Here is a 229,052-nt window from a genome sequence, read left to right on the forward strand (position 1 = left end):
TGGACCTCGATCAGGCTGAGCTGCGCGCGCGGATCGGTGATCCCCGCCTCGTCATAGGCTTTGGTCGCGGCGACACGCGTTGTGTGGAAATAGCTGCCGTTCCAGCCCTGCGCCTGCATCTCCCAGCCGTTCGAGGTTGCGAGTTGGAGCGCCTTGACCGTCACGATATCGGTCTTGCCGAGGGCGCGGGCGATTTCGGGGGTGGTGACGATCGCGCAGGCGGCGCCGTCGCTGACCCCGCAGCAGTCGAACAGGCCAAGCGGCTCGGCGATCATCGGTGCGTTCAGCACCTGATCCATCGTCACCGCCTTTTGCAGGTGCGCCTTGGGGTTTTTCGCGCCGTTCGCATGGCTCTTGACCGAGACATGCGCCATCGCGCGCTTCAGATCATCCTTGCCGACGCCGTGGACGCCGCGATACGCGCTGGCGAGCTGGGCGAAATTGCCCGGCGCCGAGCCGGTGATCCCGATCATGTCGTGCGTCGTGCCGCGGGTGCGGACGGGCAGGCCGCCATAGCCGGTGTCCTTCAATTTCTCGGCGCCCATCGCGAGCGCGATGTCGCACGCGCCCGAGGCGACGGCATAGACCGCGCCGCGAAAGCTTTCGGTGCCGCTCGCGCAATAATTCTCGACCTTGGTGACGCCGATGTCGGGCAGGCGCAGCGCGACGGCGAGCGGGATGCCGCTCGGCCCGATATTCTGCGCGTCGAACGCGGCGCCCAGCCAGGCGGCGTCGATCTGGCTCGCCTCGATTCCGGCGTCGGCCATCGTCTCCTCATAGGCCTCGAGCATCAGCTGGTCTTCGTCCTTGTCCCAGCGTTCGCCGAACTTCGCGCAGCCCATGCCTAATATGGCGACCTTGTCGCGAATACCCTTGGCCATCGTCTCGTCTCCTCTCAGAAAGCCGGCGCGGCTTTCCAGAAATAGCGGCGGAAACCGCGGTTTTCGTCAAAGGCCTTGATGCGGAACATCATGCGCAGATCGGCGCCGGCGTCCAGCGCCCCTTGCGGAAAATCGGTGAATTCGGTCATCATCCGTCCGCCGCCGGTGAAGTCGATATTGCCGTAATAGCTCGGCGGGTCGGGGGAGTAAGTGAGCGCGTCGGCGGTCCAGGTCATCACCTTGGCGGGCACCTCGGCGAGCGGATAATCTTCCTGCGTGCCGATCGCATGGTCGTTGCCGCCCACACTGACCTCGCTCTTCGGGAACTGCACCGTGCCGGTCTTGGTACAGCGCCCGCCGACGAGCCCGAGTACCGCCTTGCGGTTCCGCCACAGCGCGGTGAGCGCGGTCTTGCTGTCCTGTTCGGCGCGCATGCCGCGGTCGAGCGGCAGCAGGTCGCGGTGGAAGAGATATTTGGCATAGTTCGCCGATTCGATCCGCCGCGCCAGCCAGCCTGAAACACCAAGCCGCGGCTTCACCGAACCGATCGCGCCGGTGACTTCGAACAGCAGCAGGTCGCAGCCCTGGCCGAAGCTCGCGAGCAGGATGCGCTGACCGGGCTTTGCGGTTTCGAGCGCCGCCGCCAGCATCAGCAGCGGATGCGCCGCGCCGGCATGGCCCAGCGCCGCGCCGAGCGTGTCGGCGACCGCGCCCTCGCCGATGCCCGCCTGCTTCGCCAGCAGTTCGGGCACCCCCTTCACCGCCACCGGGACGAGGAAATGGTCGACCGCGCCGCCCTTCACGCCCGCCTGGTCCAGCAGCGCGGCGATTGCGGGATTCATGATCCGCGCGAAACCCTCGTCGCGGACCCAGCGCGCTTCCCAGTCATAGTCGTGCGCTTCGCCCGCCTCGCGGAAATGGTCGACGAAATCCACCGTCACGCTGTGGCTGGCGATCAGCGTGGCGATCGGCGTTCCGTTACCGACGAGCACGGCCGCCGCGGCGTCGCCGCTCGTCATTTCGCGTTCCGACGCCGGCTTGGGCGTCGTCAACTCGGCGGCGGTCACGAGCGTCGTTTCGCCACCGCCAAGCGCGGCGAGCAGCGCCGAGGTCGCGGCGCGCTGCGATCCCGTCACGTCGAGCGCGCCGACCGCGTCGGGCAGGTTCAGCGCTTCCTTGACGATGCCCGCATTCTGCCGGTCGGCAAAAGGCAGGGTGGTCGAGGCGATGGCGACGCGGCGGACGCGCGCACGGTCGATGCCTTCGAGCGCATCGCGGGCGGCCTCAAGCGCCATGGTGACGCTGTCTTCGTCCCAATTGGCGATCGCCTTTTCGCCCTTGGCAAGCCCGCGCAGGCCACCGGCGAACCAACCGTTGGTGGCGTGAATTGCGCTGCGCTGCAGCCGGGTGATCGGCACATAAGCGCCGAAGGCCAGGATTCCGAAGCTACTCATGCCGTCTCCGCATAGCCGTTGGTAAAGACAATCCTGTCACGCTCGACGACGCGGGCGCGGAAGGCGAGCTTGCCACCTTCCTCGTCCCAGATCGACGTCTCGATTGTTTCGCCGGGATAGACCGGCGCCGAAAAGCGGCCGTCGATCCGCTTGAGGCGCGCCGGGTCGCCCGCGCAGCGCGCGGCGAGCAGCGCGCGGCCGATGGCGCCGTAGGTGGCAAGCCCGTGCAGGATCGGCCCGTCGAAACCCGCGCCCGCCGCGACCTCGGGATCGATGTGGAGCGGGTTGAGGTCGCCCGACAGGCGGTAGATTTGCGCCTGATTCGCCGCGGTTGCCAGCGTTACGACGGCGTCTGGCGCGCGATCGGGCAGCGGATGCGGCACCGGCGCGCCCTCGCTCGACCCGCCGAAACCGCCATCGCCGCGCAGGAAGGTCATCGAGCGCGACGTTGCGAGATGGGTGCCCGCGCGGTCGTGAATCTCGCGCGTCACCATCGCGAGTGCGCCCTTGCCGGCGCCCTTGTCGTAAAGCGCCTCGATCATCGTCGATCCGATGATTTCACCTTCGACCGGCAGCGGCGCGTGGAGGATCGTCGATTGTTCGCCGTGCAGGATCTTCTGCCAGTTGGCGCCGAGCGCGGGGTCGCGCCAGAAGAAACCCGGATAGCCCAGGGTCACCGCCATCGTCGGCAGCGCCTTCAGCCGTTCCTCGAACAGGAAATCGAGCTCGGTCGCGCCGATGCCGAGCGCATAGAGGATCGTGTCGCGGCGGGTCAGCCGCTGGCGCGTGACGATCGGCGGCATCGCCAGCAGCGTGTCGGGATCGATCGCCATCAGATCGGATCGTAACCGAACACGTCCCCCGAGCGTTCGGCGGGATCGGCGAAGCTGCTGCGGAACGCCGGCAGCATCTCGTCGGCGATCGCTTGCGCGGTCCAGCCTTCACTCTTCTGCATCGACCGGATCGGGCGCGGTTTCGAGAAGAGGAAAATCTCGTTCTTGCGCACGCCGAAGACCTGGTTGCTGACTTCCTGCGACGCGTCGCTGGCGAGGAAGGCCACCAAGGGGGCGATCTTGTCGGCGGTCATCGTCTTCATGCGCTCGATGCGCAGCGCCTCGGCCTCGTTCGTCGCGGGGATCGTTGCGATCAGGCGGCTCCACGCAAAGGGGGCGATGCAGTTCGAGCGCACCCCGGCGCGCGCCATGTCGAGTGCGATCGACTGCGACAGGCCGACGATGCCGAGCTTCGCCGCCGAATAATTGGCCTGTCCGAAATTGCCGATCAGGCCGCTGGTCGAGGTGAAATGGATGAAGCTGCCCGACTGCTGGTCGCGGAAATAGGGGGTTGCCGCCTTCGACACGTTGAAGCAGCCATTGAGGTGGACGTCGATCACCGCGTTCCAGTCTTCATGGCTCATCTTGTGCCAGATGCGGTCGCGCAGGATGCCGGCGTTGTTCACCACCGCGTCGATGCGGCCGAACGCTTGGACGGCATCGTCGATGATGCTGGCGGCGCCCATGGGATCGGACACGCTGGCGCCATTGGCGAGCGCCTTGCCGCCCGCGGCCTTGATGTCGTTCACCGTCTCCTGAGCCGGCGACAGGTCGGCGCCTTCGCCTTCGGCGCTGCCGCCGAGATCGTTGACGACGACCGCCGCGCCTTCCTTCGCACAGAGCAGGGCGATCTCGCGTCCGACGCCGCGCCCCGCGCCCGTCACCGCCACCACCTTGCCGTCCAGCATCCCGCGCATCGCTTTCTCCCTTGCAACCGGTCGCGATCGGCTAATTGAGTCGCTAGCAATATTCAATATAAAGAATATAGTTTTCATAATAGTGAAAAATAAGGGAGTGGGACATGTCGGACAGGGTCAGATCGGTTTCGCAGGCCTTTGCCATTCTCCGACTCTTCGCCGATTCGGACCCGCTGACGTTGTCCGACGTCAGCCGCGCGCTCGGACTCAGCCCTTCGACCGTCTTCAATCTCCTCAATACCCTGCTTGCCGAGGGCGCGATCGTCCGCGAGCAGCCGGGCAAGCGTTATCGCCTCGCAGACGCGTGGCGCCGTTCGGGCCTGCTGCGCGATGGTGACGCGCGGCAGTTCATCGATCGCATGGCGCCGCTGCTCGCGCGCTTCGCGCAGGCGCATGAGGCGACCGTCGGGCTGTGGCAAAAAATGTCGCGCGACCGGATGCAGCTCGTCGCGCATGCCGAAAGCGATGCGGTGCTGCGCATCCATCTCGCGCGCGGGCAGCGCCAGCCGCTCGGCGGCGGGGCGGTGGGACGGGCGATGGCGGCGGCATCGCCGCCCGGGCCGGATGAAATCGCGCGTCTTTTCGGCGCCGTGCGCTGGCAAAGGCCGATATCGTTCGATGCCTATGTCGAGCAGGTCGAAGCTGCCGCAAGGGCGGGATATGCCATGGACGACGGCTATACCCATATCGGTATCTGCACCCTCGCCACCGTCGTCCCCGATCGCGAGGATGAATTTTGCGCGAGCGTCAGCGTCTTTGCCGGCGCGCGCCCGGCGGCCGAGGTCGCGGCGTTGGGGCGGGCGCTCGTCGAACTGGCGGGGACGAAGGCGGACTGATCTTCGGGGTTGTGGCGGCTTTGGGGTGGAGAGCTGCCATGAGCTCTACTCACCTTCGTCATCCCGGGCTTGACCCGAGATCCCGCTTTTTTGAAGGTAGCGCAGGTTTCGACGTCCAGCGGGACCCCGGATCAAGTCCGGGGTGACGATAAGGGTAATGGCTGCAATCGGCCGTTAGGGGTTCCTCCCGGTCGGGCCGGGAAGACGGCCTGCGAAATCAGATCCCCGCTTCGGCGAGCAGCGTCTGTGCTTCCTTGCCCTGCCAGTCGATCGCGCCGACGACCCGCCAGACCTCGCGGCCCCCGGCGTCGTAGAGGATGCTCGTCGGCAGCGCGCTGTTCGCGGCGTCGAGCAGGCCATTCTGCGGATCGATATACGGCTGGAGCGTCGTCAGCTTCGCTTTCTGGAACCAGGGATCGACGACTTCGGCCCCTTGCAGATCCTGCGCGACCGCGATCACCGCCAGCGTATCGGCATGCGCGGCGGCGAATTTGTCGAGCGTCGGCATCTCGGCGACGCACGGCGCACACCAGGTCGCCCACAGGTTGACGAGCAGCGGCTTGCCGCGGAAGGCGGCGAGCGTCACCGGCGCGTCGTCGGGGCCGCGAAACACCGCTGCGGGCGCGGATTTGCCCGCGTTGCCGCGTTCGACCTGATGCTGGAATTGCCCTACGGCAGGCGCGTCTTTCGCTTCGTCGCGCGAAATATTTCCTTCGCCCGGCACCGCTTGCTCCGCGGCATGCTTTTCCCTATCGCAGCCCGCGATCGATCCGGCGAGGGACAGCGCGAGGATCAGGGCGATTTTTCTTAGGGCGCGTTGAATGACGGAATCTCCGGACAGCAACAGCATGTGGGGCGGCCGCTTCGGTGGCGGACCCGCGGCAATCATGCAAGAGATAAACGCGTCGATCCCGGTCGATAAGCGCCTTTGGGAAGAAGATATCGCCGCCAGCCGCGCGCACGCCGCGATGCTGGGGGCAGCAGGGATCATCGCGGTGGCGGATGCTGCCGCGATCGATCGCGGCCTCGCACAGATCGCCGGTGAATTTGCCGCGAACGGCGTGCCGGTCGACCTCGCGCTCGAAGATATCCACATGACCGTCGAATCGCGGCTGAAGGAACTGGTCGGCGATGCTGCGGGGCGTCTTCACACCGCACGCTCGCGCAACGACCAGGTCGCGACCGACTTCCGTCTGTGGACGCGCACCGCGATGACGCGCATCGACGCCGGGCTGGCCGCGCTGCAGACGGCGCTGCTGGCGCGCGCCGAGGAGCATGCGGACAGCATCATGCCCGGCTTCACGCACCTGCAGGTCGCGCAGCCGGTGACGCTCGGCCACCATTTGCTCGCTTATGTCGAGATGTTCGCGCGCGACCGCGGCCGTTTTTCCGATGCGCGGACGCGGCTCAACGAATCGCCGCTCGGCGCCGCGGCGCTTGCGGGCACCGGCTTTCCGGTCGATCGTCATGCGACGGCTGCGGCGCTGGGGTTCGAACGGCCGATGGCGAACAGCATCGACGCCGTGTCCGACCGCGACTTTGCGCTCGAATTCTGCGCCGCCGCTTCGATCGCCGCGATCCATCTGTCGCGCCTCGCCGAAGAGGTGGTGATCTGGGCGAGCCAGCCCTTCGGTTTCATCAGCCTGCCCGACGCCTGGTCGACGGGCAGCTCGATCATGCCGCAAAAGCGCAACCCCGACGCCGCCGAGCTCGTGCGCGGGCGTGCGGGGCTGTTGCTCGGCGCCTTCCAGCGGCTCGCCGTGATCGTCAAGGGGCTGCCGCTCACTTATTCGAAGGATCTGCAGGACGATAAGGAAACCGTCTTCGGCGCCTTCGACGCGCTGGCGCTGTCGCTTGCCGCGATGACCGGCATGGTCGAAACGCTGACTTTCCGCACCGATCGCATGCGCTCGCTCGCCGCGTCGGGCTATTCGACCGCGACCGATCTTGCCGACTGGCTGGTGCGCGAGGCGGGTGTGCCGTTCCGCGAGGCGCATCATGTCGTCGGCGCCTGCGTGAAGCGCGCCGAGGAACTGGGCGTCGAGCTTTCGGCGCTACCCGCGGGCGATGCCGCGGCGATCCATGCGGCGGTCACGCCCGGCGCCTTGGCGGCGCTCACTGTCGAGGCGTCGGTCGCCAGCCGCACCAGCTATGGCGGTACTGCCCCCGAACGGGTAAGGCAGGCCATTGCCGCGGCGCGCGCCGCCTTGAAGGAATAGGATGATGGCAAAGGCAAAGCGCTTCCCCGCTGCCGCGCTGACCGGTGCCGCCCTTTTGGCCATGCTCGCCGCGTGCGGTAGCAAGGAAGATCTGAAGCCCGTCGCAGGCCAGCCTGCGGCGGTGATCCCGCTCGGCGCCACGCGCGCCCCGACCACGGAGGAGCTTACGACGCCCGACGCGCAGGCCCGGCCTGAGCGCAGCGACGAACTTCTCAAACGGTCCGAACGCCGCGAACCCGACGATTTCGACTTACCGCCTCCGGGCTGAACCCCGGGCTCTCAAGGACCGTCTATTTTTCCGCAAGTGCTGAGCGTGCCGAAGCACCGTTCTTCCCTGAACGCCGGAAACAAGAAGCGGGGCCCTTCGACAAGCTCAGGGCGAACGGCTCATAAAGAACAGGATCTGACTGTGGATCATTTTGCATACCGTAACGGCGTTCTCCACGCCGAAGACATTCCCTTGCCGCGGATTGCCGAGGAAATCGGCACCCCCGTCTATGTCTATTCGCGCGCGACGCTCGAACGCCATGCGCAGGTGTTTCGCGATGCGCTCAGCGGCATTCCGAAGAAGCACATCGCCTTTGCGATCAAGTGCAACCCCAACCTTGGCGTGCTCCGCGTCCTTGCCCGGCAGGGCTATGGTGCCGACGTCGTATCGGGCGGCGAACTCGAACGCGCGCTCGCGGCCGGCATGGCGGCCGAAGACATCGTCTTTTCGGGCGTCGGCAAGACGCGGGCCGAACTGGCGCAGGGCCTCGATCGCGGCATCGGCCAGTTCAACATCGAACATGAACCCGAAGGCGTCGCGCTCGCCGAAATCGCGCTCGCCAAGGAAATGACCGCGCGCGCGGTGCTTCGCGTCAATCCCGATGTCGATGCGGGGACGCATGCGAAGATTTCGACCGGCAAGGCGGAAAACAAGTTCGGTGTCGGCATCGACGTCGCCCCCGAAATCTTCGGGCGGCTGGCGGGGCTGCCCGGCCTTCAGATGCGCGGCATCGCGCTGCATATCGGCAGCCAGCTCACCAGCCTCGACCCGCTCGAGGCGGCGTTCGAACGCGTCGGGCGGCTCGTCGCGGATCTCCGCGCCGCGGGGCACAGCATCACCCACGTCGACCTCGGCGGCGGTCTTGGCGTCCCGTACAAGCCCGACGACAATCCGCCGAGCCCGGCTGAGTATGGCGCGATGGTCGCGCGGGTGACGAAGGATTGGGACGTCACCTTGATGTTCGAACCCGGCCGCGTGATCGCGGGCAACACCGGCGTGCTGCTGACCGAAGTGCTGTGGGTCAAGCCGGGCGCGACGAACCCGTTCGTCATCGTCGACGCCGCGATGAACGACCTCGCGCGTCCGGCGCTCTACGACGCCTATCATGATTTCGTCGCGGTGCGGCCGACCGGCGAAACGATGACCGCTGCGATCGTCGGCCCGGTGTGCGAGACGGGCGATACCTTCGCGCGCGACCGGGTGACCGACAAGGTCGAGGCCGGCGACCTCGCCGTTTTCCGCACCGCGGGCGCCTATGGCGCGACGATGGCGTCGACCTACAACAGCCGCAGTCTGGTTCCCGAGGTGCTCGTCGATGGCGACCGCTATGTCATCGTCGCCGACCGCATCGCCGCGGGAACGATCATGGCCGCCGAGCGCGTTCCGGACTGGATCGACTGACGATGGAGCAGCTTCCCATCTTCCTCAACCTCGCCGGCCGCACGGCCGTGCTGGTCGGGGAAGGGGAGGCGGCCGATGCCAAGGCGCGGCTGATCGTCCGCGCCGGCGGGCGGATCGTGCCGGCGTGGGAGGAGGGTGCGACGATCGCCTTCGTCGCGCTCGACGATGACGATCAGGCGCGTGCGGCGGCGCAGATGCTGCGCGCCTACGGCCTGCTCGTCAATGTCGTCGACCGCCCTGACCTCTGCGATTTCACCACCCCCGCGATCGTCGACCGCGCGCCGGTGACGATCGCGATCGGCACCGGCGGCGCGTCGGCGGGGCTGGCGAAAGCGGTGCGCCAGCGGATCGAGGCATTGCTGCCCGCGCGGCTCGGCGCGCTTGCGGCGGCGCTGCAGGCCGCGCGCGCTGCGATGAAGGCGCGCTGGCCTGCCGCCGCCGACCGCCGCCGCGCGATCGATGCGGCGCTTGCGAGCGGCGGTGCGCTCGATCCGCTCGACGCCGGTGCGGCGGACAAGGTCGGCGCGTGGCTGACCGGCGCGGCCGAAGCGGCGGCATCGCGCCTTGAAACGATCCGGCTGGCGAGCGCCGACCCCGACGAGCTCAGCCTGCGCGCGGCACGGCTGCTCGGCGAGGCCGACCATATCTTTCACCCGGCGGCGACGCCTGCCGCGATCCTCGATCGCGCGCGCGCCGACGCGGTTCGCCATATCGCCGATGCGCCCCCGGCCGAAGCGCCGCCGGGCCTGTCGCTCTGGCTTTCCCTGCCATGACCGCGGCGCATCCGCTCTACGCCGCGATGGCGCCGACGATCTTCGAACATATGTCCGGGCTGGCCCGCGCGCATGATGCGATCAACCTCGGCCAGGGTTTCCCCGACGAAGCACCGCATCCCGACCTGATCGCCGCAGCGGCGCGCGCGCTCGCCGAAAAGTCGAATCAATATCCGCCCGCCTTCGGCCTTCCCGAACTGCGCGACGCGATTTGCCGCTTTTACGGCCGGCGGCAGGGGCTCGCGCTGGCGCCCGAACAGGTGATCGTGACCTCGGGCGCGACCGAGGCGCTCGCCGCCGCGCTGTTTGCCTTCGTCGGGCCGGGCGACGAGGTGATCCTGTTCCAGCCCGCTTACGACAGCTATGCGCCGACGGTGCGCCGCGCCGGGGGCGTGCCGGTATCGGTCGCGCTCGAACCGCCCGGCTGGCGCTATGATGCGGCGGCGCTCGCGGCCGCGATCACCCCGCGCACCCGCGTGCTGATGCTCAACGACCCGCTCAACCCGGCGGGAACGGTGGCGAGCGAGGCCGAACTCGCGATGATCGCCGCCATCTGCGTGCGCCACGATCTGGTCGCGATCTGCGACGAGGTCTGGGAGGATGTCCGCTTCGACGGTGCTTGCCACCGGTCGCTCCTGTCCTTCCCCGGCATGGCGGAGCGGGCGGTCAAGATCGGCTCGGCGGGCAAGATTTTCGGCCTGACCGGCTGGAAGGTCGGCTGGCTGATCGCGGCGCCCGCGCTCGCGACGCCGCTTGGCCGCGCGCACCAGTTCCTGACCTTCACCACGCCGCCGGCGCTGCAATGGGCGGTTGTCGAGGGGCTGGGCTATGCCGACGACTGGTTCGCCGCGCAGCGCGGCAACTGGGCGGCAGCGCGGCGGTATCTCGCCGATGCGCTCGATCGCGCCGGTTTCGCCGTCCTGCCGAATGCGGCGACCTGGTTCCTGTGCGTCGACCTCGCCGCGTCGGGGATCGCGCTGGAGGATCGCGAATTCAGCGAACGTGCGGTGCGCGAAGCGGGGGTCGCGTCGATCCCGGTTTCGGCGCTGTTCGAAGGCGACGGCCCGCGCCACATCGTGCGCCTCTGCTTCGCCAAGGATGGCACGACACTGGACGAGGCGGTGCGGCGGCTGGCGGTGTTTCGGGATATGCTGGCGCGGGAGCAGGCAACGGGTTGATGATTGAGTGGCGGCTTTGGGGTGGGGAGCGGACGTTCGCTAACCATCCATAACCGTCGCCCCCGCGAAGGCGGGGGCCGCTGGCAACCTTGCGCTCGGCCGATTGCGGCCCCCGCCTTCGCGGGGGCGACGGTTATTTGGCTAGCGTCCGCAACCGGCCGAAAACCGCCAACCCACCTCTCGCTACAACCCGTCCTAAGGCGCGATCGCCAGTCCGTCGCCATTCTTGCCCGCGGCGATCCGGCGCAGCAGCTTGCCGCTCGCGACGTCGATCTCGGCGACCTGGTCGTGCCCCGTTTCGGCCGCATAGAGCCGCTTCGAATCGGCGCTGAACAACAATGTTACCTGACCCTTGGCCTCGTCGCCCGAGACGATGATCGTGCGTAGCAGCGCGCGCGTTCCGGCGTCGAACAGGCTGATCGTTCCCGACGCGATATTGCTCGTCGCGATCAGCTTGCCATCGGGGCTGGCGAGGACGCGGATCGCGACCGGGTCGACGGGCTGCTCGGCGATTTTTTCGGCGGCTGCCGTATCCCAGATCTGCACCCGCGGCGCCGACAGGTCGCCGACCCACAGTTCGCGGCCGCCCTTCGCCAGCGCCAGCCCTTCGGGCTTGCCGCCGACGGGAAGGTCGCGCAGCTTCTTTGCGTCCGCGAGGTCCAGCACGCTCACCGTTCCCGATCCGATGTTCGCGACATAGGCGGTGCGGTTGCCGGGCGCGACGACGACCATATGCGATCCCTTCTGCCCGGTGGCGATCGAGGTGACCGTGCCGTCGGGCGCAACCACCGCGATCGATTCGCTGCCCTCGGCCGTCGCGACGAGCCGCCCGTCGGACAGCCACAGCAGCCCGTGCGGGCGCTGGTTCGGGCTGAGGTCGATCGTCTTGACCTTCGTGCGCGCCGCGACGTCGAAAATGTCGATCGTCGTCCCGCCATAGGCGACCACCGCCGCCCGCTTGCCGTCGGGAGAAATCGCGATCTCATGCGGCATCTTGCCGGTAGGCAGCCGCGCCAGCTCCGCGCCCGAATCGAGCCCGATGACGCTCAGCGTGTCCTCGCTCTTGTTGCCGACCAGCAAGGTCTCGGCTGCGGCAGGTGCGGCGGACAGCAGCAGCGGGGACAGAAGGATGGCGAGGGCGCGGCGCATGACGGGACTCCCGGTTGTTACGGGGGGGCAGCGTACAGCGGGGATCCCGTCAGGCAAGCGCGCATGGATTACGTTCTGTTAATTAGGCGCGGCCCGGCGACCGTCATAGCTCTCCCGTGGCGGCACGTTCCGCCGCCGTTCAGAGGGGAGGGAATGATGGGCCTGCCATCGATCGACATCAACGCACTGCCGCTGCTCGATACTGCGGTCGGCTTGTTCGGTTCGCTCGTCGCGCAGACGAGACCGGGATCGTCGGTTTTCGAAGTGACCGTCACGGTCGTCCTGATCATCCACGATTGAGGGGGATGCGCGGGCGGCCCGTTTCCGCCCGCGCATCCTTTGGGGGCAACGCCATGACCGCTTCGCGTCACGACCATTTCCCCGTCGCCGATCTGCCCCGTCGCCAGCGGATGCGCGCTGCCGCGACGACGCTGGCCGAACGCTGGAAAGCGGAGGACGACGCGCCGGCCGGCGTGCGCGCCGCGATCCGCGCGGTTGCGGATCTGCCGCCCGAACAGGCGATCGCCGCGTTCGCGCCTTGGCTGGGCGACACGCGCTGGCTGGAGGGCCGCCTTGGGCAAGCGCTCGACCTGCTCGCCGGCGATGACTTCGCGCGTCCGCCCTTGCGCCCCGTCGGCGGCGGCGCGTTCGGGGGGCTGTTGCTCGCCGAGGCCGGTCCGGTCCGGCTCACATTGCTGGTTCGGCCCGTCGAAGCCGGCGGCGGGGAAGAAGCCGCGCTTGCGCTTTTCGCGCCCGGCCGCGTGCGCCTCCGCATCCTCGCCACGGGCGGCGCCGCAGTTCGCTTCCATCATGTCGCGGTGACGGCGGCGGAGGAGGCGGGCGGCTTCACCGCCGCCGCCGCAAGTCCGTGCATCACCGGTAGGCCGCGCCCCCTCGTGACCGGCGAGACGTTGAGCCTCGACACCGCGCAGGAAGCGATTTCGCTGACCGGCGGCAGCGGCGATGTGCTGATGCTCGAAATGGCGGTCCAGCCGCCGTCGCCGCTCCCCGTTCGCGCCTATGACGTTGGCAGTGGCCGCCTTGTCCATGTTTCGGCATCGCGCCGCGACAGCAGCTTTCGCGGCATGGCGCTCGCGCTGCTCGGGGCGTTCGGCCGCACCGACGCGACGCCGCTCTTCGCCGCCGAAACCGCGAGCGAGGATTTCGCCGCGCGCTGGCATGCGATGCGCGAACTCGTCGCGCTCGATCCCGCCGCCGCGCATCCGCATCTCGCGCACATGGCGGCGTCGGATCCGCATCCCGAAGTGCGCCGCGCCGCCGCCGCGACGCTCGCGTTTTTCACGAAAGAATCCGCGCCATGCCCCGCCTGATCGATCCGCCCGCCGGCTGCGTCCTCGATCTTGAGGAGGTCGCGGCGCGCCTTGACGAGAGCGGCGTCAATCTCGCCGACGAAGCCAGCCTCGCGCGCTGCACCGGCTTGCTCGCCGGGCTGGCGCGTAACCGCGACTTCCTTGCCGACCGCGTCCTTGCCGAGCTCAAGGCAAGCTACAAGGATCAGCTTGAAACCAACCGCTATTCGGCGCAGGTCTTCCTGCTTCACCGCAGCCCGCGCGGCTATTTTCTCCGCGCCAATATGTGGCCCGCGGAGCGCGACGCGGCCTATGCCGCCAGCGGCCCCACCGCCTTCGCCTATGGCCTGCCGCACGACCATAATTTCCATTTCCTGACCACCGGCTATTTCGGCCCCGGCTATGTCAGCGACTATTATGATTATGATCCCGAAGCTGTCGACGGCCGGCTCGGCGAGCCGCTGAACCTTAAATTTGTCGAGCGCAGCACCCTCGATGAAGGCAAGATGATGCTCTACCGCGCCCACCGCGACATCCACAGCCAGTTGCCGCCCGAAAGCCTGTCGGTCAGCCTCAACATCATGGACGAGGGCGAACATATCCCCTGGCGCGACCAATATATCGTCGATCTTGGCCGGAAAACGGGCGGACGCGGCACCATCGTGAGGCGCCCGACGCTGACCCCCGGCGAAATGCTGCTGCGCTGCGCGGTGCATTTGACCGAAAACGGCCGCGACATCGCCGAACAGTTCGCCGGAGCGCATCCGGTGCCAAGGGTGCGCGCCAACGCGATCGCGGCGCTCGCGGCGCTGGCCGGGGGAACGGAAAGGGCCGCGGTGCTGGAGCGCGGCGTGGCAGATACGGATGCACGGGTGCGCGACGATTGCCGGCGCTGGCTGGCGCTTTGATCACAGGCGCGGCGCGGCTTGCATCGATTGCACAGCCGGCGGAAGAATGGCCGGTTTGGGGGTGGGGAGGGGACATATAGCCCTCTCCCCTTCAGGGGAGAGGGTTGGGAGAGGGGGACACGGCAAGCCTCCGTATCTCTCCCCTGAAGGGGAGAGAGCAATCCGGGGAACGACCGCTTCCCATTCTCTCCCCTCGTCATCCCGGGCTTGACCCGGGATCCCGCTTTTTTTGGGGGGCGCCGGCAGTTTCGGCATCAAGCGGGACCCCGGATCAAGTCCGGGGTGACGAAAAAGGGGAACGGCAACTAACGCGCACGTCGGTCCTTGCTGACAGCGCGGCTTTCCGCTGCTAACGGGCCGCCATGACAACTCCGCTTTCGCATATCCGCAACTTCTCCATCATCGCGCACATCGATCATGGCAAGTCGACGCTCGCCGACCGGCTGATCCAGTTCACCGGCGGACTGACCGCGCGCGAGATGTCGGCGCAAGTCCTTGATAATATGGACATCGAAAAGGAGCGCGGGATCACGATCAAGGCGCAGACGGTGCGCCTGAAATATACCGCGAAGGACGGCGAGACCTATGAGCTCAACCTGATGGACACGCCGGGCCACGTCGACTTCGCTTATGAGGTGTCACGGTCGCTCGCGGCGTGCGAGGGCGCTTTGCTCGTCGTCGACGCCGCGCAGGGGGTGGAGGCGCAGACGCTCGCCAACGTCTATCAGTCGATCGAGCATGATCATGAGATCGTGCCGGTGATCAACAAGATCGACCTGCCCGCGGCCGACGTCGACAAGGTGAAGGCCGAGATCGAGGATATCATCGGCCTGCCCGCCGACGAGGCGGTGCTCGCCTCCGCGAAGGCCGGTATCGGGATCGAGGAAGCGCTCGAAGCGATCGTCACGAAAATTCCGCCGCCGAAGGGCGACGTTGCGGCGCCCTTGCTCGCGATGCTCGTCGACAGCTGGTACGATCCCTATCTGGGCGTCGTCATCCTTGTCCGCGTCGTCGACGGCGTGCTGAAAAAAGGCCAGCAGATCAAGTTCATGCAGGCGGGCACCACCCACCTCATCGACCGCGTCGGCTGTTTCACGCCGAAGCGCGAGGAACTGACCGAGATCGGCGCCGGCGAGATCGGCTTCATCACCGCGCAGATCAAGGACGTCGCGCAGGCGCGCGTTGGCGACACGGTCACCGACGCCAAGAAACCCGCCGCGGCGCCGCTGCCGGGGTTCAAGGAAGTCCAGCCGGTCGTGTTCTGCGGCCTGTTTCCGACCGATGCCAACGACTTCGAAAAGCTGCGCGAGAGTATCCAGAAGCTCCGCCTCAACGATGCGTCGTTCAGTTTCGAGATGGAAAGCTCGGCGGCGCTCGGCTTCGGCTTCCGCTGCGGTTTCCTCGGCCTGCTCCATCTGGAGATCATTCAGGAGCGGCTGACCCGCGAATATGACCTCGACCTGATCACCACCGCGCCGTCGGTGGTGTACAAGCTGAAGCTCGGCCACACCAAGAATGAGGCGGCGAAGGAGATTGAACTCCACAACCCCGCCGACATGCCCGATCCGAACCGCATCGACGAGATTCAGGAGCCGTGGATCGAGGCGGTGATTTACGTTCCCGACGACTATCTCGGCCCGATCCTGAAGCTGTGTCAGGACCGCCGCGGGGTACAGAAGAATCTGACCTATGTGGGCGGGCGTGCGCAGATCACCTATGAACTGCCGCTCAACGAAGTGGTGTTCGATTTCTATGACCGGCTGAAGAGCATCAGCCGCGGTTACGCCAGCTTCGACTATCACCAGATCGGCCACCGCCCCGGCGACCTTGTCAAGATGAGCATCCTCGTCAACAACGAGCCGGTCGACGCGCTCTCGATGATCGTCCACCGCGGCTCGGCGGAAAGCCGCGGCCGCGGGATGTGCGAGCGGCTGAAGGACCTGATCCCGCGCCATATGTTCAAGATCCCGATCCAGGCCGCGATCGGCGGCAAGGTGATCGCCCGCGAAACCATCGCCGCGCTGCGCAAGGACGTGACCGCCAAATGCTATGGCGGCGACGCAACCCGCAAGAAAAAGCTGCTGGAAAAGCAGAAGGAAGGCAAAAAGCGGATGCGCGAATATGGCAATGTGAATATTCCGCAGGAAGCCTTCATCGCGGCGCTGCGCATGGGCGACGACGCCTGACCCCGATCCTCATTCTGGTCCCTCCCGCCGCCGCGGTCCACACGCGGTGACGGGAGGGTGGGGTGTGGACCCGGTGCTGCAGAAGATCGCTCCGCCTCCACGCCAATGCGATTAGCAGGCGCGGCGCGCAGCGGTGGTGATCGCGATCACAGCGCTGCGGCACGCACGAAAAAGGGCGCCGCGGACAAGCCTGCGGCGCCCCGCTTCCGGCCCCTCGGGCGAGGGGTGGAAGGTTATTTCTTCGCGGGCGGCGGCGGGGCCTGCGTGTCGCCGATGCCGCTTTCCGACGGAGCGATCTCGCCATTGTCGTCCATGGCGTTGGCCTTTTCCTCGCCCTTTTCCTCGACGACGTCAGCCTTGTTTTCCATGGCTTCCTTCGCCGGGCCGGCGGGCATCGCGTCTGCCTGATCGTCGATGGCGTCGGCCTGGGCCTCCGCCTGATCTTCGACCTTGTCGGCCGCCGGGCTCTGGCACGCGCCGAGCGCGAGGGCTGAGGTGGCGGCGAGGGCGATAACAAACTTGCGCATATCGAGTGACTCCCAAAGTTGACTCGGGGGCTTAACGCGGGGTGAACGCCAGAGTTGCAATATATTTGTCATTCGCACCCAAGCGCCGCAATTTTCACGATGGAATTTAGTGGGTTAGCGGGATAGAAAGCGGGGCACACACAAAAAGAGGGCGCCGGGGCGCCCTCTTCGATCGTTCGTCGCGTCTTGCCGCGTCAGAAGCGCTGCTGGCGCTCATAGAGGTCGCGGTAGTGCTGGATGCGCGTCACGCGCAGTCCGGGCATGCCGCTGCGGTCGATCGACCGCTGCCAGCTCGCGAATTCCTCGAGCGTCAGGCCGTAACGCTCGCAGGCTTCATCGACGGTCAGGAGACCGCCGTTGACCGCCGCGACGACCTCGGCCTTGCGGCGGACGACCCAGCGCGTGGTGGTGGGCGGCGGCAGCGAGTCGAGCGTCAGCGGCTCCCCAAGGGGGCCGATGACCTGTGCGGGCCGGATTTTCTGGTTTTCAATCATGTTCATTCCATCGTTTCAACGTCGGGGGGGATCGGGTTGACCGACGCCGACCGTTGTGGAGCAGAGGGATTCAACATCGGCTGAAATCCTCTGGTAAACAGGTTGTTCATAGTTTCGGGCAAGGCGTTCACATCATGCGACAGATCGAAGAATCGAACGGGTCGTGATGCATTTCGTTCCTCGGTCGCTGTCGCCGCACCCAGATAATGGCGGAGCGCGCCAAGCATCGCGGTGTGCGATTCGCGATTCGATCGCGTCCGCAGCATCCGCACCGTCGGCAGCATCGCCTGGCGCGCGCTCGAAACGGCCAAGATGATGTCGAAACCGGGGTTCGACAGGCTGGAAGCACCCGTAAGGCGCGGAAGATCGGACGGGGCGATGTTCATGCGACTCGTATTAGCGAAGACCAGCTAAGGTCCAGTAAATGCCCATTTCAGAGCTTGTTAGCGAAGCTTAACCCCCGTCAACATTTTGACAGGCGCGGCGGAAAAGCTGGCATTTTTGCGTCCGCATCCCTAGATGGCGCGGATCATGGCCACGGTAATTTCCCCTCCCGGACTTGTTCAGGGCGACTTTCAGCTCGGCGCGCCGCTCAAGGATCGGCGAATCGTCGTCGCGATGTCGGGCGGGGTCGATTCGAGCGTCGTCGCCGCGCTGGCAGCGCGATCGGGCGCCGAGGTGATCGGCGTCACGTTGCAGCTGTACGACCATGGCGCAAAGGCGAAGCGCGTCGGCGCCTGCTGCGCGGGGCAGGATATTCGCGACGCGCGCGCGGTCGCCGACCGGCTGGGCTTCGCACACCATGTCCACGATCATGAAAGCCGCTTTCGCGACACGGTGATCGACCAGTTTGCCGACGAATATCTGGCGGGACGGACGCCGATCCCATGCGTCCGCTGCAATATGGGGGTGAAGTTCACCGACTTGTTCCAGCTTGCGAAGGACCTGGGTGCCGATTGCCTCGCGACCGGCCATTATGTCCGGCGCGTGATGGGGCCTGCGGGGGCCGAACTGCACCGCGCGGTCGACCCGGCGCGCGACCAGAGCTATTTCCTGTTCGCGACGACGCAGGAACAGCTGGATTTCCTGCGCTTCCCCCTGGGCGGGCTGGAAAAGAGCGTGGTGCGCGAGATCGCCCGCGAGCTGGGGCTGGGCGTCGCCGCCAAGCCCGACAGCCAGGACATCTGCTTCGTTCCCGACGGCGATTATGCGACGCTGGTACGCAAACTGCGTCCCGATGCCGACGACCAGGGCGAGATCGTCCATGTCGACGGGACGGTGCTGGGCGCCCACAGGGGGCTGATCCATTATACCGTCGGCCAGCGGCGCGGGATCGACATCGGCGGGCAGGCCGAGCCGCTCTATGTCGTGCGGCTCGACGCCGCAGCGAAGCAGGTCGTGGTCGGCCCGCGGCGCGCGCTTGCGGTGTCGGGCGCGCAGCTTGGCGAGGCCAATTGGCTTGGCGATGTCGAGGGCCGCGACGTGCTGGCGAAGGTGCGCAGCATGGCGCGGCCGGTGCCGGCGCGCGTCGCGGGCGACAGGCTGATTTTCGCGGCGCCCGAATATGGCGTCGCGCCGGGGCAGGCGGCGGTGCTCTATGATGCCGCCGACGAAAGCCGGGTGCTCGGCGGCGGGTGGATCGAGGCGACCTTCGCGGCGGAATAGATTGAACTTTCGTCCCCGATGCCGCAGCCTGCGGACAGATTGGGGAGAAGAATGATGGTCAATTGGGTCTTGCGCGGTGCCGTCCTGCTGTGGGCGCTGTTTTTCGTCATCGTCGGGGCGCGGGGGCTGCTCGATCCCGCCAGCTATACCGAAACATTCGGCATATTGGTCGAGGGCCCCGCGACCAACACGATCCGTGCCGACCTGTCGGCCTTTTTCCTCGTCGCGGCGGGCGCCGCGGCGCTCGGCGCACTGGTGCCGGGCTGGCTGCGCGCGCTGCTCGTGCCCGCCGCGCTTTACGGGACCGCGCTCGTCGGCCGCTTGTTCGGCGTGGCGAGCGGCGATCCGGTCAATACGGGCATTATCCAGGCGATGATCATCGAGGCGCTGACCGTCGCGTTGATGATCGGCAGCTGGTGGGTGCTGTCGCGGCCGCAAGCTGCCGCTGGATCGGGTGAGGCATCAGTGGATACGGTGCATTGAGCTGTCTGCGGGCGGGGTTGTGAAAGCGACCGGTTTCGGCCGGGAGCGGACGCACAGTCTTTAGCCCCTCCCCTTTAGGGGAGGGGTTGGGGTGGGAGCTCGAAACCTTGCGCAAGGCCGATGGCCCCCACCCCCAACCCCTCCCCTGAAGGCGAGGGGCTTGATTAAACAAACGTCCGCTCACCACCCCAAAGCCGTCGCCTCCGCAATGGGGCCATCCCGGCGACCGCTTGTCTTTTCCAAGATAATATGAGCTATTGGCAGCAAGTCGCACCTGATTTCCTTTGGAGAGCGAGGGAGCGTTTATGGCCGACGACGACAAGCGAGGCGGTCCGGACCGGCGGTCGGAAGACCGGCGCGCCGCCCAGGATCCCGATTACAAGGGCGGCGAACGCCGCAAGGCCGATCGCCGATCGGGCAAGGATCGCCGTTCGTCCTGAGTTTGCCATGAAAGAAGGCAGGCCGGTCCTGCTGTTCGAAAGGATTTGCCGTGACCGAACCGCGCGTGCCGCGCCTCAGCGTCGATATCATATCCGACGTCATGTGTCCCTGGTGCATCATCGGCTGGCTGAAGTTCGAACAGGTGATGGCGCATTTCGCGGGCCGGCTGGACTTCCGCGTCCAATGGCACCCGTTCGAACTCAATCCCGACATGCCGCGCGAGGGTGAGGATGCGGCCAGCCATGTGATGCGCAAATATGGCATCAGCGCCGAGCAGAGCCGCGCGAACAGCGGACGGATGGCGGCGATCGCCGAGGAACTGGGTTTCACCTTCAACCGCGGGCCCGGGTTCCGGATGCGCAATAGTTTTGACGCCCATCGGCTGCTCAGTTGGGCGGGCGCGCTCGAGGAACCCGAACAACAGAGTGCGACGGGCGTCCAGACCGCCTTGAAGCTTGGCCTGTTTCGCGCGCACTTCACGGACAATCGCGATGTCGGGGATCATGCCGTGCTGGCCGATGTCGCGGCATCGGTCGGGCTCGACGGTGCGCGGGCTGCCGCCATTCTGGCGAACGGCGAGTTCGGCGAGATGGTGCGGACCGAGGAAGCCTATTGGGCCGACCAGAATATCACCGGCGTGCCCGCCTTCATCCTTGGCGGCCGGATGCTGATTCCCGGCGCCCAGGATCCCGAGGCCTTCATTCGGGTCATCGAGAATAAGGTTCTCGCCGCCGCCGGTTGAGGAACCGCAGGCGCAGCGGGGGCGTTTTCCGGTCATCCCCAACCGCCCGCGCGCGCGTTCCGTCCGGCGGGCCCAGAGATGGAGCCGGTCATGGCCGATACCCCGCGCAAACCCGAATCAGAAGCCCCGGAGGCGCTCAACCGCGAACAGCAGGACGAAGAGGCGCAAGCGCAAACCGTTGCCGAGGCAGCGCGCCGCGAGCGCCGGCTGGAAGACAGCGACAAGGTCAAGAGCGGCGACGAAAGCGACGATGCGCAGGACCTGGTCGACCATATGCGCCAGATGGAGCGATCGGGGCGGATCGACATGGACGCGTATCGCGGCGAGCGCAGCGACGACGATGAGGATGGCGAACTGGGCGAAGGCGGTATCGAAGACGACGAACCCCGCGGCGCGCCGTGAGAGCATGGAGTGGCCTGGCGGTTGTCGGCCGGCAGCGGGCATTCTCTTCTTCGTCACCCCGGGCTTGATTCTGGGTCCATGACTTCAGCGCCGCTGGGGATCCCGGATCAAGTCCGGGGCGACGAAGGCAGAAGACGGTAACATCCGCTCTTTCCGTCCCAACGCATATGCCGCGGGGCGATCTTTTGACGATATGACGGCCGTTCATTCGCCTCAATCGGATATGCCTCAATCGGATATGGTGCCGTCGCGGACGCGTTTCGCGGGCTTGTGCGCCATAGCGGAGGCGCCTCGCCGGGATTTTGCTCACCCCGCCATGGCAGGTTGCCGACATGGTTCGTCGTCCACCCTATCCGTACAACCGGTACCCGCGCGTCCGTCATCCGTATCGCCGTCCCGGCAAAACGCGCTTCGCGCTTTGGCTGTTCGTGGCGATGGCGGGCGGCTTTGCGGGAACGCTGGTCGCCTTGCAGGCCACCCAGGGCCCGCAGGCGCGCGGGGCCGGGGCGTCTGTTCTCAGCGGTGCGGTCGCAGTGGCCGCGCCCGACCAGTTCCGTGCGCGCTTTGGCTTTTGCCACGGCGGGGGCGGGCAAAACTGCGTCGTCGACGGCGATACTTTCCGGTTCGCGGGCGAGACATACCGGATTGCGGATATCGACACCCCTGAAACGCATCCGCCGCGGTGCGCCGAAGAGGCGGCGCTGGGTCAAGCCGCGACCGAACGGCTGCGGGGCCTGCTGAACGAGGGCGCGTTCAGCCTCGATGCAATCGACCGTGACACCGATGTGCACGGGCGCAAGCTGCGTATCGTGACGCGTGACGGGACAAGCGTCGGCGAGCGGCTGGTGGACGAGGGGCTGGCGCGGCGGTGGGTGGGGCGCCGCAGCCCATGGTGCTAGGTTGTATCGACATTCAGCCCATGGCGGCCTGCAAATGACGATTTTCCGTGCTTCCGGTGCTCACCTACTGCAGTACGCTGCGCTCCGGATCACGAAAAATCGCCATTTTCGGCTCACCCTGAACCGAATGTCGATACAACCTAAGGGTCCTGACCCTAATCCTCGCCCGGTGTTCCCCACAGCGCCTCGTGCACGGTGCCGCGCCCGAGCGACGGTTGGAAGATGAAGGCATATAGATAGACCGAAAGCGCGAGGCTGATCAGCGTCAGTCCGCCGACCGGCTGGACGAGACCGACGAGCGCGCCGATGGCGGCGGCGAGCGACAGGAGCGTCAGTCTTTTATGCGCCTTTACATCATGGCTCTGGCGGTCGGGGCGGCGCCCGACGATCGACAGCGCCACGCGCGCGATCGGCGGCAGTGCGAAGGCGAGCGCCATCCAGATCCAGTGATCGGCCGTGTCGCCAGCGTCGAACAAACGCCCGACGAGCCCCGTCGGCGCGCCGCCGAAGACGCCGATCGCGGCCATGATCGCGGCCATCGCCAGCGTTTCGAGCAGATCGACCGTCGCCTCGGGTGCAAAATAGCGCGGCTTGCCGTCGATGCCGGGAAAGGCGGCGATCGCGCCTTCGCCATATTGGGCGCCGAAATAGAGCAGCATCAGCATCGCGGCCCAGACGTGAAGCGTGTCGGGAAAGGGCGCAGTCAGCGAACCGTAAAGGAAACTGCCGAGAAAGCCCGGATAGATCAGGCTGTAGACATAAGTCGGCAGCCGCATCGGGCGTCAGCGCCGGCCGGGCGGGATGTCGGCTTCAGCCGCCGCTTCGGCTTCGGCGGCCGCCGCTTCGGCCTCAGCCGCCATCGCTTCGTCGGCATCCACGGCTTCCTGGTCGGTTTCGCCGGGCGCCATTTCGGGCAATTCGTCGCGCAGCGGCGCGTCCGGTCCGGCGAGCTGGCGGTCGATGTCGGCGGCGAGCAGCTGCGCGACCGGATCGTCGCCGCGCGCGCGCCATTCGTCGCGGCGGGCGGAGAGCGCCCGGATGCGCTGATCCTCGGGCAGATCGGCGATCTCGACATAGAAGCGGACGAGTTGCAGCCAGGGTGCCTCGTCGGTCAGCACATCCTCGGCCCAGCGGCTGAACGGGCTGCCAACAGGCCGCCAGCTGCCGTCGCTATGATCAAGGAAGAAGAGCACGCGGGACCCCCGCGGGAAGGCATAGCGATTGCAGGCGCCGGCAAGGCTTTGCGGATGCGCATCCTTGAGCTCATAGGGATTGCTGAGCAAAAATTCGGCGTCGGTCGCGATCATCGCGGGCAGAGCGACCGGCTCGGTGGGCCATTCGCCTTTGAGCGCTTCGACCGGCTGGACCCGGATCATCATCTCGTCGCTATTGCCGGATTCGGGATCGCCGTCCTCGACGATGCCGAGAAGAATCACGTCGGCCCGCTGGACGAGTTCGATATTGGTCGGCACGCGATAACCCGGGACGACCGAGCAGGCGAGGGCGGGAAGCGGCGCGGCGGCGAGCACGAGCGCGGCGAGGGGCAGGAGCGTGCGCATAAGGGGAAGCTAGCGCGTCGGCGGGCGATTGAAAAGCGGCGCGGCTTTCGGGCAGCTCGTCGGCCGGAGGGAGCCAAGGCCGATTTGGTGCGTATGGTGGCTATCGTCCTCGCAGGCTTGCTGCGGAACGCCAAGGAGAATGACCATGGCTGAACATGACCATAGCGCGATCAAGGAACATATGAACGTCGTCGGCGCCGATGGCGTCCATCTGGGCACCGTCGACCATCTCGACGGCGAACGGATCAAGCTGACCAAGTCGGACAGTCCGCAATCGGAAGACGGGCAGGGCGGCAAGCATCATTACCTGCCTGCCGGCCTGGTGGCGTCGGTCGACGGCGACACGGTGCGCCTGTCGGCGACCGCGGCGAATGCGGCCGAACTGTTCGAGGAAGCCGAATAACCGCGCCTTCGCGACGCTGAAGCGATAACCAGAGGGCCGGCCGCGCAATCCGGCGCCCCGGCACCGAAACTGGCCCGCCCCGACGCCCCGGGGCGGGCCATTTTATGCGGGCATAGGAGCTCGCCGCGCCCCGGGAGGCCTATTGGTGATTTTTCAACGCCCCGCGGCTATGAGGGCGGGCGATGGGAGCCGAGGGGACAAGGAACAGACCGCGCGGGGCGCGGGGCGGCGTGCTGCAGCTTGCCGCCGCGACGCTGCTGTTCGCCGCCGGCTATGCCATCGCCAACCGCTATCAGCTGACGCACAATGTCCTTTACCGTATCGCGGCGGGCGACATGGAAAGCGCGGTGCGCGCGATGCTGTTCCTTGGCGTGCAGGCGGCGATCCTGTTCGCGGCGCTGGTCCTGCTGCCGGGGCGCTGGGCGGCGCTGCTGCTCGTGCTTGCGGGGGCGTCGATCCTCGTCAACCATGGCTATAGCGGGATCGTCGGCGAGCCCGTCGATGGCGGGACGCTGGCGTGGATGATCGCCGAAACCGGGCAGGCGGGCAACGCGGCGGGCCAGTTTACCGCGCCCTTGCTGCTCGCCGGGGCGCAGGCGGCGGCGGCGCTGACGCTGTTCGCCGCAGCGCGCTGGCTGGTACGCAGCCTTGCGGCGCCGCGATGGGGGCGCGGGATCGCGGCTGGCGTGGCGGCGATGCTGCTCCTGCCCGCAACCCTCTATCGCCACGCCGATGTGTGGCCCGAAGCGGCCGAGCGCAATATCCCGGGACTCGGCTGGGACCTGATGACCGCGCCGCCGCCGCCGCCGCGCGCCGCGCCCGAACTTAGCTCCGACCCGGCGGCGAAGACGCCGCGGCACATCGTGTGGCTGATCGACGAGAGCGTCGCCGCGGCGCCGTTTGCGCGGCTGATCGCGCCCCGGCTTGCCGGCGTGCCGCACCTCGATTTCGGGGTCGCCGCGGCGATGGGGCAATGCAGCGCGCCGGCGCAGGTCGCGCTGCGTTCGGGGGTCGACGTGCGCCGCGCCTCGCCCGCGATCGACCTGCGCCGCACACCGTCGATCTGGGCCTATGCGAAGCGCGCGGGGTATCGCACGGTGCTGATCGACGGGCAGACGGCCGGCGCGCCGCAGAATCTGCTGCTGGAGCCCGAACGCGCGCTGATCGACGATTTCCGGCCGATGCCGGGCGGGATCGACACCGACCGGACGATCGCCGACGCGGTGAATGCGGCGATGAAGGACGATGCGAAAAGCTTTACCCTCGTCGTGCTGCGCGGGGTGCATTTCCAGTATCGCGATCATTATCCGGCGGGCGCGATCCCCGCGGACAGCCCGGTCGCGCTGCAGTATGACACCGCGCTCGGCTGGTCGAAGGCGCGTTTTTTCGAGCGGCTGCTGGGGGGGGTCGACCGCGACGCGGTGGCAATCGTCTATACGTCCGACCATGGGCAGAATCTGACCCCCGGCGCATTGCCGCATTGCAGCCGCGAGGCGGTGCGCGACGAGTTTCGCATTCCGCTGCTCGCCTTCCTGCCCGACGCGCTTGCGGCGCGCTATGCCGCCGCGCCGCGCCGCGGGCATTCGGCGAGCCAGATCTTTCCCGCGACGCTGGGCTGGATGGGCTATGATCCGGCCAAGGCGGCGGCGCTGTACGACAACGACCTCGATCGACCGACGGCGCGCTATGTGTGGTTCGGGCGCACCGTGATCCCGATGGGCAGCGATACGCATGTGACGCTGGCCGGGGGACCCGATTTTCCCGGCAATTAGAGCGTCATGTCATCACGCTCCAGCCGCGTCAGTGCGGCTTGGGGACGGCCGGCTTGTTCGCGATCAGCTTGTTCAGCGTCGTGATACGCTGGCGCGCGCTGGTCCAGTCGCGTTCGGGATGCGCCTGAATCTGGTCCAGAAGGACGCGAACCTCCTGGCGGCGCTCGCTTTCGGTTACGGCCTGCATCGGCTTTCTCCTTTCGCGGGGCAGCATAGCATGGCTGCGCCGAGTCGCCCGATCGGTTCGCCGCCTGCCGGGCGCGGTCCGCCTTATGGCGCGGTGGGCGCGCCGCGGCGGCTGGCGCTGCGCCGCGGCGATGCCTATGTACGCCGCGATGTTGCATGCGGTTTCCAGACAGATTGTGATCGGCCGGCTGAAGACGAAGCCGCTGCTCGCGGGGCAATTGCTGTGCGCGCTCGCCGCGGCGGGGCTGGCGGTGCGGCAGGTCCATGGCGCGTGGGACGGCGGCGCGGGCGAGGCGGTGCGCGCGCTGCTGTTCGGCAATCTGCTGGTGACCGCGGGGATCGCGGCGGCGTTGCTTGGTTTTGCCGCCTTTTTTCGCGCCTGGCGTTGGCGCGATGCCTTTATCTGGCACGACGGCGCGCGGCTGTACCGTGGCGGCGGGCAAAGCTGGCCGCTGCCGCTGATCCGCGACGTGGTGATCGTGAAGAGCGAGCTGGGCATCACGTCGCTGCGGCTGGTCGTTGACGACGATAGCGAGGTGACGCGCGAACTGGTGAAGCTGTATCTGCTCGAAGATTCGCCCGAGGCGGTGCGCGGCGGGGTGATGTTCGCGGTGGGACGGACGGAGGGCGCGACGGTTTCGGCATCGGTGCATTGAAGGGAGGGGTGGCGGGACCGGCGCAGGGGCGCCGGGCGATAGGACCGTTATGGCGGTAAAAGCCCGCGGCGTTTCCGGCGCGCGGTGATAAGCCTGTGGCGCTCGCCGGACCAGGCGGCGCAAGGGGGGATTGTCGATGGAATATGCGAAGTGGGCGGCGCTGGCTGGCGCCTCATTGGCATTGGCTTTGGCGGGATGCGCGCCTGGCAAGGATCCGCCGCGGAGCGCAGGAATGAAGCCGCCCCCGCTGGTTCCCGTCGCGGCGATCGTCAACGCACTGAAGTGCGAGCTGGCCGAAACCTTTGCGAACCGGAACTTCGGCCGCGACTTGCTGAAAACCGACCCGCAGGGCAACGCCACGATCGACGTCACGCTGTCGCTGGGCAATGTGACGGCGAAGGGGCGGAGCGGCGAGGCGGGGCTGGAAGTGGCGCCGCTGGGCATTACGCTGGGCCCATCGGGATCGCGCGGCCGTACGGTGACCGCGACCGATTCGATCGAATTTGAATTCAGCTATGCGGCCAGCGACGGACGCGCGGTCCCGGCCTTTTGTACCGCGCTGGAGAGCAGCGCCAAGGCGGGCCGCGGCGCCGGCACGCCACCTGTCACCGTCGTGGAGGGCGATCCGTTTGTCACCCTGCTCAACGGGATCAAGGCCGAATATGACAAGGTCAAACCGGGCGAGCCCAAGGTAAGCTTCGGCCCGCTCAGCTACACCTCGGCCTTCGAGATCGAGCGGAGCGAAGAATTTGGCGCCGAAGTCGCGTTTCTGGTGTTCAAGATCGGCGGCAAGCAATCGAAAACCACGACGATATCGCAGGAAGTGACGCTGAAGTTCGACATCTCCAAATTGCCGCCGCTGATTCCGCCCGGTTGATCCCCGGGGCAGTGGGCCGGTTTTGGCCTGGGGGCGGCGCGTTCAGCCCTGCGACCTTCGTCACTCCGGACCTGACCCGGCATCGAAGCAAGATTGCGGTCAAGCGCAATCGGGGATTGTTGCACCTGCCATTGTAATTCCCGGTGCGCGGCGCGGTGATGTTTGCGGTCGCTGGCGTGCGCGGGTTTCCGATGGAGTCGGTGGTGAATTGAGGCTGGCGACCGCGACCCTATAATTTGAAGATATTGTCCCGATGCCATGCAAGAAAGCTCGGATGGGGGCGGAGCGCCGGGTCGCGCGGTGCGATCGCCTTGCGGTCGGGCCGGAGCAGCCGGTCGAGGCTTTCGGTATCGTTGACGTGCCGCGAGACGAGGACCGAGAGGTCGTCGGCCAAGGAAATCAGGCCACGGTCGAACATCCAATGCGCGGTGCCCGAGAGCGCGAGGCCGTTGTTGACGCTGTCGGGACCATTTTGCGCCACCGGGCGAATATGCGCCGCGGCGACTTCGGCGCGGCCGCCGCCGTTGATGAATTTGAGGCCGGTCATTGCGCAGCGCTTGTCGTAAGCGGCGAGCACGGCAGTACGGAAGACGCGGTCGCGAACGATGCGCGACGTCAGGCTTTCGGTGCGGACGCGCTCCTGCTCGAAGCGGAAGGGACGCTGGGTATCGTGAAGCGAGGGCGGCAATGGGGCGGCGGGATCACTAACGCGCGGCAGAGCACTTTCGTCGTCGCCGAGGCCAAGGTCGATGATGCGAACAAAGTCGCGCTGGCTGAGCGGGCGTACGGCCGCTTGCGCATTGGCCAGATCGCTTTCGACAAGCGCGCCATCGATCGTTCGCGGGACATTATGTGCGAAGTCGAGATAGGTGTCGGGTTTGATCAGCGCGAGATAATGGCCTTCGCGCGTGGGATCGGGAACGATCTTCTCGACCCAGGCGACGGCGTAGAAGCCCCGGCCGCCGGCCTTTACCGGTTCATAATAGACCGCCCAATCGCCTTCGAACTGGCTGGCGCGTGACAGATAGGCCTTGGGGAATTGATATTGCCGATAGGGCTCGTCGGCATAATGCGTGTCGCGGCGATGGACGAAGACCCCGGGCATGGGGTGGGGTTAGCCGATGAGCCTTGGCTAGGCGACGGCTAATTGGGGATTGTTGCACCTGTCATCGTAATTCGGTCATCGTAATTCGAATTGAGGGGCCTCGCATCAGGCTCCGCCGAGCGCGAATTGATCGGCAAAAGGATCGGAAGGTCACAAAGGTCACACCACATACCCCTCTTCCTACCCTCTCTCGTGCATCGGACGCGATCGGCGATCCTTGCGCCGCTTTTTCAGCACCGCGATCCGGTCGTAAACGGCAGGATCATGGCCGTGCGCGTCGAGCGCGGTGGCGGGGGTCGGTTCGGGCGAGGGGATGGGGGTGATTTGGCTCATCCGGCAGTTTGGAGCATAGCCGAATAATGTAGGACAGCGGTTTTTGGGGTGGGGGGTGCGAAATAGGATTTGGGGGTATGCGGGGTGGGAATTTGGGGGCGTTGCACCTGTCAACGCAATCTTCCGCCGTAATCCCAATTTAATAATGCCTCGAAAATTAAGGCGTAATCAATGCCACGTTTGGAAAGTAGGTTCCTAGTTTCCCAGGATCTCTTGTAAGAACGGGGACGCCATCCACATCTGCCTGAGCTCCGATGTAGAAATCTGGAAGAACATTCAGTTTAGTTCCAAGGTTTTGGCGATACTGGGCGTATGCTTTTCCAGCGCGAAAGAGCGCTTGATCAGAATAACCGCAGCGGGAAAAGGATAGAGTTTCCAAAACTTCGTTTGCTTGGTCTTCGGTTTCCATCGATATCGAAAATTCACTGTATACTGCGTCGGAAACTAGAATTGGGCCCACCGCTTTCGCTTTCTCTACAGCTGCCGTGCTCCATGCATGATGTTGAGAATCGGGCTCGAGAAGATCGATCAAGACATTTGTATCTACATAGGTCGTCATTCGCCCCTCGTTATCTTCATGAGCTCGTCACTCGAAATGGCTGGCTTTATACCCTTTGCTTTAAGGGAGCTTAGAGCTTGTTCTGTCTGATGCTTTATATAGCTTTCGACATCGAAATCATCCAAATCCTCCGTATCAAAAACTTCAAATCCGGCAGCGTAGCGGGCCAAAATCTTGCAGGCGCTAGGTAGGGAGTTTTTTGCTCCTGGATTTGTCGGATGAAAGACACCGACGATGCTCTTCTCTGGTGGAGCATTGCTTAAATGATTTGGAACCAGAACTTTTTCTCGATCTAGTATTCGGTCTTCAGAAAATCTGATACGCCCGCCGCAGGCGGAATATAGGTTGGTGAAATAGGTCGTAGCAATATCTTTTGCTATGCTACGTTTCCCTCCGATCTGGCTAAAGCCCATTCTCATCAAATATCCGATGAGAGCTGCATCGGCGAGCTGCCCAGTACCAATCTGATCGGGTTCCACCGTTCGGTCCAAAGTTAGAAAAAGGGCACTAAGCCACCAGCGCTCAGGCTTTGGAGAACTGTAATCCGATATTCTTCCTACCCGATATAAATAGTTCAGATTCGTGGCGAGCTTCCGGGACGTTTTTCCAACGTAGCGGCTGTCGCTTGAAACGAATTTTTCAATATCGTTGGCCGATATTCTTTTACTTTCCCAATTGAAATCTTTATTCACTCGATCGGCAATGTAGTGAAATGCCCATAGGGCTGGTCGGTCTTGATAGGATGCGGCGCGCTTCCAACGGCCAACTTTACTTAGGTTGAAAGCAAAGAGAGCAAGCCTATCGAAATGCGCACTATGCCGAGATGTAACCGCCTGAAAAGCCAGTTCATCAAACACAACGAAATCTACTCCGTTACGGACCTGATTATATAAGAAGAAATTGAGAGGTATGTAATCAGGTCTACCCGAAGCCGAAACGCGTTGTCGAAAAACCGCTCGAGGGACATCTGATATCTCGTTATCGAATCCGAGGCGGATGATATCATAGAGTTCTTTGAGGCCTTGGTTACTTCGGCCCCAGCTAAAGTTTTTCGTGAAACTACCTGGGTGCCACTCTTCCATGGACTATCTTGATCCAGTTCTCTTCTTCTCGCTTATGCTATTATGAGCATAAGTTTTCCAGCCAATATCGTAAATCTCGGCTTGATTACCCCAAGCTTCCCAGCCGGGTCGTCCGCCTCGCGCAAAAAGCTCCAATCTCGGGCCAGGGCTACAGGCCTCTATAATGTCATAAAGTTCGTCAGGTTTGCGGCTGTGTTCGCGCTTTCTTGTAGCAAGAAAGTTAACTTGGCTCCGACCGGGTGGCAAGGTTCTGGCGCCCTTCCCTCGAACGCCAAACAAAATGACTTCGGTCACGTTCCTAAAATAGAATCCCACGCCTCTTCCATCAGGGCCGCCATCCTTCCGGATTTTATGCCAGATCAGATTTGTTTTATACTGATATCCCCATGCGTTCATTACCTCCATTCCTTCGCTAAGAAGCGCGTTTGGAACCCAGAGGTATAAATGGGAAGGTCTTGCGGCGACCTCGACGACTGGAAGAGCTTTGATTTCTTCCAGATCCATGGTGCCGTAACGGCTTAACCTATGGTGCTCAGGAGCCATCTTTCCAGTTCGGTTGGCGAAACGCCAAGGCGGGTCGGCCAAAATGGTTCCGAATTCTCTGCCTTCAAACTCCGTGGCAAAATCTTTGACAGCTTTAAGGCTCACGGCTTGATACCCCTAAATGTTATCATCAAACTGAAAACCCGCCCGAGTTCCGCCGGTTCGAGCTCGCCGCCAGCACCTTCTTGCCCGTCGGGGTCAGTGCCCACTTCGCGCCTTGCTGGACCACGAGGCCCAGCGTGACGAGTTCGTCGCGGACGGCATCGGTGGGGAGTTGGGGGCGGCGGTTTGAGAGGCCCTCCAGCGTCGAACGCTGCGGCTGGCTGAGGATCAGGAGTTTGGGTTTTTTCTCTTCGGTCATTTTGGCCTCTGACTTCTTGTTTTGTATTGCGGGGCGGCGTTGTTGCCCTCCCCGCGGCGACTAGGGAGCTTCGCTCCCAAGTCGCGCTGCCACCTCCCCATGCCTGCGGGAGGGGTTTTGGTGGTCGCTTATTCGGCGGCGATGCCGGCTTTTGCAAACATATCCTCGCCGTCGCTCTCGGCATCGGCGATCGTCGCGCTGTCGTCGTTCGCCTTGGCCTTCTTGCGGTTGTCGAAGCTGGACCAGACATTGTTCCACTCGCCGCGCGTCGCGCCCTTGCTGTACTCGGTCGCGCGGGTTTCGAAGAAGTTGGCGTGCTCGACGCCGTTGAGCAGCGGGGCGAGCCAGGGGAGGGGGTGTTCGTCGATCATGTAGATCGGCTGGAAGCCGAGCTGCCCCAGGCGCCAGTCGGCGATGTAGCGGATGTAGCGCTTGATTTCCTTCGGCGTCATGCCGGGGACGGGGCCCTGTTCGAACGCGAGGTCGATGAACGCATCCTCGAGCCGCACCGTTTTCTGGCAGGTGTCGATGATATCTTCCTTCACCGCCTTGGTCAGGCAGCCGCGTTCCTTGGTGAAGGTGTGGAACAGCTTGATGATGCCTTCGCAGTGGAGGCTTTCGTCGCGGATCGACCAGCTGACGATCTGGCCCATGCCCTTCATCTTGTTGAAGCGCGGGAAGTTCATCAGCATCGCGAAGCTGGCGAAGAGCTGCAAGCCTTCGGTAAAGCCGCCGAACATCGCGAGCGTACGCGCGATATCCTCGTCATTCTCGACCCCGAAGGTGCCCATATAGTCGTGCTTGGCGCGCATCTCGTCATATTCGAGGAACATGCCATATTCGCTTTCGGGCATGCCGATGGTGTCGAGCAGGTGGCTGTATGCCGCGATGTGCACCGTTTCCATGTTGCTGAACGCGGTCAGCATCATCTTGATCTCGGTCGGCTTGAACACGCTGCCGTATTTTTCGTGGTAGCAATCCTGCACCTCGATATCGGCCTGGGTGAAGAAGCGGAAAATCTGGGTGAGCAGGTTGCGTTCATGGTCGCTGATCTTTTGCGCCCAGTCGCGGCAATCCTCGCCCAGCGGCACTTCCTCGGGCACCCAGTGGATCTGCTGCTGGCGCTTCCAGAAATCGAACGCCCAGGGATATTCGAAGGGCTTGTAGGTCTTGCGGGCTTCCAGAAGGGGCATGGCGGGCTATCCTCGATATCGGTTCGTGTGCCCCGGCGAAAGCCGGGGTCCGGTGGGATGTTGCGTACTACGCGCTGGGCCCCGGCTTTCGCCGGGGTTCACGCGACGGGAGCGTTACTGGCAGGCCAGGCACTCGTCATAGTCGGTGGTCTCGGCCGACAGTTCGAACTTCGCGGCCTCGGGCGTATTGTCGGCCTCGACCCCGCCCGCGAAGCCGGCGCGCTGGACCGATTTCGAGCGGAGATAATAGAGCGATTTGATGCCGAGTTCCCACGCGCGGTAGTGGAGCATGAGCAGGTCCCACTTTTCGACGTCGGCGGGGATGAACAGGTTCAGCGACGCCGCCTGGTCGATGTACGGCGTGCGGTCGGCGGCGAGTTCGAGCAGCCAGCGCTGGTCGATCTCGAAGCTGGTCTTGTAGCAGTCCTTCTCGTCCTGCGTCAGGAAGTCGAGGTGCTGGACGCTGCCGCCCTTCTCCAGGATCGAGTTCCAGATATTGTCGCTGTTCTTCGCCTTGTCGACGAGCAGCGCCTCGAGATGCGGGTTGCGGATCGAGAAGCTGCCCGAGAGCGTCTTGTGGGTGTAGATATTCGCCGGGATCGGTTCGATGCACGCGCTGGTGCCGCCGCAGATGATGCTGATCGACGCGGTCGGCGCGATCGCCATCTTGCAGCTGAAGCGCTCCATCACGCCCTGATCGGCGGCATCGGGGCAGGGGCCGCGCTCGTTGGCGAGCAGCATCGACGCCTGATCGACCTGCGCGCGGATATGCTTGAAGATGCGCAGGTTCGACGATTTCGCCATCGCGCCTTCGAACGGCAGGCCGCGCGCCTGGAGGAAGCTGTGGAAGCCCATGACGCCGAGGCCGACCGAGCGTTCGCGCGACGCGCTGTACTTGGCGCGTGCCATTTCGGGCGGGGCGCGGTCGATATAGTCCTGCAGGACATTGTCGAGCATGCGCATCACGTCTTCGATGAACTGCTTGTCGCCGTTCCACTCGTCCCAGGTTTCGAGGTTGAGCGACGAGAGGCAGCAGACCGCGGTGCGATCATTGCCGAGATGGTCGCGGCCGGTCGGCAGGGTGATTTCCGAGCAGAGGTTCGAGGTCGAGACCTTGAGGCCGAGGTCGCGGTGATGCTTGGGCATCATGCGGTTCACCTGGTCGATGAAGATGATGTAGGGCTCACCGGTCGCGAGGCGCGTTTCGACGAGCTTCTGGAACAGCGAGCGGGCGTCGACCGAACCGCGGACGCTCTGGTCCTTCGGCGAGCGGAGGTTGAATTCGCTGCCGTCGCGGACGGCTTCCATGAACTCGTCGGTGATGAGGACGCCGTGGTGGAGGTTGAGCGCCTTGCGGTTGAAGTCGCCCGAGGGTTTGCGGATTTCGAGGAATTCCTCGATCTCCGGGTGGCTGATGTCGAGATAGCAGGCGGCCGAGCCGCGGCGGAGGCTGCCCTGCGAGATGGCGAGGGTCAGGCTGTCCATCACGCGGACGAAGGGGATGATGCCGCTGGTCTTGCCATTGAGGCCGACCGGCTCGCCGATGCCGCGCACGCTGCCCCAATAGGTGCCGATGCCGCCGCCGCGCGAGGCGAGCCAGACATTCTCGTTCCACGTCTCGACAATGCCTTCGAGGCTGTCGGGGACCGAGTTCAGATAGCAGCTGATCGGCAGGCCGCGGCCGGTGCCGCCGTTCGAGAGCACCGGGGTGGCAGGCATGAACCACAGGCGCGAAATATAGTCGTAAAGGCGCTGGGCGTGATCCTGATCGTCGGCATAGGCCGACGCGACGCGCGCGAAGAGATCCTGGTAGGATTCGCCGGGGAGGAGGTAACGGTCCTCAAGCGTTTCCTTGCCGAAGTCGGTGAGCAGCGCGTCGCGGCCGCGGTCGGTGACGATATCGAACCGGCGCGCATGGACCGCGGGCTGGCCGCTGTCATTGAGCTTTGCCGCGGGCGCCGAAGCGGATTTCGATTCGCCAGCCGATTCGGTTGCTGCCGGAGCGTCATTCTTCGTCAGTTCCACTGTCGCCACGTCGCTCGTCTCCACTCGTTCGCTTTCCCGAAAATCCATCTTATTCGCCCCCGATCTGACCCGCGCCACGCGGCGCTTTGTTCCTGTCTTGTTCGACTCAGGGCGAAGCCCCGATCCTAGCATCTTACCCGTCCCGGTGGCACCTGTTTTCGGCACGCGAAGAGGGTTTTCCCGTGTCCATATGGGATGGACGACGGAAATCCGCCACTTGCAGCCAAATACTATTTCTTGGGGTGCCCCCGTGGTTGAACCACCACCTATAGTGCCACGTCGGCGCTGTGATGCAAGACGGTAAATGACAGATTAGCGACTCGGTTCGTCGATATTTTGATTCGCTTCGTCGTGCGGAACGAAGGGGTCCGGGGCAAAAGCCCAGCCTTTCCGCGGCCCCGCGCCCGATCGGCGGCTAAGGCACGGATGCAGCCAATTTTTTTCGGGTCGGTGAAGACCCCTGCAGCGCACGTCGCGGCGGCCGCGATTTGCCTACCACATATTGTGGCACAGGAACCTTTTGACGCAAGAGGGGTTAACCAAGCATCGGTGTTCGAGCGGCACCAGCCCATAGAAAAAGGGCCCCGGCGATGCCGAGGCCCTTTTCTAACTCTGGTAGCCGTTAGGCCTGACCGCCGCCGCTTTGCGTGCCGGCGCCGCCCAGAAATTTCCAAAACCAACCCATTTGAAGTCTCCTGTAGGCACTGCCGATCAGAAGGCAGTTAACGCGCCCTTTACCTTAAAAAATAAGGTAAAGCGAGTCTTAACCTTAACAGATAGTGCCAAATTGGCGGTTATGCGGTGCGGCTGTGCGGTGCGACCGAGAGATTTGCCGAAAGTTCGGAAAATAGCTGTGGCTTTCCAAGATGATATCCTTGGCCGACGTCGCAGCCCAGACCTTCGAGGAGGGTCATGGTTTCGCGGTCTTCAATGCCTTCGGCGACGGCGGTGGCGCCCAGACGGTGCGCGAGGTCGATCGTTGATTTGACGACTTCGAAGTTTCGTTGCGAATCGCGCATCGTCATCACGAATCGCTTGTCGATCTTGATCTCGTCGGCCTCGATCTCGGTCAGATATTCGAGGTTCGACTGCCCCGTGCCATAATCGTCGATCGACAGGCGGATGCCGGCGCGGCGGAGCTGGGCGAGCGTCTGGCGCGCCTGGCGGCTGTTTTCGATCTGCGCGGTTTCGGTGATCTCGATCGTCAGCCATTCGGGCGACAGATGATGCGCGGTGAGCATGACGCGAATCGTGCCGACGAGGTCGCTGTGATCGAGCAGGGTCGCCGACAGGTTGACCGACATATGGATATGAAACCCGCGCGCGTGGAGCTGCGCGATCGAACGGATCGCCTGATCCATGACGAAGAGCGTCAGCCGGTAGATGTCCTGGCTCTTTTCGGCCTGGACGATGAACTCGTCGGGGGGGATGGGTCCGCGCGTCGGATGCGTCCAGCGTGCGAGCGCCTCGACCCCGACCAGCTTGCTCGTTGCGATTTCATATTGCGGCTGGAAGGCGACCCAGATGTCGCCGCCGGTGAGCGCATCCTCGAGCTGCGAGTGGAAGCTCAATTGCCAGCCGGCGTCTTCCTTCTGGCGCGGCGAATATTTGGTCCACAGCGCGCGGCTGCGCACCGACTTTTCGGCGGCGACGAGCGCGGCGGCGAGGCGCTGGGCGTTCGAACCTTCGAATTCGTCGTTGACCCCGAAGGCGATCGCGACGTCGACGCGCAGTTCGCCGATCGTCAGCGGCGCGTTGAACAGCGCGGCGAGGCCGGCGAGGTGCCCCTCGATCTGGCTGTGCTGATAATAGGGGACGAGCCAGGCGAAGGTGCCGTCGAGGTCATGGTGGAGCTGCGTACCGTGACAGGCGAGGGTGAGGCGCCGTGCGACCTGATCGACGAGCTGCTGGCTGCCCTCGCCGGGAAGGAAGGCGGCGAGATCTTCGAAATTGACGAGCTTCGCGGCGATGATCGTCGCGCTGCCGAACGGCTGCCGGGTCCGCAAAGCTTCGAAATTGGGCAGGCCCGATACCGGATTTTCGCGCTGCGCCGAAAAGTGGCGGCGCTTGCGCGAGACATTGGCGCTGACGGTGGCGACGAAGAAGAGCGCCGCGCCGATCGATGTCGTGACGAGCATCGTCGACAGGATGATCTGGCCGATGATGAGCACGGCGACCGAAGCGAGCGCGACATAAACGAACCAGCGCTGAAGGATCGGCAGCAGCGCGATGGTCAGGCCGAGCACGACAAGGAGAAGCGCAGGCCACCAGCCGATGTCGACCGGATGGCCGTTCTTGAGCGTTTCGCCGCCGATCACGTGAATATAGGCGCCCGGCACCTGATTATGCCCGGGAAGATAATGCACGTCCTGAAAGCTGAGGGCCGTGGGCGCGAAAATGACGTCCTTGCCGGCGAGTTGCTTCGCGCCGACCGCGCCCGACAGGAGCTCGCTGGCGCTATATTGCTTGATGCTGGCGGTATCGTAGGAGAAATCGAGCCGGAACAGTTCGGCGCGATTGCTGGGCTTGTCGGCAAGCAGGGACGCGAAGCTGGGCAACAGCTGTCCGTCGGCGACATAGGCAAGAGGCAGGTGCCAGACCTGCCAGAATTCATTGTCCCACGCGATGCTGGCGCGCTTTGCCGCGGTGCCGAAAGCCGGGTTCGGGAAGATCGAGCGGTTGCGATCGGTTCCCGGCACCCCCTTCGTCGCGACCGCGAGAACCGCGCGATCACCCATCTTGCGGATCGCGCTGGTCAGCTGCGGAAAGTCACGGTCGTTTTCACGCCGGTCGAAAAAGAAATCGAGGAACATGCGCTTGGCGCCGGCCCTGTCGATCGCCTCGACCACCCGGGCATATTGGGTCATCGAAAAGCTGGCGTTCGGGGACAGGGCCAAGGAGCGGTCGTCGAGGGCGACGACGACGATGTCGCCCGATACCGGGCGGTTGACGACATTGGCCGCAGCGGCGCCGAGGATGCGGTCGACCGGAATTCCGATGCCGGAGAAACCGACGGCAAGGCTGAGCAACAGCGAAAGCGCAAGCGTGCGCCAGCTGACGATCATCTTGTTGCCGAGCTTGAACACGCACGTCTCCAGCGATTACCGGACGTGCCTAGGCCGCGATGGTTATCATCGCGTTAATTATGAACGAAATCTTGCGGTGCGGCGGGGGGCGACGGGAAACAGGAGCGGCCGTTTTCGGCTGTTAGCGGACGCACAGTCTTTAGCCCCTCCCCTTTAGGGGAGGGGCTTGATTAAACAAACGACAGCTCACCACCCCAAAACCGCCATCGGCCCGGCCCTGAGCCCGCCAAGCTCAGCCGAGCGCAGGTAGCGGTGCGAGCGCCGCGTCGCCGGCGAGCGCCGAGGCGGCGAGACCGGTCGCCGCGGGCACGATCTGTTGCAGGTAGAAGCGCGTCGAGGCGATTTTCGCCTCGAGGAAGGCGCGGTCGCCATGGCCTTCGTCGAGCGCGGTCTTTGCGGCCTGGTGCTGGAGCGCCATCAGCCAGCCGCAGGTCGCGGTGGCGAGCATGGTCAGATAGGGATAGCTGCCGGCGAGCCGGTCGCCGGTGCCCGCGTTCGCCATCCAGTCGGTGACCGCGCGGCAGGCGTCGACCAATCCCTGAAGCTCGGGGAAGTCGGCGGCGCCCTGCGCGATGTCGTCGATCAGGCCGCGGACGAGATCGCCGCCCGCCATGCCGAGCTTGCGCCCGACGAGATCGGCCGCCTGGATGCCGTTGGTGCCTTCGTAGATCGGCGCGATGCGCGCATCGCGATAATGCTGCGCGGCGCCGGTTTCCTCAATGAAGCCCATGCCGCCGTGGACCTGGACGCCGAGACTGGCGACCTCGCAGCCGATGTCGGTCGCATGCGCCTTGACCAGCGGGATGAGGATTTCGGCGCGCATCGCGGCCGCCTCGTCGCCGAGCTTGCCGAAGTCGATCTGCGCCGCGGCATAATAGGTCAGGGCGCGGGCGGCTTCGGTCTGCGCGCGCATGCGCCAGAGCATGCGCCTGACGTCGGGGTGATGGTCGATCGTCACCGGGGTGCGGTCGGGCGAACCCGCGAGCGAGGACTGGACGCGCTCGGCGGCATAGCGCTGCGCCTGCTGCGTCGCGCGCTCGGCGATCTGGACGCCCTGGCAGCCGACCATCAGCCGCGCGTTGTTCATCATCACGAACATCGCGCGCATGCCGCCCATTTCGCCGCCGACGATCTCCCCGAGGCAATCCTCGCCCTCGCCATAGACCATCACTGCGGTCGGGGAGCCGTGGATCCCGAGCTTATGCTCGATCGACGCGCAATGGACGCCGTTCGAAACCGTCGGATTGCCCGCGCCGTCGAGGCGGTATTTGGGGACGAGGAAGAGCGAGATGCCGCGCGTTCCCTCGGGTGCGCCGGGGGTGCGCGCGAGGACGAGGTGGACGATATTGTCGGTGAGGTCGTGCTCGCCGAAGGTGATGAAGATTTTCTGCCCCTTGATCCTGTAGAGGCCGGCATTCGGACCCTCGGTCACTTTCTCGGCGGTCGAGCGGAGCGCGCCGACGTCGCTGCCGGCGCTCGGCTCGGTCAGGTTCATCGTGCCGTTCCATTCGCCGTTGACCAGCTTCGGCAGCCAGGTCTGGCGCTGCTCCTCGGTGCCATAAGCCATCAGCGCGTGAATCGCGCCTGCGGTCAGGATCGGGCAAAGCGTGAAGCCCATATTTGCCGTCCCGAGCGCCTCGATCACCGCCGTCGCGAGGGTGAAGGGAAGGTCCTGCCCGCCATATTCGCCGGGACCGTCGAGGCTGCCCCAGCCCGCTTCGACGAACTGCCGATACGCTTCCTTGAAGCCCGGGGGCATGGTGACCTTGCCATCCTGCCATTTGGGGTTGTGCGTATCGCCGACGCGGTTCAGCGGCGCGTAGACCTCGGCCGCGAAGTCGCCGATGCCAGTGACGATCGCCTCGACCATGTCGGGGGTCGCGGCGGCGAATTTGTCGTGGGCCGCCATCGCGTCGACGCGCGCGATATGATCGAGGACGAACAGCTGCTCGGTGGTCGGAGGCGTGTAGGTCATGGGCTGGACACTTTGCTGGTGAATATCGTTGCGCGGGCGCTATAGCGCGGCATGGCCGACGGTCAAATGCACATGACAACCGATATCCGTCCCTTTGGGGCGGAGGCAATGGCGCGCGCCGGGGGGCTGATCGGGGAGGGTCAGCCGGTCGCGGTGCCGACCGAGACGGTGTACGGCCTCGCCGCCGATGCGCGGAACCCCGATGCGGTCGCGCGCATCTATGCCGCGAAGGGGCGGCCCGACTTCAATCCGCTGATCGTCCATGTACCCGACCTGGCGGCGGCCGAGCGGCTGGGGACATTCGGGCCGGTCGAACGCGCGCTGGCGGCGCGTTTCTGGCCCGGGCCGCTGACTTTGGTGGTGCCGCGCACCGTGGATTGCCCGGTGGCGAGCATCGCGACGGCGGGGCTCGATACGATTGCGATCCGGGTGCCGGGGCACCGCGCGATGCAGGCGTTGCTGGCCGAGACCGGCGCGCCGCTTGCCGCGCCGAGCGCCAATGCGAGCGGGCGGGTGAGCCCGACGGCGGCGGCGCATGTGCTTGCGAGCCTGGGCGGGCGGATCGCGCTGGTGATCGACGACGGGCCGACGACCGCCGGGGTCGAATCGACGATCGCGCGGGTGAGGGACGGCGCGGTCGAAGTGCTGCGGCCGGGGCCGGTGACCGCCGATATGCTGGGCGCGGCGGGCGGGCTGCCGGTGACCGGGGTCGAAGGATCCGAGGTCGTCGCGCCGGGGATGCTCGCGAGCCATTATGCGCCGGGCAAGCCGGTGCGGCTGGGGGCGATGGCGTTCGAAGATGACGAGTATGGGATCGGCTTTGGCGCGGTCGCGGGCGATTATGATCTGAGCCCGGCGGGTGACCTGACCGAGGCGGCGGCGCGGCTGTTCGATGCGTTGCATGCGGGCGCGGCGAGCGCGAAGGCGAAGATTGCGGTGGCGGCGATTCCTCTGGAGGGGCTGGGCGCGGCGATCAATGACCGGCTGAGCCGGGCGGCGGTTTAGCACCCTCCCTTCCGCAGGCGGGAGGAGGGTTAGGACGCTGCCGGTTCGATCGGGTCGCCGTGCGGTGCCTTGCGCGCGACGATCAGGCAGGCGGCGACGATCAGCACCGCCCCCGCGAGCGTCGGCAAGGTCACCGCTTCGTCATAGAAGAACCAGCCGAACAGCATCGCCCACAGGAAGCCGGTATATTCGGTCGTCGCGAGGATCTGGGTCTCGGCGCGGGCATAGGCCCAGCTCAAGAGCAGCAGCGAGGTGGTGGCGAGAACCGCGGCGCCGACGATGTGCGGCGCGTGGCCGGCACCGGGGACGGCGAGGAACCATGGCGCGCCGAGGGCGAGGATCGCGGCGACGAAGAAATTCTGGAAGAAGGCGATCTCCATCGGCTCGGCCATCTTCGCCTGCCGCCGCGCGAGGATGAGGTTATAGGCGTAGAAGATCGCCGACAGAAACACCGCGCCGACCGCCCACAGCGCTTCATCGCTATAATCGCCGCCGAGTTTCCCGGCGACGATCACGAGTATCCCGCCGAGACCGAGGAGCGACGCGGCGATCGAGCGCGGCCCGATCTTTTCGCCGAGGAAGATCGCTGCCATGTAGAGCGCCATCAGCGGCGCGACGAAGGCGAGCGCGATCGCTTCCGCCATCGGCAGCCGCGCGAGCGCCCAGAAAAAGCTGAGCGCCATTCCCGCGACGAACAAAGATCGCCAGGCGTGAATTTGCATCGTCGCCTTGCTTGGCCATTTGGGGCGGCTCGCGAAATAGAGCGCGCCGGCGATGAGGGTGCCGGTGCCGGTGCGCCAGAGTACGGCATTATAGGCGCCGAGTTCGATCGACAGCCCCTTCATCAGCACGTCCATCGCCGAAAAGGTCGCGATGCCGGCGCATGCGATCAGGAAGGGGATGACGGGAGAGGGCGAATCGGGGCGCATGGGTGTGGCTGTAGCGGGCTGCGGAGGTGTTCGTCGCGGTCGATCTTTTTCCCGTTGAGGAATGAGGGGTTTCGGCTGTTAGCTGCCGCTCTCCCTTTTTGTCACCCCGGTCTTGATCCGGGGTCCCGCTTGAAGTCGAAAACTGCCTGTGCCCTCACAAAAGCGGGATCCCGGGTCAAGCCCGGGATGACGAAGCTGTAGAAAGCAACGGCACCTCCCCGCCCCAAAACCGCCAATAGAAGCGCGAGCTTTCCGGCTTAGTCGATCCCGTCGGTCCGGCGGATGAAGTCGGCGGCGTCGGTGCGCATTTCGGCGAGCAGCGCGGGGTTCACATAGACCATGTGGCCGGCGGCATAATATTTATAGGCGATGTTCGCCTGCAGATCCTTCGGCACGGGCAGGTGCCGCAGTTCGTAGCGGCCGGCGAAATAGGGGGTCGAGACGTCGAAATAGCCGCCGGTGACGAGCAATTTCATCTTCGGATTCTGCTTCATCGCGACGGCGAGGTCGGGGAGCAGGTTGGGGAGCGCGATCAGCGCGCGGTCGGCGCCGGGCGGGCGGTGCGTATAGTCCCAGCTTTCGTAGACATCGAGCCCGCCTTCATAATGCCGGCCGGCACCATAGCCGAGCGTCCCGCGGACATAGTCGTTGAAGGCGGCGGTATAGGCCGCGCCGATCGCGGTGCCCTGCGGATCGTTCGAGGCGACCTTGCTCAGGGGATCGAGCGTCGCGCCGGTGAAGCGCGTGTCGAGCGTGCCCGTCGTCAGACCCTTGTCGGCGAGCAGTTCCTTTTGCAGTGCGCCATATTCGATGCGGAGATTGGTCTTGATCAGATAATCGGTGGGGAGGCCGGTGTAGGCATGGAGCCGTGCCGCGACCGCCTGCCGTTCGGCGTCGGTGAGGTCGTTGCCCTTCATCAATGCGAGCGCATAGTCGGTGGTCGCGAAGCTTTCCGCCTCGGCGAGCCAGGAGGCGAGATCGCGGCCCGCGCCGGCGCGCTTGTGGTACCAGGCGGTCGCAGCGTAAGTGGGCAGCGCCACGACATAAGGCAGGTCGACCCCCGGATTGACCTGCGGATCATCGGGGATGAGGTCCCAGTTCAGGATGTCGGAGAGCAGGATCACGCCATTGAGGTCGATGTCCTGTTTCTGCAGCGCGAGCGTCATCCCCGCCGCGCGCATCGTCCCATAGCTTTCACCGTAGAGATATTTGGGCGATTTCCAGCGGCCATATTTCGACAGGAAATCGCGGACGAAGACGGTGAAGGCGTGGATGTCCTGATCGACGCCGAACCACGCATCCTCCTTGTCCTTGCCCGCGACGCGGCTGAAGCCGGTGCCGGGCGCGTCGACGAAGACGAGGTCGGAGACGTCGAGCAGGCTCTGGTCGTTGGCGACGGTGCGATAGGGCGCGCCGCCATGCGCGAGGTCGGGGGTCTCGACGCGCACCGGGCCATAGGCGCCCATGTGGAGCCAAAGCGTCGGCGATCCCGGGCCGCCGTTGAACAGGAAGGTGATCGGCCGCGTTTCGGCGGAGGCGCCGTCCTTGAAATAGGCGGTGTAGAACATCGAGGCTTCGGAATCCGGGACATCTTCGGCGGCGTCGCCGTTCGCCTTGTCGCCGCGCTTGCGCTCGATCGGGATGGTGTCGTCCCAGCCCTTCGGATGGATGACGAGCGTCCCGGCAAGGGCGCGATAGGGGATGGCGACGCCGCCGATCGTCACCGAACCCCGGCTTTCGACCTCGGTCGGTTCGAACATCGGGGTCTCGGGCGTGGCTTTTTCGGCAGCGGTGCGGATCTCTTTCGATTGCGCGGTCGCGCAGCCGCCGAGGGCGAGGGCAAGGCCCGCTGCGATAAGGATGTGTTTCATCGGAAGGTCGCCTGTCCTGCTCCGTCGATATTGAGCTTCTGGCCCGAGCAATAGGGGTTCGCGTCGCTGACGAACCATAGCACCGCCGCCGCCACATCGGCGGGAACCGCGACGCGGCCGAAGGGCATTTTGGCGTCGAGATGATGAATGTCGGTGTTGCCGGTAACCGCGCGCGACAGCTTTTCGCCCATGTCGCTGACGGTGAGGGCGGGAGCGACGATGTTGACGCGGACGCCGTGCGGCAGTTCTTCCTTGGCGAGGGTGAGCGCGAAGGCTTCGCCCGCCGCCTTAGCCATCGTATAGGGCGCGCCGTTCGGCGAGTTCACGTAGGTCGCGATGCTGGAAATGACGATGATGTCGCTGCGCGCGTGGCGGCGAAGCTGCGGCAGCGCAAGGCGGCTGAGCCGGTGCGGGCCGGCGGCGTGGACGGCGAAGAGCTTGTCGACCTCTTCGGGGCTGGTGTCGGCGACCGGCTGACCGCGGCTCGCGATGCCGGCATTGTTGATCAGGATCGACACGGGGCCGAAGTCGGCCGCGATGCTCGCGACCATCGCGGCGCAGGCGGCCTCGTCGGTGACCGAGGCCTGATAGGCCTTTGCCTTGCGGCCGAGCGCCTGGATGGCGGCGACGGTTTCGGCGGCGGCTTCTTCGCCGCGGGTATAGTTGACCGCAACGTCGGCGCCGGCTTCGGCGAGGCCGATCGCGATGCCGCGGCCGATGCCGCGCGAGGCGCCGGTGACGAGCGCGATGCGCCCCGCAAGGTTCATATCGGCCATCGTCTCTCCCTATCGCATCAGTTCGTCATAGATGTCGTCGTCGGCGCGGCTCGCGGCGTTGCGCCATTTGGGCGCCGCCTTGCGGTTGAGGACATGGCCGCGGGCGTCGAGGATCGCGATCGTCGGGGTGCCCTTGATCTTGAAGCCGAAGCGTTTGGCGACGTCGGGATTGCGGCCGAGGCCATCGATGTGCGGCATGCCGATGTCGGCGAAGACGATCTCGTAGCGATCGCGCACCGGCGCGAAGCGGTCGGTCGCGATCAGGTTCGCGAACCACGCGCTGTCGTGACAGCCGTTCGTCCCCATGACGAGGAGGACGTGCTTGCCCGATCGGACGGCGGCGGCGAGCGCGGCGTCGATCGCGGGCAACGGGGCGGCGATGAAGGCCTCGGTCCGATAGGGGTCGGCAACCCCGGGGATCGTCCGCGTAGCGGTGTCCGCAGCGCCGACGCAGGGCGTAGCGAGCACGAGCGCGGCGGCAAGAGCGAGGACGGGGTGGGGGATCATTGCGCGACGATAGCAGCGCGAAGGGCCGGGGCAAGGTTTTGCATGACGTTTCCGTCAACGTCAGTTAGCCTCGGCTTCATGAGCTGGAAAAAAGAAGTGGGCGAGCTCGCCGCGCGGCGCGCGATGGCCGAGAAGATGGGCGGCGAAGAAAAGGTCGCGCGCCAGCATGGCCGCGGCAAGATGGACGCGCGGGCGCGGCTTGCGGCGATCGTCGACGAAGGCAGCTTTCGCGAGATCGGCAAGATCGCGGGGCGGGGGACCTATGGTCCCGATGGCGCGCTGGAGGATCTGGCGGCATCGAATTTCATTTTCGGACGCGCGAATATCGACGGGCGTCCGGTGGTCGCCTCGGCCGACGATTTCACCGTGCGCGGCGGCGCGGCGGATGCGGCGCTGCACCGCAAGTTCGTCCAGTGCGAGGCGATGGCGCATGAATATCGCCTGCCGCTGATCCGCATGATCGACGGCACCGGCGGCGGCGGGTCGGTCAAGACGCTGGAGGATATGGGTTATACCTATATCCCGCATGTGCCGGGGTGGCATGAGATCATTGCGAACCTCGACACGGTGCCAGTGGTGGCGCTCGCCTTGGGGCCGACGGCGGGGCTCGGCGCGGCGCGCGTCGTCGCGAGCCATTATAGCGTGATGGTGCGCGGACTGTCGCAGCTGTTTGCGGCGGGCCCGGCGGTCGCTGCGGCGATCGGCGATACGCTGGATCGCGAGGAACTGGGCGGGACCGACGTTCATACGCGCAACGGCGTCGTCGATGACGAGGTGGGATCCGAGGCTGAGGCGTTCGCGGCGGCGCGGCGGTTCCTGTCGTACCTGCCGTCGTCGATCCACGACCGGGCTTTGCGCACCGAATGCAGCGATCCGGTCAATCGGCGCGAAGAGGCCTTGCTGTCGGTGGTGCCGCGCGCGGCAAAGCAGGTCTATTCGATGCGGCGCATCGCGAATGCGGTGTTCGATCAGGGCAGTTTCTTCGAAATGGGCGCGCGCTGGGGGCGGGCGGTGATGACCGCGTTCGCGCGGCTTGATGGTTATCCGGTCGCGGTGCTGGCGAGCGACCCGTCCTATCTCGGCGGATCTTGGGATGCGAAGACGAGCGAGAAGGCCGAGCGTTTTGTGAAGATGGCCGACCAGTTCCGGCTGCCGATCGTTCACCTCGTCGACAACCCCGGCTTCATGATCGGCGGCGAGGCCGAGCGGACGGGGACGATCCGTTACGGGGTGCAGGCGATGAATGCGATCTATCGCGCGACGGTGCCGCTGGCGTCGGTGGTGGTGCGGCGCGCCTACGGGATTGCGGGGAGCGCGATGTCGAACGCCGAGCGCTTCCAGTACCGCTTTGCCTGGCCGTCGGGCGACTGGGGCAGCCTGCCGATCGAGGGCGGAGTCGAGGTTGCGTATAAGAGCGAACTCGAGACGGCCGACGATCCGGCGGCGCATCTGGAAGCAATTCGTGAGCGATTGAACCGCGTCCGCTCGCCGTTCCGGACGGCGGAGAAATATGGGGTCGAGGATATCATCGACCCCCGCGACACGCGGCCGCTCTTGTGCGAGTTTGCCGAACTGGCGTGGCGGGTGCTCTGATCGGAGTTGGCATGCGATATATTATCCTGATCGCGCTCGGAGTTTGCGCCGCGCTGGCGCCGGCCGCATCGCGCGCCGAACCGCAGGGGAGCGGGCCATGCGCCTATGATCGCGAGGCAATGCTGCGGCTCGATCGAAACAGCTTCGACCAGGATGATGAACTGGGATGGCGGAAGCTGGGAAATCGCGCCGAATGCCGGACCGTGGCGGCGGACCTGATCGCCCTGTATATCGAGGCGCATCGGGACGAGCTGGCGCGCGTATGGCAGATCCCATCGTTCAAATGGCATGAAGCGACGACGCGTGCCTTTGCCGGAGATAGGGCGCGAGCGATCGCGTTGATGCATCAGTCGCTCAAGCCCGAGGCCGGACCCAGGGAGTTCGAGGGATGGACCGCCTATGCGCTGCCGTGGAACGACTATGTGAAGGCGACGATCGCTTTTCTGGAGCGCGACGCGGAGGCTCTGGCGAAGGCGCGCGAGCGGCTTGCGGCATCGCCGGTTCCCGATGATTTTTCAAAAACCGATATATCGGCAGCGACCGGAATCGCGGCGAGCTGGCCGCCCAATCTGGGCGTGGTCGACGGATTGATCGCTTGTTTCGACCGGCCTTATCTTGAAGCTTATGGCAGCATTGAATGCCGCGAAGCGGGCAAGCGGCGGTAGTCAGCTCTCCAGAGCAGGCCGGAACCGCCGGCTGCCGCGTAGCGTTTCGCCGCTTTCCATTTCGACGTCGAAGTCACCGCTCTTGTGGTTGATGACGCGGCGTACCGCGTCGCGGCGGGCGAGGCGGCCGCGGTGGATGCGGACGAAACCGGCGCCCGCCAGTTCCTCCTCGATCGCGGTCAGGGTCGCGCGGTGGAGCAGGCGCTGGCCGCGCCATGCGATCTCGACATAATTGCCCGCCGCCGCGACATGTTCGATTTCGGCGACGGGGATATGGTGGGTGACCGGTCCGTCGCCGACCGCGAGGGTCCGGAGCCCCGGGGCCGGGGCGGGCGGCGCGGCGTAGCGCGCGACGAGCCACTGGACGAGGAAGAGGATGAAGACGAGTTCGGCGTAGGTCGAGACGTCCTTGCGGAATTCATAGAGGATGGGGTCTCCCTCGGGCGAGGCGAAATGATAGCTGCCGCCGGTGAGCCACCACGCCGCGGTGCGCAGCGCGACCATGATGGCGATGTGGCCGAGCGCGACCGGGATGACGAGCAGCGCATGGATCAGCGCGGCCGTGGCCAGGCCGAAACGCGGCGGCCGGATCGCGCGCACTGTGAACCAGCAGGGAATGACCATCACCACCCAGGCGACGAGCGCGGTGCCTTCGAGCATCCATGCGGTCGAGGCCGCGACCTCGATTCCGGCGCCGTGACGGTCGGCGATGTAGGAATAGACGTTCGCGGTGATGCGGACGATGCCGAAGAGCAGCATCGCGGCGAGGAGCAGCGCGGTGAGCGCCCGCGCGCTCAAACCGCTCGTCCCGGCTGCGCCGCCGTTTGTCCCCGCCTTGCCCTTGTCCGTCACATCGGCTCCGCCATCCGTCCCGGCGCGATCGCCCGCCGGCCGCCTTTCCGATTAGCGGCTGCGGCGGGCCCCGGCAAAGGAGATTCGCGGCGATGGACCGGACACGGCATTATGGCATGGACTGGCTGCGGATCGGTGCGTTCGCGCTGCTGATCCTCTATCATATCGGCATGTTCTTCGTGCCGTGGGACTGGCATGTGAAGATCTTGGCGCCGATCGGCCGGGTCGAGATCCCGATGATGGCGACGAACAGCTGGCGATTGCCTTTGCTGTTCCTCGTCTCGGGTTATGCGAGCGCGGCGCTGTTTGCGAAGCTGGGCAGTGCGGGCGCTTTCCTGCGCTCGCGCAGCGCGCGGCTGCTGATTCCGCTGGCCTTCGGGATGGTGGTGATCATTCCGGTGCAGCCGTGGATCGAGCTGGTGACGCAGCATGGCTATACGGCAAGCTTCGCGCATTTCTGGGGCGATGATTATTTCCGCTTCGGGACGCTGGACGGGATCGTGCTGCCGACGTGGCAGCATCTGTGGTTCGTCGTTTACCTGTTCGCCTATACGCTGCTTGCCGCGCTGTTGCTGGCGATCGTCCCGGCGCGGGCGCGCGGGCGGGTCGCCGACGCGGCGGCGCGGCTGCTCGGCGGGTGGGGGATGCTGGTGACGCCCTTCGCATTGTGGATTGCCATTCTGTTTTTCTTTCCCGGGCACCGCGATACGCATGCGCTGGTCGATGACGGGCCGGCGCATCTTCATTTCCTGGTCGCCTTTGCTGCCGGCTGGCTGCTGCGCGTGCGTCCGCAGCTGTTCGATGCGGTGTCGCGCTGCTGGCCGGCGGCGGCGGTGCTCGCACTCGCCGCCTATGCCTGGATCGTCTGGGCGATGGGGGCAGCGCCCGGCGAGGGCGCGCCGCCTGCGGGCGTCGTCACGCCGTTCATGGCCGTGCGGCTGGTGCAGGGCTGGGCGTCGATCGTCGCGCTGGTCGGGATCGCCGACCGTTACGGAAATCGGGACCACCCGCGGCGCGCCATGTTCGCCGAGGCGGTGTTTCCCTTTTACATCATCCATCAGACGATCATCGTCGTTGTCGGCTGGCTTTTACTGCGGGCCGGAACCGGCGCTTTGCCGTCGTTTCTTGTCCTGCTCGTCGCGACGACGCTCGGGTGCTGGCTTTTCTATGCGATCGGGCGCAGCATCGGCTGGCTGCGGCCGCTGATCGGATTGCAGCGCAAACAAGGAGAGCGATCATGGGTGCGTTGAAGGCCGTGATGGCGATCGTCGGGGTGGCGGCGATCCTGATGGGCGGGCTGTGGATGCTGCAGGGGCTGGATATCTTGCGCTGGCCGGCGAGCAGCTTCATGCTCGGCGACACGACATGGACGCGCAACGGGGCGATCCTGGCGATCGCCGGCGCGGTGCTGGTGTGGCTGGGGCGCAAACGGCCCGTGTGAGCTAACGACTACAAATGTAGTTGATCTGTGTTGATGATATGATACACCTCTTTCCGACGAGGATTGGATGGAGATGAGGATGATTCGCCCTTCGCGCCTTTTGCGCCTTTTGCCGGGCCTGCTGATCGTTGCGGGCGTGGCGGCTCTGCCGCTGGTCGCCGCGCCGCCGGTCCTCGCCGCCGATGCGGTGAGCGCCGATGCCATCGCCGAAAAATATGCCGCGCTGCTTGAGCGCGACTATGTCTATCCCGAAACCGGCAAGCGCTATGCCGCCGCGATCCGTGCCGCCATCGCCGCGGGGCGCTATGCGCCGCTGGATGGCGAAGCGCTGGGCGAGGCGATCGACGCCGATGTGAATGCGGTGGCGCCCGACGGGCATTTGCGGGTTCGCGCTCCCGAAGGCGCCGCGGCTGCGGAGGGCGCCGACGCGCCGACGCGCCGGCCGCGCGTCCCGATCGAGCAGGCGGAATGGATCGCGCCGGGGATCGCCTTCATTCGTTTCAACATCTTCCCCGACGATCCGGCGGTCACCGCCGCGGCGGCGAAATTCATGGCCGAGCATGCCGATGCGAAAGCGATCATCTTTGACCTGCGCACCAACGGCGGCGGCGGCATGGCGCAGATGGACGTCATTTTCCCCTGGCTGTTCGCAAAGCCGACGCGGCTGGTGACGATGGCGACGCGCGCCTCGGTCGATGCCGAGGGCGGCTCGCCGATCGACGGCATCGCGTCGATGCGGCTGGTCAAGGGCGATCCGGCCATGGTCGTGCGCGAGCATTGGGCGACGCCGAACGGCGACGCGCGGTTGCGCGATGCGAAAATCTATGTCCTGACGTCGGGCGGGACCGCGTCGGCGGCCGAGCATTTTTCGCTGGCGATGAAGCATAGCGGGCGCGGCACGCTGGTCGGCGCACCGACCGCGGGGGCCAATCATTTCGGGCGCGGCGAGGCGCTGGGCGGGGGGTTCGAAGCCTTCATTCCGGTTGGGCGAACCTATGATCCGGCGACCGGCAAGGATTGGGAAGGTGATGGGGTCGTGCCCGACATCGTCGTGCCGCCGGCCGATGCGCTGGTGCGCGTGCTCACCGACCTCGGCGTCGAGACGGGCGCGGCGAAGCGATTGTCCGATGCGCATATGCCGAGCCGGCCGATGGAGCGGCGCAAGCCCGCGCCCGCCCGTTAGGGTCAGGATTCGTGCAGGTACGCCAGATTGTCGCGGTAGCACGCCTCGATATTATTGCCGTCGGGATCGAGCAGGAAGGCGCCGTAATAGCCGATCGCGCCTTCGCGCGGGCCGGGGGCGCCATGATCGGTGCCGCCCGCGGCGATGCCCGCCGCATGGAAGGCGTCCACCGCCGCTGTCGATGACGCGATGAAGGCGATGTGCATCTGGTTGAGCCCGGCGCGCGACCCTTCGGCCCAGTAGCTGGGGCGGAGCGTTCCGACCCACAGATAGGGGATCGGCTGTTCCTTGCTCTTGCCGAAGACGAAGGCCTGGTCGCCATTGTCGGCGGTGACGAGGCCGAGCGGCTTTCCGACCGCGTCGTAGAAGGCGCGTGCACGGGTGAGGTCGCTGACGACGATGCCGGTGTGATCGAACATGGTCGTCGAAACGCGGCGCGGATGCCTGTTGTTCCGGCCGGTTCAGGAAACCACGGGCCGGAGCGGGGTCAGCGCACCGCGCCGCCCGCCAGCGCGGCGAGGGCATCGCCGTCGACGCGCATCACCGTCCATTCGTCCATCAGCTTCGCGCCGAGGCTCCGGTAGAAACCGATCGACGGCGTGTTCCAGTCGAGCACCGACCATTCGAGGCGGGCGCAATCGCGGTCAACGCAGAGTCCTGCAAGATATGCGAGCAACGCCTTGCCGAGCCCCGAACCGCGCGCTTCGGGGCGGACGAACAGATCCTCGAGATAGATGCCGGGCTTCCCCTCGAAGGTCGAGAAATTGTGGAAGAAGAGCGCGAAGCCCTGCGGCGCGCCGTCGATCTCGCCGATCACCACTTCGGCATAGGGGCGCGGGCCGAACAGCCGCTCGCCGAGTTTCGCCTCGTCGAAGCGGACTTCGTGTGCGAGCTTTTCATAGTCCGCGAGGTCGCGAATGAACTGGGCGATCAGCGGCAGGTCGGCGGATGTGGCGGGGCGGATCGAAAGGGTCACGCGAATATCCTGTGAAGAGGGACGTTGCGGCCGCTTTAACGACGCGCGGCGGTTCCGGCCATGCCTTGTCTGCGATAATCGAGATGCGTGCGGCCCCAGGCGCGGATCGCGTGCATCACCGGCAGCACCGAGACACCGTGCGGCGAGATTTCATATTCGACGTGCGACGGCGCGAGCGAATGGACCGCGCGCACGATCAGCCGCTCCTCCTCCAGCCCGCGCAAAGTTTCGGTCAGCACCTTGTGCGACACATCGGGGATCAGCCGCCTGAGCTCGTTGAAGCGGCGCGTGCCGCTGGCGAGATAATAGAGGCAGATCAGGCTCCATTTGCCGCCGATCGCATGGATCGCGGCGGTCATCGGGCAATCGGTCATCGGCGTCGGCATATTCGCTTCGGGACCCAAAGGATTTGACGTCGCCATGACCTGCTCCCGGTTACCAGAAAGTGCGTCCTTGTCGCGCCGCCCGGCAGCGGACAGGATGACGCGATGATAGTCGAGATGCGGACCTACCAGACGAAGCCGGGAATGCGGACCCGCTTTATCGAGATTTTCGAGGCGAAGACGCGTCCCGAGCATGACCGGCTGGGCATGCCGATCGCGGGGCCGTTCCTGAGCGTCGAGGATCCCGATATCTTCTTTTTCATGCGCGGCTTTCCCGACATCGACAGCCGCGAGACGATGAAAGCCCGTTTTTACGAGGGCCGGCTGTGGAAAGAGGAATTGGAGGCGGTGCTGATGCCGATGCTCGAACGCTATGACGTGGTGGTTGTCGACGATCCCGACGGGCGGATCGCATGGTGATCTCGTCCTTGCTGGGACTGGCACTGTGGAGCGCGGGCGCAAATGCTCCCGCGACGGTTGAGGTTCCCGCTGCACCGCCGGCCGAAGCCGTGCGCGACGAGCAGCGCGATTTCGATTTCGAGATCGGCAGCTGGATGACCGAGGTGCGCGTGCTGCGCAATCCGCTGTCGGGCAAGCCGCCGGTCTGGGCGGAGTATCGCGGGACGAGTATCGTCAAGGCGCTGATGGACGGCCGGGCGAACATGGTCGAGCTGTCGGTCGCGGGACCCGCGGGCAAGATCGAAGGGGTGTCGCTGCGGCTTTACGACCCGGCGCGGCACATGTGGAGCCTGAACTTTGCCAGCCTGCGCGACGGCGCGTTGACGCCGCCGGTGCACGGCGGCTTTGGTGCGTACGGGCGCGGCACCTTTTACGGAAAGGACCGGCTCGGCGATCGCCCGATCGAGGTCCGGTTCGAGATCACGCAGGTTTCAGCCGATGAAGCGCGGTTCGAGCAGGCTTTTTCCGCCGACGACGGCGTGACATGGGAAGTGAACTGGGTTGCGATCGACCGGCGCATGAAGCCGGTCGCCGCCTTGCCCGCCGATCTCGCCGAGGCGGTGGCGGCGCACAACCGCGCGACGGTGGCGAAGGATATCGCGGCGCTGGGGGCGCTGGTGACCGATGATTATCTGCTCGTGAACTCCGACGCGACGACGCAGGATAAGCGGTCTTATCTCGCCGACTTCGAAAAGCCCGATTTCCGTATCGAGCCCTTCGCGATCGAACAGCCGGTCGCCCGCGTCGATGGCGACACGGCGATGACCGGCGGGGTGATGACGCTGCGCTGGACACTGAACGGCCGGCACGAGAGCCGACGGCTGCGCGTGGCGCATATGTGGGTCAGGCAGGGCGGAAGCTGGCGGATTGCCTATACGCAGCTGACCCGGGTTCCGGTTTAGGACGGATCGACATTCAGTTCTGGCGGCCTGCAAATGGCACTTTCCCGAGCTTCCGGTGCTCACCTACTGAAGTACGCTGCGCTCCGGGTCTCGGAAAACCACCATTTTCGGCTCGCCATCTCCTGAATGTCGATCCGTCCTAGGGTACAGACCATGGGGCCTGACCCTGGCGCGGGCGGCGTGCATAGACGATCGCGAGCGCGATGATGACGAGAGCGGGCTGGCCGATCACCGCGGGGGCGTCGGCCCAGAAGGTCGCCGGGCCGCAGATGCCCGCGGCGACTTCGTAGATGTGGAGGAGGCCGTGGAAGGTCAGCCACAGCCCGCCGACGACCGCCGCGCGCCAGTGCCGGGCCGGATTGGCGGCAGCGTAGGACAGGATCAGCCCCGATCCAAGATAGGCGAGGCCGATGTCGCGGATGAAATGCGCGTTGGGCGGGCCGGTGGTGACGACGGTGGGCACGAAGACATACCAGTCGAGCGGCTTGACCAGCATGAAGGCGCCGTTGGCGATCGTCGTGACTGCGGCGATGAGCAGCAGGAGCTGGGCGAGGCGGTCGAGGGTGTTGGGCTTGGCGGGCATGGCGGGCCGTCTCCTTCGGGGTAAAGCGAGGCTAGCGCCTCCTGACAGCAATGTAAAAAGGCGATTCCATTCGCGTGTGTGAAGGGCCGCTCCCTACCCCGAAACCGTCGTCACCTGATCCCGATAACCGCCATTCTCAGAAGCGCCCTGCCACCCGCTCGGCGAAGTCGGGCGCCACCCCGGCGCCGTTGAACACTTCGTGCGCGAGACCTGCGCCCAGCGGCAGGTCGGCCTGTTCGCGATACAGTTTCTTGTATGCGAAGACGCTGTGCCGCGATTGCGCCGCGATCGCCTCGGCGAAGCGCCGCGCCGCCGCGTCGAGATCGGCGTCAGCGACGCAGTGATTGGCCAGTCCGATCCGTGCCGCCTCGCGCCCGCTCACCGGCAGACCGGTGAAGCTGATTTCGCGTGCTTTCCATTCGCCGACGCGGCGCGGCAGCCGCTGGCTCATCCCCCAGATCGGGACCAGCCCGAACTGGCCGTGCGTGTCGGCGAAATGGGCATTTTCCGCCGCGACGATGATGTCGCCGGCGAGCGCGAGTTCAAGCCCGCCGGTAAAGCAGCCGCCCTGTACCGCGACGATCAGGGGTTGCGGCAGGTCGGCGAGCTTGGTGACGATCGACCCCTGATAATGGCGGCGCGGTGCTTCGATCCCGCGTTCTTTCAGATCGTTGCCCGCACAGAAGGACGGGCCGTTGGCGCGCAGCACCACCGCGCCGATCGTCTCGCCGGCTGCGGCAATCGCGTCGGCATGCGTGTCGAGTTCGCCCCACAGCGCGAGGTTGAGCGCGTTGCGCTTGCCGGGCCGGTTGAGCGTCAGCGTCGCGATGCCGCCCTTGTCCTCGCGCAAAACCAACTCGCCCATGCCTCTTCCTTTCGCTTATGATCGACCGGGCAAAGCATGATTGACCGGGCATGCCAAGCGGCATTGCCCTTTGGCATCTATTGACATAAGCAATGCCATAACAATTGGGGGAGGGGTGATGGCAGTACGCATGGCGACCATCCTGGTGCCGGGTCGCGGTGGCCGGTTCCGGCGTACTGCCATCATGTCCTTTGTCGCGATGATGGCGGCGGCGCCCGCGCAGGCGCAGCCGGTTTCGGCCCTTTCGCGCCACCCCAATGTCGTGATCCTGCTAGCCGATGATTGGGGTTTCAGCGACGTCGGCGCGTTCGGGGCCGAGTTCGCGACCCCGAACATCGATGCGCTCGCCAAGGCGGGGATGCGCTTTGCCAACTTCCATGTCGCGGGATCCTGCTCGCCGACGCGCGCGATGCTGCAGACGGGGGTGATGAACCACCGGGGTGGGCTGGGCAATATGCCCGAGACGATCCCCGACGAACATCGCGGCAAGCCGGGTTACGACACGGTGATGAACCACCGCGTCGTGACGATCGCGCAGCTTCTGCGAGCCGCGGGCTATCGCACCTATCTCACCGGCAAATGGCACCTCGGCAGCGATCCGACCCGGCTGCCGACGGCGCGCGGTTATGACCGCGCGTTCAGCCTTGCCGACGCTGGCGCCGATAATTTCGAACAGCGCCCGATCGAGGGCATGTACGACAAGGCGAACTGGACCGAGAACGGCCGGCCCGCGACCTTGCCGAAGGATTATTATTCGTCGCGCTTCGTGGTGCAGCGGATGATCGACTATATCGAGGCGGACCGTGCCGGCGGCAAACCCTTCCTCGCCTCGGTCAACTTCCTTGCCAACCATATTCCGGTGCAGGCGCCCGACAGCGACATCGCGCGCTATTCGGCGATGTATCAGGGTGGCTGGACGGCGCTGCGCGAAGCGCGGGCGAAACGCGCCGCGGCGCTCGGCATCATGCCGGCGGGGGTGCCGATGGTGACGATGCCGACGACGCCGGACTGGAAAAAGCTCGATGGCGATGAACGCGGCGCCGCCGTCCGCGTGATGCAGGCCTATGGCGGCATGGCGACCGCTATGGACCGCGAGGTCGGACGGCTGGTCGCGCATCTGAAAGCGACCGGCGATTATGACAACACGATCTTCGTCTTCCTGTCCGACAATGGCGCCGAGCCGACCAACCCGTTCAGCAGCCGCCGCAACCGCCTGTTCCTGGGGATGCAATATGACCTCTCGACCGCCAATATCGGCCGCCGTGGCAGCTTTGCCGCGATCGGCCCCGGCTGGGCGAGCGCGGCGTCGTCGCCCTTGTCGGGATATAAGTTCAGCGCCGCCGAGGGCGGGCTGCGCGTCCCGCTGATCATCGCCTGGCCGGGCAGCGCGAAAATCCGCGCCGGGGCGATCAGCGACGGGCTGGCGCATGTCACCGACATCCTGCCGACCCTTACCGAACTCGCCGGCGTGCCGGGACATGGCGGGAGCTGGCAGGGCAAGGCGGTCGAATCGGTCACCGGACGCAGCCTCGTCCCCATGCTGGAAGGGGCCGCCGGAAGTGTCCACGGCGACGCGCCGCTCGGTTACGAGCTGTCGGGCAATGCGGCGCTATTTCGCGGCGATTACAAGCTGGTGCGCAATCTTGCGCCGACAGGCGACGGCAAATGGCGGCTCTACGACCTCAAGACCGATCCCGGCGAGACGCGCGACCTGTCGGCCGCGATGCCCGATCGTTTCGCGGCGATGCAGGCCGATTATGCGACCTATGCGAAAGCCAATGGCGTGCTCGACATGCCGCCGGGCTATACCGCCGACGAACAGATCAACCGCTATGCCTTCGCACAGCAGGGCAAGCCGCGGCTCATCCGCTTCGGCTTGTGGCTGGGCGCGATCGCCCTGGCGCTGTCAGCCCTTGTCTGGGGCTGGCGCCGCCGGCGCCGGGCGCGCCGTATCGATCAGGCGAAATCCGATATGGTCGGTGCCTAGGCCGCGTTCCTGAAACTGGCGCGCGGCGGGGCGATAGCGCGCGCAATAATTGGCGGCGCACAGGAAACTGCCGCCCTTGATGACGTTGGTTTCGGTGCCCGCCGTGCTGGTCGTCCATTCCCAGACATTGCCGATCAGGTCGTGGACGCCATGATCGTCGGCGGGGAAGCAGGCGACCGGGGCGCGGCTGGTGAAGCCGTCGGTGCCCATGTCGCGGACGGGGAAGCTGCCCTGATAATAGTTGGCGCGCGGCTTGCCGTCCTTGCCGACGGGGACGTTGCGGTCGGCGCCGCCGGTCGCGGCGGCGAGTTCCCACTGCTCCTCGCTCGGCAGCGCCTTGCCCTTCCATTTGGCAAAGGCGAGCGCGTCGTCATATCCGATCTGCACCACCGGGTCGCGGCCGCGTCCATCGACATTCGTCGCGGGTCCGGCAGGATGCCGCCATTCGGCGCCGACGACCCAGCGCCACCAATTGGGGTTGCCGTCGGTCGGTGCGGCGAACACCGCCGATCCCGGCACCAGCATCTCGGGCGGCGCCCCCGGCAACTTGGGTGGCTCCTGTTCGGCGAGCGTCTTGTACCCGGTCGCCTTGACGAATTCGGCGAACTCGGCGTTGGTCACTTCATGCGTGGCGATCCAGAAGCCCGCGACCTTGACCTCGCGCGCCGGGCCTTCCTCGGGCAGCCGTGCCGCGGCGCCCATCGCGAAGGTCGCGCCGGGAATCCACGCATAATCCGCCTTCGGCATCGCCGGGCATGCGGGCGGCGCGGCTCCCGTGACTTGCTCCTTCGGCCCGGAATCGCAGGCGGCGAGCGCGCCGAGCGCAACGAGCGACAGCAGCGCAAGCCCGCGTCGCATCAGGCTTTTCCGCCTTTCATCGTGCTCAGCAGCGCAGCGACCATATGCCCCACCACCGTCGCCGCTTCCTCGGCGGGCAGGCCCTGGTCGTGCCGCAGCGCGCGCCAGTTCTGGAAGGACAGGGTTGCACACAGCGCCTCGACGCCGATCCGGTCGGTCAGCACGTCGCCGGGAAGCAGGCGGAGGATCAGTTCGCGTTCGAGCATCACGACCTTGCTGTACTGGCCCATCAGGAAGGGCGACTGATAGCGTTTGATATTGGCGGCAAGACGAAAGGGCAGCGTCGTTTCGAACACGCGGACCCGCCGCCGGACGAGTTCGTCGATATTCGCGCGCCAGTGCTGGTCGGCATAGGGCGCCGACACGATGGGCATCACCCGCTCGGTAATCGTGGCGGTGATCTCGGCATAGAGTGAGTCCATGTCGTCGAAGTGGCGGAACACCGTGCGCAGCCCGATGCCCGCTTCCTCGGCGACGCGCGCCGCGCTTGGCGCCAGATCGCCGCCGACGATCAGCTCCATCATCGCCTCGACGATGCGCCGGTGGCTCGACCGGCTGCGTTCGCGCCGGCCATCGACCCGCTCTGGCTGGGCCTTCGCCGCGCCCGATTTCTTCACCCCCGTCATCATATGTCCCCGCTGGCCCAGCTTTGCGCCGGGGTCAATGGCCTCGCGCCGAGCGATCTTGCGCGCCGATCCATATAATGACACATATAGTGTCATAAGTTTCCGGGCAATGATGACGTGGGCAGGGGGAATCGGCGATGCGGAAGAGGTCGGCGGCGCTCGGCCTTCTCGTGCTGGCGGGCGCGGGCGGTTATTGGGCCTTTGAAGCGAATAAGCTGCGCCTGCCCGGGATCATGCAGGACTGGCGCGATCCGGTGCAGCCGAACCGCCCGGTCGTCTGGCAACAGGGACCGGCCGCCACGCCCGCGGGCCCGCGGCGGCCGAATGTCATCCTGATCGTCGCCGACGACCTTGGCTATAACGACATCAGCCTGAACGGCGGCGGGCTGGCGGGCGGCATCGTCAAGACGCCGAATATCGACGCAATCGCGCGCGAGGGGCTGAATTTTACCACCGCTTATGCCGCCAATGCGACCTGCTCGCCGTCGCGTGCGGCGATGATGACCGGGCGTTACCCGACGCGCTTCGGCTTCGAATATACCGCGGTGCCGGTCGAATTTGCCGAGAATTTGTCGCACGGCGGCGCGCTCGGGCCGCTGAGGCCGGTGTTCCACCGCGAACTGATCACCCCCGATATCCCCGATTATCCCGACATGGGCGTCCCCGCGAGCGAGGTGACGATCGCCGAGGCGGTGAAGGCGGCGGGCTATCGCACGCTTCACGTCGGCAAATGGCATCTGGGCGAAGCGCCCGCGCTCCAGCCGCAGCGCCAGGGCTTCGACGAAAGCCTCGCGGTGCTCGGCGGCGCCGCGATGTTCCTGCCCGAGGATGATCCCGATACGGTCAATGCCAAGCTGCCCTGGGATCCCATCGACCGCTTCATCTGGGCGAACCTGCGCCACGCGGTGACCTTCAACGGCAGCAAGCGCTTCCACCCCAAGGGGCATATGACCGACTATTTCGCCGATGAAGCGATCAAGGCGATCGCGGCCAACCGGAACCGGCCCTTCTTCCTCTACCTCGCCTTCAACGCGCCGCACACGCCGCTGCAGGCGACGAAGGAGGATTATGCGAAGCTGCCGCAGATCAAGGATCATAAGACCCGCGTCTATGGCGCGATGATCGCGCAGCTCGACCGGCGGATCGGCGATGTGATGGCGAAGCTGAAGGAACTCGGCATCGACGACGAAACGCTCGTCATCTTCACCAGCGACAACGGCGGTGCCTGGTACAACGGCATGCCCGGGCTGAATGCGCCGTTCCGCGGCTGGAAGGCGACCTTCTTCGAAGGCGGCATCCGCACCCCCTTCTTCCTGCGCTGGCCGGGCCATATCGCGCCGGGAACGCAGCGCGGCGATGTGACCGGGCATATCGACCTGTTCGCGACGATCGCGAACGTCGCGGGCGCGGCGGTTCCGGCGGACCGGCAGATCGACAGCGAGAATATCCTGGCCGGACCCGCCAAACGACAGGCGATGTACTGGCGTTCGGGCGACTATCGCGCCGTGCGCATGGGCGACTGGAAGCTGCAGGTGACGAAGCGTCCGGAAAAGGCGCGCCTGTACAATCTCGCCGCCGATCCGACCGAGCGGCACGACCTCGCGGCGAGCGATCCGCAGCGCGTGGCAGTGCTGCGCGCGATGATCGAGGCGCAGAACAGGGGGATGGCAAAGCCGATCTGGCCGGGGCTGATCGAAGGTCCGATCCGCATCGACGTACCGCTCGATACGCCGTGGCAGGACGGGCAGGATTATATCTACTGGACCAATTGATCGTTAAGCGGCGGCGCGCTCGCCCGCCGGCGGTTCGTAACGCTTGACGCCGATGCCGTTCCGCTTCGCCGAATAGAGCGCTTCGTCGGCAAGACTGATCAATTGTTCGAGATCGCGCGTGCTGTCGTCGGCGACGACATAGCCGACGCAAGTGGAGATATGCAGCGTGTGTTCGCCGATCCGGTACGGCCGGCCGATTGCGGCGACGATCCGCTGCGCGAATAGCCGTGCCTCGTCGGGATGTGCGATATCGCGCTGAACGATCGCGAATTCGTCGCCGCCGAGCCGCGCCGCGATGTCGCTTTCGCGGATCGCACCCTCCAACCGCTTGGCCACCGCGGCGAGCAGGGCGTCGCCGGTCGGATGGCCGAAGCGGTCATTCACCGGCTTGAAGCCGTTGAGGTCGAGGCAATGGAGCGCAACGAGCCGCGCCCCGTCGGTGGCAGATTCGGCTTCGTCATAGCTTTCGCGCAGCGCCAGCCGGTTGGGAAGCGCGGTCAGATTGTCCTGCCGTGCCAGCGAAGCGAAGGTCAGCCGCCGCCCGATATCGACCAGCGCGCGGGCGTGGCGCTTGCGCAGGCTGAAGACGCCGCCGACCAGGAAGGCGCAGGTCATGACCGCGGTCGCGGCGTAGAGCGGTTTGATCGAGGCGACGATTGCAACCAACGGGGGCGCGACCGCGATGACCATGCTCGGGATCGCGATGCGCGGGCGAAGGCCGATGCCAGCGGCGACGCCCGCGGCATAGCCGATGAGGAGCGCAAGCATCAGCAGATGCGCGCCCGCACCATGGCTCGGCAACCAGAAAACCCGCGTCCCGAACAGTCCAAGCGCAAGGGCAAAAGCATGATAGGTGACGGCAAAGCGGCGTTCGAGGCGGCGCGCAGCGGCGATTTTCAACCGTGGATCCACCGCTTCCTTGCCGTCGCGCCAGACGACGAAAAGCCGCAGGATCGAGGCGACGAGCCCGGGCAGCAGCAACGCTTCCAATATCGGATCGCCGGTGCGCCACACGATCATCATGCCGGACAGCACGAAACCCACCGACATGATCACCGACGGCAGAAAACCGTCATAAAGACTGCGGATCAGCTCGATCTCGATCGCGTCGGCGGCGTGTTTCGTTTCGTGCTGCATGGCGCTTCGCTTGTTATGCCCTGACCAGACGCGGGGTGCCGTGGGGATCGTGGAAGATCCGCGACGGCCCGCTCATATACAAGGCAGGCGTGGCAAGCATCGCATAAACTTATCGCCGCTGCGTTAACGAAAGCTGATCGGCGAAACGTCCTGACGCAAAATGGGCTCGATCGGTTTCCTACGGGCGATACGGAATGGCGTCGGGAAGCACGATCCCGACATCGCGGGCATAACCATCCCATGCCGCCGCGAGCGCCGTCTTGCGCGCCGGGTCGGCCAGCGACAGGTCGCGCGTCTCGCCCGGATCGCGGGCGATATCGAAAAGCCGCCATATCCCGTCGCCGATATCGGTGAGTTTCCAGTCGCCCTGGCGAAAGGCACGCGATCCGAACAGTTCGGCGCCGATGCCGTCCTCCGCACCATAGACGCGGGCCTCGGGATTGCGGAGCCAGGCGGCCCATGAGCGCCCGGTGATCGGCCGGACCGTCCGGCCGCCGAAACGCGTCGTGGCGGGGTCGGCGCCGGCGAGGTCGAGCAAGGTCGGCGCGATGTCGGCCACCGACAGATATTGTGTCGCCGCCCCCTCGCGCTGCGGGATGCCCGCGCCGCTGATGAAGGCGACCGTGCGTGTACCGCCCTCGCTGTTATAGCCCTTGGTCAGCCACGACGGCGCCGTCGCCGCTTGTGCCCAGCCCGCGCCATAGGTGATGTAGGAGGAGGCGGTGCCGCGGTTCGTAAAGCCATTGTCGGCGCCCTTCAGCGAGCGTGCGAGCATTTCGGCGCCGGTGGTTTCGACATCGAGCGCTTCGGCGCCATTGTCGGCGAGAAAGACGATCACGGTGTTGGCGAGTTCGCCCGACCGGCGCAGCGCGTCGACCACGCGGCCGACATTCTGGTCGAGCCGGTCGACCATCGCGGCATAGATTTCCATGTTGTGCGCGGCGACGCGTTGCTGGTCGGCGGTCAGCGAATCCCAGCTACCGTCGCGATTGCGCGGCGTGTGCGCGGCGACATCGGACGCGAGGATACCGAGTTCGCGCTGCCGCGCGAGGCGGCGTTCGCGCAAGGCATCATAGCCTTCGTCATACCGCCCCTTGTAACGCGCGATGTCTTCGCGCGGCGCCTGCAGCGGCCAGTGCGGCGCGGTGAAGGCGAGATAGGCGAAAAAGGGCCGTTCGCGCTTGGACGACGCGGGGCGTTCGCCCAGGAAATCGATCAGCCGGCTCGCGAAATAGTCACTCGAATAGAAATCGGCGGGCAGGCGCGTCACCTGCCTGCCGTCCTCGCGATAGGTCGCGGTGCCGCCCTTTGCAGGGTCGGCGTCGGTGCCGTAATGATTATGGCCGCCTTGGGCGAGCGCGAAGCTGCGCTGGAAACCACGCGCAAACGGGTCCTGTTCCTCGGTCAGGCCAAGGTGCCATTTGCCGGAAAAGAGCGTGCGATAGCCGCTGACCGAAAAACGCTCGGCGATCGTCGCGACATCGCGGCGCAAATAGCCCTCATATCCCGGCTTCCCCTGCTGGTTCGGCCGGATGAGTTCGGCCATCGTGCCGAGGCCCGCGATATGGTTGTCGGTTCCCGACAACAGCATCGATCGCGTTGGCGAACAGGTCGGTGCGGTGTGGAAGCCCGCGAGGCGGATACCGGCGATTGCGAGCCGGTCGAGGTTAGGGGTTCGGATTTCGCCGCCGAACGCCCCGATGTCCGAATAGCCGAGATCGTCGGCGACGATGACGAGGAAGTTCGGGCGGCGCTCCTTCGCTTCCGCAGGCGCGGTCGATACGAGAACCGCGAGCGCGGCGAACAGGAAGCGGGCAGGGCGGAGACCGTCGATCATGCGGAAGGCTTTCGGATAAAAGGGCGGCGCACCCGGGCGAATGGAACCCGGGCGCGCCGTAGACGGGACCGGCGCCGTCACAGGAAGGGAGGAGAGTCGTTAGCGCCGGTCCGTAAGTTCATGCGGGTTCGTGCTCGACCGCGCGTTCCTTGCGAACGGTGCGGCTATTACGGCCGTCGATCGCCACCGGCACATCGCCCGCGATCGTCGCGCGGCGCAGCGTCCGGCGCTGGAGCCCGAAGTCGGCGGTCGCGCGGTGCTGTGTCGCCTGATTGTCCCAGATCGCGACGTCGCCCGCGCGCCAGCGCCAGCGCACGACATTTTCGGGCTTGGTGATATGATCCTGCAACGTCTGGAACAGCCGCGCGCTGTCGGCCTGGTTCAGCCCGACGAATTGCTTGACGAAATGGCCGAGCAGCAGGCTGCGCTGGCCGCTGACCGGATGGACGCGCACCACCGGATGCTCGGTTTCGTACACGGTCGAGGCAAAGACGTTGCGATGTTCCTTGATGCGGTCGCGCGCGGTGTCGTTGTCGGGCGCGCTCTGCAGGATCGATGCATAGTCATAGAGGTTGGTGTGCGTCGCCCACAGATTGTTGACGAGCTGGCGCAGCACCTCGGGCAAGCCCTCATAGGCGGTTTCGCCGTTCGCCCATTGCGTGTCGCCGCCGGCTTCGGGAATGGTCAGCGCGCGCAGGATCGACGCCTTGGGATAGGCATCGACGAAGGTCACGTCGGTATGCCAGCTCGATGCGGCATAGCCTTCGCGGCTGTCGAGTTCGAGCAGGTAGCGCGATCCGTCGGCGACGGGGACGGTCGGGTGCGCGACCGGATCGCCGAGCAGCGCCGCAAAATCCTCATGTTCCTGGTCGGTCAGATGCTGCTGGTCGCGGAAGAACAGCACCTTGTGGCGGACGAGTGCCGCCTGAATGGCCTGCACCGTCGCCGCGGGCAGGTCGCCCGAGAGCTGGACGCCGTTGACGACGGCGCCGATGGTGCCGGTCACGGGCGTGACGTCGAGGTCGATACTCTTGTCACGGGCATTGGCATAGCTGTTGTGAAGGTCCGTCATGATCAATCTCCTAGGGGTAGACGGCGGGGGGCATCCGGCGAACACGCGATCGGGCGGTCGGCGAATTTGGGAAAATGATGTGGGCGAGGTGAAGCGGGCGGCGCATCACAGCTTCGTCCGGATCGTGGCGCCGATCGTGCGGGGTTCGCCGATCAGCGCGGTGACGATGCCGGTGTTCTGGGCCGACAGCGTCTGGTAATAATCCTTGTCGAACAGGTTCCGCGCCCAGAGCGACAGGTCGAAGAACCCGTCTTCGGTGCGAATGCCGATACGCGCGTTGGCGATTCCGAAGCCCGGGACATCGGCGTAGCGGCTGTCGCTCGACGAGGTGTTGAAGGTCGAGCGGTGCGAATAATCGGCATGGGCGTAGAGCGACAGGTCGCGCCCGCCGAGCGCCCCCAGCGGCGCCGAGGCATCGCCGCCCAGCGTGTAGGTGAATTTGGGCACGCCGGGGAGCTGTTCGCCGGTCAGGTCCTGCTTGCCGTCGAGGTTCAGCCGCTCGGGCGCCTGCGGCGCGTTGGGATAGTCGCTGTAAGTCGTGTCGGCATAGGCGGCGGAGGCATAGAAGCTGACCCGCTCGCTGACCGCGCCCGACAAATCCGCCTCGATCCCGCGCGACCGGACGCCCGGAATATTCGCGATATATTGGCGGAAGTTGACGGTATTCGCGACCTGTTCGGTGATCGCGGTCTGATAATCGCTGATCTCGGTCCAGAAGCCCGCGAGGTTGAAGGTTACCGCGCGGTCCAGCCACTGCGTCTTGACCCCGATCTCATAGCTGTCGACCTTTTCCGGCGCGACATCGGGTTCGATGCCGGCGGGGAGTGCGGTCAGGTTGAGCCCCCCCGACTTGTTGCCGCGCGAATAGGTGGCATAGGCCAGCGCATCGTCCGAAAACTGCCACGCCAGCGTCGCAAGACCCGAAATGCTGTCGTCGCTGAAGCGCGTTGAAATGTCGGTGATGGGGTTGAACTGGTTACGGATGATCGCCGCATCGCGCGCGATGTCGGCGGGCAGCGCCGACAGGTCGGTGCCCGCGACATGATATTGATGAAATGACCCGCTCTTCTTTTCATGCGTGTAGCGCAGGCCCGCGGTCAGCGTCAGGCGGTCGGTGAATTTCCAGTCGAGCTGGCCGAACAGCGCATAGCTTCTGGTGCGCGGGTCGGAGGTCGAATTGGCCTCGAACCCGTTGACCGCCGCTTCCCAGGTCGCGAGCGGGAAGGGCGACGCAGGCGGCCGGTTCCACAGCGCCGCCGCCGGGCCATAGGCGGTCGCGCCCTGGCCGCGGATGACCTGCCAGAAATAATAGGCGCCGACGACATAATCGATCGGCCCGCCGGTATCGGACGCGAGGCGGATCTCCTGGCTGAACTGGCGCTGGCGGTTCGCCTGCTGCGCCTTGGTGATCACCGGCAGCGAGGTGGAATCGCCGTCGTTCGCCGGGTTCCAGTCCCACCAGCGATAGGCGGTGATCGACGTCAGCTTGGTGTTGCCAAGGGTCCAGTCGACCTGCCCCGACACGCCATAGCCGTCCATGTTCGACTGATAATGGCTGTCGGCCTCGCCGCGCCGCGCAAAGGGGGCGATGGTCGGGAAGACATAGCCGGGAAAGCGCGCCGCGCGCTGGGCGAAATTGTTCGGGATCGTCGCGCCATTTTCAAAGGTGCCGAAATAATCGGCGAAGACGTTGAGGACGTGATTCTGCTTTTGCCGGGCAAAGTCGCCGATGATCCGCACTTCGAGGTCGGACGACGGCGTGAACAGCAATTGGCCGCGCACGCTCCAGTTCGAATAATCCTGCGCGCGTTCCTTCTGCGTGTCGTTGTACAGGAAACCTCGGCGTTCGGTCACCGAACCGCTGACGCGGACCGCGAGCAGATCGTCGATCAGACCGCCCGACGCCGAGCCGCGCAGCTGGTAATAGCCATAGTCGCCGACGCTCGCCTCGCCCGAAAATTCGGGGTCGAAGCTCGGCTTTTTCGAGGTGATGTTGATCGCCCCCGAGGTCGTGTTCTTGCCGAACAGCGTTCCCTGCGGGCCGCGCAGCACCTCGATCTGCGCCAGGTCGACCAGGTCGAACTGCGACTGGCCGACGCGGCCGTAATAGACATTGTCGATATAGAAGCCGACGCCGTTTTCGAGCCCGTCGTTGGTCAGCGCGACATTGCTGCCCAATCCGCGGATATTGATGTTCGTATTGCGCGGATTAAAGCTGAAAACCTGCAAACTGGGCATGATCTGCTGCACCTGCGTCAGCGTGTAATTGCCCGTTTTTTCGAGCGTGCCGGAATCGACGACGGACAAGGCAATGGGCACGTCTTGCGCGCTTTCATCGCGGCGCCGGGCCGAGACGATGATCTCGTTGGCGTAGTCACCGCCGGCGTCATAGCCGGCCACGGCCTCGGCGGTCTCCGCGGTGGTGTCGTCCGCCCACGCGGGCGCGGCGGGCAGGAGAAACGCCGCGCCGAGCAACAGGCGGAAGCGATGGTCGGGAGAGAATTTGGTCATTAAATATGGTCCCCGGGCGGCGATCCCGCCCCCTTTTTGATGTGATGGAAGTTGGCGCCATGCGCCGGGCCGGATCGGGAGCGCGCCAGTCCGTCGCCCCACAAAGCGCGCGCGGCGCTGCGCAGGGACGCAGGATAGCGAGCCAGATCCGACAGGTCGGATTGGGTCAGCAAAGGCATGATGTTCCCCGCGCCGGCACGCAGGCGCGCGCCGGACGTTGTGCCACGAGTGTCTCGCGTGAGGAGCGCGCGGCGGGGAGGGAGGAGGCGCCGCTGCGCGGAACGGGATGCGGTCGGTCCGCTATCCCACGCGCAGGATCGGCGAGGATCTAGTGTCTGGTGCTACACATACGCATCGCAATACCCCTTCAGGGGGAACGCAATGCCTGGCGCTGTCGCCCGAGCATCACGCGCTTTAGCTGTTGGTAACGCGGAGCAAGCTGCTTCCCGGTCAAAAGCCGCGGGTCGAGGGGAGAGCCGTCACCCGTCTCGACCAGCGCCGAGCGACAATGTCAACTTAAACGATTGATTTTAGATTCGTCAATGACACGGGTCCGCTTTTGCGACGAAGAAAATCTTTCAGACGACAAGCGGAGGTTTGATGGTGCGCGTGCGTTTGGCCGAAATAAGGCGTCGCCCCCGCGAAGGCGGGGGCCGCTGTCGGCCTAGCGCAAGGTTGCCAGCGGCCCCCGCCTTCGCGGGGGCGACGGATATTAAGCATTCACCCTCAAAACCCCGGAAACCGCGGCACGGGATCGAACATCAGCGCGAAGAAGCCATAAGCGCTGGCGATCAGCAGCAAGGCCCCTGCCCCGGTAACGAGCAGTTCGGCGCGCAGGCGGCGGACGAGCCAGGCGCCGATCGGGGCGCCGAGAACGCCGCCGATGAGCAGGCCGATCGCGACCTGGCTGAAGGTCTTCCAGCCCATCGTGCCGATGAAACCGGCGGCGATGGTCACGGTCACGAAAAACTCCGATGCATTGACCGTGCCGATGATCCGCCGCGGCTCGCCCCCCTGGGCAAGGAGATTGGCGGTCGCGATCGGACCCCATCCGCCCCCGCCCGAGCCATCGAAGATACCGCCGACGAATCCGAGGCTGCCGACGAATTTCAGGTCGCGATAGGTCTGCGGCCGCCGCGCGCCGCGCCAGAGCAGATAGATACCGACGGCGCCGAGATAGGTAAGCACCACGGGCCGCGCGACGTCGTTGGCGAGGCTGGTCAAGACGAACACGCCGATCGCGCCGCCGATGATGCCCGGGACGACGAGGCGGCGGAACAGCCGCCAGTCGACGTTGCGCTGCAACGCATGGCTGACCCCCGACACGCCGCTCGTGAAGCTTTCGGCCGCATGGATCGCGGCCGAGGCGGACGCGGGGGGCAGGCCGAGCACCAGCAGCAACGCCGTCCCGACCACACCGAAAGCCATCCCCAGCGCGCTGTCGATCAGCTGCGCCGTGAAACCGATCAGGATGAAAGGGAGCAAGGCCGTCAACGAAAGCTCGGCCCACGGGATCATCGCGCCGTCTCCCTTCTGCCAGCTCTTGCGGGCTTGCGGCGCGTCAGAAGGAAAGCTGCGGGGAAACAGAGCGCCAGCAGCGACATGCTGCCCGCGAACAACGGTTCGCTTCCCGCCAGCCAAGGCAGGATCGCGGCCCAGATCGAGACCGCGAGCAAGGTCAGCAGCGTCTGCTCCTGCTCGACATCGGCATCGGCGGTCAGCGGCACACCGCGCGCGTCGGCGCGCAGATGCTCGAGGCGGCTGGCCACAATGCTGTGCCGTTCGACGCGATCGGTCGGCGCCAGCGAGGTGAACAGCGACGCGACCCCCGCGCCGACCAGCCGCACCCCGACCGCGCGGGCGAAGACGCGCCGCTCGCCCAGCCGGTCGCTGATCGCGCGCAGGCGCAGGCGCCCGCCGAACACCAGATCGATCAGCGCCTCGCCGGTGACCGCCTTGATCGGCCGGTCCTGCACCGCCTGGCTCGCCTCGACCCAGTCGAAGATCGCATTCGGCACGTCGATCCCGCAGGCGCGTTCGAGCCCCTGGAATCCCGGCGCCGAATTCGCCTCGCAAATGCGATAACCGTCGTCGTCGAACAGGATGTCGATCCCTGCGACCTCCAGCCCCAGCGTGTCGGCGGCGCGCGCCGCAAGCTCGGCCATTTCGCCGGTAAGCGTATAGGCGATGCCGATGCCGCCGAGTGAGACATTCGATTTGAACTGGCCCGCCGGCGATCGCCGTTCCATCGCCGCCATCACGCGGCCGCCGATCACGAGGACGCGGACGTCGCGCCCGTGGCTCGACCGGACATAATGCTGAAACAGGAAATCGGCCTTGGCATCGGCGCTTTCGAGCAGGCCGGCCAGATCCTCGAACTGGCTGCGGTCCTCGCATTTGAGAACGCCGGTGCCGCGCGTTCCGCGCAATGTCTTGACGATGACGGGGAAACCCAGCTCGGCCTCGACGACGTCGATATCCATCGGGAATTTGCCGAGGATCGTCGCGGGGATCGGCAGACCCGCGCGCGCCAGCCGCTGCATCGTGTGCAGCTTGTCGGCGACCAGGTCGATCGTCTCGGGCCCGTTGACCAGCCGCACGCCGCGCCGCTCGAAATGCCGCAGGACGGCGAGGGTGAAATAATCGGTCTCGGCACCGGTGCGGCAGAGGATGAAATCGGGGCGCTCGAGCGAATGATCCTCGTAATGGACCGACCATCCCTCGTCGGGCGCCGCCACAATGTCGAAATTGTGGGGCTTGAGTACGAGCAGTTCGATGCCGCGCGCCGCGGCCGCTTCCTGAAAGCGCAGGATTTCGGGAACCTCGGGCAGGGCCGGATCGAGATCCCGATGGAATAATATCCAACCCCGCAAAACCATCTCCATCGCAAAAGGAACCATGCCGTGCCGAAACGCCCCGATCGCCGGTTTGTTCATCGCCGCGTCCGGCGGTCCGGTCAGCGCACGCTCATCCTCCCATGGAAGGCAGCCTATGTCGATCCGGTTCGCGATGGGAGCGCCGGGCCGGCCCTCCGATCTCACCCGCGGCGACGGTGGTTCGCTTGCCATCGTCGCACCGCGACGGGCATGGTGACGCCGCCCGACAGGATTTCTATCGTGGCAAGTCCGGACGGCAATAGGGCGCCGCCGAAGAGGTTTTCGGCGCTCGCACCCAGCCGGATATATCGGGCAGTCACGGCTTTCCGCGGGAAGCGGGCAAGGCGATTCGCCGGGTCGGCAAGATGCTCCGCGCGCCAGCTGACGAGCGGTTGCATTTCCCCAAACGCCGGATCATCGGAACAGTCGATGCAGAAATGGACCGGGGACCGGTGTCCCGGCACCACGCCGGTCTCCACCGGGCGCAACCGGATCGCATCGATCGGCCTGGCGGCGCCCAGGTCGATCTGGACCCAGCCGAAATCCTCGTGCTGCTCCCCGTGCCGCTCCCCGTCTTGGGACGAAAGCCGGTAATAGCGCGCGAGCGAAGCGATGATCGGCGGGGCGTCCGCCCGGAGAGGTAATGCGCCCGCGCGGGCTGACCCCGATGGCAGGAGAGGGGCGGCGACAAGGCCGAGCCCGCCGATCGCCGATCGCGCGATAAATTGTCGCCGGTTCGTGTGCATTGCTCGATCCCCTGAAACCCCGATCCCGCCTGTTCAAAGATAGAATGGCGTATTCGTTATCTGTTCGCAGCCGTCCTTTGTGACCAGAACATGGTCTTCGAGGCCGCTCATGCCCACCCCTGGATGCTTCATAAAGGCTTCGACGGCGATCAGCATGCCGGGCTCATAGGGTTCGTCGATCTTTTCATATTCCTTGAACATGATTTCGTTGGCCGATGTGCCCTGCTCTTCCTTGATGTCCTCAAGCGCGCCGGGATCGCCTGCCGGAATGATGTGCGGTCCGTAGAATGTGCCCATCTGATGGCCGAAAATTCCCAGATTCAGGTCGATGCCATCCCCCGCATAACGCAAGGCGGCTTGTTCGCCGATCGCCCCGAGCTGCCTTGGGGTGACGCCGGGGCGGATCGCCCTGATGATCGCCTTGCACACTTCGGTGGCGCCTTCCAGGATATGTCGCTGTTCCTTCGTCGGACGGCCCCCGCAAACGGCGGTGCGGCCGGGATCGAGCCAATAGCCCTGGAAGATCGGCCCCTGAATCCATCCGCGCACCATGTCGCCCTTTTTCGGCGCGCTGGTGTCATAGCCGCAGAGCATGTCGCCGAGGAGGAAGCGCTCCGCATGCGCGCCATGATGCATGTCGATGCGTGAAAAGCACCCGCCGCGCCGCATGATTTCCATCGCCGTGCGCGCCGCGGCCTCCGCCGATGTCTCGCCGGCGATCAGCGCGTCCATGCCGGCGGCCAAGGCATGGGTGGTGATATCGCCCGCGGTCCTGAACGCCTCCTGTTCGCGCTTCGACTTCACGCGCTGGGGTTCGAGCAGGAACCATTCGTCGGTCACCCATTCGATCTGCGGGGTCAGGCTGCGCAATCGCCGATCGTAAAGCCCGGGAAGCACGTCATCGCCGACCACCGCGACGCGCCCCTCGATGCCGTGCTTGCGGAAATATTCGGGAAGCCCGGTGATCAGGCTTGGTTCGTGGACGATCAGTTCGCCGCAGACGGCCTTGGCATATTCGGTTTCTTGCGGCGGCTGGGCGCTATGCAGTTCGGGCGCGCGGCCGTCCCTGAACAGCACCGCCGAAAAGGTCCAGGCGCCCATCTGGACGTCGTCCGCCCAATCCTGGCCCGTGCCATTATTGGCGAAGTTCGTGAGCCAGAGACCATTGCCAAGCCGGTCATAGGACCCAGCCCCGCGCGACCAGACGAGCAGATGGTCATAACCCTTCGCGCGCATCGCGTCCCACACCCGCTGCCAGCGCGCCTCATATTCCTCGCGCGGAAAATAATTGTTGGCGGCCACGTTCCGTCTCCCGAAAATAAGCCGATCAGCCCTTGATGCGGACCGTCAGGCCGATGGTTCGCGGCGTCGCATAGGTCACATTTTCAAACACGCCCGAAATCGTGCTGACCGCTCCCGAACCGATACCCAGGATGCCACGCTTGTTGAAGGCATTGCGGACGAACAGGCTGATATCGAGAGTGTCGCCCTCGGCGCCGATGTCGAAATTCGCAATGTCGTAAGCCGGACGGAACCGCCCCGAGTTGAGTGCGCCATCGATACCGAAAGGTGTCTTTCCGACATGCTGCCAGGCTCCGCGGGCATAGACTTCCCACGCATCGCTCACCGGATGGCGCAGTTCGGACGAAAGCGAGAATTTCCAGCGCGGCGTTTCAGGGATCGGGTCGCCCTTGGCATAGCCTGCCGAGGCGCCGAAATCGGCCGGGACGCTGGAAAAGGTCGCGTCGGTGTAGCTCATTTGCCCGCTGATCATCACATGGCGCGACGGACGCAGGCTCATTTCCAGTTCGGCGCCGTCGATGCGGGCGTCGCCGGCATTGGCGAAGAACTGGATGCCGCAGGGGTCCGGGATCGAAAGCTGGATGCCCTTTTGTTCGATCCGATAGGCGGCACCGTTTACGGTCAGCACCCGATCGGATGTTTCGACCTTGGCCCCGACCTCGTAGTTCCAGACCGAATCGGGATTGAAGACCTGACCCGCCGATTCGGCAAGCGCGCATCCGAGTGCCGGGGAGATCGCTGCGTTTGCGCCGCCGGCCCGGAAGCCGCGCGAGACGGTGGCATAAAGGGTGGCGTTGTCGATGGGTTGGTATTTCACCGTGAAACGCGGGCTGGCGCTCGTCGTCTTCGCGGTGCCGCGCGGCGAGTCCTCTCCGCATAGAACGCCGGGAATAGCTTCCCGGCAGCTCGCCTCGAGCGTGTTCTTCAGTTGATAAACCCGCACCCCGGCGATCAGTTCGAGCTGGTCGGTGGCCTTGAAATTGATTTCGGCGAAGCCGGCGATCTGCTGCTCGGAGGTTTTCTGGATATAGTTATAGCTGTTCGGTCCGACCGGGCCGTCGGCCGGGCCGAACAGGTCGTTGAGCAGATCGGAAAATGCCTGCCCCTCGAAATCCTCGCCCAGCGTCTGGTTGGTGTGGCTGAAATAGAGGCCCGCGATCCAGTTGAGCGGGCCGCCGTTCGACGAGGTCAGCCGCAATTCCTGCGCATAGGTGTCCGCCTTGCCCGGCGTCCGGCTGCCGAACGGCGCGAACTCGCCGAAAATATTGTGGCTGAGCAGGCTATAGTCGTGGAGTGAGTCCGCCTTTTTGCGAAGGAAGGAACTCGATGAAACCAGATCGATATCGCCGAGCTTCTTCTCGACGGTCAGGTTGGCGACGAACAGGTCGGTGCGCGATGGTTCCGGGCCGATCGCACTCGCACGGCCGAAACCCGGCAGGTTGGTCTGCGTCGCAATCGGATTGCCGCCGTTGATCCGCTGAAAGAACAGGCTTGGCGTGAGCGTGAGATCGTCGCCGGCCTCCAGCCGCACCGCGGCGCGGATGCCGAAGACTTCGGCACCGTTGGCGTTCTTCTCGGCCAGCCTGTCGGCGGATTGCGGCGCGGAAAAACCCGCGAGCGTGCCGTTGTAGCGATCGATATAGCCGGCGATCTTCTCATAAGTACCGGTCAGGCGCAGCGCCGCGTTGGCTGCAATCGGCAGGTTGATGGCTGCCTTTGCGCCAAATCCTTCGCCGCCGCCCTTGACGCTGTTGACGAAGGCCTCGCCGTGCGCGCCGAAAGCCGAAGGATCGGGCTGGTTGGTGATGAAGCGAATGGTCCCGCCGGTCGAACTCGATCCGAACAGCGTGCCTTGCGGCCCGCGCAGGACTTCGACGCGCTGCATGTCGAACAGATCGATGCTCGGCGTGCCGCTGTAGACATCGGTCCGGAAATCGAACGGCGTATCGTTGATATAGACCGCGACCGCCGGCGCGAGGCCGAGATCGGTGCCGAGACCGCGAAGCCCGATGTTGGACTCGCCCGGACCGACGGGCGTGAAGGTCAGGCTGGGCGTATTGCGGACCAGGCTTTCGGTGTCGCGGATTGCCAGGCGCTCGAGCGCCTCGCTGCCAAAGGCGGTCACCGCCTGCGGCACGTCCTGAAGCCGGCTTTCGCGCCGCTGGGCGGTCACGACAATGTCGCCGCCCGACCCTTCGCCGGTGCCGGCTTCGCTCTGCGCATATGCCGGCGGGGCAAGGACGCAGCCCGTCAGCAAGGAAATCATCATGGTCCGCTTCAACATATCAATCCCTCTCGATTATTTTCTTGTTTCGGCGTCGATCCGCCGCGCGGCACCCTTTACGGCGCCGCAAGCACTTCGGTGCGGCCGAGCCCGTTTTGCTTGACCGTGTCCGCGTAAATGAAACCAGGCTCGCGATGGTAGCTGAGCAGCGCGATGATCCGCTGCGTGTTTCCGGCAACCTCGGTCACGCGGTGCAACGCCCGGCGGCCGCGGAAGAGCAGCAGGGTACCCGCCCCGACCTTCTGAAGGCGGGTTCGGGGCGACGCGCCGTCGAGAATGGCGTGGATATCCTCGGGCGGCGCATCGTCGACGCCGGGGGCATATTCGAACGCGCCGCCGGTTTCGGCCTCCTGGAGCAACAGCGAGACGACGAAGTCATTGTCGTCGAAATGCCAGCCCTGCTGATCGCCCACGCCCATATAGGTGAGGTTGATGTTGATCAGCGGATCGGCGATCGTGTGGAGGCTGTCGATGTCCAGCGCGTCGCGGACGAGCGACATCAGCTCTTCCGATTCATAGAAGCGGCGCAGCGCGCCGGCCGAATCGAGCAGGTCCGACCCCAATATCCACATCGAATAGGGCGAGGTGCGGCTGCGCAGTTCTTCGTCGGCAACGGCCGCGATCGGGCCTTGCGGGTTGAAGCCGAGCCGCTGGTCCCGGCGGTAGGCGAGGGGGAATTTCGCGGCGGCTTCGGCCACCATCTCGGCCAGCGCATCGGGCGCGATGAAACCGGGAAAGGCGGCCGCGCCATCCGCTCCGAGCTGGCTGGCGGCCCGGTCGACGATCGCGGCACGACGATCGGGATCGGACAGGGGATATAGCGTGGCGTTGACGATCGACATGAAGGCTCCTGACAAAGACGGCCGGAAGAAATCCGCTCCATGAGATAATCGCATGCATGGAGCCTGCCGCCAGAAGAGTATTTCTGTGTTAGCATCTCGAAATGTGATGGATCAGAATCTCAATCGGCCGGACGGGCGCGCAAGCTGACCGTCCCTGCGACGGCAAGGACGACGCACAGGAGGCAAAAGGCTCCAACGGCACCAAGCGACAGATTCTGGAGCAGCAGCCCGCCGATCGCCGGCCCGATCGCGAGGCCGCCGCCGGTCACCGCCGGGGTCAGCGCGATCAGCCGCCCGTCGCGGTCGACCGATGCCAGCAGGCCGAATTGAAACGCATATTGAAAGGGCCAGGCAAAGGCGAACAGGCTGACCGAAAGGATGAAGGGCGCGGTGCCGGACAGGAACGCAAGCCCCCCGACACCGGCGACGAGGAGGCCGAGCCCCGACAACAGGCCGACGGTCCGCGGCAGGCGATCGGCCACCACGCTCGCGACGAGCGAACCCGCGAGGCTGCCGAACGCCGAAACGGACAGCGCGAAGGCGACCGTCCCGGGCGCGAGCCCCTTGCCGATGCCGATGCGTTCGAGAAACGGCCACAGCGAGGCCATGCCGACGAAATAGAGGAGGATGCACCCCAGCGCGCCAATGACAAGCGGGTTGGCGGACAGCCGGCTCTGACGCACTCTCCCCGGCGCCGGCTGCGCCCTGCCGATGACGGGGGCAAGCCAGAAGCCGGGAAGGGCGATCAGAGACAGGATCAGGAAAAGCCAGGGCCATCCCAGACTGGCCGCGATCCAGCCAAAGCTGCCCATGCCGACCATGCCGACGATCGACTGGCCCGCGAAATAGATGCTGATGCTGCGCTCGGGGCGCGTCGACCGGCCCATCGCCGCATAGCAGATTCCGCCGACCACGCCTTCACCCAGCCCGGAGAGGAAGCGGGTCGCCGCGACATAGCCATAATGGTCGTCGAGCATGGTCAGCAAATTGCCGGCGATCATCACCGCAAGAGCGGCGCGAATGACTGCGGCCCAGCCAAAGCGGGCCGTAATCAGCGGGCATAGCAAGCTGCCGATCAGGATGCCGCCCATGTTCAGTGCGGCGATCGTGCCTGCCCCGGCGACGCCGTAGCCAAACCGGTCCGCGAACACGCCCACCATCACGGGCAGGACCGCCGGCAGCGTTGCCGCCGCCACGCCCAGATAGATCGCGGCCCATGTCGAGAAGGGGGGTGTCGAGGCGGGAGGCGTCGACGCGGGCGCCATTTGCGCCGTCATGCCGGCCGTGGCTTGCGCTTGTGGAGCCGGCCCGCCTTCATGATCGCGCGCAGGCGCCGGCCATCTTCGGCGAGCAGCGCAATATCCTCGAGCGGGTCGCCGTCGACGACGAGCAGGTCTGCCACGGCGCCCGGAACGACGCGGCCGAGGTCGGGCCGCCCCAATATCTCGGCGCCGGTGACCGTTGCCGATCGCAAGATCGCAGCGGCCGGCTGAACCTCGCGGCGATAGACGAATTCGCGCGCCTGCATGTCGAACACGTCGCCGGGCAGGTCGGTGCCGAAACCCAGCGGGACGTCCGCGCGCCATGCGGTCTCGAAGCCCTGCATTGCAAGGTGGGCAATCTCCTTTGCCTTCGCCGCCGCCGTCGCGGGCAGGCCGAGCGTATCGCCGCGCTCGGACAGCGCCATCACCACCGACAGGGTCGGCACAGCAAAGCCGCCGGCGTCGCGCAGCGCCGCGGCGGCTTCCGGTGAGATCAGCGTCGCATGCTCGACGGTCCGCACCCCCAGCAGCGCGGCGCGCATCACCGCCTCGGCGGTGTGGGCATGCGCCGCGACATAGCGGCGCCACCGCGCCGCCTCCTCAACCGCGGCCTGCACTTCGTCATCGGTGAACTGCTGCATCCAGATGGGATCGGTGGGCGAAAGCACACCGCCCGACAGCATGATCTTGATACAGTGCGCGCCCATGCGCAATTCCTCGCGCGCGGCGCGGCGCACTTCGTCGGCGCCGTCGACGACATGCGCGATCATGGTCATCCGGCTGCACCCGCACGGCTCGACATCCTCATGGCTGGGGCGCATGTCGCCATGACCGCCGGTCATCGAAAGCGTGCGGCCGGCATAGAAGAGGCGTGGCCCGGGGATGAGCCCATCTTCGATCGCCTGCGCGAGGCCATGATCGCCGCCGCCGACATCGCGCAGGCTGGTAAACCCGCAATCGAGCGCGTGTCGCAGCATCCGCGCGGCATGGGCCGCGGAATAGGTCGCCGGATGATCGAGAAGCTGGACCGCGTTGGCGCTCGAAAGCCGGGCATGGATATGGACATCGATCAGGCCGGGGATCAGGGCGCCGCCGCGAACATCGATGATATCCGCATTGGCGACGCGCGCCGGGCCGCTATCGACCGCCGCGATCCGGCCGTTTTCGACCACCACATGGCAATCCTCGCGATAACCGTCGGCACTCTCGTTCAACACGCGGGCATTTTCGAATGCGATGATCGCCAACTTGTCCCCCATCGGTCTTGACTGAAGGGGGCAGCCTAGGCGCGGCACGGCCGTCCCGTAACAAGAGAAATGTGGACACTCGATGCCTTTTTGATATGAAGACGGCGATGAGGAGCCTGCGCCAATCCCTGCCCCCGCTGAACGCGCTCGCCGTGTTTGAAGCGGCGGCGCGGCATCGCAGCTTCACGCGCGCGGCGGCCGAGCTCAATATCGCGCAGTCGGCGGTCAGCCGCCACGTATCGAATTTGGAAGCGGATCTTGGCGTCACGCTTTTCATGCGAAGCGGTAACCGGCTTGCGCTCACCGGGGCGGGGGAAACGCTGGCCGACGCGATCCTGTCCGGGCTTGGCCGTATTCGCGACAGCGTCGATGCCATCCGCCGCCGGCGCGGTGAAGCGGACAGTTTCACGATCGCCTGCACCTATGCGATGGCGCACGACTGGCTGATGCCGCGGTTCGGCATGTTGCGCGCGGTGCTGCCCAAGGCGCAGCTCCGGCTGATCACCTCTGACACCTATCAGAGCTTCGATGCCGACGAAGTGGATTTGTCGATCCGCTATGGCGAACCGTCTGATTGGCCCGGCCTCAGGCATCGCAAACTTCTGGAAGAAGAAGTTTTCCCCGTTTGCACGCCGGCGATGCTGGCGCAGTTCCCGGGGCTAGCCGAAGATAGTCCAGAGGCATGGGGCCAAGCGCCGTTGCTGCATTTTGCGCCCGATGCGCAGGGCCGCGTCGATTGGCTCGACTGGTTTGGCGATCTCGGCATCGCACCATCGCACGATGGCCCGATGTTCAGTGCTTATACGCCGATGCTGCAGGAAGCGCTGGCGGGGCGCGGCGTCGTGCTCGGCTGGCGCGGTATCGTCGATCCCTACCTGGAAACGGGCCAGCTGGTGCGTTTGGCGAACCGGTCGATGACCTCGGGGCATGCCTTCTACGTCGTCCACCGCGCCGACGCCTGCGAGGCCGTGATCGAGGCGGTGATCGAGGTGCTGGTGCATCCCGAACCGCCGGCTGCTCCGGCTATTTCGTGACGCTGCCCGCCAGGAAGCGTTCGACTTCGAGCGCGAATTTCTCCGGCTCCTCGACCTGGGGTGAATGTCCGCTCCGTTCGAAATAGACCAGCCGTGCACCCGGGATGGTTTGGCTGATCTTGTACGCGACTGTCGGCGAAACATTCGCATCGAAGCGTCCGTTGATGACGAGTGTCGGAACGTCGAGCTTGGCGAGGGCGGGATAAAGGTCGAGCTTCATCGCATCGAGCATGACCTCGGTACAGACCTCCTGCGAAAAGGTGCCGGCGTCGCCGCTTTCCAAGGCACGATTGCGCTGGTCGTAATAGGACATGCGGTCATAGGCGTCGATCGCGATGCATCCCATCTGCCCCGCCGGACTGGAGTCGGGGGGAATGGCGGCGACAATCTCCGGATAAAGCTTGTCGAAGAGAAATTCATGTTCGGCGGGTTTGGCCGCGCCCGATCCGACCAGAACGAGATGCGCGACATGCCGGGGGTAGCGGGCGGCATAGGCCATCGAAATGATGCCGCCGAATGAATGGCCGAGCAGATCGATCCGTTCGACCTTCAACTGCTGCCGCAACGCTTCGAGATCGCGGACCATGCGATCGACAGTCATATCTTCGGGACTTCGGGCCGGGGGCGATTTGCCGGTGCCACGCTGGTCGTAGAAGATGATTTGGCGACGCGCGGACATTTCCTTCCACGCCGGCGCATTGATGAGATAGCTGTGGTCGAAGCCGGGTCCGCCATTGACGGCGACCAGCGGGACCTCGCCCGGCGCACCGATCGCAACGTGATAAAGCGTCTCGCCATGCGGATCCGGCGATGTCGGCTGGTGCGCAGAGGCAAGGCCCGGCGCGGCGAGGCCGAGGCAAAGCGCAAGGACAAGATGGCGCGGCTTGCGGACGGTCATGGGCTCTCTCTCCAAAAAATCGGTCGTCCCAGCGATTAGGAAGGAAGCCGATATATGGCGACCGCAAAGATCAGATGCACGCATGACAACAGGCTATGCAGTGGATCGTCGACGGCCGTCATCCCGGACCGAATTGCGAACCGCTACGCAGCCTAAGATGTCCGTTTCCGATCATTTCAGTTCGAAAGCGGACGGGCCGCAAACCGCCGTTACCGGTCGCGGCGCATCTGCCGAAGTTCCTCGTTGCTTTCGGACAAGCGAAGCGCCTGCTTTCTGGCGTAAAGCGCGGCGCCATGGCCCGGGGCAAACCGCGGCTCGACGAACCGGAATTCCTTTTCCTCCAACGCTTCCAGAAACGGGCGGCGGACCAGCGGTTCCTGGCTCAGCACGCCGCCGGACCATGATATCGATACTGGCATCCCATCGGGGAAACCGAGGCTTTTTCTCAGCGCGCCCGCAATCGCCGCGAGCTCTGCGGCCGCGGCGTTGAGGATCGCGGCCGCGCCCCGATCGCCTTCCGCCGCCGCTTTGGACACGACGCTGGCGAGACCGGCGATTTCGCCGCGGCCCATCCGGTCGGTTCCCATGATGCGCTCGCACAGCTCCAGATCGTGATCCAACGACAGGGCATCGACAATCCGGTCGTGCAGAACATCCTTGGGTGCGCGGCCGTCGCTCATCCGCGCGAACAGCGCCAGTCCCTGCACGGCGATCCAATAGGCCGATCCTTCGTCGCCGAAGACCTCGCCCCATCCGCCCGCGCGCGCGGATTGGCCCTCGCGTTCGCCATAGCCGATCGATCCCGTGCCCGCGACGATATTGATCCCGTCCTCGCAGCCCAGCGAGCCCGCCCAGCCGCAGATCATGTCGTTGCCGCACAGATAGCGATCATGTCCGAGCAGGCGGGCGCAGGCGGCGTCCAGCTGCGGATCGATGACGCCGTCCTCGCCATAGGCTGGCAGGCCGAAAAAACTATGGTCGAGCGCCGCAGGTGTGACCCCTAGCGTATCACAGACCGCCATGATCCCTTGGTCGAGGCGGCGCACCGCCTCGTCGACGCCGACCTGCAGATGATAGGTCGTGCCGGTGACGGCGCGCGCGATGACCGCGCCCGCCGCGTCGATGCAAACGAACTCGGTCTTGGTGCCGCCGCCGTCGACGCCGAGGAAGATGCCGCCGGTCATGTGCCCGGCGCGTGAATCCGCACGCCCTGGACGACGCGGTTGACGGTGCCGCTCGCATTGGGGCGGTCGGGGGTGAGCCCGAGCGCCAGCGAAACGTGCAGGCCGAACAGCTGCGCCGGAACGATGAACGGGAACAGCAGGTCGGCGTCGCCCGCGCCTGCCATGCCGGCAATCGCCACCTCGGCATCGTCGCCGGGTTGGGCGGAGACCATCACGACCGCGCCGCTGTGGCCGTCGCTGCGCAGTTCCTGGACGATGTCGAGGTCGTAGAGGCGGGTCAGCGGATCGTTGGAGACAAAAACCACGGCGAGCGTCTCGGCATTGATGATGGTCTTGGGACCATGGCGAAAACCGAGCGCCGTGTCGAACGCCGTCACCACCGCGCCATCGCTCAATTCCATGAGCTTCAGCGCCGCTTCGCGCGCCAGGCCCTTGAACACACCGCTGCCGAGGTAGACCACGCGCCGAAAGCCGCGGCCCGCCAGGTCGGCGACCAAAGGTTCGGCGTGCGCGACCATGGCTTGCACCGCCGCGGCGATCGCCTCGACCCGGCCGTCCAGCCTGTCGATTCCGCTGAGGATCGAGAGCGCGGCGAGCATCATCGCACTGAAGCTGGAGGTCATGGCGAAGCCGCGGTCGTGCGTCGCCTCGGGCAGCACGACGACGTGGATGTTGTCGCCTTGCCGCTGCCCCAACGCGCCTTCGGCATTGCAGGTGACGATGAGGTGGAAGGCTTCGTCGACATGCGCGTCCACCAGGTCGGCGGCGGCGATACTTTCGGGGCTGCTGCCCGAACGGCCGAAGGAGACGAGCAGCGTCGGCGCGTCGCGGCGGAGGTGAAGGGTCGGGCCGCTGACGATATCGGTGGTCGCGATCGCCTCGACCGTCCGGCCGAGCTCGCGCGACAGCCACGGCGCCAAGCATTCGCCGATGAAGGCGGAAGTGCCGGCGCCGGTCAGGACGACGCGCAGGTCGGGGCGGGCAAGCAGCGGCGCCACGAAGGCTTCGATCGCCGCCTTGTTCGCACGGAGCAACGCCTGGGTTGCGCGCAACGTCTCCGGCTGCTGCGCGATTTCCCGGCGGGTGAAGGGCTCGGCATCATCGTCCGGGGTTTCGGGGGCCAGCAAGGCGTCAGGCATCGGGGTGGCAAGCTCCATGATAAGCGTCGAGGGCAGCGCTGATATGCGCCATGACGAGGTCGGCGGGGTCGAGCGACGCGCGCCCGGCGCGCACTGCGGCATAAGCGAGGGGCAGATACTGGCTGACGAGCGACAGTGTCGGCGCGGTCTCGCGAAGGTTGGCGAAGAGGCGATCCTGCGCTGCGACGATCGCGGCGTCGGGCCAATAATAGCGGATGCGGTCGGACAGGCTGTATTGCAGCTGCAAATCCAGCGCCGCGCCCTCGGCATGATAATATTTTTGCCAATGGCCGGGCTCGGCCCGCATGCGTTCGATCGCAACGGCGCGCAGGCGGGCGCGATGTTCGGGCGTGACAAGCTCGGCCTCGATCGTGTCGAGTGCCCATAGCGCCTCGCGCAGCGCGAAGGTGACGCCGGGCCCGACTTTCAGGATGGCGAAATGATCACGAACCAGCGATGCGAGTGCCTCGGCGGTCTGATAATCGGTGGAGTGGGCTTCGAAGACGAGGTTCGCGACCGGCTCTATCGAGCGGCTGAGCGCGGCCGCTTTCCCGGGGCGATAGTCGACCACCTTGTCATGGTCGAACTCGACGCCGGGCTGCACGACGGTTGCGATCACCCGTTCCCACGCGTCGGCGAGGCCCGTTGCGCGAAACAGGTCGCGGTGCATGTCGACCGTGGCGATCGCCGCTTCGGGCGTCGTCAGCGCCAGTTCGTCGAGATCCTCGGCGGCGCCGCCCGGTACCGGCACTTCGGTGCCGATGACATAGACCGGCGCCTCGGCGTCGTCGCCGTCGAACGCATTCTCTGCGGCGCGGCACAGGCGCGCGGCGCGTTCGGCGATGATGCGTTCGGGAAGCGGCACCGGGTCATCCGCGCAGCTCATCGAACAATCGAGATGAATCTTGCGGAAGCCCGCGCGGACATATTGGGCGACCATGGTCTCGGCCCGCTCCATCGCGTCGGCGGCGGACAGGGCGGTCCAGGGATTGGGCCCCAGATGGTCGCCGCCCAGCACCAGCCGCTCGCGCGGGAAGCCCGCCTTGTCGGCGATCGACTGGACGAAGTCGCGATAATCGGCGGGGTGCATGCCGGTATAGCCGCCGTCCTGATTGACCTGGTTGCACGTTGCCTCGACCAGCGCGATCGGCTGCGCGGTGCGCAGCGCATGGCGCAGCGTCGCCTCGATCACCAGCGGGTGCGCGGAGCAGACCGATGTGACGCCGATCGGCTCACCGGCCTTGTGCCGCAGCACGATATCTCGAATCGCTTTCACCGAAGAGCTCCTTTCGATTTCGCTTCTACGGCATGACATCCATAAACGCAATAAATCGAAACTAAACGAAACTAATTTATATTTCCCTCGCGATCCTCTTCGCCATCCTTCGCATCGGGCGCAATGGCGAGCAGGAGCGAAGCGATCAGCGCGAGGCCGATGCCGACCGTCTTGAGGGGGCCGGGCACGACCCCGAGCACGGCGAGTGAGAGCAGTGCGGTGGCGAGCGGCGCGCCGGCGTTGGCGAGCGGCGCGACGATGATGGCTTTGCCGTAGCGAAAGGCGAACACCAACGTCAGCGCGCCGATCGCGTTCAGCACCTGGATCGCCGCGGTAAGCCAAGGGCCATCGAGCCCCCAGTTCACCGGCCTCGAAAAATCGGTCATCGTCCAGGCGACCGGGATCAGCGCGAGCCCGGCGATCATCATGTAGACAAAGATGCTTTCCGCCGACATCACCGCGTTGGCCGCCTTCATGAAATAGGCCTGCACCCCCCAGCACAGCATCACCACGAGCGCGGGCAGCAGCCATGCCGCCGAAGCCGCGCCGCCGCCCGCCGGCGCGAAATCGAAGGTCGGCAGCGCGAGCAGCGCCAGCATGATGCCCAGCGCGCCCAGCTTTCCCGTCCGTTCGCGCATGATCAGGAAGGACAGTGCGATCGTGATGACGGGCGATAGCGAGATGATCGGAAAGATGAGATAGGCCGGGCCGCGCGCGACGGCGTAGAAGAGTATCATCTGCCCGCCCGCCCCGAGCAATCCGATCGTAAGCCCGTAGGCGACCGCCCGCGGCGAGCGGTCGAGCGCCCAGCGCGCCTGCGCCAGCACCACCAGTGCCGGCGGGATCATCGTCAGCGCCCAGACACAATAGACCAATGTCTCGGGAAAGCCATGCTGCACCGAGAGGCCTGAAAAGGCGCCCCAGATGCCCCACAGGATGACGGTGACGAATGCATTCGCAAGCCACGCCTTGCCGGGTCGCGAGCCCCCTGCGATCGCCATGCCGCTCATGCCTTGCCTCCCGGGGCGGGCGCGGCACGGACGAGCAGGAAGCGCTCGAATTTGGCCGGGATCGTGCTCTGCGCGCGCGTCGCGGTGCCCAGCGATGCGCCGGTGAAACTGTCGGTCAGCGCATAGCGTCCCTCGCCCAGCCCGCGCAGCGACACCGGGCCGTCCCACCTGTCGGCATAGAAGGCGTAATGGAGCGCGCCGCCGGCTTCGATCGCATGCCCCTCGGGCTTGTCGAAGCCGATGTCGTAGAGGCCGCCCAGATAATTTCCCTTGGCGAGCATGTTGGCGCGGTAGAGGTCGATCCACCTGCGCCAGAGTATTTCCTTCGCGGCCGTCAGCTTGAAGCCGCCGGGCGGCAGCGGGTCGGTGGGGTTCGGTGTATCCTCGGGCCAGGTGAATTTGGTCGAGGGGATGGCGCCGATGCCATAGGTCGAGGCGAAGTCGTCGCGGGTGTCGGTCATCTCGACATGGTCGCCCGCAAAGGGAGCGGACGGCCCCATCAGCGCCTTGAAGGTCTTGCCTTTCAGGCGGACCTGCCATGACGATGTCGGGTCGGCCGCCGGCGTGTTGTTCATCGCCGGGATGTTGTGAAAGGCGAAGCTGTCGCCGCACGGGCATATCTCGACGATCGCTTCGGGGTTGATCGCCATGACCTCGTCGTACATCGCCTTCCAGAAATCCTGCAATTTCTCGAAGGATTCCTCCGGACGCGCATGATTATGCGCGGGGTTATAGCAAGGCGCGACGCCGTTGAGGTGCTGGCCGTCGAGTTTGAGCCCGTCAAAGCCCCATTCACCGACGATCTTGCGGACGATCCCGCGGAAGTAATCGATCGTCGGCTGATAAGCCGGACACATGGTGAAGGCGCTCCACCAGCTCACATTCTGCGCCGCGCCGTGCGCGTCGAGGATGAGCATGTCGGGGTGGTCGCGCAACAGCGGCGTGCCGGGATCGACCGCCAGCGGCGCGAGCCACAGGCGCGGGCGCATGCCGTCGGCCTTGATGCGATCGGCGAACGCCTTCATGTCGGCATCACCGCGCGGGAAGCGCGAACGATCGACATCCCAATTGCCTTCGGCGATCTGCCAGCCGTCGTCGATCACCGCCCATTCGAAGCCGAGCTCCTTCGCCTTGGGCAGGGTACCATAGACCTGTTCGGGCGTGAATTTGCGCTCATAGCCCCACGCGCACCAGATCGGGCCATAGCTCGACTCCGGGATGCGCGGCGCCGCGAGGCCGCGCTCGCCCATGATCCGGCGATAGGCGTCGAGCGGGCCAAAATGATCGCCTTCGTGCGCCATGACGAAGGCGGTGGGGAGGGTGAGCGTTTCACCCGGTGCGAGCGCCTTCGCCCCGTCGCCCGACAGGCCAAGGCGGGTGCCGCCGGGCTGCGCCGCGACGGGCAGCGAAACGAGCCGCGGCACTGTCTCGACATGGCCCACGGCCAGCCCGACGTCGCGCCGCCAGACCACTGCGACGGGGGTGCCGCCGCCATAGTCGGAACCGTTCATGCCCATGAAGTTACGCTGTTCGAACCCGGGCGCCACCTTCTGTATCCAGTCGCGCCGGTCGGGGTAGGATGCGCCCGCAAAGCTCCACGCGCCGTCCGGATGGTCCAGCAGGTCGTGCGTTGCGACGCGCCAGCCCGCGACCGTCAGCGGTTCGGCACCGGTGTTGCGAAAGCGCACGTCATAGATGGCAAGGCCGGGATAGCGATCGAAGAAGGTGATCGCCGTCTCCTGCTCCAGCGTCCCTCCCGCCGTGCTGCGCAGAAGGTGCCGCCGGCCGGGGCCATGCACCCCCGAAGCGGCCTCTTGCTTATGATCGAGCAGCAGGAAGCGGTCGATTGCCGGGCGATCGGCGAGGATCAGCGCCTCGCCCGCTGCCGCGGCGGTGATCGCCCGGTCCTTGTGGAACAGGCGCGATCGCATCGCGGTATCGAAATCGATGGTCAAGATGCCGTCAGTCAGCCGCACCCCCGGTGGTGCGGCGGCCCAGGCGCGGCCGGTCAGCGAGGGCGCGGCGACCAGCGCGGCGCCGGCCATCAGTCGGCCGAGTGCGGCGCGGCGGGTGACGGGGGGTGACATAATCGGCTCTCCTCGGCGAAACCGGTCGCGGCCGGTTATTTGAGAAAGAGCTTGCACCAGCGGAGCGCGGTGTGCAAACCAAAACGCAATCGATAGGCGCGTTTTATTTCGTTTTCGTTTGAAAGGGTATTGCGATGCGAGGGATAGCAAAGTCGTTGCTGCTGACCGGCGTGGCGCTGGTGACGATGGCTGCGGCGCCACAAGCCTCCGAAACCTACACGGAGGCCGACTTTGCGCACGTCGCCAAATTCGACGCCCATGTCCATGCCAATGTCGACGATCCGCGCTTTCTGGAGGTCGCGCGTCGCGACGGCTTCGAACTGCTTTCGATCAACGTCGACTATCCCGATTTTCCGCCGCTGGCAGAGCAGGCAAAGATCGCCGAGTCGATGCGCGCCGCCGATCCGCTGCGTTTCCACTTCGCCACGACCTTCGGCATGGAGGGGTTTGGTACGCCCGAATGGACGGCGCGCGCCGAACATAGCATCGACACGGCCCTGGCGCGCGGCGCCGTCGCGGTGAAGGTGTGGAAGAATATCGGCATGGTCGCGAAGGATGCGGGCGGCGAGCGCGTGTTCCTTGATGATCCACGCTTCGATGATGTCATGGCGCATCTGGAGAAAAGGCGCATACCGCTCATCGCGCATCAGGCGGAGCCGAAGAATTGCTGGCTCCCGCTCGACCAGATGACAACCGAAAACGACCGTTCCTATTTTCGCGCACACCCCGAATATTATATGTACCTCCACCCCGAAGAGCCGAGCTACGAGACACTGATCGCGGCGCGCGACCGCTTTGTGGCGCGGCACCCGGGGCTGGCGATCGACGGCGCGCATATGGGGAGCTTGGAATGGAGCGTCGATGAGCTCGGGCATTTCCTCGACGCGCATCCCAATGCCGTCGTGGACCTTGCCGCGCGCATGTCGAACCTGCAGGTGCAATCGAACGCCGACCTTGAAAAAGTGCGGGGCTTCTTCGTCAAATATCAGGACCGTATCCTTTACGGGACCGACCTGACCGATAGTCCGCCCGATCCCGCCGCCCGCGCGCAAAATCCGCCCGCGACCGACGATTTTCCCCGCGAGGCCGACGCCGTGTGGCGTGCCGACTGGCGCTATCTCGCGACGCCGCTCAGCCAGCGGGTCGACGCGATCGAGGCGGACGCCAGGGGGCTGAATCTGCCCAAACCGGTGATCGACAAAATCTATTGGCAGAACGCGCGGCGGTTCTTTCACCTGAAGGGGTGACGGGCGAGGAGGGTCTGCCTCTCTCCAATAATCGCTTGAGTATCCCCGCGAAGGCGGGGATCCATCTCCAGTCGGTTCGAAATGGCACTCACCGGAGATGGGCTCCCGCCTTCGCGGGAGCGCACGGCCATTTCAATCTATGAGGTTCATGCTCTAAGTCCGCGCCCCACTCAAAAAGCCGATAAAGGGACGCCGCTTTTTCGCCTCAGGCGAGGTGCAGCCGGAAACCCAGCCTGTCCGCCGCGGCCTGCATGCCGTCGGCTTCAGGCGCATCGGTGACGAGGTCGTCGATTTCCTCGACATTCAGGATGCGATGGAGGCAGACCTTGCCGAATTTGGACCGGTCGCCGACCGCGATGACCTGCCCGGCGGCTTTTGCCATCTTTCGGTTCAGCATCGCTTCGGGTTCGAAATGGGTGGTGATGCCGCGTTCGATGTCGAATCCGTCGACGCCAAGGAAGAGCTTGTCGACGTGCAGGTCGGTGAGCGCACTTTCGGTCTGGGCGCCATAGAAGGCCCGGTTGCGCCGGCGCAGCGCGCCGCCCAGCATGACGACGTTGATCCGCTCCTTGCGCGCGAGGGCCCACAGGATGTCGAGATCGTTGGTCAGGACGGTAATGCCTTCGTCGTCGGGCAGATGATAGGCGATCTGCAGCGTCGTCGTGCCCGAATCGAGCACCACCGAATCGCCGGGGACGACCATCGCCGCGGCGACCGCGCCGATCCGCGCCTTCTCCTCGATGTTGATGGCGCGTTTGGACTCCACCGGCGGCTCGGTGGCGACATTGACCGCGTCGGCCGAGATTGCGCCGCCATAGGATCGTTCGGCAATACCCTTCTTCGCGAGGAAATGGAGGTCCTTGCGAATCGTCTGCATCGACACCGAATAGCGTTCGGCCAGCGTCGTCACCTGCACGCTGCCGCGCTCGCGCACCAGCGCACTGATTTCCTGCCTCCGCCTGCTGGTATCGCGGATCACCGCCATGAAAATTCTCCTGTCAGGGATGGACATAACAGCGGGATTCCGTTCCGACAAACGCGAAGATATGTTTCGTTTCATTTCTGTTTGACAGTTTGGTCACGAACAAGTTACAAAAAACGAAATATATCGCGCGGTGCCGGCAAGGCTGACGGCATATGCGCACCAAGCCAAAGGGGATGGAGATATGACGGGTCGTTACAAGTTGCGCTGCGTGGTGCTTGCCGGAGTCAGCAGCATGGCATTGCTCGGCGCGCCGCGCGCTTTCGCGCAGGATGATGCGCCAGCCGCCGCCGACCCGGCGCAGCAACTCGACGACACGGATGCCGGCAGCGCGGATGAAATCGTCGTGCGCGGCGTGCGCGGCAGCCTGTTGCGTTCGATCCAGGCCAAACGCGATGCAGACACCATCGTCGATGCCATTTCGGCCGAAGAACTCGGCAAGTTCCCTAACCGGAACGTCGCCGAGGCGCTCGCCAATATTCCCGGGATCACCGTCGGCCGCGACGGCCGCGGCGAGGGGCGCGCGATCACTATTCGCGGTCTTGGCGAGAATTTCGCGATCACCACCCTCAACGGCCGGATCCTCCCGACCGACGGCCCCGATCGTTCCTTTGCCTTCGACGTCCTCCCGTCCGAAATCATCTCGGGCGCCGAAGTGCAAAAGGCCGTGCGCTCCTCCGAACTCGAAGGCAGCATCGGCGGCAACGTCGACCTGCGCACCGCGCGCCCGCTCGACCGGTCGGGCTTTCACGCCTCGGCCGCGGTCGAGGGGCAGTATAACGACCTCGCCGACAAGGGCGGTTACAAGGTCAGCGGCGTGGTCAGCACGACCTTCGCCGACGATACCATGGGACTGATGTTCGGCATCAGCTACAACAAGTATAAGTTCCGCACCGAAAATCTCGGCGAATATTCGATCACCGACGGGACCGAGGCGGGTTATGGCGTCGACTTCAACGGCGACGGGCAGATCAATCCCGACGAAAATGGCCCGGCCTATATCTGGCCCGACTATTACAGCGTCGGATATGTCACCGGCCAGCGCGAGCGCATCGGCGCGGCGGGATCGTTCCAGTGGAAACCGTCGAGCGATTTCGAACTGACAATCGACGGCCTCTACAGCCGTTTCAACGTCAAACAGCATAATTACCGGTCGTCGAACTACCTCAATCCGCTGGGCGACGACGGGTCGCTGCGCTGGGATCCTGCGTCGATCACGACCGATGCCAACAATGTCGTCACCGGCTTCTCGCTGAACGATATGGTGGCCGAAGTGCTCACGACCGACGAACCGCGCAAAAGCCAGACCTATCAGTTCGGCGGCCACATCGACTGGACCGCGACCGACCGCCTCAAGCTCCGTTTCGACGGCTATTATGGCAAGGCGCGCGATACCACCGGCGGCCGCAACCGCTTCGTCGTTGCGGGCATCACGGGCGCCTCGGCCATATTTGCGACGCGCGACGGCGGATTGCCCGATCTCGACATCATGATTCCCGGCGGCCGCAGCCTGTCGGAGGCGACCAACGACGACTTCCGCGCGCATTATATCGGCATCCAGGGCCAGAATATCACCGACCGTACGCAAGGCATGAAGGTCGACGGCGAGTATGAGGTGGACAGCGGATACTTCAAGTCGATCAGCTTCGGCGGGGCCTGGACCGACCGCAAGAAGACCGTCGACACGATCGACAACCAATATACGACCTCGTGCAATTACTGCGGCTACCCCTTCACCTTCGGCGAACTCGGCGCCGACGTGGTGCGGCCCGGCGGCGGCAAGATCCTGGGCAAGCTGGCGGGCAACTTCCCGCGCAATTTCCCTTCCTTCGACATCGACACCTATCTTGGCGCCCTGCCGCGTGCCGACAATAATCCGGCGATCCTCAACCCCAACAGCTGCCTCGACGACACGGGCGCTGCGATCCCGGGCTGCACGCTGTCGCCCTATCCGGCGGGATACTCCAACCAGGTGATCGAGTCCGACCTGCCGGCATCCTATCGCATCAAGGAACGGACGTGGGCGGGGTATTTCCAGTTCAATCTCGACGGCGGCAACTGGCGCGCGGACATCGGCGCGCGCGTCGTCGCGACCAAAGTCTCCTCGGTCGGCTATGGCGCCAGCATCGCCAGCATCATCCCGCGCGCGGGAACGCAGGACAATGCCGTCACCTTCAACCCGGTCGAGCCGATCAACGGCGGCGGCGACTATCTGCGCCTGCTGCCCGCGGTCAACTTCGCCTATGATATCACCGACGACCTGCGGATCCGCCTCGCTGCCTCGCAGGCGATCTCCCGCCCGACGTTCGGCGAGCTGTCGCCGGCGAAGGATGCGACCTCGGCACAATCGGGCACCTACATCATCTATGATGCGGGCAACCCGAACCTCAAGCCGACCGAAGCCGACCAGTTCGACGTCTCGCTCGAATATTATCCGTCCAACCGTCTCGCCCTCACCGTCGCGGCTTTCTACAAGCATATCACCAACTTCGTCTCGAGCGTGCCGGTCGATGTGCTGATCACGCCCACCAACCAGCCCGCCAACCAGCAGCAAAGCTATCCGTTCGTCGAATTTCAGGTGGTCAATGGTGACAGCGCGAAGGTTTACGGCATCGAAGTCGGCGGCCAATATTTCCTCGACAATGGTTTCGGCGTCCAGGCGAACCTGACCTACAACCATTCGCGGGCGACGTCGGGCGACGTGACGACCGACCTGCCGGGCGCCATCCCGCTCTCGGCAAACGCCAAGCTGTTCTATGAAAAGAACGGTATCGGCGCCCAGGTCTCGTACAGCTACCAGTCGCGCCACACCTACGCCCAGTCGGGCAACCTGGCCTATCTTCCGGTCAAGGAGGAGGCTTATCACGAGGTGTCGGCGAGCCTGTCCTACGACATAACCGACAATCTATCGGTCTACGTCCAGGGATCCAACTTGCTGGGTTCGGCGATCAAACGCTTCAACGACCTGCGCAACGTTCCGAACTTCTACGAATATTCGGGACGCTCATTCTTCTTTGGCGTCCGCGCGCGCATGTAAGAGGGTATCCGGCGAAGGCTGCTGCGCCACCGCGGTAGCCTTCGCAATCCTCTTTTACCAGCCGCGTGTCTGCAACCGGGGCGGGACGATCGCTTGCGTGTCACTCACCGACCTGGCCCGAAAAGGTCGCGCGATAATCATCGACGGCCAGCATGAGCCCTTCGATTTCGGCCCGGACTATCCGGATATGAAGGTCGTCCTGGCCATTCGGCCGTCCCTTGAACTTGAGATTCCAGTCGTCCGCCCGCGCCAGGACAGATCTCAGCAGCGTCTCATCGACCGAAAAGACCAGTTTCATGGTCAGCGCGCAATCGCCGTTGAACTCGCTATTCGGACACATGCTGTCGTCTCCGCGTTGCGCGCGATCCAGCGATTGTGCCACGAGTTTGCCGTCCCGGCCCTCGAAGTGGACGATATGATAGGAACGCTGCGAGCCCTGATAGCGCAGCGCCTGATGCACTTCGAACCGGGTATCGCCGCTTTGTTTGTCGATATGGGCTTCGACATGACTGTCGGCCCAGGTTGAGCCATTCACCCGCCATTCCTTGCGAAAGCCCTTGTGGGTCGAGATGATGATCGCGAATTCCAGATCATCGTCGTCGATCGTGGCAGCGGACTGAAATGCTACGGCATCCATCTTTGCGAGTTGCCTCGGCACCGTGGGTTTGTTCGCCAAGGCGGGCGAGGCCAGCATTGCTGCCGCAAGACCAAGGGTCAGGCTGGAAAGACGCACGATCAAACTCCTGAAAATGCCATGAACCGGCGGCGGGCATGCCCGCCGCCGCCCGGGGTCGATAACGGGCGAACCATGCCGCCGGTTGTCGCCAGTGTAATGAAGTGTTGCTGGACCTGACTGCGACGCCGCGCCGCGCAAACGGCCCGCTTTCATCTGTTTTCGGGACGATATGTTCTGCTGTGCTTGTCGAGATGCGACGCTGCACGAAGGAGCGGCTGTGCGAGCAGGCTGGTGTCGGAGGCAGGAGCGATGCGACGACACCGCGCCGGCAAACGGCCCGGGCATTCGGGGCGCGGCGGTCGCTTCAGGATGGGATCCCTATGCCCTGATCGCTCTCCGCTGCGCCTTTTTGCCTTGGTTGTAAGAAAATGTTTCTGTACCCGCTCCAACTCTGGAAGGCTGGCCGGCCGCCCCTATTTGTAGCGAGCAAGGTCACCGGACCGCCAGCCTGGCGGCTATGCACGACCTGACGCTTCGAATGAATGGTTTAGAATTTCAATGACTGCCTCCACAATTTTGATCGTTGAGGATGATCCGGCCTTGCGGACGCTTACGGCCCGCGCGCTCCAGCAAAATGGTTACCAGGTCCGGCCGGCGGCGTCGGCGCCCGAAATGTGGTTGGCACTCGATGTCGGGGCGGTCGACCTTGTCCTTCTCGACATCATGCTGCCAGGGACCAGCGGTCTCGATCTCTGTCGCCAGCTTCGCCAGTTGAGCGATGTCCCGATCATCTTCGTCAGCGCGAAGGGTGGCGAAACCGATCGCATCGTCGGACTCGAACTGGGTGCCGATGACTATCTCGCAAAACCATTCAGCACGCGCGAGCTGATCGCTCGCGTGCGCGCGGTGCTCCGCCGCGGACGCCTCGACCGCCAGCATGGCGAGGGGGGGCAGGGGGTCGCTACCTTCGCGGGCTGGACAGTCAATTTTTCGCGGCGGCAATTGCATTCGCCCACCGGCGCAATCGTCGAGTTGACGGGCGCGGAGTTCGATCTCCTGTCAAGCTTTCTGGAGAATCCCCAGCGCGTCATCGCGCGGGAGCGGCTGATCGAACTGTCGCGCACCCGGCTGGGCGATGCTTCGGATCGCAGCGTCGATGTTTTGGTCAGCCGTTTGCGGCGCAAGCTGTCGCACAAGGACGAAAGTGCGCCAATCATTACCGTGCGCGGCGTGGGTTATATGTTCAACGTCGAAGTGTCGCGCCGGTGACCGATGCCATACGGCCGTCGCTTGGATTGGTTGGCCGGATATTCCTGATCCTGCTGCTGGCGATCACGATCGAATTCACCGTCAGCACCTTTCTTCATGAACGGGCGGGGCAACTGCGCGTCGAGGAGGATGAGGCGCACCGCGTGGCCGAGCATCTGGCGGCCGCCAGCCGGTTACTGAATGCGCGTCCCCGCAGCGAGCGCCCCGAGCTGGCGGCCCGTCTGTCGAGTGAAACCTTCATCGTCGAATGGCATCCCACCAGCCTTCCGCTCATGCCGATGGCGGCGCCGCTCAACGAAATGCGCATGCAGATTATCGGATGGGAGCCCGCTCTGGGGCAAGAGAATTTGCGCCTGCATCTGAAGGAGCCGGGCCGCAACGGCAAGGTGGCCGGTCAGCTGTCGCTGGCCGACGGAAGCTCGCTGGAATTCAAGGCGACGCAGCTCGTCGACCCCTCTCGCCTCCGGATCAATCGGTTCCTGTTGGCGCTGGTGCCAGCCATCGCGCTGATCTTTATCGGCGGACTGCTGATGCGCCGTATCTTGTCGCCGATGCGGATGCTTGTGCGCGCCGTGGGCCGCATCGGCGAAGGCGGCACCGTGGTCCTTCCCGAGGTCGGGGTGTCGGAAATCCGGCGCGTTATTTCGGCCTTTAACGAAATGCAGGCGCGTATCCATCAGCTCATTACGGACCGTACGGAAGCGCTTGCTTCGGTCGGGCACGACTTGCGCACGCCGCTGGCGCGGCTGCAATTGCGAACGGAGTCGATCACCGATCCGGGCCTGCGTCTTTCGATCCAGAAGGATGTCGGCGAAATGGAGGCGATGGTCGCGTCGCTCCTCGCCTATTACGGCGGAGACAGCGATCCTGAAAAGCCTGTCCAGACAGACATCGCGGTCATGGCGGCGACGATTGTCGACGACGCCTCGGACATGGGCGATCTGGCTGTCTATCAAGGACCGGACCATTTCGAAATTATCGTTCGTCCTCTGGCGCTTAAAAGAGCGTTGTCCAATCTCGTGGAGAATGCGATAAAATATGCAGGCGGGGCAGAGGTAAGCCTGCGAACCGAAAGCGGGCGGGTCGTCCTCTGCGTCGAGGACGGCGGGCCGGGCATCCCCGAAGATGAACTGGAGCATGTGCTCGAGCCCTTCGTGCGGCTGGATCCTGCGCGGAGCCGGGATACGCACGGGCTCGGCCTGGGAATCCCCATCGCCCGGCGCGCGGCGGCGCGGGAGGGCGGCGCCCTCCGGCTTGCCAATCGATCGACCGGGGGACTGCGCGCCGAGATCGACATTCCGCTGGGCTAGAGCGTGTGACATGACGTTGAGCCACCGTGACGGAGCCGATTTTGGCCGAGTGCGAGGCGCGAGGAGCGGCGCGATGCGGGACATCGTGCGCGACGAGCAACGTGGCAATCGGCCAAAATCGGCCCGCCCCGCAGGGGTTGCCCCCGGAAGCCCGCCGGGCGGCGGCGCGTCTCTGGACCGGGCCACCGGCTCGGCCGGCGAGACGCTTCTTGCCGGCGAACTTCCGGGGGCAATCACGGTGGCTCAACGTCATGTCATCAGGCTCTAAGCCCGTCAGCAACACTTTCTTACAACGGGAAACATTTGCTTACATAAGTGCTGCATCGCAGCAAAGTTCGGGGCCTACCTCCTGCTTCGCGCCGCCTCTCCCTTCGGCGCCAATCAAGGAGTTACCCGGTGAACGAGCTGATCGGTCGCGTCTTTTCCTTCGAAAAGCAGACTTTCCCCAATCAAAGCACGCTCTATGGACGCCTTGCCAGCGACGGACAGAGCCCGAAGGCACTGATGATATCCTGCGCGGATTCGCGCATCGTCCCGGAGCACATCATGCAGGCCGAGCCTGGTGATCTGTTTGTATGCCGCAACGCTGGCAATATCGTGCCTCCCTTCGCGACGCAAAATGGTGGCGTCTCTTCAACCGTCGAATATGCGGTCGCCGCGCTTGGCGTTCGGGACATCATCGTCTGCGGGCATTCGGATTGCGGCGCGATGAAGGCACTGGCCGTCAATCAGGACCTGACCGGCATGCCGAATGTCGCGGCATGGCTGCGTCATTCGCACGCCGCGCACAAGGTGGTGACCGACAGCTATCCGGCAATGGATGACATCCAGCGGATCCGTGCGGTCTCGCTCGAAAATGTGGTCATTCAGCTTGCCCATCTGCGCACCCATCCCGCGGTGGCAGCGGGCCTCGCACGCGGGGAAATCGCGCTCCACGGCTGGTTCGTCGACATCCACGCAGGCTGCATACTCGGCCTGGACGGAGCGACCGGCCGCTTCGTGCCGCTGCGCGAAGATGCTCCGCTGCCTGTCGCGCTGCCGCATGCCTCGCGGCGCGCCGCCGATTTCGCGGAAGCGGTGGGATGAACATCGCCATGCCATCTCTCGGCAAGACCTTCTCTCGCGATTTCACCGCGTCGATCGTCGTCTTTCTGGTTGCGATGCCATTATGCATGGGAATCGCGATCGCCTCGGGGGTGCCGCCCGAAAAGGGACTGATTACCGGAATCATCGGCGGTATCGTCGTCGGTGCGCTTGCCGGGTCTCCGCTGCAGGTCAGCGGGCCGGCAGCGGGGCTTGCCGTTATCGTCTTTGAAATCGTGCGCGATCAGGGGCTTTCGGCGCTGGGTCCGATCCTCGTCCTCGCCGGGCTCATCCAGATTGCGGCCGGCGTTTTCCGGCTCGGGGGCTGGTTCCGGGCAATTTCACCCGCCGTCGTTCACGGCATGCTCGCGGGAATCGGCTTGCTGATCGTGCTCGGCCAGTTCCACGTGCTGTTCGACGCCAAGCCGCTCCCCGGCGGGATCGATAACCTCGTGGCAATGCCTGGCCGCATCCTTGGCCTGACGCCGGGCGGCGGAGCGCTCGCCGCTTTCGCTGTCGGCGTGTTGACGATTGCAGCGATGCTTGGCTGGGAGCGTTGGCGTCCGCAAAGCGCGCGCCTCGTGCCCGGCGCGCTCATTGGCGTGCTGGCCGCGACCCTCGTTGCCTATGGCTTCGGGCTCGACGTCATCCGCGTCGATGTTCCGCAATCGATTGTCGGGGCTATCGCGTTACCCGATGCAGGGATATTCCAGCGTTTTGCGGAGCCTGCCCTGATCGCAACCGCGATCGCAATCGCATTTATCGCGAGCGCCGAAACCTTGCTTTCGGCAGCGGCCGTGGACCGGATGCACGACGGCGTGCGCACGAACTATAATAAGGAACTGCGCGCGCAGGGGGTCGGCAATCTGCTCTGCGGGGTTGCGGGCGCGCTTCCCATGACAGGCGTGATCGTGCGCAGCTCGGCCAATGTACAGGCTGGCGGCGTCACGCGGCTTTCGGCGATTCTGCACGGGGTGTGGATCCTCGGGTTCGTCGCGCTGCTGCCGTGGCTCCTGCGCGAAATCCCCATGGCAGCGCTTGCGGGCGTGCTCGTCGTCACCGGCGTCAAGCTCGTCAGTCTCGACCATGTAAAGCATCTGTTCAACCGCTATGGCCCGCTTCCTGCGCTGATCTGGGCGGGGACATTCCTGATGGTCGTCACGACCGATCTGCTGACCGGTGTGCTGGTGGGCCTGGCGCTGTCGCTGCTCGAACTCGCGCCGCACATCCGGAGGCTCCGGCTGCGCACCGATCAGCGGCAAGAGGGTGAGACGCGCGAGATCATGCTCGACGGGACCGCGACCTTTGTGGCCCTGCCCAAGCTCACCGCTCTCCTCGATGACCTCCCGGCGGCGGGACGATTGCGGCTTAATGTCGAACGGCTGAAGCACATCGATCACACCTGCGCCGAGATGCTCGAGGAGTGGATCAAACGGAGGCGGAGCTCGGGCCTTGTTGTCGAACTCCAGGGTGCGACGGGAAGGCTCGAACGACTGGCAGCCGTGGCGTGATCGGCGCCTTGCCAGCGGGTGCCATTGCGGAGCGAGCGGGCGCGGAAGCTCCGGGGAGGTGGGTCTCCTGTGGGAACGGCGAGGATTCGCTGCTGACTCTCCCGGTTAAGGTCCGCGGCATTGAAACGAGAGCGGTTGTTGACAGCGGGGCCACGCGCTCCGCGGTCGACGCCGGTTTTGCGGCTCGCCATCGACTGCATGGCGTGCGCGATCATCGCGTTACGGCGCTGACGCGCGAGACTGTAACCAGGGCGACCGGACCATTGCACATCGAAGCTGGCGCCCGGCACCTGCTCACGACGTCGGCCTTGATACTCGATCTCGCGCCGATGGCGCGCGCCGCGCGAATTCCGATCGATCTGGTGCTCGGGCACGAGTTTTTTGCGGGAAATATGGTCGAGATCGATCCCGACCGGGGGGCGCTCCGGTTTTGGACCAATGGCAGCGACAACATAAATAACTGGCTGCCGGTGGTGCAGAAGGCCGACGGGCTTTTCTGCACCACCATCAAACCCAAACCCGGGCTGGAGGCGGCCGCGATCGTCGATCTGGGCTGCTCAACCCCGCTCTACATCAGCGCCGAATATGCCAAGGAAAATGATCTGTTCAGCGGCATGAGGCGGGGTTCCAGCGCAAGCCTCGGCGTTGAAGGAGTCGCTGTCAGCCAGCTCGGCCGTCTGGAAAGCCTGCGAGTGGGCGATGTCATTCTCCATGACGTTCCCTTTGCAGTTCCACCCTTGTGGCGTTTCGCCGCGCCGATGATCATGGGCCTTCCACTTCTCATGCGCTTTCATTGCCGCCTGGCTTTCGGGCGTTCCCGGATGCAGTTGGTTCGCGCAAGCGGATCGAACCGGCCATTCGTGCGAGACGCATCGGGGTTGAGCGTGCTTCACGCGGGCGATCACCTGCAAGTTATCCACGTCGCGAAGCACAGCCCGGCGGCAAGGGCCGGTCTTTGCGAGGGAGACAATATTATTGCAATTAACGACGAGCGGGTCGGTGCGGCCGGTACCCTGATCCATCGCAATCTCGGCAAGCGGCCGCCAGGGACACGCTACGCGCTCTCGATGCTCGCCAAAGACGATCTGGAATTGGTTCTCGAGGAATATTATTGATTGGCCGCTCCTGCATTTCGGTGTCCGGCGGTGAGCTCGGTGCATTCGGCGGCGGCGGGCGAGCCTTACCTTGCCGTCAGCCTGACGCTTGAGCCGGCAATCGTTGCAGATATCCTGATCGAGACACCAGGCGACATCCCAGCGCTGCTCCATCGAAGGACGCGCCGCAGATCGTCAGCCGCGAGCAAGGACGGGAATTTGAAGGATGTGAGTCCCGGAGCGTAAGCGGCACATCTGCCAGTCCCAAGAACAAGGTGGGCCAACAGTCCGCCTTTTCAGGCTAATAAATTGAAAATAAGCCATAAACTGGCGATGATGGTGCGGTCGAGAAGACTCGAACTTCCACGGCCTTTCGGCCACAACGACCTCAACGTTGCGCGTCTACCAGTTCCGCCACGACCGCACATCATGATGGGGCCGAACGGGTCGGCACCGGGTAGGAGCGGGCGCCTAGCAAAGCTTTTCAGGGGATGCAAGCGAGCTTCGCAGCATTTATTTTTTGCGGGTGCGAAGGCGCGGCGTCCCGCACGTTGCCACACGCGCCGCCATTGTCATCAAACCGACTCCTAACCGTCACCATATTGTCATCGCTCTGGCGTCAGACCGTCATCGAATCATCCTAGTGGCGGCGTCACCGGGGGCGAGCGCATATCCTTTTTCGTTGGCCGGTGATTTTTCAGCAGGGGCGCGGGACGCGCGCACCGGGAACGGAGATTTTCATGGCGGCTTTCGCACGCATTCGTTTGGTCATGCTCAGCGGCGTGGCCTGTACTGTTTTGGCCGGTTGCGGCGCCGATGACATCGCTTCGCCGGGCACCGGCGGCAATGTGATCATCAACCCGACGCCGACCCCGACCCCGACGCCGACGCCGACGCCGACCCCCACCCCGCCTTCGGTGACCCCGGCCGGCGGTTGCCCGACGATCGGCGCCACGACCCAGCTTCTCGACGATGGCACGATCAGCGGCCCGACGGGCGAATATCGCGTCTGCGTCCTCCCCAAGAATATCGACCGCAGCACCACGCTGCCCAAGATCGCCGGCCTGCTGTATCAGCTGCCGGGCCGCGTCGACGTCGGCTGCGACGGCGGCTTCAGCGCGCCGGGCGCGGGCGGATTTGTCACCTCGACCGCCAGCTGCGCCGGCCGCACGCTGACCGCCGACACCAATGTGACCCTGACCATCGAACCCGGCGTGATCCTCTACGGCAACACCGGCGTGTCGTGGCTCGCGGTCAATCGCGGCAACAAGCTGATTTCGAACGGCACCGCGACCTCGCCGATCATCTTTACCAGCCGCGACAATGTGGTCGGGATCAACACCGACAATTCGCAGGGCCAGTGGGGCGGCGTCGTGATGATGGGCCGCGGTATCGTCACCGACTGCGACACGGGCAGCACGGCGAACAAGAGCGCGACGGGCACCAACACCTGCGAACGCAAGACCGAAGGCTCGGCCGATCCGGCTTTGTTCGGCGGCAACGACAACGGCTATAACGGCGGATCGGTGACCTACACCCAGATTCGCTACTCGGGATATGTTCTGGGTGCCGACAAGGAACTTCAGGCGCTGACTGCCGAGGGCATGGGAACCGGCACGACCTTCGATTATGTCCAGAGCCACAACAGCTCGGACGATGGCGCGGAATTCTTCGGCGGCGCGGTGAACTTCAAACATTATATCGCCACGGGCGCCGATGACGACAGCCTCGACATCGATACCGGCCTGCAGGGACAGTTCCAGTTTGTCCTGCTGTTGCAGCGTCCGGGCAGCGGTGACGCGTTGATGGAAGTCGACAGTAACGGCTTTGAAGACAATCTGCCGCGCCACAAGACGACGATCGCCAATTTCACCGCCGTCCAGGGTTCGGTCAGCAGCAACAACGAATCCAACGACCAGGCGTCGATCCTGGTGCGCGGAAACTCGGATCTGTCGCTGCTCAATGGCGTTTTTGCTACGCCGAACAACGAATGTATCCGGCTGAACGGCTCGGGTGCCACCCCGGCGACGCTGAAGGCGCGCGCGGTCGTCATGTCGTGCAATGCCGCCAAATATATCGGCACCGGCGCCTATACCGCCGCACAGGTCGCGTCGATCTTTGCCACCGGCACCAACGGCAACAATGATGCCTTCACCTCGACGCTGACCGGTCTGTTCATCAATGGCGCGGGCGAAAATGGCGTTACGCCGTTCGACTCGACCACCGCCCCCGGCTCGTCCTTCTTCACCAAGACGGCCTGGATCGGTGCGGTACAGAACAGCAGCGACACCTGGTACAAGGGTTGGACGTGCGACAGTTCGATCGCGAACTTCGGTTCGGGTTCGGCATGCACCTCGCTGCCGACGACCTGAGCGACCGCCTGAACTGACAAAGGGGGGCGGTCGATGACGGCCCCCCTTTCTTTACAAGATTTCTGCCCCAGGGGGACTTCAAGATGAATAGGTCGCGGCTCGCATCCTGGATGCTCGTCACCACAGCGCTGGCATCGCCGGCGCTGGCCCATGCCCAAGATGCGCCGCCGGCCGCTGCCGCGCCGGCGGACGATGTCACGGCCGCCGACACGCCGGACGACCAGGTCGAGGAGCAGGCTCCCGAAGTTTCCATTCCCGGCGGCGAAATCGTCGTTACCGGCCGCCGCAGCGCCAACGTCGCCCGTTCCTCGGCTGCCGTCGTCTCGGTCCTTTCGACCGAAGAAATCGCCCGCACCGGTGAAGGCAATATCGCCGGCGCACTCGGCCGCGTGACCGGCCTCAGCGTCGTCGGCAATGGCTTTGTCTATGTCCGCGGTCTTGGCGACCGCTATTCACTCGCCTTGCTTAACGGGTCCCCCTTGCCGAGCCCCGAGCCGCTGAAGCGCGTCGTTCCGCTGGACATTTTTCCAAGTGGCGTCATCGCCTCGTCGCTGGTGCAGAAAAGCTATTCGGTAAACTTCCCGGGCGAGTTCGGCGGCGGCGTCATTAACCTGACGACCAAGGCAACCCCCGACGAAGCCTTTATCTCGGTCGGTGGCGGGATCGGCTTCGATACCGAAACGACCAATCAGCTTGGCTATACCTATTATGGCAGCAAGAGCGACTGGACCGGCTTCGACAATGGTCAGCGCGACCTCCCGCCAGCACTGGCGGCCTTTTTAAAGAGCGGCGAGCGGATCAGCTCGGGCAATGTCGATACGACCCCGATTTCGCAGCAGATCGTCAACGGTCGCAATTCGATCCTGCAAAGTGACAAGCATAGCCAGCCGAATTTCTCCGCCAATCTGACCGCCGGCAAATCGTTCGACATTGGCTCGGCGGTCCTCGGCGTCATCGCTGCGGCGGGCTACAGCAACAAGACGACGACGCGTGAAGCGATCAACCAGTCGTCGTTGCAAAGCGACCTGTCGGACCTCGAATCGGATTTCGAACGGGTGACCACCGACAATCGCATTGTCGTGAACGGCCTGCTTGGCCTCGGGCTGGAATTCGGCGACAACAAGCTGCGCTGGACCAACCTCTATATTCGCGACACGATCAAGCATGCGCGGCTTGGCATCGGCAAGCGTCACGGCAACGACGTTACCGACTTCATGCAGCAGGACACGGCCTGGTATGAGCGCCAGCTGATCGATACTCAGCTGGTTGCCGAACTAAAGCCGATGTCCGATCTCAGCATTGATCTGCGCGGTGGTTATGCCAATTCGCAGCGCGAAGCACCCGAAGAGCTGTCGTATGAATATGTGCGCACCAACGTCGATGCGGACCCCTATGGCGCCTATTTCGTCAACCGCCTGAACAACGGCAATGGCGGCAACGCCACGGTCAGCTATTCGGACCTCAACGAGGATCTTTGGTCGGGCGGGGTCGATATTTCTTATCGGTTCGCGTCCGAATTGCGGGCGACCGTCGGCTATGCCTATTCGGACACCAACCGCACCAGCTCGCGGCGGGATTTTCAGTTTCAGGCGCCGTCCGATTTTCCGGCCGGCGTTGGCATGCTGCGCCCCGACTTGCTGCTGGGCGATGCGATCATCGATTATTACAACATCGCATTGGTCGAAACCAACGAAGGCAATCCTGCATTCCGCGCAACGCTGCGCAATCATGGCGCCTATGGAAAAATCGACCTGCAACTCGGCGATTTTCAGCTCGATGCCGGTGTCCGCTACGAGACGGCGAAACAGGTCGTCACCCCGATCCAGGTGTTCAACACCCCGGGCGCATCGACCGCGTCCACCAACCTCGATCGCGATTACTGGTTGCCGGCGGCGACGCTGACCTGGCAATTTCGCCCCGATATGCAAATCCGCCTGAACGCGTCGAAGACAATCGCGCGGCCGCAGTTTCGCGAGCTTCTGTACCAATTCTACTTCGATCCCGACAGCAACCGCCAATATTTCGGTAACCCGCTGCTCGTCGACAGCCAGTTGACGAATGCCGAAGCGCGATACGAATGGTATTTCGACCGCGACCAGCGGGTTTCGGTTGCCGGCTTCTACAAGCGGATCAAGAATCCCATCGAAACCTTCGTCAGCGGTGCCGAATTCACGACCAGCTTCGCCAACGCGCCCGAGGCCGATCTTTACGGCGGCGAGGTAGAGCTTCAGAAATATTTCGACCTTTCCGGTTGGGGCGGTCTCTGGAGCAGCCGGCGGCTCGTCTTGGTCGGAAACTATACCTATACGACGTCGAAAATTCATGTCGGCGTCGACGACAAGACATTCGTCTTTGCCTCGTCGTCGACCCAGGCGACCGACTATTTCACCGATGGCGACCCGCTGACCGGCCAGTCGAAGCATCTGGCGAATATCCAGATCGGACTGGAGGATACCGACAATCTGTCGCAACAGACGCTGCTGATCACTTACGCCAGCAAGCGTTCGATCAGCCGCGGCCTGAGCAATACCGAACAACCCGACATCATCGAAGCGCCTGGGCTGCGGATCGACTTCGTTGCGCGGCAGGGTTTCAAGCTCTTCAAGCAGGATGTCGAACTGAAGTTCGAGGCGCGCAATCTGACCGGTCGCGGCCATGTCGAATATCAACAGATCGGCGGCAATCGCATCAATGTGAACGGCTATGATCTCGGCCGCGTCTTTGCGCTCAGCGCATCGATCAAATTCTGATCAGGCAGGGCGGGCCCGGTCGCACCGGACTCGCCCGGCTGACAAAAAACTGTAATCTTCCCGTCAACTGATTGTCATCAATCGCCTCTAGGCGATTCGCGAGCGGCCACTTCAGTTGGGGGACAGGGACGATTTCATGGCGACGCTGATGTCCGGATCGGCCGTTCGGCTGCCGCGCGGTCTTCCCGTCTGGCTGCGGGCTGGCAAGCGCGGCCCGCAGGGTATCTGGCCGCTGCTGCTCATCGCCATCCTCGGCGCGCTGTTGATCTGGCAGTGCGTTCGCCTGCTCTGGGTCCTGATCGTGCCGCTGTCGCCGCTCGGCGCGTGGCAACCGCAGGCGGCGGTCATCGCATCGCCCGCCGAACGCCGCGCCTTGTTCGCCAGCTTCGACCCCTATTTTCGCACCGCGCCGCAAGGACCGGCGAGCGCGACGGTCACCGCGCTCGGTCTCAGCCTGTTCGGGGTCAATATCAACGAAGCGACAGGCAGTGGCTCGGCGATCATCGCCGGTGAGGACGGGGTGCAGAACAGCTATGCCGTCGGCGACGAGATTGTACCGGGCGTCAAGCTCGCCGGCGTCGCCTTCGACCATGTGCTGCTCGATCGCGGGGGCGCTCGCGAGAGCTTGTTCCTCGACCAGAGCGGCGCGGCGCCGGTCGCCAATCCCGCCGCACCGATTGCCGCGCCGACCCCCGAAACCGGGCCGGCGTCGGCCCCGCCGGGTGTGTCCGCCAGCGGCGAGATGACGCCCGCGGCGCTCAAGTCGGGTGTCGGTTTCGCGCCGCGGACCGAAAACGGCAAGGTTACCGGCCTCGCGGTCCAGCCGCAGGGCGACGGGGCCGTCTTCCGCGCCGCGGGGTTGCGTCCCGGCGATGTCATCCGTTCGGTGGGCGGACGTCCGATCGGCTCCGCGGGCGACGCCGCCTCGCTTGCCGGCCAGTTCACGCCCGGCGCGCGCATCGCGCTCGAAGTCGAGCGTGGTGCCAGCGTCGTTCCCGTCGCCATCTTCCTCTCGAAGCAATAGGTCTTATGCGTCTTAAATTGTCCCTGATGCTTGCCGCTGCCCTGATTTCCGCGACGCCGGCGCATGCCCAATATACGCTGAACGTCCGCGATGCCGACATTCGCGCCTTCATCCAGGATGCGGCGCGAATCACCGGGCGGACGTTCGTCATCGACGGACGCGTGAACGGCAAGGTGTCGGTGGTGACCGACCGTCCGCTGTCGCGCAGCGAATATTTCGAGATTTTCCTCTCGACCCTGCGCTCCAACGGCCTCGTCGCGGTGCCGGGTCCGAACGGCAGCTACCGGGTGCAGCCGATCGACGGCGCTGCGGCGCAGCCCGGCCGCATCGGCAGCGGCGGCGCGGCGCAGAACCAGTTCGTCACCGAAATCATCCGCCTGCGCCACATCGACGCGGTGTCGGCGGTCGAAACGCTGCGCCCGCTGGTCAGCGCGCAGGGCTCGCTCACCGCGAACCGCAACGCCAACAGCCTGGTCGTCGCCGACTTCGCCGACAATATTCGCCGCATCCGCGCGCTCGCCAGCAGCATCGACCGCGACAGTTCGACCAGCCAGATCGTGACGCTGAAAAACGCCGGCGCGCGCGAAATTGCCGCGGCCCTGCAAGCGCTGGTGCCCGCGGCGGGCGAGGGCGCGCAATCCCCTGTTGCGATCGTGCCCATCGACAGCAGCAACGCGATCGCGCTGCGTGGAGACCAGGCGATGGTCGCGCGCTTCGTCCAGATGGCGAATGATCTCGACGCGAAAGCGGCCGGCGGCACCGAACTCCGCGTCTATTGGCTCGAACATGCCAATGCCGAAACGCTGTTGCCGACGATCCAGCAGCTCGTCGGCGGCGGCAGCGATCCGGCGCAAAAGGCGGGGCTGCCCCCCGCGTCCTCTTCGTCGTCATCATCCTCTTCGTCGTCGTCGAGCGGTTCGGCCGTTCCCACGGCGGCGGCGCCGACCGCATCGGCATCGGTCAGTGGCAGCGGTGGCAGTATCGCGACCCGCGGTCCGGCGATTGTCACCCGCTACGAGGGCGCCAATGCGATCATCGTCGCCGCGAACAGCGAAGTGCAGCGTATGCTGGGCGAATTGATCCGCCAGCTCGACAGCCGCCGCGAACAGGTGCTGGTCGAGGCGATCGTCGTCGAGATCGGCGACGATGCGGCGAAGCGGCTCGGCGTCCAGTTCCTGCTTGGCGGCAAGAATATCCCGTTCGTCGCGACGAACTACAGCAATGCGCAGCCCAATATCTTCACGCTGGGCGGCGCTTACGCGGCGAACCAGCTGTCGCAGCAGACGACGACGGTCAATGGTACGACGACGGTGACCCAGACGAACAGTTCGCTCGGCAGCAGTCTGCAGGAGGCGGCAGCGGCGTCGCTGCTGACCGCAACCGGCGGCTTTGCGGGTTTCGCGGGTGACATCGGCAAGAACACGATCTTCGGCGCGATCATCAACGCGGTCAAATCGGACACCACATCGAACCTGCTCGCGACCCCGCATATCGTGACGCTCGACAATCAGGCGGCAAAGTTCCTTGTCGGACAGGAAGTGCCGATCACGACGGGCGAGGCGCTCAGCGACAATTTCGACAACGCCTTCCGCACCGTTCAGCGCGAAGAGGTCGGCATCAAGCTGGAGGTCACGCCGCAGGTCAATGGCGCGGGTGAGGTGAAGCTGTTCCTCCGCCAGGAAGTGTCGAGCGTCGCCGGACCGGTGTCGTCGCGCAACAGCGACCTCATCCTCAACAAGCGTTCGTTCGAAACCGTGCTGACCGTCGATGACGGCGAAATCCTCGCGATCGGCGGCCTGCTCAACGACGACGAGCGCAAGACGATCGAGCGGATCCCGCTGCTCAGCGATATTCCCTTGCTCGGCGAGCTTTTCAAATCGCGCAGCCGCAGCCGGACGAAGACCAATTTGATGGTCTTCATCCGCCCGACGATCCTGCGCAATCGCGAGGATAATGCCGCGCTGACCGCGCGCCGCTACGGCTATATCCGCCAGTTCCAGCTTAACCGGAACCCTGACGAGGAACCCGCGATCGACACGCTCGTGCGCGATTATATGGGCACGACGCCGCCGGCACCGCCCGCGGCGAGCGATGTCACCGTCGGCCCCGTCGACCTGCCCGCGCTGCGCGGCCCCGACGGCAGCGTCACGCCGACCGAGGTGCCGCCCTCGATCTCGAACGCGCCGGCACCGCCGGCCAGAGACTATCCGTGACCGATCCCGAACCGATCGCCGCCCCGCCGGCGCCGGTCGACATCCCCTATGGCTTCGCGCGGACGCATGGCGTCGTCATCGCGCCGGGCGAAAACGGCGCGTGGCTCGCGACGCTGCGCGAGGGCAGCGATCCCGCGGTCCTGATCGAAGTGAAGCGCTATCTGGCGCAGCCGCTGCGCGTTGCGACCGCCAGCGTCGCCGACTTCGACCGGCTGCTGTCGGACCATTATGCCGTCGATGCCTCGGCGGCGGCGATGGCGGGTTCGCTCGACGGCGGCGATCTCGATTTCAGCCTGCCGAGCGCCGAGGATCTGCTCGACAGCGCCGACGACGCGCCCGCGATCCGCCTGATCAACGCGATCATCGCGGAGGCGGTGCGGCAGGGGGTCAGCGACATCCATATCGAACCCTATGAAAGCGGGCTTGTCGTGCGGATGCGCACCGATGGCGTCTTGCGCGAACATCTGCGCATGCCGCCGCACGTCGCCCCCGTCGTCGTCAGCCGCATCAAGGTGATGGCGCGGCTCGACATCGCCGAGCGCCGTATCCCGCAGGACGGGCGTATCGGGCTGACGCTGGCGGGCAAGGCGGTCGACGTCCGTGTCTCGACCTTGCCCAGCCGCGCGGGTGAACGCGTGGTGATGCGTATCCTCGACAAGGACAGCGCGGGGATCGACTTTGACGTCCTTGGCCTGACCGGCGCCGCCGACCAGATCTTGCGCGAGGCGCTCGCCGAACCCAATGGCATCATCCTCGTCACCGGGCCGACGGGTTCGGGCAAGACGACCTCGCTCTACGCCGCCTTGAAGCAGCTCAACGACGGCCAGCGCAACATCCTGACCGTCGAAGATCCGGTCGAATATGCCGTCGACGGCGTCGGCCAGACGCAGGTCAACGCCAAGGTCGGGCTCGATTTCGCCGCGGGGCTGCGCGCGATCCTGCGCCAGGATCCCGACGTCGTCATGGTCGGCGAAATCCGCGACCGCGAGACCGCCGATATCGCGGTACAGGCCTCGCTCACCGGCCATCTTGTCCTGTCGACCGTCCACACCAACGACGCGGTCGGCGCGATCACGCGCCTCAAGGATCTGAAAGTCGAACCTTTCCTGCTCGCCTCGACCTTGCGCGCGGTGATCGCGCAGCGGCTCGTCCGCAAGCTTTGCGACCATTGCCGCGAACCGGTGCAGGCCGACAACAGCGTCGCCGCGATGCTCGGGCTCGACATCGGCACCGTCATCTGGCGCCCCAAGGGCTGCGACCAGTGCGGCCAGACCGGCTATAAGGGCCGCATCGGGGTATTCGAGGCAATCAAGGTCGACGAAACGGTGCGCCGCTACATCTATGCCGGCGGCGACGAAGCGATGATCGCCAAGCACGCATTCCTGAAGGCGCCGACGCTCGCGTCGGCGGCGCGCGCGATGGTTGCCAAGGGACTGACGACGGCCGAGGAGGCGATCCGCGTCGCGCGGCGCGAGGATGTCGATGCCTGATTATCGCTATGTGGCGATCGACCCGCAGGGGCGCGAGCGGAAGGGACGGTTGACTGCGGCAAACGACGATGCCGCGCGCGCCAGCCTGACCGCGCGCAAATTCCATATCGTCGCGGTGGAAAGCGCCGGCGCGCGCCCCGCGTCGCGCTCGCTGCTTGCCTTTCGCCGCGCAAAGCTCTCAAGCAAGGAACTTGCACTCTTCACGCGCCAACTCGCCACCCTCGCCGAAGTCGCGCCGCTCGAGGAAGCCTTGCGCACGCTGACGCGCCAGAGCGAGGCCGAAAGCGCGCGCGCGGTGATCGCCGACGTCCACGCCGGGCTGCTCGAGGGCCGCCGCCTCGCCGATGCGATGGCGCGCCAGCCGGGCAGCTTCCCGCCGCTTTACCGTGCGATGGTCGCGGCGGGCGAAACCACCGGCAGCCTGACGACGATCCTCGCGCGCCTCGCCGACCTGCTCGAACGCCAGGCCGAAGTGCGCGGCAAGCTGATCGCGGCGCTCGCCTATCCGATCGTCCTCGCCGTCGTCGCGATCGGGGTCGTCGCGGCGCTGATGATCTTCGTCGTTCCGCGCGTCGTCGAACAATTCACCGATGTCGGCCAGCAATTGCCCTTCCTGACCCGCGCGGTGATTGCGATCTCGGGTTTCGCCGCAAGCTGGTGGTGGCTCGTCCTGCTGCTGCTCGCGGCCGCGACCTTCGGCTGGGTCACCGCGATGCGCCGCCCCGGCTTCAAGGCGCGCGTCGATGGCCGCCTGCTTCGCCTGCCGCTTTTCGGCCGCCTGCTCCGCGATCTTTATGCCGCGCGTTTCGCGCGCACGCTCTCGACGATGGTGTCGAGCCGGCTGCCGCTTGTCGAGGGGCTGCGCCTGACCGTGCCGACGATCCGCAACGCCGCGCTGGCCGGCGCGACCGCGAATATCGTCGATCAGGTCCGCGCCGGCGGCAGCCTTTCGGCGGCGCTTCGCGATGCCGGAGTCTTTCCGCCGCTGCTCGTTTACATGACCGCGAGCGGCGAAAGCGCCGGGCGGCTCGAACAGATGCTCGAACGCGCCGCCGACTATCTCGAACGCGAGTTCGACCGTTTTACCGCCGCCTCGATGGCGCTTCTCGAACCTGTCATAATTGTCCTTATGGGGTCTTGCGTCGCGCTCATCATTCTCGCCATCCTGCTTCCGATCCTCCAGTTGCAGAACCTCGCAGGTCTATAATATGTCGCTCATGCAGCTTTTCCTTCGCCTGATGCTCGATACCTCCTTTTCCAATCAGGGGCGTGCGCCCGCCGTCCGCCGCCGCAAGCGCGACGAGCGCGGCTTCACGCTCACCGAACTGATGGTCGTGATCTTCATCATCGGGCTGCTCGCGACGGTGGTGATGATCAACGTGCTGCCGAGCCAGGACCGCGCGATGGTCACCAAGGCAAAGGCCGACATCGCAACGCTCGAAACCGCGCTCGAACAATATCGCCTCGACAATCTGACCTATCCGGCATCGGGCGACGGCTTGAATGCGCTGACCACGCCGCCGCCTGCGCTCGCGCAGCCCGAACGTTATCGCCGCGGCGGCTATATCAAGAAACTCCCGGCCGATCCGTGGGGCCGTCCCTATAATTACCAGGCGCCGGGGCCGAACGGAAAGGCGTTCGACGTCTGGTCGCTCGGTGCGGATGGAGCGCCCGGCGGAACCGACGACAATGCCGACATTCGCGGAGAAGGCTGAACGTCGCTCCGGCGAACGCGGCTTCACGCTGGTCGAACTGATGGTCGTGATGGCCATCATGGCGCTCGCGGCGGCTGCGGTCGTGCTGACGATTCCCGGCGAAGAACGCACCGTGCGCAGCGAGGCGGACCGCCTTGCCGCGCGCCTCGCCGCCGCGCGCGATGTTGCGGTGATCGAAGGGCGTGGGGTGGCGGTCAGTTTCGCGCCGTCGGGCTATGGTTTCGAACGGCGGATCGAGGGGGCGTGGCAGTCGTTGCCCGGCCGCGCCTTCGAACGGCGAAGTTGGCCGGGCGGTATCCGCTTCGTCGCCGGTGACGGCCAGGGGGCCGCGCGTATCGTCTTTGATCGCGTCGGCACCAGCCCGACCCCGCAGGCGGTCGTGCTGTCCGGTGGCGACGCACGCGAGATCGTCCGCGTTTCGGCGACGGGGGAGGTCAGCCGTGGGCAATGATGCGGCCCCCCTTTCTCGCAGTGGCGAAGCGGGCTTCACCCTGCTTGAAATGCTCGTCGCGCTCAGCATCATCAGCATCGCCGCGCTGACGCTCGTGCGCCTCGACGCTTTCGCCGTGCGGACGGCGGGGGACCTCGATGAAAGCACGTTGGCGGGCATCGTCGCGCAGAATCGCGCGGTGGAGCTGTGGAGCGATACCGCCCCGCCAACGATCGGCAACAGCACGAGTGGCGTCGCCAACGCCGGCCGCAACTGGCGTATCGAACAGCGCGTCGCGAAGACCGCCGACGACAGCCTGCTGCGCATCGACCTGACCGTCCGGCCCGAGGCGGGACGCGGGCAGGCGGTGCTGACGATTATCAGGCCATCGCGATGAAAAAATTGGTCTGCGCCCTGTTCCGTATCCCCGCGAAGGCGGGGATCCAGAGCCTTACATACCTGCCCGGCGTTCATTCGCTCTGGGCCCCCGCCTGCGCGGGGGCGCGACCATCTCGCGATGATCGCGGCTTCACGCTCGTCGAAATGCTCGTCGCGCTGTCGATCTTCGCGATCATAGCGGCGATGGGAGTCGGCCTGCTCCGCAGCAGCATCGACACGCAGGATGCCGTGCAGGCGCGGCTCAAGGCGATGAGCGGGATCAATCGGGTGCGCGCGGTGATGGCAAACGACCTCGCGCAGGCGGTGCAGCGCCCGACGCGCGGACAGGCGGGCGAGCCGGTGCCGGCGTTCATCGGCTCCTCCTCCGGTTTTGCCTTTGTCCACGGCGGCGCGAGCGCGCTCGACGGCAGCCCGCGTCCCGATGTCGAACGGGTCGGCTATGCCTTCACCGGTGGCGAGTGGCGGCGCGCGACGCAGCCGATGCTCGACGGCACCGCGCTCAGCGACGGCGACCGGCTCATCGGCGAAGTCGATGCCGTCGCGGTGCGCTACCGCGACGAGAAAGGGAATTGGAGCGATGGCTGGACGTCCGACCCCGGCGATCGCCTGCCGCGCGCGGTCGAGGTGCGGCTGACCCGCCGTGCCCGCGAGCCGCTGACGATGCTGTTTCTCACCGCGCCGACCTTGCCGCCCCCGCCGCCACCGCGGGCGCCGCCGTCATGATCCGGCGGTCGAAAGACGAACGCGGCGCCGCGCTGCTCAGCGTGTTGCTGCTTGTTGCCGTAATGACGGTGATCGCGGCGACCGCGCTCGACCGGCTGACCCTCGCGACGCGGATCGCGGGCAGCGCGGCGACGGTCGATCAGGGCCGCGCCTACAGCTTTGCCGCCGAACAGATCGCGCTCGGCCGCGTTGCCGATCTGGTCGGGCGCGACACCTCGCGGCTGACGCTTGCGGGCGGCTGGCTCGGCCGCGAATTCGCCCTGCCATTGCCCGGCGGCGAAGCGCGTGCCCGGCTTGCCGATGCGAATAATTGCTTCAACCTCAACGCGCTTGTCACCGAAGCCGCGCCGGGGCGGCTCAGCCAGCGCGCGGGCGCGATCGCGCAGTTCGCCGAATTGATGACCTTGCTGGGGGTCAATGCGGGCGAAGCCAAGGCGATCGCCGGCGCGAGTGCCGACTGGATCGACAGCGACAGCAATGATGGCCCGGAGGGGGCCGAGGATGGCGTCTATCGTTCGATGCAGACCTCCTATCTGCCGGCGAACCGCAAGATGGCCGATATCAGCGAACTGCGGGCGGTGCGCGGGGTGACGCCAAAAATCTACGCGCGGCTCAAATCCTGGATCTGCGTGCTGCCGGTCGCCGATCCGATCCGGCTCAACGTCAACACGCTCACCCCCGAACAGGCACCGCTGATCGCAATGTTGCGGCCTGGCGAAATCGGCATCGCGAATGCGCGCGCTGCGCTGGCGGCGCGGCCCGCCGACGGCTATGGCAGCAGCGTCCGATTCTGGAAGTCCGGCCCGCTGGCCGGGGTCGATCCGGGGGATGCCGCCGAACAGGCGGGGATGACGAGCCGCTGGCTGACGCTGACGACGAATGTGACAATGGGGGACGGATATTTGACTTCGGTGTCGCTCATCGATGCTTATGGCGGGGCCCCGGCGGCCGGCGCAGCGCCGCCATCGGTCGTCCGCCGCGATTGGGGCGAGAGCGACTGAGATGGCGCATGTGCTGATACTCTGGTTGCCGCCCGTGGCGGCGCTTGGCGACGAAAACATCCGCCCGGCGTGGCTGCGCGTCGACGATGGCGTGATCGTCGATTCGGGTCAGGACGACGGCTGGGTCGATGCCTGGGAAAAGCCGCAGGACAAGGGCGCCGACGACGACCGGCTGGTCGCGCTCGCGCCCGCCGCCGACGTGCCGGTGCGCTGGCGGTTCTATCCCGACGCCGCCCCTGCACAGGCCGCCGCGGCGGCGCGGATCGACACGCTGAAGGACAGCCTCGGCGATGCGGCGGCGCTCCATATCGTGGCCGGGCAGCCTGCCGAAGCAGGGCAGGCGGTGCCCGTCGCGGTCACTACGCATGCGGCGATGACGGCGTGGACCGAATGGCTGGGCGCGCGCGGCCTGACCCCGGCGGCGATCGTGCCCGCCGCGGTGGCGGTGCCGCCGCCCGAGCCCGATACGCTGTGGACCGCCGAACTTGGCGGCGAGCAGATTGTTCGCACCATCGACCGGGCTTATGCATCCGATCCCGACCTCGATCCGCTGATCGCTGGCGCGCACGATATCGCACCGCTCGATCCTGACCGGATGCGCGAGGCATTGCTGCTGTCGGTGGCGACGCCGCCGCTCGACCTGTTGACCGGCGGCTGGAAACCGAAACGCAAATGGCCGGTCGATCCGGCGCTGCTGCGGCACGCGAAACGCCTGTTCATCGCACTCGTCGCGATCAGCTTGGCGGTGCCGATCATCCATGCGATCCGCCTGGCGAGCGACACCGGCCGCGCCGAAGACGCCACTGTCGCGATGGCGAAAAAGGCGGGGGTGACCGCCGCCGATGCCTCGGCCGCAGAGGCCGAACTCGATCGGCGGCTCGCCGCGGCGGGGGGCGGGCCGCTGGCGTTCTCGGTGCCCGCATCGGCGCTCTACGATGCCATGGACGACACGCCGGGCGTGACGCTGAAGACGCTGTCGCACCGCACCGACGGCACGCTGACGACGACGATCGCCGCGCCGCGCGTCGACGATGTGAACAAGGTGCTGCTGGCGCTGCAGGCGCGCGGCTATCGCATCACCGCGCAGCCGATGGCGGGCAGCGACGGGCTGCAGATGGCCAATGTCACGATCCGGGCGGTGCCATGACCGAAAAATTGCAAATCTGGTGGACAGGGCTTTCGCTGCGCGAACGCTGGCTGGTCGGCATCGCGGGCGCGCTGGCGCTGGGCGTGCTCCTCTGGGCGGGGGGCCGCCCGGCCTTCGCCGCCTTCGCCGATCTCGAGGTGCGGCATGGCGCCGCGATCGAACGCGAGGGCCGCGTCGCGGCAAAAGTGGGGTTGCTCGCGCAGCGCCCGGCGAAGTCGGTCGCCGCGGCGGTCGATGCCGTCGCGATCGATCAATATCTCGCGCAATCGGCGAGCGAGATCGGGCTGACGCTCGACCGCAACGAGGCGCGCGGGCAGGGGCAGGCGACGATCGCCATCGCAAAGGCCAAGGCCCCAGTACTAACCGACTGGCTCGCTTCGCTCGAAGGGCAGGGTTTCGTCGTCGATCAGCTGACGATCACGCCCGCCGCGGACGGCACGGTGGGCATGACCGCCGAACTCAGGAAGGGCGGGCAATGACGATGCGTATGCGCTGGGTGATCGCGGCCTTGCTGCTCGCGCTGATCCTGATCGTCGCGACCTTCCCGATGCGCCTCGCGCTGGGCCTGGCGGGCGCGAGCGATGCGGGCATCACCGCGCGCGAGATTCGCGGCTCGGTCTGGTCGGGGGCGCTCATCGACGCGCGGCTCGGCGCGCTGCCGCTCGGCAGTGTGCGGGCCAGCCTGTCGCCGCTCGCGTTGCTTGGCGGACGCACCGAACTCGCCTTTTCGCGCGCCGACGAACAGCTCGGTCCGCTGACCGGGCGGCTGCACGGCAGCAACCCGCGCGGGATGTCGGAGGTCAATGGTGCGACATCGCTTGCCGGCGGTTTCGGTCTCATTCCGGTCGACACCATCCGGTTCGAAGGCGCGACCGTTCGTTTCGACGAAGGTGGTAAATGTGTCGAGGCGAACGGGCGGATCCAGCTTTCGGTCGGGACGCGGATTGCAGGTCTCGACCTGTCGCGCGGGCTGTCCGGGCCGCTCACTTGCGCGGGCGGGCGGGCACAGGCCGCGCTTTCGAGCCAGTCGGGAATGGAACGGCTGACCTTGTCGTTCGACGGCAGCGGCGCCTATCGCGCCCGATTTGCGATCAATGTCGATCGCGATCCGACGATGGCGGCGGCGCTCGCGGTGCTCGGGTTCAAGCCGGGATCGGGCGGTTTCGTCCTGACCAGCTCGGGCCAATTCTGACGTGCCCGATCCGGGCGCCTTGCCCTTTGGCGCCGGCGTCGCTTTCGCCGCGCTGATCGGGTTGGTCCTCGGCAGTTTCATCGCGACATTGGTGCTGCGCTGGCCCGCCGGGCGGTCGGTGCTCGGGCGGTCGCAGTGCGATGCGTGCCGCCGGCCGCTTGGCATCCGCGATCTCGTGCCGCTGTTGTCGGCGCTCGCGGTGCGCGGCCGCTGCCGCCAGTGCGGCGCACCGATCGATCGTTTTCACAGCCGGGTCGAGATCGCTTCCGCGCTGATCGGCGCGCTGGCGCTGGCGCTGATGCCTGGGGTGGCGGGCTGGCTGTGGGCGCTGTTCGGCTGGCTGCTGCTGCCCCTGGCGCTGCTCGACGCGCGCCATTTCTGGCTGCCTGACCGGCTCAACGCTTTGCTCGCGATCACCGGCCTGCTGCTCGCCGGGCCACTGCTGGACACGCCGCTGGTCGATCGCTGGATCGGCGCGCTGGCGGGCGGGTTCGCCCTCGCGGCTGTTGCCTGGGCCTATCGCCTTGCGCGCGGCGGCGACGGCATGGGCGGCGGCGATCCAAAGCTGGTCGCGGCGATTGGGGCGTGGCTCGGCTGGCAGGTGCTGCCGCTGATGCTGCTGCTCGCCAGCCTCGGCGGCATCATCTGGGCGCTCGCGATGCGCAATGAAAAAGGGGACACGCCGCTGACGTTGCGGCGCATCCCCTTCGGTGTTTTTGCCTGCACCGCGGCGTGGATTGCGGTGCCGGTCTGGCCTTTATTGATCAGCGTTCGATAACGACGGTTACCGCGCGGCGATTCTGCGCCCAGGCTTCCTCGTTCGATCCGACCGCGGCGGGGCGTTCCTTGCCATAGCTGATCACCTGGATCCGGTTCGGATCGATGCCCAGCGAGGCGAGATAGTTTTTCGCGGCATTGGCGCGGCGTTCGCCGAGCGCGATATTATAGTCGCGCGTGCCGCGTTCGTCGGCATGGCCTTCCAGCAGGACGCGCACCGCCGGGTTACGCTGCAGCCACTGCGACTGGCTCTGCAGCGTCGCCTGGTCTTCGGCATCGACATTATACTGGTCGAAACCGAAGAAGATGCGGTCCGAAGACACGTTGGCGATGAAATCCTGCTGCGATCCGGGGACCACGCCGGTGCCGGTGCTCGGGCCGGTGTCGCCGGTGCCTTCGGGCGCGGGGGGAAGCGTGTCAGGGGCCTTTTTCGAGCAGGCGCCAACAGCGAGCATGGTGATCGCCGCGATCATCGCGGTCGTTTTGCGTATCGTCATGTCTTCTGTCCTCTTGTTGTTGCACTCATTTGGTGTCGGTGCAGAGTTAAGCCGCATTAGGATGGCGATTCAACCCCGCGGATTTCCTTTGGTTCCGCCCCATGCGCTGCGGATCAGGGCAGGACGGGACCCCAGCTCGGATCCGAACCATCCTGCGGCGTCGGCAGGCGGCGCAGGTTCACCCCGGTCAGGTCGACCTGCCACAGGCTCGATTTGCCCTCGCGGCCGGGCGAGGTGCGGAAGAACTGGATGACGCGGCCGTTCGGCGACCAGGTCGGCGCTTCGTCCTGCCAGCTGTTGGTGAGCAGGCGGACGCCGCCGCCCGACGGGGTCATCACGCCGACGCGAAATTCGCCGCCGCCCATGCGAGTGAAGGCGATCAGGTCGCCGCGCGGCGACCATTCGGGGGTTGCCGCGCGTCCGCCGCCAAAGCTGATCCGCTGCTGGTTCGACCCGTCGATGTTCATCGTATAGATTTGCTGGCCGCCCGACCGGTCGCTTTCGAACACGATCTTCTTGCCGTCGGGCGAAAAACTGCCGCCGACGTCGATGCCGGCATTGTTGGTCAGCCGCACCGGCGTGCCGCCATTGGCCGAGATGCGATAGATGTCGGTGTTGCCGCCGACCGCCATCGAATAGAGGATCTGCGTTCCGTCGGGCGACCAGCGCGGCGCAAAGGTTGCGTTGCCGCTTTCGGTCACCAGCTTCTGCGAGCCATTGGCGACGTCGTAGATGAAGACGCGGACGCGGTTGTTCAAATAGCTGACGTAGACGATCTTCTTGTAATCGGGCGAGAAGCGCGGGCTGATCGCCAGCGCCTGGCCGTTGGTGATGAAACGGTGGTTACCGCCATCACTGTCCATGATCGCGAGGCGCTTGATACGGTTTCCTTTGGGGCCGCTCTCGGCGATATAGGCAACGCGGCTGTCGAAGAAGGGCGCCTCGCCCGACAGGCGCGAATAGATGGCGTCGGCGCATTTATGCGCGGCGCGGCGCCAGTCGCCGGGCTGGATTTCGAACCCCTGGCGCACCAGCTCGCTGCCGAGCTGCGTGTCGTAGAGATAGCAGCCGACGATCAGCCCGCCGGTGCTGTTGGTGCGCACGAAACCGTGGACGACATTCTCGGCGTTGCGCGCCTGCCAGTCGGCGAAGCGCGGCGCGGTGACTTCGGGCATCGTGATCGCGCGCACGCTGCCCGGACCGAGCGGCGCGTAAAGGCCGCTCCGCTCAAGATCGGCGGCGATGACTTCGGCGATCTGGCGCCCGAGGCTGTCGGTGCGCAAACCCGCGACGGTGGTGACCGCAGGGGTCGCCAGCGCCGGAATCGCGATGACGGTGCGCTCCTGCGACAGCTGGCCCTCGATCGTTTCACGCGGTTCGGTCTGCACGGTGGCGGGGGGCGCGACGGGGGCTGCCGTTTCCTGGGCCAGCACGGGCGCTGCGGTCAGCAGCAAGGCAAGCGACAGGCTGATGGGACGGAAGGTCATCTCTACTTACCTCTTGATGAAATCGAGCGTGTAATTCTGCCAGAAGCTGTAATTTTCTTCGGGCAGGTCGAAGGGAGCGGCGAGTTCGACGGCGCGTTTCGCGCATTCCTGATGCCGCTGGACCTGGAACTTGTTGCTGTCGTTTTCGCCGGTCGTCGTGACGCTGGTAAAGCCCGCGAGCGCGCCCGACTGGGTCAGACGGAACTTCACGACGGTCTTGAGCTGGTCGACGTCGACCCCCGACACGCGGCAGCCATTCCAGCGCGGGGCGACCGCCGACTTGATGCTGACATCGATCGATCGCCTGACCTCGGCCGCGGTCTTTGCCGCAGGCGCGCCCTTGCTGGGTGCCTTGGTCGGTTCGCGGCCGAGCCCGTCGGTGATTCCGTCGAGGCGGCCGGTCGGGCGTGTCGTCGCCTTCTTTACTGGCGCTGATTTGGGCGCGGCCTTCGGGGTTTCCTTCTTGACCGCGGGCGGCGTCTTCTTGGGCGGCGCTGGTGTCGGGCGTGCGACCTGTTTTGGGGCGGGCGCGGGCGTCGGACGGACGATCGGTTCAGGTTCGGGCGGCGCCGGCATCGGTTCGGGCGCGGCGATATCGACCGCGTCCTCTTCGCCAAGGCGGGCGGCGGGCGGCGTGTCGCTGAGCACCGGCGCGGACGATGTTGCCGCGGTTTCGGCGATCAGGTCGACCTCCATCGGCGGATTGTCGAAACGCCGGTCGCCCGCGGTCCATTGCACCGACAGCAGGCCGATAATCAGCACATGCGCGACGACCGCGACAAGGATGCCGCGTTGCTGATTGCCCCTCTCTGCCCGTGGTCCGACCATGATTTTCAGCCTATTGCCCGGTTTCTGAACGGGTGGTGACCGCCGCCGGTTCGGTTTCCGACCCTGTCGTCACCAGCGCGATGCGCGACAGCCCGGCGCGGTTGAGCTCGCCCATCACGCGCATCACCCGGCCGTAATCGAGCCCCTTGTCGGCACGCAGCATGATCTGGCGCGGCCGCTCGCCTTGTTTCTGCTCGCGCGCGATCGCGTCGAGCCGCGCCGGCAGTTCGGCCTCGCTCACCGGCTCCTCGCCGATATAGAGCGCATCGTCGCCGGTGATCGACAGTTGCACCGGCTCCTGTTCCTCGGTCTCGACCGGCTTCGCGCGGCTTTCGGGCAGGTCGACGGGAACGGCGGAGGCGAGCAGCGGCGCGGTGATCATGAAGATGATCAGCAGCACCAGCATCACATCGACCAGCGGCGTGACGTTGATTTCCGACATCGGCGCGCGGCGGCTGCCGCGTCCGCGCCGGCCGCCGATGCCGCCGGAGGGGCCGGTCATCGCCATCAGGCTTCGACCTCGAGTTCGCGGCTGAAGGTCGCGTGCAGCCCGTCGGCGAAGCGGCCGAGGCGCGATTCGAGCCGGTTCAGGCGCTGCGAAAAGGCGTTATAGGCGATGACCGCCGGAATCGCCGCGAACAGCCCGATCGCGGTGGCGAACAGCGCTTCGGCGATGCCCGGGGCAACGACGGCGAGGCTGCTGTTATTCTCGGCCGCGATCGCGGTGAAGCTGCGCATGATGCCCCATACGGTGCCGAACAGCCCGACGAACGGCGCGACCGACCCGATCGTCGCGAGTGTGCCGATTTTCTCGGCCAGCTTGTCGACTTCGCCGGCGATGGCCGCGTTCATCGCGATGCCCAGCCTTTCGCGGGTGCCGTCGCGGTCGACATTCTTGCCCGCGGTCGAGCGGCGCCATTCGCTGATCCCGGCGGCTAGGATCTTCGCGCTCGGCAGTTCCTCGCGGCCATTCTCGTCATAGAATTTGTCGAGATTGCCCGCGCGCCAGAAATCGCGTTCGAAGCGTTCGGACGCGCGCATCTGCTTGCCGACGCTGCGGCCGTGGGTGAAAATCACCGCCCAGACATAGATGGAGGCGGCGAGCAGCCCGATCATCACGCCCTTCACGACCCAGTCGGCCTGGATGAACAGCGCGATGGGGGACAATGTCGCCGCATCGGCGGCCAGCTTGATATTGTCTAGCAAGGGATATTCTCTCCATTCATGATGGCGGTAAACCGGTCGGCCCAACCCGCCGGCTGACGGCGCGGCCGGCCCCCGGGCGACAGGAAGGCCGCGGTGACTTGCCCGTCGGTAAATGTCTGGCCGCTTAACGTGTCAGGTCCGCGAAGGATGCGCTGCGCGATGATCACGCTCGCGCCGCGCACCGCTTCGACGGTGCTGACGACGAGCAGGTCGTCGTCGAGCCGCGCGGGCAGGCGGTATTTGATGCTGAGGTCGGTGACCGCCCAGGCGCCTTCGCCCGCGTCTATCGCCGCGCGCTGGTCGATGCCGGCCAGGCGCAGCATGTCCGATCGCGCGCGCTCCATATAACGCAGGTAGTTGGCGTGATAGACGATACCGCTGAGGTCGGTGTCCTCGAAGTAAACGCGCGCCCGATAATGGTGCGCAGCCCCGACGAAGGCGCCGGGGATGAAGGGGGGCGGTGCGTTTACCATTGTTCCGATCGATAGCGATGCTTCGACTCGTCGCAAACCCCTAACCAGCGATTCGTCGCAGGGAGGGGACGATTGATGGCAGAAAAATGCGGATGTTGACGAAAGTGCCGCGCAGCGCGGATCAGGCCTCGGGGTCGAAAAGACTGTCCTGAACCCCGGTTGGCGGCAATAAACCCAAATGTTTCCAAGCGCTTGTGTTCAGCATCCGGCCGCGCGCGGTGCGTGCGATCAGGCCGATCTGGAGCAGATAGGGCTCGATGACATCCTCGATCGTGTCGCGCGGCTCCGAAAGTCCCGCCGCGAGCGTTTCGACGCCGACCGGCCCGCCACGATAAATGTCAGCGATCATAAGGAGATAGCGCCGGTCCATCGCGTCGAGTCCGAGCGCGTCGACTTCGAGCCGGTTGAGCGCCGCGTCGGCCGCGCGCGCATCGACGATATCATGCCCCGCGACCGTCGCGAAATCGCGTACGCGGCGCAGCAGCCGCCCGGCGATGCGCGGGGTGCCGCGCGAGCGCTTGGCGATTTCCAGCGCACCGTCCACCGCGATCGGCAGCGCCAGCAGCCGCGCGGCGCGCGTGATGACCTGCTGCAATTCGCCATGCGTGTAGAAGTTGAGCCGCACCGGAATGCCGAAGCGGTCGCGCAGCGGCGTTGTGAGCAGCCCCTGCCGTGTCGTCGCCCCGACGAGGGTGAATTTGGGCAGATCGATGCGCACCGAACGCGCCGACGGCCCCTCGCCGATCATGATGTCGAGCGCGCGGTCCTCCATCGCGGGATAGAGGATTTCCTCGACCGCGGGCGACAGGCGGTGGATTTCGTCGATGAACAGGACATCGCCATCCTCGAGATTGGTGAGCAGCGCCGCGAGGTCGCCCGCCTTCGCGATCACCGGCCCGCTGGTCGAGCGGAACCCGACGCCAAGCTCGCGCGCGACGATCTGCGCCAGCGTCGTCTTGCCGAGCCCCGGCGGGCCGAAGAACAGCACATGGTCGAGCGCGTCGCCGCGCGCCTTCGCCGCCTCGACAAAGATCCGCAGATTCTCGCGCGCCGCAGCCTGCCCGACGAACTCGGCGAGCGACTTGGGGCGCAGCGCGGCGTCGGCATCCTCGGGGGTGCGGATGGGGGTGGTTAGGGCCGGCTCAGTCATAATGCTCGATCCCCTCGCCGCTGATCGAAACCCAAGGTTCCTGGCGCTCTTCATAAACCGAATAGTCGGGGACGAAGCCGTGCCCCGGCTCGAAGTTGCCGAGCGGTATCGCATAGGCGTCATGATAGGGCCGCGCCCGGTACCAGACGCCCGAGCCGCAGGTGCCGCAAAAGAAGAAGTCGGCGGTGTTGCCGCTGGCGCCGGTGTACTGCCACATCTTGGCATTCGCTTCGCCTTCGACGCGGACCTGCCCGGCCGGGAAGCGGACCTGTGCGGCAAAGGCGCTGCCGCTCCGCACCTTGCATTCGCGGCAGTGACAAACCGACACGCGGATCGGTTCGCCGGTGCAGGCGATGCGGATCTGGCCGCAGCGGCAGGCGGCGTGGCGGATGCGATCGTTCATGATTTGGTGGCGAGCCGTTTTTCGATCGCCTGCCACAGCGCGGCGACCGCCGCGACCGGCGCGCTCTTGCGGCCGGCGATCGCGCCGATCGGCGCGCGCGCTTCGGTCATGCGCTCATAGGCGCTGGCCATCGGGATCACGGGCCAGTCAGGCGTTTTGGCGAGCGTGGCCCGGTGCAGACCCCGGCGGCGATCGACCATGGAAAAGACAGGGAGCAACGGCACGCGCAGCGCTTTCCTGCCGCCCATATGCTCCTCGATCGCATCCAGCGCGCGGCGCGCGAGCGGCGAGGGGATGACGGGGACGATCACCAGATCGGCGGCGCGGAGAATCTGCTCGGACGTGTCGGAAAGCCCCGGCGGGCAGTCGATAAGTATCCGGTCGTATCCGCGTGCAAGGTCGCCCGCGATCTTCGCGAGCCGCTTTTTCTTGTCGAGTTCGTGAAATTCGACGTCGAGCCCGCGCAGCGATTCATCGGCCGGCAGCAGGCTGAGGCGGTCGGTCGCGGTCGGCGCGATCAGCTTTGCAGGGTCGAGGTCGCGGCGGATCGCTGCCTGCGCCTTTCTGCCCGCGCCGTCATGGCCCAGGATATAGGTCGCGGCGGCTTGTCCGTCGAGGTCCCAGAGCAGGGTGCGGCGGCTCGACAAGCTTGCCGCCGCCCACGCGAGATTGACCGCGAGCGTCGTCTTTCCGACCCCGCCCTTGAGGCTGTAGACCGCGATCGTCTTGCCGGTCATTTCGCCGCCTTCTTGAGCGCCACGCGCACCAGCGCGTCGAGGCTGGCGCCCGTACCGAGCTCTTCATTCGCCGCCGCGACCGCGGTGCTGGCTTCGCTGGGTTTGAAGCCGAGACCGGTGAGCGCGGCGACGGCGTCGCCGAGCGGGCCCGATGTGGCGGACAGGGCCGGACCCGAACCCGCAATCCCGCCCAGTGCCCCTGCCTTGTCCTTCAGTTCATGCGTGATCCGCTGCGCCAGCTTCGGGCCCACACCATTCGCCCGCGCGATCATGGCGCTGTCGCCGCTCGCGAGCGCGCGCTGGAGTTCGCCGATTTCGAGTGCCGAGAGGATCGCCAGCGCGACCTTGGCACCGACCCCCTGGACGCTGGTGAGCAGGCGGAACCAGTCGCGTTCCTCGGCCTTGGCGAAGCCGAGCAGGCGCAGGAAGTCCTCACCGACGAGCATTTCGGTGTGGATGGTGACGTCGCCGCCGACCGCGCCGAGCGCGTCGAGGGTGCGCGCCGACGCTTCGACCAGATAGCCGACGCCGCCGACGTCGATCACCGCATGGCCTGCGCCGCTGCTGTCGAGCCGTCCGGTGAGTTTTGCGATCATGTCGCTGTGCTAGCGCGATGGGAATGAAAAGGGAACAAGGAAGGAGGAATGTCTCACGCAAAGGCGTGAAGAAGATAATCTCACGCAAAGGCAGATGTCGGTTTTGGCAGCGGCGTTGCATCTTCACCGCCGGTTGCTTGATTGCCTGCCGGACTTCGTCCGGCCTTCAACAGCGAAGGCCCGGCCCTCAACGGCTCCGCCAGCGAGGAACTGCCCTCTTCGCGCCTTTGCGCCTTTGCGTGAGACTTTTCAAACGCGCGACCGATGGTTCGCATGGCAAATCGCGACCGCGAGTGCATCCGCCGCGTCTGCCCCCGCGACCTTCGCGCCGGGAAGCAAGATGCGCAGCATGGCCTGCACCTGCTCCTTCGCCGCGCCGCCGGTGCCGACGACCGCTTTCTTGACGAGGCGCGGCGCATATTCGGTGACCGTCAGGCCGCCACGCGCGCAGCCGAGCAGCACGACGCCGCGGGCATGTGCCAGCTTTAGCGTCGATTGCGGATTGTCGTTGACGAAGACTTCCTCGACCGCGGCGCATGCCGGGGCATGGTCGGCGATCACCGCCGCCAGCACCGTGTCGAGATAGGCGAGCCGGTCGGGCAGTGCCGCCTTGGCGTCGGTCTTGATCTGGCCATTGGCGATATGGCTGATCCGGCTGCCCTCGACGCGGATGACGCCCCAGCCGGTACAACTGAGCGAGGGGTCGAGCCCGAGGATGATCATCGCTTCTCCTCTCCCCTCGGGGGAGAGGATGGGCAGGCTTGCCAGCTTGGCTGGCTAGCCGGACTTGGCGAGGGAACGCGGCGGAGGCACACCCTCACCCAGCTACGACTAGCGGGCAGAGCCCGCAAGCCTTCACATCCCTCTCCCCCCAGGGGAGAGGGTTTATCAGCCGAGCTTTTCCATCACCGCGTCGGGAATTTCGTAATTGCCCCATACGGTCTGGACGTCGTCGTCGTCGTCGAGGGTGTCGATCAGCTTGAACAATGTTTGCGCGGTCGCCTCGTCGCCGATTTCGCTCTTCAGCGTCGGCCGCCACGCGAGCTTGACGCCTTCGGCTTCGCCGAGCTTGGCTTCAAGGGCTTTTGCGACCTCGTGCAGGCCGTCGACGGCGGTCCAGATATCGTGGCCGTCCTCCGACGATTCGACATCGCTGGCACCCGCATCGAGCGCCGCTTCGAACACCGTATCGGCGTCGCCCGCCTTGGCGGGATAGCTGATCAGGCCGAGGCGGTCGAAGCCGTGGCTGACGCTGCCGCTCGTGCCCAGATTGCCGCCGTTCTTGCTGAACGCGGTGCGCACATTGGTCGCGGTGCGGTTGCGGTTGTCGGTCAGCGCCTCGACGATCAGCGAGACGCCGCCGGGGCCATAGCCTTCGTAACGGATTTCCTCGTAATTATCGCCGTCGCCGCCCGCAGCCTTGTCGATCGAACGCTGGATATTGTCCTTTGGCACCGACTGCGCCTTGGCGGCGTTGATCGCGGCGCGCAGGCGCGCATTGGCGTCGGGATCCGGCAGGCCCATTTTCGCCGCGACGGTGATTTCGCGCGAAAGCTTGGAAAACAGCGAGCTGCGCTTTTTGTCCTGCGCACCCTTGCGGTGCATGATGTTCTTGAATTTACTATGGCCGGCCAAGCCACCCTCCATCGGTAATTTTGAAAGCTGACGCCGCCCCTAGCGCGGCTGCGCCGGGCAGACAACCGGCGCGTCAGACGACAACCGCCGTCCCGCTGGCCGAGACCATCAGCATCGATCCGTTCTGGCCGAGCACTTCATAGTCGAGGTCGACGCCGATTACGGCGTTGCCGCCAAGCTTCACGGCTTCGGCTTCCATTTCGCCCAGCGCTTCCTTGCGCGCGCGGGCCAGGACATCCTCATATTTGCCCGAACGGCCGCCGACGATGTCGGTGATCGACGCGAACAGGTCGCGGAACAGGTTGGCGCCGACGATCACTTCGCCGGTGACGATGCCCAGATATTCGCGGACCGGACGGCCTTCGACGGCGTTGGTGGTGGTGCTGAACATCGTCACTCTCCTGTCGTTTGGGTAGATTGCTTCAGTCGATCCCGAGCGCGCTCTTATACACGTCGAGGATCGCTTCCATTTCCTTGCGGTCGTGCGGCGGCAATTTGCGCAGGCGCACGATCTGGCGCATGATTTTCGGGTCGTAACCCTGCGATTTCGACTCGTTATAGGTGTCGCGGATATCGTCGGCGATGCCCTTTTTCTCTTCTTCCAGCCGTTCGATACGCTCGATGAACAGGCGCAGTTGCTGGTCGGATACGGTGGCTTCGCTCATTTTATGCTCCGGTAGTTGGGATGGGTCGCCGCGAGAATCGCCGCTGGCGCGTCCGTAGCCGGGTCAGGGATTCTTGGCCAAGCTTTCTTTCATCCGCGCGACCTGTTCGGGGGTGGCGGGCTGCTGCTGGTGCAGCGCTTTCCACTGGTCATAGGGCATGCCGTAGACGATCGCCCGGCCGTCGACCCAGTCCATCGGTTGCGCGCTTTCCTCGCTCGCCTCGGCGACCCAGTCGCCCAGGCAGTTGCGGCAGAAACCCGCCAGACCCATCAGGTCGATATTCGCGGCATCGTCGCGGTGGCGCAGCAAGCGGACGAGGCGGCGGAACGCCGCGGCGGCGACCGCATCGTCGAGGCCGTCGAGCGCATCGCCGGGGGCGGTCTGGTCGTCGCTGCAGGACATGGCGGATTTCCTTCTGGTGATGGCATGAATAGCTATACGCGGCTTGCCCTGGCGGGGACAGAGCGCCTAGGCAAGCCACCCAGCCCATTTCAACCGTCGGAGCCTTTTTGTGGTCCAGAGTTTTACGCCCCGCCAGCGCAAGGTGCGCATCCTGGCGACGCTTGGCCCTGCGAGCGCGAACCCGGAGATGATCGCGGCGCTCCACCGCGCCGGGGCCGACGCATTTCGCGTCAATATGAGCCACGGCGATCATGACGGTCATGCGAAGGTCATCGCCGCGATCCGCGCGCTGGAGAAGGAAACCGGCCGGCCGACGACGATCCTCGTCGACCTGCAGGGACCCAAATTGCGCGTCGGCACCTTCAAGGACGGCCCTGCCGAACTGGTGAAGGGCAAGCCATTCATGCTCGACACCGACAAGGCGCCGGGCGACGCGACGCGCGTGCATCTGCCGCATCCCGAACTGTTCGCGGCGCTCGAACCCGATACGCGGCTGCTGGTCGACGACGGCAAGCTGGTCTTGCGCGTCAAGCGCGTCAACGCGGATCGCATCGAAACGGTGGTCGAGGTCGGCGGCCGGATTTCGGACCGCAAGGGCGTGAATGTCCCCGACGTCGTCGTCCCGCTGGCCGCGCTCACCGAAAAGGATCGCAAGGACCTCGCCTTCGCGCTCGAGCAGCATGTCGACTGGATCGCGCTTTCGTTCGTTCAGCGCCCCGAAGACGTCGCCGAGGCGCGGCGGCTGATCGGCGGCAAGGCGGCATTGCTCGTCAAGTTCGAAAAGCCGTCGGGCGTGCAGCGGCTGGAGGAGATATTGGAGATCGCCGACGCGGCGATGGTCGCGCGCGGCGACCTTGGCGTCGAGCTTCCTCCCGAAGCGGTGCCGCCGCTGCAGAAACGCATCGTCGCGACCGCGCGAGCGATGGGCAAGCCGGTGGTGGTGGCGACGCAGATGCTCGAATCGATGATCGTCTCGCCCTCGCCGACGCGCGCCGAAGTCAGCGATGTCGCCACGGCAGTGTATGACGGGGCCGACGCGATCATGCTGTCGGCCGAGACCGCGGCGGGCGCCTGGCCGGTCGAAGCGGTCACCATGATGGATTCGATCGCGCGCTCGGTCGAAAGCGATCCCGATTATTTCCGCCGCCTGCATTTCACCGAGACCGCGCCCGACGCGACGACCGCCGACGCGCTGGCGGAAGCGGCGGGCAACATCATCAGGACGATCGCCGCCGATGCGATTATCTGTTTCACCTTTTCGGGTTCGACCGCGCGCCGCGTCGCGCGCGAGCGGCCGGGCGCGCCGCTGCTGGTGCTGACGCCGAAGCGCGACGCGGCACGGCGGATGGGGCTGCTGTGGGGCGCGCACGCGGTGCCGACCAAGGATATCGGCAGTTTCGAAGAGATGATCGCCAAGGGCAAGCGCATGGCGCTGCGCCACGGCATCGGCCGGCCGGGCGCCAAGCTCGTCATGATGGCGGGCGTCCCGTTCGGCACGCCGGGGTCGACCAATGTGCTGCACGTCGCGACACTGACCGGCGACGAGCTGCGCGAATACGCCTAGCGGCGAGTCGTTTCTGATTCAGATCGGCACAAAAGTTACTCCCCGATTCAGGAACTTCGCGAGTTGAGTCAGAACGGGACGGACAAAAATGGTAAATGGTCTTTGCACCATTGACCGGGCGCGGCATATTCGGTGCATGTAGTGCGTCGGGACCCGCGTGGGGGGATCGGCATCGCAAGCCCGGAGGTTCCATTCGCGTGTCCGCACCGTTCCGTTTCCCGCGTTTCTTCGTCACCAGCCCCGCGCCTTGCCCCTATCTTGCGGGCAAGACCGAGCGGAAGGTGTTCACCGAACTCAGCGGCAACAGTGCGAACGAACTGAACGACGCACTCGGCCGCATCGGGTTTCGCCGCAGCCAGTCGGTCGCCTATCGTCCGAGCTGCGCCGATTGTTCGGCCTGCGTATCGGTTCGCGTCTGCGCGGGCGAATATGCGCCCAGCAGCTCGCAGAAGCGCAACATGCGCCGCAACCGCGACCTCGTTGCCACCGCGTGCAAGCCATGGGCGACCGAGGAACAATATGGGCTGCTCCGTTCCTATCTGGGCTCACGCCACCCCAATGGCGGCATGGCCGACATGGACGAGCAGGATTTCGCCGACATGGTGGAGCAGAGCCCGGTCGACAGCTATATGATCGAATATCGCGAGCCGACGGCCGACGGCAGCCGCGGCCGCCTCGTCGGCTGCTGCCTGACCGACCGGCAGGGCGACGGCCTTTCGATGATCTACAGCTTCTTCGACGCCGCGCACCCGATGCGCGAAGGGCTGGGCACCTATATCATCGCCGACCATGTGCTGCGCGCCGCGAACGCCGGCTTGCCTTATGTGTACCTCGGCTACTGGATCGAGGGATCGGCGCGAATGGGTTATAAGGCCCGCTTCCGCCCGCTTGAAAAGCTTGGTCCCGACGGCTGGTCGCGGTTCGAACCGGCGGCGGTCGACCGGGTCGCGGCGCTGCTCGAACTCGCCTGAGCCGCCGCCGGAGACCCTTTGGGGTGGGGAGCGGACATATAGCCCTCTCCCCTTTAGGGGAGAGGGTTGGGAGAGGGGGACGTGGCCAAACCCCTCTCAACTCCGGCTAGCCAGCAAGCTGGCAAGCCTGCGTATCTCTCCCCTAAAGGGGAGAGAGTAATCCGTGGAACGTCCGCTTCCGGCCGAACGCCACCCGCACCTCACCGCACCCGGCCAGTTGCGAACGTCTCGCAGATCAGTCTCGCCGGTTGACCTTCTCCCGCTTTCGAGGGCATAGCCTTACCTCCAGGACATAAGTCCGGGTCGCATCCATATGAGGGTCGCTTAGGGGTAAGCGATTGGGGGGAATAGGATGCCCGTTCGTGCGTTCGCCAGCTGTTCGATCGAGGCTTCCGGCCGCGAAGGCGCGCGCGCATGAGCGAGCCGATCAAGGTCGCGATCATCGGATCGGGGCCGGCCGGGCTCAGTGCCGCGTCGCGCGCCGGCCAGCTCGGGCTCAGCCATGTCCTGCTCGAAAAGACCGACCATCTCTCCGACACCATCTATAAATATCAGAAGGGCAAGCGCGTCCTCGCGACGCCCGAGCGGCTCGACCTGCGCTCCGACTGCCGCTTCGCCGAAGGCGCGCGCGAATATATCCTCGGCAACTGGGACGAGGATGCCGCGAATAACAAGGTGAATGTCGTCTATCATGCCGAGGTCACCGAAGTGACCGGCGAGAAGGGCGGTTTCGCGATCAAGACGGCGAAGGGCGACGTCATCCATGCCGAGAATATCGTGCTGGCGATCGGGACGCAGGGCAATCCGAACCGGCTGCGCTGCGACGGCAACGACCTGCCGCACATCATCTACCAGGTCGACGATCCGGAGGATTTCAAGGACCGCCACATCACCGTCGTCGGATCGGGCGACGCGGGGATCGAAAATGCGCTGGGCGTTGCCGAGGAGGCGCTCGAAAACACGGTGACGATCCTCAACCGGTCAAAGGATTTCGCGCGCGCCAAGGCGAAGAATGTCTCCGACATGACCGAGGCGGGCGAGAATGGCTTCATGTCGATCCGCACCGAAACGCAGCCGAAGAAGGTCGAGCCGGGCTGGCTGACGCTTGAAACCCCGACGGGCGAGGAGCGGATCGAGTGCGACGTGATCGTCGCGCGGCTTGGGTCGGTCGCACCGCGCGGCTTCGTCGAATCGATGGGGATCGAATTCACCGGCCCCGACCGTGAGGCCTTTCCCAAGCTGTCGCCGACCTTTGAATCGACCGTCCCCGGCATCTTCGTGATCGGCGCGCTCGCGGGTTATCCGCTGATCAAGCATTGCATGAACCAGGGCTATGACGTCGTCGAGTTCATCAATGGCAATAGCGCGCTGACGCCGGCCGACGAAAAGGATCTGGCGGCGATCTTCGAGGGCCTGCCGCAGCAGAAATCGGTCAGCGAATGGCTGGAATTCGTGCGCACGCGCATCCGCATCTTCGCCGACGTATCGCCGCTCCAGATGCGCGAATTCATGCTCGATTCGAAGGTCGCCTTTTATTCCAGGGGCGAGGTGGTGTTCGAAAAGGGCGAGCCGGGGTCGTCGCTGTTCGCGATTGCCGACGGTCATGCGCTGGTCGAAGTCGGCCCCGACTTCACCGTCCCGATCGAACAAGGGTCGATCTTCGGCGAAGTCGGCCTGATTTCGGGGCGCAAGCGCGGCGCGACGATCCGCGCCGGCGAAGACAGCATTTTCGTCGAAGTGTCGCGCACCGCGGCCTTGAAGCTGATGGCGGCAGTGCCGGGCGCGAAGCGCGTGATCAACCGCATCTCGCTCGAGCGCCAACTGCTCCAGATCTTCAAGGGGGGGCTGACGGTCGAGGATCTCGAACCGATCGTCGAGGATCCGGCGATCGAGCGCGTGCCCGCGGGCAAGGTCGTGCTCGCCGAGGGCGATGAGGGCGACGACGTCTATGTCATCCGGTCGGGGTCGATGGTGGTCGAGAAGGATATCGGCGGCAAGCCGATCTTCCTCCGTTACCTGCCGGCGGGCAGCTTCTTCGGCGAAATGGCGGTGCTCAGCGGCGCGCCGCGCAATGCGACGGTGAAGGCGGCGGTCGCGAGCGAGGTGATCCGGCTGAAGGGGCAGCAGTTCAAGGCGATGCTGGCGAAGCGCCCGCAGGTGCGCGAGGCGACCGAGGCTGCCGTCGCCGAACGCGCGGCGATGAACAGCTTCATCGAATCGCGCAAGGCAAGCTATTCGAGCGCGGTAGACCTTTATTCGGACACCGCGGGCTTCATCATGAAGGAGGGGCTGGGCGAGGCGACCGACGCGCTGCTCATCGACGAGAATCTCTGCGTCGGCTGCGACAATTGCGAAAAGGCGTGCGCCGACAGCCACGAAGGCCTGTCGCGGCTCGACCGCGAGGCGGGTAAGACCTTTGCGCATCTGCATGTGCCGACCAGCTGCCGTCACTGCGAGCATCCGCACTGCATGGCCGACTGCCCGCCGAACGTGATCCATCGCGGTCCCGATGGCGAAGTGTTCATGGAGCCCGGCTGCATCGGCTGCGGCAACTGCATGCGCAACTGCCCCTATGGCGTGATCCGCATGGAGGCCGCGCCGCCCGAGAAGCCGAGCCTGCTGCGCTGGCTGCTCACCGGCTTCGGTCCCGGACCGGGCGAACCGTCGCCCAAATGGACCAAGAAGCAATTGGGCGACGAAAAGCCGAAGAAGATCGCGGTCAAATGCGACATGTGCAAAGGCATTTCGGGCGGCCCGGCGTGCGTGCGGGCGTGCCCGACCGGCGCCGCGATCCGTGTCTCGCCCGAAGAATTCCTGTCGATCGCACGGCTGGAAGAGGACGCCGGCTGATGGCGAGCCTGTTCCAGCGCCGCCGGTCGAAGGCGACCCAGACCGAGCGCGTCCGCGAGCGGAAGCATGAGGGGTTCCTGCGTTACGCCGGCTTTCGCTGGGCGAAGATTTCGGGCGGGCTCTGCCTGCTTGTCATCGTCAGCTACGCGCTGGTCGATGTGACGCCGCGGCACAATGGCGGCAGCTGGTACGGTTACACGCTCGGCACGATCGGCGCGGGGCTGATCCTGTGGCTCACCGCGCTCGGCTATCGCAAGCGCAAGATGACGAGCACCGCCTGGTCGCTGAAGGCGTGGACGTCGGCGCATGTCTATCTGGGGCTGAGCCTGGTCGTCATCGGTACATGGCATACCGGGTTCCAGCTCGGCTGGAACGTCCACACGCTCGCCTGGGTGCTGATGATGCTCGTCATCCTGTCGGGACTCTACGGCGTCATCGTCTATGCGACCTTGCCTGCCGCCTTGTCGAACAACCGCGACGAAATGACGCAGATGCAGATGCTCGAGGCGATCCGCGCCTTCGATCGGCAACTGCATGCGGCGGCGCAGCCGCTGACCCCGCAGGATACGGCGCCGGTGCTCGCCTCGCTGGACGAGGATCCGTTCGCGGGCGGGATCGGCGCGCGATTGTCGGGCCGTTACGCGAAATGCGCGACCGGCGCGGCGCTCGTCGCGCTCGCCGCGGCGCGCGGCGGCGATGCCGAGGCGCGCGCGAAGGTCGTCGGCCTGTTGTCGCAGAAGCAGGCAGCGCTGGGGCGGCTGCGCCAGCATCTGCGGCTGCGCGCTTTGCTCGAAATCTGGCTCTACGTGCATGTGCCGCTGACCTTTGCGCTGATCGCGGCGCTATCGGCGCACATCATCAGCGTCTTCTTCTACTGGTAAGGCGGGGAGGGGGAATATGAGCTTCATCCTGCGCCGCATCTCGACGACGAAGACGGGCAAGCAGATCATTCGCGACCAGCCGCTGCCGGGCGAGACGATCACGCTCGGCCGCGAGGGCGGCAACACCATCCATATCGCCGATCTGGCGGTGAATCCGCATCATGCGACGATCACCAGCGCCGACGGCCGCCACGTCCGCGTGACGGCGAGCGACGGGCTGGGGTTCGACATCAACGGCCGCTCAGTCGACACCGCCGACATCGACAGCGCGGCGGGCGCCGAACTGCGCTTCGGCGGCCACCGGCTGACGATCGCGCGCGAGGGCGACGACATCATCCTGCTCGTCGAGCGGATCGACGAGCTGTCGCAATCGTCGAAGGACGTCGACGAGGCGAAGGCCTTCTCGCTCGCGGGGGTGATGCCCGGCAAGCGCATGGCGGCGTGGGCGTTCGGCCTGCTGATGCTGTTCGCTTTCCTGATCGGGCCGATCTGGGCGTGGCACAGCTATCGGCAGGTCGACGAGCGTCCCGATGGCTATCATGCCGACAGCGCCTGGCTGTCGGGCCCGTTGTCGAGCGCGCATGCCAGCCTGAAGAACGACTGCCAGTCATGCCATGTCGAACCGTTCGTCGCGGTGACCGACAAGGCGTGCGTCGGCTGTCACACCGGCGAGCATAAGGCGATGAGCATGGCGCATGCGAATGCGCCGACCGCGATGCTGCTTGCGGCCCGGCATCCCCCCGGCGTCGGTGAGCGTATCCTCGCCGGCTTCGCCAAGACCTTCAACAAGCCGCAGGGGCGCTGCGTCGAATGTCATACCGAGCATGAGGGCGCGGGGCCGATGCCCGCGACGCCGCAGAAATTCTGCGCCGACTGCCATGACGGGATGTCGGCGCGGCTGAAGACGGCGGGGCACCCGACGATGCTCGCCGACGCCAGTGATTTCGGGACGGGCCACCCCGAATTCCGTCCGCTCGTCCGTTCTGCGCCGGGTGCGAAGCTGGTGCGCACGCCGCTGACCAAGGGCGTGGTCGATTATAATGGCCTGAAATTCCCGCACGATATGCATTTGCAGGCGACGGGCGGGGTAGCGCGAATGGCGGCGAGCTTCCGCGGCCGTTATGATTTCGGCAAGCAGCTCGAATGCGAAAATTGCCATCGCGTCGATGCCGACGGGGTGCGGGTGAAACCCGTCGAGATGGAGCGCGACTGCGCGATGTGCCACAGTCTGGCGTTCGAAACCGTCGGCGGGGTGACGCGGACGCTGCGCCACGGCGAGCCCGACCAGGTCGTCGCCGATTTGACCGCTTATTATCGCTCGACCCCGCCCGCGCGGCCATTGCAGCTCGGCGGCATGCAGCGGCGGCGTCCGGGCGCTTACGCCGAAGGGCAGGTTTATAATATCTATTTCCGCGAGGTCGCGGTCCGCCCGTCGCGCGCTGCCGACGCGGTGCGCGCGGTGTTCTCGAAAGGCGGCGCCTGTTACGACTGCCATACGATCGTTGCGCCGCAGGCGGGGACCAGTTGGCGGGTGATGCCGGTCGATCAGACGCCGCGCTTCCTGCAAAAGGGCTGGTTCGACCATGACGCGCACAAGGAAACCGCGTGCGCCGACTGCCACACCGCGGCGCCGCGATCGAAGGCGGCGACCGACCTGCTCGTGCCCGGGCTGCGCCAGTGCCGCGATTGCCATGTCGGCGAGGGCGGGACGCGGCTGGTGAAGGTCAAGACCGCGACCGAATCGCCGTGCGCGATGTGCCACGAATATCATTCGGATGGCGGCAAGCCGTGGATGCCGCCGGCGCAGCGCAAGAAAAATGTGGCGGCGATCACCGATCGGCGGCCGCGGGATGCCTTTGCTGTGAGCCTGATCACAGGCCCCGGGCGGCGGCAACTCTATGATGTGACTTGGCGCACGCCTGCGCTAAGACCCACGAACACGGGTGGATAAGAGAGGGCGGTCGGACTAGCCGATCGGAGCAGGGGACGGACATGCTGATCGCCCAGATCACCGATATTCATATCGGTTTCGATCCGGACAATCCGGCGGAATATAACCGCAAGCGGCTGGACGAGGTGCTCGATGTGCTCATCGAGGGCCCGAACCGGCCCGACCTGCTGCTCGCCACGGGCGATATCACCGACCGCGGCGATGCCGACAGCTACCGCCGCCTCGCCACCGCCTTTTCGCGCTGTCCCTTTCCGGTGTGGCCGAGCGTCGGCAACCACGACATGCGCGACAATTTCCACGACCGCTTCCCGGGGTTCGACGATGGCAACGGCTTTGTCCAATATGCGATCGAGCTTCCCGGCCTGCGCCTCGTGACGATCGACACGCTCGAGGAAGGGCGCCATGGCGGTGCCTTCTGCGAGCAGCGCGCCGCGTGGCTCGATGCGGAACTGTCGAAAGACCGGGCCAAGCCGACCTATATCGTCATGCACCACCCGCCGATCGAAAGCGGGATCGAGTGGATGAACACCGATCCTGACGAACCGTGGGTCGCGACCTTTACCGATGTCGTGCGCCGGCACCCCCAGGTGCGCGGGCTGATCTGCGGTCACCTGCATCGCAGCGTCACCGTCGCGTGGGAAGGGCGCACCATCGCCATCTGCTCGTCGACCGCGCCGCAGGTCTCGCTCGACCTCCGCCCGATCGACGAGGATCATCCCGATGACCGCCCGATGATCGTCGCCGAGGACCCCGCCTATGCGCTCCACCGCTGGAACGGCCGCGAACTGGTGAGCTTCTACGACCATGCCGGTGCCCACACGATGCTCGCCAAATATGACGAACGGCTCCAGCCGCTGGTGCGCGAGCTGAAGGCCGAGCGGCCGGGCTGACCCTTATTCGTCGCCCCCGCGAAGGAGTGAAGGGTCGGGTTGTCCCCCGGACAACCCTGGACATGCCCGGGGCATGCCCACCCTTAACTGGCCGCTGGCAACCGAGCGCAAGGCGGATGGCGGCCCCCGCCTGCGCGGGAGCGACGTGTCTTCCTAATAGCCCAGCGTCAAATCGACCCGCGGTTCGACCGCCTCGCCCTTGTGCCAGCGACCTAGATTTTCGAGGAAGCGCTCCGCCGCGCGGACGAACATCTTGTCCTGCGCGCGGCCCGACAGGTGCATCGTGATATGCGCATTGTCGAGGCTCCATAGCGGGTCGTCGGCGGGCAGCGGTTCGGGGGTGGTGACGTCGAGGAAGGCCGAGGCGATCTGCTTTGCGTCGAGCGCCGCGACGAGGGCATCCTGGTCGACGACGGAGCCGCGTGCAATGTTGATGAGGGTCGCGGTCGGCTTCATCGCCGCGAGTTCGGTGGCGCCGATCATGCCGTCGGTTTCGGGGGTCGCGGGGACCGCGAGGATCACCCAGTCGAAATCCCCCAGCCGCGCGCGCCACTGGTCGGGGGTCAGCGTGTTGGCGCCCGGCGAGCGGCGCACGACCGTGACGTCGACGGCAAAGGCCTTCAGCCGCTCCTCGACCAGCTTGCCGATGGCGCCATAGCCGAGCAGCAACGCCTTCGACCCGTAAAGCTCGACCTTGCCCGGCGAATCGATCAGCCATTCGCGCCGTTCCTGCGCGCGCACGACATCGCGATACCCCTTGGCGACGGTCAGCATGCCCATCATGACATATTCGGCGATGGTGATCGCGTTGATGCCGACGCCGTTGGTCACCACCGTGCCGCGTTCGTGGAGCAGGCCCAGCGGGATGCCGTCGACCCCGGCGTAGATCGAGTTGAGCCACTTGAGCCGCGTCGCCGCGGTGATCGCGGTCGCCATGTCCTTTTTCTCATACATGTCGAACCAGCCGATTTCGGCTTCGGGCGCGAGGTCCAGCGCCTCTTCCTTCGACTGGAAGAAACGCGGTTCGACCCATTCCGGCAGGCGGTTTTCGACGAGCGGACGGATCAGGCCGGACAGGACGGTGATGGTCTTGGTCATGATATTCCTATGGTTGAAAAGCGTGCCAGCCGGCCCACGCCAAGGGGAGCAGGCCGATCAGGTCGACGATCGCGATGGTGCCGAGCGACGCGGGGCGCCCATATGAAATATAAAGGAAAAGAAAGCCGAGCATGCTGATCGCGGCGAGCAAGGTCGCCACTTTCCGCCCGCCCGGATCGAAGGCGGCCCAAACGCACGCGACCAGCACGGCAAGGAACAGCGCCGCCCGGTGATGCATGAGCAGGAAGACCGGGCTTTCGGGTGCAACGCCGTAAAGGCGCGTGATCAGCGCCGGCCGAAACAGCGCCAGCGCCGGAACCAGATGGACAAGACCGACAAGGAGCCAGCAGATCAGTTGCGACATGCAACGAGGCTAGCAGCCCGCGAAGCCGGGGCAAGCCTCTAATTGGCTTCCAGCCGCCAGTCCCAGCCCAGCGGGTCGCCGTCCATCACCTCGACACCCGCCGCGATCAGCTCGTCGCGTAGCGCGTCCGAGGCCGAGAAATCCTTCGCCGCGCGGGCTTCCTTGCGGCGAATGAGGATGGCTTCGATGTCATCCTCGGTGATCGTGGCGGCTTTCGGACGGAGGCGCAGGCTGGATCGGTCGATCGACAGCAAGTCAAGACCGAGCACCGCATCCATCGCGGCGAGTGCCGCATGCTTCTGCCCCGCGTCGATCTTTTTCATCGCCGCGACGTCCTCGACCAACGTCAACGCCACGGCGGTACCCAGATCGTCCGACATCGCGGCGTCGAATTTCGCGAGCAGGTCGTGCAGGCGGCGGTCGGTGACTTCCGCCGTCTCCGCGTCGCGCACCGGCGCCGCGGCCATGACCAGCCGCTTGAGCCGCGTCAGCGCGGCGCCGAGCCCGGCCCATGAAAATTCCAGTTCCGACCGGTAATGCGCCTGCAGGCACATCAGCCGGTAGGCGAGCGGGTGATAGCCGCGGTCGACCAGTAACTGGAGCCGCAGGAATTCACCCGCCGACTTCGACATCTTGCCGCCGCGATCGATCAGGAAATTATTGTGCATCCACAGCCGCGCGCCCGAATGTTCGGCGCAGTCGAGGCTGCCGCAGCCGCGATATGCCTGATTTTGCGCGATTTCGTTCGGGTGGTGGATTTCGCGGTGGTCGATGCCGCCGGTGTGGATGTCGAACGGCATGCCGAGTTCAGCTTCGCCCATCACCGAACATTCGAGATGCCAGCCCGGCGCGCCGCGGCCCCACGGCGAATCCCATTCCATCTGGCGCGTCTCGCCCGCCGGGGTCTTGCGCCAGATCGCGAAATCGGCGGCGTGGCGCTTGCCATCGACCTCTTCGATCCGGCCCTCGCCCTCGTCGGTTACCGCACGCGCGAGCCGGCCATAATCGGCGACGGTCGAAACGTCGAAATACAGGCCGCTGTCGAGTTCGTAGCAGTGCGCGTCGGCGATACGCTTCGCAAATTCGATCATGCGCGGGACATAGTCGGTCGCGACCGTCCATTTCGCGGGATGACGGACATGCAGCCAGGCCAGGTCGCGCTTGAACTCGGCGGTATAGAAAGCGGCGATGTCCCACGCCGTCTTGCCCTGCTGCGCCGCCGCCTTCTCCATCTTGTCGTCGCCGGCATCGGCGTCCGACGTCAGATGGCCGACGTCGGTGATGTTGATGATGTGGCGTAGCGCATAGCCTTTGAACGACAGGGTGCGGCCCAGCGTGTCGGCAAAGACATAGGCGCGCATATTGCCGATATGCTGGTAATTATAGACCGTCGGCCCGCACGAATAGACGCGGGCCTCGCCGGCATGGACGGGCTGGAAATCTTCGAGGCTGCGCGTCAGGCTGTTGAACAGCCGCAGCGGCGAGCCGGAAGCCGGGGGCAGGGCATGGGCGTCGGTCATGCCGTCGCCCATGCCTTGCGCCGAGGTCGTCCGTCAACCGAAAGGCTAAACTCTGTTCCACTGACGTGGAACCGGCCCCGGCCCGCTCCCCCTCCCGGCCTCCCCAGGTTACTATCTTCAGGGAGGCCGGGAGGGGGAGCGGGCCGGGGCCGAACTGTTTCAGTGTAACTGAAACAGACTTTATTGCGCCGGCGGCGTCCACAGATCGTCGTTGCCGGCGCCGGTCACCGGATCGTCGAGCAGGGGCTCGCCGGTCAACGGGTCGAGGTCGCGCATGGTGATCAGCGGCTGGGGCAGGATATTGCCGTCGCCGTCATGATCGTCGACCTCTTCCTCGATCACATCCTGTACCGGGAAGCTCGTTCGATATTCGGGTTCGGGCACGACGACGCAGGCGCCCGGGTTCGCGATCAGGCAGCCGTTGAAGCGCGAACGCGGATCGAACGCGTCGGCCGGCGCCTGGCCGCTGGCTACGCCGTTGATCGTCAGCAGGGGGATCGTATCGAGCCCGGTAACCTGGCCCGACGGGCCCAGATGGACGCCGTTGACGACGATCCGCGTATCCTGTCCCGCGGTATTCACATTGAGCCCGAGTGCGCCGAAGCTCAAGCCGCGGCGCTGCCCGAAATCGGTGCCCGCGCCGCTGTTCTGGACATAGAAGCCGCCGCTGACCCCGACATCGATGCCGCCCGCGAACAAGGCGCCATCGTCGCTGGTGATGCCGTCATTCTGCGCCAGCCGGTCCTCGATCGCGTCGGTCGTCGTCGCGGCCGCGACATCGTCGATGGCATCCAGCGTCGCGACGATCACATCCTCCGACACCAGATTCAGGCGCCCCGCCACGGCCGCGCTGCTGGCGCCCGAAAGGCGGATCGTTCCTTCGCCCAATATGACCTCGAGCGACTGGTCGGCCAATATGTTCAGCGCGTTATTGTCGCCCATGCCGGTCAGCGCAACGTCGCCGACGACGCGCGCGGTGCCCGGGGTTTCGATCGTCAGCGATCCGTTCGAGCCCAGGTTCGAAGTCGACGAACCCGCAGTCATCGTGAAATCGTCGATCACGACATCGGGCGGCACGGCGCCGATGAAGCGATCGATCGACCGGTCGACCGCGGGGGCGAAGATGCGGATGTCGGTGCCGTAGACGCGGGTCAGCTCGTCGCTGTCGATGTGATAGCCGTCGCGGGTGCCGGTGCCGCCGACGAAGGTCTGGACCCGATCGTCGATGTTGCGCAGCTCAAGGCTTTCGGTCGTGCCGCCGGTGCCGACGCGGCCGGCGCTGCCGATCGCGATGTCCGCCGAAGCCAGTGACATGGTGCGGCCGGTGACGGTGCCATTGACCGTCAACAGCGACGGCGCCGTCGCGGCGAGGCTGTCGTCGGCGGTGACGTTGCCGAGCGTCATCGTGCCGTTCGACGCCAGCGTGACGTTGCCCGCATCGAGCTGGGTCACGGCAAGATCGCCGCCCGCCGTCAGTCCGGCGTCACCGGCGATTGCCGCCGTGGTAACCGCAAGGTTGCCGCCGGTGGTAACCCGCGCATTCCCTGCATCGGTCTGCAGCTGGGCAAAGATCAGATTGCCGGTGCCGTCGATGGTGATGCTGTCGCCGGTCGCGGTCACCGGGCCCGCCGACGCGAGATTGCCGACCAGGATCGCGCCGTCGCTGCTGGTCAGGCTGATCGCACCGCCGTTCAGCGCCGCGGCGGTGACGCCGGCCGCTGCATCGAGCGACAGCGATCCGCCCGCGCCGGTTGCCCCGCGCGCGATATCGATCGTCGATCCCGCCGCCAGCGTCAGGTCGCGGCCGGCGCGGATGCTGCCGCCCGCGATGGCGCCCGCCGTTTCGATCGACAGGTCGCGTCCGGCGGCCAGCGTATCGACCGGGTCGCCCGCGGGATTGGTCAGCGACGCGATATTGGCCGCCGCCGCCGTGATCAGCATATCGCGCCCTGCAGTCGATGGCGTGTTGACCGCGGCCGCGCCGCTGGCGTTCACCACCACGTCGCTCGCGGCATTGAGGTTGCCCAGCACCGCGCTCGCGCTTTGCGTGCGGATGCTGCTGTCGCCGCCGGTCGTGCCCAGCCCCAGCGTCGTCGCGCCATTCAGCGCCAGTGCCGCCGCCGCGTTCAGCAAGATGTCGTCGCCCGCCGACAGCCCGCCGGCATTGATCGCGCCGTTTGCCGACGCCATGACGATGTCGGCGCCATTGATCCCTTGCGACCCTTCGCCGCTACCGATCGTGAAGCCGGATGCGGATGCATAATCCAGGATACGCGTATCGACTCCGGCGCCGGTGGTGCGGACATTCTGGGCGGTGATGGCGCCGTTGGCGCGGACAGTGACGTCGTCGCCCGCGGTCACCCCGGTCAGGTTTGCGGTCGTCCCGGCGATCACCAGCACATCCTCGCCCACTGCCGCGGTGGTGACCGTGGCGGCTTGTCCGGCGTTGACGCCGAACATGCTTGCCGCGCCGCTGTCGGTCAGCGTCGCATTGCCGGCCGCGTCGACGTATAGATTGCCGCCGTTTGCGGTCGCGGACGCGATGATGTTCGCGGCGGAATCCAGGAAGGCGTTGCCGCCCGCGACATAGGTGCCGGTCAGGTTGCCGTTGGCGAAGATCGAAATGGTGCCGTCGACATCGGCATTGGTGACGGCAACCGCGCCGCCGCTGCCGATTGCGAAGAAATTGGCCGCGCCAGTCACCGAATCGGTGATCGCGATGCTGTTGCCATTCATGTTGATGTCGCTGCCCGCGATCACCGTGCTGCCGTCGATTCCTTCGGCGCCCGCCGCGGTCCCGTTCGCCGTCAGGCTGACCGTCGACCCGGCGTCGAGTGTGTTGAACGCGATCGACTGGGCATCGACGGTGATCGATCCGCCCGCGGTCGAATTGCCGAGATTCGATGCACCTGCCGTCGTGATATCGATGTTGCCGCCGGTGATGATCGAATTGAGCCCGGTGCGGAAACTGGTCGCGTTGACGACATAATCGTCCGCCGCCTCGCCATGCGCGACGAAAACATTGCCGGCGGTCAGGTTGATGTCGACGTTGCTGCCGATCTCCTCGCCTTCGGGATTGTCGCCCGTCGCATCCATGAACGCGATGTCGATGTCGCCGCTGCCGCTGATGCCGATATCGTCGCCGGCGACCAGGCGGTTGAAGCTGCCGCCCGCGGTCGTCGAGATGAAGATGTTGCGCCCCGCATCGATCGTCCCCGCCGAATTGACCGCTCCCGCCGTCGCGATCAGGCTGACCGAATCGGCACCGGTGACATTGCCGACCGTGACCGACGCGCCGCGAATATTGATCACGCTCGGCACATTCATGTCGCCGGTCATATCGACCGCGCCCGCCGCGACGACGAAAACCGGACCGTTGACGTCGATCGTGCCGGTCGAATGGACGCCGCCGCTCGCCGCGGTGACGGTGAACTCATTCGCCTCGACCGCGATGTCGTGGAGGTCGACCGCGCTGCCCTCGATGCGCAGCGCCAGCCCGGCGGTGACGTCGCCGGTCAGGTCGACCGCGCCGCCCGCATTGAGCAGGATGTTGCGGTTCGACGTCAGCGCGCCACCGGTGGCAATATTACCGTCGGCGTCGAACGCGATGCTTAAGCCGCTGATGTCGCCGCTCGCGACGATATTGCCCGTCGTCGCGGTTGCCGACACGTCGCCGACCGCGTCGATCGCCTGCGTCGACACCGCCGTGCCCTGCAGCATCACGTCGCCCGCCGACTGGGCGATACCGGCAAGGGTCAGCGCGCCGCCGCTGGTCACGGCGATGTTGCTGCCATTGCCGTCATTGTCGAGCCCGGTGCCATAGCTGTACGCACCGCCGATCCGCGCGGTGCCGCCCGCGTCGACGGTGATGTCGTCACCTGCGTCGAGTTCCGAGACATTGACATTGCCCGCGGCATCGATCGTCACATCGTGCCCGGCCGCCAGCGCGCCGGTCGACGTGATGGCGCCGGTGGTCGAGGTCAGGATGATGTCGGTGCCCGCGGTGATCGCCGCGAACGACAGGCCGCTGCCGGTGATGCGCGTCGCGAGACCCGAGCGGAGCAGGCCGGTGGTGTTGACCGTTCCCGACGCCGTTGCCGTCAGATTGTCGAAGGCGTTGATATTGCCGCCGCCGATATTGCCGGCCGACGCGCTCAGCACGATATTCGACAGGTCGGCCGCCGAGGTGGTGACCTGGAACACATTCCCGCCGCCAAGCGGCGAGGGGCCGTAGGATAGCGTCCGGCCGTCGGGGCCGGCGCCGGTGGTCGATGCATTGTTGGCGGTGATTCCGCCGGGCGCGTTGACGGTCAGGTCGTCGCCCGCGCTGACATTGGCGAGCGTTGCGGTCGTCCCGCCGAGTATCAGCATATCCTCGCCCGCCGTCGCGCCGGTCACCGACGCGGCCTGGCCGGCGCGGACGCCGAACAGCGTCGCGGCGCTGCTGTTGGTCAGCGTGACATTGCCTTCGCCGTCAACAAACACGGTGCCTTCGGTCGGGATGCCGCCGGGGGGAGTATAGCCGCCCGCGGCGTTCGCCTGCGCGACGATATTACCGTCCGCGGCCAGCGCGATATTGCCGCCGGCCGTGAAATTGCCGCCGATGTCGCCGAGCGCCGCGATGTCGATCGAGCCGTCGACATCGACGGCACCGAAGGTCGCGTTGCCGTCGTCGGCGACCGCGCGAAGCGGCGCGGGGCCGGTGCCCGTGACCGTGCCGGTGACGGCGATGCTGTCGCCGTTCAGCGTGATCGCGCCGCCCGAACTGATATTGACGCCGGTAATGCCTTCCGCGCCCGCGGCCGTGCCCGTCGCGTTCAGTCCGACCGTCGTCCCCGCGGTGATCGCGTTGAACGCAATCGACTGTCCATTGACCGACACGAAGCCGCCCGCCGTCGAATTGCCCAGATCGACCGCGCCGGGCGAGATGATCGCAATATCGCCGCCGGTGATGATCGAATTGAGCCCGGTCTGGAAGCTGCCGACATTGGCATTGAAATCATTGTCGGCTTCGGCATGCGTCACCGTCGTCGCGGCGACGCTGCTGAGGACGATGTTCGACCCGTCGAGACCGGCATCGGCGCCGGTGCCGTCGGTCGTGAGCGTACCGAGGGTCAGGAAATTGCCGGTCAGGTTGATGTCGTCGCCGGCCGTGGCATTGTCGATTTCGACCCGGAAGGAATCGACCGTCAGGTCGGTGCCGCTGGTCGACGAGCCGACCCGGACGACATTCACCGCGCCGATCTGGGTCGATGTGCCCGATTCGATCCGGTCCAGATTCACCCCGCCATTGGCGGCGGTGGTGTTGATCGACAGCGACGTCACCGCGCTGAGCAGGCTGTCGGTCTGCGCGCGGATGCTGGACGCCGCAGTGATCGACAGCGCGCCGCCCGCCGCGATCGTCGGCGCGGTGCCGGTGCGATAGTCGTGACGGATATCGACCTCGTCATCGGCCTGGATGGTCACATCGCCGCCCGCCGCCAGCGTGCCGCCGGCTTGCGCATAGACGCCGACCGAACTGCCGGTGGCGAGCGACATCGCGCCGCTGGTCGTGACCGAGCCCCCGCCGATGCCGACGAAAATTCCGGCGGGTGCGACGTCGGTGTCGAGGTTGGTGAGGGCCGCGGTGCCCAGCGCCTCGGCGGTCAGGCTGGTCATCGCGATGTTGCCGCCGCTGGCATAAAGGGCGATGCGGCCGGCGCTGTCGCCATTCGCCGCGATCGCCGTGTTGCCGAAGCTGATCTGGCCGAGTTGGGCGGGGGTTCCAAAGCTTTCCAGCACGACGCGGCCGCCGGTCGTGCCGTTGCTGCTGCCGCCCGAACCGGGCGCGCCGGTGCCGGTGCCGTTGCCGCCGCTGCCGCTGCCGCCCGCGGTGCCGTCGACCGTGATGCCCACCGCATTGCCGCTGGAGGTGATCGTGCCGCCGTCGGTCAGCAGATGAACGGTGCCGCCGATCGCGCCGCCGCCATTGCCGCCCTGGCCGCCCTGCGACCCGTCGGGATAGGCGGCGTCTGATCCGGTGCCACCTTCGCCGCCGTTGCCGCGGCTGCCGAGCACGACTGCTGCGCCTGCGCCATTGTCGAGCGCGACGGTGGCGCCATCGCGCGCGATCACTTCCAGCACGCCGCCTTCGCCGGTGCCGCCGTCGCCGCCGCTGGGGGCAACGGGTTCGGTCGAGCCCAATGGCATCGCGGCGTTGCCGCCCGCGCCGCCGGTGCCGCCGGTGATGAAATTGACGTTGCCGACCGACGCTCTTGCCTCGCCGCCCGTCGCCTCGATCCGCGCCGTCCCGCCGCGTGCGTCGCCGCCATTGCCGCCCGCGCCATTGTTGCCGTCGCCGCCAGCACCGCCGAACGCGCCCGAATCGACCGTGACGTCGAGCACCCCGGCGTTGAAATTGGTGACGATCACCTGCGCCAGTCCGCCGGTGCCGAGCCCGCCGTCGCCGCCCGAATAGCCGCCGCCGCCGCTGCCGCCGATGCCCGCCGAGGCGCTCTCGACATTGCCGGTCACCGTCGCCGCGGTGGCGAATTCGATCGTCGCGGTGCCGCCGCGCCCTTCACCGCCGTCGCCGCCGACGCCGACGCCCGCGGGCGCGCCCGAACTGCTCGACCCGAAGGCGTTGCCGCCCTCGCCGCCGATCCCGGTCGCATCGACGCGCAGGCTGCTGGTCGTCACGCTGCCGCTGGTGACATTGATCGCCGCGGTCCCGCCCTGGCCGCCGCCGCCCGCGCCGCCCGCGTCGGGAAAGGTGGCGAAGGTCGCGGTGAAATCGCCGCCGGTGCCGCCATTGCCCGTGGCGATGGCCGACAGGGTGCTGGCGTCGACCGTCGCGCCGTTGATGGTGATCGTTGCGGTGCCGCCCTGCGCATCGCCGCCGCTACCGCTCGGCACGACCGCCGCGGGGTCGAAATTATTGCCCGACGCGCCGCTGCCGCCGACCGCCAGCGCCGAAGCGACGATATCGGCGCCGGTCAGCGTGCCGCCCGAAAGGTCGATCGTCGCATTGCCGCCCAACCCCTGTCCCGCGACATCGGGCGCGAATCCGCCGAAGCCGTTGGCGCTGATCGCCATGTCGCCGACCGTCGCGTCGCCGCCGGTCTGGGTATAGCTGGCGGTGCCGCCGCGGCCGGTGCCGCTCGCGGTGCCGACCCCGCCGCCATAGCCGCTGGCGGAAACGGTGATCGAACCGGCGTCGAAGGTGCCGCCCGCGACGTCGATGGTCATCGTGCCACCCTGGCCGTCGCCCAGGCTTCCCGAGACTCCCGGCGGGAACTCGATGCTGGTTGCGGTGCGGCCGTCGGTATCGCCCTGCAGCGTGTCGAATGAAATCGCACTGGTGTTCAGCGGGCCGGCGACGACCTGGATCTGGATGATTCCGCCGTTGCCAATTGCGCTGCCTTCGGGTGTCATCGCGCCGCCCGACGTGCCGCCGGCCAGCAGGGAGGTCGTGGCATTGAAGTCGATGCTGCCATCTTCGGCGACGATCTGGATCGTGCCGCCGCCGGCGACCGAGCCGTTCGCGCTGACGCCGCCCTGCGCGCCGGCGTTGATCGTGCTGCCAAGGCTGATGTCGGTTCCCGAAATCTGCCCGCCCGCGGTGGCCGCGATATTGACGAAGCCGCCCTGCGCCGCGCCGTTCGCGCCGCGGACATTCGCGGTCTGTCCGCGCGCATCGACATCGTAACGCGCCGCCGTCAGCGTGCCGTCGCGCGCCGCGAGCAGGTTGACGTTGCCGCCGCTGGCGGTGCCCGCGCTTTGCGTGACGCCGTTGTCGAAACTGCCGCCCGACACGTCGATGTCCAGCGTCGAGGACGTGGCGATCGCGCCTTCGTCCTCGGCCGACACGGTGACGTTGCCGCCCTGGCCGCTGCCCATATTTTCGCCGAAGGTGACCGCACCGCCGGCCGACAGCGTCAGGTTCGAATTGACCGTCAGCGCCGCGCCATTGTCGGCGGTGACGTTGATCGTGCCGCCCGTCGCATTGCCGGTCAGCCCGGTCAGCGCGCTGGGCGACGATGCGCCGCCGCCCACCGCGCCCGCGTTGACGCTGAGCGAGGGGAAGGTGACCGCGACGAGGCCGGTGGCCTCGACCGTCGCGGTGCCGCCGAAGGCATTGCCGCCCGTCGCATTTTCGGCGCCACCCGCGTTGCCGCCGGTGCCGGTGACGTTCAGGCTGGTATCGCCCGGATTGATCGCGGTCGACGTGTCGCCGCCGATGCTGAGCGTGGCCGACCCGCCGCGGCCGGTGCCGCCGGCCTGTGAAAAGATCGTCCCGATTACGGGGTCGGATATGCTGCCGCCGCCGGTGCCGGTGGCGCTGATCACCGTTGATGCCGTATTGAGCGTGCTGTTCGCGCCCGCGATTTCGATCCGCGCGATGCCGCCGGTGCCGTTCCCCGACTGGATGGCGCCGATCTGGCCGCCGCCGTTCGCCGTCGCATTGACCGATCCATTGGCGGCGGTCAGCGCGCCGCCGTCCTGGATGCTGATCGTCGCGGTCCCGCCGGTGCCGCTGCCCGCCTGGTCCGGCGGGGTAATCCCGCCGCCGGCATCGGCAAGGATCGCGCCCGCAAAGCCGTTTGCCTCTGCCGTGACACTGTTGCCGCTGAGCTGGCTGCCCGCCCCGGTCACACTGATCGTGGCGGTGCCGCCGGTACCGCTGCCCGTGCCGCCGTCGGCGCCGGACCCGTTGGCGGCGACCGTCAGGCTGCCGATCGCGCCGACCGTGCCGCCGTTCGACACCGTCAGCCCGGCGCTGCCGCCAAGGCCGTTGCCGGCGGCATCGGCGATGCTGTTGGCGAGGATCGACAGATTACCGCTGGTGGTAAGCTGGCCGCCGTCGACGGTTACCGAGGTGGTGCCGCCCGACTGGATGGTCAGATTGCCGTTCGTGACGGCGGCACGGTTCGCACCGACGGTCATCGTCACACTCGCGTCGCCGATGAAGGTGGCGTCACCTTGTACGGAAAGGCGGCCGACATGGGCGCTGTCCGGCGTGTCCGCTATGGGGATTTCGCTCAGCGGCTGGCCGACAAAAGCCCCGTTGGCGTGGGCGACGACACTGCTGCGGAACAGCGTGTCGTTGACCGTGATATTGCCCGTTCCAGGACCGGCGGGCGCCGCGGCGATTTCGCCGTCCACGATATTATAGCCCGCCGACAGGCGCACGGCGCCGTCGGGGTCGACCTGTGCCGAAAGCGCATCGTCGTATCCGATCTGCCCGGACACCAGCATCGTGACCGCGTCATTCTTGGGAATCGCGACCATGTAGACGCGGTTCTGGTTGGTGTCGCCCTGCTGGTGCGCGGGGCCGCCGGTGACGCCGGTGTGGGTGATCGTGTTGCCGTCCGCGGCGCCGACGGTCACGTTGATGTCGAACAGCCCGTTGTTGATGCTGATGTCAGCCTGTTCGGCCGCGACATAGGCGGTCGACCCGTCGGTGCGCACGGTACCGCGCTGAACGACGCGCGGCGCGACCAGCGCGACATAGCTGCTTCCCGGATTGCCGGGGGTGAGCGCATTGATCGTCGCGGTCGGCGCGATCTCGACCGACGAGGTGCTGGCGGCGCCGCGGAAGCGAATCTCGCCGCCGGTGCCGAGCAGCCCGCCGTTGGTGTCGATCTCGTTCGCGGTGAGCAGGAGGCTGCCGACGTTGATCGCGGCGCCATTGCCGATCAGGATGCCGCCGGCATTATAGAACCAGATATTGCCGCCCTGTACGGTCGGCAGGCCAGGGACCGAGACAAAGCCGTTGACGGTGCCATTGAGCGCGATCTGGTCGGTGATCGATGCGCCCGATGCCGATGTGAACCGGTTGAGGACGATATAGCCCGGGGTGTTGCCGACGAAATCGAGATTATTCCCCGACGGCAGGAAATCGATCACGCCATCGACCGGCGTGTTGGACGGCGTCCAGGTGACGATGCTTTGCGGCCCGTTGACGTTGACGGTCGACGGGTTCGCGCCCGTCGGGTTGGTGGCGCCCGACGGCAGGGTGGTGACGGTCCCCGATCCTGCCACCTGCGCCGCCGTTGGTCCGCCGTGCGCCAGCGCGATCAGGCTGGCGGCGATCGCGCATCCTTCGAGCAGGCGGCTTTTGCCGCGACGGGCCGGCGAAGCAGGGGATGGGACACGCATGGCAGTCATCCTCGATATTATCGTCATGTCAGCGCGCCCGCACGCCGAACTGGGTCGTCAGCGAAATCAGCAGGCGCGGGTCGGGCCGCTCGGTCAGGAAGCCCGCCCGATTGAGCGGCACCGCCAGCGTCACGTCGACACGCGCGACATCGCCATAGGCGACGCGCACGCCGCCGCCGGCCGAATAGAGTTTCTGCGGGTTGAGTCCCGCAAAGGCGCGATCCTTGTTCCACACCCAGCCGGCGTCGAAAAAGGCGAAGGGCTGGATGGCGAAGCTTTTGACATTGGCGGGAACGAACGATCCGTAGCGCGCCTCGAGTGCGACGCCGACGCCCTTGTCGCCGATGATCGTGCCGGGATCATAGCCGCGCCCGATGGTGAAATTACCGCCCGAAAATTCTTCATAAGCGAGCAGCGGGTCGCTCGCCCATTGGGCGCGCGGCGCCGCAGACAGCGTGAACAGCTTGGCGGGCCGCCATTCGGCCTGCGCATTGGCGCGGATCAGGAAGGCGTCGGGCTTGCCCTCGAGGCGGGTCAGCGGGGTGCGGCCGGGCAGGAAACAGGCGGCACCCGTCGGCCCGCAATCCTTGCTCGCACCGAGGACGTTCAGACCCTGCCGTGCTTCGATCGACGACTGGAGGGAAAAGCGCGGTTCGGCCGGGCTATATCCATTGCGGCCCGCGACCGACGCCGCGTCGATCCACGCCGCGTCGAGGCGCAGGCTCAGCACGCGCAGCCGGTCGCGGTTGATCGGCACCGCGCCCAGCTTGATATCCTGATCGATGATGTCGAGCCCGCCCGTCAGGGTCAGCCGCTGCGCCTGGGTCAGGATCAGCGGATAGGCGGCGTACAGGCTGGCGATCTGGGTGTTCGACTTGATCGGCAGCCCGGCGATGTCGGGGCGCGTCCAGGCATAGGTGTAATTGGCCCCGAAACGCAGCCCGTCGCCGCCGACGCGGAACTCGTGCGCCAGTTGCACGACCTTCTGCTCCTTGGGATCGCCCGACGCATAGAAGCTCGCGGTGGTGAGGTCGCCCATGCCGGTCAGCCCGGCAAAGCGAACGCGCGCGACGCCGCCCCAACGGCCGACGTCGTGCGATCCGAAATTCTGGATATTGGCGTCGAACATCACCGGGGTGCGCGCGACCGTCACTTCGCCGACGACTTCGCCGGGGGCGCTGCCGGGGCGCAGCGTCAGCCGCGCGTCCATGCCGGGAATGTCGCGCGCGAGCAGCAGATAGCGTTCGGCATCGACGATGTTGAACACCGGCTGGTCGTCGAGGCGCGACAGGTAGCGCTGCAGCAGCGCTTCATTGGCGCCGGCATCGCCGCGCACCTCGATCCGGGTCATCCGCGCCGCCAGGATGTCGAGGCGGACGACGCCGTCGTCGATCGTCTGCGGCGGCACGCGGACCGCGGCCAGATAGCCTTTGGCGCGCAGCATCGTCGCCGCGCGGTCGCGGATGTCGCAGACCACCGATATCGGCAGGTCGTGCCCGACATGGTCGTTCCAGCTCGCGTCCAGCATCGCGGGGTCGATGCCCTCGACGGTCGAAAACTGCACGCGGCTGAGCGTGATGCGGACGTTCGCAAATTCGGGATTGGCGAGCGGGCAGGGCGCGCGTTCGATATTGTCGTCGGCGGTGACGATCTGTTCGCCGGGCGGCGTCGCCGGGGGCAGGACGGGTTGCTGGATTTCCTCGCGGGTCGGGATCTGCGGTGTCGCCTGCGCCAGTGCGGTGGCGGGAAGCACCGCTGCGGCCAGTCCGGCCGAACAGGCCAGCATCGCCCTCAGTCGTCCGACTCGAGCCGCCCTATCGTCCCCCAGATATTTCATCACCACCCCTTGCGCACGACAGCATGCGCGGTCGCCCCCGCGGCATGCGATCCCGATGCTCCGCCGGATACCCGGCAGCGCGAATTTATCGACCCAAGGAAAGGACTTGCCGCTCAATCCGGCGGCTTGTTCGATCGTTACCAGATGGCTTGGGCCGGTTCAATGGTTACCGCGGGTTCAGCCCCCCGCCGTTTCGGATTCGGACATCGCATCGACCAGCCGGTCGAGCTGCCCCGAACAGTCTTTCGCGACCAGCATGTCGACCGATCCCTCGACGGTGTCGGGGACCGTATCCATCTTCTGGAAGCGGACGGTCACCGGTTTCGCCAGACTGGCGCCCGACAGGCGATAGTCGACGCCATATTGCACCGGCATGGCATCGGTTGGCCATTTGCGGAAATTCGCGCCGTCGACGAGCGCGACGGTTTCGCTCTTGCCGCCGCCTTCGATGGTAAGCGCGGTATCGCCGTGCATGTCGGGACGCCAGAGCATCAGGGTCGCCGGATCGACGACGCAAAAGGCGCCGCCTTCGCGATAGTCGAGCAGCCACAGATTGGGCGCGCGTATGTCGGTCACGACCGGCGCATCCCCCCGCGTCGCCCCGCCGCGCGAACGCATCGTCGGGCTCTTGGCGATCATGCGGGTGACGGTCGTGCCCATCGACTGGCTGAGCTGGACGGTCCCCGTCGCCCCGAACGTGCCGGGCCCCGACAGGGTGCGCGTCTTGCCCGCCTGCATCAGCACGACCTTGTCGCCCGAAACCAGCGTTACCTTGTCGGTCGATTTCAGCTTCGCGCCGGTCGGATATTTGCTCGCCGACGGGCCGGTCGAACGGACGACCATCGACTGGGCGGCCGCGGCTCCGGTGACGGCGACCGCCATGATCGCAGCGGCGGCGGTCAGGCCGAGGCGGCGCATTATCGGGTCAGGAAAGGACATAGCTTTCTCCTTTTTCGGTCTCGTTCAATCGTTCGATGAGGAACAGGACGGATGCATCCTGCCCCGGTTCGGCGGCCAGCGCAGTGGCGCAGGTCACATAGGCGCCGCGATCCCCCGCGGCATGTGCGGCGACCAGCGCCGCGATGCGCGCGCGCTGTTCGGGCGAAAGGTCGGGGCGCGGAGTGAAGGCGTCGACGGGCTGGGCACGGCCGCGCAGCGTCACGCGGCCCATCGGCACCAGATCGTCGCGGGCAGACCGGGCGGCGGCTTCGGCCGAGATCAGCACGCCCGTCTTCAGGCTCTTGTTCGCCGCCTCGAGCCGCGACGCGGTGTTCATGCTATCGCCGAGCGCGGTGTACTGGATGCGCCCCTCGCCGCCGAAATTGCCGACGATCGCGTCGCCGACGTGCAGCCCGACGCGCGTCATGCCGAGCGGGGGTACGCCTTCGGCCAGGTCGACGCGGAATTTCTCGCCCGCTTCATACATGGCGAGCGCCGCCGCGGCGGCGCGTGGCCCGTCGTCGGGGCGGCTGAGCGGCGCGCCCCAGAAGGCGACGACCGCGTCGCCGACGAACTTGTCGATCGTGCCGCCATGATCGAGCACGATGTCGGAAAGCCGGTCGAGATATTCGTTGAGCAGGCGCGCCACCGTCTCCGGCGTCGTCGCGTGGCTCAATTTGGTGAAGCCTTCGAGGTCGGTGAAGACGCAGAAGATATTGCGCCGCTCGCCGTGCAGCGACAGCTGGTCGGGGTCGCGCATGATCTGCGCCGCGACATCGGCGGGCAGATATTTGCCGAGCGCCGACTGCGCGAAAGCGCGCTGCCGCGACCCGACGGTGCGCGCCGCGGTGCCGACCGCAGCATAGCCGAAAAGCCAGCCGAGCGCCCAGCCGAAGGCGGGAAGCGTCGTGGTATCGACACCCTGCCGCTGGAGCCAGAAGGGAACGATGATGAAAAAGGCCATCTGCGCCAGAAAGGCGATCGCGACCCAGCGCGGCCGCAGGTCGATCAGGCTGGTCAGCCCGCCGGCCAACACGATGACGATCGCGAGCGCCCACAGCGCGGGCGAGGGCAGCGGCGTCGCCCACGCCTTGTCGAGCTGCTGCGCGAGCATCAGCGCATGCACCTCCAGCCCGATCATCGTTTCATGCTGGCCGGTCAGCGGGTCGATGAAGCGGCTGAGCGGGGTGTTGAACTGGTCGGTGTCGATGATGTCGCCGCCGATCAGCACATAGCGGTCCTTGATCAGGTCGGCGAAGCCGGCGCGGGTTTCGGCGTCCATCGGCACCGCGAAGACATCGATCGGGATGTTCGCGAACACCGGCTCTTCCTGCCCCGCGGCGGCGCGGGCGGGGAGCAGGTAGCGGATATTGCCCTGATAACCGGCGTGGGCGGCATCGACCGGCGCCAGCGCATTGGCCATCAGCGGCGGCAGATTCTTCGGCCGGTCGGGCCATTTGCGGATCACGCTGTCGTCGTCGGTGCGGAACAACACGCTCGTCGGCCGCGTCTTCGCGGTGCGCACCGCGGCATGATAGGCCTCGAGGAATTTCTGCTGTTCGTAGAAGATGGTGTTCGGATTGCTCGCCTGTTCGACATAGGCGAGCCAGGTCGGCGTCGTCATCGCGCGCAATTGCGCTTTCAGCAGATCGTCATCGGGGCGCGGCGAATCGAACAAGATATCGATGCCGATCGCCTTTGCGCCCATCTGGTCGAGATTGCCGAGCGCATTGGCGAGCAACGTCCGGTCGAGCGGCGAGCGGATGCCGGTGTTGAACAGGGTCTCGTCATTATAGGTGATCATGACGATGCGCTTGTCCTGCCCGACATGCGGCGCCATCGCGGTCGCGCGCGCGTCGTAGAGCGCGCGTTCGGCGGCGTTGATCAGCGGCATCTGCCAGCCAAGCCGCGCGATCAGCACCGCGGCGATCAGGAACAGCAGCAGCGCGACCATGCGCCACGGGCCGAGCTGGCGTCCGAGCTGACGGACGCGCTTGCGCAGCGGCACCGCCGCCGGCCGGTCGGCCGGCGCCGCGGCTTCGGGCACAGGTTCGTTTGCTGCGTCGATCATGGTCTCAGCGGGCCGCGCGGCCGGCTGCCTCCCCGGCCTGCACCGTCCTGACGCCATCGTGGAGCAGCGCCTGCGCGCCGTCGCCGATGATCGCGAAACCGGCCCAATAATAGGGATGCGAGGTCTGTTTTTCGTTCATCAGCCGCGTCTGCGTCGCCCACATCGCGTCGGCGACGCTGGTCCCGCGCTGGGTACCGAACAGGCCGCCGATCAGCCGTTTCGTCGCGTCGAAATCGTCGGGTGCCGGCCAGTGGCTCGCGATCACCGATCGCCCGCCCGCGCCGATGAAGCTGCGCACCAGCCCGTCGAGTGCGTTGCCGCCGCCGCTTGAGATCCCCGCCTCGCGCGTCGCGCTGACCGAGGCGGCGGCGGCGGTGTCGCACGCCGACAGGATGACCAGGTCGGCATCGATCTTGAGGTCGTAGATTTCCTGGAAGGTCAAAAGCCCGTCCGATCCGCCGTCACCGAACGAGGTGACGAGCGCCGGGCGCGCCGGGCACGCGGCGCGCGGCGCGGTGACGAGGCCGTGGGTTGCGAAATGGATGATGCGATAATCGGCCAGATCGCCGCGCGCCTTGACCGCCGTGTCGGTAAAGGCGCCGCCGGTCAGCAGGGTCGCGGCGTCGCGGCCCATCGCATTGCGCGCGGTGACCAGTTCGTCGGCCGAGATCGGCCGGCTCCACTGGGTGATGTCCCACTGGCAATCGATGTCGGTGCCGCCCGCCGCCCCGCGCGTGCCGAGCGAGGGCAGGGTGCCCGCGACCGGCAGATTCTGGCCGAGGCCGAAATATTGGTTCGCCGCCGCCGATGGTGGAGCCTGCCGCGCGTTGCGAAAGGCGAGCGCCGACACCGCGGTGCTCGGCCGCGTGGAGCGGCCGAGCCAGGCGATCTGGCGCATGTCGAACGCATCGGCTTCGGGATCGGCGAGGCGCCGTTCATAGTCGGCGAGCCCGGTGTCGGCGGTGACGAGCAGGCTCACCGGCAGGCGCAGCATCGCGCCGTCGGGCTCGAAAATCAGGTGGGGAACCGCCGGCAGTCGCGCCGCGACCGGGGCGAAGAGCTGGCCATAAAGCTTGCGCGCCGTCGCGGCGTCGAAGGGATAGGTGACGCGGCGGCCGTTTTCGACGATCGAGATCGTCGAGCGGATCGTGTCGACCGCGGTTTCCAGGTCGCCGCTGCCGATGTCGGCGCGCCAGAGCTGCGCGCCGCCCGGTTCGATCAGCATCGCATAGACCGCATCGCCGACGACGAGCATCTTGAGATAGGCTTCGTCGGGCCGCAGCACCTGCTGCAATTCGGCCAGGTCGAGCTTGCCGGGCGCGACGACGCGATATTGCGGAAACGCCGCCAGAGCGACGACGGTTTCGGCCTGTTGAAAGCCGAGATTATCGAGCTGGGTCTTCAAATCGGCGCGCAGCGCATTGATTTCGGGGGTGACCGGCATTTGCGCCAGCCGGGCATCCTCGATCCGCGCGCGTTCGATATCGCGGTTCAGCGTCGTCGCCTGGCGGAACAATCGCGACCCTTCGCCGCTGCCGCCCGACAATTCGCGCGCGAGCACTGCCTGCGTATCGGCGACGCCGGGGCGGACCTGCAGCTGGCTGGCGACGAAGAAATCGCCGACCGCCGCCGGATCGGTTGCCGAACGCGCCGCGAGCAGCCGGTAATAGGGCGCCATCATGTTCGCCATACCGGTGGTCGAGCGCTGCGATCCCGCCAGCGCGGCGACGACGTCGCGATAAATGCCCAGCGCCTTGTCGTCCTGTCCGTGGCGGGTCAGGAAAGCGGCATAGCGCGCGCGTGCCGAGGCGAGCGCATTGGTTTCGGGATATTCGACCGCCAGCGCACCCACCGATTCGAGAAAGCGCGCGTCGGCGGCCGCGACGTCGCCATCGGCCTCTTCGGCAAGCGCCAGTTCGCCCAGCATCTGCGAGCGCAGGCGGACGATCGAGGTGACGCGGCCTTCGCGCACCGCAACCGCCGCGGCGAGCCCCTTGAGCTGCGCGCTCTTCGCCGCCGCGGGATTGCCGCGCAGCCGTTCGACCGTGCCGAGCAGATGGACCGCCTGCGCATCGATGATCTGCGCGCGTTCGGCGGGGGTCAGCCGTTCGCGGTCCGACGTCTGGCGGATCGCGCGGGCATTGGCGCCGCTGTTCACCCCGGCGACGATCTCGGGCGTCAGCGTGACCGCATCGCCCTCGACGCTGACGGCATGGGCAAGCGGCGGGGTCGGCGTTTGCAGGATCGCCGCGGCGCCATCATAATCGCGCTGGTTCAGCGCGTTGATCGCGCGGAAATTGCGGCGGAGGCGGAGCTGCACCGCATCGCTGGTCGGGATCGCCTCGACCTCGCCGAACAGCCGTTCGGCTTCCGCGAATTCGCCGAGGTTCGATTTCTGGAGCGCGCGGTTGAGCGTGAATTCGGTGGGATCGAGGTCGGCGGCGGCCTGTTCCTCGACCGCGCGGCGCGACAGCGCCTCGAAAAATTCGGCCGCCTCGGCATAGTCGCCGCTGTGGTTGCGGCGATATCCCTCGGCCAGCGCCTTGTCGACGTCGATCGTGCCCGCGAGGGTGCGCGCGAAGCCGTCATTGCCGCCGACCGAGGTCGTTGCGACCTTGATCACGCCGGGTGCCACGCGGCGCTCGCGCACCGAGCGGAGCGCGAGGTTCAGCGCATCGCCATAGGCCGCGAAGCCTTCGACGCTGTAACTGGCGTTGCCGTCGGCCTCGACCCGCGTCTGCCAGGCGACGTTGCTGTCCTTGACGGTGCAGGTGATGCCATCGGCGGCGCAGGCGATCGTTCCGGTACGGCCCGCCTCGATCCGCGCCAGCGCATCGGCGGGCGTCGTGCGCAATATGCGGACATAGCCGACCGGCTGGCTCGCGTCGCGGCAGATGATCATCCACGCTCGATCGAACATGCCCTTGATCACGCTGTCGCGTACGGTCGACTGTACTTCGCAGAGCGAACCGCCCTGATCGCCGATCGAAAAGCTGTCGCGAAGCGTCGGATCCTCTGCCTGCGCGCGCGCGGCGCCGGGCATGGACACGGCGAGCGCCGTCAGCACCGCCAGAAACGTCGCCACAAACGTCGGACGTCGAACCGTCATTACGCAATCCCCCAAACACAAGCCCAGGGCGCCCGCCGATCGATGACGGCAAGGCGCAGTCTTCATCGCTGCGGTACGACCCAAACCCCTGCGGGCGAACCCTAAACCCTTCGCATCAAAAAGGGAAGTGATCTGCGGCACAGGCGGCTTGCGCCGCCGGGATACGCCACCTATCTGAAGGGGACCGGTATTTTTGCGAAGAGGACAAGATGAGCGCATTCGACGATCGTGAACGGGCATTCGAGACGAAATTCGCACGCGACCAGGAAGTGCAGTTCCGCATCACCGCCCGCCGCAACCGCCTCGTCGGTGAATGGGCCGCCGAACGCATGGGCCTGACGCCCGAGGAAACCGACGCTTATGCCAAGGCGGTGGTGCAGGCCGATTTCGAGGAAGCCGGCGACGAGGACGTGATCCGCAAGCTGGCGGGCGACCTGACCGCGGCGAATGTCGAAATCAGCGATGCCGAGATTCGGACGGCGCTGGGCGACAAGGCGGTCGAGGCGCGGCGCCAGTTCATGGACAGCCAGGGCTGATATCATGGGCATGCGCGAGGATGATCTGCGGGCGATGATCGCGGCGGCCTTTCCCGACGCCGAGGTGACGATCCGCGACCTTGCGGGCGATAATGATCATTATGCCGCGCATGTCGTCAGCGAATCGTTCCGCGGCATGACCCGCGTCGCGCAGCACAAGGCGGTCTATGCTGCCCTCGGCGGGCGCATGGGCGGCGAACTTCATGCCTTGCAATTGACGACGGCGATCCCCTCATAGGGGCATGCCCATTCGCAGCGCGACTGTGCGCCTGCCCGGAGACTGACAATGACCGACCCGACCACTCACGACCGCATCGCCAAGCTGGTCACCGACCACCCCGTATTGCTGTTCATGAAAGGCACACCGCTGTTCCCGCAGTGCGGTTTTTCGTCGCGCGCGATCGCGATGCTCGACCGCCTCGGCGTCGAATATGACACCGTCGATGTGCTGCAGGACATGGAAGTCCGCCAGGGTATCAAGGAATTTTCCGACTGGCCGACGATTCCCCAGCTTTATGTAAGGGGCGAATTCGTCGGCGGCAGCGACATCATGATGGAAATGTGGGAAGCGGGCGAGCTTCACACGATGATGGACGGCATTCCGACGCGCGCCGAGTAACCGGCGCATCCTTCGGATATCAGGGCTCGCCGGCGCATGCGCCGGCGGGCCTTTTGTTTGTCTTGTTCGTCCGTTCTGAAGTGGGGCGGGACAGGCTCGGTCCCTCTTTCGTCAGCCCGGCGTACGAGAAAGGCTAGGACCAAACAGCTAGGGTCTGACTTCGGCCGCAAGCATTATCCCGGCTCGTTCAAGCCGCTTCGGCATCCTCATAGGCCTGCGCCTCGGCGGCGATCAGGATGTCGGCGAGCATCCAATAGGCCTCTCCCCACGCCGCGAGCACCTCGTCGGTCGCGACCGCTTCGCCCAGCACGTCGCGGATTGCGGGCAGCAACGCGCTGGCGACATAGGGGTAATGTTCCGGTTTCACGCCGGTCTCGATATGGCGCGCCACCATGCGCGACACCGCGGGGCCGAGGGTCTGCAGCTTGTCGATATTCCTGGCGTAGGCGAGGATCGCCGCGGCAAGCCGCTTCGGCTGCTCGCCGCTGGTCTGCGCCGCGCGGCCGAACATCGCTTCGATCCCGGGGTTTTCGAACAAGCGCGTGTACATGGCCGTGGTGATCGCAAGGCCGTGCTTTTCGAGCGCCGGTGCGGTCGCCTTGACGATCTCCATGGCGCGGGCGGACGCAGTACGCATATCAAATCCTTCTGAAATGAGAGAGGTTGGCTCGGATGGTTCAGGCTGTCCGGCGACCGGGCGGATCGTCGAGGCGGAAGAAGAGGGCGAGCTGAAGACTTTCCGCGATGCGCGCCGCCTTGGCCTGCAGCGCCGCCGCGGCCGCAGGCGGCGTTTCTTCCCCGGTCGTCGCGGCCCAGATCGCGAGCCAGCGGTCGAACATCGCCGGGGTGATATGCGCCTTGTGCTTTAAATGCTCCACCACGGGATTGCCCTTGTAACGTCCGCTGGTCAGCATCACCGACGACCAGAAAGCGACGAGCTTTTCCAGATGGCCGGGCCAGTCGCCTACGGCTGCGTTGAACAGGGGGCCGATTTCGGCGTCGGCGCGTACCCGCTCGTAAAAGCGCGGTATCAGGCGCTCGAGTGCTGCTTCATCGATCTGGTCGCCGGGTTCCACGACTTGCTCCAATCATGTATTTTTTCTGCATGTATCGGGATGATTTGAAACATGCAACAAAAATACATATTATATGATCGAGGCCGGTTTTGAGGATTGTGATGCGCCTGACGCGCTACACCGATTATGCGATGCGCGTGCTCCTCTATGCAGGGGCGCAGGAGGGCGAGCGGCTCAGTCCGATTGCCGAGATTGCGCGCGCCTACGGCATTTCGCAAAATCATCTGATGAAGGTCGTCAACGACCTGGTGAACGCCGGCTATCTCGAAAGCGTGCGCGGCCGGTTCGGGGGCGTCCGGCTGGCGCGGCCCGCCGCGGAGATCAACGTCGGTGCGGTGGTCCGCCATACCGAGGAAGGCTTCGACCTTGTCGATTGCGGCAACTGCATCATCGCCCCCGCGTGCGGGCTGACGAGCGCGCTGGCCGAGGCGCTGGCGGCTTTCATGCGGGTGCTCGACGGATATAGTCTCGCCGATCTGATGCGGAAACGGCAGGCGTTTGCGGGGCTGTTCGGCCTTGAAAGCCTTGCCGTGGATGATTGACGAGTGCGCCTTTGCGCCGCCGGGTTGCACGGATCATCGTTCAAAAGGCACCTTTGGTCGCTCCAAATATAGCGCGCGCGCAACATAGCGCGCGGCCCCGGGGTTGGGCCCTCGCGCAGGGACATGTTCCACGCGCCCAAAAAAGGAGTGGTCTCTATGCGTTTCAAACCTCTTGTCCTCACCGCGGCCGCCGCTTCGGCGCTCGCGCTCGGAGCCTGCTCGCAGAATGAGGAGGTTGCCGCCGCGCCGCCGCCGCCCGGTGCCGTACCGGGAAGCGTCGCCGCCGACCGCGATGGCGACGGCATCATCGACGGCTATTACACGGCGGACGGCATTTATCATCCGAACGCGCCGATGATGCCGCCGCCCCCGCCGCCCGCGCCCACCCGGCTGGGGGAACGCGGCTGATTACGCATCTTCGGGGAGCGCGGCGTCGCCGCGCTCCCCTATTTCCGACAGCGTTCCTGATCGCGCTGGCCCTGGGGGCCGGCCTTACTCCCCCTGCGTTCGCCGCGCCGGCGAAGGCCGCGGCGCGCGCCGCGCCCGCTCCGGCCGCTGTCGTCGACGCGATGCGCGAAGAAGCGGGGGGCGATCTCAAACGTTTCTATGCCGAACGCGGCTTCCGGCCGATGTGGCTGCGATCGGGCAAGATCGGGCCGCAGGCGGCGACGCTGATCGCTTGGCTCGAATCGGCCGGACTCGACGGGCTGCGGCCGTCCTCCTACGATGTCGACGGACTGCGCGAACAGGTCGCATCGGCCCGCACCGGCGACCCGCGGGCGGTGGCGCACGCCGAACTGGCGCTTTCGGACGCTTTCGCGCGCTATGTCCGCGACCAGCGCCGTCCGGGCAAGGCAAAGATGACCTATGCCGACAAGGCGCTGAGGCCGAAGCGGCCCGATACGCTGACGGTGCTGCGCGCGGCCGCCTTTCCCAAGTCGTTCGATGCCTATATGACCGACATGGGATGGATGAGCGAACAATATGTCCGCCTCCGCCGCCTCGCCGGCCATGCCGAAAAGCGCGGCGCGTCGAAGGATGCGATGGCGCGGCTGCGCCTCAACCTCGATCGCGCGCGCATCCTGCCGGGGCCGTGGGTCCATCATGTCGTCGTCGACGCCTCGTCGGGACAGCTCTGGTATTATGGCGACGGCAAGCGGGTGGGGACGATGAAGGTCGTCGTCGGCGCGCCCGAGACGCAGACGCCGATGCTCGCGGGCAAGTTGCAATGGGCGATCCTCAACCCCTATTGGAACGTCCCCGACTATCTCGCTGAAAAGAGTATCGCGCCGAAGGTGCTCGCGGGCCGCAGCCTCGCCTCGCTGCGGATGGAGGCGCTGTCCGACTGGGGCCCCAATCCGCGCAAGCTTTCGCAATCCGAAATCGACTGGCAGGCGGTTGCTTCGGGGTCCGAGGTGCTGCGGCTGCGCGAGCTTCCCGGTGGCGCGAATTCGATGGGCAAGGTGAAGTTCCTGTTCCCGAACAAGGAAGGCATCTACCTTCACGATACCCCGGCGCGCGACCTGCTCGCCAAGCCCGACCGCCATTTCAGCAATGGCTGCATTCGCCTGGAGAATGCCGCCGAACTCGGCCAGTGGCTGCTGCAACGGTCGATCCGGACCAAGTCGAAAGCACCCGAGCAGGCGGTCGCGCTGCCCGCCCAGGTACCGGTGTATCTGACCTATATCACCGCCGTCGCGACCGACGCCGGTGTCGCTTTCCGGAACGACGTGTACGGGCGCGACGGCTAGGGCCGCGAGCGGCGCGGCGGAATCGATGAAAAGCATTCGGGGGGCGGGGCCTTGCGGCCGCATCGCCCCCCGTCTGCATCGGGGGTAAGTGGGAATTTCCCGAATGGGGGCAGGGAACATCAGGGACCAGACCGATGTCCCCCGCCGCTCCAGTGAGCGGAACACTCGGGAACATCTGATACCATACAATTGGCGTGCCAAGTCGATGCAGGCGCGGTTTCCCGGGGCAGGCTCTGGTTAGCGAAATCTTACCGCCGCCGCCGCCTGTCAAATATCCCGACACATTGGACATCGGAGCCATTCACCCGCCGTTCAGCCTTATGACTACATCTGTAGTCGAATTGCAGGACGACGCCGGACGGAGGGGTTTTCGATATGGCGGAACGCGCGAGTGAATCCGAAATGCAGGTGTTGTCGGCGCTGTGGGACGATGCTCCGCAGACTGCCGCCGAGCTCACCACGCGGATCGGCAAGATCAACGGCTGGACGCAGGCAACGGTCAAGACGCTGCTCGCCAGGCTGGTCCAGAAAGGCGCGGTGACCGCCGAGGCCGATGGGCGGCGCTATCTCTACCGCCCCGCCGTCGCGCGGGCCGACGCGGTCGGGGATGAATCGCAGCGCTTCGTCGACCGGTTGTTCGGGGGGCGCGTCAGCCCGATGATCGCCCATCTCGCCGAGCGTGAAGCGCTGTCCGACGCCGACATCGCCGAGATCGAGGCGCTGCTCCGGAAACTCAAGTCATGAGCGCGGCGATGCTGATGCAGGCGTGGAGCGATACCATGGTTGCGACCGCGCTGCTCGTCCTCGCGGTGCTGCTGGTCCGCAAGCCGTTCGCCCGCCATTTCGGGCCGCGGCTGACCTACGCGCTGTGGCTGGTGCCCGGGCTGCGGCTGGTGCTGCCGCCGCTGCCCTTCGCCGATCCGATTGTCGTGCCCACCGGTGCCGACGCGGTGTGGGTTCCGGTCGACGCGATGCCGGCGGCCGTACCGTCCGTTGCCGCGCCCGTCTGGTCATTTGCCGATGCGATGCCGCTGATCTTTGTCCTGTGGGCGGCGGGCGCGTTCGCCGTCCTGGCCAGTGCGCTGCTCACCCACCGCCGTTTCCGCCTTGCGGTGCTGGCGGGCGGGGTCGAACTCGAACCGCTCGGCAAGGTCCGGCTGATCCTGACCGACGCGGTCGACGGTCCGGTCGCCTTTGGCTTGCGCCGCCCTCATGTCGCGGTGCCGCGCGATTTCTTCGCGCGCTATGCGGCCGAGGAACGCGCGCTCGCGATCGATCATGAACTGAGCCATCATCGCAATGGCGACCTGTGGGCGAATGCGGCCGCCCTGATCCTGCTCGCGGCGCAATGGTTCAATCCCCTCGCTTGGCGGGCGCTGCGCGCTTTCCGCTTCGATCAGGAGGCGGCGTGCGACGCGCGCGTGCTGACGATGGCCGGGTGCGGGGCCGATGCGGCCCCACGCGACGTGCGCACCGCGCGCTACGCCACAGCGATCGCCAAGGCGGCGGTCGGTGCGCGGCTCTCGCTCGCCGCGCCGATGGCGGTGCATGATAATCTGCAGGAGAGGCTGACGATGTTGATGCAGGATGATATTTCGAAGCGGCGCGGCCTTGCCGGGCGTTTGCTGGTCGGCGGCGCGGCGCTCGGCGTGCTCGCGGCGACCGCGACGCTCGTCCCCGCCGGGGTTGCCGAAGCCAGCGCGCAGACGGATATCGCCGAACCGCCCGCACCTCCGCTGCCGCCCGAAGCGCCGCTCCCGCCCGAGGCACCGGCGGCACCGGATACGCCGCATGGCGTGATGCTCGTCACGAAGGGCGAAGACGGCGCCACCGAACATGTCTGGACATCGGACGATGGTGCGAAGCGCGAGGTACGGCGCATCATGATCCGCGAAAGCGGCGACGGCGACGGCAAGTCACCTGCGGTGCGCGATTTCGAAGTCGCGATGCCCGGCAGCCTGTCGCGCGACGATATCCTTGCGACGCTCAAGGAACAGGGCGTGACGGGCGCTCGCGCCGATGCGATCGCCGACAAGCTGGAGGCGAAGCGCAAGGCGGGCTTCCGTACCGCGCTGGCCCCGATGCCGCCGATGCCGGTCATGCCGCCGATGCCCGCAACCGCCTGGGCGCCGGTGACCAACCGGGCGATGACGCTCGCGCGCTGTGGCGACGGCGCCGCAGCGCCGACGGTCGATCGCGAGGAAAGCGACGGTGGCAAGCGCAGCCGCTTCGTGATGATCGCCTGCGCCGACGGCCCCGGCGGCAAGGCGGCGCGGCTTTCGGCGCTGAAAAAGGCGCGCGATAATTTTCGCGAGAGTGAAAATGCTCTTTCTGACACGATGCGCGCCAGGGTCGCCGCCGATCTCGACAAGGCGATCGCCGAGATGGAGAAAGCGGGCGACTAGCCTGCGACTTTTGACCTGACAATTTCGACGCCGACCTTCGTCCCCGGTGAGGTCGGCGGCAGGGGCGGGGGAAGGGAGTGGTCCGTCCACTCTCTTCTCCCGTGCTTGTTTTCACCCGGGCGGCCGGCTTTGGGGTGGGGAGCGTGCGGTCGGCCCGTCCATAACCGTCGCCCCCGCGCAGGCGGGGGCCGCCGTCGGCCTAGCGCAAGGTTGCCAGCGGCCCCCGCCTGCGCGGGTGCGACGGTTTTAAGTTACGACCGCCACCAGCCGCAGCCCGCCCTCGCCAGGCAACGAACGCGCATCCGCTTTTTGCAGCCCCAACCCTTTTCCTTTCGCCCCCGCAATGCCACATGGGCGCCATGAGCGAAGAAAAGCCCTGGCCCGACACGATCCGCGCCGGCGACTGCGAACAGCATGAGCCGCTCGTCCGGCGCGTGCTGGCGCCCAATCCGTCGCCCTATACCTTCACCGGCACCCAGACGTGGATCGTTGGGGGGGGGATCGGCGCGGGCGCCGACGTCGCGGTGATCGATCCCGGTCCGACCGGCAGCGGCATGAGCATCGGCGATCCGCCCGATGCGAACGGCGCCGGCCATGTCGATGCGATCCTGCGCGCGATCCAGGGACAGCGCGTCGCGGCGATCCTGTGCACCCACACCCACCGCGACCATTCGCCCGCCGCGGCGCCGCTCAAGGCGGCGACCGGCGCCCCGATCATCGGCTGCGCGCCGCTGGTCCTGAACGACGACGGCCCGCGCGCCGACTCGGCCTTCGACCCCGATTATGCGCCCGACCGCGTGCTCGCCGACGGCGAGCGGATATCGGGCGACGGCTGGACGCTCGAAGCGGTGGCGACCCCGGGGCATACCTCGAACCACCTCTGCTTCGCGCTGCTCGAAAGCGGCGCCTTGTTCACCGGCGACCATGTCATGGCCTGGTCGACCAGCGTCGTCAGCCCGCCCGACGGCGATATGGCGGCCTATATGGCTAGCCTGTCGAAGCTCTATGACCGCGATGATCGCATCTATTATCCTGCACATGGGCCGGCGGTGACCAAGCCGCGGCAGCTGGTGCGCGGCATGCTCGGCCATCGCAAGCAGCGCGAGCGGCAGATTTTGCGCGAACTCGGGAAGGGAAGCGCTGTGATCCCGGTCATGGTACAGCATATGTACAAGGGCTTAGATCCCCGACTGACCGGCGCCGCCGGCCGCTCGGTGCTCGCGCATTTGCTTGATCTTCAGGCGCGGGGCGTCGTGCGCACCCGCAATGAAGAATGGGAACTCGCCTAAATGCTCCTGCCTATCCTGATCGCCGCAGCCGCGCCCGTCGCCGCGCCCGCCCATGCCGTCGTCGATCTGGTGGCAAATAAAGCCGGCCAACTCTGCCTGTCCGATGGCGGTATCTGCCTTGAATTGCCCGCCGACGAAGATTCGGATGAATTGCCGGCCAATTTGCTCGTCTCGTTTCCGGGGGCGGGCGATACCGAAAAGACGGCGCTGCCCTTGCCGTCGTTTTCGGGCGAGCCGCAGGGATTGCGCCTGTGGCCGCATCTTGTTTCGGTGCGCGGCGGCGATGACGGGCAGGGGCTGGAATATCTTGTCGGGGTGATCACCGAACAACGCGCGATGTATTCGGGCGGCGGCGGCTCCGGCGGACGGCTCCACCTGCTGCGTTTCGGCATGGCGCCGCACGCGATCGCGCTGAGCGACGAGGTGCTCGATATCGAATGGGACAGCTCGCTGATGATCCGCGCCTGTTTTTCGGAGCAGGATATGGAGGACCGGCTTGGCGCCTGTCATGACGAATATAGCTTTACCGGGGCGCTCGCGGCGGCGGCACCGGGCGGCGGCGAACTGCCTTCGCTGACCTATCGCACCACCGCGACCGCCTATCCGCAGAGCTCGCGGCGGAGCGAGGACAATAGCGGCACCAAGCTCAAGAAGAGCGATCTGACCAAATGGAAGGATCCCGAATGCAGCTATACGCGTATGCTGCATTATAACCCGGCGACGGCGCGATATGAAATGGATCGCGCGGCGCCCGATTGTTCGGATTATACAACGCCATGACGTCTCCCGCTTCCGCTTCCTCCTCGCGCATCGTTTCGCGCCTCATCCTCCTCGCCGCGGCGCTGGTGCTGCTGCTCGCCGTCTGGTGGGCGGTTGCCGCGTGGCGCGACTGGCAGAAGGGCTATGATCCCGAAACCGTCGTCGCGGCGAGCTTGCAGGGGCTGCAGGAACAGAATGTCCTTGTTCCCTTCACCGCGCGCTATGTCGCGGTGGTGACGTCGACGCAGAGCCGGCTGGGGCTGAGCGCGAAGAAGACGCTGATCATGCCGGGCACGGTTCGCTACGAGCTCGACCTTGGCAAGTTGAAGCAGTCGGACCTCGACTGGGACGCGGCCACCAACGCGCTGACCGTCACCCTGCCGCCGCTGCGCCTGGCCGGGCCGGAAATCGATATCGACGCGATCAGCGAGTTTCGCGATGGCGAGATACTGATGGCGCTGACCGATACCGAAAAGTCCCTCGACACCGCGAACCGCAAGCGCGCGCAGGAAGAATTGATCAAGCAGGCGAAGGGCACGACTCCGATGCGGCTGGCGCAGGGCGCGGCGCGGACGGCGGTCGAACAAAGCTTCGCCATGCCGCTGAAAGCGGCGGGCATCGACGCCAAGGTCACGGCGCGCTTTGCCGCTTCGCCTGCGGGCTGATACGCCGAATTGCCCTGCCGGGGCCTGCGGTGTAGGGGGATCGGCAAGGCAAAAGCCAGATAAGGAAAAGCCATGACTGCTCCCATCCGCGAGAATCTCTCGGGTCTCGACCTGCGTGCCGAAATCGACCGCCTGCGCAAGGAACGCAACGCGGTCATCCTCGCGCATTATTACCAGAAGCCCGAGATTCAGGATCTCGCCGATTTTGTCGGCGACAGCCTCGAACTGTCGCGCAAGGCGGCCGACACCGACGCCGATGTCATCGCGTTCTGCGGTGTCAAGTTCATGGCCGAAACGGCGAAGATATTGAGCCCCGAAAAGATCGTCATCCTGCCCGACATGGACGCGGGATGCAGTCTTGAGGACAGTTGCCCGCCCGAACAGTTCAAGCGCTTCCGCGAAGCGCATCCCGACCATATCGCGCTGACCTATATCAACTGTTCGGCGGCGGTGAAGGCGCTCTCCGACGTCATCGTCACCTCGTCGAGCGCCGAGACGATCATCAGCCAGATCCCCGAAAGCCAGCCGATCATCTTCGGCCCCGACCGCCATCTCGGCGGCTATCTCAACCGCAAGTTCGGGCGCGAGATGCTCCTGTGGCCCGGTGTGTGCATCGTGCATGAAGCGTTCAGCGAGACCGAACTGATCAAGCTCAAGGCCCAGCATCCCGGCGCGCCGGTCGCCGCGCACCCCGAATGTCCGCCGCACATCGTCGACCACGCCGATTATGTCGGGTCGACGAGCGGCATCCTGCAGTTTGCCAAGAGCTTTCCGGGCGACACGCTGATCGTCGCGACCGAGCCGCACATCATCCACCAGATGGAGCTGGCGCTGCCCGAAAAGACGTTCATCGGCGCCCCCGGCGCCGACGGCAACTGCAACTGCAACATCTGCCCCTATATGGCGCTCAACACGATGGAGAAGCTCTACATCGCGCTGCGCGACCTCGAACCGCGGATCGAGATGGAGGAAGGCCTTCGCCTCGCCGCGCGCAAGAGCCTCGACCGCATGCTCGAAATGGCGTCGGGGACGATCGGCAAGGGCGATCTGGGCCAGCGCTAGATTGGGCTGGCGTTTTCCACCACGTGGAACCGGCACGGGCCCGCTCCCCCGCCCGGCCTCCCTAACGATAGTAACCTAGGGAGGCCGGGCGGGGGAGCGGGCCGGTGCCGGACCTGTTTCAGTGTAACTGAAACAGGCTCCATTCTGCCCGTCCTTGTTGCGGACAGGCCGGAAACCGTTCCGGAGCCGGACCGGTCATGTCGCTGCCGCAGGTTGCCTTCGGGTGAAAAAGCCATAGGTTCCAACGACCGGGTCCGAGTCCCGCCGCTCCGGCGGGCGCCAGACGGTGGTCGCTTGCGCCCCGGAAGGAGGTAGGTCGCATGGCTGAAGATTGGCTGGCTGATGTCCGTAAATATGCCGCGGACGCCGACGAGACGGTGGTGGCGGCGATCGTCAAATATCTGGGAATCGCGCTCAGAAAGGTCGATTCGTCGCTCGTTTCCTTTACCGACAAGAAAGAGACCGATCGCGTTCGCGAGAATTTCCTGAAAAAGAAGCTTGGGCTGACGCATGATAATGCGACGCTCGATGCGGCGATCGCCGGCGTCGGTGACCGGATGAAGGGCGACCGGACCAAGAACCGCGTCACCGTCTATTATCTGCTCGCCGAGCATTACGGGCTGCTCAGCATCTTCGGCGGCGTTGCGGGTGCGGCGGCTGCGACCGGCGCGGCAGCGGGCCTCGCGGGCGCACGCGACAACGACGCGCCACCGGCGGCTGACGATGCAGCGGGCGGGGGTGCGGCTGCGCCGCTCGCCGCCGCCGGCCTCGGCGGTGCGGCGGGGGCGGCCGCGGCGTCTTTCGCGGCGGATACTCCCGCAGCAGCGGCAGCACCTCCGCCTCCACCGGCCTCTCCGCCACCGGCTTCCGTGGCACCGCAGGCGGCCTATTCGGCGCCCGAGGCGGCGGCGGGCGGCGGCATCGGGTGGCTGCCGTGGCTGCTGCTCGCGCTGCTCGTGCTGGCGCTCCTCTTCTTCGGGCTACGCTATTGCTCGAAACAGGATGCGGCGGTCGCTCCGGCGGACAATGGCACGGCGATCAGTGAAACCGCGCCGCCGGTCGACGGCGCGGCGGGTACGGCAGTTCCCGCCGCCGCCATCCCCGAGGGCGCGGGCGTTGTCGCGGCGGACCGCGAGGGCAAGCCGATGCTGACGGTCTATTTCGACACCGGCAAGTCGCTCGTGTCGAACGATCTTGCGACTGCGGCTGCGTCGGTGAAGGCCTATGTCGACGGCAACCCCGGCGCGACGCTCGCGGTGTCGGGCTATAACGACCCGACGGGCAATGCGGCGGCCAATGCCGAGCTGTCGAAGAACCGGGCACAGAGCGTCAAGGCGGCGCTCGAAAAGCTCGGTATCGCCGCCGACAAGGTTGTGCTCGAAAAACCGGCCGAGACCACGACCACCGGCACCGACAATTCGGCGGCGCGCCGGGTCGAGGTCACCGTCAAGGGCTGACCGCCCGTCACGCGCGACGCGTCGAGGAGAGCGGGGCCTGCGGGCTCCGCTCTTTTTTTCACCCGAGTCGGGGCGGTCGGAGCCATCGAACCTTGCCCGATGGCCCGCGCGAGACGCGAGTCGGTTCGATTTTCGAATCTGAAAATGTTGCGACGACGTTACAAAAATGCTGCGCAGCAAAGGCTTGTTGCTAATGCCGGACTTATCCACAGTCGAAGGCGCGTCGGCGCCCCGTTTTCATGTTTTTTGGTTGGCGCCCCGAACGCTTCATGTCAGCTTCAAATCATCGGACGACAGAGACGTCGAACCTGCCGGGACATTAAGGGTGGTTGCAAGACTAGCCGGAAGAAAACGGATCGGACTGACGAGGAAATCGAACGATAGCTTGGTCACGGAACGCAGCGATTCCCACGAGTTGAGGCGAACCCGATCAGGTACAGGAAAACAGTCCATCGCTTGGACAGCGATTGCTTCGGCAGACGCAAGAAGAGATGATGAAGGGTTTTCCAGGTGCGGCCGGCCCCCGAAAGGGGGCCGACCAAACCACCGCCGGACATTTCCGGCGTTGGCCAGGACGCATCGTTTGGCGGGCTGCTGATCGAAAGAACAGCGGACCGGGATGAAGCGGATCGGTGACGCGGGAGTGAAACCGGATAGTGGGGGTTGGCAGCGATGCCGGCCCCCATTTCGCGTGCGCGGCTGCTGATCGGCGATCCGGAACCTGCGTTTTGCAAGGGGGCGGCTTTCGGCCGGGAGTGGACATTCCCTTCATCGTCACCCCGGACTTGATCCGGGGTCCCGCTTGATGCCGAAACTGCCGGTGCTCCCCAAGAAAAGCGGGATCCCGGGTCAAGCCCGGGATGACGAGGATGGGCGAAGCAACGTCCGCTCTCCACCCCGAAGCCGACGTCCTCCGCGAAAAAAAGCCGCCCTGTGACAAGCGTCACATCGCCATCCTGCGCGCGCGCCTATCGCCATTCTTGCGACCCGGAACAGTTCCCGATCAGGAACTGATCCTTACTTTCCCGGCCGCGCCTTTCGGGGCCGGCCGGGAACCTTTCGCCCCTCCTTCGCATTTTAACTGCATCGTTGAAACGATGTCCGGACGCGATCAGGCGTTCGCTTGTTTGCCGGCGCTTACGGCATTTGCCCGGCTGGTTCAGGAAGGGAAAAACATGGGTCTTATCATCACATTGATCGTCGGCGGCGTGATTGGCTGGCTGGCCAGCATCGTCATGCGTACCGATGCCCAGCAGGGCATCATCCTGAATGTCGTCGTCGGCATCGTCGGCGCGTTCCTCGGTAACATCCTCGGCGGCATGTTCGGCATGGGCGCCAGCCTCGATACGTTCAGCCCGATCGGCCTGCTTTGGGCGTTTATCGGCGCGGTGGTGCTGCTCGGCATCATCAACCTCATTCGCCGCGGCAGCGTCCGTTAACCGGCTGGCGGCGGCCCGTTTCGGGGTCGCCGCCATTCTGCTAGGTGATTTCAAATATTTGCGTTACCAATGACATGCCTGCGAAGGCAGGCGACGGAAACGATCGTAGGGGGTCATCATATGACTTGGATTATTGCAATCATCATGGGCGGTGTGATCGGCTGGCTGGCCAGCATCGTGATGCGTACCGACGCCCAGCAAGGCATTTTCCTGAATATCGTTGTGGGCTGCGTGGGGTCGATCCTCGGCCGCTTCCTGTTCGGCAGCTTCCTTGGCGGCGGGCATCTTCGCGGCGACGCCTTTGATCCGATGACCTTGCTCACCGCCTTTATCGGCGCGGTGATCCTGCTTGCCATCGTCAATCTGGTACGGCGCGGCCGCGTGCGCTGAATTCCCGCATATTTCCGGTTCGGTTTCGAACCGGTCGCAAAAAGGGCGGTCCGCAGCGGCGGGGCGCCCTTTTTCTTTGGAAATCGATGAAGTTGGCGTTTATGAGGCCGCCCCGGATCGCGGGCAAAACGGCGATCTTTGCCCCCTTGTCAGGGGTGGTTTAATTAGGTAATACACCTTCAGCGGGATTTGACTGAACGGATTTGGGTCCCGTCGAGCGGACGGGGGCGGATCGCGGGGTGATCGCCGTGCCGTCTACCACGGACGGCAGATTGGGAATTCGGCGTGAACTACGAGCGGAAAGTGGATGTGATGGACAGCTTGGCGGGGTCGACCCAAAGCTTTTACGACGAGGCGAATAATCGCCGCAAGCGGACACGGCTGATCGTCGCGCTGGTCCTGATCGCGCTGGCGTTGGCGGCGGCGTGGTTCGCTTTCAAGCAAGGTGTGGGCGACGGGGCGGCGAGCGCCGACGGCGCAGCGACAACCAATATTCCCAATGTCACCGTGGTGATCCCGGGGCGCGTGTCGGTCGAGGCCGCGATTTCGGCCAACGGAACGATCGCGGCACGCCGCGAAATGCCGGTCGGTGTCGCGGGCGAAGGCGGCGAGGTCGTGCGCGTGCTCGTCGAGCCCGGCCAGTGGGTCGGTGCGGGACAGACGCTGGCGGTCATCGACCGGTCGGTTCAGGCGCAGCAGGCGGCGGGGCTCGCGGCTTCGATCCGCGTCGCGCAGGCGGACGCCAATCTGGCGCAGGCCGAACTCGAGCGCGCCGACGCGCTGGTCGGCCGTGGATTTATTTCAAAGGCCGACATGGATCGCAAGCGCGCGACGCGCGATGCAGCGAACGCGCGGGTCCGCGTTGCACAGGCGCAATATCAGGAAGCGGTCGCGCGCAACGGCCGGCTCAACATCGTCGCCCCCGCTGCGGGGCTGGTGCTGACGCGCCAGGTCGAACCGGGCCAGATCGTCGGCGCGGGCAGCGGCGTGCTGTTCCGCATGGCGAAGGGCGGCGAGATGGAAATGCTGGCGCAGATGGCCGAAGCCGATCTGCAGCGCGTCAGCGTGGGCACGCGGGCGACGGTGACCCCGGTTGGTACCGCCCTGCAGGTTACGGGTCAGGTGTGGCAGGTCTCGCCCGTCGTCAACACCGACACGCGGCAGGGTATGGTGCGCATCGCCATCCCGTACAGCGCCGCGCTGCGTCCGGGCGGCTTTGCCGATGCCCGGCTGGTTGCGGGCACCGCCGAAGCGCCGCTGCTTCCTGAAAGCGCCGTGCATAGCGGACCCGAGGGCAATTATGTCCTGCTCGTCGGCAAGGACGACAAGATCGAGCGGCGCGCGATCAAGGTCGGTACCGTCAGCGACAGCGGCGTCTCGATCGCTTCGGGCCTGGCCGGAAACGAAAAGGTGGTGGTGCTGGCCGGCGCATTCCTGAACGTCGGCGACAAGGTGAAGCCGGTGATCGAGAAGTCGTCGCAATAATCCGGATGGCGCGCACAAGGGCGTTTATATCATGAGCTTTCGTAACATTTCTGCTTGGTGCATCCGCAATCCGGTGCCGCCGATCGTCATGTTCGTGCTGTTGCTGCTCGCGGGAATCGTCAGCTTCAACCGGATGGACGTGAACGATCAGCCCGATGTCGAATTTCCGCTGGTGCAGGTCATGGTTGCCCAGCCGGGCGCGGCGCCGACCGAGCTGGAAACGCAAGTCACGCAGCGCGTCGAGGCGGCGGTCCGCGGCGTCAGCGGCGTCGATGAAATGTCGTCCTATGTTGGCGAGGGCAGCAGCTCGACGATGATCCAGTTCGCGATCGGGACGCCGATCGATCGCGCCTATAACGACGTCAATCAGGCGGTGCAGCAGATCCGCAGCGATCTTCCCGAAGGCATTCTCGAACCGCAGGTCGTGCGGGTCGATGCCGCGGGCGGGCCGATCACCTATTTTGCGGTCGAAACGACCGACATGACGCTCGAGCAGCTGTCGTGGTTCGTCGATAATACGGTCGCCAAGGATCTCCTCTCGATCCCCGGCATGGCGAAGGTCAGCCGTTCGGGCGGCGTCAACCGCGAAATCCGCGTCATACTCGATCCCGCGCGCATGCAAAGCTATGGCCTGACCGCGAGCCAGGTAAACCAGGAACTGCGCCAGGTGAATGTCAACGCGGCGGGCGGCCGCACCGAGATCGCGGGCGCCGAACAGGCGGTCCGCGTGCTCGGCAATGCCGCCAGCGCGTTCCAGCTCGGCGAAACGCGCATCTCGATCGGCAATGGCCGGACGATTCGCCTGTCCGATGTCGCGAAGGTGACCGACGGCTACGCCGAACAGCGCAATCTCGCGAAAATCGGCGGGCGGCAGGTGCTGTCTTTCGCGATCGAAAAGGCCAAGGGTTCGTCCGACGTCACGATCCACGACGAGACGATGAAGAAACTCGCCGAAATCAAGAAGGCGAATCCGAAGGTCAGCTTCAGGATCCTCTTCACGCGCACCGATTATACCAAGGAACAATATCGCACCTCGATGGCCGCGATGATCGAGGGCGCGGTACTCGCCGTCGTCGTCGTCTTCCTCTTCCTGCGCGACTGGCGCGCAACCCTGATCAGCGCGCTCGCGATCCCGCTCTCGGCGATCCCGACCTTCTGGTTCATGGACATGATGGGCTTTTCGCTGAACAGCCTGTCGCTGCTCGCATTGAGCCTGGTCGCGGGCGTGCTCGTCGATGACGCGATCGTCGAGATCGAGAATATCGTCCGGCACATGCGCATGGGCAAGACCGCCTATCAGGCGTCGATCGACGCCGCCGACGAGATCGGTCTGGCGGTCGTCGCCACTACGATGTCGATCGTTGCGGTCTTCCTGCCCGTTGCGCTGATGCCCGGCGTGTCGGGGCAGTTCTTCATCCAGTTCGGGATGACCGTCGTCTTTGCGGTGCTCGTCAGCTTGGCCGTCGCGCGCATGATCACCCCGATGATCGCCGCCTATTTCCTGTCGTCGCACGGCGAACAGGATCATGCGTCGGGTCCGTGGGTCGATCGCTACGAACGGATTTTGGGTTGGACGCTCGATCACTCCAAGCACCGGGCGGTGCGGGCGCGTTATCCCGAGGCGCCGACGCGGCTGATGTTCCTGATCGTGCCGCTGGTCTTCGCCGCGGTGGTCGCGCTTGCCGTGATCGCGCTTTATTTCCGGCCGGTTCCCGTCGGGCAGAATGCGCCCAATCCGGCGCTGCACTTCCTGCTGCTCACGCCGGTGGCAACCGCCGTGACTTTCCTGATCGTGTCGCTGTTCCAGATTGCCCTCGGCGCGCTGGCTTATGCGATGGGTGTACGCGCGCCCGCCTTCACCCAGTGGACGGCGTTCATGGCCCGCCGCGCCTGGGCGCGGCTGTTCGACCATCGCGCGTGGATTGTGGGTATCGGCGTCGTTGCTTTCCTGAGCAGCATCGCGCTCGGCTGGTACCTGCCGAAACAGTTTCAGCCGACGATCAACAGCGATTACAGCCAGGTCAAATATGAACTGCCGCCCGGCACCACGCTGGCGCAGAGCGAGCATATCTCCGACCAGATCAATACCATTCTCGCCGCCGACAAGAATGTCGACAACGCCTTCTACGACGTGAACGTTGCCGGCGGCAGCGTGTACATCACGCTGAAGAAGAAACGCGATATGTCGAGCGTCGAATGGGAACGCGCATTGCAGCCGCGCATGGCGGCGATCCCCGATGCGCGCGTGACGTTCCAGAGCCAGTCGAACGGCTTTTCGGGGCGCGATATCACGATGGTAATCGGCGGTGACGATCCCGTCGCGCTCGAACAGCATGCGAACAGGATCGTACGCGAAATGGCCGGGGTGAAGGAAATCCGCTCGCCCCGCATCGAGGGTGACATACCGCGCCCCGAGATCATCGTGACCCCGCGGCTCGACCTCGCGGCCGACCTTGGCGTGACGACGGCGGCGCTCAGCCAGACGATCCGCATCGCGACGCTGGGCGATATCGACCAGAATGCGGCGAAATTCTCGCTGACCGACCGCCAGATTCCGATCCGGGTGCTATTGTCCGAAGATTCGCGCCGCAGCCTCGCGACGATCGAGAATCTGCCGGTGCCGACGTCGCGCGGGGCCACCGTGCCGCTGAAGTCGGTCGCCGAAATCGGCTTTGGCGCCGGTCCGACCGAACTTCGCCGTTACAACCAGACGCGCCGCGTCGTGATCGGGGCCGATCTGGCACCGGGGCTGGTGACGGGCGATGCGCAGCAAAAGATCGACGCCTTGCCCGCGGTCAAGACCATGCCGCAGGGGGTGCGGAAGATCATCCAGGGCGAAGCCAAATGGCAGGCCGAGATGATGATGAATTTCGGGATCGCCGTGCTCGCGGGCCTGCTGCTCGTCTTTGCAACGCTGGTGCTGCTGTACCGCCGCTTCCTGTCGCCGCTGGTCAACATGTCGTCGCTGCTGCTCGCGCCCCTGGGCGGCCTGCTTGGCCTGTGGGTCGCAGGGATGGATATCACCATGCCGGTCTATATCGGCCTGCTGATGCTGCTCGGCATCGTCGCCAAAAACTCGATCCTGCTCGTCGATTTCGCGATCGAGGAAATGGATCATGGGGTCGCCAAGGGCGAAGCGTTGCTCGACGCTGGCCGCAAGCGCGCGCAGCCGATCATCATGACCACGGTCGCGATGGTCGCGGGCATGGTCCCGACCGCGCTCTCGCTGTCGGGCGACGGCGCGTGGCGCGCGCCGATGGGCGTCGTCGTGATCGGCGGCCTGATCCTGTCGACGTTGCTGACGCTGCTGATCGTACCCGCGGGCTTCAGCCTTGCCGACAGCATCGAAAAACGGCTTGGCCGCTTCTTCTCGAAGAACCTGCTGACCTACCAGCCCGGCGACGATACCAGGCCGCACGCGGCCCCCGCGCCGCATCCAGCCGAATGACGCGGCGCGGCGTCAGGCCGCGCCGCGCTGAATGATCAGGCGCGGCATCCTACCGCGCCGGTTGCAACCTTTGCGCCAAGCCGCCATTTGATGGTCATGACGGAAAGCGTTTCTTCCGAAACCGATAGCGGCCACGCCCACCCCAGACCGGTGGGCGTTGCGGTTCCGACGGGCGGACTCAATATCCGCGTCGTCGCGACGGGAATGCTCGTCCTGATGGCGCTCGTCTTCGTCGGCGCCAGATATTATCAGGACGTCCATCCGGCGATCGGTTTCATCCGCGCCTTTGCCGAGGCGGCGATGGTCGGTGGACTCGCCGACTGGTTCGCGGTCACCGCGCTGTTTCGCCACCCGATGGGGCTGCCGATACCGCACACCGCCATTGTGCCGCGCAACAAGAACCGCATCGGCGACACGCTCGCGCGATTTCTGCTCACCAATTTCCTGCTGCCGCGGCTGATCGCGCGCAAGATGCAGACGGTCGACGTCGCGGGCGCGGTCGGCAAATTCCTGTCCGAGCCGGGCGAGGGCGGCGGGCGGCTGCGCCTCGGCGCCTCGCGGATCATCGCCGACGGGCTCGGCGCGCTCGACCAGCAACGGCTTGGCGGCATGGTCAAATCGGCGATTGCCGACCGCTTGCGCGAACTCGACGTCGCGCCCTTGCTCGGGCAGGCCCTGCAAGCCGCGCTCGCCGATGGGCGGCACCAGCCGCTCTTGGATGCGATGGTCAAATGGGGATCGAAGACGCTCGAACTCAACGAGAATCTGATCCACCAGATGGTCCACGACAATTCGAACGCGATCGTGCGTTTCACCGGGCTCGATGAAAGCATCTCGAACCGCATCGTCGCCGGGCTGTCGAAATTGCTCAGCGAAATGGCGGTTGACGAAACGCACCCGCTGCGTATCCGCGTCGAGGAAGGGCTCGCCAAGATGGCGCTCGACCTGCAGCATGATCCCGAGGTGAAGGCAAAGGTCGCAAAGGTTCGCGACGAATTGCTCGAAAACAAGGCCGTGAAGCGCTGGCTCGACGGATTGTGGGAGCAGGGCCGCACCGCGCTCCTCAAGGCGGCGCGCAACCCCGACACGATGCTGGCGGGCCGCATCGGCGAACTCGTCACCCAGTTCGGCGCAATGCTGGGCGAGGATGCGCATATCAAGCGCACGCTCAACCGCTACGCGCGCCGCGCGGTCGTCGGCGTCGTCGACAGCTATGGCGAGACGGCGCTTAAGCTGGTTTCGGACACGATTCGCGGCTGGGATGCGAAGACGATCACCGACCGGCTGGAAAACGCGGTGGGGGATGACCTCCAATATATCCGCATCAACGGGACGCTCGTCGGCGGTCTCGTCGGGGTGCTGATCCACACGGTCGATATGCTGATCTGAACAAAACTCCGTCATTGCGAGGAGCGAAGCGACGCGGCAATCCAGAGCATGCGTAAACCGCTCCGGATTGCTTCGCTCCGCTCGCAATGACCGAGCTCTAGGCTTAACGGCAGCCGGCCAGCCCCTCGCGAAACGCCGGATAGCGCGGCGTCCAGCCGAGCAGGCGTTTCGCCTTGCCGTTCGCGACGCGGCGGTTTTCGGCATAGAAGGCGCGCGCCGCGGGTGAGAGGCCCGCTTCGTCCAGCGTCTGGAGCGGCGGCAGCGGCGCGCCGAGCATCGCGTAGCCCCATTCGACCAGCTTGTTCTGATGACAAGGTTCGTCGTCGGCGAGATTATAGACGCCGGCCGGGCCGCGGAACGACGCCGTCACGCCGCCGGCGATGTCATCGACATGGATGCGGCTGAACACCTGGCCGGGCAGGTCGATCCGGTGCGCGCGGCCTTCGCTGATACGATCGAGGATCGAACGGCGGGGGCCGTAGATGCCGGGCAGGCGGAAGACGCGGACATCGCTGCGCAGCACCTGCCACGCGGCGTCGGCGGCGTTGCGGTCGGGACGGCGGCCAGCGACCGGTGCGCTTTCGTCGACCCATGCGCCCGCCGTATCGCCATAGACGCCGGTCGAGGAGAGATAGCCGAGCCAGCACGCCGGGGAGAGGGCGATCGCTTCGCCATAGCGCGCCAGGACGGGATCGCCGCCATCGACCGGCGGCACCGACGACAGGATATGCGTCGCGTCGCGGAGCGCGATCAGCACCGCGGTCTCGTCGGCGAAGGCGATGCTGTCGCCGCGTCCGTCACGCGTCGTACCGATCACCTCCCATCCCCGCGCGCCGAGGCGGCTCGCAAGATGGCTTGCCGCATAGCCCATTCCGAAAATCAGCATCCGTGTCATCGCCGCCCTTATTGCGTGCGAGGCAGCGCAAGCCTAGGAGAATGAGCAATCATTTTTCCGTTTGTGCTGAGCTTGTCGAAGCACCGTATTTCCTTCGGCGCCGCAGAAGAAAAGACGGTCCTTCGACAAGCTCAGGGCGAACGCTTCTTACCTAAGGCTCTATCGACGCATGACCGACGTCTCTTCCACACCCGTTCCTCCCGTCACCATCCATCGCGGCGACTATCGCGCCCCCGAATGGCAGATCCCCGATATCGCGCTGGATTTTGCGCTGGGGATCGACGCGACGCGGGTCGTGGCGGCGCTGTCGGTCGTCCGCCAGGCCGATGCGCCCGCGCCGCTGCTGCTGCGCGGCGACGGGCTGTCCCTGGCCGAGGTGCGCGTCGACGGTGCGGTGTGGAACGACTGGCGGATGGAAGGCAGCGACCTGATCGTCGATCTCGGCGATCGCCGCGCCGCGACGGTCGAGGTCGATACCGTTGTCGATCCGGCATCGAACACCCAGCTGTCGGGGCTCTATGCATCGGGCGGGCTGCTCTGCACCCAGTGCGAGGCCGAGGGGTTCCGCCGCATCACCTTCCACCCCGACCGGCCCGATGTGCTGAGCCGCTACAAGGTGCGGATGACGGGTGACAAGGCGAAATTCCCGATCCTGCTGTCGAACGGAAATTGCGTCGAACAGGGCGAAGAGGGTGGCGACCATTGGGCACTATGGGAAGATCCGTGGCCCAAGCCCTCCTATCTCTTCGCACTCGTTGCGGGCGATCTGGTCGTCAATCGGGACAGCTTCACGACGATGTCGGGGCGCGAGGTCGAACTTGGCATCTGGGTGCGCGGCGGCGATCAGGACCGCACCGGCCATGCGATGCAGGCGCTGAAGGACAGCATGGCGTGGGACGAGCGCGTCTATGGCCGCGAATATGACCTCGACCTGTTCAACATCGTCGCGGTCAGCGATTTCAACATGGGGGCGATGGAGAACAAGGGGCTCAACATCTTCAACACCCGCTACATCCTCGCCGATCCCGACACCGCGACCGACGTTGATTATGACGGGGTCGAAGGTGTCGTCGCGCACGAATATTTCCACAATTGGTCGGGCAATCGCGTCACTTGCCGCGACTGGTTCCAGCTCAGTCTGAAGGAAGGCTTCACCGTCTTTCGCGACCAGAGCTTTTCGGCCGACATGGGGTCGCCGCCGGTCAAGCGGATCGAAGATGTCCGGCTGCTTCGCGCCGCGCAATTTCCCGAGGATGCGGGGCCGCTCGCGCACCCGATCCGCCCCGACAGCTATCAGGAAATCTCCAACTTCTATACCGCGACCATCTATAACAAGGGCGCCGAGATCATCCGCATGATGGCGACGATGGTCGGGCCGGACCGTTTTCGCAAAGGCACCGATCTCTATTTCGACCGCCACGACGGCGAAGCGGCGACCTGCGAGGATTTCGTGCGGGCGATCGAGGATGGCGCGGGCATCGACCTGACGCAGTTCCGCCGCTGGTATGAGCAGGCGGGGACGCCGCGTCTGTCGCTGGCGCTGGTGCAGGATGGCGGCGACTGGTCGCTCGACATCGCGCAAACGGTGCCGCCGACCCCCGGCCAGCCCGAGAAGGCGCCGATGATGATGCCGCTGCGCCTCGCGGCCTTTGCGATGGACGGTAGCGGCGACGCGCTTCCCGACACGCTGGTGACGCTGACCGGCGCGGCGCAGCGCGTGCCGCTCGGCCGCTTCGCTTCGCGCCCCGCCTTGTCAATCAATCGCGGCTTTTCGGCCCCGGTGATCGTCGATTTCGAGCGTGCGCCGGGCGAACTGGCCTGGCTTGCCGCGCATGATGACGATCCGTTCGCGCGCTATGAGGCGCTCCAGCAGCTGATGCTCGATACGCTGGTCAGCGCGGTGTCGGGTGAAAAGGGCGACGTACAGGCGGTCGTCGACGCGGTGGCGCAGACGCTTGCCGGTGCCGCCACGGATCCGGCCTTTGTCGCCGAAGCGGTGCTGCTGCCCAGCGAAGCCTTCATCGGCGACCAGATGGTGACGGTCGATCCCGACGCCATCCGCCGCGAACGGCTCGCGCTGCAGGCCGCGATCGGCACCGCGCTCGAACGCGAATGGCGCGGCGTCCTTGCCGGTGCGCCGCCCCCCGCGACCGATCTGTCGCGCGCGGCGAAGGGTGGCCGCCGCCTGCGCGGCGTCGCGCTCGCCTATCTTGCGGCAACGGCAAAGGGCGATGTTCCGGCGCTGGCGTTCGCCATCTTCTCCGCCGCCGACGGGATGACCGAACGGCAGGCGGCGCTCGCGACGCTGGCGCATGGCGACAGCGACGAACGGGCCCACGCCCTCGATATCTTCTACCAGCGTTATCGCGACAATCCGCTCGTGCTCGACAAATGGTTCCAGGTGCAGGCCTGGTCGATGCGCGCCGACACCGTCGATGCGGTGCGCGATCTGGCGCAGCATCCCGATTTCACGCTGGCGAACCCCAATCGCGCGCGTTCGCTTTACGGCGCCTTCACCGGCAATCAGGCGGCGTTCCACCGCGCCGATGGAGCTGGATACAAGCTCCTCGCCGACCTCGTCATCGCGCTCGACCCGCGCAATCCGCAAACCGCGGCCAAGATGATCCCGCCGCTCGGCCGCTGGCGGCGTTTCGACGAGGGACGCGCCGCGCTGATGCGGACGGAACTGGAACGGATCCTCGCGCAGCCGGGGCTGTCGCGCGACGTTACCGAACAGGCGTCGAAAAGCCTGTCGGGATAAGGGTCAGCGACCGGCGGTCATTGCCGCACATATTCGCTGCCGCGCGCCAGAAAGGTGCGGCGAAGATGGATGCGGCCGCCGGTGCCGAATTGCCAGACGTCGGCGAATCCGACGGTGCGCGCGTCACCAGCGGCGCCGGTGCCGTCGAAATGCCCGATGGCGACCACCAGTTCGCCGTCGTCGCTGCTCAGCATTTGCTCGATATGGTGAACCCCGCGGATCCGCCGTTCCTCGCAAAAGAAGCGCGCGATTTCGGGACGGCCCGTATAGACGGCCTCGGCGCGCTCATAGACCGCATCGTCGTCGAACAGGTCGACGACCCAATCGGTGTCGCAGCGGTCGATTCGGGTATAATATTCGCGGATCAGCAACGCGGTCACCGCTGCCCTCCCGCAGCATGGATGCGATCTTCGGCAAGGGCGTTCGCAACGGAGCCCATGCCCGATGCCGTCCGCTCGGCGGTTTCGAAAATCTCGCGGAATGTGTCGGCAAGTCCTTCGATATGCTCGCGCAGCCGGGCCGGCGACCATGTCGAACGCTGATAGTGGAGATTGACGATGCCGCCCGCATTGGCGAGGAAGTCGGGGCAATAGACGATCCCCGCCGCGCGCAGCCGCAGGTCGTCTTCGGGGGTGGCGAGCTGGTTGTTGGCGCCGCCGACCACGACTTTCGCGGTCAGTTCGGCGATGCTGCGTTCATTAAGGATCGCCCCCAGGGCGTTGGGCGAGAAAATATCGGCGTCGATGCGGTGGATATCGTCGATGCCGCACCATGTGGCGCCCGTCGTTGCCGCAACGCCGCGCGCCCGTTCTTCGTCCGCATCGGCGACCCAGAGCTGCGCGCCGGCATCGGCGAGCAGCCGGGTCAGGCGGCCGCCGACATTGCCGACGCCCTGCACCGCGACGCGGCAACCCTCCAGCGCCGGACGGCCAAGGCCAAGCTCGGCGGCGGCGCGCATGCAGGCGAAGACGCCATCGGCGGTTGACTGCGACGCGTTTCCGGCCTCGGGCAGCGTTCCCGCGGCAAAGCGCGTCCGCGTTCCGATCGTCCGCACATCGTCCAGCGAAGAACCTGAATCGAACGAGGTGATATAGGCGCCGCCGAGGCTTTCGACGAAGTCGCCCATCGCTTCGAGGAGGGCGGGGGTCTTGCCGGTGCGCGGGTCGGCGATGATCACCGCCTTGCCGCCGCCATAGGGAATGTCGGCGATCGCGCATTTATACGTCATGCCCCGCGACAGCCGCAGGACATCGGTCAGCGCGGCGTCCAGCGTCGGATAGGGGCTGATCCGGCAGCCGCCGATCGCCGGCCCGCGGCTGTCGTCATGGACGGCGATGATTGCCGACAGGCCCGAGGCCTGATCGTGGCGGGCGGTCACCAGCCGGTGCCCGTCGAACGAGGCGTGGTCTTGAAACATCGGCTTCTCCTGCGCGCAAATTTTCGCTAAAGAAGCGGGTAATTTCATTCAGAATATTTGCAGATATACGCTTTTTCGGGTAATTTTATCTGACGAATTTGGACAAGAGAAGAAGTTCATGACCCTTGATGCTACCGATCGCCGAATCATTTCGCTGCTGCAGGAGGACGGCAGCCTGTCGATTGCCGAGCTGGCCGACCGGCTGGGGATGACGCCCCCGCCGTGCTGGCGCCGCGTCAAGGCGCTGAAGGAGCAGGGCGTCCTCAAGCGCCAGGTCTGGGACGTCGATCCCGCGGCGCTCGGCCTGACCATCGAGATTTTCGCGACGGTCAAACTGGTCGCGCACGACCCGTCGGCAACCTCGGCGTTCCGGCAAAAGGTACAGGAAATTCCCGAGATCCTCGAATGCTATATCCTGCTCGGCGGCATCGACGTGCTGCTCAAGGTCATCGTCCCGAACATCGGCTATTATGAGACCTTCTTCTACGAAACGCTCTCGCAACTCCCCGCGGTGGGGGAGGTCACGTCAAGCGTCGTCATGAGCGAGGTCAAGCGGACGTCGAGCCTGCCGCTGGGCCATGCCGGATGATCTAGTTCCCCAGCCAGCCCGCGACGTCGACCGCGACCTTGTTCGCTGCCGCCGTCAGTGCTTCGCCGACCGGCTTCGCCTCGACCTTGCCGCTGATCGCCTCGCGTGCTTCGAAGCGGCGCTGGGTGACGCTTTTGCCGCCCGCATTGACGAGCATCGCCTGATAGACGACGACCGCTTCCTTGGTCGCGGCATCGACGCCGAATTCCATGAGTTGCCCGGCAAGCTGATCGCCCGGCGCGGTCAGATATTGCCCTTCGTCGAGCACGACGCGCGAGGTGCGCGCGGCGACGGTTTCGGAAATCAGGCGCTGGAACAGGCGCGGCGGCGCTTCGACCCACTGCGCGTCCTTCACATAAGCGACGCTGGCATTGTCCTGCTGCACCGGAATGCGCACCGTGCGCAGTTTCTGCGGCGCAGTGGGGATCAGGATGGTCAGCGTCGCGGCTTCGCCCGCCGTTCGCGCCGCGCCCGCCGGGGGCGATGCCTCGGCATCGAGGGTGAGCAGGAACGGCGGCGGCTTCGCGCCGAAGCTGACGCAGGCCGACAGGCTGGCGGCGCCGAACGCGATCAGCAGCGGGGCGCGGAAGCGGCGGACAAGGCTGGGCATGGCGTCGGTCCTCATGGTTTATAGTCGGGCAGCTTGCTGCCGCCGATGACCGCGCCCGCACCCTGCTGGTCAAGCTTGTCGGTCAGGCTGGACAGCGTGGTCGAGGTGCGGCGAAGATCGCGGATCAGCGCATTGGCTTCGGGAACGGTCGTTTCGCTGAAGGTCTGGAGCCCCGGGCGCGCATCGGCGATCGCCGCTTCCAACGTCGACATCGACGCGCTCGCCGATTTCAGCGTGTCGCGCAGATTGGCCATCGCCGGGTCGACGTTGCGGTCGATCGTGCCCTGCGCCGAAGCGGCGAGATTGCCGATCTGTTCGGCGGCATTGCCCGTCTGCTGGATCGCGATCCGCGTGTCGGCGAGCGCCTTTTCGATCGCCGGACCATTGCGCGCGAGGATTGCGGTCGACTGTTCGACATTCCTCAGGATGCCGGCGAAGCTTTCCTGATTCTTGTCGTCGGCCAGCTCGGCGAGCCGTTCGGACAGCGTCGTCAGCCGTTGCAGCAGCTGCGGCGCGGTGTTGAGCAATTCGCCGAGGCCGCCGACACGCGTCGGGATCACCGGCTTGCCCGCCGGGCCCTTGTCGGCGATTGCCGGCGCGCCCTTGACCGCGCCGTCGAGCGAGATTTGCGACACGCCGGTAAAACCGACGCCCTCGAGCGCCGCGGTCGTGCCCTGGAGCACCGGAACGCCCTCATTGACCTCGATACGAACGCGGACGAACTGCGGATCGTCGGGCCACAGCGCGATTTCGCGGACCTGCCCCGCCGGGACGCCCGAAAATTGGACGGCAGCGCCCTTGTTCAACCCGTCGACCGATTGTTTGAAGAAAATATCATATTCGCGCTTGTCGCCGCCGCTGTCGTTGGCGAGCCAGACGATGAAAAAGGCGAGCGCCGCCGTGAACAGAAGGACGAAGGCGCCGACGAGGACGTTGTTCGAGCGTGTTTCCATCAGCTTTTCCTATCGCCGCCCAACACGGCTGGCTTTGCGGTTTGGTTCCCGCCCGCGGCGGCCCGGCCGCGCGGCCCGTTGAAATAATCCTGTATCCACGGATGCTCGGTGGCAAGCAGTTCCGGGATCGTCCCGACCGCGATCACCTTCTTTTCCGCCAGCACCGCGACCCGGTCGCAGGTGGCATAGAGGGTGTCGAGGTCGTGGGTGATGAGGAAGACGGTGAGACCCATGGTGTCGGCGAGTTCGCGGATCAGCTGGTCGAACTTGGCGGCGCCGATCGGGTCGAGCCCGGCGGTCGGCTCGTCGAGAAAGAGCAGGGCGGGGTCGAGCGCCAGCGCGCGCGCCAGCCCGGCGCGCTTGACCATCCCGCCCGACAGTTCGGCGGGATATTTGGGACCCGCATCGGGGGGCAGGCCGACCATCTGAACCTTATAAGCGGCGATTTCGTCGAGCAATTTCTGATCGAGGCGCGGATAATATTCGCGCAAGGGGACCTGGATATTCTCGGCGACGCTCAGCGTCGAGAAGAGCGCGCCGCCCTGGAACATCACGCCCCAGCGGCGGCGCAGGTCGCGCGATTCTTCTTCGTTGGCGATCGTATCGAGCGTTTTGCCATAAACCTCGATCTCGCCGGCCGCCGGCGTCTGGAGCCCGACGATCGAGCGCATCAGCACCGATTTGCCGGTGCCCGATCCGCCGACGACGCCCAGAATTTCGCCCGATCGCACGTCGAGGTCGAGGTGGTCGTGGATCACCGCGTCGCCGAATTTGTTGACGAGACCGCGGATGCAGATCGCCCGATCGAATTTTTCGGGGCGCACCGCATCGGCGGCGGCCAGTTCCTCGGCGATCTCTTCCTTTATCTCGTCGCTCATCAATTCCATCCGATCGAGGAGAAGAAGACGGCGAAAAAGGCGTCGAGGACGATGACGAGGAAAATCGCCGCGACCACGGCGGACGTCGTGCGCTGCCCGACTTCCTCGGCATTCTGGCGAACCTGCATGCCCTCATAACAGCCGGTGACGCCGATCAGCAGTCCGAACACCGGCGCCTTGATCAGCATTGCCCAGAAATCGGTCATCGGGATGATGTCGCGCAGCAACTGGATATAGGTGAGCGGAGGAATATCCAGCCCGACCCAGCAAAACACCCCGCCGCCGATGATCGCGCAGATGCTGGCGTAAAAGCCGAGCAGCGGCATCAGGATGGTGGCGGCGGCGACGCGCGGCAGCACGATCGCTTCCATCGGCGAGACGCCGATGGTGCGCATCGCGTCGATTTCCTCGGTCAATTTCATCGTGCCGATCTGCGCGGCGAATGCCGATCCCGACCGGCCGGCGACCATGATCGCGGTCATCAGCAAGCCAAGCTCGCGAATCGAAGCGCGGCCGACGAGATTGATCGTGAACACCTCGAGCCCGAACTGGCGGAGCTGGACGGCGCCCTGCTGCGCGATGACAATCCCGATCAGGAAGGTCATCAGCCCGATGATCGGCAGCGCATCGACCCCGACGGTCTGGAATCGCGTGACGATCGCGTTCCAGCGCAGCCGTCGCCGGGCGCGAATCTGGGTACCCAGCGCGATGATCATCGCACCGAAAAAACCGACGATGCCCAGCAGTTCGTGCCACACCGCGATGCTTGCCGTGCCGACCTGTTCGAGCATGCGCACCCAGGCCGGACGGCGGTCGCGATGGACGCGATATTCGCTCTTGTCGTCGGCGAGCGCCTCGAGCAGCCGCTGCGCCTCCTCGCTTGCCCCGGTAATTTTCGCGCCATGGGCGTTCACGGTGCGGGTGACGATCCACGCCCCGACGGTGTCGATGCGGTCGATTCCCGACAGGTCGAGTGTCGCGATCGGGCCGAGCGCGTCGAGCCGGGCGGGCAGGTCGTTCAGGCGCGCGAGCGTCAGCCGGCCCGAAAAGCGCACATCGGCGCCATCGGCGCCATCGTCATAATCAAAATCAGCCTTGGCCACCATCTTGCGGGCGACCCTGTATTATTTGCCCTATGACGGCAAGCAAATCCCGCCCCTTGGCCGCGGCGCGGGCAACGACTATGGCCAGCCGGATGGAAGCTCCGCCGCCCGTATCCCCGCTCGTGCCCGCGCCCGACTATGCCCACCGCGTCGCGATGTACGACATGGACCGCACGATCACGCGGTCGGGCACCTACAGCGGCTTTCTGATGCATGTGGCGCGGCGGCGCCAGCAATGGCGGCTGCTGTTGTTACCGCTCGTCGGCATCGCGGGTCTGGCCTATGCGGCGCGCCTGATCGATCGATCGCAGCTCAAGGCGATCAACCTTCGCCTGCTCGTCGGGAAGCGCTTCAGCCGGTCGGAGATCGCGCCGCTCGCCGAAAGCTACGCCGATCAGGTCATTGCGCGCGGGCTGCACTCCGCCGCGCTCGAACAGATCGCGGCCGACCGCGAAGCGGGTTATCGTCTGCTCCTCGCGACCGCTTCCTTCCATCTTTATGTCGATGCGATCGCACAGCGGCTGGGCATCGACGACGTGCTCGCGACGCGGCTCGACGAACCCGACGACGCCGGTCATATCCACGCCCGGCTGGCGGGCGACAATTGCTATGGCGAGGCGAAGTTCGCGCGCATTGCGGACTGGCTGACGGCGAATGCGATCACGCGCGACGCCGCGCATATCCGCGCCTATTCGGACCATGTGTCGGACCACCCGATGCTGCATTTCGCCGACGAGGCGGTCGCGACGACACCGTCGCGGCGGCTGAAACGGCTTGCGCCGCGCATGGGCTGGCAAGTGGTGGACTGGCGCGGGAAGAGATAGCGGGCAGGGGCTGACGCGGATGGCGGCTTCGGGGTACACGAGAGGGAGCTAACGGCCGCTTCCTCCCCTTTTTCGTCATCCCGGGCTTGACCCGGGATCCCGCTTTTTTGGGGTACCAGCAGTTTTCGAGGTCAAGCGGGACCCCGGATCAAGTCCGGGGTGACGATAGATGAAACGGCAGCAACCAGCCCTTCGCGCAAGGATGCCGTCAGACGGCGTCCAGCGCCTGCGCGAAATCGGTGATCAGGTCGTCGGCATTTTCAATGCCGATCGACACGCGCACCAGATTGTCGGTGATGCCCAGCGCCTTTTTGCGCTCGTCGGGGACCGACAGGTGCGTCATCGCGGCGGGGTGGCTCGCCAGCGTTTCGGTGCCGCCGAGGCTGACCGCGAGCTTGGCGATCTTCAGCGCGTCGAGAAAGCGGAAGCTCTCTTCTTCGCCGCCCTTGATGAACAGCGAAAAGGTCGATCCGGCGCCGGTGCAATGGCGGTCGAAAATATCCTTCTGCCGCGCATCGGTGATGAAGCCGAGATAGCCGAGGCCGTCGACCTTCGGATGATCGCGCAGGAAGGTGCAGACCTTCAGCGCATTCTCGCCCGCCCGGCTCATGCGCAGTTCGAGCGTTTCGAGGCTGCGCAGCAGCATCCACGACGTGTTGGGGTCGCAGATCGTGCCGATCGTGTTGCGCATCGGCCGGATTGCGTCGATCAGCCGCTGGTTGCCCGATACGCCGCCGGCGACGAGGTCCGAATGACCGCCGGCATATTTGGTGAGGCTGTAAACGACGAGTTCGGCGCCCTGGCGGAGCGGCTTCTGCCACAGCGGGCCGAGAAAGGTGTTGTCGATCGCGATTGCGGGCTTTTGTTCGCCGGTGAAAGCGGCGTCGCGGGCGGCCCGCACGGCTTCGACATCGACCAGCGCATTGGTCGGATTTGCCGGGCTTTCGAGATAGACGAGCGCGACCTTGCCGCCCTTTTCGTCGGCCAGCGTCTTGGCGCGGGCGAGGATGTCGTCAATTTCCGCGCGCGTCGCGCCCGCCGGGAAATCGAGGAAGCTGACCCCGAAGCGCGACAGGATGCGTGCGATCAGCGTCTCGGTCGCGGCATAGAGCGGGCCCGAATGGACGATCACATCGTTCTGGCTCGTGAGCGCGAGCAGCAAGGTCGCGATCGCCGACATGCCGCTCGAAAAGACGAGGCAGTCGTCGGCGCCGTCCCAGACCGCCAGCCGGTCCTCGAGGATTTCCTGATTCGGCCCGTTGAAGCGCGAATAGACGAGGCCGTCGGCCGGGCCTTCGCGCTTGCCGGTGATATGTTCGAAAAAACGCTTGCCCGCCGCGGCGCTCTTGAAGGCGAAGGTCGAGGTCAGGAAGATCGGGGGCTTGAGCGAGCCTTCGGAGAGCACCGGGTCGTAACCGAGGCCCATCATCAGCGTCGCCGGATCAAGCTCGCGATCGCCGATTTTCTTGCTGTTCGTCCTGGGTTTGCCGCGCATGGCCATGGGGGTGCTCCTGATGATCGAGAGTCCTTATAGCAATGCCGGTTTCGTTTGAAACGATGTTGCGCGGATCAATCCTCGACGATCAGGCTCCGCTCGCGCGTTTCGGGCAGCAGCAGCGTCGCGACGCCCGCCATCGCGATCACCGCCGCGACGTAGAAATAGAAGACGCGCTCGATCCCCGCATCCTTCAGGCCGAGCGCGACCATCTCGAGCGTTCCCGCAAAGATCGCGTTGCCGATCGCATAGGGCAGGGCGACGCCGAGCCCGCGGATGTGCGCGGGAAACAGTTCGGCCTTCACCAGCGCATTGTTCGCGCTATAGCCGCTCTGCAGCGTCAGCGGGATCATGATCAGCAGGGTTGCGACGATCGGCGACGTGACATGTTCCAGCGTCATGAAGGTTGGCACCGCGACGATCGCACCGCCGATCCCGAACAGCAGCAGCATCGGCTTGCGCCCGAATTTGTCGGCCAACGCGCCGAACACCGGCTGCATCGCGGTGAACCAGAGCAGCGCGGCGGCGATGATATAGGTTGCGGTCGCCTTGTCGAAGCCCACCGTGTTGAACAGATATTTCTGCATGTAACTGGTGTAGGTATAGGCGGCGAGCCCGCCGCCCGCCGACAGCATGCCGACGAGAATGCTTTCGCGGCGATGCTCCTGCCACAGCAGCTTCGCGGTCGATACCGGGCGGTCGACGGCCTGATTTTCGAACGACGGCGTTTCGGCGAGGTTGCGGCGCAGCAGATACACGCCGAGCGCGAGCAGCGCGCCGATGACGAAGGGAATGCGCCAGCCCCATGCGGTGAGTTCGGCCTCGGTCAGGAAGCCCTGCAGCACCACCGCGACAAAGATCGCGCAGAGCTGGCCGCCGCACAAAGTCATATATTGGAAGCTCGCCCAGAAACCGCGATGCTCGCGCGGCGCCATTTCGGACAGATAGGTCGCGCTGGCGCCATATTCGCCGCCGAGCGACAGGCCTTGCAGCATGCGCGCGAGCAGCAGGGTGCCGGGGCCAAGCAGTCCCGCGGTCGCATAGGTCGGCGCGACGGCGATCAGCATCGATCCGCTGAACATCAGCGCGACCGACAGCGTCAGCCCCGCCTTGCGCCCGCGCGTGTCGGCGAAACGCCCCATCACCCACGCGCCGATCGGCCGCATGACGAAGCCGACGGCAAAGATCGTCGCGGTGCTCAAAAGCTGCGCGGTCGGATCGGCCTTGGGAAAGAAGACCGGCGCGAAATAAATGGCAAAGGCCGCATAGGCGAACCAGTCATACCATTCGACAAGGTTGCCCGCCGACCCGCCGATAATCGACACCAGCCGCTTGCGCTGTATCGCCAAGGCCTTCATCCGCTGCTCTCCCCGCCCTGTTTCCTTTCGTCATCCGGACTTGACCCGGACCCCGGCTTTTGCGCAGCGGGACCCCGGATCAAATCCGGGGAGACGATGAACGATACGCCTATTTCAGCCCGATTACCGACAATTGACGGCCATAGCTGTTTTCATTTTTATAGCACGCCCGGCGATAACTGAAATATCGTCCGGCGTCGGCATAGGTGTCCTCTCCGCCGATGGCAATTCGGGTCACGCCGCTCGCGGCGAGGCGCGCGGCGACATAGGCGGCGATGTCGAACATCGCATGCCCGGCGCGCCCGGCGGCGAAGAAGCGTTCGTTGGCCGCGTCGTCGGACAGAAAGCGCCCGACGAACCCGTCATCGACTTCGTACGAGGCGCGGCCGATGCACGGGCCGATCGCGACCGCGATGCGCTCGCGCTGCGCGCCGAGGCTTTCCATCGCGTCGAGGGTCGCATCGGTGACCCCGGCAATCGCGCCTTTCCACCCCGCATGGGCGGCGCCGACGACGCCCGCTTCGCGGTCGGCGAACAGCACGGGGACACAGTCGGCGGTCAGGATGCCGAGCAGGATGCCGGGAAGACAGGTTGCCAGCGCATCGGCTTCGGGACGCGCCGACAGATCGCTGCTTGCGTCGACGGTGATGCAGCGATCGCCGTGAACCTGATAGAGGCCCGCCAGCGCCGCACCCGGTAGCACCGCTTCGGCAACCCGCCGCCGGTTTTCGGTAATCAGCGCCGGATCATCGCCCGAGCCGAGCCCGCAATTGAGCGACGCCAGTTCCCCCGTCGACACGCCGCCTTCGCGACCGAAGAAGCCGTGCGCAATGCCCGCGAGCGCGGCCGCGGTTTCGAACGGTGCGGTCACAGATCGAGCCTGAAGAAGCGATCCTCGTCGACATGGTTGCCGACGCGAAAGGCGTTGCGCCCGACATCGACAAAGCCATAGCGGCGATAAAAGGCCTGCGCCCGCGCATTTTCGGTGAACACCGACAGGTAGAGGATCGACGCGCGTGCGCGCGCCCAGCCGATGCCCCAGTCCATCAGCGCCGCCGCGAGGCCCGTGCCCCGCGCCGCTTCACCGACGTAGAGCTGGTGAAGCTCGGTCGCATCGTCGCCCGGCTGGCCTTCGGGCAGGTCGAAATCGAGCGGGCCCATCTTGATGAAACCCGCGATCGCGCCGCCCGCATCATGCGCGAGCGCGATGCCCCAGGCCGGATCGGCGATCTGCGCGCGCAATTTCTCCGGCGGGTTCCAGCCGGCGAGAAAGGCGGACAGGTCAGCGGGGTCATAGATATGCCCGAACGTATGCGTGAAGGTCTGGCTCGCGAACAGGGTCAGCTCGCCCACATCTTCGTCGCGGGCGAGGGTAATCATGGTCATGCAGCCTCTCCGTTCGCGCCAAAGCCTTCGGGATCGGGCCAATGCGGGGCGCAAGCCGCCATGACCTGGAACAATTCGCCCATCGCTTGCGTCTCGACCAGCCGGTCGCGCTGCGCCGCAAGCTCGCCGGCGCGTTCGGGTGCCGCTGCGGCAAGCGCTGCCACGCGCGCGTCGATACCCAGCCGCCGCAGCCAGTCGCCCTGACCGGCGGGCCCCGCGATGCGGACGCCCGCGCGCGCAGCGGCATCGGTGAGGGCGGTGAAATCGACATGCGCGGTCAGGTCGACCTCGCCGGGATCGGCAAAGGGATCGGCGAAGCGATGGGCCTTCACCGCCTGCAACGTGTCGCCTGCGGCCGGGCCGCGATAGCCGTAATCGATCGCCAGCATCGCACCGCCCTGACGCGCGATGCGGAAGGCGCAGCTTTGCATGATCGCCGCGGCGACGGGGGCGGTCTCAACGATCGTTCCCTCGCCGTGCTGACGCAGCGCCGACGGTATGGCGTCGTCGGCGGGCACATCGCCCGGCGCCGGCACCAGATGGCCCTGGCGGCGCTCGATGTGGCGTTCGCGCCAGCCAGCGGCGGTCCGCACATATTGATGGATCGGCAGCGCGTCGAAAAATTCGTTCGCGACGATGATCAGCGGCAGATCGCCCGGCAGCGCCGCGACCTCGTCATGGTGAACCGCGCCGGGCACGCGCGCCGACTGGGCGGCGCGCAGCACCGGGCTCGTCTCGACCAGATGAACGCCCTGCGGCACGCAGCCGAAACGCGCCATCGCGCGCAGCGCGTCGGCGGCGAGCGTGCCGCGCCCGGGCCCAAGTTCGGCATAGCGAAAGCCGGGGCGGCCGGCGCGCATCCACAGGTCGGCGATCCAGATGCCGGCGAGTTCACCGAACATCTGGCTGATTTCGGGCGCCGTGGTGAAATCGCCGTCGGCGCCCAGCGGGTCGCGCGTCGCATAATAATGGCCGTTGGCGGCCGCCATATAATCGGCCACCGTCATCGCCCGCGCCGCCGCAATCTGGAGCATCAGGTCCGCGGGGCTCGGCCGTCCGTCACGCAATGCTGTCGGGTCCCGCGATCGGTTCGATGCGCTGGCGGCGGCCCTTCGCGGTGGCGATGAGCCAGATGCCCGCGACGAGCATCGGGATGGTCAGCGTCTGACCCATCGTCAGCCCCCATGACAATGTGCCGAGCTGGACGTCGGGTTCGCGCACGAACTCGACCGCAAAGCGGCTGAGGCCATAAAGGATCGCGGCGAGGCCGAACAGGAAACCGGGCTTGTAGCGCGCATCGGTGCGCCAGAAACAAAAGGCGAGGATCGCGAACATCAATATGCCTTCCAGCCCGGCTTCGTAAAGCTGGCTCGGATGGCGGGGGGCCATCGTGCCGCTGTCCGGAAAGATGATCGCCCACGGCACCGTCGTCGCGCGGCCCCACAGTTCGCCGTTCACGAAATTGGCGAGGCGGCCGAAAAAGAGGCCGAACGGAACGACGCAGGCGATATAGTCGCAAAAGCGCAGAAAGCTCAGCTTTTCCTTGCGCGTCACATACCAGATCGCGGTGAGCACGCCGATGACGCCGCCGTGCAGCGACATGCCGCCGTCCCACAATTTGAAGATCGCGACCGGGTCTTTCAGATAGGAGCCGAGGTTATAGAAAAGCACATAGCCAAGCCGGCCGCCAAGGATGATGCCGAGCATCGCATAAAAGATCATGTCGTCGGCGTGGCGCCGCGCCATCGGCGCGCCGGGCTGCGCGATCAGCTTGAGCAGATACCAGTAACCGACGAAAATGCCCGCCAGATAGGCGAGGGCATACCAGCGGATGGGAAGGCCGAAGACGCTGAACGCGATCTCGCTGTTCGGGCCCATCAGCTGATTAAAGTTAAGATATTGCGTTGCTTCGGTTAAGGTTGCAAAAAGAAACATAAAGTCTCGGATCCTTCCCCAGGAGAGGCCTTCCCCATAGGGGGTAAGGCGAGCGAGACCAAGAGGAGAGATGCCCGATGCCATCCGCGCTCGATTTGCGCCTGGACGCTGCCTATAATCTGATCACGGGCCCGGGCGGTCCGATCCAGGTCGGAACTGTCGAACGTTTCGGGCGCGACCTGCCGATCATCACCAATGCGCCGACGAATCTGGCCGACTATGTTGCGTTTTTTGCTGCGCAGCATGGCGATGCGACTTTCCTCGTCGAAGGCGATGAGCGACTGAGTTTCAAGGAGGTGTATGTTGCTGCACGCCAGGTCGCGGCCGGGCTGGTCGACGGATATGGCGTCCAGCGCGGCGACCGCGTCGGCATCGCGATGCGCAACGCCAACGCCTGGTGCGTGACCTATGTCGGCGTCCTGCTCGCCGGGGGCTGTGCGACCCTGCTCAACGGCTGGTGGCAGGGCGGCGAACTGGCCGCGGGGATCGAGGATACCGAAACCAGGCTGGTCATCGCCGATGTCCAGCGTGCGGCGCGGCTCGAGGAGCCCGGGGTCGGCCATGGCGCAAAGGTCATCACGCTCGACATCGCGCAGCCGATCGACCGCGCGATCGCGCCGATCACAGCGGCGGGCGGCAGCGCCGAGACGGTGCTGCCGGTGCTTACCGGCGACGATCTTGCCACCATCCTGTTCACCTCGGGCTCGACCGGCCAGTCGAAGGGCGCCTATTCGCGCCATCAGGCCGTGGTGCAGGGGATTTTCAACTATGTGACGCAGACCGCGAGCATCGTCCATCTGCTGACCCAGGACGGGCTGATGTCGGACATCCAGCCCGCGACGCTGATCTGTACGCCGCTGTTCCACGTCACCGCGGAAATCCCGGTGTTCCTGCAAAGCTTTGCCCTCGGCCGCAAACTGGTCCTGATGCCGAAATGGAATGCCGAGGAAGCGATGCGGCTGATCCAGGACGAACAGTGCAATTATTTCGTCGGCGTTCCGCTGATGAGTTACGAGATACTCACCCATCCGAACCGCAAGAATTACGACCTGTCGACGTGCAAGAGCTACGCCGGCGGCGGCGCGCCGCGCCCGCCCGAGCATGTGAAGCGATTGTCGGAGGAGATGGGCGATGCGAAGCCGCTGCTCGGTTATGGCCTCACTGAAACCAATGCGGTCGGTTGCGGCATCATCAATGAAAATTATCTCGAAAAGCCACTGTCGACCGGTCCGGCGTCGAAACCGCTCGTCGACCTTGCGATCCTCGATGACAATGGCAACGCGCTTGCGCAAGGGCAGGTCGGCGAAGTGTGCATCCGTTCGATCTGCAATTTCGAAGGCTATTGGAACAATGCGGCGGCGACCAAGGCCGCCTTTTTCGACAATGGCTATTTCCGTTCGGGCGACCTCGGCTATCTCGACCCCGACGGTTATTTGTTCATCGTCGACCGCAAAAAGGACATCATCATCCGCGGCGGCGAGAATATCAGCTGTCAGGAGGTCGAGGCCGCGATCTACGAACATCCCGACGCCAATGAATGCGCGGTCTTCGGCCTGCCCGACGAGCGGCTGGGCGAAGTCGTCGGCGCGGTGATCTGGATGAAGCCGGGCAGCACGGTCGCAGCGGAGGATATGTGTTCATTCCTCAGTCAGCGGCTCGCGCCCTATAAGGTGCCGTACAAGATCTGGATGTCGAACGAGGCGCTGCCCAAGCTGGGCAGCGAAAAGATCGACAAGGTGACGCTGCGCGGTAAATATCGCGAGGAATATGCCGCGGAGGTGGTGGCGTAGTTTCGCTGACTCGTCATTGCGAGGGCCGCAGGCCCGTGGCAATCCAGAGTAGCGCAGCGCCGCTCTGGATTGCTTCGCTTCGCTCGCAATGACGGGAGAATCATGGCCGGGACCGACAATGCTGCGCCGCCGCACCGCGTCTATCGCCACCGGCTGCCCGCGCGCATCTGGCATTGGGTCAATGCCCTGACCTTGCTCATCCTGCTGATGAGCGGGCTGATGATCTTCAACGCGCATCCGCGGCTCTACTGGGGGCAATATGGCGCGAACCCCGACTATGCCTGGTTTGCGATCGGTTCGACCCCCGACACGGGTTTCGTGCGCATCGGATCGACGCGGATCGAAACCACCGGGATGCTCGGCCGCTGGACCGATGGCGAAGGGGTCCGGCAGGCCTGGGCCTTTCCCGGCTGGGCGACGATCCCCACGAGCTACAATCTGGCCGATGGACGGCGCTGGCACCTGTTCTTCGCGTGGGTGCTGTCGATCGCCTTGACGCTCTATATGCTGTGGACGCTGCTTTGCGGTCATCTGAAAAAGGATTTGCACATCCGTCGCGCCGAATGGTCGCCGCGTCATATCTGGCACGACATCAAGGATCATGCCCGTTTGCGCTTTCCCAAGGGGGAGGCGGCGGCGCGGTACAATATTCTCCAGAAATTCAGTTATATCGGCGTCATCTTTGTGCTGCTGCCACTGATGATCTTCACCGGGCTCACCATGTCGCCGGGGTTCAACGCGACCGCGCCCTGGCTCGTCGATCTGTTCGGCGGGCGGCAGTCGGCGCGTTCGATCCATTTCATCGCCGCCTGGGCGCTTGTCGCCTTCTTCCTTGTCCACATCATCATGGTTCTGCTCGCGGGGCCGGTGAACGAGATACGCTCGATGATCAGCGGCTGGTTCCGCCTGCCGCCCGAGCGGAGTGCCGGCGATGCGTGACTTCATCGTGCCGCGGCGGCAACTGATCGCGCGAGCGGGCGGGCTCGTCGCCGCGGCGGGCGCGCTGCCGCTCCTGTCGGGATGCGACGCGATCAACGACGCGCCGGCGGTGCGCAAGATCCTGTCGCTGGGCGAGACGATGCATCAGCATAGCCAGCGCGCGCTGACCGACCGCGACGCGCTCGCGCGCGAATTCACCCGCGCCGACCTGTCTCCCGTCTTCCGCTCGAACGGCACCAAGCTGCCGCAGGGCGCCGCCTATGCCGGGCATGCCGCGAGCGGCTTCGCCGACTGGCGTGTCGCGGTGACCGGTCTCGTCTCGCGGCCGCTGTCGCTGTCGCTGGCCGATATCCGCGCGATGCCGCAGCGCACCCAGATCACGCGCCATGATTGCGTCGAGGGGTGGAGCGCGATCGGGCAATGGACCGGGCCGCGGCTCGGTCGCATCCTCGCCGCGGCGGGGCTCCGTGACAGTGCGCGCTTCATCGTTTTTCGCTGCGCCGACCGGATCGGCGACGCGCTCTATTATGAAAGCTGCGACCTCGTCGACGCGCTGCATCCGCAGACGATCATGGCGTGGGCGCTCAACGGTGCCGTGCTGCCGATCGCCAACGGTGCGCCGCTGCGCCTTCGCATCGAACGCCAGCTCGGTTACAAGCACGCCAAATATGTGAATGCGATCGAAGCGGTCGCCAGCCTCGACGGGCTTGGCGAAGGAAAGGGCGGCTATTGGGAAGATCGGGTGGATTATGAATGGTATGCCGGTATTTGATGGCGGTCCGAACCTTGGCTATAGCGTGAGTCGTTGATTCTATGTCGATTCTCCGTCCATTTCTCTCCCGCGTCATCCGCCACGGCCAGTTGACCGTTGTTGCCCCCGACGGGTCGCAGGAAATATTCGGTGCCCCCGCACCGGGTTTCCCCGACGTCACGCTGCACTTCGCGACCCGCCGCGGCATGCGCCGCATCGTCCTCGATCCGCGCCTTGGCGCCGCCGAATCCTTCATGGACGGCGATATGCGGATCGTGGAAGGCGACATCATGCAGCTGATCGCGCTGATCCGCATGAACACGGCGTGGGATCGCGGCGGCAAGCTCGACGACAAGACCGTCGTCGGCGAATGGATCGATTGGGTGAAGACGCGGCTCAATTCGATCAACCGGCGGCGCCAGTCGCGTGCCAATGTCGCGCATCATTACGACATCGGCAACGACCTCTACCGGCTCTTCCTCGACACCGATATGCAATATAGCTGCGCCTATTGGCCGCGCCCCGACATGACGCTCGAAGAGGCGCAGGAGGCGAAGAAGGCGCATATCGCGGCGAAGCTGGCGCTCGCGCCGGGGCAGCGGGTGCTCGACATCGGCTGCGGCTGGGGCGGGATGGCGATCACGCTCGCGAAGCTCGAACAGGTCGAGGTGCTGGGGATCACCCTGTCGGAAGAACAGCTCGCGCTCGCGCGGCAGCGCGCCGAGGCGGCGGGGGTCGCCGACCGCGTGACCTTCGAACTCATCGACTATCGCGACCTTGCGGTGCGCGCGCCCGGAGGTTTCGACCGCATCGTGTCGGTCGGCATGTTCGAACATGTCGGCGCCGCCAATTTCGACACCTTCTTCCGCGCCGCCGCGAACCTGATGACCGCCGATGGCGTCATGCTGCTCCACACGATCGGCCGCTTCGGCAAGCCGGGCGCGACCGATGCCTTCACGCGCAAATATATCTTCCCCGGCGGCTATATCCCCGCGCTCAGCGAAACGCTGGCGGCGAGCGAGAAAAGCCGTCTGATCGCGACCGATGTCGAGACGCTGCGGTTGCATTATGCGCTGACCCTGCGCCAATGGTATGCGCGGACGCTCGCGCATGAGGCACAGATCGTGGCGATGATGGGCGACCGCTTCTTTCGTATGTGGACCTTCTACCTCGCGGGTGCGACCGCGGCGTTCGAAAGCGGCGGGATGGGCAATTATCAGATCCAGTTCGCGCGCAGCCGCCACGCGCTGCCGCTCACCCGCGACTATCTGGGCGAAGCCGAAGGGCGTTACGCGGGATAGGTCTCGTTCATGACGTCCCAGCTCAGCGCGATGAGCCGTTCGAGGATAGCAAGGTCGACGTCGGCGAGCTTGTGCACATAAAGGCACGCCTTGCCCGTTTTATGCTTGCCGAGCTCTGCGAGCAGCGCGTCGGCTTCGCCTTGCCGCGGACCGTAATGCCCCATCAGGTAGAGCGTCATCGCCGCCTTGCGCGGGCTGAAACCCGCGCGGCACATCGTTCCCGAATGGCCGCTGTCATAGACATAGTCATAGCTGCCATAGCCGATGATCGACGGTCCCCACATCTTCGGCGCCACCCCGGTGACGCGCCGGTGGATCGCATCGACGATCGCGGCCTCGTCGCGCCGCCGCGCGTCGGGAACCGCGGCGATGAAATCGGCGACGCGGATTTCGGTCGCCTTGGTCGTGATCTCCGCTTTGCCCATCGCGCGTCTCCCGGCCGGCAGGATAGCGGCCATGCGCGAAGTTTCCAATCGGACGATGGTCTACAATAATTCGAACACGTCGTAGCGGACCGCGCCGCCGACGCTGGCGCCCAGTCCGACCGCGACGATATCGTTGAGCCACGCATAGCGTTCGTCGCCGGTTTCGAACATCGGGGTGGTGCGGAAATAGATTTCGGCGCGGTCGGCGTCGGTCTGCGGTCCGCCGCTGCGCGCATGTTTATGCGCGACCGACAGCGGGCGCAGCACGCCGCGATAGGACACATAGATCAGCGCTCCGTCATGCGTTTCGAAGGTGATCCGCGCGTCGAGCCGCAGCGTGTCATTGTCGTCGATCGTCGCCCAGTCGCCGCCGCTCGGCATGACGCGGCCGCGCAGTCGCTCGCCCTCGACTTCGCCGCCGGTCAGCGCGGCGATCATACGGCGCCCGAAATGCGCCTTGCCGATCTGCTGCTGCGGCTCGGTGAAAGCGGCGCGGTACGAGCAAAGATAACGGAAATCGGGCTGCTGCATCGAAAATTCCTCCATGGGCCGGAAAAGGGCGGGCGCGGCGGGGCAGGGGTGCCCGCCGCGCCGCCGGTCAGATTTTGAACGCCACCGTCACGCCATAGGTGCGCGGCGGCGCATAAGGCGTCAGGATCTGGCGATAGGCACCGAAATAGGTGACATAGGTCGGCACCAGCTCGTCGGTCAGATTCTTGCCCCACACCGACAATTCCCACTGCTCGCCGGGCCCCGCGATGCTCAGTCGCGCGTCGAGATTCTGGTGGCTCGGCCACAATTGCTGCGGAATGTTCGATGCCTCGAAATAGGCGTCGTCGACCCAGCTGTAATCGACGCGCAGCTTGCCCGACAGCTCGCCGAGCGGGGTTTCATATTGTCCGCCGATGTTGAACTTATGCTTGGGCGAACGCGGCAGGCGGTTGCCGGTATAGGCCTGCCCCGGGATCGTATATTCGCTGAACTTGGCGTCGAGCCAGGCATAGCTGCCGTCAAGCTGCAGCCCCTGGACCGGGCGCACCACCACCTCGACCTCGGCGCCCTTGATCTTCGCCTTCGCCGCATTGCTGACGACGACGCAGCACAATGGGACGAGCTGCGAGACCTGAAGGTCCGAATAGTCGGTCTTGAACAGCGCGGCATTGATGCGCAGCTTGCGGTCGAACCAGTCGGTCTTGGCGCCGATTTCATAGCTCCACGCAAATTCGGGGTCATAAGGCGTCGACGCGCCCGCGGCGGTGCCCGACAGGCCCTGGAAGCCGCCGCTCTTGTACCCGCGCGCGACCGAGCCATAGAGGAGGACGTCGTCGGTCGCCTTCCAGTTCAGCGCGAAGCGCGGCGTGAATGCCTTCCACTTCTTGGCCGCGGTCACGTCATAACCGCCCAGCGTCCCGAGCGGCGGGGGCAGCCCCGGGCCGTCGTCGCCCTTATAGCCTGCGAACCGCCCGCTCTTGCGCTCCCACGTCATGCGCGCGCCGACGGTAGCGGTCAGCGACGGGACGATCTCATAATCGAGCTGGCCGAAGATCGCGAAGCTGCGCGCATTCACCGACTGCGGGAAAATGCCGATGCCGGTGATCGCCGGGGTCGCGAAATCCTGGATCTGCCCCTGCACGCGATCGGTATTTTCCTTTAGATAATAAACGCCGGTCTGCCCGCTCAGCCGTCCGTCGAACGCGTCGAAGGCAAGGCGCAGTTCCTGGCTGAACTGCTTGTTCTTCTCGTCGCCGAAATCGGTCGATTCGATCTGGTTCGGCGGGTTGATCGGGTTGCTGAAAAAGGGCGTCTCGAATTCGAAATCGACCTTGCGCAGCGCGGTCAGCGACGTCAGCGTCCCGAACGGCAGGTCAAGGTTCACTTCGGCTGAATAGGATTGCGTCGTCCGCTTGATCAGCCCGTCGATATAGGCGTTCACCACACGCGGGTCGGGGTTGATCCCGACGCAGTGGACGCCGCCGTCAAAGCTGGTGTCGCAATTATTGTGGCGCGGATTGCCCTTCTGGTCCTGATGCGAGACATCGGCGCGCAGGATGATGTCGAGCGTGTCGGTCGGCACGAAACGCAGCGCGACGCGGCCCGTCGTGACGTTCTGGTCGTTGACGTCATGCCCCGTCGTCTCGTTGAACTCGAACCCGTCGCGCTGCTTGTGCGACAGGCCGGCCGAAAGATAGATTTTGTCGGTCAGCGCCATATTGCCGCGCGCGATGACGCCGACGCGGTCGTAATTGCCGTAGGTGCCTTCGAAGTAAAAGCTGTTGTCGGCCGACGGCTTGCGGCTGACGAACTGGACGATGCCGCCGATCGCATTCTTGCCGAACAGCGTGCCCTGCGGCCCGCGCAGCACTTCGACGCGCTCGAGGTCGAGGACGTCAAGGTCGGGGGTGCCGCCGCGGCCCGCGTAAACGCCGTCGACGAACACGACGACCGACGGATCGCCGCCCGCATTCTGGCTGATCCCCGGCGCGCTGCCGATGCCGCGCATCGCGAAATTGGTGTTGATCGGGTCGACCGCGCTGGCCGAAAGCCCGGGGGTGCGGGTCGCGATGTCGGCGACCGTTTCGATATTATTGTCGCGAAGCTGTTCGGAACCGAAGGCGGTGACCGACACCGGCACATCCTGCAATTTCTGTTCCTGGCGCTGCGCGGTGACGATGATGTCGCCGCTCGTGTCCACCGCGGCGTCCTGCGCCAAGGCGGTACCCGGTATTGCCGCCATCGCGGCTCCGCTCAGCAAAAGGGCGGACGCACGCCTGCGATATTCGGACATATTATCTCTCCCATCCAGTCCCGTCTTGTCTGTGCATCCGATCCAGCTTGACTCTGTGATGCGCATATACTTAGATAACTAAGTAAATACCCTATATAGAAGCGTTTGACATTGCGCAAGCGTCGGGCCGCGAGAGTCCGGCGGGCGAAGAAAAAAGACGGGAGAGCGTGTGACCGATCCGATCGAAAGCAGCGAAACCGCGGCGCCGTGGCCGCGCCCGGCTTACAGCTGGTATGTCGTCGGCGTCCTGCTGCTTGCCTATACGCTGTCGTTCGTCGACCGGATGATCCTCAGCCTGCTCGTCGCGCCGATTCGGGCCGCGCTCGATATTTCGGATACCCAGGTCAGCCTGCTCATCGGGCTCGCCTTCGCGCTCTTCTATACCCTGCTCGGCCTGCCGCTCGCCTGGATCGCCGATCGTCATAATCGCCGCAACCTGATCGTGGCGGGGATCGGTTTCTGGAGCGTGATGACCACGGCGTGCGGCTTTGCCGGCAGCTATGCGACGCTGTTCCTCGCGCGGATGGGGGTCGGCGTCGGCGAAGCGACGCTGTCGCCCGCCGCCTTTTCGATGCTCAGCGACTATTTTCCGCGCGACAAGCTGGCGCGCGCGATCGCGGTCTATTCGATCGGGGTGCCGCTGGGGTCGGGGATTGCGCTGATCCTCGGCTCGTTTGTCGTCCAGGCGGTGCTCGCCGCGCCGATGGTCGACCTGCCTTTTTATGGCCCGATCGATGCGTGGCGGATGATCTTCGTCTGGGTCGGCGCGCCGGGGCTGCTGATCTGCCTGCTGATGCTGACCGTCCGCGAACCCGTTCGCCGCGACGTCAGGCGCCTCCAGGCGGCGATGTCATCGGCGCCGGCGGCCCCCGGACTGCTCGCGCATCTGAAACGGCAACGCGCCGCGCTCGGCGCGCTGTTCCTCGGCATGTCGCTGATCGGGCTGGTGATGTACGGCGTCATCGCCTGGGTGCCGACCTTCTTTGCCCGCACCTATGGCATGAATGTCGCCGACGCCGGCCTGTGGTTCGGCATCATCATGGCGATCGGCGGTGCGGCGGGGCTGATTCTCGGCGGGTCGCTCGCCGATCGCCTCTATGCGCGCGGCGTCGCCGACTCGCATCTGCGCGTGATGCGGCTGTCGATCCTGCTCGGCGCGCCGCCGCTGTTCGCTGCCGCCTTCATGCCGGGGGCGCCGCTTGCCTTCGTGATGCTGGCCTGCGCCTTTCCGATGCTGACGATGCACGGCGTCGGCACGGTGGCGCTGCAATTGATTACCCCCAACCAATATCGCGCGCGGATGACGGCGCTGTATTTCTTCATCGTCAACCTGACCGGGCTCGGCTTCGGGCCGATGGTCATCGCGCTGCTCACCGACAATCTGTTCGCCGACGACGGGGCGCTGCGGTACTCGATCGCGATCGTCACTGCGGTCGCGATGCCGCTCGCCGCGATCATCCTGACGTGGGGGTTCAAGGCCTTCGCTCGCGAACTGGAACGGATGTCGGCAGCGGAAACCGCCTAGGCTGCGTGGACAAATTCGAATGTCCATTGGCGGCCGGAAGCTGCCGTTCCCTTCGTCGTCACCCCGGACTTGATCCGGGGTCCCGCTGGACGTCGAAACCTGCGCTACCTTCAAAAAAGCGGGATCCCGGGTCAAGCCCGGGGTGACGAAGGTGAGTGGAGCTCATGGCAGCTCCCCACCCCAAAGCCGACGTTCGACAAGTTGCGAATTTGTCCACCGACTCTTAAAGCACCACCGTCTTGTTGCCGTTCGCGAAGATGCGGTGTTCGGCGTGCCAGCGGACGGCGCGGCTCAGCACCGATGCTTCGATTTCGCGGCCGATCGCGACCATCTCGTCGGCGGCGACGGCGTGGCTGACGCGGCGGACATCCTGTTCGATGATCGGCCCTTCGTCGAGGTCGGCGGTCACGAAATGGGCGGTCGCGCCGATGATCTTGACCCCGCGGCCATGCGCCTGATGGTACGGCTTGGCGCCCTTGAAACTCGGCAGGAAGCTGTGGTGGATGTTGATGCAGCGGCCGTCGAGTTTCGTGGAAAAATCGTCCGACAATATCTGCATGTAACGCGCGAGCACGGTGAGTTCGGCGCCGCTTTCGTCGATGATCGACAGGAAACGGGATTCCTGCGCTTCCTTGCCGTCGCTCATCGGCAGGTGGTGATAGGGCAGGCCGTGCCACTCGACCGTCCTGCGCATCGCATCATGGTTGGACACGACGCCGACGATCTCGATCGGCAACTGGCCGATCTCCTGCTTGTGGATCAAGTCTACCAGGCAATGGCCGAATTTGGAAACCGCGATCAGCACCCGCTGCTTGCGGCCAAGGTCCTTGAGGTCCCAGTCGAAGGTGAATTGCTCTGCGGTTGCCGCCAGCTTTGCCGCCAGCACTTCCTGATCGACGGGGCTGGTCAGTTCCATGCGGCAAAAGAAATGGGCGGTTTCGGGATCGCCATAGACTTCGGCGGCGCGGATGTCGCAGCCTTGCGCGGCGACAAGCGGGGTCACGGCGGCCATGATCCCCGGGCGATCGGGCGAGCGAAAGCGCAGGACGAAATTGTGGGTCACGAGTGGGGCTCCTGATCGAAAATCAAGCGCGGGCGAACAGGCGCCCGGCATAGGCGGCCATCGTCTGGTCGACGATGATCCGGAAACGGGGGGCATCGCCCGTATCGGCGAGCCGGGCGATGAACAGGCCGGTGTCGCCGAGCAACGAGCGTGCGGCGGCGCCGGCCGGAAAGGCGTCGGGCCAGAGGTCGAGCGGGCAATGCGCCGCGAGCGCCGCGCGGGCGCTTTCGCCTTCCAGCAGGAAGGCGGTACGCGCGTGGCTGAAATCGATCGCCAGCAGGTCATCGGCGCCGAGCGCGGTCGCGCGCTCGACCCACGCCGCAACCGCGGCTTCGGCGCCGGTGATCAGCCACTCGCCGGGCGCCAGCCAGGCAAAGGCGAGATCCCCGCTCCCGATTTCGCGGCAGGGAAGAGGCGGGGCAATGCCGGCGATCTCCTGAAAGCGCGCGTCGGCGGCGCGCCCGAAAATGCGCAGCTTGGCGATGCCCAGCCCGGTTTCGGTCCGGACGGACAGGCCCGGCCGGACGATGTCGGCGACATCGGGGCCTGTGCGGCGCAGCAGGGCGGTGGGGTTGGAATCAGCCATGGGTGCGCTCTCCTGCGGGGTCGAAGAAGCGCGGGTCGGCGATCCGCGCCGCGCGCCATTGGCCGAGATCCCAGATGCGCACCGTCTCGCCCATCCGGTCGCGCCCGCGTTCGACGAGCGCCATTGCGATTGGGCGTTCGAGCGTCGGCGAATAGACGCTCGACGTCACCCAGCCCTGGGTGCCGCGCGCTTCGGTCGCATCCGCCGGAAGGACATGCGCGCCGACCTCGATCGGCGGCCCGCCGTCGGTCACCTCGAGCCCGACGAGCTGGCGCCGGTCTTCGCGCAGGCCATCGGGCCGCATCGTCGAGCGGCGGCCGACGAAATCATCCTTCTTCTTGGCGATCGCGGGGCCAAAGCCCAGATCCTGCGGATAGGTCGTGCCGTCGGTATCCGACCCGACGTGCAGGAAGCCCTTTTCGATCCGCATCGCCATCAGCGATTCGACGCCGAAGGGGGTGATGCGATGGGGTTGCCCCGCCTCCATCAGCGCGTCCCATAGCGCGGCGCCATAGCCCCACGGTACCGCGATTTCATAGGAAAGCTCGCCGGTGAAGCTCACCCGCTGCACCCGCGCGGGCACGCCGCCGACGGTGCCGGCGCGATATTGCATGTGGGCAAAGGCGTCGGCCGACAGGTCGATATCGGTGCCAACCGCCGCGAATATCTCGCGCGCCTTCGGGCCGGCGATATTCATCACCGCCCAGCCGGTCGTCACATTCTCGACCAGCACCCGCAGGTGCGGCCATTCGCATTGCAGCCATTCGTGGAGCGTTTCGGTGATCGCGGCGGCATGGCCGCTCGTCGTCCCGACCAGAAAATGATCCTCGCCGATCCGCGCGAACACGCCGTCGTCATAGACGATGCCATGTTCGCTCAGCATCAATCCGTAACGGCACTGCCCGACCTTCAATGTCCGGACGCCGCCGACATAGATGCGCTGCAGGAATTCGGCGGCGTCGGGCCCCTTGACCTCGATCTTGCCGAGCGTCGAGGCGTCGAACAGCCCCGCCGACCGGCGCACTGCATGGACCTCGCGCGCGATCGTCTGCTGCTCGCTCTCGCCGGCTTGCGGGAAATAGGCGGGGCGCAGCCAGCCGCCGTAATTCTCCATCTTCGCGCCCAGCGCGACCTGCGCGGCGTGCGAGGGCGTGCGTGCGAGCGGCGCCAGATCTTCGCCCACCGCGCGGCCAGCGAAGGCGCCGATCGTCACCGGGTCGAACGGCGGCCGGAACTTGGTCGTGCCGATCGCCGGGGCCGGGGTCTTGAGCAGGCCCGACAGGACATGAATGCCCGCAACGTTCGACGTCTTGCCCTGATCGGACGCCATGCCCAGCGTCGTGTAACGCTTCAGATGCTCGACCGAGCGGAAATTCTCGCGGCTCGCGAGCTGGACGTCGGCGACCGTCACGTCGTTCTGGAAATCGAGCCAGGCGGTCTGCGCCCTGGTGTCGCCATCGGCAAAGCGCCGGGTCGGACCGACGGCGGCCTGCACCGGCGCTTCGACCGGCTCACCGCGCATCGCGGCGCGTGCGGCATCGATCGCGGTATCGCTGTCGAGGATGCCGGCGGCAGCGCCGACGCTGATCGCGTCCTGCGGCGCGCCCTTGGGCAGGAACGCCTGCAACCCCTCATTATAGGCCAGCGATCCGCCCGCCTGCGAATGGAGATGCACCGCCGGGTTCCAGCCGTCGGACGTCAGGATCGTGTCGCAGGCGATGCGCCGCCGTACGCCGCCGCCGAGCGCCGCGACCTCCAGCCCGCGCACCGCGCGCCGGCCCTTCGCGGCGAGCGGCACGAAGCCCGCCAATATCTCGATCCCCCGCTGCCGCGCCGCGTCGGCACCGGCGCCCGGCGCCGCCCGCGAATCGACGATCGCGGCGACGGTGCAGCCCAGATCGTGGAGCGCGAAGGCGGCATCATAAGCGCCGTCATTGTTGGTGCACAGCACCGCGCGCGTGCCGGCCAGCGCGCCATAACGCCGCGCATAGGTCTGCGCCGCCGAGGCGAGCATCACGCCGGGCAGGTCGTTGCCCGAGAAGGCGATCGGCCGTTCGAACGCGCCCGTCGCCAGAATCACCTTCTTGCACCGCACCTTCCACAAGCGCTGGCGCGGCCCCGACCGCTGTTCGGGCGGCAGGTGATCGCTCACCCGCTCGTACAGCGCGACGAGCCCATGGTCGTAGAAACCCGACGCCATCGTGCGGTTGAGCAGCAGCATGTTCGGCGCCGCACGCAGCCGCGCCAGCGCCGCGTCACGCCACGCGAGCGGGGCCAGCCCCTCGACCGGTTCGGCCGCGGACAACAGCCCGCCGCCATATTCGAAATCGGCTTCGACCAGCATGACGCGTTCATTGCCGGGCAGCGCCGCCGCGGCCTCGGCGGCCGCCAGCCCCGCGGCGCCCGATCCGACGATCAGCGTGTCGACGTGGGCAAAGCGATGTTCATAATGGTCGGGATCGCGTTCGGCCGGCGCGTCGCCGAGACCCGCCGCCTTGCGGATCGACGGCTCGAACAATCGCCAACTCGGCCAGAAGAAGGTCTTGTAATAAAAGGCGGCCGGGATGAAGCGCTTGAACAGCGAATTCACCGCGAGCAGGTCGAACTCGACGCTCGGCTTCGCATTGACCGGCGTCGCCGACAGGCCTTCGTAAAGTTCGATCTGCGTCGCCTTGACGTTGGGCACGGTGACCGCGCCCGCTTCGAGCTGGACGATGCCGTTCGGTTCCTCCAGCCCCGCCGCGATCAGGCCGCGCGGCCGGTGATATTTGAAGCTGCGCCCGATGATCGAAACGCCGTTGGCGATCAGCGCCGAAGCGAGCGTGTCGCCGGCATAGCCCTGATAGGATTTGCCGGCCCAGCGGAAGCTGATCGGCTTGCTGCGGTCGATTGCGCCGCCTTCGGAACGCCGGCCGCTCATGCTGCCGACCCCTCTGCCAGCGTCTCGCCCATCGGATAGACCGCCGCGATCTCGTGCGTGATCGTGTCGCGTGCGACGTTGAACCATTGGCCGCAGCCCGCCACATGGAGCCAGCGCTCGCGATGGCCGCCCTTGGGATTGGCGCGGTAGAAAAGATAATCGGCCCAGGCCTGGTCGCTGACCTGGTCATGCGGCCCCGGCCGCTCGACATGCGCTTCGCCGCCGCAGCGATACTCGATTTCGGCGCGCGGACCGCAGTGAGGGCAAGTGATCAATAGCATCTGGAAAACCCCTTAGTGCGCGATGCCCGAGGCCGAGGCCTCGTCGATCAGCGCCCCGGTTTTGAAACGTTCGATGCCGAACGCGGCGGCAAGCGGGTGCGACGTGCCGGTCGCCATCGCATGCGCAAGGCACCAGCCCCCCGCCGGGATCGCCTTGAAGCCGCCGGTTCCCCAGCCGCAATTGACATAGAATCCGCCAAGGTCGGTGGCGCCGATGATCGGCGTCGAATCATGGACGACGTCGCAGATGCCCGCCCACTGGCGCAGGAAGCGCATCCGCGAGAAAGCGGGGAACAGTTCGATCACCCCCGCGGCGGCGCGCTCCATCCACGGCAGATTGCCGCGCTGGGCGTACGACAGATAGAGGTCGAGCCCGGCCCCGATGACCAGTTCGCCCTTGTCCGACTGGCTGAGATAAGTGCCCGTCGCGGGCGACAGCAGCACCGTGTCGAGGCAGGGCTTCACCGGTTCGGAGACGAACGCCTGCAGTGCATAGGAGTTGATCGGCAGGCGGACGCCGGCCTTTTCGGCGACGACGGTCGAATGGCCCGCGACCGCCATGCCGACGGTTTCGCTGCGGATCGTGCCGCGACTCGTCTCGACCCCGCGGACATGGCCGTCCTCGATCAGAAAGCCCTGCACCTCGCAATTCTGGATGATGTCGACGCCCAGCGCCGACGCGCCGCGGGCATAGCCCCATGCGACCGCATCGTGGCGCGCCGATCCCGCGCGCGGCTGGTTGAGGCCGCCGAGGATGGGAAAGCGCGCCGCGGTGTTGAGTCCGGGGATTTCCGCACGCACCGCGGCTTCGTCATGCAGTTCGGCGTCGATGCCGTTGAGGCGCATCGCATTCGCCGACCGGCGCAGCATCTCCATGCCGTGCCGGTCATGGCCGAGCATCCACATGCCGCGCTGCGAGAACATGATGTTGTAGTTGAGCTCGTGCGACAGGCCTTCGTAGAGCTTCAGCGCGAATTCGAAGAAGGCCGCAGTTTCGGGGAAGAAATAGTTCGACCGGATGATCGTGGTGTTGCGGCCGGTGTTGCCGCCGCCGATCCAGCCGCGCTCGATCAGCGCGACCTTGGTGATGCCGTGGTTTTTGGCCAGATAATAGGCGGTCGCCAGCCCATGCCCGCCGCCGCCGATGACGATTGCATCGTAACGCGGCTTGGGATCGGCGTCTTCCCACGCGGGCTGCCAGCCGCGCTGGCCGTTCAGGCCTTCGCGAAGCAGGGACAGGGCGGAATAATGTCTGGTCAATCTCGGATCCTCCGATAGTTTGCATACAGAGGTGTATTTTAATTTTCAACTGCAATTTTGGCCAAATTCATTCCTGAAAAGCCAAGTTTTCAGCGGATCGATCGTCCCGCACCAAGCCGCGTTCGGCGGATGCAATAGTGTTTTCCATCAACATGGTGACGGTCATCGGACCGACGCCGCCGGGGACCGGGGTGATGCACGAGGCTTTGGCCGAAACGCCGTCGAAATCGACGTCGCCGGTGATGCGTCCGTCGGGCAGCCGGTTGATCCCGACGTCGATGACGACCGCGCCGGTCTTGACCATCTGCGGGATGATCAGCCCGGGCACGCCTGCGGCGACGACGAGGATGTCGGCCAGGATGGTGAATTGGGCAAGGTCGCGCGTTTTCGCGTGACAGATTGCGACGGTCGCATCGCGCGCCATCAGCATCAGCGCCATCGGCTTGCCGACGATGTTGCTGGCGCCGACGACGACGACATTCTGGCCTTCGATGGCGATATTCTCGCTTTCGAGCAGCTTGACGACGCCATAGGGGGTGCAGGGCGAAAAGATGGTGTTTCCCGTCACCAGCCCGCCGACATTGTAGAGGTGAAAGCCGTCGACGTCCTTTTCGACCGAGATTGCCTCCAGTACCTGATCGAGCGCGATATGCGGTGGCAGCGGCAACTGGACGAGGATGCCGTCGATGCCCGCATCTTCGTTGAGCAACGCGATCGTCGCCAGCAATTCGTCATTGCTGACGGTGGATGGAAAGCGAAGGCAGGTCGACTGGATGCCCGTCGCTTCGCAGGCGCGGATCTTGTTGCGCACATAGACGGCCGACGCCGCGTCGTCGCCGACCAGGATGACGGCAAGGCCGGGTGCCGCGCCGCGCTGTTCGGCGATCGCGCCCGCGCGCGCCAGCAAACCCCCGCGCAAGGCGCGCGCCAGCCTCTGTCCGTCGATTATCTTCGCCATTTACTAAACCCTCGTTGGAAAAACTGTCTCGATCCTGGCGATTGCCCCGACGCAGGACAGCGGCCCCGCCGGAACGGAGCCGCTGCAATCGCCGCGACAAGGTGCGGGATGGTGCGTCAGAAATTCATGCGCGCATTGACCCCGATCGTGCGCGGGCGCTGTTCCAGATTCTCGAGGAACACCCCGAACGGGCCGACGATGTTCGGCGCATCCTCGTTGAACAGATTGTTGGCGAACACCGCGACTTCGACCGGCCCGATTGCGGCCCCGACCCGCGCATTGACCAGATCGCGGCCGGGGCGGGGGATGATTTGCCCGCCGAAGTTGCGCAGCGTGATCTGCCCGGCTGCGGCATGCTGGTAATCGACGCGGACGATGCCGGTGACATCGCCGCCGAGCGATGGGCGGAAGTCGAGCGAGGCCGACCAGGATTCGGGCACCGCAGCGTCGACCGGATCGCCCGGCAGCTTGTCGGCGGTCACATTCTTATATTCCAGATTGTTCCAGCTATAGGTGGCGCTAAGCGTCAGCGCCGGCATCGGCCGGACCATCGCCGACAGGTCGACGCCCCAGCCGGCGACATCGCCCGAATTGGTCGTGATCGTGATCGGGCTGCCCGGCGCGAAGGCATAGGATTGCACGTCCGACCACAGGGTGCGGTAGACGCTGGCATCGAGCATCAGCTTGCCGCCGAACAGCTGGTGCTTGGTGCCCAGCTCATAGGTCCAGACCACGTCGGGCTTGAAGCTTGGCGGAACGTCGTAAATCCCGCCGCCCGCGGACGTCAGGTTGAACCCGCCGCCGCGGAAGCCCTTGGCGACGCTCGCATACACCATCGAATCGGGGGAGATTTCATAGCTGATGTTCAGGCGCGGATTGACGGTTTCGAACGTGCCCTGATTGATGTCGACAACGTCGATGCCGAAATTCGTGCTGTCCGAAACCTGGCTTTTCCGTTCGTGGAAATAGCGGACGCCGGCGGTGACCTTCAATTCGGGCGTGATCGTTCCGGTCACTTCGCCGTACAGCGCGAGATAGCGGATCTTGGTCCGCTGATCGAGGTAGAGGATCGATTGCCGCCCGTCGCCGAACAGGGCGTCGGCGGGCACCTCGTTCGGCGCGGTCTGCGCATCCGATGTGACGCGATTTTTCAATTCGCGATAGTTGATGCCCAGCGACCAGTCGATCGCCGATTCACCGTGCGACGCAAGCCGCAGTTCGGAATTGAAGATTTGCTGATTATAGCCGGCGGCCAGGGTGACCTGATCGATGAAGCCGGGCGCGAGACCCAGCCCGCCCAAGGCGCGCGGGGCGGTCAGCACCGGCACATAGAATGGCGACAGATCGTTGGCGCTCCGGTTGCTGCGGTCGATATAGCTCAGCGAACCCGCCAGCACGGTGCCGCCAAGGTCGTAGTCGAACTTGCCCTGCACCAGCGTATAGCGTTCCTTGTTGAACGCCGGACTGGCGACCGTCGTCTGGCGATTGACGCCGAAATCCTGATTGGCCTGATCGCTCTTCTGGTAAAGCCCCATCAACGACAGGCTGAGCTGGTCGGTCGGCTCGACCAGCAAGCTGCCCCGCACCGTGTAAAGATCCTGCGCGTTGACGTTCTTGTCGCCGGTCGTGACATTGTCGATCCACCCGGCGCCACGCTCGTAACCGCCAACGAGGCGCACCGCGGCGATCTCGCCGAGCGGCAGGTTGATGACCCCGACGCCCTTGTATCCGTCGCCGCCGTACCGCGTTTTGCTATACTCGCCCTCGGCCGAACCGCTGACCTGACCAAGCTTCGGGGCAGCAGGAATATAGCGGATCGTGCCGCCCATCGACCCTTCGCCGTAAAGCGTCGCCTGCGGCCCGCGCAGCACCTCGACCCGCTCCATGTCGAGCAGGCGGACCGAGATCGAATCCCCCTGGATGTCGAGCGCGAGCGGCGTTTCGTCGAGATAGACGCCGACGGTCGACGCGCCCTGAATGTTCGCCATGCCGCGCAGCTGGACCACCTGCTTGCCGGGCCCATATTCATAGAGCGACAGGCCGGGGACCGAATATTGCAGGTCGCCGAGCGAGGTGGCGCCGCGCGAGGCGAGTTCGTCGGCGCCGATCGCCGAAATCGATACCGGCACGTCCTGAAGCCGCTGCTCGTAGCGCTGGGCGGTGACGATGATATCGCCGGGGGCGGCGTCGGCGCTGTCGGCGGCATCCGACTGGGCATTCGCGGCGACCGGACACAGCGCCGTGCCGACCCAAAACGCCACCATCAATCGTTTCATCTTTTCCTCCCCAACTGGTCGATACCGAGTCATTATTCTTTCATGATCATACAGTAGTGTACTGTATGTCAATGTCTAAATTATTTTGCCTGTAATGCCCGGAAACCGGGACGTTTTCGGCCTTCTTTCGGATCGCAATTCCGCGATTATGTCGACCTCAAACCCAAAGGAAATGCCTGGCACGAGGGTAGCGAGCGGACGATGCTTTCCACCGCTTCGTCATCCCGGACCTGATCCGGGATCCACCGCACCGCCCAAGTCGCGGACCCCCGATCAGGTCCGGGATGACGAGGGGAAAGAACGGCGGCTATAGACCCGAATTCGCCGGCATATGCCTCTCAAACCACGCCATCGTCCGCGCGGTGTAATCGAACGACGCCGGCATCGTGCGGACGCCATGCCCTTCGTGCGGATAGGTGACAAGCACGCTCTCGATCCCCGCGATCTGTAGCGCGTGATGGAACTCGAGCGCCTGCCCCGCCGGGGTGATCTTGTCGAGCGCGCCGCAGATGTTCAGCGTCGGTGTCTTTGCCCGGTCCGCGAAATGGATCGGGCTGCGCGTGAAATATTTGCCGGTCGGATTGCTCAGCCGGTCGTCGAGGAAGATTTCGCAAAAGGTCGGGACGTGACAGGTCAGATGCTCGCTGACCCAGTTGGTCACCGGCGCCACCGGAACCGCCGCGGCGAAGCGCTGGTCCTGCGTGATGAGCCACGAGGTCATGAAGCCGCCATAGCTGCCGCCGGTCACGCCGAGCCGCGCCGGGTCGGCGATGCCGGCTTTCTCCAGCGCGTCGAGCCCCGACAGATAATCATGGGTATCGGCGCCGCCCATGTCGCCGAACACCTTGCGTGCGAACGACTGGCCGCGCCCGCTCGATCCGCGCGGATTGGGCTGGAACAAGGCATAGCCTGCGGCGAGCGCCATCTGGGGCAGCGCCGAACGGCCGATGTAGATCGGCCGTGTGTACCAGACCGGGCCGCCATGGACCTGCATGATCAACGGATGCGGCCCGGGGCCCGGCGGAGTGAGCAGCCAGCCATGCATCTCCAGCCCGTCGGGGGCGGTCCAGCTGAAATCGCGCGCCGACCCCAGCCCGGCGACCGCCGCCGCGACCTCGCTGGTGCCGAAGCGGCGGATCTCGCGTTCGGTGCCGGCTTCGAGCGCCACCAACGCCGGCGCCTCGAAGAAGGATTCGCACAGGAACAGGACATCGCCGGGGTTGGCGCCGAGCGGCGCGGCCTCGGGGAACATCGCACCCGACGGCGTACGCTCGCCGCCGCGCCACAGCTCGCGGCTCGTCTCCGCCGCCCGGTCGAGCAGGCCGATCACCGTTTCGGGGCCCGCCGCCGCGACGAACAGCAGCTCATCCTCGTTCCGCCAGCTCAGTTGAACGACGTCACCGCCGAGCGCCGCCGGCCGCGCGATCGCGCCGCTCGCCACGTCGATCAGCCGCACGTCGCCCGCGACGATATTGCGGTCGCTGCACACCGCTTCGACCACCGCGACGGTGGCGCCGCCCTTCGTCGCCGCCAGCGCGCCGAGTTGGTCGGTCGGCCGAAAGAGCGTGCGGACGCTGCCGCTGCCGATCTCGATCAACCGCACGTCGGCCGAATACCACCACGTCTCCTCGGGCTGGTCCGAACAGAAGGCGGCGATATGGTCCGCGCCGCACCAGACCGCCTGCCAGACATTGACCCCCGCCGGCGTCACCTGCCGCGCCGTGTCGGCGGCGACATCGTAAAGCCACACCGTACGCCATGGCGCCGCCTCGGGCATACCCTCCACCACCGGAGCCCACGCGGGCCGCTCGCCCGCTTCGCCTTCCAGGTCGACCGAAAAAGCGCCCTGCGCCCCCGCCAGATCGGAGCCAAAGCCCGCGACGCCAAGCAGGATCGCAGTGCCGTCGGCCGACCATTGCAGATATTCGACGAAGCCGTTTACCGCTGCGGTGGCGCGGTCGGTGCCGCTTTCGACGTCGAGGATGCGCAAGCGATTGGCATAGGCCTGCTCGCGGTCCGACAGAAAAGCGATCGCGCGGCCGTCGGGCGACCAGGCCGGCGCGCTGTCCGATCGCGGGCCGTCGGTGACGGTCTCGAGCTCGCCCGACGTGAGGTCGATGATCGCAAGCCGCGTCGAAGGCGCGCCTTCGAGCGCTTCGCACAAGAGCGCCGCCGCCGCCGCCCGGCGGCCGTCGGGGCTGGCCACGAGTTGGCCGAGCGCGGCGACCTCGCCCGTTCCGGGGCGGAGCCAGGCGCGGGTGAGATCTTCGGCCTTTGTGAACAGCGGATGCTGGCGAAAATCGGACTGCATGTCATTTCCTCGGTTGAAAGTCGAAACGCGATGATATCGGGATTATCGGAACATGCAATGGTGTATGGAAATTGCCACTGTCAAGCGCCGGCCCCATCGGCGCGCATGCCGAGCTGATCCATTACAAAAGCCAGCCATTCGCCATTCCACGCCGCCCCCTTGGCCGGATCGGTCACCCCGTGCCCGGTATCGCGCCATACGCGCAGGTGGATCGGTCGGCCGCCGGCATCGGCCTCGTCGAGCCGCGCGGTGAACTTGCGGCCGTGGAAGGGCATGCATCCGACATCCTTCTCGCCGAATATCTGGTAGATTGCGGGATAGGCGACCCCGTCGGCGATATTGTGATACGGCGACCAGCGGATCACCGACCGGGCGACTTCGGACATGGTGGTGTCACCATAATCCTCATACATGATCGCGCGGACGCCGGCGGTCGCGGCGGTCAGCGGCAACATCTCCATGATGTCGAAGATCGGCACCGACGGAACCACCGCGCGCCACAGATGCGACTGCTGGACGATCGCGATGCCGGCGAGCAGGCCGCCGTTGCTCGCGCCCATGAACGCCATCAGTTCGGGCTGCGACACCCCGTCGGCGATCAGCGCCTCGGCGACGGCTTCCAGATCATCGAACGTGTTCTGCTTGTTGTCGAGGCGCCCGCCGTCGTGCCACGCCTTGCCATATTCGGCGCCGCCGCGCAGCGACGCCTGAACGAACACGCCGCCGGCTTCGATAAAGGGGACGAAGTTCGCCGGGAAACTCGGCAGCATCGATATGTTGAAACCGCCATAGGCATGGACCAGCGTCGGCTGCGGACCGTCCTGCGGCAGGTCCTTCCGGCGCACGATAAAATAGGGAATGCGCGTCCCGTCGCGGCTGGTCGCAAAGCGCTGTTCGGCAACGGCGTCGTCCAGCTGGTGCGCCGGTACGCCATGTTGCTGCAATTCACCGGTTTCAGGATCGTGGGTGACCAGGACCGCGGCGCGCGTGAAGGTGCCATGGGTGAAGGCGAGCGCATCGCCGCGGCGCACGCATCGTTCGAGCAGCATTGAGGGCGACGACCCCGGATTTTCGAGCGGCAGCGCTCCGGCAAGCTGGCCATCCAGGTCGAACAGGCGCACGCGCAGCGACACGTCGACGAGGTCGCCGACATAAAGCCGCTGGCCGATCACCCCGGCCCAGCCGATGAAGCCGTCGCCAGCGGGGACCAGTTCGCGCCATGCCGCGCGATCGATCGAACGCGATGCCGGAATGGCGACGACGCGCCCGCGCGGCGCCCCGTCGTTGACGCGCGCGACATAGGTTTCGGCGTCGGCCCAGCTTCCGTCGCATTCGCCGTCCCAGCCGTCGGGAAGAAAGCGCGTCACGGCGAGCGTGTCGAGGTCGAGCAGGGCTAGCGCGATATGCTCATGCGGTTCGGTGACCACCACGGCGCGGCGCCCGTCGGGCGAAATATGCGGGGTCAGGCCGCTGTGCTTTGCTTCGACCAGCGTTTCGGGGAGCACGACGTCGGGGCGTGCGGCGGCGCCGTCAGCAACGGGGACGAAGCGCAGGCGGTGCAGCCCTTCGTCGGTTCGCCCGTCGAGCCAGAAGCCGCTCTCGTCGGGCAGCCAGCCGGGTCGTGCGCCGGTATAGGACAGCGCGGGAACATCGACGACGCGCCGGCCCGTCGCGGTCTCGAACACCGTCCACTGACCGCTCATGTCACCGTCGCGGCCCCATGCCAGTGCGACGAAGTGCCCGTTCGGCGACGGTTCGAACCAGGTCATCATCACGGCGCCGCCGCCCGCCGCCTTGGCGAGCGCGGCGGCGGAGGTGATCGTCCGGCCCTTCCCAAGCGCGGTTTCGCCGGCTGTCAGGACATGGTCACCGCCGACATTCTGGTGACCGAACCAGAGGCCCCCGGCCTTGCGCGGGGCAAAGGGGCTGCCCGCGCCGGCCAGCGCCAGCAGCCGGTCATACACCGGGCGGTAATTGGGTGACGCCTCGGCGGCCGCTTGCGCCGTACGATCGCGTGCCCATTGCCATTCCAGCGCGGCGGGCGTGTCGTCGTGCAAATGGGCGAAACGGTCCTCGAATGACACGCCGCCAACGGTTTTCTGAACGGGCTGGGCTTGCATGGGTCTATCCTCTCGTCGAATATTGACCGCGATCATAGCCGCGACTGGACGGCGCGCTTTCGTCAACGTACAAAACTGTTTGGCTAGCGTCGGGAATCGACAGCGCCGGGAGAATGCCATGCGTCAATCGAGCCATGTCCCCGCAACGCGGCCCGCCGTGTCCGGTCCGCCGCCGGGCGGACGGCGCGTCGCCAAGGCCCGGGCGGCCGCCGGCACCGATGCCGTCCGGCCGCGACGCTTCCCGGTGTCGACGGGCGCGCTGCGGCCCGTCGCGCTGACCTATGCCATCGCCGACTATCTGATGGCCGCGGACGAGCAACCGCCGGGCGAGGTCGAATCGCTCGAATCGCTGGGCCATCCGGGCCATTACCGGATGGCTTTTTCAAAAGAATATGGGATGGGATACGCCGAATTCTGCGGAATGGCGGACGGCTTCTTCACCCATATCGGCGAAGTGACCTTCGCCACGCCCTATGCGATGTCCGTGTCGGCATCCGACATGTTGCGCCTGCGGATCGCCAGCGACGGCGACGGCGAATATGTCGCGTCGCGCGGCGACACGCTCGACATCAAGGGGCCCGGCGCGTCGATCATCATCGAACCGGGCGGGCTGCCACCTTCCGAGGCGGTGTTCGCCGGCCATCACCATATGGTGCAGGTCTGTATCCATCGCGACGCGCTCAAATTGCTCTATGCCGAACGCGAGGCGGAACTGCCCGCGGTGCTGCAGGCGTTTCTGGCGGGCACGCTGCAACGCACGGTCGCCCGCCGCCTACCGCTCGACCCCGCACTGCTGCGCTGTCTGGAGCGTCTGCACGGCTCGACGCTGAAGGGGCATCGCCGTCGGCTGTTCATTCAGTCGAAGGCGGTCGAGATACTCTGCCATGCGTTCGAGCTGCTGGAACAGGAGGAGCGCGAGCTGCCCGAGGCGTCGGCGCTGACGACGCGGGGCGTGCTCAAGGCACAGCAGCTACTCATGGAAAATTTCGTCGCGCCGCTGACGCTTGAGGACCTCGCGCAGCAAGTGGGGCTCAGCCGCAGCGGACTTTGCGCCGGTTTCCGCCAGATCGTCGGACAGACGGTGTTCGATTATATCGCCGACCTGCGCATGCAGCACGCGCTGGCGCTCCTCAACCAGCGCGGCAACTCGATCACCCAGATCGCCTATGCGGTGGGTTATAACCATCCGTCGAGCTTTTCGGTCGCGGTCCAGCGCCGCTTCGGCATCAGCCCCAGCGACCTCCGCCGCGGTCTGCTGCCGCCGATCTGAGCGTGGTCGGCTGGCGGCGGCCGAAAGTTGCCGTTCGCCAGTCCCGTCGCCCCGGACCTGATCCGGGGTCCTGCCTGGCGTCGAAACCTGCCGCTGCCCAAAAAAGCGGGATCCGGGTCAAGCCCGGGCTGGCGAAGTGAAGCGAAGGCAGCCATTCGCCCGATGCCACCATTCCTTCCCCCATCCCTTCCCATCTCCGAACAAAGGGGCTTGCATCAAAAAAGACAGTAATGCATGTTAATTGAAAGCACCCAGTTCAGTCCTGTCCGGATTCCGCAAACCCGCAAAGGGAAGCGCCGGCAGGGGCGCTTGGAGCGGCAGTCAGGCCGCCGCATCGGGACAGGAGACGATTGATGAGCAGGAATCTCGCAGACTATATCCGCAATCCGGGACCCAAGACGCCGGTGACCGGCCTCCGCACCGCGGTCACCACCGACAGTGCGATCGTCACCGAAACGATCATGAAGGTGCTGAATTCGGGGGGTAACGCTGCCGATGCGGTGATCGCGGGCGCGATGGTCCAGGCCGCGGTCGAACCCTTCATGACCAATCACGCCGGGCTCGTCACCATGCTCTATTATGAAGCGAAGACCGGCCGGGTCCACCAGCTCGACAGCCTCGGCGGACATCCGTCGGGCCTGCCGCCGTTCAAGCCGGTGCCGCCGGGCCTCGGCAGCTATTCGACCTCGCCGCCGTCGGCGATCATTCCGGGTTTCATGCCGGGACTGAAAGCGATTCACCAGAAATTCGCGACGAAGGACTGGGCCGAGCTTTGCGCCGACGCCGTGCACTGGGCCGAGACGGGGCACCAAGTGTCGACCTTCGAATATGGCGTGAACATCTATGGCGAGAAGTTCATCACCTATTTCCCCGAGGGCCGCGACTTCTACCAGCCGAACGGCTATTTCCCCAATGTCGGCGACATCTTCACCCCGCCGGGCATGGCCGACACGCTGCGCGGCGTCCGCGACGACGGACCCGACCATATGATCACCGGCCCCTGGGCCGAGAAATTCGTCGCCAAGGGCAATGACCTCGGCTGGAAGGTCACGATGGATCATATGACCGAAACGCCGCCGCGCTGGGTCGAGCCGCTACGCTTCGCCTATCATGAATATGAGATCCTCTTCCTCGGGCCGCCGCAAGCGCAGGGCTTTTTCTCCGGCGTCGCGCTCGGCGTGCTCAAACATCTCGGCATCCGCGATATGGCGCCGGGCTCGGCCGAGCATATCTGGGCGATGGGCCACGCCTTGCGCCAGGGCCAGCGGCACTGGGAATATGCCCGCGACGATCATGTCTATGACGTGCCGCGCGCCGAAGTGCTCGACGATGATTATCACAAGCATCTGGCGAAGCTGATCCGGGGGTCGCGGCCGAAGGTCGACATGACCGACCATATCCGCCTGTCGGGCGACGGCCCCTCCGGGGCGGGCGACATGATGGCGGCCATCGCGGGCCCCTCGGGCAAGCCGCGGCTCGTTCATCACGAGGAAAAACAGCCGAGCGGCAGCTGCGAGATTGCGGTGGTCGATGCCGAAGGCAATTGGTGCCAGTTCATGGACACGCTGCAGGGCTCGGGCATTCCGGGGCAGGTCATTGGCGGCATCCCGATGGTCGGCAGCCATTCGACCTTCGGTGCTTTGCAGAGCCCGATGGACACGGTGCTGATCAAGGGCGCAAAGGCGCGCTGCATCATCGGCAACACGTTGGTGCTCAAGGACGGCAAGCCGGTCTTCTCGGCGGGATCGCCGGGCAATATCCATTGCACGCTGCCGCAGGTTCTTGCCTATCTGCTCGACTTCAAGCTCGCCCCCTATGCCGCGGTCGACGCGCCGCGGATGCTGCCGATGAGCGACGGGCAACTCGTCGCGATCGAGGATCGCCTCGCGCCCGGCGTCGTCCAGGATTTGCACAAGCTGGGGGTCCGCGTCGGTGCGCTGTCGGGCTATGATTATCACATGGGCAGCTTCTCGGTGATCGCGCGCGACGAGGCGAGCGGAACCTTGACCGCCGTTGCCGATCCGCGCCGCTGCGCGGTCGCCGATGGCATTGCGGCGTGAAGGGGCAGATTATCATGACTGAACCCCAGGAACTGAAACAATTCGCCGACGATTATTGGGCCTTTCGCTCCGCCGAATTCCCGATCGAGGCGATCATGGCGGGCATCGCCGTCGACGGCGACAGCCTGTTTCGCGAGTCGCCCGCCGACCAACGGCGGCGGGCGGTGTGGGCGGGGGCTGCGCTTGCGAAACTGCGCGCGATTGCGCCCGACGGGCTGGGTCCGCAGGACCGGGCAAGCTGGCTGCTCCTCGAACATGAACTCGCGTCGTTCGTCGAGGGGGTCGCGAGCCGCGCCTATCTCCGGCCGCCGCTCTATCCGCTCGGCCCCGACTTCACCCTCACTTATTGGGCGAATGCGACCGCGCTTGCCACCGTCGACGATGCGCGCACCTATCTCGCGCGGTTGCGCACGGTCCCGGCGGCGTTCGACGACATTCGCGCCCTGTTGGCCGAAGGCGCGGAGCAAGGACTTCGCTATCCGCGGCTGGTGATCGAGCGCGCGGTCGAACAGGCGCGCGGGATGGTGTCGATGCCCGTCGCGGCCAACGCCTTCTTCCAGCCACTTGCGCGCGCCGCGGACCGGTCGCCCACATGGGCGACGCTGGCCGAAGAGGGCCGGGCGGTCGTCGAACAGACTGTCTATCCCGCGGTGCTCGCTTATGCGGACTTTCTCGAAACAGTGCTGCTGCCGGTCGCCCGCGAAGGGCTGGCGAGTACCGGCGATGTCGACGGCGCGCGCTTCTATGGTCATCTGATCAAGGAATATACGACCATCGCCGGGGATCCCGAGGCGATACACGCGCTCGGCCTGTCGGAGGTCGATCGCATCACCGGCGAGATGCTGGCAGTCGCCGCCGACGCCGGCTGCGAAGGCGACCTCGCGGAATTTCGCCGCCGCCTCCAGACCGACAATGGCCAGATCGCCGAAAGCGGCGAGGCGCTGCGCGAGCAGATCGAGATATTGTCGAAGCGGATCGATGCGCGCATTCCCGAATTCTTCGGCCGCGTCCCGCGCACCACCTATGGCGTGCAGAGTATTCCCGAGGCGGTGGCCGAAAAAATGCCGCCCGCCTATGCGCAGCCCAATCCCGCCGACGGCAGCATGTCGGGGGTCCACTGGATCACCTCGATTCCCGGAAAATGCCCGCGCTACATGCACCTGCCGCTCGCGCTCCACGAAGCGTGGCCGGGGCATCTGATGCATCTGGCGCTCATCCAGGAAATGGACCACCTCCCCGATTTCCGCCGCTTCGGCGGGCTGCGCTACTCGGCATGCCTCGAAGGCTGGGCGCTCTATTGCGAGCATCTTGGCGAAGAAATGGGTTTCTACACCACCCCCGAAAAACGTTACGGGCGGCTGGAGATGGAGATCTGGCGCGCGGTCCGGCTCGTCGTCGACACCGGCATCCACGCGAAGGGGTGGAGCCGCGAGCAGGCGATCGCCTATTTCCAGGCGAATATGGCGATGTCGCTCGACACCGTCACCGCCGAGGTCGATCGCTACATCGGCCTGCCCGGGCAGGCGCTGGCCTATCAGATCGGCAACCTCAAATTCCGCGAGATTCGCGCGCGCGCCGAGGCGGCGCTCGGTGACCGCTTCCGCATCCGCGATTTCCACGACGCGCTGATGGCGGCGGGACCGGTCACGCTGCCCGTGCTCGAGGCGCTGATCGACGACTGGACCGCGCGGCAGCGGGTCGAGGAGGCGGCATGACGGCGGCCGAACTGATTCCCGCTCCGGGCGCCGCACCCGGGATCGAAAGCTTCCTTATCGAGCCGCCCGGGCTCGGCACCGCCTTGCGCATCTCGATCGCGCGGCGGGTCAAGCCGGCGACGGGGCAGAGCGATGGCGCGAGCGCCGTCGTCTATGTGACCGACGCCGACTATTTCTTCGGCACCGTCGTCGATGCGGCGCGCGTCGGCAGCTTTGGCGGCGACCTGGCGCCGGCGGTCATCGTCGGCATCGGCTATGCCGAGGAGCAGGGTGATCTGGCGTTCGTCTCCACGCGCCGCTTCCTCGATTTCTATCGCGGGCCGCGGCGCAGCTTTGCCGCCGGGGCCTATGGCAGCTTTGAATTCGGCGGCGCCGATGCGTTCCTCGCTGCCTTGCGCGACCATGTCATCGCGGGCGTCGAGCGGCATGTTCCGGGGATCGACCCGGCGCGCCGCGTCCTTCTCGGTACTTCGGCAGGTGGGCACTTCGCCGCTTATGTGCTGGCGCAGGATCCGGGGTTGTTCCAGGGCTATGCCTTGATGAGCCCGATGCTTGTCGATCCGCAGTCGCCGATCGACGGCGGTCTCGCGCCCGCGGTGGGCGACCCGGTGATGGTGCGGCTGATCGAGGAACTGCCGGACGGCGCGCTCCCGCCGGGGGTGCGTGCTTTCCTGTCGGCCGGGGCGCTCGAAGAGGATCCGGGAACGATGTTCGCCGATTTTGCGATCATCAGCAATGCGTTGAAGATGCGCGCCGCGCTCGCCCGCCATGGCGTCGAGACGCGCTTTACCCAGTTTCCGGGTGAGACGCATGGATCGGTGGCGGGTGCCGCGATCACGCGCGCGCTGCAATTCCTCTTGCCCCCGGTCGATGCAAAGCCCGACTGGCAGGCGGCGCTCGCAGCGAGCGAGTGATGGCCGGGGAGGGCGGCAATGCGCCCTCCCGCTCCAACTGTCAGAAGGCGGTGGCTTGCCCGTTCGTGTAGGTCGGCGAAATCGCGGTGAGTTCCCCCGTCGTCTGGTCGCGGCGGATCGCGACCCAGAGCCCTTGTGCGAAGCGCGCTTCGACGGGCTGCAGGCGCTTGATCTCCAGCCCGGTGGCATCCAGCACCTCGTCTGAAAACTCGCCGTCGATGACGCGCAGGATCAATTCGCGCTGGCTGGCGTCGGGCGAAATCGGTAACAGCAGACGCGGCGCATTGGCCGTTTGCTCCAGGTCCATTCCGAAATCGACGATGTTGAGCAAGGATTGCGTCGTCTGATAGTGAAGCCCGACCCCCATCGACGACCAGGCGGTATCGGCCTTGCCGTCTTTCAGGATGATCCCGACCTCGATCGGGTTGGGAAGCTGCCCGCCGCGCGGGGTCGCCGCGACCAAAGTCTGCATATAGGCGGCGGGATCGCCCACCGACACGCCGTCGACGACGATCGCGGTGCGGCCCCAGATCAGGCAATTGATCGAGTGGCAGAGCGCGGCCATGTTGCCGTCGGCGTCGACCGCGACGACGACGTCGGAATGCGTGCCCTTGGGCAGGAAGCGGATCGGCGATTGCTCTTCGAGACGTGCCCAGAGGTCCCGGGCATGCGCCTTGCCGAGCCGCGCCGTGCGGCCCATGTCGAGGCCGGGAAAGGCGGCCGCCTGCTCTTCCTCGGTCTCGTACCGCATGCCGCCGATCGCGGCGCAGCATTTGGCGAGGCGGATCAGGCTGTCGGCGGAGGTCGACCAATGACCGCGCTCCCGGATCCCCGCGACTTCGCAGAGGTTGAGCGTTTCGACGAGATTGACGCTGCCCTCGCACGGTTCGCCGAGCAGGGCGATGCTATGGTCGCGGCGCTCGATCGTCACCGGGTCCGACCAGACCGGCTGATAGGCCGCAAGATCGTCGAGCGTCATCCGCCCGCCATCGGCCTGGATCGCCTCGATGCACTTCGCTGCCCAGGCGCCGCTGTACATATAATCGGCGCCCTCGGCAGCGATCCGGCGCAGCGTTTCGGCGAGCGCCGGCTGCCGGAAATGATCGCCTTCGGCATAGGGCGTGTCGTCGGGCTTGAAGAAGACCGCCTTGGTTTCAGGCAATCGCGCCAGATCCTGCTTGCGGATGTCGATATAGCGCGCCAGCCCGGGCGAGACGATGAACCCGTCGTCGGCGAGTTCGATCGCCGCTTCGAACAGGCGCGCAAAGGGCAGCTTGCCATGGCGGCGGTGCGCCGCTTCGAGCCCGCGCATGAAGCCGCCGACGAGCGCGGTGCGGCCCGACGGTTCGCCCGTACCCATCATATTGGCAATGCCGTCGCCCGCGGCGTTCAGCGTGCCCGGGATCGACAGCGGGTCGTCCTCGCCCTGAACCGTGTTCCAGCCGGCGTTGAGCGAGGTCACCTCGCCGCTCTCGCCATCGACATGCATCAGCGCCATGATGCCGAAGAAGCTGATCACCGCGCCGCCGCCGAGCACGATCTGCGCCAGTGCGGCGCTCAGCACCGCGTCGACCGCCGAACCGCCCTGGCGCAGCGCCTCTTCGCCGACCCGCGCGGCAAAGCCGTTGAGCGCGGTGGAAACGGCGCCGCCATGGCCGCGGCCGGCCGGGTTCCCGGGCAGCGAATCCTGCTGGATGCGCCAGAAGCGCTCGCGATCCGCAGCGGGCCAGCCCGACGGGGCGAGCGTCGCGGGGGCATCGGCGGTGCCAGCGGGTGAAAGGGTCTCGGTGCCGCTGCCGGCCTCGTTGTTCGGCGCTTCCGTCATTGTGAAATTCCTCTGCCTCGTCGCAAGATCATGCGCCATGCCGACTTTCGTGGTCGGGCGGCGCAGGGCGCGTTCGGCATGCTACCGAACAGTGCTTTGCTAAATCAAGCACTAATGTATAAAATTACGATCAGGCGCCGGGCAGCCTGCGACGGCGCAATTCGCTGGCGGTGGTACCGAAGCGGCGCTGAACCGCGACCGAGAAGCTCGACGGGTGGCTATATGCTGCAGATGTCCGGTGATGAACGCTTGCAACACCGCGGGCAATTCATGATCGTCGCTCGATTACCGGCCGCAGCTGAGCGACAGCGCCATCGGCATCGGCATCGTCATCGGCGCGAACGCCAGGTTCTGAACCGCGGCGTCAGGGTTCGCCAACCCAGGCTGGTGGCCGATGGCGCCACCAGCCGACGGCCGCCTCGAGCTGGTAGGCGAGCGCGAGCAGCAGGGCTTCGCCGCCTAGCCGCGGGTGGACGAACAGGATGGCCCGCTGCACTGCTGGCGCCGACCGACCGTCTGAAACGCATGGGGAATGGCGGGGCCGGAAATACCGGCCCCGCGCAACGCATCAGTCGAACAATTCCTCGAGAAAGGATTTGCGACGTTTCGGATATCCTTTGTGATGTCCGCCATGCCGGTCCCACGCGGCAGGCGGTGCGCTTTGCGGATAGGGCTGTTGCGGTGGCGCCGCCGCCGCGCGCGCCGGTTCATCGGCGGCGCTGCGTTCGATGATCTTGTCGAGTTCGCCCCGATCGAGCCACACGCCGCGGCACTGTGGGCAATAATCGATCTCGACGCCCTGCCGGTCGCTCATCGCGAGCGGAACCTTGCAGACGGGGCAGGGCATTCCCACGGCCGGGCCGGTCATGACTGGCGCCCTTGGTTCGCGTGACGGGCAGGCTGCCGTTCGCAGGCGTCGGTGTAAAAGGGATGCGGCATCGCATAGACTCCAGATGGTGATCCAACCGAGATATCGATGCGGCTTGGGAAATGCGTAAGTCGAGCCAACATCGAGGATTCCCGATGCGGTCCGACATCACGATCCATCGGATCGTCAGAGGGGCCCGGCCCGCCATCCGAACATAGGCCTTGCGCGTTCGAGTTCAATGCGCGCGCGATGACCCGCCCATAATCGCCGTCGATGACCATAAAATCTCTTGACCCTGACGCGGCGTCATAGTGCAGAGGGCGGCGATGAAACTGGCCGCTCCCGCCTATCTGGCGTCGTATTTTCTGTCGATCCTCGGCAATTCCATCGCGGCGATCGCGCTGCCGCTCATTGTCCTGCAAAAAACGGGAAGCGTCCTCGGGACGGGGTCGGTTGCGGCGGCGACCGCAATTCCCGCGATCTTTGCCGGGTTGTTCATGGGCGTCGTCATCGACCGGTTCAATCGGCGCGACTGTTCGATCGTGACCGACCTTATTTCGGCTGCTTCGGTCGCGGCGCTGCCGATTGTCGATCAGATTTCGGGCCTTACCCTGTCCTGGTTCATCCTGCTGGGAATCGTCGGCTCGCTGGGCGACTTGCCGGGGCTCGCCGCAAGGACCGCGCTTTTGCCTGCGGTCCTGCGCCATAGCGGGGCGTCGGCCGAGCGGATGGCCGGATTTTCGCAGGTTCTGGTATCGCTTGCCTTGTTGACGGGACCGGCGCTCGCGGGAACATTGATGTCGGCGCTGCCGGGGTCGACGGTCCTTTGGATCACCGCCGCGACATCGGCGCTGGCAGCCGTGACCACCTTCCTTATCCCGCGGCATGTCGGGGCGGTGCCGAAGGGCGAGCCGACACCGGATGCCGGGCGCGCCGCTTCGGGCTGGAAAGCGCTGCGCGAGGGGTGGCTGGTTCTGCTGCGCAGCCCGTTCCTGGTCACGCTCTGTGCGATCAGCAGCCTGTCGGTCGTCGCCTTCGGCGCGCTTCAGGGGTTGATCCTGCCCGTCTATTTTACCGGTATCGATCAGCCGTCGTCGCTGGGATTCGTCCTCTCGGCGATGGCGTTGGGGACGCTGGCGGGCGGTGCGATATACGGGATGGCGGGCCGTCATGGCCCCCGGCGACGCTGGCTGGTAACGGGAATGATCGGCACCACGATCGGGTTCGCTGCCATCGCCACATTGGTTTCGGTGACCGCCATCCTGATCGGCGCCGTCATTCTGGGATTGTCGAGCGCCTTGTTCAATGGCTTGTTCGGCGTCCTGTCGATCGAGCGTATCCCCGAACATGTGCGTGGACGAATTGCCGGAATCCAGAATGCGCTGATCACCGCGGCGGCGCCGCTGGGCATCATGGGTGCCGCCGTTTTGATCGAGCTGAACAGCTTGTCGGCCGCCGTCATCGTCGCGGCGGGCGTGTGGGCCGTGGCGGCCGCAACGGGCATATTTTCCCCGGCTCTTCGCGATCTCGCGTCGGGCTCGGGCGGCACGGACGCCGCGCCGCGCCCGGCAGATTCGGGTGAGCCGACCGGCGACCGGCCCGCGCTGGCGGATGCCTGCGATGCGTAGCAAGGTGGTCGCGGGGTTGGCCGGGGTCACGCCGCGCGCGCTGCGCCACTATCACCAGATCGGCTTGTTGCCGGAGCCGTTTCGCGACCGCAACGGCTATCGGCGCTACGCTGTTCCGGACCTCATCCGGCTGCTCCGGATCAAGGGACTGGCCGCGGCGGGGGTCACATTGGCCGACATTCCGTCGTTTCTGGAAAGCCGGGGTGCGCCGGCGGATGATTTGCTGGACGCGCTCGACAAGCAGCTTCTCGACCAGATCGGCCAGCTCGAGCAACAAAGGGCGTTGGTCGCGAGGCTGCGCAACGGCATCCACGCGCCGGGCGCCGGGACGGAACTGGCCGAGCCGTTCAGGGTCCTGAGCGACGGGCGTTCGGAATCGTCGAACGCGGCCTGGCGCGAACAGCTCACCCTGTTTTCGCATTTGCTGGGCCGGGAGGATCTGGCGAAGCTGTACGCAATCTATGAGCGAATGGCGGATCAATCGGAAGAATTTCTGGCGCTGGGAAGGAAATTCGATGCGCTGGGACCGGATAGCAACGCGAAGCATATCGATGATCTGGCCGGCGAATATGCCGGTCACTTCCGCGATATGGTTGCGGAATTCCGCGACGTGTTTCTGGTTTCGGATAAAATGGCGATCCTCAAGCTGGTGCGCGCGCATACGCTGAACAGCGTCAATGACAGCCAGCGAAAAATGCTGCTCGCGGTCGCATCGCGGATGCGCTGATTGCCGGGCCATTTCGCCGATAGTGCGGGGCGTCACAGCCGTGCCTTGCATCGGCGCATTATCAGTGCCGCTCGATTGGTGGATCGATCGTACGGGCAAAGGCGGCTATCGCACCGCAGATGATGGTACGGAGGCAAGCTTCCGCAAGGCTGGAGAGACGTTGGCGTGGGAATGATGCAAGCCAGGGCATGGACGATCGCTGCGGTGCTGCTGGGCGCCGCACCGGGGGGTAACCCGGCGCGTGCCGAAGAGGCGCGGCGTCCCGTTGCCACGCATGAAGCCGCGCGCGTCCTCGTCGGCAATACGCTGGTCTATACGAAGGCCGATCGGGACGGCGACGAGGAGACCGTCTATTTTCGGCTGGATGGATCGGGACTGGCGGCGACCCGCGGCGAGCATGGCCTGAGCGAAGCGCGACCGATTATATGGGCCACCATGTCGGACGGGCAGTTTTGCGTCGCCGACAGCGGGCGCAAGATCTGGGACGGCGATTGCGGAACATTGTCGATCGACGGCGATGCCGCGACGCTGGCGCCCGCCAATGGTCCGGCCTGGAGCGGAAAGCTGCTGGCGGGAGATGCCCGGCATCTCGATCCTGCCACGGCGGGGCAGCAAAGGCTGGACGGCGAAGCCGCGATCCGGCCGCTGACCGGCAACACGCTCGTCTTCATTCCGATGGGCGGCCGGCGCGAATATCTGGCCTTTCACTTTCTCGCCGACGGGACGGTGCGGCGGGCGCAGAATGATGAGCCGGACTTCGACAATTGGGTGCTCCACCGCGATGAAAGCTGGTCGATCCGCAAAAAAGACGGCGCCCTGTGCCTTCGCGGTGGGGAGTGGAAGCAGGATTATTGCGCCGCGATCACGGTGACCGGCGACCTTGTGGCGCTGAAGTCCGAAGGGGCCGGTTTGACGCACGGCCGGCTTTTGCCAGGCGATGCCCGCAACCTTTCGCCCGCCGCTGCGGCGGCGACCAAGGCGATGATGGATAGGTTGACCGGTCACACCCTTTTGCTCGTGCGCCCCGAGGCCGTCTCGGCAAAAAAGGATGTGGCGATCTATTTCCAGCGCGGTGGTGTCGGCCAAGCGCGCGAGCGAAGCGGCGGCGGGCCTGACGTATCGAAGCCGGTGAAATGGCTGTTGCAGCCGGGCGGGAAGCTCTGCGTTGTCGATGACGGGCGAAAATTCGGCAACGGCGACTGCGCCGCTCTGTCGATCGAGGGCGAGCTTGTCGTTTTGGAAGGACAGGGCAGGCCGAAGATCGCCGGCCGTTTGCTGAGAGGCAAGGTCGCGCTCCCGAAAGAATAGGGCAGCTTCCCTCTCCAGGTGATGTGGACAAATTCGAATGACGGCTAACGGCGGTTAGTTGCCGTTTGCATTTTCGTCACCCCGGACTTGATCCGGGGTCCCGCTGGACGTCGAAACCTGCGCTACCTTCAAAAAAGCGGGATCTCGGGTCAAGGCGGAAGAGCCACGGGTCTCCTCCGCGGATGACGAAGGTGAGTGGAGCTCATGGCAGTTTCCCACCCCGATGCTGTCGTTTCGACAAGTTTCAAATTTGTCCGCGCAACCTGGGGATTGACAATTTCCATTCAGAGCATTTACGTTCATATATGAAAATAATTTCAATATAGAAATATCGCTTGCGTCCCGACACCTTCGGTATCGCATGTGGCGCAATCGACGGTCCGCGCTGGAAATGGAGCAAAATCATGATGATGAATGTGCGCATGAAGTCTCTCGTCCTGTCTGCTGCGAGTCTGTCCTTGCTTGCGGGGCCGGCTTTCGCCCAGACTGCGGTCCTGGTTGCCCCGACTGCACCGGCGCCCGCGACACCGCCGACGACCGCCGCGGCGCTCGCGGGGCTCGACGCCTATATCGAGGGCGCCCGCGGCGCGTGGCAGATGCCGGGCCTGTCCATCGCCATCGTCAAGGACGACCAGATCGTCTATTCGAAGGGCTTCGGCGTCCGCGAGGAAGGCAAGCCCGGCAAGGTCGACGCCGACACGGTCTTTGCGATCGGATCGGCCAGCAAGGCCTTCACTTCGGCGGCGCTCGGCATGCTGGTCGATGAAAAGAAGATCGGCTGGGACGGCACGGTGCATGACTATATGCCGTCGTTCGAGCTTCATGATCCCTATGTCACCCGCCACGTGACGGTCCGCGACCTGTTGTCGCACCGCACCGGCGTCGTCACCAACGGCAACCTCTGGTACGGGTCGGGGTTCGATCGCCAGGAAATCATCCGGCGGCTGCGCTTCCAGACCGAAACGCTCGGTTTCCGCAACAAATATCAATATCAGAACGAGATGTTCATCGTCGCGGGCGAGGTGGTCGGCGCGGTGTCGGGGATGAGTTACGACCGCTTCGTCGCCAGCCGGATCTTCGCGCCGCTCGGCATGCGCCGCACCAGCACCAGCGTCACCGATCTCAAGGCGCTGGCGAATGTCGCGAGCCCGCACGTCCTGGTCGATGGCAAGGCGGTGCCGGTCGCCTATCGCCTGATCGACAATGTCGGCGGTGCCGGCGCGATCAATTCCAGCGCGCGCGACATGGCGCAGTGGCTGCGGCTGCAATTGGGCGGCGGTATGTTCGAGGGCAAGCAGCTGATCGCCCCGGCAACGCTCGCGGAGATGCATAGCGGCCAGATCGTGCTGCCTGCCAGCGCCCCCGATCCGCTGTTCAAATTTACCGAATATGGCCTGGCGTGGGGCTTGCGCGAATATCGCGGGCAAAAGGTCGTGGTCCATACGGGGGCGATCGACGGGATGAATAGCGCCGTCGCGATGATCCCCGACCGGAAGCTTGGCGTCGTCGTGCTGACCAACGGTCTGCCGAGCAGCCTTGCCGCCGCGGTCCAGCTGCGGGTGCTCG

Annotated in this window: 200 protein-coding genes, 1 tRNA gene and 2 pseudogenes (2 of these 203 running past the window's edge); 95 read left to right on the plus strand and 108 right to left on the minus strand. The window is 65.7% G+C overall.

Annotated elements, in window-relative coordinates; all coding sequences use genetic code 11:
• The 4 genes in view from FHR22_RS00535 to FHR22_RS00550 are tightly spaced (at most 14 nt apart) and all read right to left on the minus strand, a layout consistent with a single transcriptional unit that may run on beyond the window.
• Nucleotides 1-881 carry the 5' portion of an acetyl-CoA acetyltransferase gene (locus FHR22_RS00535; protein ID WP_166937858.1) on the minus strand. Its footprint begins 325 nt before the window's first position, so 881 of the gene's 1,206 nt are visible here — the first part of the coding sequence; its start codon is at nucleotides 879-881; the stop codon falls past the left edge of the window.
• Nucleotides 882-895: 14 nt separating this feature from the next.
• Entirely contained in the window at nucleotides 896-2,335 is a 1,440-nt protein-coding gene (locus FHR22_RS00540) for a 3-oxoacyl-[acyl-carrier-protein] synthase III C-terminal domain-containing protein (RefSeq protein ID WP_166937860.1), read from the minus strand.
• On the minus strand, nucleotides 2,332-3,168 hold the full coding sequence (locus FHR22_RS00545) for a MaoC/PaaZ C-terminal domain-containing protein (RefSeq protein ID WP_166937862.1): 837 nt from the start codon (nucleotides 3,166-3,168) through the stop codon (nucleotides 2,332-2,334). The genes FHR22_RS00540 and FHR22_RS00545 overlap by 4 nt, the downstream gene beginning before the upstream one ends.
• Entirely contained in the window at nucleotides 3,168-4,085 is a 918-nt protein-coding gene (locus tag FHR22_RS00550) for an SDR family NAD(P)-dependent oxidoreductase (protein ID WP_243853398.1), read from the minus strand. Before FHR22_RS00550 ends, FHR22_RS00545 begins: the two co-directional genes overlap by 1 nt.
• Nucleotides 4,086-4,189: 104 nt before the next feature.
• Here FHR22_RS00550 and FHR22_RS00555 point away from each other — a divergent pair, with 104 nt between their 5' ends.
• On the plus strand, nucleotides 4,190-4,921 hold the full coding sequence (locus tag FHR22_RS00555; protein ID WP_166937864.1) for an IclR family transcriptional regulator: 732 nt from the start codon (nucleotides 4,190-4,192) through the stop codon (nucleotides 4,919-4,921).
• Nucleotides 4,922-5,138: 217 nt separating this feature from the next.
• Here FHR22_RS00555 and FHR22_RS00560 read toward each other — a convergent pair whose 3' ends face one another.
• Nucleotides 5,139-5,645 carry a TlpA family protein disulfide reductase gene (locus tag FHR22_RS00560; RefSeq protein ID WP_341786521.1) on the minus strand — a complete coding sequence of 169 codons (507 nt, stop codon included), beginning with the start codon at nucleotides 5,643-5,645 and terminating at the stop codon, nucleotides 5,139-5,141.
• A 124-nt stretch (nucleotides 5,646-5,769) separates the two neighbouring features.
• Here FHR22_RS00560 and argH point away from each other — a divergent pair, with 124 nt between their 5' ends.
• The 5 genes from argH to FHR22_RS00585 all read left to right on the plus strand — a co-directional run bounded on the left by argH (nucleotide 5,770) and on the right by FHR22_RS00585 (nucleotide 10,760).
• Nucleotides 5,770-7,140: an argininosuccinate lyase gene (gene argH / locus FHR22_RS00565; RefSeq protein ID WP_166940580.1), complete on the plus strand. Its 1,371-nt coding sequence runs from the start codon at nucleotides 5,770-5,772 to the stop codon at nucleotides 7,138-7,140.
• Nucleotides 7,141-7,144: 4 nt separating this feature from the next.
• Nucleotides 7,145-7,408, plus strand: coding sequence for a hypothetical protein (locus FHR22_RS00570; RefSeq protein WP_166937868.1), 264 nt, complete (start codon nucleotides 7,145-7,147; stop codon nucleotides 7,406-7,408).
• Nucleotides 7,409-7,549: 141 nt separating this feature from the next.
• A complete protein-coding gene (gene lysA, locus FHR22_RS00575; RefSeq protein ID WP_166937870.1) occupies nucleotides 7,550-8,809 on the plus strand; it encodes a diaminopimelate decarboxylase in 1,260 nt (419 codons plus the stop codon).
• 2 nt (nucleotides 8,810-8,811) lie between these two features.
• Nucleotides 8,812-9,582 (plus strand): precorrin-2 dehydrogenase/sirohydrochlorin ferrochelatase family protein, encoded by a 771-nt coding sequence (locus FHR22_RS00580; RefSeq protein ID WP_166937872.1) that lies wholly within the window; start codon nucleotides 8,812-8,814, stop codon nucleotides 9,580-9,582.
• Complete coding sequence (locus tag FHR22_RS00585; RefSeq protein ID WP_166937874.1) at nucleotides 9,579-10,760, plus strand: aminotransferase; 1,182 nt, start codon at nucleotides 9,579-9,581, stop codon at nucleotides 10,758-10,760. Before FHR22_RS00580 ends, FHR22_RS00585 begins: the two co-directional genes overlap by 4 nt.
• A gap of 195 nt (nucleotides 10,761-10,955) precedes the next feature.
• Here FHR22_RS00585 and FHR22_RS00590 read toward each other — a convergent pair whose 3' ends face one another.
• On the minus strand, nucleotides 10,956-11,909 hold the full coding sequence (locus FHR22_RS00590; protein WP_166937876.1) for an LpqB family beta-propeller domain-containing protein: 954 nt from the start codon (nucleotides 11,907-11,909) through the stop codon (nucleotides 10,956-10,958).
• A 153-nt stretch (nucleotides 11,910-12,062) separates the two neighbouring features.
• Here FHR22_RS00590 and FHR22_RS00595 point away from each other — a divergent pair, with 153 nt between their 5' ends.
• From FHR22_RS00595 to lepA, 4 genes are all read left to right on the plus strand, one after another.
• On the plus strand, nucleotides 12,063-12,209 hold the full coding sequence (locus tag FHR22_RS00595) for a hypothetical protein (protein WP_166937878.1): 147 nt from the start codon (nucleotides 12,063-12,065) through the stop codon (nucleotides 12,207-12,209).
• A gap of 53 nt (nucleotides 12,210-12,262) precedes the next feature.
• The gene (locus FHR22_RS00600) at nucleotides 12,263-13,240 is read left to right on the plus strand and encodes a HEAT repeat domain-containing protein (RefSeq protein ID WP_166937880.1); all 978 of its coding nucleotides are present in this window, start codon (nucleotides 12,263-12,265) and stop codon (nucleotides 13,238-13,240) included.
• Nucleotides 13,228-14,127 (plus strand): transposase, encoded by a 900-nt coding sequence (locus FHR22_RS00605; RefSeq protein WP_208417428.1) that lies wholly within the window; start codon nucleotides 13,228-13,230, stop codon nucleotides 14,125-14,127. Before FHR22_RS00600 ends, FHR22_RS00605 begins: the two co-directional genes overlap by 13 nt.
• A 362-nt stretch (nucleotides 14,128-14,489) precedes the next feature.
• On the plus strand, nucleotides 14,490-16,313 hold the full coding sequence (gene lepA / locus FHR22_RS00610; protein WP_166937883.1) for a translation elongation factor 4: 1,824 nt from the start codon (nucleotides 14,490-14,492) through the stop codon (nucleotides 16,311-16,313).
• A 233-nt stretch (nucleotides 16,314-16,546) separates the two neighbouring features.
• On the opposite strand, the gene FHR22_RS00615 is transcribed toward lepA, so the two are convergent.
• From FHR22_RS00615 to FHR22_RS00625, 3 genes are all read right to left on the minus strand, one after another.
• Nucleotides 16,547-16,840, minus strand: a complete 294-nt coding sequence (locus tag FHR22_RS00615; RefSeq protein WP_166937885.1) for a hypothetical protein — start codon at nucleotides 16,838-16,840, stop codon at nucleotides 16,547-16,549.
• A gap of 194 nt (nucleotides 16,841-17,034) precedes the next feature.
• Nucleotides 17,035-17,334, minus strand: coding sequence for a CtrA inhibitor SciP (gene sciP / locus FHR22_RS00620; RefSeq protein WP_166940582.1), 300 nt, complete (start codon nucleotides 17,332-17,334; stop codon nucleotides 17,035-17,037).
• 2 nt (nucleotides 17,335-17,336) lie between these two features.
• A complete protein-coding gene (locus FHR22_RS00625; RefSeq protein WP_166937886.1) occupies nucleotides 17,337-17,720 on the minus strand; it encodes a hypothetical protein in 384 nt (127 codons plus the stop codon).
• A gap of 145 nt (nucleotides 17,721-17,865) precedes the next feature.
• Between FHR22_RS00625 and mnmA the strand changes: the two genes are divergently transcribed.
• The 6 genes from mnmA to FHR22_RS00650 all read left to right on the plus strand — a co-directional run bounded on the left by mnmA (nucleotide 17,866) and on the right by FHR22_RS00650 (nucleotide 21,966).
• Nucleotides 17,866-18,999: a tRNA 2-thiouridine(34) synthase MnmA gene (gene mnmA, locus FHR22_RS00630; RefSeq protein ID WP_166937888.1), complete on the plus strand. Its 1,134-nt coding sequence runs from the start codon at nucleotides 17,866-17,868 to the stop codon at nucleotides 18,997-18,999.
• Between the two features lie 51 nt (nucleotides 19,000-19,050).
• Nucleotides 19,051-19,482: a hypothetical protein gene (locus FHR22_RS00635; protein WP_243853399.1), complete on the plus strand. Its 432-nt coding sequence runs from the start codon at nucleotides 19,051-19,053 to the stop codon at nucleotides 19,480-19,482.
• A gap of 305 nt (nucleotides 19,483-19,787) precedes the next feature.
• Nucleotides 19,788-19,922, plus strand: a complete 135-nt coding sequence (locus tag FHR22_RS22475; RefSeq protein ID WP_279588388.1) for a hypothetical protein — start codon at nucleotides 19,788-19,790, stop codon at nucleotides 19,920-19,922.
• A gap of 50 nt (nucleotides 19,923-19,972) precedes the next feature.
• A complete protein-coding gene (locus FHR22_RS00640) occupies nucleotides 19,973-20,665 on the plus strand; it encodes a DsbA family protein (protein ID WP_166937890.1) in 693 nt (230 codons plus the stop codon).
• Nucleotides 20,666-20,755: 90 nt separating this feature from the next.
• On the plus strand, nucleotides 20,756-21,067 hold the full coding sequence (locus FHR22_RS00645; RefSeq protein ID WP_166937892.1) for a hypothetical protein: 312 nt from the start codon (nucleotides 20,756-20,758) through the stop codon (nucleotides 21,065-21,067).
• A 332-nt stretch (nucleotides 21,068-21,399) separates the two neighbouring features.
• Entirely contained in the window at nucleotides 21,400-21,966 is a 567-nt protein-coding gene (locus FHR22_RS00650) for a thermonuclease family protein (RefSeq protein ID WP_166937894.1), read from the plus strand.
• Between the two features lie 155 nt (nucleotides 21,967-22,121).
• Here FHR22_RS00650 and FHR22_RS00655 read toward each other — a convergent pair whose 3' ends face one another.
• Together FHR22_RS00655 and FHR22_RS00660 are read right to left on the minus strand one after the other, a co-directional pair.
• A complete protein-coding gene (locus FHR22_RS00655; RefSeq protein ID WP_166937896.1) occupies nucleotides 22,122-22,742 on the minus strand; it encodes a hypothetical protein in 621 nt (206 codons plus the stop codon).
• A 6-nt stretch (nucleotides 22,743-22,748) separates the two neighbouring features.
• Nucleotides 22,749-23,525 (minus strand): hypothetical protein, encoded by a 777-nt coding sequence (locus FHR22_RS00660; protein ID WP_166937898.1) that lies wholly within the window; start codon nucleotides 23,523-23,525, stop codon nucleotides 22,749-22,751.
• Between the two features lie 145 nt (nucleotides 23,526-23,670).
• On the opposite strand from FHR22_RS00660, the gene FHR22_RS00665 reads away from it, so the two are divergent.
• Together FHR22_RS00665 and FHR22_RS00670 are read left to right on the plus strand one after the other, a co-directional pair.
• Nucleotides 23,671-23,928, plus strand: a complete 258-nt coding sequence (locus tag FHR22_RS00665) for a DUF2171 domain-containing protein (protein WP_166937900.1) — start codon at nucleotides 23,671-23,673, stop codon at nucleotides 23,926-23,928.
• A gap of 230 nt (nucleotides 23,929-24,158) precedes the next feature.
• A complete protein-coding gene (locus FHR22_RS00670; protein ID WP_166937902.1) occupies nucleotides 24,159-25,700 on the plus strand; it encodes a sulfatase-like hydrolase/transferase in 1,542 nt (513 codons plus the stop codon).
• A 28-nt stretch (nucleotides 25,701-25,728) separates the two neighbouring features.
• Here FHR22_RS00670 and FHR22_RS00675 read toward each other — a convergent pair whose 3' ends face one another.
• On the minus strand, nucleotides 25,729-25,887 hold the full coding sequence (locus FHR22_RS00675; RefSeq protein ID WP_166937904.1) for a hypothetical protein: 159 nt from the start codon (nucleotides 25,885-25,887) through the stop codon (nucleotides 25,729-25,731).
• Nucleotides 25,888-25,972: 85 nt separating this feature from the next.
• Here FHR22_RS00675 and FHR22_RS00680 point away from each other — a divergent pair, with 85 nt between their 5' ends.
• Both FHR22_RS00680 and FHR22_RS00685 read left to right on the plus strand, forming a co-directional pair.
• Nucleotides 25,973-26,542, plus strand: coding sequence for a hypothetical protein (locus FHR22_RS00680; RefSeq protein WP_243853400.1), 570 nt, complete (start codon nucleotides 25,973-25,975; stop codon nucleotides 26,540-26,542).
• 232 nt (nucleotides 26,543-26,774) lie between these two features.
• Entirely contained in the window at nucleotides 26,775-27,419 is a 645-nt protein-coding gene (locus FHR22_RS00685; protein WP_166937906.1) for a hypothetical protein, read from the plus strand.
• 229 nt (nucleotides 27,420-27,648) lie between these two features.
• On the opposite strand, the gene FHR22_RS00690 is transcribed toward FHR22_RS00685, so the two are convergent.
• The 10 genes from FHR22_RS00690 to FHR22_RS00735 all read right to left on the minus strand — a co-directional run bounded on the left by FHR22_RS00690 (nucleotide 27,649) and on the right by FHR22_RS00735 (nucleotide 39,681).
• Nucleotides 27,649-28,524, minus strand: a complete 876-nt coding sequence (locus FHR22_RS00690) for an HNH endonuclease (RefSeq protein ID WP_166937908.1) — start codon at nucleotides 28,522-28,524, stop codon at nucleotides 27,649-27,651.
• Between the two features lie 180 nt (nucleotides 28,525-28,704).
• Nucleotides 28,705-28,857 (minus strand): hypothetical protein, encoded by a 153-nt coding sequence (locus FHR22_RS00695; RefSeq protein WP_166937909.1) that lies wholly within the window; start codon nucleotides 28,855-28,857, stop codon nucleotides 28,705-28,707.
• Between the two features lie 157 nt (nucleotides 28,858-29,014).
• Nucleotides 29,015-29,416 (minus strand): type II toxin-antitoxin system VapC family toxin, encoded by a 402-nt coding sequence (locus FHR22_RS00700; protein ID WP_166937911.1) that lies wholly within the window; start codon nucleotides 29,414-29,416, stop codon nucleotides 29,015-29,017.
• Complete coding sequence (locus tag FHR22_RS00705; protein WP_166937913.1) at nucleotides 29,413-30,498, minus strand: hypothetical protein; 1,086 nt, start codon at nucleotides 30,496-30,498, stop codon at nucleotides 29,413-29,415. The genes FHR22_RS00700 and FHR22_RS00705 overlap by 4 nt, the downstream gene beginning before the upstream one ends.
• A gap of 3 nt (nucleotides 30,499-30,501) precedes the next feature.
• Nucleotides 30,502-31,146: an MT-A70 family methyltransferase gene (locus FHR22_RS00710; RefSeq protein WP_166937915.1), complete on the minus strand. Its 645-nt coding sequence runs from the start codon at nucleotides 31,144-31,146 to the stop codon at nucleotides 30,502-30,504.
• A gap of 25 nt (nucleotides 31,147-31,171) precedes the next feature.
• Nucleotides 31,172-31,402 (minus strand): hypothetical protein, encoded by a 231-nt coding sequence (locus FHR22_RS00715; protein ID WP_166937917.1) that lies wholly within the window; start codon nucleotides 31,400-31,402, stop codon nucleotides 31,172-31,174.
• Between the two features lie 128 nt (nucleotides 31,403-31,530).
• Complete coding sequence (locus FHR22_RS00720) at nucleotides 31,531-32,595, minus strand: ribonucleotide-diphosphate reductase subunit beta (RefSeq protein ID WP_166937919.1); 1,065 nt, start codon at nucleotides 32,593-32,595, stop codon at nucleotides 31,531-31,533.
• 114 nt (nucleotides 32,596-32,709) lie between these two features.
• A complete protein-coding gene (locus FHR22_RS00725) occupies nucleotides 32,710-34,668 on the minus strand; it encodes a ribonucleoside-diphosphate reductase subunit alpha (RefSeq protein ID WP_166937921.1) in 1,959 nt (652 codons plus the stop codon).
• Nucleotides 34,669-35,414: 746 nt separating this feature from the next.
• A complete protein-coding gene (locus FHR22_RS00730; RefSeq protein WP_341786522.1) occupies nucleotides 35,415-37,706 on the minus strand; it encodes an EAL domain-containing protein in 2,292 nt (763 codons plus the stop codon).
• Nucleotides 37,707-37,938: 232 nt separating this feature from the next.
• On the minus strand, nucleotides 37,939-39,681 hold the full coding sequence (locus FHR22_RS00735; protein ID WP_166937923.1) for an acyl-CoA dehydrogenase family protein: 1,743 nt from the start codon (nucleotides 39,679-39,681) through the stop codon (nucleotides 37,939-37,941).
• Nucleotides 39,682-39,747: 66 nt separating this feature from the next.
• Here FHR22_RS00735 and FHR22_RS00740 point away from each other — a divergent pair, with 66 nt between their 5' ends.
• Nucleotides 39,748-40,686 carry an L-threonylcarbamoyladenylate synthase gene (locus FHR22_RS00740; RefSeq protein WP_425057401.1) on the plus strand — a complete coding sequence of 313 codons (939 nt, stop codon included), beginning with the start codon at nucleotides 39,748-39,750 and terminating at the stop codon, nucleotides 40,684-40,686.
• A 29-nt stretch (nucleotides 40,687-40,715) separates the two neighbouring features.
• On the opposite strand, the gene FHR22_RS00745 is transcribed toward FHR22_RS00740, so the two are convergent.
• The 4 genes from FHR22_RS00745 to FHR22_RS00760 all read right to left on the minus strand — a co-directional run bounded on the left by FHR22_RS00745 (nucleotide 40,716) and on the right by FHR22_RS00760 (nucleotide 44,769).
• Nucleotides 40,716-41,615, minus strand: a complete 900-nt coding sequence (locus FHR22_RS00745; RefSeq protein WP_166937927.1) for a DMT family transporter — start codon at nucleotides 41,613-41,615, stop codon at nucleotides 40,716-40,718.
• Nucleotides 41,616-41,872: 257 nt separating this feature from the next.
• Entirely contained in the window at nucleotides 41,873-43,486 is a 1,614-nt protein-coding gene (locus tag FHR22_RS00750; RefSeq protein WP_243853401.1) for a S10 family peptidase, read from the minus strand.
• Entirely contained in the window at nucleotides 43,483-44,262 is a 780-nt protein-coding gene (locus FHR22_RS00755; RefSeq protein WP_166937931.1) for an SDR family NAD(P)-dependent oxidoreductase, read from the minus strand. The genes FHR22_RS00750 and FHR22_RS00755 overlap by 4 nt, the downstream gene beginning before the upstream one ends.
• A 9-nt stretch (nucleotides 44,263-44,271) precedes the next feature.
• A complete protein-coding gene (locus tag FHR22_RS00760) occupies nucleotides 44,272-44,769 on the minus strand; it encodes a thioredoxin family protein (RefSeq protein WP_166937933.1) in 498 nt (165 codons plus the stop codon).
• Nucleotides 44,770-44,847: 78 nt separating this feature from the next.
• Here FHR22_RS00760 and FHR22_RS00765 point away from each other — a divergent pair, with 78 nt between their 5' ends.
• A complete protein-coding gene (locus FHR22_RS00765; protein ID WP_166937935.1) occupies nucleotides 44,848-46,362 on the plus strand; it encodes an acyl-CoA carboxylase subunit beta in 1,515 nt (504 codons plus the stop codon).
• An 11-nt stretch (nucleotides 46,363-46,373) separates the two neighbouring features.
• On the plus strand, nucleotides 46,374-47,027 hold the full coding sequence (locus tag FHR22_RS00770) for a hypothetical protein (RefSeq protein ID WP_208417430.1): 654 nt from the start codon (nucleotides 46,374-46,376) through the stop codon (nucleotides 47,025-47,027).
• On the opposite strand, the gene FHR22_RS22595 is transcribed toward FHR22_RS00770, so the two are convergent.
• A complete protein-coding gene (locus tag FHR22_RS22595; protein WP_166937937.1) occupies nucleotides 47,028-47,879 on the minus strand; it encodes a LytTR family transcriptional regulator DNA-binding domain-containing protein in 852 nt (283 codons plus the stop codon).
• A 92-nt stretch (nucleotides 47,880-47,971) separates the two neighbouring features.
• Between FHR22_RS22595 and FHR22_RS00780 the strand changes: the two genes are divergently transcribed.
• From FHR22_RS00780 to FHR22_RS00790, 3 genes are all read left to right on the plus strand, one after another.
• On the plus strand, nucleotides 47,972-49,129 hold the full coding sequence (locus FHR22_RS00780; protein WP_166937939.1) for an acyltransferase family protein: 1,158 nt from the start codon (nucleotides 47,972-47,974) through the stop codon (nucleotides 49,127-49,129).
• Complete coding sequence (locus FHR22_RS00785) at nucleotides 49,117-49,320, plus strand: hypothetical protein (RefSeq protein WP_166937941.1); 204 nt, start codon at nucleotides 49,117-49,119, stop codon at nucleotides 49,318-49,320. The genes FHR22_RS00780 and FHR22_RS00785 overlap by 13 nt, the downstream gene beginning before the upstream one ends.
• Nucleotides 49,321-49,399: 79 nt before the next feature.
• Nucleotides 49,400-50,503, plus strand: a complete 1,104-nt coding sequence (locus tag FHR22_RS00790) for a S41 family peptidase (RefSeq protein WP_166937943.1) — start codon at nucleotides 49,400-49,402, stop codon at nucleotides 50,501-50,503.
• 2 nt (nucleotides 50,504-50,505) lie between these two features.
• Here FHR22_RS00790 and FHR22_RS00795 read toward each other — a convergent pair whose 3' ends face one another.
• From FHR22_RS00795 to FHR22_RS00805, 3 genes are all read right to left on the minus strand, one after another.
• Entirely contained in the window at nucleotides 50,506-50,922 is a 417-nt protein-coding gene (locus FHR22_RS00795; RefSeq protein ID WP_166937945.1) for a VOC family protein, read from the minus strand.
• 68 nt (nucleotides 50,923-50,990) lie between these two features.
• Nucleotides 50,991-51,479, minus strand: a complete 489-nt coding sequence (locus tag FHR22_RS00800; protein ID WP_166937948.1) for a GNAT family N-acetyltransferase — start codon at nucleotides 51,477-51,479, stop codon at nucleotides 50,991-50,993.
• 35 nt (nucleotides 51,480-51,514) lie between these two features.
• Nucleotides 51,515-51,901, minus strand: coding sequence for a winged helix-turn-helix transcriptional regulator (locus tag FHR22_RS00805; RefSeq protein ID WP_208417431.1), 387 nt, complete (start codon nucleotides 51,899-51,901; stop codon nucleotides 51,515-51,517).
• 66 nt (nucleotides 51,902-51,967) lie between these two features.
• On the opposite strand from FHR22_RS00805, the gene FHR22_RS00810 reads away from it, so the two are divergent.
• Nucleotides 51,968-52,282, plus strand: coding sequence for an NIPSNAP family protein (locus FHR22_RS00810; protein ID WP_166937951.1), 315 nt, complete (start codon nucleotides 51,968-51,970; stop codon nucleotides 52,280-52,282).
• A complete protein-coding gene (locus FHR22_RS00815; RefSeq protein WP_166937954.1) occupies nucleotides 52,276-53,223 on the plus strand; it encodes a nuclear transport factor 2 family protein in 948 nt (315 codons plus the stop codon). The genes FHR22_RS00810 and FHR22_RS00815 overlap by 7 nt, the downstream gene beginning before the upstream one ends.
• Nucleotides 53,224-53,362: 139 nt before the next feature.
• Here the strand turns inward: FHR22_RS00815 and FHR22_RS00820 are convergent, their stop codons facing one another.
• Together FHR22_RS00820 and FHR22_RS00825 are read right to left on the minus strand one after the other, a co-directional pair.
• The gene (locus tag FHR22_RS00820) at nucleotides 53,363-53,806 is read right to left on the minus strand and encodes a hypothetical protein (protein WP_208417432.1); all 444 of its coding nucleotides are present in this window, start codon (nucleotides 53,804-53,806) and stop codon (nucleotides 53,363-53,365) included.
• A 136-nt stretch (nucleotides 53,807-53,942) separates the two neighbouring features.
• Nucleotides 53,943-54,671 carry an enoyl-CoA hydratase/isomerase family protein gene (locus FHR22_RS00825; protein WP_166937956.1) on the minus strand — a complete coding sequence of 243 codons (729 nt, stop codon included), beginning with the start codon at nucleotides 54,669-54,671 and terminating at the stop codon, nucleotides 53,943-53,945.
• Nucleotides 54,672-54,789: 118 nt separating this feature from the next.
• Between FHR22_RS00825 and FHR22_RS00830 the strand changes: the two genes are divergently transcribed.
• Nucleotides 54,790-56,658, plus strand: a complete 1,869-nt coding sequence (locus tag FHR22_RS00830; protein WP_243853402.1) for an arylsulfatase — start codon at nucleotides 54,790-54,792, stop codon at nucleotides 56,656-56,658.
• Here FHR22_RS00830 and FHR22_RS00835 read toward each other — a convergent pair.
• Nucleotides 56,578-57,516: a formylglycine-generating enzyme family protein gene (locus FHR22_RS00835; RefSeq protein ID WP_166937959.1), complete on the minus strand. Its 939-nt coding sequence runs from the start codon at nucleotides 57,514-57,516 to the stop codon at nucleotides 56,578-56,580. The genes FHR22_RS00830 and FHR22_RS00835 overlap by 81 nt on opposite strands.
• Nucleotides 57,516-58,142 carry a TetR/AcrR family transcriptional regulator gene (locus tag FHR22_RS00840; RefSeq protein WP_243853403.1) on the minus strand — a complete coding sequence of 209 codons (627 nt, stop codon included), beginning with the start codon at nucleotides 58,140-58,142 and terminating at the stop codon, nucleotides 57,516-57,518. Before FHR22_RS00840 ends, FHR22_RS00835 begins: the two co-directional genes overlap by 1 nt.
• A gap of 137 nt (nucleotides 58,143-58,279) precedes the next feature.
• Between FHR22_RS00840 and FHR22_RS00845 the strand changes: the two genes are divergently transcribed.
• Nucleotides 58,280-59,914 carry a sulfatase-like hydrolase/transferase gene (locus tag FHR22_RS00845; protein ID WP_166937964.1) on the plus strand — a complete coding sequence of 545 codons (1,635 nt, stop codon included), beginning with the start codon at nucleotides 58,280-58,282 and terminating at the stop codon, nucleotides 59,912-59,914.
• A gap of 3 nt (nucleotides 59,915-59,917) precedes the next feature.
• Here FHR22_RS00845 and FHR22_RS00850 read toward each other — a convergent pair whose 3' ends face one another.
• From FHR22_RS00850 to FHR22_RS00905, 12 genes are all read right to left on the minus strand, one after another.
• Entirely contained in the window at nucleotides 59,918-61,051 is a 1,134-nt protein-coding gene (locus tag FHR22_RS00850; RefSeq protein WP_166937972.1) for a GGDEF domain-containing protein, read from the minus strand.
• Between the two features lie 178 nt (nucleotides 61,052-61,229).
• Nucleotides 61,230-62,888, minus strand: coding sequence for an arylsulfatase (locus FHR22_RS00855; protein ID WP_166937974.1), 1,659 nt, complete (start codon nucleotides 62,886-62,888; stop codon nucleotides 61,230-61,232).
• Nucleotides 62,889-63,006: 118 nt separating this feature from the next.
• Nucleotides 63,007-63,960, minus strand: coding sequence for a TauD/TfdA dioxygenase family protein (locus tag FHR22_RS00860; protein WP_166937976.1), 954 nt, complete (start codon nucleotides 63,958-63,960; stop codon nucleotides 63,007-63,009).
• A 105-nt stretch (nucleotides 63,961-64,065) separates the two neighbouring features.
• Nucleotides 64,066-66,471 carry a TonB-dependent receptor gene (locus FHR22_RS00865; RefSeq protein WP_166937978.1) on the minus strand — a complete coding sequence of 802 codons (2,406 nt, stop codon included), beginning with the start codon at nucleotides 66,469-66,471 and terminating at the stop codon, nucleotides 64,066-64,068.
• Nucleotides 66,472-67,197: 726 nt separating this feature from the next.
• The gene (locus FHR22_RS00870; RefSeq protein WP_166937980.1) at nucleotides 67,198-67,989 is read right to left on the minus strand and encodes a sulfite exporter TauE/SafE family protein; all 792 of its coding nucleotides are present in this window, start codon (nucleotides 67,987-67,989) and stop codon (nucleotides 67,198-67,200) included.
• Nucleotides 67,986-69,407, minus strand: coding sequence for an ATP-grasp domain-containing protein (locus FHR22_RS00875; RefSeq protein ID WP_243853404.1), 1,422 nt, complete (start codon nucleotides 69,405-69,407; stop codon nucleotides 67,986-67,988). The genes FHR22_RS00870 and FHR22_RS00875 overlap by 4 nt, the downstream gene beginning before the upstream one ends.
• A 101-nt stretch (nucleotides 69,408-69,508) precedes the next feature.
• Entirely contained in the window at nucleotides 69,509-70,093 is a 585-nt protein-coding gene (locus tag FHR22_RS00880) for a twin-arginine translocation signal domain-containing protein (RefSeq protein WP_166937982.1), read from the minus strand.
• A 33-nt stretch (nucleotides 70,094-70,126) separates the two neighbouring features.
• A complete protein-coding gene (locus FHR22_RS22205; protein ID WP_166937984.1) occupies nucleotides 70,127-71,395 on the minus strand; it encodes a M24 family metallopeptidase in 1,269 nt (422 codons plus the stop codon).
• 25 nt (nucleotides 71,396-71,420) lie between these two features.
• Nucleotides 71,421-73,679 (minus strand): TonB-dependent receptor, encoded by a 2,259-nt coding sequence (locus tag FHR22_RS00890; protein ID WP_166937986.1) that lies wholly within the window; start codon nucleotides 73,677-73,679, stop codon nucleotides 71,421-71,423.
• 56 nt (nucleotides 73,680-73,735) lie between these two features.
• Nucleotides 73,736-74,521, minus strand: coding sequence for a 2OG-Fe(II) oxygenase (locus tag FHR22_RS00895; RefSeq protein WP_166937988.1), 786 nt, complete (start codon nucleotides 74,519-74,521; stop codon nucleotides 73,736-73,738).
• Between the two features lie 119 nt (nucleotides 74,522-74,640).
• On the minus strand, nucleotides 74,641-75,798 hold the full coding sequence (locus tag FHR22_RS00900) for an MFS transporter (RefSeq protein WP_166937990.1): 1,158 nt from the start codon (nucleotides 75,796-75,798) through the stop codon (nucleotides 74,641-74,643).
• The gene (locus tag FHR22_RS00905; RefSeq protein WP_166937992.1) at nucleotides 75,795-77,030 is read right to left on the minus strand and encodes a metal-dependent hydrolase family protein; all 1,236 of its coding nucleotides are present in this window, start codon (nucleotides 77,028-77,030) and stop codon (nucleotides 75,795-75,797) included. Before FHR22_RS00905 ends, FHR22_RS00900 begins: the two co-directional genes overlap by 4 nt.
• 107 nt (nucleotides 77,031-77,137) lie before the next feature.
• Between FHR22_RS00905 and FHR22_RS00910 the strand changes: the two genes are divergently transcribed.
• Nucleotides 77,138-78,064, plus strand: coding sequence for a LysR substrate-binding domain-containing protein (locus FHR22_RS00910; RefSeq protein ID WP_166937994.1), 927 nt, complete (start codon nucleotides 77,138-77,140; stop codon nucleotides 78,062-78,064).
• On the opposite strand, the gene FHR22_RS00915 is transcribed toward FHR22_RS00910, so the two are convergent.
• The 6 genes from FHR22_RS00915 to FHR22_RS00940 all read right to left on the minus strand — a co-directional run bounded on the left by FHR22_RS00915 (nucleotide 78,054) and on the right by FHR22_RS00940 (nucleotide 85,658).
• The gene (locus FHR22_RS00915; protein ID WP_166937996.1) at nucleotides 78,054-78,962 is read right to left on the minus strand and encodes an alpha/beta fold hydrolase; all 909 of its coding nucleotides are present in this window, start codon (nucleotides 78,960-78,962) and stop codon (nucleotides 78,054-78,056) included. The genes FHR22_RS00910 and FHR22_RS00915 overlap by 11 nt on opposite strands.
• 209 nt (nucleotides 78,963-79,171) lie before the next feature.
• On the minus strand, nucleotides 79,172-80,146 hold the full coding sequence (locus FHR22_RS00920) for an N-acetylglucosamine kinase (protein ID WP_166937998.1): 975 nt from the start codon (nucleotides 80,144-80,146) through the stop codon (nucleotides 79,172-79,174).
• Nucleotides 80,143-81,285 carry an SIS domain-containing protein gene (locus FHR22_RS00925; protein WP_166938000.1) on the minus strand — a complete coding sequence of 381 codons (1,143 nt, stop codon included), beginning with the start codon at nucleotides 81,283-81,285 and terminating at the stop codon, nucleotides 80,143-80,145. The genes FHR22_RS00920 and FHR22_RS00925 overlap by 4 nt, the downstream gene beginning before the upstream one ends.
• A complete protein-coding gene (locus tag FHR22_RS00930) occupies nucleotides 81,278-82,561 on the minus strand; it encodes a D-tagatose-bisphosphate aldolase, class II, non-catalytic subunit (RefSeq protein ID WP_166938002.1) in 1,284 nt (427 codons plus the stop codon). Before FHR22_RS00930 ends, FHR22_RS00925 begins: the two co-directional genes overlap by 8 nt.
• 71 nt (nucleotides 82,562-82,632) lie before the next feature.
• Nucleotides 82,633-83,571, minus strand: a complete 939-nt coding sequence (locus FHR22_RS00935; RefSeq protein ID WP_166938004.1) for a DMT family transporter — start codon at nucleotides 83,569-83,571, stop codon at nucleotides 82,633-82,635.
• Nucleotides 83,568-85,658, minus strand: a complete 2,091-nt coding sequence (locus FHR22_RS00940; protein ID WP_208417434.1) for a glycoside hydrolase family 36 protein — start codon at nucleotides 85,656-85,658, stop codon at nucleotides 83,568-83,570. The genes FHR22_RS00935 and FHR22_RS00940 overlap by 4 nt, the downstream gene beginning before the upstream one ends.
• Nucleotides 85,659-85,792: 134 nt before the next feature.
• Between FHR22_RS00940 and FHR22_RS00945 the strand changes: the two genes are divergently transcribed.
• Entirely contained in the window at nucleotides 85,793-86,905 is a 1,113-nt protein-coding gene (locus tag FHR22_RS00945) for an amidohydrolase family protein (RefSeq protein ID WP_166938006.1), read from the plus strand.
• Nucleotides 86,906-87,110: 205 nt separating this feature from the next.
• Here the strand turns inward: FHR22_RS00945 and agaR are convergent, their stop codons facing one another.
• A complete protein-coding gene (agaR, locus tag FHR22_RS00950; protein WP_166938008.1) occupies nucleotides 87,111-87,890 on the minus strand; it encodes a transcriptional repressor AgaR in 780 nt (259 codons plus the stop codon).
• Between the two features lie 181 nt (nucleotides 87,891-88,071).
• On the opposite strand from agaR, the gene FHR22_RS00955 reads away from it, so the two are divergent.
• Nucleotides 88,072-90,924 (plus strand): TonB-dependent receptor, encoded by a 2,853-nt coding sequence (locus FHR22_RS00955; protein WP_166938010.1) that lies wholly within the window; start codon nucleotides 88,072-88,074, stop codon nucleotides 90,922-90,924.
• Nucleotides 90,925-91,024: 100 nt separating this feature from the next.
• On the opposite strand, the gene FHR22_RS00960 is transcribed toward FHR22_RS00955, so the two are convergent.
• Nucleotides 91,025-91,813 (minus strand): hypothetical protein, encoded by a 789-nt coding sequence (locus tag FHR22_RS00960; protein ID WP_166938011.1) that lies wholly within the window; start codon nucleotides 91,811-91,813, stop codon nucleotides 91,025-91,027.
• Nucleotides 91,814-92,158: 345 nt separating this feature from the next.
• On the opposite strand from FHR22_RS00960, the gene FHR22_RS00965 reads away from it, so the two are divergent.
• Together FHR22_RS00965 and FHR22_RS00970 are read left to right on the plus strand one after the other, a co-directional pair.
• Nucleotides 92,159-92,869, plus strand: a complete 711-nt coding sequence (locus tag FHR22_RS00965) for a response regulator (RefSeq protein ID WP_166938013.1) — start codon at nucleotides 92,159-92,161, stop codon at nucleotides 92,867-92,869.
• On the plus strand, nucleotides 92,866-94,179 hold the full coding sequence (locus tag FHR22_RS00970) for an ATP-binding protein (protein ID WP_166938015.1): 1,314 nt from the start codon (nucleotides 92,866-92,868) through the stop codon (nucleotides 94,177-94,179). Before FHR22_RS00965 ends, FHR22_RS00970 begins: the two co-directional genes overlap by 4 nt.
• 7 nt (nucleotides 94,180-94,186) lie before the next feature.
• On the opposite strand, the pseudogene FHR22_RS22600 reads toward FHR22_RS00970, so the two are convergent.
• Nucleotides 94,187-94,432, minus strand: a pseudogene (locus FHR22_RS22600) (hypothetical protein); the annotation flags it as partial.
• Nucleotides 94,433-94,575: 143 nt separating this feature from the next.
• On the opposite strand from FHR22_RS22600, the gene FHR22_RS00975 reads away from it, so the two are divergent.
• Genes FHR22_RS00975 through FHR22_RS22610 form a run of 4 tightly spaced genes read left to right on the plus strand, consistent with a single transcriptional unit; the run spans nucleotide 94,576 to nucleotide 98,113 of the window.
• Nucleotides 94,576-95,265 carry a carbonic anhydrase gene (locus tag FHR22_RS00975; RefSeq protein ID WP_166940602.1) on the plus strand — a complete coding sequence of 230 codons (690 nt, stop codon included), beginning with the start codon at nucleotides 94,576-94,578 and terminating at the stop codon, nucleotides 95,263-95,265.
• On the plus strand, nucleotides 95,262-96,773 hold the full coding sequence (locus FHR22_RS00980) for a SulP family inorganic anion transporter (RefSeq protein ID WP_243853405.1): 1,512 nt from the start codon (nucleotides 95,262-95,264) through the stop codon (nucleotides 96,771-96,773). Before FHR22_RS00975 ends, FHR22_RS00980 begins: the two co-directional genes overlap by 4 nt.
• Entirely contained in the window at nucleotides 96,770-97,888 is a 1,119-nt protein-coding gene (locus FHR22_RS22605) for an aspartyl protease family protein (RefSeq protein WP_166938017.1), read from the plus strand. The genes FHR22_RS00980 and FHR22_RS22605 overlap by 4 nt, the downstream gene beginning before the upstream one ends.
• A gap of 30 nt (nucleotides 97,889-97,918) precedes the next feature.
• Nucleotides 97,919-98,113, plus strand: a complete 195-nt coding sequence (locus tag FHR22_RS22610; protein ID WP_341786574.1) for a hypothetical protein — start codon at nucleotides 97,919-97,921, stop codon at nucleotides 98,111-98,113.
• Nucleotides 98,114-98,204: 91 nt separating this feature from the next.
• Here FHR22_RS22610 and FHR22_RS00990 read toward each other — a convergent pair.
• A tRNA-Leu gene (locus FHR22_RS00990) sits at nucleotides 98,205-98,291 on the minus strand.
• 316 nt (nucleotides 98,292-98,607) lie between these two features.
• Here FHR22_RS00990 and FHR22_RS00995 point away from each other — a divergent pair.
• The 15 genes from FHR22_RS00995 (at nucleotide 98,608) to FHR22_RS01065 (ending at nucleotide 115,101) form a co-directional block, all read left to right on the plus strand.
• Nucleotides 98,608-100,239: a hypothetical protein gene (locus FHR22_RS00995; RefSeq protein ID WP_166938019.1), complete on the plus strand. Its 1,632-nt coding sequence runs from the start codon at nucleotides 98,608-98,610 to the stop codon at nucleotides 100,237-100,239.
• Between the two features lie 83 nt (nucleotides 100,240-100,322).
• Entirely contained in the window at nucleotides 100,323-102,989 is a 2,667-nt protein-coding gene (locus tag FHR22_RS01000) for a TonB-dependent receptor domain-containing protein (RefSeq protein ID WP_166938021.1), read from the plus strand.
• A gap of 136 nt (nucleotides 102,990-103,125) precedes the next feature.
• Nucleotides 103,126-104,013, plus strand: a complete 888-nt coding sequence (locus FHR22_RS01005) for a type II secretion system protein N (RefSeq protein ID WP_166938023.1) — start codon at nucleotides 103,126-103,128, stop codon at nucleotides 104,011-104,013.
• 5 nt (nucleotides 104,014-104,018) lie between these two features.
• The gene (gspD, locus tag FHR22_RS01010; RefSeq protein WP_166938025.1) at nucleotides 104,019-106,226 is read left to right on the plus strand and encodes a type II secretion system secretin GspD; all 2,208 of its coding nucleotides are present in this window, start codon (nucleotides 104,019-104,021) and stop codon (nucleotides 106,224-106,226) included.
• Complete coding sequence (locus FHR22_RS01015) at nucleotides 106,223-107,716, plus strand: ATPase, T2SS/T4P/T4SS family (protein ID WP_166938027.1); 1,494 nt, start codon at nucleotides 106,223-106,225, stop codon at nucleotides 107,714-107,716. Before gspD ends, FHR22_RS01015 begins: the two co-directional genes overlap by 4 nt.
• Entirely contained in the window at nucleotides 107,709-108,923 is a 1,215-nt protein-coding gene (gspF, locus tag FHR22_RS01020; RefSeq protein WP_166938029.1) for a type II secretion system inner membrane protein GspF, read from the plus strand. The genes FHR22_RS01015 and gspF overlap by 8 nt, the downstream gene beginning before the upstream one ends.
• Before the next feature lies 1 nt (nucleotide 108,924).
• The gene (gene gspG / locus FHR22_RS01025) at nucleotides 108,925-109,431 is read left to right on the plus strand and encodes a type II secretion system major pseudopilin GspG (RefSeq protein ID WP_279588389.1); all 507 of its coding nucleotides are present in this window, start codon (nucleotides 108,925-108,927) and stop codon (nucleotides 109,429-109,431) included.
• Complete coding sequence (locus FHR22_RS01030; protein ID WP_166938031.1) at nucleotides 109,406-109,882, plus strand: GspH/FimT family pseudopilin; 477 nt, start codon at nucleotides 109,406-109,408, stop codon at nucleotides 109,880-109,882. Before gspG ends, FHR22_RS01030 begins: the two co-directional genes overlap by 26 nt.
• Entirely contained in the window at nucleotides 109,872-110,258 is a 387-nt protein-coding gene (gene gspI, locus FHR22_RS01035; RefSeq protein ID WP_341786524.1) for a type II secretion system minor pseudopilin GspI, read from the plus strand. Before FHR22_RS01030 ends, gspI begins: the two co-directional genes overlap by 11 nt.
• Nucleotides 110,255-110,983, plus strand: coding sequence for a type II secretion system minor pseudopilin GspJ (gene gspJ / locus FHR22_RS01040; protein ID WP_166938033.1), 729 nt, complete (start codon nucleotides 110,255-110,257; stop codon nucleotides 110,981-110,983). Before gspI ends, gspJ begins: the two co-directional genes overlap by 4 nt.
• On the plus strand, nucleotides 110,980-111,984 hold the full coding sequence (gene gspK, locus FHR22_RS01045) for a type II secretion system minor pseudopilin GspK (protein WP_166938035.1): 1,005 nt from the start codon (nucleotides 110,980-110,982) through the stop codon (nucleotides 111,982-111,984). Before gspJ ends, gspK begins: the two co-directional genes overlap by 4 nt.
• Before the next feature lies 1 nt (nucleotide 111,985).
• On the plus strand, nucleotides 111,986-113,131 hold the full coding sequence (gene gspL / locus FHR22_RS01050) for a type II secretion system protein GspL (RefSeq protein ID WP_166938037.1): 1,146 nt from the start codon (nucleotides 111,986-111,988) through the stop codon (nucleotides 113,129-113,131).
• Complete coding sequence (gspM, locus tag FHR22_RS01055) at nucleotides 113,128-113,610, plus strand: type II secretion system protein GspM (RefSeq protein ID WP_166938039.1); 483 nt, start codon at nucleotides 113,128-113,130, stop codon at nucleotides 113,608-113,610. Before gspL ends, gspM begins: the two co-directional genes overlap by 4 nt.
• Nucleotides 113,607-114,323: a type II secretion system protein N gene (gene gspN / locus FHR22_RS01060; RefSeq protein WP_166938040.1), complete on the plus strand. Its 717-nt coding sequence runs from the start codon at nucleotides 113,607-113,609 to the stop codon at nucleotides 114,321-114,323. The genes gspM and gspN overlap by 4 nt, the downstream gene beginning before the upstream one ends.
• A gap of 1 nt (nucleotide 114,324) precedes the next feature.
• The gene (locus FHR22_RS01065; RefSeq protein WP_341786526.1) at nucleotides 114,325-115,101 is read left to right on the plus strand and encodes a prepilin peptidase; all 777 of its coding nucleotides are present in this window, start codon (nucleotides 114,325-114,327) and stop codon (nucleotides 115,099-115,101) included.
• On the opposite strand, the gene pal is transcribed toward FHR22_RS01065, so the two are convergent.
• From pal to FHR22_RS01140, 15 genes are all read right to left on the minus strand, one after another.
• Nucleotides 115,088-115,597 carry a peptidoglycan-associated lipoprotein Pal gene (gene pal, locus FHR22_RS01070; RefSeq protein WP_208417435.1) on the minus strand — a complete coding sequence of 170 codons (510 nt, stop codon included), beginning with the start codon at nucleotides 115,595-115,597 and terminating at the stop codon, nucleotides 115,088-115,090. The two genes, FHR22_RS01065 and pal, sit on opposite strands and share 14 nt — an antisense overlap.
• A 113-nt stretch (nucleotides 115,598-115,710) precedes the next feature.
• Nucleotides 115,711-117,084: a Tol-Pal system beta propeller repeat protein TolB gene (gene tolB, locus FHR22_RS01075; protein ID WP_166938042.1), complete on the minus strand. Its 1,374-nt coding sequence runs from the start codon at nucleotides 117,082-117,084 to the stop codon at nucleotides 115,711-115,713.
• Between the two features lie 6 nt (nucleotides 117,085-117,090).
• Entirely contained in the window at nucleotides 117,091-117,912 is an 822-nt protein-coding gene (locus FHR22_RS01080) for a hypothetical protein (RefSeq protein WP_166938044.1), read from the minus strand.
• Between the two features lie 10 nt (nucleotides 117,913-117,922).
• Entirely contained in the window at nucleotides 117,923-118,420 is a 498-nt protein-coding gene (tolR, locus tag FHR22_RS01085; protein ID WP_166938046.1) for a protein TolR, read from the minus strand.
• Nucleotides 118,420-119,118, minus strand: a complete 699-nt coding sequence (gene tolQ / locus FHR22_RS01090) for a protein TolQ (protein WP_166938048.1) — start codon at nucleotides 119,116-119,118, stop codon at nucleotides 118,420-118,422. The genes tolR and tolQ overlap by 1 nt, the downstream gene beginning before the upstream one ends.
• Entirely contained in the window at nucleotides 119,112-119,591 is a 480-nt protein-coding gene (locus FHR22_RS01095) for a YbgC/FadM family acyl-CoA thioesterase (protein ID WP_166938050.1), read from the minus strand. The genes tolQ and FHR22_RS01095 overlap by 7 nt, the downstream gene beginning before the upstream one ends.
• A gap of 121 nt (nucleotides 119,592-119,712) precedes the next feature.
• A complete protein-coding gene (ruvB, locus tag FHR22_RS01100; protein ID WP_166938052.1) occupies nucleotides 119,713-120,741 on the minus strand; it encodes a Holliday junction branch migration DNA helicase RuvB in 1,029 nt (342 codons plus the stop codon).
• Nucleotides 120,734-121,144 carry a GFA family protein gene (locus FHR22_RS01105; protein ID WP_166938054.1) on the minus strand — a complete coding sequence of 137 codons (411 nt, stop codon included), beginning with the start codon at nucleotides 121,142-121,144 and terminating at the stop codon, nucleotides 120,734-120,736. Before FHR22_RS01105 ends, ruvB begins: the two co-directional genes overlap by 8 nt.
• A complete protein-coding gene (locus tag FHR22_RS01110) occupies nucleotides 121,141-121,881 on the minus strand; it encodes a ParA family protein (RefSeq protein WP_166938056.1) in 741 nt (246 codons plus the stop codon). The genes FHR22_RS01105 and FHR22_RS01110 overlap by 4 nt, the downstream gene beginning before the upstream one ends.
• On the minus strand, nucleotides 121,878-122,477 hold the full coding sequence (gene ruvA, locus FHR22_RS01115) for a Holliday junction branch migration protein RuvA (protein ID WP_166938058.1): 600 nt from the start codon (nucleotides 122,475-122,477) through the stop codon (nucleotides 121,878-121,880). Before ruvA ends, FHR22_RS01110 begins: the two co-directional genes overlap by 4 nt.
• Nucleotides 122,478-122,726: 249 nt before the next feature.
• Complete coding sequence (gene ruvC / locus FHR22_RS01120; RefSeq protein ID WP_166938059.1) at nucleotides 122,727-123,200, minus strand: crossover junction endodeoxyribonuclease RuvC; 474 nt, start codon at nucleotides 123,198-123,200, stop codon at nucleotides 122,727-122,729.
• A 165-nt stretch (nucleotides 123,201-123,365) separates the two neighbouring features.
• Entirely contained in the window at nucleotides 123,366-124,112 is a 747-nt protein-coding gene (locus tag FHR22_RS01125; protein ID WP_166938061.1) for a YebC/PmpR family DNA-binding transcriptional regulator, read from the minus strand.
• A gap of 73 nt (nucleotides 124,113-124,185) precedes the next feature.
• On the minus strand, nucleotides 124,186-124,503 hold the full coding sequence (locus tag FHR22_RS01130; RefSeq protein ID WP_166938063.1) for a YbjQ family protein: 318 nt from the start codon (nucleotides 124,501-124,503) through the stop codon (nucleotides 124,186-124,188).
• Between the two features lie 31 nt (nucleotides 124,504-124,534).
• Complete coding sequence (locus FHR22_RS01135) at nucleotides 124,535-124,777, minus strand: DUF2312 domain-containing protein (RefSeq protein WP_088474124.1); 243 nt, start codon at nucleotides 124,775-124,777, stop codon at nucleotides 124,535-124,537.
• 63 nt (nucleotides 124,778-124,840) lie between these two features.
• A complete protein-coding gene (locus FHR22_RS01140) occupies nucleotides 124,841-125,179 on the minus strand; it encodes a DUF1244 domain-containing protein (RefSeq protein WP_166938065.1) in 339 nt (112 codons plus the stop codon).
• Between the two features lie 109 nt (nucleotides 125,180-125,288).
• Between FHR22_RS01140 and pyk the strand changes: the two genes are divergently transcribed.
• From pyk to FHR22_RS01170, 6 genes are all read left to right on the plus strand, one after another.
• A complete protein-coding gene (gene pyk, locus FHR22_RS01145; RefSeq protein ID WP_166938067.1) occupies nucleotides 125,289-126,743 on the plus strand; it encodes a pyruvate kinase in 1,455 nt (484 codons plus the stop codon).
• Nucleotides 126,744-126,940: 197 nt separating this feature from the next.
• On the plus strand, nucleotides 126,941-127,714 hold the full coding sequence (locus FHR22_RS01150; RefSeq protein ID WP_166938070.1) for an arginyltransferase: 774 nt from the start codon (nucleotides 126,941-126,943) through the stop codon (nucleotides 127,712-127,714).
• A 414-nt stretch (nucleotides 127,715-128,128) separates the two neighbouring features.
• Complete coding sequence (locus tag FHR22_RS01155; RefSeq protein ID WP_166938073.1) at nucleotides 128,129-130,564, plus strand: cyclic nucleotide-binding domain-containing protein; 2,436 nt, start codon at nucleotides 128,129-128,131, stop codon at nucleotides 130,562-130,564.
• Nucleotides 130,564-131,445, plus strand: a complete 882-nt coding sequence (locus FHR22_RS01160; protein ID WP_243853406.1) for a hypothetical protein — start codon at nucleotides 130,564-130,566, stop codon at nucleotides 131,443-131,445. The genes FHR22_RS01155 and FHR22_RS01160 overlap by 1 nt, the downstream gene beginning before the upstream one ends.
• 16 nt (nucleotides 131,446-131,461) lie before the next feature.
• Nucleotides 131,462-133,396 (plus strand): cytochrome c3 family protein, encoded by a 1,935-nt coding sequence (locus tag FHR22_RS01165; RefSeq protein ID WP_166938076.1) that lies wholly within the window; start codon nucleotides 131,462-131,464, stop codon nucleotides 133,394-133,396.
• A gap of 41 nt (nucleotides 133,397-133,437) precedes the next feature.
• Nucleotides 133,438-134,286 (plus strand): phosphodiesterase, encoded by an 849-nt coding sequence (locus tag FHR22_RS01170; protein ID WP_166938078.1) that lies wholly within the window; start codon nucleotides 133,438-133,440, stop codon nucleotides 134,284-134,286.
• 153 nt (nucleotides 134,287-134,439) lie between these two features.
• On the opposite strand, the gene FHR22_RS01175 is transcribed toward FHR22_RS01170, so the two are convergent.
• The 8 genes from FHR22_RS01175 to FHR22_RS01210 all read right to left on the minus strand — a co-directional run bounded on the left by FHR22_RS01175 (nucleotide 134,440) and on the right by FHR22_RS01210 (nucleotide 155,364).
• Nucleotides 134,440-135,384, minus strand: a complete 945-nt coding sequence (locus FHR22_RS01175; protein ID WP_166938082.1) for a D-2-hydroxyacid dehydrogenase — start codon at nucleotides 135,382-135,384, stop codon at nucleotides 134,440-134,442.
• A 7-nt stretch (nucleotides 135,385-135,391) separates the two neighbouring features.
• A complete protein-coding gene (locus tag FHR22_RS01180) occupies nucleotides 135,392-135,748 on the minus strand; it encodes a phosphopantetheine adenylyltransferase (protein WP_166938084.1) in 357 nt (118 codons plus the stop codon).
• Between the two features lie 38 nt (nucleotides 135,749-135,786).
• A complete protein-coding gene (cysS, locus tag FHR22_RS01185) occupies nucleotides 135,787-137,268 on the minus strand; it encodes a cysteine--tRNA ligase (RefSeq protein ID WP_166938087.1) in 1,482 nt (493 codons plus the stop codon).
• Nucleotides 137,269-137,448: 180 nt separating this feature from the next.
• Complete coding sequence (locus FHR22_RS01190) at nucleotides 137,449-147,408, minus strand: hypothetical protein (RefSeq protein WP_166938089.1); 9,960 nt, start codon at nucleotides 147,406-147,408, stop codon at nucleotides 137,449-137,451.
• Between the two features lie 28 nt (nucleotides 147,409-147,436).
• Nucleotides 147,437-149,245 carry a ShlB/FhaC/HecB family hemolysin secretion/activation protein gene (locus tag FHR22_RS01195; RefSeq protein ID WP_166938091.1) on the minus strand — a complete coding sequence of 603 codons (1,809 nt, stop codon included), beginning with the start codon at nucleotides 149,243-149,245 and terminating at the stop codon, nucleotides 147,437-147,439.
• A gap of 177 nt (nucleotides 149,246-149,422) precedes the next feature.
• On the minus strand, nucleotides 149,423-150,184 hold the full coding sequence (locus FHR22_RS01200) for a hypothetical protein (protein WP_166938093.1): 762 nt from the start codon (nucleotides 150,182-150,184) through the stop codon (nucleotides 149,423-149,425).
• Nucleotides 150,171-152,255, minus strand: a complete 2,085-nt coding sequence (locus FHR22_RS01205) for an adenylate/guanylate cyclase domain-containing protein (protein WP_166938095.1) — start codon at nucleotides 152,253-152,255, stop codon at nucleotides 150,171-150,173. Before FHR22_RS01205 ends, FHR22_RS01200 begins: the two co-directional genes overlap by 14 nt.
• A gap of 4 nt (nucleotides 152,256-152,259) precedes the next feature.
• The gene (locus tag FHR22_RS01210) at nucleotides 152,260-155,364 is read right to left on the minus strand and encodes a CHAT domain-containing protein (protein WP_166938097.1); all 3,105 of its coding nucleotides are present in this window, start codon (nucleotides 155,362-155,364) and stop codon (nucleotides 152,260-152,262) included.
• A 209-nt stretch (nucleotides 155,365-155,573) separates the two neighbouring features.
• Here FHR22_RS01210 and FHR22_RS01215 point away from each other — a divergent pair, with 209 nt between their 5' ends.
• From FHR22_RS01215 to grxD, 3 genes are read left to right on the plus strand one after another with little or no spacing between them, the layout of a single operon-like run.
• Nucleotides 155,574-155,900: a DUF1476 domain-containing protein gene (locus FHR22_RS01215; protein ID WP_166938099.1), complete on the plus strand. Its 327-nt coding sequence runs from the start codon at nucleotides 155,574-155,576 to the stop codon at nucleotides 155,898-155,900.
• 4 nt (nucleotides 155,901-155,904) lie between these two features.
• Nucleotides 155,905-156,138 carry a BolA/IbaG family iron-sulfur metabolism protein gene (locus FHR22_RS01220; protein WP_166938101.1) on the plus strand — a complete coding sequence of 78 codons (234 nt, stop codon included), beginning with the start codon at nucleotides 155,905-155,907 and terminating at the stop codon, nucleotides 156,136-156,138.
• Nucleotides 156,139-156,186: 48 nt separating this feature from the next.
• Nucleotides 156,187-156,519, plus strand: a complete 333-nt coding sequence (grxD, locus tag FHR22_RS01225; RefSeq protein WP_166938103.1) for a Grx4 family monothiol glutaredoxin — start codon at nucleotides 156,187-156,189, stop codon at nucleotides 156,517-156,519.
• Nucleotides 156,520-156,706: 187 nt separating this feature from the next.
• On the opposite strand, the gene FHR22_RS01230 is transcribed toward grxD, so the two are convergent.
• The gene (locus FHR22_RS01230) at nucleotides 156,707-157,156 is read right to left on the minus strand and encodes a globin domain-containing protein (RefSeq protein WP_166938105.1); all 450 of its coding nucleotides are present in this window, start codon (nucleotides 157,154-157,156) and stop codon (nucleotides 156,707-156,709) included.
• Between the two features lie 40 nt (nucleotides 157,157-157,196).
• Nucleotides 157,197-157,595, minus strand: coding sequence for a globin domain-containing protein (locus FHR22_RS01235; RefSeq protein ID WP_166938107.1), 399 nt, complete (start codon nucleotides 157,593-157,595; stop codon nucleotides 157,197-157,199).
• Nucleotides 157,596-157,696: 101 nt separating this feature from the next.
• Between FHR22_RS01235 and FHR22_RS01240 the strand changes: the two genes are divergently transcribed.
• The 15 genes from FHR22_RS01240 to FHR22_RS01310 all read left to right on the plus strand — a co-directional run bounded on the left by FHR22_RS01240 (nucleotide 157,697) and on the right by FHR22_RS01310 (nucleotide 175,676).
• Nucleotides 157,697-158,137: an RrF2 family transcriptional regulator gene (locus FHR22_RS01240; protein WP_166938109.1), complete on the plus strand. Its 441-nt coding sequence runs from the start codon at nucleotides 157,697-157,699 to the stop codon at nucleotides 158,135-158,137.
• A 156-nt stretch (nucleotides 158,138-158,293) separates the two neighbouring features.
• On the plus strand, nucleotides 158,294-158,545 hold the full coding sequence (locus FHR22_RS01245; protein ID WP_166938111.1) for a hypothetical protein: 252 nt from the start codon (nucleotides 158,294-158,296) through the stop codon (nucleotides 158,543-158,545).
• Nucleotides 158,546-158,706: 161 nt separating this feature from the next.
• Complete coding sequence (locus FHR22_RS01250; protein ID WP_166938113.1) at nucleotides 158,707-159,888, plus strand: L,D-transpeptidase scaffold domain-containing protein; 1,182 nt, start codon at nucleotides 158,707-158,709, stop codon at nucleotides 159,886-159,888.
• A gap of 375 nt (nucleotides 159,889-160,263) precedes the next feature.
• Complete coding sequence (locus tag FHR22_RS01255) at nucleotides 160,264-160,632, plus strand: BlaI/MecI/CopY family transcriptional regulator (protein ID WP_166938115.1); 369 nt, start codon at nucleotides 160,264-160,266, stop codon at nucleotides 160,630-160,632.
• Entirely contained in the window at nucleotides 160,629-162,293 is a 1,665-nt protein-coding gene (locus FHR22_RS01260; protein ID WP_166938117.1) for a M56 family metallopeptidase, read from the plus strand. Before FHR22_RS01255 ends, FHR22_RS01260 begins: the two co-directional genes overlap by 4 nt.
• Nucleotides 162,294-162,652: 359 nt before the next feature.
• Complete coding sequence (locus FHR22_RS01265; RefSeq protein ID WP_166938120.1) at nucleotides 162,653-163,582, plus strand: MBL fold metallo-hydrolase; 930 nt, start codon at nucleotides 162,653-162,655, stop codon at nucleotides 163,580-163,582.
• The gene (locus FHR22_RS01270) at nucleotides 163,583-164,362 is read left to right on the plus strand and encodes a hypothetical protein (RefSeq protein ID WP_166938122.1); all 780 of its coding nucleotides are present in this window, start codon (nucleotides 163,583-163,585) and stop codon (nucleotides 164,360-164,362) included.
• A complete protein-coding gene (locus tag FHR22_RS01275) occupies nucleotides 164,359-165,006 on the plus strand; it encodes a DUF4230 domain-containing protein (RefSeq protein WP_166938124.1) in 648 nt (215 codons plus the stop codon). Before FHR22_RS01270 ends, FHR22_RS01275 begins: the two co-directional genes overlap by 4 nt.
• Nucleotides 165,007-165,078: 72 nt before the next feature.
• Nucleotides 165,079-166,068, plus strand: a complete 990-nt coding sequence (nadA, locus tag FHR22_RS01280) for a quinolinate synthase NadA (protein ID WP_166938126.1) — start codon at nucleotides 165,079-165,081, stop codon at nucleotides 166,066-166,068.
• Between the two features lie 320 nt (nucleotides 166,069-166,388).
• Complete coding sequence (locus FHR22_RS01285) at nucleotides 166,389-167,525, plus strand: DUF2853 family protein (RefSeq protein WP_166938128.1); 1,137 nt, start codon at nucleotides 166,389-166,391, stop codon at nucleotides 167,523-167,525.
• A 1,175-nt stretch (nucleotides 167,526-168,700) separates the two neighbouring features.
• Nucleotides 168,701-168,964 (plus strand): GlsB/YeaQ/YmgE family stress response membrane protein, encoded by a 264-nt coding sequence (locus FHR22_RS01290; protein ID WP_166940616.1) that lies wholly within the window; start codon nucleotides 168,701-168,703, stop codon nucleotides 168,962-168,964.
• A 120-nt stretch (nucleotides 168,965-169,084) separates the two neighbouring features.
• Nucleotides 169,085-169,354 carry a GlsB/YeaQ/YmgE family stress response membrane protein gene (locus FHR22_RS01295; RefSeq protein WP_166938130.1) on the plus strand — a complete coding sequence of 90 codons (270 nt, stop codon included), beginning with the start codon at nucleotides 169,085-169,087 and terminating at the stop codon, nucleotides 169,352-169,354.
• A gap of 285 nt (nucleotides 169,355-169,639) precedes the next feature.
• Nucleotides 169,640-170,839 carry an efflux RND transporter periplasmic adaptor subunit gene (locus tag FHR22_RS01300; protein WP_425057402.1) on the plus strand — a complete coding sequence of 400 codons (1,200 nt, stop codon included), beginning with the start codon at nucleotides 169,640-169,642 and terminating at the stop codon, nucleotides 170,837-170,839.
• A gap of 31 nt (nucleotides 170,840-170,870) precedes the next feature.
• Nucleotides 170,871-174,287 carry an efflux RND transporter permease subunit gene (locus FHR22_RS01305; RefSeq protein ID WP_166938132.1) on the plus strand — a complete coding sequence of 1,139 codons (3,417 nt, stop codon included), beginning with the start codon at nucleotides 170,871-170,873 and terminating at the stop codon, nucleotides 174,285-174,287.
• Between the two features lie 90 nt (nucleotides 174,288-174,377).
• Nucleotides 174,378-175,676, plus strand: coding sequence for a DUF445 domain-containing protein (locus FHR22_RS01310; RefSeq protein WP_425057403.1), 1,299 nt, complete (start codon nucleotides 174,378-174,380; stop codon nucleotides 175,674-175,676).
• Nucleotides 175,677-175,779: 103 nt separating this feature from the next.
• On the opposite strand, the gene FHR22_RS01315 is transcribed toward FHR22_RS01310, so the two are convergent.
• Entirely contained in the window at nucleotides 175,780-176,571 is a 792-nt protein-coding gene (locus FHR22_RS01315; RefSeq protein ID WP_166938134.1) for a Rossmann-fold NAD(P)-binding domain-containing protein, read from the minus strand.
• Between the two features lie 169 nt (nucleotides 176,572-176,740).
• On the opposite strand from FHR22_RS01315, the gene pepN reads away from it, so the two are divergent.
• Nucleotides 176,741-179,332, plus strand: a complete 2,592-nt coding sequence (gene pepN, locus FHR22_RS01320) for an aminopeptidase N (protein ID WP_166938136.1) — start codon at nucleotides 176,741-176,743, stop codon at nucleotides 179,330-179,332.
• Between the two features lie 17 nt (nucleotides 179,333-179,349).
• Here pepN and FHR22_RS01325 read toward each other — a convergent pair whose 3' ends face one another.
• Together FHR22_RS01325 and FHR22_RS01330 are read right to left on the minus strand one after the other, a co-directional pair.
• Nucleotides 179,350-179,712, minus strand: a complete 363-nt coding sequence (locus FHR22_RS01325; protein ID WP_166938138.1) for a nuclear transport factor 2 family protein — start codon at nucleotides 179,710-179,712, stop codon at nucleotides 179,350-179,352.
• Nucleotides 179,709-180,749, minus strand: coding sequence for a Glu/Leu/Phe/Val family dehydrogenase (locus FHR22_RS01330; protein ID WP_166938140.1), 1,041 nt, complete (start codon nucleotides 180,747-180,749; stop codon nucleotides 179,709-179,711). Before FHR22_RS01330 ends, FHR22_RS01325 begins: the two co-directional genes overlap by 4 nt.
• Nucleotides 180,750-180,867: 118 nt before the next feature.
• Here FHR22_RS01330 and FHR22_RS01335 point away from each other — a divergent pair, with 118 nt between their 5' ends.
• Nucleotides 180,868-181,338: an Lrp/AsnC family transcriptional regulator gene (locus FHR22_RS01335; RefSeq protein ID WP_166938142.1), complete on the plus strand. Its 471-nt coding sequence runs from the start codon at nucleotides 180,868-180,870 to the stop codon at nucleotides 181,336-181,338.
• 1 nt (nucleotide 181,339) lies between these two features.
• On the opposite strand, the gene FHR22_RS01340 is transcribed toward FHR22_RS01335, so the two are convergent.
• The 4 genes from FHR22_RS01340 to FHR22_RS01355 are packed head-to-tail and all read right to left on the minus strand — an operon-like array spanning nucleotide 181,340 to nucleotide 184,885.
• Complete coding sequence (locus FHR22_RS01340; protein ID WP_243853408.1) at nucleotides 181,340-181,948, minus strand: ABC-type transport auxiliary lipoprotein family protein; 609 nt, start codon at nucleotides 181,946-181,948, stop codon at nucleotides 181,340-181,342.
• 11 nt (nucleotides 181,949-181,959) lie between these two features.
• The gene (locus FHR22_RS01345; protein ID WP_166938146.1) at nucleotides 181,960-182,901 is read right to left on the minus strand and encodes an MlaD family protein; all 942 of its coding nucleotides are present in this window, start codon (nucleotides 182,899-182,901) and stop codon (nucleotides 181,960-181,962) included.
• Nucleotides 182,901-183,779 (minus strand): ABC transporter ATP-binding protein, encoded by an 879-nt coding sequence (locus FHR22_RS01350; protein ID WP_166938148.1) that lies wholly within the window; start codon nucleotides 183,777-183,779, stop codon nucleotides 182,901-182,903. The genes FHR22_RS01345 and FHR22_RS01350 overlap by 1 nt, the downstream gene beginning before the upstream one ends.
• On the minus strand, nucleotides 183,779-184,885 hold the full coding sequence (locus tag FHR22_RS01355; protein ID WP_166938150.1) for an ABC transporter permease: 1,107 nt from the start codon (nucleotides 184,883-184,885) through the stop codon (nucleotides 183,779-183,781). Before FHR22_RS01355 ends, FHR22_RS01350 begins: the two co-directional genes overlap by 1 nt.
• Nucleotides 184,886-185,046: 161 nt before the next feature.
• Between FHR22_RS01355 and FHR22_RS01360 the strand changes: the two genes are divergently transcribed.
• The gene (locus tag FHR22_RS01360; RefSeq protein ID WP_166940622.1) at nucleotides 185,047-185,706 is read left to right on the plus strand and encodes an HAD family hydrolase; all 660 of its coding nucleotides are present in this window, start codon (nucleotides 185,047-185,049) and stop codon (nucleotides 185,704-185,706) included.
• 208 nt (nucleotides 185,707-185,914) lie between these two features.
• Here FHR22_RS01360 and FHR22_RS01365 read toward each other — a convergent pair whose 3' ends face one another.
• The 6 genes from FHR22_RS01365 to lgt all read right to left on the minus strand — a co-directional run bounded on the left by FHR22_RS01365 (nucleotide 185,915) and on the right by lgt (nucleotide 191,880).
• The gene (locus FHR22_RS01365) at nucleotides 185,915-187,207 is read right to left on the minus strand and encodes a cystathionine gamma-synthase family protein (RefSeq protein WP_208417438.1); all 1,293 of its coding nucleotides are present in this window, start codon (nucleotides 187,205-187,207) and stop codon (nucleotides 185,915-185,917) included.
• A gap of 68 nt (nucleotides 187,208-187,275) precedes the next feature.
• The gene (locus tag FHR22_RS01370; protein ID WP_166938152.1) at nucleotides 187,276-188,559 is read right to left on the minus strand and encodes an MFS transporter; all 1,284 of its coding nucleotides are present in this window, start codon (nucleotides 188,557-188,559) and stop codon (nucleotides 187,276-187,278) included.
• A 109-nt stretch (nucleotides 188,560-188,668) separates the two neighbouring features.
• A complete protein-coding gene (pgeF, locus tag FHR22_RS01375; protein ID WP_166938154.1) occupies nucleotides 188,669-189,430 on the minus strand; it encodes a peptidoglycan editing factor PgeF in 762 nt (253 codons plus the stop codon).
• Complete coding sequence (locus FHR22_RS01380) at nucleotides 189,427-189,945, minus strand: GNAT family N-acetyltransferase (RefSeq protein ID WP_166938156.1); 519 nt, start codon at nucleotides 189,943-189,945, stop codon at nucleotides 189,427-189,429. Before FHR22_RS01380 ends, pgeF begins: the two co-directional genes overlap by 4 nt.
• Nucleotides 189,942-190,979 (minus strand): class I SAM-dependent methyltransferase, encoded by a 1,038-nt coding sequence (locus FHR22_RS01385; RefSeq protein ID WP_166938158.1) that lies wholly within the window; start codon nucleotides 190,977-190,979, stop codon nucleotides 189,942-189,944. Before FHR22_RS01385 ends, FHR22_RS01380 begins: the two co-directional genes overlap by 4 nt.
• 25 nt (nucleotides 190,980-191,004) lie before the next feature.
• Nucleotides 191,005-191,880, minus strand: coding sequence for a prolipoprotein diacylglyceryl transferase (gene lgt, locus FHR22_RS01390; protein ID WP_166938161.1), 876 nt, complete (start codon nucleotides 191,878-191,880; stop codon nucleotides 191,005-191,007).
• Between the two features lie 77 nt (nucleotides 191,881-191,957).
• On the opposite strand from lgt, the gene FHR22_RS01395 reads away from it, so the two are divergent.
• The 4 genes from FHR22_RS01395 to FHR22_RS01410 all read left to right on the plus strand — a co-directional run bounded on the left by FHR22_RS01395 (nucleotide 191,958) and on the right by FHR22_RS01410 (nucleotide 196,661).
• The gene (locus tag FHR22_RS01395; protein ID WP_166938162.1) at nucleotides 191,958-193,670 is read left to right on the plus strand and encodes a class I adenylate-forming enzyme family protein; all 1,713 of its coding nucleotides are present in this window, start codon (nucleotides 191,958-191,960) and stop codon (nucleotides 193,668-193,670) included.
• Nucleotides 193,671-193,772: 102 nt separating this feature from the next.
• Nucleotides 193,773-194,609: a cytochrome b/b6 domain-containing protein gene (locus FHR22_RS01400; protein WP_166938164.1), complete on the plus strand. Its 837-nt coding sequence runs from the start codon at nucleotides 193,773-193,775 to the stop codon at nucleotides 194,607-194,609.
• Nucleotides 194,602-195,381, plus strand: coding sequence for a molybdopterin-dependent oxidoreductase (locus FHR22_RS01405; protein WP_208417439.1), 780 nt, complete (start codon nucleotides 194,602-194,604; stop codon nucleotides 195,379-195,381). Before FHR22_RS01400 ends, FHR22_RS01405 begins: the two co-directional genes overlap by 8 nt.
• Nucleotides 195,382-195,422: 41 nt before the next feature.
• Nucleotides 195,423-196,661, plus strand: a complete 1,239-nt coding sequence (locus FHR22_RS01410) for an SAM-dependent methyltransferase (RefSeq protein ID WP_166938166.1) — start codon at nucleotides 195,423-195,425, stop codon at nucleotides 196,659-196,661.
• Here the strand turns inward: FHR22_RS01410 and FHR22_RS01415 are convergent.
• The 3 genes from FHR22_RS01415 to FHR22_RS01425 form a co-directional block, all read right to left on the minus strand.
• On the minus strand, nucleotides 196,649-197,086 hold the full coding sequence (locus tag FHR22_RS01415; protein WP_166938169.1) for a DUF1801 domain-containing protein: 438 nt from the start codon (nucleotides 197,084-197,086) through the stop codon (nucleotides 196,649-196,651). The genes FHR22_RS01410 and FHR22_RS01415 overlap by 13 nt on opposite strands.
• Nucleotides 197,087-197,146: 60 nt before the next feature.
• The gene (locus FHR22_RS01420; RefSeq protein ID WP_166938171.1) at nucleotides 197,147-197,617 is read right to left on the minus strand and encodes a DUF3237 domain-containing protein; all 471 of its coding nucleotides are present in this window, start codon (nucleotides 197,615-197,617) and stop codon (nucleotides 197,147-197,149) included.
• Between the two features lie 67 nt (nucleotides 197,618-197,684).
• Nucleotides 197,685-199,820, minus strand: a complete 2,136-nt coding sequence (locus FHR22_RS01425) for a TonB-dependent receptor (protein WP_166938173.1) — start codon at nucleotides 199,818-199,820, stop codon at nucleotides 197,685-197,687.
• 220 nt (nucleotides 199,821-200,040) lie between these two features.
• Here FHR22_RS01425 and FHR22_RS01430 point away from each other — a divergent pair, with 220 nt between their 5' ends.
• Nucleotides 200,041-201,396, plus strand: coding sequence for an MFS transporter (locus tag FHR22_RS01430; RefSeq protein WP_166938175.1), 1,356 nt, complete (start codon nucleotides 200,041-200,043; stop codon nucleotides 201,394-201,396).
• A gap of 223 nt (nucleotides 201,397-201,619) precedes the next feature.
• On the opposite strand, the gene purU is transcribed toward FHR22_RS01430, so the two are convergent.
• The 9 genes from purU to FHR22_RS01475 form a co-directional block, all read right to left on the minus strand.
• Entirely contained in the window at nucleotides 201,620-202,459 is an 840-nt protein-coding gene (gene purU / locus FHR22_RS01435) for a formyltetrahydrofolate deformylase (RefSeq protein WP_341786527.1), read from the minus strand.
• 22 nt (nucleotides 202,460-202,481) lie between these two features.
• Nucleotides 202,482-203,045, minus strand: a complete 564-nt coding sequence (locus tag FHR22_RS01440; protein ID WP_166938179.1) for a sarcosine oxidase subunit gamma — start codon at nucleotides 203,043-203,045, stop codon at nucleotides 202,482-202,484.
• Nucleotides 203,038-205,965 carry a sarcosine oxidase subunit alpha family protein gene (locus FHR22_RS01445; protein ID WP_166938181.1) on the minus strand — a complete coding sequence of 976 codons (2,928 nt, stop codon included), beginning with the start codon at nucleotides 205,963-205,965 and terminating at the stop codon, nucleotides 203,038-203,040. Before FHR22_RS01445 ends, FHR22_RS01440 begins: the two co-directional genes overlap by 8 nt.
• Nucleotides 205,962-206,246: a sarcosine oxidase subunit delta gene (locus FHR22_RS01450; protein WP_166938183.1), complete on the minus strand. Its 285-nt coding sequence runs from the start codon at nucleotides 206,244-206,246 to the stop codon at nucleotides 205,962-205,964. The genes FHR22_RS01445 and FHR22_RS01450 overlap by 4 nt, the downstream gene beginning before the upstream one ends.
• A 12-nt stretch (nucleotides 206,247-206,258) precedes the next feature.
• Complete coding sequence (locus tag FHR22_RS01455) at nucleotides 206,259-207,506, minus strand: sarcosine oxidase subunit beta family protein (protein WP_166938186.1); 1,248 nt, start codon at nucleotides 207,504-207,506, stop codon at nucleotides 206,259-206,261.
• 67 nt (nucleotides 207,507-207,573) lie between these two features.
• Nucleotides 207,574-208,464, minus strand: a complete 891-nt coding sequence (folD, locus tag FHR22_RS01460) for a bifunctional methylenetetrahydrofolate dehydrogenase/methenyltetrahydrofolate cyclohydrolase FolD (RefSeq protein ID WP_166938188.1) — start codon at nucleotides 208,462-208,464, stop codon at nucleotides 207,574-207,576.
• A 116-nt stretch (nucleotides 208,465-208,580) separates the two neighbouring features.
• Nucleotides 208,581-210,740 carry a TonB-dependent receptor gene (locus FHR22_RS01465; protein WP_166938191.1) on the minus strand — a complete coding sequence of 720 codons (2,160 nt, stop codon included), beginning with the start codon at nucleotides 210,738-210,740 and terminating at the stop codon, nucleotides 208,581-208,583.
• A gap of 307 nt (nucleotides 210,741-211,047) precedes the next feature.
• Nucleotides 211,048-213,051 (minus strand): S9 family peptidase, encoded by a 2,004-nt coding sequence (locus FHR22_RS01470; protein WP_166938193.1) that lies wholly within the window; start codon nucleotides 213,049-213,051, stop codon nucleotides 211,048-211,050.
• 80 nt (nucleotides 213,052-213,131) lie between these two features.
• Nucleotides 213,132-215,171 (minus strand): prolyl oligopeptidase family serine peptidase, encoded by a 2,040-nt coding sequence (locus FHR22_RS01475; protein ID WP_166938195.1) that lies wholly within the window; start codon nucleotides 215,169-215,171, stop codon nucleotides 213,132-213,134.
• 118 nt (nucleotides 215,172-215,289) lie between these two features.
• Here FHR22_RS01475 and FHR22_RS01480 point away from each other — a divergent pair, with 118 nt between their 5' ends.
• From FHR22_RS01480 to FHR22_RS01495, 4 genes are all read left to right on the plus strand, one after another.
• Complete coding sequence (locus FHR22_RS01480) at nucleotides 215,290-216,441, plus strand: helix-turn-helix transcriptional regulator (protein ID WP_166938197.1); 1,152 nt, start codon at nucleotides 215,290-215,292, stop codon at nucleotides 216,439-216,441.
• 353 nt (nucleotides 216,442-216,794) lie between these two features.
• Nucleotides 216,795-218,501, plus strand: coding sequence for a gamma-glutamyltransferase (locus FHR22_RS01485; protein WP_166938199.1), 1,707 nt, complete (start codon nucleotides 216,795-216,797; stop codon nucleotides 218,499-218,501).
• A gap of 14 nt (nucleotides 218,502-218,515) precedes the next feature.
• A complete protein-coding gene (locus FHR22_RS01490) occupies nucleotides 218,516-220,216 on the plus strand; it encodes a DUF885 domain-containing protein (protein ID WP_166938201.1) in 1,701 nt (566 codons plus the stop codon).
• Entirely contained in the window at nucleotides 220,213-221,130 is a 918-nt protein-coding gene (locus FHR22_RS01495) for an alpha/beta hydrolase (protein WP_166938203.1), read from the plus strand. Before FHR22_RS01490 ends, FHR22_RS01495 begins: the two co-directional genes overlap by 4 nt.
• Nucleotides 221,131-221,170: 40 nt before the next feature.
• Here FHR22_RS01495 and FHR22_RS01500 read toward each other — a convergent pair whose 3' ends face one another.
• Together FHR22_RS01500 and FHR22_RS01505 are read right to left on the minus strand one after the other, a co-directional pair.
• Nucleotides 221,171-222,955, minus strand: a complete 1,785-nt coding sequence (locus tag FHR22_RS01500) for a gamma-glutamyltransferase (protein WP_166938205.1) — start codon at nucleotides 222,953-222,955, stop codon at nucleotides 221,171-221,173.
• Between the two features lie 568 nt (nucleotides 222,956-223,523).
• Nucleotides 223,524-223,823, minus strand: a complete 300-nt coding sequence (locus FHR22_RS01505; RefSeq protein WP_166938207.1) for a TFIIB-type zinc ribbon-containing protein — start codon at nucleotides 223,821-223,823, stop codon at nucleotides 223,524-223,526.
• A gap of 326 nt (nucleotides 223,824-224,149) precedes the next feature.
• On the opposite strand from FHR22_RS01505, the gene FHR22_RS01510 reads away from it, so the two are divergent.
• From FHR22_RS01510 to FHR22_RS01525, 5 genes and pseudogenes are all read left to right on the plus strand, one after another.
• Nucleotides 224,150-225,451 (plus strand): MFS transporter, encoded by a 1,302-nt coding sequence (locus FHR22_RS01510; protein WP_166938209.1) that lies wholly within the window; start codon nucleotides 224,150-224,152, stop codon nucleotides 225,449-225,451.
• Nucleotides 225,444-225,584 (plus strand): annotated as a pseudogene (locus tag FHR22_RS22725) (MerR family DNA-binding transcriptional regulator); the annotation flags it as partial. The gene FHR22_RS01510 and the pseudogene FHR22_RS22725, both read left to right, overlap by 8 nt.
• Before the next feature lie 36 nt (nucleotides 225,585-225,620).
• On the plus strand, nucleotides 225,621-226,178 hold the full coding sequence (locus FHR22_RS01515) for a hypothetical protein (protein WP_243853410.1): 558 nt from the start codon (nucleotides 225,621-225,623) through the stop codon (nucleotides 226,176-226,178).
• A 171-nt stretch (nucleotides 226,179-226,349) separates the two neighbouring features.
• On the plus strand, nucleotides 226,350-227,486 hold the full coding sequence (locus FHR22_RS01520; protein WP_166938213.1) for a hypothetical protein: 1,137 nt from the start codon (nucleotides 226,350-226,352) through the stop codon (nucleotides 227,484-227,486).
• Between the two features lie 404 nt (nucleotides 227,487-227,890).
• On the plus strand, nucleotides 227,891-229,052 hold the 5' portion of the coding sequence (locus FHR22_RS01525) for a serine hydrolase (protein WP_166938215.1). Its footprint extends 404 nt past the window's final position; the window shows 1,162 of its 1,566 coding nt (coding positions 1-1,162); the start codon lies at nucleotides 227,891-227,893; the stop codon falls past the right edge of the window.

It is taken from the genome of Sphingopyxis panaciterrae, from assembly GCF_011762125.1.
Lineage (GTDB): Bacteria > Pseudomonadota > Alphaproteobacteria > Sphingomonadales > Sphingomonadaceae > Sphingopyxis > Sphingopyxis panaciterrae.

Excerpts from the sequence above, each read along its gene's own strand:
- FHR22_RS00540 (WP_166937860.1), bottom strand. The coding sequence starts at position 2,335 with ATGAGTAGCTTCGGAATCCTGGCCTTCGGCGCTTATGTGCCGATCACC.
- FHR22_RS00545 (WP_166937862.1), bottom strand. The coding sequence starts at position 3,168 with ATGGCGATCGATCCCGACACGCTGCTGGCGATGCCGCCGATCGTCACG.
- FHR22_RS00550 (WP_243853398.1), bottom strand. The coding sequence starts at position 4,085 with ATGCGCGGGATGCTGGACGGCAAGGTGGTGGCGGTGACGGGCGCGGGG.
- FHR22_RS00555 (WP_166937864.1), top strand. The coding sequence starts at position 4,190 with ATGTCGGACAGGGTCAGATCGGTTTCGCAGGCCTTTGCCATTCTCCGA.
- argH (WP_166940580.1), top strand. The coding sequence starts at position 5,770 with ATGTGGGGCGGCCGCTTCGGTGGCGGACCCGCGGCAATCATGCAAGAG.
- FHR22_RS00570 (WP_166937868.1), top strand. The coding sequence starts at position 7,145 with ATGGCAAAGGCAAAGCGCTTCCCCGCTGCCGCGCTGACCGGTGCCGCC.
- FHR22_RS00580 (WP_166937872.1), top strand. The coding sequence starts at position 8,812 with ATGGAGCAGCTTCCCATCTTCCTCAACCTCGCCGGCCGCACGGCCGTG.
- FHR22_RS00585 (WP_166937874.1), top strand. The coding sequence starts at position 9,579 with ATGACCGCGGCGCATCCGCTCTACGCCGCGATGGCGCCGACGATCTTC.
- FHR22_RS00590 (WP_166937876.1), bottom strand. The coding sequence starts at position 11,909 with ATGCGCCGCGCCCTCGCCATCCTTCTGTCCCCGCTGCTGCTGTCCGCC.
- FHR22_RS00595 (WP_166937878.1), top strand. The coding sequence starts at position 12,063 with ATGATGGGCCTGCCATCGATCGACATCAACGCACTGCCGCTGCTCGAT.
- FHR22_RS00600 (WP_166937880.1), top strand. The coding sequence starts at position 12,263 with ATGACCGCTTCGCGTCACGACCATTTCCCCGTCGCCGATCTGCCCCGT.
- FHR22_RS00605 (WP_208417428.1), top strand. The coding sequence starts at position 13,228 with ATGCCCCGCCTGATCGATCCGCCCGCCGGCTGCGTCCTCGATCTTGAG.
- lepA (WP_166937883.1), top strand. The coding sequence starts at position 14,490 with ATGACAACTCCGCTTTCGCATATCCGCAACTTCTCCATCATCGCGCAC.
- FHR22_RS00615 (WP_166937885.1), bottom strand. The coding sequence starts at position 16,840 with ATGCGCAAGTTTGTTATCGCCCTCGCCGCCACCTCAGCCCTCGCGCTC.
- sciP (WP_166940582.1), bottom strand. The coding sequence starts at position 17,334 with ATGATTGAAAACCAGAAAATCCGGCCCGCACAGGTCATCGGCCCCCTT.
- FHR22_RS00625 (WP_166937886.1), bottom strand. The coding sequence starts at position 17,720 with ATGAACATCGCCCCGTCCGATCTTCCGCGCCTTACGGGTGCTTCCAGC.
- mnmA (WP_166937888.1), top strand. The coding sequence starts at position 17,866 with ATGGCCACGGTAATTTCCCCTCCCGGACTTGTTCAGGGCGACTTTCAG.
- FHR22_RS00635 (WP_243853399.1), top strand. The coding sequence starts at position 19,051 with ATGATGGTCAATTGGGTCTTGCGCGGTGCCGTCCTGCTGTGGGCGCTG.
- FHR22_RS22475 (WP_279588388.1), top strand. The coding sequence starts at position 19,788 with ATGGCCGACGACGACAAGCGAGGCGGTCCGGACCGGCGGTCGGAAGAC.
- FHR22_RS00645 (WP_166937892.1), top strand. The coding sequence starts at position 20,756 with ATGGCCGATACCCCGCGCAAACCCGAATCAGAAGCCCCGGAGGCGCTC.
- FHR22_RS00650 (WP_166937894.1), top strand. The coding sequence starts at position 21,400 with ATGGTTCGTCGTCCACCCTATCCGTACAACCGGTACCCGCGCGTCCGT.
- FHR22_RS00655 (WP_166937896.1), bottom strand. The coding sequence starts at position 22,742 with ATGCGGCTGCCGACTTATGTCTACAGCCTGATCTATCCGGGCTTTCTC.
- FHR22_RS00660 (WP_166937898.1), bottom strand. The coding sequence starts at position 23,525 with ATGCGCACGCTCCTGCCCCTCGCCGCGCTCGTGCTCGCCGCCGCGCCG.
- FHR22_RS00665 (WP_166937900.1), top strand. The coding sequence starts at position 23,671 with ATGGCTGAACATGACCATAGCGCGATCAAGGAACATATGAACGTCGTC.
- FHR22_RS00675 (WP_166937904.1), bottom strand. The coding sequence starts at position 25,887 with ATGCAGGCCGTAACCGAAAGCGAGCGCCGCCAGGAGGTTCGCGTCCTT.
- FHR22_RS00680 (WP_243853400.1), top strand. The coding sequence starts at position 25,973 with ATGGCGCGGTGGGCGCGCCGCGGCGGCTGGCGCTGCGCCGCGGCGATG.
- FHR22_RS00685 (WP_166937906.1), top strand. The coding sequence starts at position 26,775 with ATGAAGCCGCCCCCGCTGGTTCCCGTCGCGGCGATCGTCAACGCACTG.
- FHR22_RS00690 (WP_166937908.1), bottom strand. The coding sequence starts at position 28,524 with ATGCCCGGGGTCTTCGTCCATCGCCGCGACACGCATTATGCCGACGAG.
- FHR22_RS00695 (WP_166937909.1), bottom strand. The coding sequence starts at position 28,857 with ATGAGCCAAATCACCCCCATCCCCTCGCCCGAACCGACCCCCGCCACC.
- FHR22_RS00700 (WP_166937911.1), bottom strand. The coding sequence starts at position 29,416 with ATGACGACCTATGTAGATACAAATGTCTTGATCGATCTTCTCGAGCCC.
- FHR22_RS00705 (WP_166937913.1), bottom strand. The coding sequence starts at position 30,498 with ATGGAAGAGTGGCACCCAGGTAGTTTCACGAAAAACTTTAGCTGGGGC.
- FHR22_RS00715 (WP_166937917.1), bottom strand. The coding sequence starts at position 31,402 with ATGACCGAAGAGAAAAAACCCAAACTCCTGATCCTCAGCCAGCCGCAG.
- FHR22_RS00720 (WP_166937919.1), bottom strand. The coding sequence starts at position 32,595 with ATGCCCCTTCTGGAAGCCCGCAAGACCTACAAGCCCTTCGAATATCCC.
- FHR22_RS00725 (WP_166937921.1), bottom strand. The coding sequence starts at position 34,668 with ATGGATTTTCGGGAAAGCGAACGAGTGGAGACGAGCGACGTGGCGACA.
- FHR22_RS00735 (WP_166937923.1), bottom strand. The coding sequence starts at position 39,681 with ATGACCTACACGCCTCCGACCACCGAGCAGCTGTTCGTCCTCGATCAT.
- FHR22_RS00740 (WP_425057401.1), top strand. The coding sequence starts at position 39,748 with ATGCACATGACAACCGATATCCGTCCCTTTGGGGCGGAGGCAATGGCG.
- FHR22_RS00745 (WP_166937927.1), bottom strand. The coding sequence starts at position 41,615 with ATGCGCCCCGATTCGCCCTCTCCCGTCATCCCCTTCCTGATCGCATGC.
- FHR22_RS00750 (WP_243853401.1), bottom strand. The coding sequence starts at position 43,486 with ATGAAACACATCCTTATCGCAGCGGGCCTTGCCCTCGCCCTCGGCGGC.
- FHR22_RS00755 (WP_166937931.1), bottom strand. The coding sequence starts at position 44,262 with ATGGCCGATATGAACCTTGCGGGGCGCATCGCGCTCGTCACCGGCGCC.
- FHR22_RS00760 (WP_166937933.1), bottom strand. The coding sequence starts at position 44,769 with ATGATCCCCCACCCCGTCCTCGCTCTTGCCGCCGCGCTCGTGCTCGCT.
- FHR22_RS00765 (WP_166937935.1), top strand. The coding sequence starts at position 44,848 with ATGAGCTGGAAAAAAGAAGTGGGCGAGCTCGCCGCGCGGCGCGCGATG.
- FHR22_RS00770 (WP_208417430.1), top strand. The coding sequence starts at position 46,374 with ATGCGATATATTATCCTGATCGCGCTCGGAGTTTGCGCCGCGCTGGCG.
- FHR22_RS00780 (WP_166937939.1), top strand. The coding sequence starts at position 47,972 with ATGGACCGGACACGGCATTATGGCATGGACTGGCTGCGGATCGGTGCG.
- FHR22_RS00785 (WP_166937941.1), top strand. The coding sequence starts at position 49,117 with ATGGGTGCGTTGAAGGCCGTGATGGCGATCGTCGGGGTGGCGGCGATC.
- FHR22_RS00790 (WP_166937943.1), top strand. The coding sequence starts at position 49,400 with ATGATTCGCCCTTCGCGCCTTTTGCGCCTTTTGCCGGGCCTGCTGATC.
- FHR22_RS00795 (WP_166937945.1), bottom strand. The coding sequence starts at position 50,922 with ATGTTCGATCACACCGGCATCGTCGTCAGCGACCTCACCCGTGCACGC.
- FHR22_RS00805 (WP_208417431.1), bottom strand. The coding sequence starts at position 51,901 with ATGGCGACGTCAAATCCTTTGGGTCCCGAAGCGAATATGCCGACGCCG.
- FHR22_RS00810 (WP_166937951.1), top strand. The coding sequence starts at position 51,968 with ATGATAGTCGAGATGCGGACCTACCAGACGAAGCCGGGAATGCGGACC.
- FHR22_RS00815 (WP_166937954.1), top strand. The coding sequence starts at position 52,276 with ATGGTGATCTCGTCCTTGCTGGGACTGGCACTGTGGAGCGCGGGCGCA.
- FHR22_RS00820 (WP_208417432.1), bottom strand. The coding sequence starts at position 53,806 with ATGCCCGCCAAGCCCAACACCCTCGACCGCCTCGCCCAGCTCCTGCTG.
- FHR22_RS00825 (WP_166937956.1), bottom strand. The coding sequence starts at position 54,671 with ATGGGCGAGTTGGTTTTGCGCGAGGACAAGGGCGGCATCGCGACGCTG.
- FHR22_RS00830 (WP_243853402.1), top strand. The coding sequence starts at position 54,790 with ATGGCAGTACGCATGGCGACCATCCTGGTGCCGGGTCGCGGTGGCCGG.
- FHR22_RS00835 (WP_166937959.1), bottom strand. The coding sequence starts at position 57,516 with ATGCGACGCGGGCTTGCGCTGCTGTCGCTCGTTGCGCTCGGCGCGCTC.
- FHR22_RS00840 (WP_243853403.1), bottom strand. The coding sequence starts at position 58,142 with ATGACGGGGGTGAAGAAATCGGGCGCGGCGAAGGCCCAGCCAGAGCGG.
- FHR22_RS00845 (WP_166937964.1), top strand. The coding sequence starts at position 58,280 with ATGCGGAAGAGGTCGGCGGCGCTCGGCCTTCTCGTGCTGGCGGGCGCG.
- FHR22_RS00850 (WP_166937972.1), bottom strand. The coding sequence starts at position 61,051 with ATGCAGCACGAAACGAAACACGCCGCCGACGCGATCGAGATCGAGCTG.
- FHR22_RS00855 (WP_166937974.1), bottom strand. The coding sequence starts at position 62,888 with ATGATCGACGGTCTCCGCCCTGCCCGCTTCCTGTTCGCCGCGCTCGCG.
- FHR22_RS00860 (WP_166937976.1), bottom strand. The coding sequence starts at position 63,960 with ATGACGGACCTTCACAACAGCTATGCCAATGCCCGTGACAAGAGTATC.
- FHR22_RS00865 (WP_166937978.1), bottom strand. The coding sequence starts at position 66,471 with ATGACCAAATTCTCTCCCGACCATCGCTTCCGCCTGTTGCTCGGCGCG.
- FHR22_RS00870 (WP_166937980.1), bottom strand. The coding sequence starts at position 67,989 with ATGATCCCGTGGGCCGAGCTTTCGTTGACGGCCTTGCTCCCTTTCATC.
- FHR22_RS00875 (WP_243853404.1), bottom strand. The coding sequence starts at position 69,407 with ATGAACAAACCGGCGATCGGGGCGTTTCGGCACGGCATGGTTCCTTTT.
- FHR22_RS00880 (WP_166937982.1), bottom strand. The coding sequence starts at position 70,093 with ATGCACACGAACCGGCGACAATTTATCGCGCGATCGGCGATCGGCGGG.
- FHR22_RS00890 (WP_166937986.1), bottom strand. The coding sequence starts at position 73,679 with ATGTTGAAGCGGACCATGATGATTTCCTTGCTGACGGGCTGCGTCCTT.
- FHR22_RS00895 (WP_166937988.1), bottom strand. The coding sequence starts at position 74,521 with ATGTCGATCGTCAACGCCACGCTATATCCCCTGTCCGATCCCGATCGT.
- FHR22_RS00900 (WP_166937990.1), bottom strand. The coding sequence starts at position 75,798 with ATGACGGCGCAAATGGCGCCCGCGTCGACGCCTCCCGCCTCGACACCC.
- FHR22_RS00910 (WP_166937994.1), top strand. The coding sequence starts at position 77,138 with ATGAGGAGCCTGCGCCAATCCCTGCCCCCGCTGAACGCGCTCGCCGTG.
- FHR22_RS00915 (WP_166937996.1), bottom strand. The coding sequence starts at position 78,962 with ATGACCGTCCGCAAGCCGCGCCATCTTGTCCTTGCGCTTTGCCTCGGC.
- FHR22_RS00920 (WP_166937998.1), bottom strand. The coding sequence starts at position 80,146 with ATGACCGGCGGCATCTTCCTCGGCGTCGACGGCGGCGGCACCAAGACC.
- FHR22_RS00925 (WP_166938000.1), bottom strand. The coding sequence starts at position 81,285 with ATGCCTGACGCCTTGCTGGCCCCCGAAACCCCGGACGATGATGCCGAG.
- FHR22_RS00935 (WP_166938004.1), bottom strand. The coding sequence starts at position 83,571 with ATGAGCGGCATGGCGATCGCAGGGGGCTCGCGACCCGGCAAGGCGTGG.
- FHR22_RS00940 (WP_208417434.1), bottom strand. The coding sequence starts at position 85,658 with ATGTCACCCCCCGTCACCCGCCGCGCCGCACTCGGCCGACTGATGGCC.
- FHR22_RS00945 (WP_166938006.1), top strand. The coding sequence starts at position 85,793 with ATGCGAGGGATAGCAAAGTCGTTGCTGCTGACCGGCGTGGCGCTGGTG.
- agaR (WP_166938008.1), bottom strand. The coding sequence starts at position 87,890 with ATGGCGGTGATCCGCGATACCAGCAGGCGGAGGCAGGAAATCAGTGCG.
- FHR22_RS00955 (WP_166938010.1), top strand. The coding sequence starts at position 88,072 with ATGACGGGTCGTTACAAGTTGCGCTGCGTGGTGCTTGCCGGAGTCAGC.
- FHR22_RS00960 (WP_166938011.1), bottom strand. The coding sequence starts at position 91,813 with ATGAAAGCGGGCCGTTTGCGCGGCGCGGCGTCGCAGTCAGGTCCAGCA.
- FHR22_RS00965 (WP_166938013.1), top strand. The coding sequence starts at position 92,159 with ATGACTGCCTCCACAATTTTGATCGTTGAGGATGATCCGGCCTTGCGG.
- FHR22_RS00980 (WP_243853405.1), top strand. The coding sequence starts at position 95,262 with ATGAACATCGCCATGCCATCTCTCGGCAAGACCTTCTCTCGCGATTTC.
- FHR22_RS00995 (WP_166938019.1), top strand. The coding sequence starts at position 98,608 with ATGGCGGCTTTCGCACGCATTCGTTTGGTCATGCTCAGCGGCGTGGCC.
- FHR22_RS01000 (WP_166938021.1), top strand. The coding sequence starts at position 100,323 with ATGAATAGGTCGCGGCTCGCATCCTGGATGCTCGTCACCACAGCGCTG.
- FHR22_RS01005 (WP_166938023.1), top strand. The coding sequence starts at position 103,126 with ATGGCGACGCTGATGTCCGGATCGGCCGTTCGGCTGCCGCGCGGTCTT.
- gspD (WP_166938025.1), top strand. The coding sequence starts at position 104,019 with ATGCGTCTTAAATTGTCCCTGATGCTTGCCGCTGCCCTGATTTCCGCG.
- gspF (WP_166938029.1), top strand. The coding sequence starts at position 107,709 with ATGCCTGATTATCGCTATGTGGCGATCGACCCGCAGGGGCGCGAGCGG.
- gspG (WP_279588389.1), top strand. The coding sequence starts at position 108,925 with ATGTCGCTCATGCAGCTTTTCCTTCGCCTGATGCTCGATACCTCCTTT.
- FHR22_RS01030 (WP_166938031.1), top strand. The coding sequence starts at position 109,406 with ATGCCGACATTCGCGGAGAAGGCTGAACGTCGCTCCGGCGAACGCGGC.
- gspJ (WP_166938033.1), top strand. The coding sequence starts at position 110,255 with ATGAAAAAATTGGTCTGCGCCCTGTTCCGTATCCCCGCGAAGGCGGGG.
- gspK (WP_166938035.1), top strand. The coding sequence starts at position 110,980 with ATGATCCGGCGGTCGAAAGACGAACGCGGCGCCGCGCTGCTCAGCGTG.
- gspL (WP_166938037.1), top strand. The coding sequence starts at position 111,986 with ATGGCGCATGTGCTGATACTCTGGTTGCCGCCCGTGGCGGCGCTTGGC.
- gspM (WP_166938039.1), top strand. The coding sequence starts at position 113,128 with ATGACCGAAAAATTGCAAATCTGGTGGACAGGGCTTTCGCTGCGCGAA.
- gspN (WP_166938040.1), top strand. The coding sequence starts at position 113,607 with ATGACGATGCGTATGCGCTGGGTGATCGCGGCCTTGCTGCTCGCGCTG.
- pal (WP_208417435.1), bottom strand. The coding sequence starts at position 115,597 with ATGACGATACGCAAAACGACCGCGATGATCGCGGCGATCACCATGCTC.
- tolB (WP_166938042.1), bottom strand. The coding sequence starts at position 117,084 with ATGACCTTCCGTCCCATCAGCCTGTCGCTTGCCTTGCTGCTGACCGCA.
- FHR22_RS01080 (WP_166938044.1), bottom strand. The coding sequence starts at position 117,912 with ATGGTCGGACCACGGGCAGAGAGGGGCAATCAGCAACGCGGCATCCTT.
- tolR (WP_166938046.1), bottom strand. The coding sequence starts at position 118,420 with ATGGCGATGACCGGCCCCTCCGGCGGCATCGGCGGCCGGCGCGGACGC.
- FHR22_RS01095 (WP_166938050.1), bottom strand. The coding sequence starts at position 119,591 with ATGGTAAACGCACCGCCCCCCTTCATCCCCGGCGCCTTCGTCGGGGCT.
- ruvB (WP_166938052.1), bottom strand. The coding sequence starts at position 120,741 with ATGACTGAGCCGGCCCTAACCACCCCCATCCGCACCCCCGAGGATGCC.
- FHR22_RS01105 (WP_166938054.1), bottom strand. The coding sequence starts at position 121,144 with ATGAACGATCGCATCCGCCACGCCGCCTGCCGCTGCGGCCAGATCCGC.
- FHR22_RS01110 (WP_166938056.1), bottom strand. The coding sequence starts at position 121,881 with ATGACCGGCAAGACGATCGCGGTCTACAGCCTCAAGGGCGGGGTCGGA.
- ruvA (WP_166938058.1), bottom strand. The coding sequence starts at position 122,477 with ATGATCGCAAAACTCACCGGACGGCTCGACAGCAGCGGCGCAGGCCAT.
- ruvC (WP_166938059.1), bottom strand. The coding sequence starts at position 123,200 with ATGATCATCCTCGGGCTCGACCCCTCGCTCAGTTGTACCGGCTGGGGC.
- FHR22_RS01130 (WP_166938063.1), bottom strand. The coding sequence starts at position 124,503 with ATGTTCAGCACCACCACCAACGCCGTCGAAGGCCGTCCGGTCCGCGAA.
- FHR22_RS01135 (WP_088474124.1), bottom strand. The coding sequence starts at position 124,777 with ATGAGCGAAGCCACCGTATCCGACCAGCAACTGCGCCTGTTCATCGAG.
- FHR22_RS01140 (WP_166938065.1), bottom strand. The coding sequence starts at position 125,179 with ATGTCCTGCAGCGACGACCAGACCGCCCCCGGCGATGCGCTCGACGGC.
- FHR22_RS01155 (WP_166938073.1), top strand. The coding sequence starts at position 128,129 with ATGAGCGAGCCGATCAAGGTCGCGATCATCGGATCGGGGCCGGCCGGG.
- FHR22_RS01160 (WP_243853406.1), top strand. The coding sequence starts at position 130,564 with ATGGCGAGCCTGTTCCAGCGCCGCCGGTCGAAGGCGACCCAGACCGAG.
- FHR22_RS01165 (WP_166938076.1), top strand. The coding sequence starts at position 131,462 with ATGAGCTTCATCCTGCGCCGCATCTCGACGACGAAGACGGGCAAGCAG.
- FHR22_RS01170 (WP_166938078.1), top strand. The coding sequence starts at position 133,438 with ATGCTGATCGCCCAGATCACCGATATTCATATCGGTTTCGATCCGGAC.
- FHR22_RS01175 (WP_166938082.1), bottom strand. The coding sequence starts at position 135,384 with ATGACCAAGACCATCACCGTCCTGTCCGGCCTGATCCGTCCGCTCGTC.
- FHR22_RS01180 (WP_166938084.1), bottom strand. The coding sequence starts at position 135,748 with ATGTCGCAACTGATCTGCTGGCTCCTTGTCGGTCTTGTCCATCTGGTT.
- cysS (WP_166938087.1), bottom strand. The coding sequence starts at position 137,268 with ATGACCGACGCCCATGCCCTGCCCCCGGCTTCCGGCTCGCCGCTGCGG.
- FHR22_RS01190 (WP_166938089.1), bottom strand. The coding sequence starts at position 147,408 with ATGCGTGTCCCATCCCCTGCTTCGCCGGCCCGTCGCGGCAAAAGCCGC.
- FHR22_RS01195 (WP_166938091.1), bottom strand. The coding sequence starts at position 149,245 with ATGAAATATCTGGGGGACGATAGGGCGGCTCGAGTCGGACGACTGAGG.
- FHR22_RS01200 (WP_166938093.1), bottom strand. The coding sequence starts at position 150,184 with ATGTCCTTTCCTGACCCGATAATGCGCCGCCTCGGCCTGACCGCCGCC.
- FHR22_RS01205 (WP_166938095.1), bottom strand. The coding sequence starts at position 152,255 with ATGATCGACGCAGCAAACGAACCTGTGCCCGAAGCCGCGGCGCCGGCC.
- FHR22_RS01210 (WP_166938097.1), bottom strand. The coding sequence starts at position 155,364 with ATGACGGTTCGACGTCCGACGTTTGTGGCGACGTTTCTGGCGGTGCTG.
- FHR22_RS01215 (WP_166938099.1), top strand. The coding sequence starts at position 155,574 with ATGAGCGCATTCGACGATCGTGAACGGGCATTCGAGACGAAATTCGCA.
- FHR22_RS01220 (WP_166938101.1), top strand. The coding sequence starts at position 155,905 with ATGGGCATGCGCGAGGATGATCTGCGGGCGATGATCGCGGCGGCCTTT.
- grxD (WP_166938103.1), top strand. The coding sequence starts at position 156,187 with ATGACCGACCCGACCACTCACGACCGCATCGCCAAGCTGGTCACCGAC.
- FHR22_RS01230 (WP_166938105.1), bottom strand. The coding sequence starts at position 157,156 with ATGCGTACTGCGTCCGCCCGCGCCATGGAGATCGTCAAGGCGACCGCA.
- FHR22_RS01240 (WP_166938109.1), top strand. The coding sequence starts at position 157,697 with ATGCGCCTGACGCGCTACACCGATTATGCGATGCGCGTGCTCCTCTAT.
- FHR22_RS01245 (WP_166938111.1), top strand. The coding sequence starts at position 158,294 with ATGCGTTTCAAACCTCTTGTCCTCACCGCGGCCGCCGCTTCGGCGCTC.
- FHR22_RS01250 (WP_166938113.1), top strand. The coding sequence starts at position 158,707 with ATGCGCGAAGAAGCGGGGGGCGATCTCAAACGTTTCTATGCCGAACGC.
- FHR22_RS01255 (WP_166938115.1), top strand. The coding sequence starts at position 160,264 with ATGGCGGAACGCGCGAGTGAATCCGAAATGCAGGTGTTGTCGGCGCTG.
- FHR22_RS01260 (WP_166938117.1), top strand. The coding sequence starts at position 160,629 with ATGAGCGCGGCGATGCTGATGCAGGCGTGGAGCGATACCATGGTTGCG.
- FHR22_RS01265 (WP_166938120.1), top strand. The coding sequence starts at position 162,653 with ATGAGCGAAGAAAAGCCCTGGCCCGACACGATCCGCGCCGGCGACTGC.
- FHR22_RS01270 (WP_166938122.1), top strand. The coding sequence starts at position 163,583 with ATGCTCCTGCCTATCCTGATCGCCGCAGCCGCGCCCGTCGCCGCGCCC.
- FHR22_RS01275 (WP_166938124.1), top strand. The coding sequence starts at position 164,359 with ATGACGTCTCCCGCTTCCGCTTCCTCCTCGCGCATCGTTTCGCGCCTC.
- nadA (WP_166938126.1), top strand. The coding sequence starts at position 165,079 with ATGACTGCTCCCATCCGCGAGAATCTCTCGGGTCTCGACCTGCGTGCC.
- FHR22_RS01285 (WP_166938128.1), top strand. The coding sequence starts at position 166,389 with ATGGCTGAAGATTGGCTGGCTGATGTCCGTAAATATGCCGCGGACGCC.
- FHR22_RS01290 (WP_166940616.1), top strand. The coding sequence starts at position 168,701 with ATGGGTCTTATCATCACATTGATCGTCGGCGGCGTGATTGGCTGGCTG.
- FHR22_RS01295 (WP_166938130.1), top strand. The coding sequence starts at position 169,085 with ATGACTTGGATTATTGCAATCATCATGGGCGGTGTGATCGGCTGGCTG.
- FHR22_RS01305 (WP_166938132.1), top strand. The coding sequence starts at position 170,871 with ATGAGCTTTCGTAACATTTCTGCTTGGTGCATCCGCAATCCGGTGCCG.
- FHR22_RS01310 (WP_425057403.1), top strand. The coding sequence starts at position 174,378 with ATGGTCATGACGGAAAGCGTTTCTTCCGAAACCGATAGCGGCCACGCC.
- FHR22_RS01315 (WP_166938134.1), bottom strand. The coding sequence starts at position 176,571 with ATGACACGGATGCTGATTTTCGGAATGGGCTATGCGGCAAGCCATCTT.
- pepN (WP_166938136.1), top strand. The coding sequence starts at position 176,741 with ATGACCGACGTCTCTTCCACACCCGTTCCTCCCGTCACCATCCATCGC.
- FHR22_RS01330 (WP_166938140.1), bottom strand. The coding sequence starts at position 180,749 with ATGTTTCAAGACCACGCCTCGTTCGACGGGCACCGGCTGGTGACCGCC.
- FHR22_RS01335 (WP_166938142.1), top strand. The coding sequence starts at position 180,868 with ATGACCCTTGATGCTACCGATCGCCGAATCATTTCGCTGCTGCAGGAG.
- FHR22_RS01340 (WP_243853408.1), bottom strand. The coding sequence starts at position 181,948 with ATGCCCAGCCTTGTCCGCCGCTTCCGCGCCCCGCTGCTGATCGCGTTC.
- FHR22_RS01345 (WP_166938146.1), bottom strand. The coding sequence starts at position 182,901 with ATGGAAACACGCTCGAACAACGTCCTCGTCGGCGCCTTCGTCCTTCTG.
- FHR22_RS01350 (WP_166938148.1), bottom strand. The coding sequence starts at position 183,779 with ATGAGCGACGAGATAAAGGAAGAGATCGCCGAGGAACTGGCCGCCGCC.
- FHR22_RS01355 (WP_166938150.1), bottom strand. The coding sequence starts at position 184,885 with ATGGTGGCCAAGGCTGATTTTGATTATGACGATGGCGCCGATGGCGCC.
- FHR22_RS01360 (WP_166940622.1), top strand. The coding sequence starts at position 185,047 with ATGGACCGCACGATCACGCGGTCGGGCACCTACAGCGGCTTTCTGATG.
- FHR22_RS01365 (WP_208417438.1), bottom strand. The coding sequence starts at position 187,207 with ATGGCCATGCGCGGCAAACCCAGGACGAACAGCAAGAAAATCGGCGAT.
- FHR22_RS01370 (WP_166938152.1), bottom strand. The coding sequence starts at position 188,559 with ATGAAGGCCTTGGCGATACAGCGCAAGCGGCTGGTGTCGATTATCGGC.
- FHR22_RS01380 (WP_166938156.1), bottom strand. The coding sequence starts at position 189,945 with ATGACCATGATTACCCTCGCCCGCGACGAAGATGTGGGCGAGCTGACC.
- FHR22_RS01385 (WP_166938158.1), bottom strand. The coding sequence starts at position 190,979 with ATGCTCCAGATTGCGGCGGCGCGGGCGATGACGGTGGCCGATTATATG.
- lgt (WP_166938161.1), bottom strand. The coding sequence starts at position 191,880 with ATGTTTCTTTTTGCAACCTTAACCGAAGCAACGCAATATCTTAACTTT.
- FHR22_RS01395 (WP_166938162.1), top strand. The coding sequence starts at position 191,958 with ATGCCATCCGCGCTCGATTTGCGCCTGGACGCTGCCTATAATCTGATC.
- FHR22_RS01400 (WP_166938164.1), top strand. The coding sequence starts at position 193,773 with ATGGCCGGGACCGACAATGCTGCGCCGCCGCACCGCGTCTATCGCCAC.
- FHR22_RS01405 (WP_208417439.1), top strand. The coding sequence starts at position 194,602 with ATGCGTGACTTCATCGTGCCGCGGCGGCAACTGATCGCGCGAGCGGGC.
- FHR22_RS01410 (WP_166938166.1), top strand. The coding sequence starts at position 195,423 with ATGTCGATTCTCCGTCCATTTCTCTCCCGCGTCATCCGCCACGGCCAG.
- FHR22_RS01415 (WP_166938169.1), bottom strand. The coding sequence starts at position 197,086 with ATGGGCAAAGCGGAGATCACGACCAAGGCGACCGAAATCCGCGTCGCC.
- FHR22_RS01420 (WP_166938171.1), bottom strand. The coding sequence starts at position 197,617 with ATGCAGCAGCCCGATTTCCGTTATCTTTGCTCGTACCGCGCCGCTTTC.
- FHR22_RS01425 (WP_166938173.1), bottom strand. The coding sequence starts at position 199,820 with ATGGCGGCAATACCGGGTACCGCCTTGGCGCAGGACGCCGCGGTGGAC.
- FHR22_RS01440 (WP_166938179.1), bottom strand. The coding sequence starts at position 203,045 with ATGGCTGATTCCAACCCCACCGCCCTGCTGCGCCGCACAGGCCCCGAT.
- FHR22_RS01445 (WP_166938181.1), bottom strand. The coding sequence starts at position 205,965 with ATGAGCGGCCGGCGTTCCGAAGGCGGCGCAATCGACCGCAGCAAGCCG.
- FHR22_RS01450 (WP_166938183.1), bottom strand. The coding sequence starts at position 206,246 with ATGCTATTGATCACTTGCCCTCACTGCGGTCCGCGCGCCGAAATCGAG.
- folD (WP_166938188.1), bottom strand. The coding sequence starts at position 208,464 with ATGGCGAAGATAATCGACGGACAGAGGCTGGCGCGCGCCTTGCGCGGG.
- FHR22_RS01465 (WP_166938191.1), bottom strand. The coding sequence starts at position 210,740 with ATGAAACGATTGATGGTGGCGTTTTGGGTCGGCACGGCGCTGTGTCCG.
- FHR22_RS01470 (WP_166938193.1), bottom strand. The coding sequence starts at position 213,051 with ATGCAGTCCGATTTTCGCCAGCATCCGCTGTTCACAAAGGCCGAAGAT.
- FHR22_RS01475 (WP_166938195.1), bottom strand. The coding sequence starts at position 215,171 with ATGCAAGCCCAGCCCGTTCAGAAAACCGTTGGCGGCGTGTCATTCGAG.
- FHR22_RS01480 (WP_166938197.1), top strand. The coding sequence starts at position 215,290 with ATGCGTCAATCGAGCCATGTCCCCGCAACGCGGCCCGCCGTGTCCGGT.
- FHR22_RS01485 (WP_166938199.1), top strand. The coding sequence starts at position 216,795 with ATGAGCAGGAATCTCGCAGACTATATCCGCAATCCGGGACCCAAGACG.
- FHR22_RS01490 (WP_166938201.1), top strand. The coding sequence starts at position 218,516 with ATGACTGAACCCCAGGAACTGAAACAATTCGCCGACGATTATTGGGCC.
- FHR22_RS01495 (WP_166938203.1), top strand. The coding sequence starts at position 220,213 with ATGACGGCGGCCGAACTGATTCCCGCTCCGGGCGCCGCACCCGGGATC.
- FHR22_RS01500 (WP_166938205.1), bottom strand. The coding sequence starts at position 222,955 with ATGACGGAAGCGCCGAACAACGAGGCCGGCAGCGGCACCGAGACCCTT.
- FHR22_RS01505 (WP_166938207.1), bottom strand. The coding sequence starts at position 223,823 with ATGACCGGCCCGGCCGTGGGAATGCCCTGCCCCGTCTGCAAGGTTCCG.
- FHR22_RS01510 (WP_166938209.1), top strand. The coding sequence starts at position 224,150 with ATGAAACTGGCCGCTCCCGCCTATCTGGCGTCGTATTTTCTGTCGATC.
- FHR22_RS01520 (WP_166938213.1), top strand. The coding sequence starts at position 226,350 with ATGATGCAAGCCAGGGCATGGACGATCGCTGCGGTGCTGCTGGGCGCC.